General features: G+C 55.7%; 196 protein-coding genes, 3 tRNA genes, 1 other RNA gene and 1 riboswitch (1 of these 201 cut by a window edge). Of the genes, 108 read left to right on the forward strand and 92 right to left on the reverse strand.

Annotated elements, in window-relative coordinates; all coding sequences use genetic code 11:
* The 15 genes from glmM to QLG21_RS13250 all read left to right on the forward strand — a co-directional run.
* Window positions 1-1,103 carry the 3' portion of a phosphoglucosamine mutase gene (glmM, locus tag QLG21_RS13180; RefSeq protein ID WP_282484568.1) on the forward strand. It extends 235 nt beyond the left edge of the window, so the window shows 1,103 of its 1,338 coding nt (coding positions 236-1,338); its start codon lies off the left edge, out of view; its stop codon occupies window positions 1,101-1,103.
* A gap of 402 nt (window positions 1,104-1,505) precedes the next feature.
* Window positions 1,506-2,219: a type IV pilus major pilin gene (locus QLG21_RS13185; protein WP_282484569.1), complete on the forward strand. Its 714-nt coding sequence runs from the start codon at window positions 1,506-1,508 to the stop codon at window positions 2,217-2,219.
* A gap of 74 nt (window positions 2,220-2,293) precedes the next feature.
* Window positions 2,294-4,309 (forward strand): type II secretion system protein, encoded by a 2,016-nt coding sequence (locus QLG21_RS13190; RefSeq protein ID WP_282484570.1) that lies wholly within the window; start codon window positions 2,294-2,296, stop codon window positions 4,307-4,309.
* Window positions 4,310-4,340: 31 nt separating this feature from the next.
* On the forward strand, window positions 4,341-4,781 hold the full coding sequence (locus QLG21_RS13195) for a TcpQ domain-containing protein (protein WP_282484571.1): 441 nt from the start codon (window positions 4,341-4,343) through the stop codon (window positions 4,779-4,781).
* A 13-nt stretch (window positions 4,782-4,794) separates the two neighbouring features.
* Window positions 4,795-6,255 (forward strand): type II and III secretion system protein, encoded by a 1,461-nt coding sequence (locus QLG21_RS13200; protein ID WP_282484572.1) that lies wholly within the window; start codon window positions 4,795-4,797, stop codon window positions 6,253-6,255.
* 11 nt (window positions 6,256-6,266) lie between these two features.
* Window positions 6,267-6,809 carry a pilus assembly protein gene (locus tag QLG21_RS13205; protein WP_282484573.1) on the forward strand — a complete coding sequence of 181 codons (543 nt, stop codon included), beginning with the start codon at window positions 6,267-6,269 and terminating at the stop codon, window positions 6,807-6,809.
* Between the two features lie 3 nt (window positions 6,810-6,812).
* Window positions 6,813-7,475 carry a hypothetical protein gene (locus QLG21_RS13210; RefSeq protein WP_282484574.1) on the forward strand — a complete coding sequence of 221 codons (663 nt, stop codon included), beginning with the start codon at window positions 6,813-6,815 and terminating at the stop codon, window positions 7,473-7,475.
* An 8-nt stretch (window positions 7,476-7,483) separates the two neighbouring features.
* Entirely contained in the window at window positions 7,484-7,729 is a 246-nt protein-coding gene (locus QLG21_RS13215) for a hypothetical protein (protein ID WP_282484575.1), read from the forward strand.
* Window positions 7,717-8,403: a hypothetical protein gene (locus QLG21_RS13220; RefSeq protein ID WP_282484576.1), complete on the forward strand. Its 687-nt coding sequence runs from the start codon at window positions 7,717-7,719 to the stop codon at window positions 8,401-8,403. Before QLG21_RS13215 ends, QLG21_RS13220 begins: the two co-directional genes overlap by 13 nt.
* A 2-nt stretch (window positions 8,404-8,405) precedes the next feature.
* Window positions 8,406-9,938: an ATPase, T2SS/T4P/T4SS family gene (locus QLG21_RS13225; protein ID WP_282484641.1), complete on the forward strand. Its 1,533-nt coding sequence runs from the start codon at window positions 8,406-8,408 to the stop codon at window positions 9,936-9,938.
* Entirely contained in the window at window positions 9,922-10,950 is a 1,029-nt protein-coding gene (locus QLG21_RS13230) for a type II secretion system F family protein (RefSeq protein ID WP_282484577.1), read from the forward strand. Before QLG21_RS13225 ends, QLG21_RS13230 begins: the two co-directional genes overlap by 17 nt.
* Window positions 10,951-11,097: 147 nt before the next feature.
* On the forward strand, window positions 11,098-11,934 hold the full coding sequence (locus QLG21_RS13235) for an A24 family peptidase (protein ID WP_282484578.1): 837 nt from the start codon (window positions 11,098-11,100) through the stop codon (window positions 11,932-11,934).
* Window positions 11,934-13,100: a M23 family metallopeptidase gene (locus tag QLG21_RS13240; RefSeq protein WP_282484580.1), complete on the forward strand. Its 1,167-nt coding sequence runs from the start codon at window positions 11,934-11,936 to the stop codon at window positions 13,098-13,100. Before QLG21_RS13235 ends, QLG21_RS13240 begins: the two co-directional genes overlap by 1 nt.
* A 206-nt stretch (window positions 13,101-13,306) precedes the next feature.
* Window positions 13,307-13,639: a preprotein translocase subunit SecG gene (secG, locus tag QLG21_RS13245; RefSeq protein ID WP_282484581.1), complete on the forward strand. Its 333-nt coding sequence runs from the start codon at window positions 13,307-13,309 to the stop codon at window positions 13,637-13,639.
* A 9-nt stretch (window positions 13,640-13,648) separates the two neighbouring features.
* Window positions 13,649-13,735: transfer RNA gene (locus QLG21_RS13250), tRNA-Leu, on the forward strand.
* 190 nt (window positions 13,736-13,925) lie between these two features.
* Here QLG21_RS13250 and argG read toward each other — a convergent pair.
* A complete protein-coding gene (gene argG, locus QLG21_RS13255) occupies window positions 13,926-15,272 on the reverse strand; it encodes an argininosuccinate synthase (RefSeq protein WP_282484582.1) in 1,347 nt (448 codons plus the stop codon).
* 286 nt (window positions 15,273-15,558) lie between these two features.
* Here argG and QLG21_RS13260 point away from each other — a divergent pair.
* The 12 genes from QLG21_RS13260 to mtr all read left to right on the forward strand — a co-directional run bounded on the left by QLG21_RS13260 (window position 15,559) and on the right by mtr (window position 29,300).
* Window positions 15,559-15,635 (forward strand) — tRNA-Met (locus QLG21_RS13260).
* 207 nt (window positions 15,636-15,842) lie between these two features.
* Complete coding sequence (gene rimP / locus QLG21_RS13265) at window positions 15,843-16,295, forward strand: ribosome maturation factor RimP (RefSeq protein ID WP_014833432.1); 453 nt, start codon at window positions 15,843-15,845, stop codon at window positions 16,293-16,295.
* A 28-nt stretch (window positions 16,296-16,323) separates the two neighbouring features.
* On the forward strand, window positions 16,324-17,826 hold the full coding sequence (gene nusA, locus QLG21_RS13270) for a transcription termination factor NusA (RefSeq protein WP_282484583.1): 1,503 nt from the start codon (window positions 16,324-16,326) through the stop codon (window positions 17,824-17,826).
* 24 nt (window positions 17,827-17,850) lie between these two features.
* Window positions 17,851-20,538 (forward strand): translation initiation factor IF-2, encoded by a 2,688-nt coding sequence (gene infB, locus QLG21_RS13275; protein ID WP_006178758.1) that lies wholly within the window; start codon window positions 17,851-17,853, stop codon window positions 20,536-20,538.
* A gap of 146 nt (window positions 20,539-20,684) precedes the next feature.
* The gene (gene rbfA, locus QLG21_RS13280) at window positions 20,685-21,089 is read left to right on the forward strand and encodes a 30S ribosome-binding factor RbfA (protein ID WP_014071900.1); all 405 of its coding nucleotides are present in this window, start codon (window positions 20,685-20,687) and stop codon (window positions 21,087-21,089) included.
* Complete coding sequence (gene truB / locus QLG21_RS13285) at window positions 21,089-22,039, forward strand: tRNA pseudouridine(55) synthase TruB (RefSeq protein ID WP_058609406.1); 951 nt, start codon at window positions 21,089-21,091, stop codon at window positions 22,037-22,039. The genes rbfA and truB overlap by 1 nt, the downstream gene beginning before the upstream one ends.
* Before the next feature lie 155 nt (window positions 22,040-22,194).
* Window positions 22,195-22,464, forward strand: coding sequence for a 30S ribosomal protein S15 (rpsO, locus tag QLG21_RS13290; protein ID WP_002434239.1), 270 nt, complete (start codon window positions 22,195-22,197; stop codon window positions 22,462-22,464).
* Window positions 22,465-22,706: 242 nt separating this feature from the next.
* A complete protein-coding gene (gene pnp / locus QLG21_RS13295; RefSeq protein ID WP_282484584.1) occupies window positions 22,707-24,842 on the forward strand; it encodes a polyribonucleotide nucleotidyltransferase in 2,136 nt (711 codons plus the stop codon).
* 107 nt (window positions 24,843-24,949) lie between these two features.
* Window positions 24,950-25,834 carry a lipoprotein NlpI gene (gene nlpI / locus QLG21_RS13300; protein ID WP_006178754.1) on the forward strand — a complete coding sequence of 295 codons (885 nt, stop codon included), beginning with the start codon at window positions 24,950-24,952 and terminating at the stop codon, window positions 25,832-25,834.
* A gap of 108 nt (window positions 25,835-25,942) precedes the next feature.
* On the forward strand, window positions 25,943-26,023 hold the full coding sequence (yrbN, locus tag QLG21_RS13305) for a protein YrbN (RefSeq protein ID WP_097397692.1): 81 nt from the start codon (window positions 25,943-25,945) through the stop codon (window positions 26,021-26,023).
* Window positions 26,016-27,914 carry a DEAD/DEAH family ATP-dependent RNA helicase gene (locus tag QLG21_RS13310; RefSeq protein WP_282484585.1) on the forward strand — a complete coding sequence of 633 codons (1,899 nt, stop codon included), beginning with the start codon at window positions 26,016-26,018 and terminating at the stop codon, window positions 27,912-27,914. Before yrbN ends, QLG21_RS13310 begins: the two co-directional genes overlap by 8 nt.
* 141 nt (window positions 27,915-28,055) lie before the next feature.
* Complete coding sequence (gene mtr, locus QLG21_RS13315) at window positions 28,056-29,300, forward strand: tryptophan permease (RefSeq protein ID WP_282484586.1); 1,245 nt, start codon at window positions 28,056-28,058, stop codon at window positions 29,298-29,300.
* A gap of 86 nt (window positions 29,301-29,386) precedes the next feature.
* Here mtr and QLG21_RS13320 read toward each other — a convergent pair whose 3' ends face one another.
* From QLG21_RS13320 to QLG21_RS13330, 3 genes are all read right to left on the reverse strand, one after another.
* Complete coding sequence (locus QLG21_RS13320) at window positions 29,387-30,394, reverse strand: luciferase-like monooxygenase (protein ID WP_282484587.1); 1,008 nt, start codon at window positions 30,392-30,394, stop codon at window positions 29,387-29,389.
* Window positions 30,395-30,472: 78 nt separating this feature from the next.
* Entirely contained in the window at window positions 30,473-31,351 is an 879-nt protein-coding gene (locus QLG21_RS13325) for a U32 family peptidase (RefSeq protein ID WP_282484588.1), read from the reverse strand.
* A 7-nt stretch (window positions 31,352-31,358) separates the two neighbouring features.
* On the reverse strand, window positions 31,359-32,354 hold the full coding sequence (locus QLG21_RS13330; RefSeq protein ID WP_282484589.1) for a peptidase U32 family protein: 996 nt from the start codon (window positions 32,352-32,354) through the stop codon (window positions 31,359-31,361).
* A 220-nt stretch (window positions 32,355-32,574) separates the two neighbouring features.
* On the opposite strand from QLG21_RS13330, the gene QLG21_RS13335 reads away from it, so the two are divergent.
* Window positions 32,575-33,099 carry an SCP2 domain-containing protein gene (locus tag QLG21_RS13335; RefSeq protein ID WP_042322351.1) on the forward strand — a complete coding sequence of 175 codons (525 nt, stop codon included), beginning with the start codon at window positions 32,575-32,577 and terminating at the stop codon, window positions 33,097-33,099.
* Entirely contained in the window at window positions 33,093-33,596 is a 504-nt protein-coding gene (locus QLG21_RS13340) for an N-acetyltransferase (RefSeq protein WP_006178747.1), read from the forward strand. Before QLG21_RS13335 ends, QLG21_RS13340 begins: the two co-directional genes overlap by 7 nt.
* Here QLG21_RS13340 and QLG21_RS13345 read toward each other — a convergent pair.
* Window positions 33,583-33,870: a GIY-YIG nuclease family protein gene (locus QLG21_RS13345; protein ID WP_006178746.1), complete on the reverse strand. Its 288-nt coding sequence runs from the start codon at window positions 33,868-33,870 to the stop codon at window positions 33,583-33,585. The genes QLG21_RS13340 and QLG21_RS13345 overlap by 14 nt on opposite strands.
* A gap of 57 nt (window positions 33,871-33,927) precedes the next feature.
* On the opposite strand from QLG21_RS13345, the gene QLG21_RS13350 reads away from it, so the two are divergent.
* On the forward strand, window positions 33,928-34,362 hold the full coding sequence (locus tag QLG21_RS13350; RefSeq protein ID WP_282484590.1) for a YhbP family protein: 435 nt from the start codon (window positions 33,928-33,930) through the stop codon (window positions 34,360-34,362).
* Here QLG21_RS13350 and QLG21_RS13355 read toward each other — a convergent pair.
* Complete coding sequence (locus QLG21_RS13355; protein WP_006178744.1) at window positions 34,342-34,860, reverse strand: type 1 glutamine amidotransferase domain-containing protein; 519 nt, start codon at window positions 34,858-34,860, stop codon at window positions 34,342-34,344. The two genes, QLG21_RS13350 and QLG21_RS13355, sit on opposite strands and share 21 nt — an antisense overlap.
* Window positions 34,861-34,987: 127 nt before the next feature.
* On the opposite strand from QLG21_RS13355, the gene QLG21_RS13360 reads away from it, so the two are divergent.
* Window positions 34,988-35,632: an NAD(P)H-binding protein gene (locus tag QLG21_RS13360; protein WP_282484591.1), complete on the forward strand. Its 645-nt coding sequence runs from the start codon at window positions 34,988-34,990 to the stop codon at window positions 35,630-35,632.
* Window positions 35,633-35,672: 40 nt separating this feature from the next.
* Window positions 35,673-36,710, forward strand: a complete 1,038-nt coding sequence (locus QLG21_RS13365; RefSeq protein WP_058609412.1) for a permease — start codon at window positions 35,673-35,675, stop codon at window positions 36,708-36,710.
* 51 nt (window positions 36,711-36,761) lie between these two features.
* Here the strand turns inward: QLG21_RS13365 and dolP are convergent, their stop codons facing one another.
* The 4 genes from dolP to QLG21_RS13385 are packed head-to-tail and all read right to left on the reverse strand — an operon-like array spanning window position 36,762 to window position 40,464.
* Window positions 36,762-37,337: a division/outer membrane stress-associated lipid-binding lipoprotein gene (gene dolP, locus QLG21_RS13370; protein ID WP_058609413.1), complete on the reverse strand. Its 576-nt coding sequence runs from the start codon at window positions 37,335-37,337 to the stop codon at window positions 36,762-36,764.
* 9 nt (window positions 37,338-37,346) lie between these two features.
* Window positions 37,347-37,937: a DnaA initiator-associating protein DiaA gene (gene diaA, locus QLG21_RS13375; protein ID WP_006178740.1), complete on the reverse strand. Its 591-nt coding sequence runs from the start codon at window positions 37,935-37,937 to the stop codon at window positions 37,347-37,349.
* Window positions 37,938-37,957: 20 nt separating this feature from the next.
* The gene (locus QLG21_RS13380) at window positions 37,958-38,353 is read right to left on the reverse strand and encodes a YraN family protein (protein ID WP_088208472.1); all 396 of its coding nucleotides are present in this window, start codon (window positions 38,351-38,353) and stop codon (window positions 37,958-37,960) included.
* Window positions 38,311-40,464, reverse strand: coding sequence for a penicillin-binding protein activator (locus QLG21_RS13385; RefSeq protein WP_137903503.1), 2,154 nt, complete (start codon window positions 40,462-40,464; stop codon window positions 38,311-38,313). Before QLG21_RS13385 ends, QLG21_RS13380 begins: the two co-directional genes overlap by 43 nt.
* 61 nt (window positions 40,465-40,525) lie before the next feature.
* Here QLG21_RS13385 and rsmI point away from each other — a divergent pair, with 61 nt between their 5' ends.
* Together rsmI and QLG21_RS13395 are read left to right on the forward strand one after the other, a co-directional pair.
* Complete coding sequence (rsmI, locus tag QLG21_RS13390) at window positions 40,526-41,389, forward strand: 16S rRNA (cytidine(1402)-2'-O)-methyltransferase (protein WP_125915257.1); 864 nt, start codon at window positions 40,526-40,528, stop codon at window positions 41,387-41,389.
* Between the two features lie 3 nt (window positions 41,390-41,392).
* Window positions 41,393-42,373: a Fic family protein gene (locus tag QLG21_RS13395; RefSeq protein WP_137903502.1), complete on the forward strand. Its 981-nt coding sequence runs from the start codon at window positions 41,393-41,395 to the stop codon at window positions 42,371-42,373.
* A 25-nt stretch (window positions 42,374-42,398) separates the two neighbouring features.
* Here the strand turns inward: QLG21_RS13395 and QLG21_RS13400 are convergent, their stop codons facing one another.
* From QLG21_RS13400 to kbaZ, 10 genes are all read right to left on the reverse strand, one after another.
* Window positions 42,399-43,571, reverse strand: coding sequence for a PatB family C-S lyase (locus QLG21_RS13400; protein ID WP_137903501.1), 1,173 nt, complete (start codon window positions 43,569-43,571; stop codon window positions 42,399-42,401).
* A gap of 12 nt (window positions 43,572-43,583) precedes the next feature.
* Window positions 43,584-45,155, reverse strand: coding sequence for a maltose/glucose-specific PTS transporter subunit IIBC (gene malX / locus QLG21_RS13405; protein ID WP_137903500.1), 1,572 nt, complete (start codon window positions 45,153-45,155; stop codon window positions 43,584-43,586).
* A 119-nt stretch (window positions 45,156-45,274) separates the two neighbouring features.
* Entirely contained in the window at window positions 45,275-46,147 is an 873-nt protein-coding gene (gene kbaY, locus QLG21_RS13410; protein WP_101736919.1) for a tagatose-bisphosphate aldolase subunit KbaY, read from the reverse strand.
* Window positions 46,148-46,159: 12 nt separating this feature from the next.
* Window positions 46,160-47,308 carry an SIS domain-containing protein gene (locus QLG21_RS13415; RefSeq protein WP_137903499.1) on the reverse strand — a complete coding sequence of 383 codons (1,149 nt, stop codon included), beginning with the start codon at window positions 47,306-47,308 and terminating at the stop codon, window positions 46,160-46,162.
* A gap of 243 nt (window positions 47,309-47,551) precedes the next feature.
* On the reverse strand, window positions 47,552-48,685 hold the full coding sequence (gene nagA / locus QLG21_RS13420) for an N-acetylglucosamine-6-phosphate deacetylase (protein WP_282484592.1): 1,134 nt from the start codon (window positions 48,683-48,685) through the stop codon (window positions 47,552-47,554).
* On the reverse strand, window positions 48,682-49,116 hold the full coding sequence (gene agaF, locus QLG21_RS13425) for a PTS galactosamine/N-acetylgalactosamine transporter subunit IIA (RefSeq protein ID WP_006178729.1): 435 nt from the start codon (window positions 49,114-49,116) through the stop codon (window positions 48,682-48,684). Before agaF ends, nagA begins: the two co-directional genes overlap by 4 nt.
* Window positions 49,117-49,132: 16 nt before the next feature.
* On the reverse strand, window positions 49,133-50,011 hold the full coding sequence (gene agaE / locus QLG21_RS13430) for a PTS N-acetylgalactosamine transporter subunit IID (RefSeq protein WP_101736923.1): 879 nt from the start codon (window positions 50,009-50,011) through the stop codon (window positions 49,133-49,135).
* On the reverse strand, window positions 50,001-50,780 hold the full coding sequence (gene agaW, locus QLG21_RS13435; RefSeq protein ID WP_006178726.1) for a PTS N-acetylgalactosamine transporter subunit IIC: 780 nt from the start codon (window positions 50,778-50,780) through the stop codon (window positions 50,001-50,003). The genes agaE and agaW overlap by 11 nt, the downstream gene beginning before the upstream one ends.
* 10 nt (window positions 50,781-50,790) lie before the next feature.
* Window positions 50,791-51,264: a PTS N-acetylgalactosamine transporter subunit IIB gene (gene agaV, locus QLG21_RS13440; RefSeq protein ID WP_137903497.1), complete on the reverse strand. Its 474-nt coding sequence runs from the start codon at window positions 51,262-51,264 to the stop codon at window positions 50,791-50,793.
* A 20-nt stretch (window positions 51,265-51,284) separates the two neighbouring features.
* Entirely contained in the window at window positions 51,285-52,592 is a 1,308-nt protein-coding gene (gene kbaZ, locus QLG21_RS13445) for a tagatose-bisphosphate aldolase subunit KbaZ (RefSeq protein WP_282484593.1), read from the reverse strand.
* 239 nt (window positions 52,593-52,831) lie between these two features.
* On the opposite strand from kbaZ, the gene QLG21_RS13450 reads away from it, so the two are divergent.
* Entirely contained in the window at window positions 52,832-53,635 is an 804-nt protein-coding gene (locus QLG21_RS13450) for a DeoR family transcriptional regulator (protein WP_006178723.1), read from the forward strand.
* Between the two features lie 94 nt (window positions 53,636-53,729).
* On the opposite strand, the gene garD is transcribed toward QLG21_RS13450, so the two are convergent.
* Window positions 53,730-55,301 (reverse strand): galactarate dehydratase, encoded by a 1,572-nt coding sequence (gene garD / locus QLG21_RS13455; RefSeq protein WP_282484594.1) that lies wholly within the window; start codon window positions 55,299-55,301, stop codon window positions 53,730-53,732.
* A gap of 412 nt (window positions 55,302-55,713) precedes the next feature.
* On the opposite strand from garD, the gene QLG21_RS13460 reads away from it, so the two are divergent.
* The 12 genes from QLG21_RS13460 to QLG21_RS13515 all read left to right on the forward strand — a co-directional run bounded on the left by QLG21_RS13460 (window position 55,714) and on the right by QLG21_RS13515 (window position 70,899).
* The gene (locus QLG21_RS13460; protein WP_006178718.1) at window positions 55,714-57,048 is read left to right on the forward strand and encodes an MFS transporter; all 1,335 of its coding nucleotides are present in this window, start codon (window positions 55,714-55,716) and stop codon (window positions 57,046-57,048) included.
* A 15-nt stretch (window positions 57,049-57,063) separates the two neighbouring features.
* Window positions 57,064-57,834, forward strand: coding sequence for a 2-dehydro-3-deoxyglucarate aldolase (garL, locus tag QLG21_RS13465; RefSeq protein WP_058609426.1), 771 nt, complete (start codon window positions 57,064-57,066; stop codon window positions 57,832-57,834).
* Between the two features lie 20 nt (window positions 57,835-57,854).
* Window positions 57,855-58,745, forward strand: coding sequence for a 2-hydroxy-3-oxopropionate reductase (gene garR, locus QLG21_RS13470; protein ID WP_006178715.1), 891 nt, complete (start codon window positions 57,855-57,857; stop codon window positions 58,743-58,745).
* Between the two features lie 59 nt (window positions 58,746-58,804).
* Window positions 58,805-59,950 carry a glycerate 2-kinase gene (gene garK / locus QLG21_RS13475; protein WP_282484595.1) on the forward strand — a complete coding sequence of 382 codons (1,146 nt, stop codon included), beginning with the start codon at window positions 58,805-58,807 and terminating at the stop codon, window positions 59,948-59,950.
* 32 nt (window positions 59,951-59,982) lie between these two features.
* Window positions 59,983-60,361: RNase P RNA component class A (gene rnpB, locus QLG21_RS13480), an RNA gene on the forward strand.
* 708 nt (window positions 60,362-61,069) lie between these two features.
* Window positions 61,070-61,990, forward strand: a complete 921-nt coding sequence (tdcA, locus tag QLG21_RS13485; RefSeq protein WP_006178710.1) for a transcriptional regulator TdcA — start codon at window positions 61,070-61,072, stop codon at window positions 61,988-61,990.
* A 100-nt stretch (window positions 61,991-62,090) separates the two neighbouring features.
* A complete protein-coding gene (tdcB, locus tag QLG21_RS13490) occupies window positions 62,091-63,080 on the forward strand; it encodes a bifunctional threonine ammonia-lyase/L-serine ammonia-lyase TdcB (RefSeq protein WP_006178709.1) in 990 nt (329 codons plus the stop codon).
* A gap of 10 nt (window positions 63,081-63,090) precedes the next feature.
* A complete protein-coding gene (gene tdcC, locus QLG21_RS13495; RefSeq protein WP_282484596.1) occupies window positions 63,091-64,422 on the forward strand; it encodes a threonine/serine transporter TdcC in 1,332 nt (443 codons plus the stop codon).
* A 30-nt stretch (window positions 64,423-64,452) separates the two neighbouring features.
* Window positions 64,453-65,661, forward strand: a complete 1,209-nt coding sequence (gene tdcD, locus QLG21_RS13500) for a propionate kinase (protein WP_282484597.1) — start codon at window positions 64,453-64,455, stop codon at window positions 65,659-65,661.
* A gap of 15 nt (window positions 65,662-65,676) precedes the next feature.
* Window positions 65,677-67,971, forward strand: coding sequence for a formate C-acetyltransferase (pflB, locus tag QLG21_RS13505; RefSeq protein WP_006178706.1), 2,295 nt, complete (start codon window positions 65,677-65,679; stop codon window positions 67,969-67,971).
* A 273-nt stretch (window positions 67,972-68,244) separates the two neighbouring features.
* The gene (locus QLG21_RS13510; protein ID WP_006178704.1) at window positions 68,245-69,576 is read left to right on the forward strand and encodes an amino acid permease; all 1,332 of its coding nucleotides are present in this window, start codon (window positions 68,245-68,247) and stop codon (window positions 69,574-69,576) included.
* A gap of 21 nt (window positions 69,577-69,597) precedes the next feature.
* Entirely contained in the window at window positions 69,598-70,899 is a 1,302-nt protein-coding gene (locus tag QLG21_RS13515; protein ID WP_282484598.1) for a serine dehydratase subunit alpha family protein, read from the forward strand.
* Between the two features lie 88 nt (window positions 70,900-70,987).
* Here the strand turns inward: QLG21_RS13515 and QLG21_RS13520 are convergent, their stop codons facing one another.
* Window positions 70,988-71,689 (reverse strand): pirin family protein, encoded by a 702-nt coding sequence (locus QLG21_RS13520; RefSeq protein WP_282484599.1) that lies wholly within the window; start codon window positions 71,687-71,689, stop codon window positions 70,988-70,990.
* Between the two features lie 104 nt (window positions 71,690-71,793).
* Between QLG21_RS13520 and QLG21_RS13525 the strand changes: the two genes are divergently transcribed.
* Window positions 71,794-72,696, forward strand: a complete 903-nt coding sequence (locus QLG21_RS13525; RefSeq protein ID WP_006178698.1) for a LysR family transcriptional regulator — start codon at window positions 71,794-71,796, stop codon at window positions 72,694-72,696.
* 41 nt (window positions 72,697-72,737) lie between these two features.
* On the opposite strand, the gene QLG21_RS13530 is transcribed toward QLG21_RS13525, so the two are convergent.
* The 11 genes from QLG21_RS13530 to QLG21_RS13580 form a co-directional block, all read right to left on the reverse strand.
* Window positions 72,738-73,103 (reverse strand): DUF805 domain-containing protein, encoded by a 366-nt coding sequence (locus QLG21_RS13530; RefSeq protein WP_006178697.1) that lies wholly within the window; start codon window positions 73,101-73,103, stop codon window positions 72,738-72,740.
* A 106-nt stretch (window positions 73,104-73,209) separates the two neighbouring features.
* Window positions 73,210-74,196: a glutathione S-transferase family protein gene (locus QLG21_RS13535; RefSeq protein ID WP_006178695.1), complete on the reverse strand. Its 987-nt coding sequence runs from the start codon at window positions 74,194-74,196 to the stop codon at window positions 73,210-73,212.
* Between the two features lie 70 nt (window positions 74,197-74,266).
* Window positions 74,267-74,659 carry a DoxX family protein gene (locus QLG21_RS13540; protein ID WP_006178691.1) on the reverse strand — a complete coding sequence of 131 codons (393 nt, stop codon included), beginning with the start codon at window positions 74,657-74,659 and terminating at the stop codon, window positions 74,267-74,269.
* Between the two features lie 280 nt (window positions 74,660-74,939).
* Complete coding sequence (locus QLG21_RS13545) at window positions 74,940-75,236, reverse strand: YqjK-like family protein (RefSeq protein WP_006178688.1); 297 nt, start codon at window positions 75,234-75,236, stop codon at window positions 74,940-74,942.
* A complete protein-coding gene (locus tag QLG21_RS13550) occupies window positions 75,233-75,631 on the reverse strand; it encodes a phage holin family protein (protein ID WP_006178687.1) in 399 nt (132 codons plus the stop codon). Before QLG21_RS13550 ends, QLG21_RS13545 begins: the two co-directional genes overlap by 4 nt.
* A 2-nt stretch (window positions 75,632-75,633) precedes the next feature.
* A complete protein-coding gene (locus QLG21_RS13555; protein ID WP_006178686.1) occupies window positions 75,634-75,939 on the reverse strand; it encodes a YqjD family protein in 306 nt (101 codons plus the stop codon).
* Between the two features lie 29 nt (window positions 75,940-75,968).
* Window positions 75,969-76,337 carry a DUF1090 domain-containing protein gene (locus QLG21_RS13560; RefSeq protein WP_042322076.1) on the reverse strand — a complete coding sequence of 123 codons (369 nt, stop codon included), beginning with the start codon at window positions 76,335-76,337 and terminating at the stop codon, window positions 75,969-75,971.
* A gap of 142 nt (window positions 76,338-76,479) precedes the next feature.
* Window positions 76,480-76,863, reverse strand: a complete 384-nt coding sequence (gene mzrA, locus QLG21_RS13565; RefSeq protein ID WP_282484600.1) for an EnvZ/OmpR regulon moderator MzrA — start codon at window positions 76,861-76,863, stop codon at window positions 76,480-76,482.
* Between the two features lie 2 nt (window positions 76,864-76,865).
* Window positions 76,866-77,528: a DedA family general envelope maintenance protein YqjA gene (gene yqjA, locus QLG21_RS13570; RefSeq protein WP_006178679.1), complete on the reverse strand. Its 663-nt coding sequence runs from the start codon at window positions 77,526-77,528 to the stop codon at window positions 76,866-76,868.
* A 343-nt stretch (window positions 77,529-77,871) separates the two neighbouring features.
* On the reverse strand, window positions 77,872-78,648 hold the full coding sequence (gene exuR / locus QLG21_RS13575) for a transcriptional regulator ExuR (protein WP_006178678.1): 777 nt from the start codon (window positions 78,646-78,648) through the stop codon (window positions 77,872-77,874).
* A 116-nt stretch (window positions 78,649-78,764) separates the two neighbouring features.
* Window positions 78,765-80,063, reverse strand: coding sequence for an MFS transporter (locus tag QLG21_RS13580; RefSeq protein ID WP_006178677.1), 1,299 nt, complete (start codon window positions 80,061-80,063; stop codon window positions 78,765-78,767).
* A 475-nt stretch (window positions 80,064-80,538) separates the two neighbouring features.
* On the opposite strand from QLG21_RS13580, the gene uxaC reads away from it, so the two are divergent.
* Entirely contained in the window at window positions 80,539-81,951 is a 1,413-nt protein-coding gene (gene uxaC / locus QLG21_RS13585) for a glucuronate isomerase (RefSeq protein WP_042322071.1), read from the forward strand.
* Between the two features lie 17 nt (window positions 81,952-81,968).
* Entirely contained in the window at window positions 81,969-83,456 is a 1,488-nt protein-coding gene (locus QLG21_RS13590; protein ID WP_282484601.1) for an altronate dehydratase family protein, read from the forward strand.
* Window positions 83,457-83,593: 137 nt separating this feature from the next.
* Here the strand turns inward: QLG21_RS13590 and sstT are convergent, their stop codons facing one another.
* The 4 genes from sstT to QLG21_RS13610 form a co-directional block, all read right to left on the reverse strand.
* Window positions 83,594-84,835, reverse strand: a complete 1,242-nt coding sequence (gene sstT, locus QLG21_RS13595; RefSeq protein WP_137903677.1) for a serine/threonine transporter SstT — start codon at window positions 84,833-84,835, stop codon at window positions 83,594-83,596.
* A 255-nt stretch (window positions 84,836-85,090) separates the two neighbouring features.
* Window positions 85,091-86,056, reverse strand: a complete 966-nt coding sequence (locus tag QLG21_RS13600; protein ID WP_058609435.1) for a TerC family protein — start codon at window positions 86,054-86,056, stop codon at window positions 85,091-85,093.
* Window positions 86,057-86,308: 252 nt separating this feature from the next.
* Window positions 86,309-87,307, reverse strand: coding sequence for a Gfo/Idh/MocA family oxidoreductase (locus tag QLG21_RS13605; protein WP_058609436.1), 999 nt, complete (start codon window positions 87,305-87,307; stop codon window positions 86,309-86,311).
* A gap of 70 nt (window positions 87,308-87,377) precedes the next feature.
* Window positions 87,378-87,881: a M48 family metallopeptidase gene (locus QLG21_RS13610; RefSeq protein ID WP_006178666.1), complete on the reverse strand. Its 504-nt coding sequence runs from the start codon at window positions 87,879-87,881 to the stop codon at window positions 87,378-87,380.
* A gap of 83 nt (window positions 87,882-87,964) precedes the next feature.
* On the opposite strand from QLG21_RS13610, the gene rlmG reads away from it, so the two are divergent.
* Window positions 87,965-89,101, forward strand: a complete 1,137-nt coding sequence (rlmG, locus tag QLG21_RS13615) for a 23S rRNA (guanine(1835)-N(2))-methyltransferase RlmG (RefSeq protein WP_282484602.1) — start codon at window positions 87,965-87,967, stop codon at window positions 89,099-89,101.
* A 91-nt stretch (window positions 89,102-89,192) separates the two neighbouring features.
* On the opposite strand, the gene QLG21_RS13620 is transcribed toward rlmG, so the two are convergent.
* The 3 genes from QLG21_RS13620 to lsrR all read right to left on the reverse strand — a co-directional run bounded on the left by QLG21_RS13620 (window position 89,193) and on the right by lsrR (window position 93,984).
* Window positions 89,193-91,214, reverse strand: a complete 2,022-nt coding sequence (locus tag QLG21_RS13620) for an NADPH-dependent 2,4-dienoyl-CoA reductase (RefSeq protein ID WP_282484603.1) — start codon at window positions 91,212-91,214, stop codon at window positions 89,193-89,195.
* Window positions 91,215-91,399: 185 nt separating this feature from the next.
* Window positions 91,400-92,980: an autoinducer-2 kinase gene (gene lsrK, locus QLG21_RS13625; protein ID WP_282484604.1), complete on the reverse strand. Its 1,581-nt coding sequence runs from the start codon at window positions 92,978-92,980 to the stop codon at window positions 91,400-91,402.
* A gap of 32 nt (window positions 92,981-93,012) precedes the next feature.
* Complete coding sequence (gene lsrR, locus QLG21_RS13630) at window positions 93,013-93,984, reverse strand: transcriptional regulator LsrR (RefSeq protein ID WP_282484605.1); 972 nt, start codon at window positions 93,982-93,984, stop codon at window positions 93,013-93,015.
* A gap of 215 nt (window positions 93,985-94,199) precedes the next feature.
* Here lsrR and lsrA point away from each other — a divergent pair, with 215 nt between their 5' ends.
* The 6 genes from lsrA to lsrG are packed head-to-tail and all read left to right on the forward strand — an operon-like array spanning window position 94,200 to window position 99,886.
* The gene (lsrA, locus tag QLG21_RS13635) at window positions 94,200-95,687 is read left to right on the forward strand and encodes an autoinducer 2 ABC transporter ATP-binding protein LsrA (protein ID WP_042322061.1); all 1,488 of its coding nucleotides are present in this window, start codon (window positions 94,200-94,202) and stop codon (window positions 95,685-95,687) included.
* A complete protein-coding gene (lsrC, locus tag QLG21_RS13640; protein WP_102890163.1) occupies window positions 95,684-96,715 on the forward strand; it encodes an autoinducer 2 ABC transporter permease LsrC in 1,032 nt (343 codons plus the stop codon). Before lsrA ends, lsrC begins: the two co-directional genes overlap by 4 nt.
* Window positions 96,716-97,699 carry an autoinducer 2 ABC transporter permease LsrD gene (gene lsrD / locus QLG21_RS13645; protein WP_058609441.1) on the forward strand — a complete coding sequence of 328 codons (984 nt, stop codon included), beginning with the start codon at window positions 96,716-96,718 and terminating at the stop codon, window positions 97,697-97,699. It begins immediately after the preceding gene.
* Complete coding sequence (lsrB, locus tag QLG21_RS13650) at window positions 97,696-98,697, forward strand: autoinducer 2 ABC transporter substrate-binding protein LsrB (RefSeq protein ID WP_101736937.1); 1,002 nt, start codon at window positions 97,696-97,698, stop codon at window positions 98,695-98,697. Before lsrD ends, lsrB begins: the two co-directional genes overlap by 4 nt.
* Window positions 98,698-98,708: 11 nt before the next feature.
* Window positions 98,709-99,596, forward strand: coding sequence for a 3-hydroxy-5-phosphonooxypentane-2,4-dione thiolase (lsrF, locus tag QLG21_RS13655; protein WP_006178652.1), 888 nt, complete (start codon window positions 98,709-98,711; stop codon window positions 99,594-99,596).
* The gene (gene lsrG / locus QLG21_RS13660) at window positions 99,593-99,886 is read left to right on the forward strand and encodes a (4S)-4-hydroxy-5-phosphonooxypentane-2,3-dione isomerase (protein WP_101736938.1); all 294 of its coding nucleotides are present in this window, start codon (window positions 99,593-99,595) and stop codon (window positions 99,884-99,886) included. The genes lsrF and lsrG overlap by 4 nt, the downstream gene beginning before the upstream one ends.
* Window positions 99,887-99,940: 54 nt before the next feature.
* Here lsrG and QLG21_RS13665 read toward each other — a convergent pair whose 3' ends face one another.
* A complete protein-coding gene (locus tag QLG21_RS13665; protein ID WP_282484606.1) occupies window positions 99,941-100,789 on the reverse strand; it encodes a dihydrodipicolinate synthase family protein in 849 nt (282 codons plus the stop codon).
* Window positions 100,790-100,801: 12 nt separating this feature from the next.
* Window positions 100,802-101,488, reverse strand: a complete 687-nt coding sequence (locus QLG21_RS13670) for a B3/4 domain-containing protein (protein ID WP_282484607.1) — start codon at window positions 101,486-101,488, stop codon at window positions 100,802-100,804.
* Window positions 101,489-101,530: 42 nt separating this feature from the next.
* On the opposite strand from QLG21_RS13670, the gene QLG21_RS13675 reads away from it, so the two are divergent.
* Window positions 101,531-102,133: a helix-turn-helix domain-containing protein gene (locus tag QLG21_RS13675; RefSeq protein ID WP_137903667.1), complete on the forward strand. Its 603-nt coding sequence runs from the start codon at window positions 101,531-101,533 to the stop codon at window positions 102,131-102,133.
* Between the two features lie 87 nt (window positions 102,134-102,220).
* Here QLG21_RS13675 and ygjG read toward each other — a convergent pair whose 3' ends face one another.
* Window positions 102,221-103,600: a putrescine aminotransferase gene (ygjG, locus tag QLG21_RS13680; RefSeq protein ID WP_042322056.1), complete on the reverse strand. Its 1,380-nt coding sequence runs from the start codon at window positions 103,598-103,600 to the stop codon at window positions 102,221-102,223.
* Between the two features lie 424 nt (window positions 103,601-104,024).
* On the opposite strand from ygjG, the gene QLG21_RS13685 reads away from it, so the two are divergent.
* Complete coding sequence (locus QLG21_RS13685) at window positions 104,025-105,545, forward strand: PAS domain-containing methyl-accepting chemotaxis protein (protein WP_282484608.1); 1,521 nt, start codon at window positions 104,025-104,027, stop codon at window positions 105,543-105,545.
* A 326-nt stretch (window positions 105,546-105,871) separates the two neighbouring features.
* Window positions 105,872-107,431, forward strand: coding sequence for a methyl-accepting chemotaxis protein (locus QLG21_RS13690; protein ID WP_282484609.1), 1,560 nt, complete (start codon window positions 105,872-105,874; stop codon window positions 107,429-107,431).
* Here QLG21_RS13690 and QLG21_RS13695 read toward each other — a convergent pair.
* Window positions 107,428-107,919: a PadR family transcriptional regulator gene (locus QLG21_RS13695; protein WP_202561243.1), complete on the reverse strand. Its 492-nt coding sequence runs from the start codon at window positions 107,917-107,919 to the stop codon at window positions 107,428-107,430. The genes QLG21_RS13690 and QLG21_RS13695 overlap by 4 nt on opposite strands.
* A 145-nt stretch (window positions 107,920-108,064) precedes the next feature.
* Here QLG21_RS13695 and QLG21_RS13700 point away from each other — a divergent pair, with 145 nt between their 5' ends.
* Window positions 108,065-108,829: a siderophore-interacting protein gene (locus tag QLG21_RS13700; protein WP_282484610.1), complete on the forward strand. Its 765-nt coding sequence runs from the start codon at window positions 108,065-108,067 to the stop codon at window positions 108,827-108,829.
* On the opposite strand, the gene QLG21_RS13705 is transcribed toward QLG21_RS13700, so the two are convergent.
* The 4 genes from QLG21_RS13705 to QLG21_RS13720 form a co-directional block, all read right to left on the reverse strand.
* The gene (locus QLG21_RS13705; protein WP_282484611.1) at window positions 108,830-109,999 is read right to left on the reverse strand and encodes a DNA repair protein; all 1,170 of its coding nucleotides are present in this window, start codon (window positions 109,997-109,999) and stop codon (window positions 108,830-108,832) included. It lies immediately after the preceding gene.
* Window positions 110,000-110,300: 301 nt separating this feature from the next.
* A complete protein-coding gene (locus tag QLG21_RS13710; protein WP_348994644.1) occupies window positions 110,301-111,149 on the reverse strand; it encodes a benzoate transporter in 849 nt (282 codons plus the stop codon).
* A gap of 478 nt (window positions 111,150-111,627) precedes the next feature.
* Window positions 111,628-112,200, reverse strand: coding sequence for a serine acetyltransferase (locus tag QLG21_RS13715; protein ID WP_137903661.1), 573 nt, complete (start codon window positions 112,198-112,200; stop codon window positions 111,628-111,630).
* Between the two features lie 227 nt (window positions 112,201-112,427).
* Window positions 112,428-112,503: transfer RNA gene (locus QLG21_RS13720), tRNA-Ile, on the reverse strand.
* A 125-nt stretch (window positions 112,504-112,628) separates the two neighbouring features.
* Here QLG21_RS13720 and mug point away from each other — a divergent pair.
* Complete coding sequence (gene mug, locus QLG21_RS13725) at window positions 112,629-113,135, forward strand: G/U mismatch-specific DNA glycosylase (RefSeq protein ID WP_058610735.1); 507 nt, start codon at window positions 112,629-112,631, stop codon at window positions 113,133-113,135.
* A gap of 86 nt (window positions 113,136-113,221) precedes the next feature.
* Here the strand turns inward: mug and rpoD are convergent, their stop codons facing one another.
* The 3 genes from rpoD to rpsU form a co-directional block, all read right to left on the reverse strand.
* Entirely contained in the window at window positions 113,222-115,066 is a 1,845-nt protein-coding gene (gene rpoD / locus QLG21_RS13730; RefSeq protein ID WP_137903660.1) for an RNA polymerase sigma factor RpoD, read from the reverse strand.
* A gap of 283 nt (window positions 115,067-115,349) precedes the next feature.
* Window positions 115,350-117,095, reverse strand: a complete 1,746-nt coding sequence (dnaG, locus tag QLG21_RS13735; protein WP_101736951.1) for a DNA primase — start codon at window positions 117,093-117,095, stop codon at window positions 115,350-115,352.
* A 114-nt stretch (window positions 117,096-117,209) separates the two neighbouring features.
* Window positions 117,210-117,425 carry a 30S ribosomal protein S21 gene (gene rpsU, locus QLG21_RS13740; protein WP_001144069.1) on the reverse strand — a complete coding sequence of 72 codons (216 nt, stop codon included), beginning with the start codon at window positions 117,423-117,425 and terminating at the stop codon, window positions 117,210-117,212.
* A gap of 236 nt (window positions 117,426-117,661) precedes the next feature.
* On the opposite strand from rpsU, the gene tsaD reads away from it, so the two are divergent.
* On the forward strand, window positions 117,662-118,675 hold the full coding sequence (gene tsaD, locus QLG21_RS13745; protein ID WP_042322033.1) for a tRNA (adenosine(37)-N6)-threonylcarbamoyltransferase complex transferase subunit TsaD: 1,014 nt from the start codon (window positions 117,662-117,664) through the stop codon (window positions 118,673-118,675).
* On the opposite strand, the gene plsY is transcribed toward tsaD, so the two are convergent.
* A complete protein-coding gene (plsY, locus tag QLG21_RS13750) occupies window positions 118,676-119,302 on the reverse strand; it encodes a glycerol-3-phosphate 1-O-acyltransferase PlsY (RefSeq protein ID WP_006178600.1) in 627 nt (208 codons plus the stop codon).
* A 107-nt stretch (window positions 119,303-119,409) separates the two neighbouring features.
* Here plsY and folB point away from each other — a divergent pair, with 107 nt between their 5' ends.
* Both folB and bacA read left to right on the forward strand, forming a co-directional pair.
* Window positions 119,410-119,778 carry a bifunctional dihydroneopterin aldolase/7,8-dihydroneopterin epimerase gene (gene folB, locus QLG21_RS13755; protein WP_282484612.1) on the forward strand — a complete coding sequence of 123 codons (369 nt, stop codon included), beginning with the start codon at window positions 119,410-119,412 and terminating at the stop codon, window positions 119,776-119,778.
* 105 nt (window positions 119,779-119,883) lie between these two features.
* Window positions 119,884-120,705 carry an undecaprenyl-diphosphate phosphatase gene (gene bacA, locus QLG21_RS13760; protein WP_282484613.1) on the forward strand — a complete coding sequence of 274 codons (822 nt, stop codon included), beginning with the start codon at window positions 119,884-119,886 and terminating at the stop codon, window positions 120,703-120,705.
* 13 nt (window positions 120,706-120,718) lie between these two features.
* Here bacA and QLG21_RS13765 read toward each other — a convergent pair whose 3' ends face one another.
* Complete coding sequence (locus QLG21_RS13765; protein ID WP_282484614.1) at window positions 120,719-121,960, reverse strand: multifunctional CCA addition/repair protein; 1,242 nt, start codon at window positions 121,958-121,960, stop codon at window positions 120,719-120,721.
* A gap of 60 nt (window positions 121,961-122,020) precedes the next feature.
* Window positions 122,021-122,641 (reverse strand): TIGR04211 family SH3 domain-containing protein, encoded by a 621-nt coding sequence (locus QLG21_RS13770; RefSeq protein WP_042322026.1) that lies wholly within the window; start codon window positions 122,639-122,641, stop codon window positions 122,021-122,023.
* A 237-nt stretch (window positions 122,642-122,878) separates the two neighbouring features.
* Here QLG21_RS13770 and QLG21_RS13775 point away from each other — a divergent pair, with 237 nt between their 5' ends.
* The 3 genes from QLG21_RS13775 to hldE are packed head-to-tail and all read left to right on the forward strand — an operon-like array spanning window position 122,879 to window position 128,528.
* Window positions 122,879-124,180 carry an inorganic triphosphatase gene (locus QLG21_RS13775; protein WP_282484615.1) on the forward strand — a complete coding sequence of 434 codons (1,302 nt, stop codon included), beginning with the start codon at window positions 122,879-122,881 and terminating at the stop codon, window positions 124,178-124,180.
* A 21-nt stretch (window positions 124,181-124,201) separates the two neighbouring features.
* Window positions 124,202-127,057, forward strand: a complete 2,856-nt coding sequence (gene glnE / locus QLG21_RS13780; protein ID WP_282484616.1) for a bifunctional [glutamate--ammonia ligase]-adenylyl-L-tyrosine phosphorylase/[glutamate--ammonia-ligase] adenylyltransferase — start codon at window positions 124,202-124,204, stop codon at window positions 127,055-127,057.
* Between the two features lie 40 nt (window positions 127,058-127,097).
* Complete coding sequence (hldE, locus tag QLG21_RS13785) at window positions 127,098-128,528, forward strand: bifunctional D-glycero-beta-D-manno-heptose-7-phosphate kinase/D-glycero-beta-D-manno-heptose 1-phosphate adenylyltransferase HldE (protein ID WP_282484617.1); 1,431 nt, start codon at window positions 127,098-127,100, stop codon at window positions 128,526-128,528.
* Between the two features lie 115 nt (window positions 128,529-128,643).
* Here the strand turns inward: hldE and ubiK are convergent, their stop codons facing one another.
* Window positions 128,644-128,940 (reverse strand): ubiquinone biosynthesis accessory factor UbiK, encoded by a 297-nt coding sequence (gene ubiK / locus QLG21_RS13790; RefSeq protein ID WP_042322022.1) that lies wholly within the window; start codon window positions 128,938-128,940, stop codon window positions 128,644-128,646.
* Between the two features lie 121 nt (window positions 128,941-129,061).
* Window positions 129,062-129,212: riboswitch (FMN riboswitch) on the forward strand.
* A 106-nt stretch (window positions 129,213-129,318) separates the two neighbouring features.
* Here ubiK and ribB point away from each other — a divergent pair.
* On the forward strand, window positions 129,319-129,972 hold the full coding sequence (gene ribB, locus QLG21_RS13795) for a 3,4-dihydroxy-2-butanone-4-phosphate synthase (RefSeq protein WP_023309208.1): 654 nt from the start codon (window positions 129,319-129,321) through the stop codon (window positions 129,970-129,972).
* A 51-nt stretch (window positions 129,973-130,023) separates the two neighbouring features.
* On the opposite strand, the gene QLG21_RS13800 is transcribed toward ribB, so the two are convergent.
* From QLG21_RS13800 to zupT, 5 genes are all read right to left on the reverse strand, one after another.
* A complete protein-coding gene (locus QLG21_RS13800; RefSeq protein ID WP_282484618.1) occupies window positions 130,024-131,085 on the reverse strand; it encodes a type 1 fimbrial protein in 1,062 nt (353 codons plus the stop codon).
* Window positions 131,069-131,830 carry a molecular chaperone gene (locus QLG21_RS13805; RefSeq protein ID WP_282484643.1) on the reverse strand — a complete coding sequence of 254 codons (762 nt, stop codon included), beginning with the start codon at window positions 131,828-131,830 and terminating at the stop codon, window positions 131,069-131,071. Before QLG21_RS13805 ends, QLG21_RS13800 begins: the two co-directional genes overlap by 17 nt.
* Before the next feature lie 10 nt (window positions 131,831-131,840).
* Window positions 131,841-134,279 carry a fimbria/pilus outer membrane usher protein gene (locus tag QLG21_RS13810; RefSeq protein WP_282484644.1) on the reverse strand — a complete coding sequence of 813 codons (2,439 nt, stop codon included), beginning with the start codon at window positions 134,277-134,279 and terminating at the stop codon, window positions 131,841-131,843.
* Window positions 134,280-134,353: 74 nt separating this feature from the next.
* On the reverse strand, window positions 134,354-134,914 hold the full coding sequence (locus tag QLG21_RS13815; protein WP_137903654.1) for a fimbrial protein: 561 nt from the start codon (window positions 134,912-134,914) through the stop codon (window positions 134,354-134,356).
* A gap of 355 nt (window positions 134,915-135,269) precedes the next feature.
* Window positions 135,270-136,043 (reverse strand): zinc transporter ZupT, encoded by a 774-nt coding sequence (gene zupT, locus QLG21_RS13820; protein ID WP_006178577.1) that lies wholly within the window; start codon window positions 136,041-136,043, stop codon window positions 135,270-135,272.
* A gap of 121 nt (window positions 136,044-136,164) precedes the next feature.
* On the opposite strand from zupT, the gene ygiD reads away from it, so the two are divergent.
* Window positions 136,165-136,953 (forward strand): 4,5-DOPA dioxygenase extradiol, encoded by a 789-nt coding sequence (gene ygiD, locus QLG21_RS13825; protein ID WP_137272670.1) that lies wholly within the window; start codon window positions 136,165-136,167, stop codon window positions 136,951-136,953.
* A 78-nt stretch (window positions 136,954-137,031) separates the two neighbouring features.
* Here ygiD and QLG21_RS13830 read toward each other — a convergent pair whose 3' ends face one another.
* The 3 genes from QLG21_RS13830 to tolC form a co-directional block, all read right to left on the reverse strand.
* The gene (locus QLG21_RS13830) at window positions 137,032-138,192 is read right to left on the reverse strand and encodes a glutathionylspermidine synthase family protein (protein WP_137903652.1); all 1,161 of its coding nucleotides are present in this window, start codon (window positions 138,190-138,192) and stop codon (window positions 137,032-137,034) included.
* A 2-nt stretch (window positions 138,193-138,194) separates the two neighbouring features.
* The gene (locus QLG21_RS13835) at window positions 138,195-138,860 is read right to left on the reverse strand and encodes a DUF1190 family protein (protein WP_006178573.1); all 666 of its coding nucleotides are present in this window, start codon (window positions 138,858-138,860) and stop codon (window positions 138,195-138,197) included.
* 161 nt (window positions 138,861-139,021) lie between these two features.
* The gene (gene tolC / locus QLG21_RS13840) at window positions 139,022-140,500 is read right to left on the reverse strand and encodes an outer membrane channel protein TolC (RefSeq protein ID WP_042322011.1); all 1,479 of its coding nucleotides are present in this window, start codon (window positions 140,498-140,500) and stop codon (window positions 139,022-139,024) included.
* 204 nt (window positions 140,501-140,704) lie between these two features.
* Here tolC and nudF point away from each other — a divergent pair, with 204 nt between their 5' ends.
* Genes nudF through parE form a run of 5 tightly spaced genes read left to right on the forward strand, consistent with a single transcriptional unit; the run spans window position 140,705 to window position 145,113 of the window.
* Window positions 140,705-141,337: an ADP-ribose diphosphatase gene (nudF, locus tag QLG21_RS13845; RefSeq protein ID WP_282484619.1), complete on the forward strand. Its 633-nt coding sequence runs from the start codon at window positions 140,705-140,707 to the stop codon at window positions 141,335-141,337.
* Entirely contained in the window at window positions 141,334-141,756 is a 423-nt protein-coding gene (locus QLG21_RS13850) for a DUF1249 family protein (RefSeq protein ID WP_006178567.1), read from the forward strand. The genes nudF and QLG21_RS13850 overlap by 4 nt, the downstream gene beginning before the upstream one ends.
* 27 nt (window positions 141,757-141,783) lie before the next feature.
* Window positions 141,784-142,611, forward strand: coding sequence for a 3',5'-cyclic-AMP phosphodiesterase (gene cpdA / locus QLG21_RS13855; protein ID WP_137903650.1), 828 nt, complete (start codon window positions 141,784-141,786; stop codon window positions 142,609-142,611).
* Window positions 142,611-143,192 (forward strand): esterase YqiA, encoded by a 582-nt coding sequence (gene yqiA, locus QLG21_RS13860; RefSeq protein ID WP_058610749.1) that lies wholly within the window; start codon window positions 142,611-142,613, stop codon window positions 143,190-143,192. The genes cpdA and yqiA overlap by 1 nt, the downstream gene beginning before the upstream one ends.
* Before the next feature lie 28 nt (window positions 143,193-143,220).
* On the forward strand, window positions 143,221-145,113 hold the full coding sequence (gene parE, locus QLG21_RS13865) for a DNA topoisomerase IV subunit B (protein WP_153682075.1): 1,893 nt from the start codon (window positions 143,221-143,223) through the stop codon (window positions 145,111-145,113).
* Between the two features lie 68 nt (window positions 145,114-145,181).
* Here parE and QLG21_RS13870 read toward each other — a convergent pair whose 3' ends face one another.
* From QLG21_RS13870 to QLG21_RS13890, 5 genes are all read right to left on the reverse strand, one after another.
* A complete protein-coding gene (locus QLG21_RS13870) occupies window positions 145,182-147,305 on the reverse strand; it encodes a fimbria/pilus outer membrane usher protein (RefSeq protein WP_282484620.1) in 2,124 nt (707 codons plus the stop codon).
* A gap of 54 nt (window positions 147,306-147,359) precedes the next feature.
* Window positions 147,360-147,794 carry a DUF1090 domain-containing protein gene (locus QLG21_RS13875; protein ID WP_282484621.1) on the reverse strand — a complete coding sequence of 145 codons (435 nt, stop codon included), beginning with the start codon at window positions 147,792-147,794 and terminating at the stop codon, window positions 147,360-147,362.
* Between the two features lie 126 nt (window positions 147,795-147,920).
* A complete protein-coding gene (locus QLG21_RS13880) occupies window positions 147,921-151,073 on the reverse strand; it encodes a transporter substrate-binding domain-containing protein (protein ID WP_282484622.1) in 3,153 nt (1,050 codons plus the stop codon).
* Window positions 151,060-151,695: a response regulator transcription factor gene (locus QLG21_RS13885; protein WP_137903647.1), complete on the reverse strand. Its 636-nt coding sequence runs from the start codon at window positions 151,693-151,695 to the stop codon at window positions 151,060-151,062. Before QLG21_RS13885 ends, QLG21_RS13880 begins: the two co-directional genes overlap by 14 nt.
* 253 nt (window positions 151,696-151,948) lie before the next feature.
* Window positions 151,949-152,788, reverse strand: coding sequence for an AraC family transcriptional regulator (locus QLG21_RS13890; protein WP_042322006.1), 840 nt, complete (start codon window positions 152,786-152,788; stop codon window positions 151,949-151,951).
* 166 nt (window positions 152,789-152,954) lie between these two features.
* Here QLG21_RS13890 and QLG21_RS13895 point away from each other — a divergent pair, with 166 nt between their 5' ends.
* From QLG21_RS13895 to QLG21_RS13905, 3 genes are read left to right on the forward strand one after another with little or no spacing between them, the layout of a single operon-like run.
* The gene (locus QLG21_RS13895) at window positions 152,955-154,769 is read left to right on the forward strand and encodes a DUF2264 domain-containing protein (RefSeq protein WP_282484623.1); all 1,815 of its coding nucleotides are present in this window, start codon (window positions 152,955-152,957) and stop codon (window positions 154,767-154,769) included.
* Window positions 154,770-154,801: 32 nt separating this feature from the next.
* A complete protein-coding gene (locus QLG21_RS13900) occupies window positions 154,802-156,067 on the forward strand; it encodes an oligosaccharide MFS transporter (RefSeq protein ID WP_006178556.1) in 1,266 nt (421 codons plus the stop codon).
* A 27-nt stretch (window positions 156,068-156,094) separates the two neighbouring features.
* Window positions 156,095-157,282 carry a glycoside hydrolase family 88 protein gene (locus QLG21_RS13905; RefSeq protein WP_101736964.1) on the forward strand — a complete coding sequence of 396 codons (1,188 nt, stop codon included), beginning with the start codon at window positions 156,095-156,097 and terminating at the stop codon, window positions 157,280-157,282.
* Between the two features lie 15 nt (window positions 157,283-157,297).
* Here QLG21_RS13905 and QLG21_RS13910 read toward each other — a convergent pair whose 3' ends face one another.
* The 6 genes from QLG21_RS13910 to qseB all read right to left on the reverse strand — a co-directional run bounded on the left by QLG21_RS13910 (window position 157,298) and on the right by qseB (window position 161,394).
* A complete protein-coding gene (locus QLG21_RS13910; RefSeq protein ID WP_137272676.1) occupies window positions 157,298-157,825 on the reverse strand; it encodes a hypothetical protein in 528 nt (175 codons plus the stop codon).
* Between the two features lie 20 nt (window positions 157,826-157,845).
* Window positions 157,846-158,286, reverse strand: a complete 441-nt coding sequence (lysM, locus tag QLG21_RS13915) for a peptidoglycan-binding protein LysM (protein ID WP_006178553.1) — start codon at window positions 158,284-158,286, stop codon at window positions 157,846-157,848.
* An 84-nt stretch (window positions 158,287-158,370) separates the two neighbouring features.
* Window positions 158,371-158,685, reverse strand: coding sequence for a putative quinol monooxygenase (locus QLG21_RS13920; RefSeq protein ID WP_006178552.1), 315 nt, complete (start codon window positions 158,683-158,685; stop codon window positions 158,371-158,373).
* Window positions 158,686-158,713: 28 nt separating this feature from the next.
* The gene (locus tag QLG21_RS13925; RefSeq protein ID WP_006178551.1) at window positions 158,714-159,295 is read right to left on the reverse strand and encodes an NAD(P)H-dependent oxidoreductase; all 582 of its coding nucleotides are present in this window, start codon (window positions 159,293-159,295) and stop codon (window positions 158,714-158,716) included.
* A 105-nt stretch (window positions 159,296-159,400) separates the two neighbouring features.
* On the reverse strand, window positions 159,401-160,738 hold the full coding sequence (qseC, locus tag QLG21_RS13930; protein WP_282484624.1) for a quorum sensing histidine kinase QseC: 1,338 nt from the start codon (window positions 160,736-160,738) through the stop codon (window positions 159,401-159,403).
* Window positions 160,735-161,394 (reverse strand): quorum sensing response regulator transcription factor QseB, encoded by a 660-nt coding sequence (gene qseB / locus QLG21_RS13935; RefSeq protein ID WP_006178549.1) that lies wholly within the window; start codon window positions 161,392-161,394, stop codon window positions 160,735-160,737. The genes qseC and qseB overlap by 4 nt, the downstream gene beginning before the upstream one ends.
* Before the next feature lie 139 nt (window positions 161,395-161,533).
* On the opposite strand from qseB, the gene QLG21_RS13940 reads away from it, so the two are divergent.
* The 5 genes from QLG21_RS13940 (at window position 161,534) to QLG21_RS13960 (ending at window position 168,990) form a co-directional block, all read left to right on the forward strand.
* Window positions 161,534-161,935 (forward strand): YgiW/YdeI family stress tolerance OB fold protein, encoded by a 402-nt coding sequence (locus QLG21_RS13940; RefSeq protein ID WP_058610761.1) that lies wholly within the window; start codon window positions 161,534-161,536, stop codon window positions 161,933-161,935.
* 118 nt (window positions 161,936-162,053) lie between these two features.
* Window positions 162,054-164,312 (forward strand): DNA topoisomerase IV subunit A, encoded by a 2,259-nt coding sequence (gene parC, locus QLG21_RS13945; RefSeq protein ID WP_282484625.1) that lies wholly within the window; start codon window positions 162,054-162,056, stop codon window positions 164,310-164,312.
* 165 nt (window positions 164,313-164,477) lie between these two features.
* Entirely contained in the window at window positions 164,478-165,215 is a 738-nt protein-coding gene (plsC, locus tag QLG21_RS13950) for a 1-acylglycerol-3-phosphate O-acyltransferase (RefSeq protein ID WP_058610762.1), read from the forward strand.
* 57 nt (window positions 165,216-165,272) lie between these two features.
* Entirely contained in the window at window positions 165,273-166,685 is a 1,413-nt protein-coding gene (gene ftsP / locus QLG21_RS13955) for a cell division protein FtsP (protein ID WP_282484626.1), read from the forward strand.
* Between the two features lie 127 nt (window positions 166,686-166,812).
* A complete protein-coding gene (locus QLG21_RS13960; RefSeq protein WP_245000560.1) occupies window positions 166,813-168,990 on the forward strand; it encodes a YgiQ family radical SAM protein in 2,178 nt (725 codons plus the stop codon).
* A gap of 77 nt (window positions 168,991-169,067) precedes the next feature.
* On the opposite strand, the gene dkgA is transcribed toward QLG21_RS13960, so the two are convergent.
* The gene (gene dkgA, locus QLG21_RS13965) at window positions 169,068-169,895 is read right to left on the reverse strand and encodes a 2,5-didehydrogluconate reductase DkgA (protein ID WP_006178542.1); all 828 of its coding nucleotides are present in this window, start codon (window positions 169,893-169,895) and stop codon (window positions 169,068-169,070) included.
* 106 nt (window positions 169,896-170,001) lie between these two features.
* Window positions 170,002-171,165: an alcohol dehydrogenase gene (gene yqhD / locus QLG21_RS13970; RefSeq protein WP_006178541.1), complete on the reverse strand. Its 1,164-nt coding sequence runs from the start codon at window positions 171,163-171,165 to the stop codon at window positions 170,002-170,004.
* A gap of 195 nt (window positions 171,166-171,360) precedes the next feature.
* Here yqhD and QLG21_RS13975 point away from each other — a divergent pair, with 195 nt between their 5' ends.
* On the forward strand, window positions 171,361-172,260 hold the full coding sequence (locus tag QLG21_RS13975) for an AraC family transcriptional regulator (RefSeq protein ID WP_282484627.1): 900 nt from the start codon (window positions 171,361-171,363) through the stop codon (window positions 172,258-172,260).
* A 45-nt stretch (window positions 172,261-172,305) separates the two neighbouring features.
* Here QLG21_RS13975 and yghB read toward each other — a convergent pair whose 3' ends face one another.
* On the reverse strand, window positions 172,306-172,965 hold the full coding sequence (yghB, locus tag QLG21_RS13980) for a DedA family general envelope maintenance protein YghB (protein WP_137903637.1): 660 nt from the start codon (window positions 172,963-172,965) through the stop codon (window positions 172,306-172,308).
* 143 nt (window positions 172,966-173,108) lie between these two features.
* The gene (gene metC, locus QLG21_RS13985; RefSeq protein WP_282484628.1) at window positions 173,109-174,296 is read right to left on the reverse strand and encodes a cystathionine beta-lyase; all 1,188 of its coding nucleotides are present in this window, start codon (window positions 174,294-174,296) and stop codon (window positions 173,109-173,111) included.
* A gap of 251 nt (window positions 174,297-174,547) precedes the next feature.
* On the opposite strand from metC, the gene exbB reads away from it, so the two are divergent.
* Both exbB and exbD read left to right on the forward strand, forming a co-directional pair.
* Window positions 174,548-175,279: a tol-pal system-associated acyl-CoA thioesterase gene (exbB, locus tag QLG21_RS13990; RefSeq protein WP_042321987.1), complete on the forward strand. Its 732-nt coding sequence runs from the start codon at window positions 174,548-174,550 to the stop codon at window positions 175,277-175,279.
* A gap of 4 nt (window positions 175,280-175,283) precedes the next feature.
* Window positions 175,284-175,709, forward strand: a complete 426-nt coding sequence (exbD, locus tag QLG21_RS13995) for a TonB system transport protein ExbD (protein ID WP_006178535.1) — start codon at window positions 175,284-175,286, stop codon at window positions 175,707-175,709.
* An 87-nt stretch (window positions 175,710-175,796) separates the two neighbouring features.
* Here exbD and QLG21_RS14000 read toward each other — a convergent pair whose 3' ends face one another.
* The 3 genes from QLG21_RS14000 to QLG21_RS14010 all read right to left on the reverse strand — a co-directional run bounded on the left by QLG21_RS14000 (window position 175,797) and on the right by QLG21_RS14010 (window position 177,597).
* On the reverse strand, window positions 175,797-176,693 hold the full coding sequence (locus tag QLG21_RS14000) for an SDR family oxidoreductase (RefSeq protein ID WP_102890191.1): 897 nt from the start codon (window positions 176,691-176,693) through the stop codon (window positions 175,797-175,799).
* 66 nt (window positions 176,694-176,759) lie between these two features.
* Window positions 176,760-177,191, reverse strand: coding sequence for a cytoplasmic protein (locus QLG21_RS14005; protein ID WP_072208929.1), 432 nt, complete (start codon window positions 177,189-177,191; stop codon window positions 176,760-176,762).
* 1 nt (window position 177,192) lies between these two features.
* A complete protein-coding gene (locus QLG21_RS14010) occupies window positions 177,193-177,597 on the reverse strand; it encodes a hypothetical protein (RefSeq protein WP_006178532.1) in 405 nt (134 codons plus the stop codon).
* Window positions 177,598-177,699: 102 nt separating this feature from the next.
* Here QLG21_RS14010 and QLG21_RS14015 point away from each other — a divergent pair, with 102 nt between their 5' ends.
* Both QLG21_RS14015 and QLG21_RS14020 read left to right on the forward strand, forming a co-directional pair.
* Entirely contained in the window at window positions 177,700-178,203 is a 504-nt protein-coding gene (locus tag QLG21_RS14015) for a hypothetical protein (RefSeq protein WP_006178531.1), read from the forward strand.
* A gap of 81 nt (window positions 178,204-178,284) precedes the next feature.
* Window positions 178,285-178,773 (forward strand): TIGR00645 family protein, encoded by a 489-nt coding sequence (locus QLG21_RS14020; protein WP_006178530.1) that lies wholly within the window; start codon window positions 178,285-178,287, stop codon window positions 178,771-178,773.
* Window positions 178,774-178,881: 108 nt separating this feature from the next.
* On the opposite strand, the gene QLG21_RS14025 is transcribed toward QLG21_RS14020, so the two are convergent.
* Window positions 178,882-179,922 (reverse strand): aldo/keto reductase, encoded by a 1,041-nt coding sequence (locus tag QLG21_RS14025; protein WP_282484629.1) that lies wholly within the window; start codon window positions 179,920-179,922, stop codon window positions 178,882-178,884.
* 82 nt (window positions 179,923-180,004) lie between these two features.
* Here QLG21_RS14025 and yghX point away from each other — a divergent pair, with 82 nt between their 5' ends.
* Window positions 180,005-180,892: a YghX family hydrolase gene (yghX, locus tag QLG21_RS14030; protein ID WP_006178528.1), complete on the forward strand. Its 888-nt coding sequence runs from the start codon at window positions 180,005-180,007 to the stop codon at window positions 180,890-180,892.
* Between the two features lie 78 nt (window positions 180,893-180,970).
* Here yghX and QLG21_RS14035 read toward each other — a convergent pair whose 3' ends face one another.
* A complete protein-coding gene (locus QLG21_RS14035; protein WP_282484630.1) occupies window positions 180,971-183,571 on the reverse strand; it encodes an autotransporter domain-containing protein in 2,601 nt (866 codons plus the stop codon).
* Window positions 183,572-184,078: 507 nt separating this feature from the next.
* Here QLG21_RS14035 and QLG21_RS14040 point away from each other — a divergent pair.
* Both QLG21_RS14040 and QLG21_RS14045 read left to right on the forward strand, forming a co-directional pair.
* The gene (locus tag QLG21_RS14040) at window positions 184,079-185,626 is read left to right on the forward strand and encodes a methyl-accepting chemotaxis protein (RefSeq protein WP_137903632.1); all 1,548 of its coding nucleotides are present in this window, start codon (window positions 184,079-184,081) and stop codon (window positions 185,624-185,626) included.
* 94 nt (window positions 185,627-185,720) lie between these two features.
* Window positions 185,721-186,008: a DUF2623 family protein gene (locus QLG21_RS14045; RefSeq protein ID WP_006178523.1), complete on the forward strand. Its 288-nt coding sequence runs from the start codon at window positions 185,721-185,723 to the stop codon at window positions 186,006-186,008.
* On the opposite strand, the gene fucR is transcribed toward QLG21_RS14045, so the two are convergent.
* Window positions 185,990-186,706, reverse strand: coding sequence for an L-fucose operon activator (gene fucR / locus QLG21_RS14050; protein WP_282484631.1), 717 nt, complete (start codon window positions 186,704-186,706; stop codon window positions 185,990-185,992). The two genes, QLG21_RS14045 and fucR, sit on opposite strands and share 19 nt — an antisense overlap.
* A gap of 266 nt (window positions 186,707-186,972) precedes the next feature.
* Here fucR and QLG21_RS14055 point away from each other — a divergent pair, with 266 nt between their 5' ends.
* The 4 genes from QLG21_RS14055 to QLG21_RS14070 all read left to right on the forward strand — a co-directional run bounded on the left by QLG21_RS14055 (window position 186,973) and on the right by QLG21_RS14070 (window position 190,053).
* Entirely contained in the window at window positions 186,973-187,566 is a 594-nt protein-coding gene (locus QLG21_RS14055; RefSeq protein WP_282484632.1) for a LuxR C-terminal-related transcriptional regulator, read from the forward strand.
* A gap of 8 nt (window positions 187,567-187,574) precedes the next feature.
* The gene (locus QLG21_RS14060; protein ID WP_282484633.1) at window positions 187,575-188,177 is read left to right on the forward strand and encodes a LuxR C-terminal-related transcriptional regulator; all 603 of its coding nucleotides are present in this window, start codon (window positions 187,575-187,577) and stop codon (window positions 188,175-188,177) included.
* Window positions 188,178-188,281: 104 nt separating this feature from the next.
* A complete protein-coding gene (locus QLG21_RS14065; protein ID WP_282484634.1) occupies window positions 188,282-189,334 on the forward strand; it encodes an ABC transporter substrate-binding protein in 1,053 nt (350 codons plus the stop codon).
* On the forward strand, window positions 189,334-190,053 hold the full coding sequence (locus QLG21_RS14070) for a molybdate ABC transporter substrate-binding protein (protein ID WP_282484635.1): 720 nt from the start codon (window positions 189,334-189,336) through the stop codon (window positions 190,051-190,053). Before QLG21_RS14065 ends, QLG21_RS14070 begins: the two co-directional genes overlap by 1 nt.
* A gap of 18 nt (window positions 190,054-190,071) precedes the next feature.
* Here QLG21_RS14070 and yghU read toward each other — a convergent pair whose 3' ends face one another.
* Window positions 190,072-190,944: a glutathione-dependent disulfide-bond oxidoreductase gene (gene yghU, locus QLG21_RS14075; RefSeq protein ID WP_006178519.1), complete on the reverse strand. Its 873-nt coding sequence runs from the start codon at window positions 190,942-190,944 to the stop codon at window positions 190,072-190,074.
* Between the two features lie 203 nt (window positions 190,945-191,147).
* Between yghU and gss the strand changes: the two genes are divergently transcribed.
* From gss to QLG21_RS14100, 5 genes are all read left to right on the forward strand, one after another.
* Window positions 191,148-193,010 carry a bifunctional glutathionylspermidine amidase/synthase gene (gene gss / locus QLG21_RS14080; RefSeq protein WP_282484636.1) on the forward strand — a complete coding sequence of 621 codons (1,863 nt, stop codon included), beginning with the start codon at window positions 191,148-191,150 and terminating at the stop codon, window positions 193,008-193,010.
* 130 nt (window positions 193,011-193,140) lie between these two features.
* Entirely contained in the window at window positions 193,141-193,692 is a 552-nt protein-coding gene (locus QLG21_RS14085; protein ID WP_171007419.1) for a peroxiredoxin, read from the forward strand.
* A gap of 20 nt (window positions 193,693-193,712) precedes the next feature.
* Entirely contained in the window at window positions 193,713-194,945 is a 1,233-nt protein-coding gene (locus tag QLG21_RS14090) for a thioredoxin family protein (protein WP_282484637.1), read from the forward strand.
* 20 nt (window positions 194,946-194,965) lie between these two features.
* Window positions 194,966-195,523 carry a sigma-70 family RNA polymerase sigma factor gene (locus tag QLG21_RS14095; RefSeq protein WP_102890201.1) on the forward strand — a complete coding sequence of 186 codons (558 nt, stop codon included), beginning with the start codon at window positions 194,966-194,968 and terminating at the stop codon, window positions 195,521-195,523.
* Window positions 195,510-196,139, forward strand: a complete 630-nt coding sequence (locus QLG21_RS14100) for an NrsF family protein (RefSeq protein WP_153689403.1) — start codon at window positions 195,510-195,512, stop codon at window positions 196,137-196,139. Before QLG21_RS14095 ends, QLG21_RS14100 begins: the two co-directional genes overlap by 14 nt.
* Before the next feature lie 101 nt (window positions 196,140-196,240).
* Here the strand turns inward: QLG21_RS14100 and QLG21_RS14105 are convergent, their stop codons facing one another.
* The 7 genes from QLG21_RS14105 to tssF are packed head-to-tail and all read right to left on the reverse strand — an operon-like array spanning window position 196,241 to window position 204,874.
* Window positions 196,241-196,729 (reverse strand): DcrB-related protein, encoded by a 489-nt coding sequence (locus QLG21_RS14105; RefSeq protein WP_137903625.1) that lies wholly within the window; start codon window positions 196,727-196,729, stop codon window positions 196,241-196,243.
* Entirely contained in the window at window positions 196,722-198,542 is a 1,821-nt protein-coding gene (locus QLG21_RS14110) for an OmpA family protein (protein ID WP_006178512.1), read from the reverse strand. Before QLG21_RS14110 ends, QLG21_RS14105 begins: the two co-directional genes overlap by 8 nt.
* Window positions 198,536-199,882 (reverse strand): GlcNAc-transferase family protein, encoded by a 1,347-nt coding sequence (locus tag QLG21_RS14115; RefSeq protein WP_006178511.1) that lies wholly within the window; start codon window positions 199,880-199,882, stop codon window positions 198,536-198,538. Before QLG21_RS14115 ends, QLG21_RS14110 begins: the two co-directional genes overlap by 7 nt.
* A gap of 25 nt (window positions 199,883-199,907) precedes the next feature.
* Complete coding sequence (locus QLG21_RS14120; RefSeq protein ID WP_282484638.1) at window positions 199,908-200,894, reverse strand: fimbrial protein; 987 nt, start codon at window positions 200,892-200,894, stop codon at window positions 199,908-199,910.
* Window positions 200,895-200,897: 3 nt separating this feature from the next.
* Window positions 200,898-201,968, reverse strand: coding sequence for a type VI secretion system ImpA family N-terminal domain-containing protein (locus QLG21_RS14125; RefSeq protein ID WP_088208543.1), 1,071 nt, complete (start codon window positions 201,966-201,968; stop codon window positions 200,898-200,900).
* Between the two features lie 36 nt (window positions 201,969-202,004).
* Entirely contained in the window at window positions 202,005-202,997 is a 993-nt protein-coding gene (gene tssG / locus QLG21_RS14130) for a type VI secretion system baseplate subunit TssG (protein WP_137903622.1), read from the reverse strand.
* Window positions 202,994-204,874: a type VI secretion system baseplate subunit TssF gene (tssF, locus tag QLG21_RS14135; protein ID WP_282484639.1), complete on the reverse strand. Its 1,881-nt coding sequence runs from the start codon at window positions 204,872-204,874 to the stop codon at window positions 202,994-202,996. Before tssF ends, tssG begins: the two co-directional genes overlap by 4 nt.
* A gap of 303 nt (window positions 204,875-205,177) precedes the next feature.
* Between tssF and tssH the strand changes: the two genes are divergently transcribed.
* The 8 genes from tssH (at window position 205,178) to QLG21_RS14175 (ending at window position 215,288) form a co-directional block, all read left to right on the forward strand.
* A complete protein-coding gene (gene tssH, locus QLG21_RS14140) occupies window positions 205,178-207,868 on the forward strand; it encodes a type VI secretion system ATPase TssH (RefSeq protein WP_058610792.1) in 2,691 nt (896 codons plus the stop codon).
* Between the two features lie 84 nt (window positions 207,869-207,952).
* Entirely contained in the window at window positions 207,953-208,492 is a 540-nt protein-coding gene (locus tag QLG21_RS14145; RefSeq protein WP_006178504.1) for a fimbrial protein, read from the forward strand.
* A gap of 90 nt (window positions 208,493-208,582) precedes the next feature.
* Window positions 208,583-209,341, forward strand: a complete 759-nt coding sequence (locus QLG21_RS14150; protein ID WP_137903620.1) for a fimbria/pilus periplasmic chaperone — start codon at window positions 208,583-208,585, stop codon at window positions 209,339-209,341.
* A gap of 35 nt (window positions 209,342-209,376) precedes the next feature.
* Entirely contained in the window at window positions 209,377-211,974 is a 2,598-nt protein-coding gene (locus QLG21_RS14155; protein WP_282484640.1) for a fimbria/pilus outer membrane usher protein, read from the forward strand.
* Entirely contained in the window at window positions 211,965-212,513 is a 549-nt protein-coding gene (locus tag QLG21_RS14160; RefSeq protein WP_137903618.1) for a fimbrial protein, read from the forward strand. The genes QLG21_RS14155 and QLG21_RS14160 overlap by 10 nt, the downstream gene beginning before the upstream one ends.
* Before the next feature lie 90 nt (window positions 212,514-212,603).
* Window positions 212,604-213,122: a type VI secretion system contractile sheath small subunit gene (tssB, locus tag QLG21_RS14165; protein WP_006178500.1), complete on the forward strand. Its 519-nt coding sequence runs from the start codon at window positions 212,604-212,606 to the stop codon at window positions 213,120-213,122.
* Between the two features lie 21 nt (window positions 213,123-213,143).
* Window positions 213,144-214,643 (forward strand): type VI secretion system contractile sheath large subunit, encoded by a 1,500-nt coding sequence (gene tssC / locus QLG21_RS14170; protein WP_006178498.1) that lies wholly within the window; start codon window positions 213,144-213,146, stop codon window positions 214,641-214,643.
* A 159-nt stretch (window positions 214,644-214,802) separates the two neighbouring features.
* The gene (locus QLG21_RS14175; protein ID WP_137903616.1) at window positions 214,803-215,288 is read left to right on the forward strand and encodes an Hcp family type VI secretion system effector; all 486 of its coding nucleotides are present in this window, start codon (window positions 214,803-214,805) and stop codon (window positions 215,286-215,288) included.
* The last annotated feature ends 46 nt before the right edge of the window (window positions 215,289-215,334 follow it).

A 215,334-nucleotide genomic window follows, 5' to 3' on the forward strand; every position in this document is an offset into this window, starting at 1 on the left:
TGCCGACGCCTGCCGTAGCCTATCTGACTCGCACCTTCCGCGCGGAAGCGGGGATTGTCATTTCAGCTTCGCACAACCCATTCTATGACAACGGCATCAAGTTCTTCTCCATCGATGGCACTAAGCTGCCGGATGAAGTTGAAGAAGCCATTGAAGCCGAAATGGAAAAAGAGATCACCTGCGTGGACTCCGCAGAGCTGGGTAAAGCGAACCGCATTGTCGATGCCGCTGGACGCTATATTGAGTTTTGCAAAGGCACCTTCCCGAATGAACTGAGCCTTGCCCACCTTAAAATCGTGGTGGACTGCGCCAACGGTGCGACCTATCACATTGCGCCAAACGTTTTCCGCGAGCTGGGTGCAAAAGTCATCACCATCGGCTGCGAGCCGGATGGCCTGAACATTAACGAAGAAGTCGGCGCGACGGACGTGCGTGCGCTGCAGGCGCGCGTGCTGGCTGAAAAAGCTGACCTCGGAATTGCGCTGGATGGTGACGGCGATCGCGTGATCATGGTCGACCACGAAGGCAACAAGGTCGATGGCGATCAGATCCTCTACATCATTGCCCGCGAAGGGTTGCGTCAGGGCCAGCTGCGCGGCGGTGCGGTCGGCACGCTGATGAGCAACATGGGTCTTGAGCTGGCGCTGAAACAGCTGGGTATCCCGTTTGTTCGCGCGAAAGTGGGTGACCGCTACGTGCTGGAGAAACTGCAGGAGAAAGGCTGGCGCATTGGCGCAGAAAACTCAGGTCACGTGATCCTGCTCGACAAAACCACTACCGGTGACGGCATCGTTGCGGGGCTTCAGGTGGTTGCGGCGATGGCGCGCAACCACATGAGCCTGCACGATCTGTGCAGCGGCATGAAGTTGTTCCCGCAGATCCTCGTCAACGTGCGTTTTACCGTCGGTAAAGGCGATCCGCTCGAAAATGAACAGGTGAAAGCGGTGACGGCGGAGGTTGAAGCTACGCTCGGCTCGCGGGGCCGCGTGCTGCTGCGTAAGTCCGGCACCGAACCGTTGATTCGCGTTATGGTGGAAGGCGAAGATGAGGCGCAGGTCACGGAATTAGCCCATCGCATTGCGGATGCGGTGAAATCTGCATAAGCCAGTAATGTCATTTTTTTGTTAAGGGGGCGATTCTAATCGCCCTTTTTTATATATCAGTAGTTTAAATATTTTTTTTAAAATGCGATCGATAAGACACAAATAATGGCATGATCATGTAATAATGTAACTGCTTTTGTGAAAGTGGCATTATACTATTACAATATATTTCATATCTTATTGCTTCCTGTTGATATTTCTTGTTTTAATTAATTCTTAATTGCCTTTTAAATTAATATGGCTTGATTTAATTTGTTTATTTGTTTTTTATGGAGTCTGTCCATAAATCTAAATTTATTCCTAATGTTTCCTGTCGCCATATAAAATTTTAATTATAGCTCTTATAATTCGCTCCGTTCTCAGGAAGGGTCTTGGGAAGTTAAATATTTTAAGGGAAATAGAATGAATAGTCTGGTTTGGAAAATGAAAGGGAATATGAATCGCAAGGCAGCGAAATTACAAGAAATGAGAAAGCAGCGCGGTGTAACCCTGCTTGAAATCATTATCGTACTGGGCATTATCGGCGTTATCGCCGCAGGCGTGGTTATTCTGGCACAGCGTGCATTTACCGCACAGGATCTGTCAGACATTCAGAACAATGCGAACAGCATCCGTACATCCATGACTGAAGCATTTAAAGATGAAGGCAGCTATCCTGAAGATAAAGGCGGTATCGTTGGTCTGACCAAGTCTTCTATTGCTGCATCTCCTCTGGATACGCCAATCGTAACACTGGTTAAACTGGGTAAAATCTCTCCAGACGAATCCTTCAACGGCATTTCTAACGATGCATTCCAGATCACCAGTGCAAAACTGGACAATCTTTCTTCCCAGGACAAAGCCTTTGTGCTGGTGGTAAACGGCCTGGAAACCGAAGAATGTCGTAACCTGATCTCCGAAATGGGCAACCAGTGGGATTACGTAGAAGCACTGAAAGCTGATGCTAGTGCCGGTAAAACTGTTTCAGGCGTAAGTGGTCGTAACATGAGCGCGGCCAAAACTGGTGCGATTCTGAAAACTCTGACCTCTGGTGAGATCGCAGCAGCAGACATCACTAAAGCAGGTATCTGTGATGGCGCTGGTGCAGTTAACGGTGTGATCTTCGGTAGCAAATAATTTAGTAACGTGTTTAGCACCCGCCCTATGGGGCGGGTGCTTTGTTAATGGTGCGATGGAAAGGGTATCAGTTAATGCGTAGCAGAAAGGATTCAGGCTTCAGCTTGCTGGAAATCATTATTGTGATGGCTATCGCCGGCGGCGTTATGGTGATGTACACGCACTATGCGCGGAATAAAGCTGAAAACATAGCCCAGCAAAATGTTACGGACGCCATTGCTGAAGAGATGAAAGGAGTTCTCAACTTCATTGATGACGACACTATCGCCCTCATCGGAAAGAAAAACGAAAGAGATAATCCGCTTTACAGCGATGTGGAACCTTTTTATGACGATTATCACCATCGAATCACCAATGAGATAAATGAAAACGATACAGATACTGAAGACAACTACTATTTGTGGGGTAACAGCAGTAGTAAAAACCAGCAGCAGCGCTATCTGTTTATAAGCAGCGCCTGTAAAACCTCTTTAAAATCAGAATTCCAATTTGAAAAAGAGTATTTGCCATGCTTTATGCGCAATGTGGCAACTAACTCCACGGCTGTCATTGACCGCGTGGGTTTTGCGACCGGTAATAACGATGAAGACTCCGATCGTAAATATGATATCAACCGCATCGACGTGATCGTCCGCTTCAAAAAAGAAGAGACAAACAGCGACTATCACTTTGCTGATTTAACACCGCATTTTAACGAGGCCTTTGCAAAAGCGGGTTTCGCGGTATCGCATTCGATTGTCGTACACCGCAAGAACAGTTCATCTGACTGGCAGCTGGTACTGAAGAAGAAGGACAATACAACGCCTGTCGAGTTGAGCAGCTTAGGCAGCAACCTTGATGCGCTGGATCAGTACAAAAAAGACGAATTCGGCGTGCGCTTTACCATCGATACCAACGATAACTCCAGCAACAGCAGCAATATGGGCGGTAAGGTATGCTGGACCCGCGGCGATAGCGGCGTGAAGCTTTGTTACGATGATAATCCAGGCACCGGTGAGCGTGGCGAAGACACGGTGCTGGCGCTCAATATGACCGACCCGGACAATCCGCGTGGTGAAAAAGTCATGACGGGTACCTTAAAGGCGAACGTTGTCATGGAAAATACCGCTACACGGGTGAATATTTTTCAACGTTCAACGGGCAGTTTGAAATATGGCTCGGACGGTAATCCGTTGCCTTTGCATCGTGAAGATAAGAACGGCGACCGTTATACGGTTGAACTTTCAGGCAGTGACTCGGAAGGCGGCTACTACAACGCAGATGGAGGTGCGGATGGTGGTTTCGAATTAGATGCCCCTAACTATCCAGACTTAGCTTTTGATGCCTATGAATTAGTGACGCCTGCCGTCACGGCTTACAGTGAACAAGGGCACATATCAAACGGTCAACAAGGGTTAAACCTTAACCATCGAACTGGTTATGAGCAGAACTTTAGTAATGACAATGACATTAATGTTACGGATTATGATGACAGTGCACATAATCCTGCCGTTATTTTGGATAATATACATACTCCACAAGGATATTACGACTCCAATGGCGGGGGGTATCGGTATGCGGTACAAACCTGCCCTCAGGTAGAGCAAGACATTGTGCTTCGTGACGCGACGGGAAATCCACTGCTCGATGAAAACGGAAAGGTAAAAACCTATAAATACACCAGAAAATTATACCCGAGAATGACTGCCTCTATTTCATCCGTTGCAGCGTATCGGGCAACAGCAACAATTAATGGTGTTATTCCCAAAGGCTTCTATGAGTCAGATAAAACCAGGCGGGGCCTGAGCGAACATGACGAAAATAACGAGGTGGGCTCGCTTACGGGACTTGCGGTGCAGGTTGAGCTTGCTGAACAGGGGCCGCGGTCAAGAAACAAATATGTTTTAAACGCGGGAGGACACCATTATTATAACAAGTCAAAATATGTATGGGTTATCTCAGGCATTATGAGAATGTATGACGAAAAAACAGAAACCACTTATGACGTACTGAACCCGGGTACCGCTTCTTACGTTTTTCATACGTGGTGTAGCACCATTCCTCAGGATGGTACGCCTGCAGATATACTAGATACTCAGCAATATCAATAAGTATGTATTATGATAATGGAATATAAATAATATGAATATTATTAAATGTAATAAATGGACAATGGCAGGCATATTGTTGTGTAGCATGAGCTATGCCCATGCATCGATGAATACATCACCTGCGGTGGAATCCTCTACTAATGCAGCAGCGCCTGTAGTGGAAAAAACGCCGCGCAATCCCTTTACAACGGAGAGTGTCGTTTCACCAGCATATTCACCTTCAGTCGCTTCGCTGATATTGCAGGAAAACGTGTTGTTAAGTCAGGCTATCAAGCAGTGGGCTGAAAACAATCACTATAAGCTGTTCTGGAACAGTAAAAAGGATTATTTGATTTACAACACCATAACCCTTAGTGGGAAAACGGATGATGATATTCTGCAATCATTGGGAGATCTCTTTTTCTCCGAGAATTATGGTTTGGTCGTTAAAAAGTACGAAAAAAACCACGTGATTGTTGTCGATGAAATGTAAGTGGATGGAACCCATGAAACTGAAAACAGGTGTATTGCTGTTAGCTTTCCTTGCGCAAGGATGCATGAGTGATTTTGAGAAAAATTATGACGTGCCTAAAAAACTAAATGAACAAACTTCAGATTCGACCACACTCGATGAAGCGAAGACAAAGCCTTACGTAAAATACGACTCTGCCTATTTAGGCAAAAAAGTGCAGTATAGCGTTGAGCAGCAAAAGATAATGGGTAAGCATGTGAAGATTACTTCATATGAGCCAACAACGTTATCAGCACTGATGGAAATTGTGGCAGCACAGACTGGCACGAGTTACCGCATCAACGCCTCTGCAACCGGTGACAAAAAAGCCAGTACGGATGATGACTCCTGGGATGTCCCGCGTTCGGTACAGTTTGACGGTAACTTCGAAGACTTTATGAAGTACATCGGCTCGCTCTATGATGTTAGCCCTACGCTGGATACCAACAATGTGCTCAAAATTAACGTTTTTGACACCTATGTCATGCGCCTCGATTTTTATGGCGAAAATAACAAAACTGAAACCACGCTTGATCTATCTGGAAACGAGGCGACGTCAGGCGGTGGCCTGACCGGGAAATCCGAAACCAAATTCGAGTCCTCTTTCTGGGATGACGTAGAGACGATGGCAAAAAACTACGTTACGTCAGGCAATTATACCTTGTTCAAAGATTCATCTATTTTGATGGTCAATTCACGTCCGTCCGAACATGAGTCACTGAGTAAAGCGCTGGATAAATACAAATCGGATAACAGTCGCCAGTTTATCGTGACGTACCGTATTTATATCCTTGATAAAGAGAAAGAAAAAACGCTGGCGGGTGGGTTGAACTTCAATTTCTCTGATTTGCATAACACCGTCAATATCAGCGGCAGCGTCCTGAATAACCTGGCCGGTGGGATCACGGCAGGGTGGAAGAACAGCCATGTTGATATCAGCACCGGTCTGGATGCGCTGTACAAATTAACGGGGAGCGAGTCGCTGCAAAGTGGTTCATTTATTACCCGCAATAATATGGCAATTCCGGTCAACATGACCCAGTCTCAGTACTACGTTTCCAGCAGAACGCGTACAACGGATGATACGGGTGAAGTGAACGTAGAAGTAAACACCGATGAGATTGTTACCGGCACCAGCTTTATCATTACTCCACGCGTGTTGTCCGATGGGCGTATTGAGGTGGTGAGTGGGTTTACTAAACGCTTCCTGAACTCTCTGGATGAGTATGATGAAGTGCAGCTGCCAAACGTGAGTACCACAGAGTCGTTCAACTCTTCCATCATTAAGCCGGGTGACCTGCTGGTAGTAGGAAAATTTGAAGTGAAGACCAGTAAAAACGGCTTGCAGTATGAAGTGTTAGGTGCCAGCGACAATGACTCCAGCGGCGTAGCGACAGTCTTAATGGTGGTCGGGGTTGATTATTATCGCCAGCCAATCACTTCGCACGATGAGTGAATGGCTTAGTTATGAACGATATTTTATTTAAAAATAACATATTAACCGGGCTCTACTGGGAGCCCGAAAGCCTGGAAAATCTGCAACCGGCCGAGCAGGCGTCATTTCGTGGGATGATGAAGGCCTATCGTAGACTAGTATATAAAGATGGCGCGGGGCAGATGGCAATTGGTTACAGTACCAAGATATCCACCCTTTACGAACCTTTTGCACTTTATATTAAAGAGCTTTATGGCGATGGCATCTACTTCTCTCACGAGAACGATCTAACGACATATTTTTTAATAATTAATGAAGGGCGTATTGTCAGCGGTACGGACTGTTTCGTGAGTAAAGAGCTGTTTGACGAACTTATGAAACACCAGGATACATACAATCATTTGGAAGTCACCCCTCTGGAAGAGATCCAGATTAATGCTGTTGTTGAGCGCTGTTGTGCCAGGCAGGCACGCCTGAAGCGCCGTCGCCACATCATTATCGGTTCTATTTTTTCTGGTGGGGTTGCGTTTTTGACGGTTTTGGCATTGTTGCTTCATTTTTTTGTGACGGGATAACGTATGCTGGAAGGAATGTATTTCTGGAAAGATAAAAATGGCTCAGTTTCAAAAGCGAAGCTGGTGCTGGGTTTTCTTTTGGTTGCGATATTGATTCTCGGCGGTTGCGCGGGTGGTTGGTATTATTTCGTGATGCTTCCCGATGAAAAAGCGAAAGAAGAAGCTATTGCAAGGCAACAGCAGGCAGCTCAGAAGTTAAGGGATGATATTGAAGCCGTTAAGAAATTCTATTTCAGTTCTCTGACGGGAGGCGGTATCGATGAAACCGTATTACTGCTTGATGAAGTTAAGAAAAGTAATGAGAAACTGTTGATCATTCCTTTGGAAAAATATTCATTTGTATGTGATCCCAAAAGCTGCAAATTCTCATATGCCCTGAAAAAGGGGGCGCTTTGGGTACTTCCGCAAAAGTCATTCTGGGATAAGACTTACAACCCCACCGCTTTAGCTACGGGGAAAAAGAATACCGGCGGTAAGGATAAAATGGATTTTCAGTACGATAAGATTGAGTCGAGACTTAATAGTAATAAGTATCTGAAAGAGTATGACAGCAAAAAGCCGCTGGAACTTTATCCTTGTAGCGATGTGGTTTCTTATATCATGACCTTCAATTCGATGGTGAAAAAAGTGGGGGGGGGGGGAATAAAAATCTTGACCAGGTTGTGATAAAAAAAATGCCAACTTCCTCCGTGAATGACCTTGAGTCAACACTTTCAGGAAAAGTAAAAGCATACGGCTTGCAGGTGGGTAAATGGGAGCTGGAAATTAAGAAAGATGAAAGTTCATTATCAATTGATGATATGACGAATATGCAATTATTACTTTATAAGCAGGCGTATCGCGATGCTTTTATCGTTAATAAAGTTGAGACGAAAGACAAGGGACTGATAGTTTCAGGAGGACTGGTATGCAAAAAGTAAAATCAGTGGTAATGGCCGGTGCGCTAACGTTATTTATTGGTGCTGCAGAAGCGGCTCCCGCAACCGAAAAACCGCCGGTGCTGTCAAAAAAAATGCAGAAGGTTGTTGATGATGTTGTCTCAGGGAAGAGTGAAAAAGGCCAAAACACACAGAGCGCGGTAGCCGCCACGCCAAAAGCACAAACGGATGCCTCTGGCTCTGTAGCTGCCAAACAGGAAACATTCCCGTCCTCTTTGGAAGACAAGGATCCATTGGTGCCATCGGGAGACGCCGAACAAGACAAGGCGGATAACACGGCGAGTGTCCAGGATCGACTGGCGTCAATGGCCGAAGATGATTATGCCTTTGAACAAATGCGTCGCAAGCTTGCAAATCTGGTAGAACTTGAAAAATTGCGTAGTGAAATTGTCAAGCTCCGTGGCGAAGATAAAATCAAAGCCACGCCAGCGACTTCTGCCTCAGCGTCTAAGGGGCAAATATCAACATCTGCAAGGTCAGAAACGCCGCGCGTTGTTCTTGAAGCGGATATCGGTGGTGCGAATCGCGTTGCCGTAATGAGTGGAAATAAGCTCAGCTATGTTCGTCCGGGTGAAACGTTCACCGTGGGCGATACCAAGTACAGGCTGTCGAAAGACAGGAAGTCAGTCGTTATGGCAGAGGATGCTGTGCAGTGAAAATGGACTTTACGCGTATTTCAGCCGACGAATTACTCGCTGGGAAATGGACTTACCAGGAATTTGAGGGAATTGGCTTTACGGCAACAGCTGAAGAGCGCGATTACCTGGTGGTGAATACGCTCGGCATTGAAAACCTGTTTGAATATCAGATCCAGGTATCAAGGCTGACTTCTCAGCACAAGCGTCAGGTCGAAGGCCTGGCGCTTGTCGCCGAGGAAGATTATTACCGGATTATTGAGCATGTTTCATTAAAACAGCTTAATGACGCGAGTAAAAACATTGATATTACCGACACTCAGAAGCGGCTGGCGGCTATCCTCCAGCGCGTCGTGAGTATGGGCGCGAGCGACTTACATATTACGCGCAATGATGTGCTGGCGCTCTTTGAGGCTCGCGTGAATGGCGTGTTGATGCCCTTTATGCAGATCAAATCTCAGCTTTGCGATGAGCTGGTGTTCGTTCTCTACAACGTAGAAGCGACGACTCGCGATACGACCTGGAACCGTGCAATTCCGCAAAACGCTAACATTCTTTATAACCTGTCCGGTAAGCCTTACCGCTTCCGTTACGCGCACTTCCCAATCTTTGGTGAAACGGCGGATTGTTACCATGCGGTATTGCGTATTATTCCATCAGGTCTCCAGAAGGGGAATATTGGCTCCTTGGATAAGATCGGTATATCGGATGAAGAAGTTGCGGATCTGAAAAAGATCCTTAGTAATCCCTATGGTGCATACGTTATCGCCGGTACGACAGGTTCAGGGAAATCCACCACGCTTAAAAATTTGATGGAGTGGTTGCAGATCAACCGCTATGACGATCGCGGCTGCTTCCTGACGGTAGAAGATCCGGTGGAATATCAGATTTACGGAGCGAAGCAGAGTTCCGTGGTGGATGTCTCGGGTGGTGGGTTCCATGCCGCAATTAAATCCGCTCTGCGTCGCGATCCGGATGTGCTGATGGTGGGGGAGATCCGTGACAACATTTCCGCTAATGCCCTGGCGGGTGCGGTCGAAAGTGGTCACTACTGCTTCACCACGGTTCATGCCGGTAACATCGTCTCATTGCTGCAGCGTATGTCTGCGTTAGGGATCGGCAGCGACAAAATGTCCACTCCGGGCTTTATTGCCGGCTTGCAGTGCCAAAAGTTGGTTCCCGTGCTGTGCGAAAACTGCAAAACCGTCATGGGTACCAAAACCATTTCCGGGCGAGAGTTTACTCTCTATACCGCAGGGGAGGGTGGGTGCGAACAGTGTCGTCAGAGCGGTATCAAAGGACGTCAGCTGGCGATGGAATACTTCCTGCCAACCTACGAAGAGTTAGCCGCAATTTCTAAGCAGGAATGGCTGAACGTGTACACGCTTTGGCGTAAAAAACGTACTGCGGCGCAGGGGTTAGCTGAAGGGTTTGAAATTCGTGAAAAGGTCATGGCACATGTCCTCAAGGGACGTATTGATGCAGCATGGTTTGCCATGGAATTTGGCGCAATGAAGGATGAAGATCTGGAGATGATCGTTGAAAAAATTCGGTAAAAAACAGCGTTTGTACCTCTATCAGTTTTGTGCCGATATGATTAGCGCAGGCTTACCGCTTTTCGATTCGCTGCAAAAGTTGCAAACCGAAGGACGCACGCTCCTTGGTAAAGGGTTTAGTGATAAACTGGGCGCGGTTATCCTGCAGATGAAGCAGGAGGTGTCGGTGTCAGCAGTATTTTCTGACGTAGTCCCTAACTCTGAACTGAGTGTGATTACCGCGGCAGAAAAAAGCGGAAGCCTCGCTGAGGGTTTTTTAACACTGGTCGCCGTGATTAAATACAATGATGAACTGCGTAAAAAAATCGTCGGCGCAATGATCTTCCCTCTGATCATGATCTCTTTGTCGCTGATTGTTATTGCGGGTTATTCACAAAAAGTATTCCCTGCCTTCGCCTCGGTAGTTCCGGTGGAAAAATGGCCGGGTGTTACCCAGAATTTATATAAATTTGGTACAGCGTTATATCAAGGGTTGTGGATTAAGATCCTGGTTGGTTTTATTATTTTTGTTTTCTTATCCAGGTTTGCTATGGCAAACCTCAGTGGCAATGTTCGTAATAAAATATTTGATAAAGTTCTACCGTTTTCAACCTACAGGCAGCTTGCGTCTTCCGTATTTTTGAATAACCTGGCGCTGATGCTCAGTAACAGCATTCCGCTGACTGACTCTTTACATATTGTACGTCTAAATGCAAACCGCTGGTTGCGTTGGCACATTGATTCCATGAATGACAAAATGGCTCAGGGGGTCCACTATAGTAAGGCACTCTCGACGGGCTTACTCGGCAAAGAAGAGTTACTGAACATTAGCCTGTATGCGGAACTCCCCTCCTTCAATGAGGTATTGCGTTCGGTCTCAGATCGTTCACGCGATCATATTCAGGAATACATTAAAAAACTTGCGGGTTTATTGAAAAACCTGGCCACGGTCGTCCTGGGGGGGTGCGTTGTGTGGGTCTTCATCGCGTTATTTGCATTAATGGATACGCTCTCCAAAACGGCGGGGGGTTAAGAGATAAACAATGTCAAATGGTTTTACAGAGAAAAGTAGCTATTTGGCATTGTTGATTTGAATGATGGATGTTGCGGAAAATACTTACTTCAACTGACGTCTCGCTATTTCGTCGTGAAGATGCATTTTAGTTAAAGGATATGTTTAATGCGCCTGGAAGCGTTTTTCGCCCCCTGGTTCCCTTGGCTTGCCTTAGGGTTAGGGCTACTGATTGGCAGTTTTCTTAACGTTGTGATTTATCGTCTGCCCGTCATGCTCTTTCGGGAGTCGGCGGATGATGAAACGCTGAAAACCTTACCCAATGTCAATCTCTGGTGGCCGCCGTCACACTGCCCATTGTGTCAAACATTGATTAAACCCTGGGATAACATCCCCGTATTGAGCTGGGTACTGCTGCGTGGTAAATGTCGCTGCTGCAAAAGCGCTATCCCTTTCCAGTACCCTTTAAGTGAAGGGTTGATCGGGATTGGATACTTTTTACTGGTCTTTTGCTACTACCCACAGCACAGCCTCATCCAGATTGCGTTCGTGGCGTTATTTTTTAGCCTGCTCTATACCCTGGCGATGATCGATATCAAGACCTTTCTTCTGCCAGATAGCCTCGTCTATATGCTTCTGTGGGCAGGTCTGATCGCCTCTGTCAGAAATATCATTCCCGTTTCACCGCGCGATAGCGTGACAGGTGCCGCTTTCATTTGGGTATTCAGTTGGGTGATGGCAAAAGGATTTACGTGGGTCACCCGGCGGGAAGGATTTGGTAATGGCGACGTAAAACTCTTTGCGGCCTGTGCGGCGTGGATTGGCAGCGAGCATATCGGGCAATTAATGCTGGGTTCGGCCTCGCTGGGGGCATTGTTCTTTTTAGTGCGCTGGGGTATCCGTTTCCGTTCCCGAAAAGCAGATGATGCGGGGGGATATATCCCGTTCGGCCCTGCAATTGCCATTACCGCTATCATCATTATGCACATGGAGGTGCTAAATTAATGTCTTATATGCTTTTATCCGGTCTGCTGTTAACGATGCATCCTGCTTCTACGCACGGTGCTGAGTGCTATTATCCGGTGTCTCATCACCTGTCGCAAATTCTGCTATCAAAGGAATATAACCCAGACTTTCAGCCGTTTAAGTCATCAGAGCCAGAACTGTGCTGGAATGATTTTAAAGAAGAGAGTTATCTGAGCGTATCCGATATCAGGATCTGGCTGGCATCTCATATACCACCGTCGCAAGAATATGATTCAGCAGGCGTTGCGACGACACTCATCAGCGCGCCTTTTGAACCGGCATCTCTGCTGGTGGAGCCTCAGGAAGACCTGTCGGCGGAAGTAATATCTGATGACGCTTCTGATGAGGAGAACCTGCCCGTAGATGGTGGGGAGGCAACGAGCAGCGTTTTCTCGGTAATGAACGCGACAATCCCGACCACGAGTGCCCCGGCTCCCGTCTGGAGGCCGTTGCTCAGCCAAAAAGCGCGGGGGCAGCATTTCGTCTTCCCGTTACGCGCCGAGCCCGTGGTGACCTCTCCCTTTGGTATGCGTTATCACCCCATCATTCATACTTTCATGCGTCATGAGGGGGTTGATCTTCGCGCGGCGCTAAACAGTGAGGTCATGTCTATTGCAGACGGCATGGTGACAGAAACTGGCTATGGGCCGGTCACTGGTCTATATATGACGATTCGCCATCCTGACGGCTGGAGTAGTCGTTATCTGCATCTGAATAAACTACTGTTGGTCAAAAATCAGTATGTACAAAAGGGCGATGTGATTGCGCTGTCGGGGAATACTGGCCGTACAGATGGGCCTCATCTGCATCTTGAAATTATTCATGATGACAAGCTGCTCGATCCCATGACACTCCTTTTTGAGCCTGCCGGGGAAAAAGACACGCATCCGGCATTACAGGTCGTATCCGAATCGTTACCGACGCCAGCATCAGAACCAGAACCTGTCGATATGACGCCGAAAATTGCGGTAATCGCTGGCGAAGGCGAATCGTTACAAATCGGCGTGCGGACTGGGCGTAAGATGACGATGTATTCTCCACAGGAAATCGTCGAAACGGATGAAGGTAACTGGCGTATCGTGAGTAAATTTGGCAAATACAAGCTGCAAAAAATGGATCAAGCCCTTTCGAAGGCAACTAAATAACATTTTTCGATTGGATTTCTGAGTTTTATGGTCACTTTAAATTCATTTTGATGGTTTTTTCCTCACTTGATAAAATGTGCCAAAATTGCCCTTGCGAAGGTCATTCGCTTTGGTTAGTATTCACACCCGCTTCAGTGGGAAACACGAAATCCTGCTAATTGGTCGAAGCATTGGTATGCGGCAAATCCGCAAGGAACAGGTTGATTATGTACGAAGCTCTTTTAGTTATTTTCCTTATTGTAGCCATCGCTCTTGTAGCGCTGATCATGCTGCAGCAAGGTAAAGGCGCTGATATGGGAGCCTCCTTCGGAGCAGGCGCTTCCGGTACGCTGTTTGGTTCAAGTGGTTCTGCGAACTTCATGACCCGTACAACTGCGGTTCTGGCTACGCTGTTCTTCATCATCAGTCTGGTGCTGGGCAATATCAACAGCAACAAGACCAGTAAAGGAAGCGAGTGGGAAAATCTGAGTGCTCCGTCTAAAACTGAGCAGACTCAGCCAGCTGCACCGGCTAAGCCAACCAGCGATATCCCGCAGTAAGTACTCAGTACCGAGGTGGTGGAATTGGTAGACACGCTACCTTGAGGTGGTAGTGCCCTAACGGGCTTGTGGGTTCGAGTCCCATCCTCGGTACCAATATTCCAGAAGAAAGACGTCGAAAGACGTCTTTTTTTTCGTCTGTAGATCGTGATTCTTCGATTTTTCGTAGGGCGGGAAAGCCTGGCGCCACCCGCTATATTGCCTGGTGGCGCTGCGCTTACCGGGCCTACGAAAACCCAAATAAAAAAAGGCGCCCGTTGGGCGCCTTTTGCATCTTTTTTCAGCGTTACTTCTTATCGCTGTGTTCCAGGTTTTCAACCTGCGGCAGGCCGTTGCCAGAGTTGGCTGAGAGCAAACCGTTCTCAACGTAGTTAAACAGCTTCTCACGCGTATCGGTGATGTCCAGGTTACGCATGGTCAGCTGACCAATACGATCGTCCGGAGAAAATACTGAATCACCTTTCTCCATGGTCAGACGCTCTGCTTTATAGGTCAGGTTGTCAGAGACGGTGTTGAGGATCGAGTAGTCGTTACCGCGACGCAGTTCCAGCGTCACTTCCCCGGTGATTGCACTCGCCACCCAACGCTGCAGGGCATCACGCAGCATCAGCGCCTGCGGATCGAACCAGCGGCCCTGATACAGCAATTTACCCAGCTGACGGCCATGAGAGTGATACTGCTCGATGGTGTCTTCGTTATGAATGCCGGTCAGCAGACGCTCATAGGCAATGTGCAGCAGCGCCATCCCCGGAGCTTCATAGATGCCACGGCTTTTCGCTTCGATAATACGGTTCTCAATCTGGTCGCTCATGCCCAGACCGTGACGTCCGCCGATACGGTTCGCTTCCAGCATCAGCTCGACATCGTCAGAGAAGGTTTTGCCGTTCAGGGCAACCGGATGGCCGCGCTCGAAACGCACCGTGACTTCTTCTGCCTGGATTTTGACGTTTTCGTCCCAGAACTTCACACCCATGATTGGGTTGACGATTTTCACGCTGGAGTTCAGGAACTCCAGATCTTTTGCTTCGTGCGTGGCACCCAGCATGTTGGAATCGGTGGAGTACGCTTTTTCGACCGACATTTTGTAGTCAAAGCCGCAGGCGATCATGAATTCTGACATTTCATGACGGCCGCCCAGTTCATCGATAAAATCAGTGTCCAGCCATGGCTTGTAGATCTGCAGCTCGGCGTTGGTCAGCAGGCCATAACGATAGAAACGTTCGATATCGTTGCCTTTATAGGTACTGCCGTCACCCCAGATGTTCACACCATCTTCTTTCATGGCGGCAACCAGCATGGTGCCGGTGACGGCACGGCCCAGCGGGGTGGTGTTAAAATAGGTCAGGCCGCCAGTGGTATTGTGGAACGCGCCACACTGAATGGCAGCAATGCCTTCCGCCACCAGTTGCTTACGGCAGTCAATCAGACGGGCATTCTCTGCACCGTACTCCATGGCACGACGTGGAATAGCATCATAATCTTCCTCGTCCGGCTGACCCAGGTTCGCAGTATATGCATACGGAACCGCTCCCTTTTGTCGCATCCACAGCAGCGCAGCACTGGTATCCAGGCCGCCCGAAAAAGCGATGCCAATACGTTGTCCTACCGGGAGATGCTTGAGAATCGTCGTCATAAAATAAAACCCTGCTTGATTGACTGAGAAGAGATCGGTTTCGCTCTCGATGCATGTTTATGCAAAATAAGTGAGTATTCATTTAATCATCTTTTGACGATGACCGGAAGAGACGTGTGCATTTTTTGTAAAAATTTCCCTCTCTTTACGCTACGTTATGTTGGGTTGACAGGTGGGGGTCACTATCAATATACTGAACGCCGATTTTACGTCCCGTCTTCGGTACCAAATCCCAGCATTATTTGCAAATTCTCCTCAAAACGCGTAGAATTTGCCACGTTTCAGGCGCGGGGTGGAGCAGCCTGGTAGCTCGTCGGGCTCATAACCCGAAGGTCGTCGGTTCAAATCCGGCCCCCGCAACCACTTTCCCATAAAGTTCTTTTTCAAATATACTGTGAAGACTCAGAGCCTTCGTAGCTGGATTTGAAAAAATTCTTTCGGAGAGTGCTCCAGGCCACAGTTGTGGCTATAGGGTTCAGTTATCTAAAGCCCCGATTTTTCGGGGTTTTTTGTTATCTGACTACAGAATAACTGGGCTTTACGCCCTTTTTTTATGTCTTGGGGGTGGGCTTGTCCACATTAGAGCAAAAATTAACAGAGATGATTACTGCACCGGTCGAAGCACTGGGCTACGAACTGGTCGGCATCGAATTCGTTCGCGGCCGCACATCGACGCTGCGCATCTATATTGATAGTGAAGATGGCATCAATGTTGATGATTGTGCTGATGTTAGCCACCAGGTGAGTGCGGTTCTTGATGTGGAAGACCCAATTACCGTTGCGTACAACCTGGAAGTTTCCTCACCCGGCCTCGATCGTCCGATGTTCACGGCCGAGCACTATGTGCGCTTTACCGGTGAAGAAGTGGCTCTCGTTCTGCGTATGGCCGTACAGAACCGCCGTAAATGGCAGGGAATTATCAAAGCTGTTGATGGTGAAATGATCACGGTTACAGTCGAAGGCAAAGATGAAGTGTTCGCGCTGAGTAATATCCAGAAGGCGAACCTGGTTCCCCACTTTTAACAGTCTGGATTGAGGTGAAAAGCCCGCGATGAACAAAGAAATTTTGGCTGTTGTTGAAGCCGTCTCCAACGAGAAATCACTGCCGCGTGAGAAGATTTTCGAAGCGCTGGAAAGTGCACTGGCTACAGCAACCAAGAAAAAATACGAACAAGAGATCGATGTTCGCGTAGAAATCGATCGTAAAAGCGGTGACTTCGATACATTCCGTCGTTGGGTGATTGTTGAAGAAGTTACCCAGCCGACTAAAGAGATCACCCTGGAAGCGGCGCGTTACGAAGACGAAAGCCTGAACGTGGGCGAATACGTTGAAGATCAGATTGAATCTGTTACCTTCGACCGTATCACCACGCAGACCGCGAAGCAGGTTATCGTACAGAAAGTACGCGAAGCCGAGCGCGCACTGGTTGTCGATCAGTTCCGCGATCAGGAAGGCGAAATCATCACGGGTGTGGTGAAGAAAGTGAACCGCGACAACATCTCTCTGGAGATCAAATCCGAAGGGATGCCGGGTAACGCTGAAGCCGTTATCCTGCGTGAAGACATGCTGCCGCGTGAAAACTTCCGCCCAGGCGATCGTATCCGCGGTGTGCTGTATGCCGTTCGCCCTGAAGCGCGTGGCGCACAGCTGTTCGTGACCCGTTCTAAACCAGAAATGCTGGTAGAACTGTTCCGTATCGAAGTGCCGGAAATCGGCGAAGAAGTTATCGAAATCAAAGCAGCGGCTCGCGATCCTGGTTCACGTGCGAAAATCGCGGTGAAAACCAACGATAAGCGTATCGATCCAGTAGGCGCGTGTGTGGGTATGCGCGGCGCACGTGTTCAGGCGGTTTCTACCGAACTGGGCGGCGAGCGTATCGATATCGTTCTGTGGGACGATAACCCGGCGCAGTTCGTGATCAACGCAATGGCTCCGGCTGATGTGGCGTCTATCGTGGTTGACGAAGACAAGCACACCATGGATATCGCGGTAGAAGCGGGCAACCTGGCGCAGGCGATTGGCCGTAACGGTCAGAACGTGCGTCTGGCGTCACAGCTGAGCGGCTGGGAACTCAACGTGATGACCGTTGATGACCTGCAGGCCAAGCATCAGGCTGAAGCCCACGCGGCGATCGATACCTTCACCAAATACCTGGACATTGACGAAGATTTCGCCACCGTTCTGGTTGAAGAAGGTTTCTCTACGCTGGAAGAACTGGCCTATGTGCCAATGAAAGAGCTGCTGGAAATTGACGGTCTGGATGAAGCGACCGTTGAAGCCCTGCGTGAACGCGCTAAAAACGCACTGACCACCCTGGCGCTGGCTCAGGAAGAAAGCCTTGGCGATAACAAGCCGGCTGATGACCTGCTGAATCTGGAAGGTCTTGATCGTGCGATTGCGTTCAAGCTGGCTGCCCGTGGTGTTTGTACGCTGGAAGATCTCGCTGAGCAAGGCGTTGATGACCTGGCCGATATCGAAGGTTTAACCGACGAGAAAGCCGGCGAACTCATCATGGCCGCACGTAATATTTGCTGGTTCGGCGACGAAGCGTAATAAACTGTAGCAGGAAGGAACAGCATGACTGATGTAACTGTAAAATCGCTGGCTGCCGAGATTCAGACCTCCGTGGACCGCCTGGTACAGCAATTTGCTGATGCAGGGATCCCGAAGTCCGCTGATGACTCGGTGACCGCGCAAGAAAAACAAACCTTGTTAGCGCACCTGAACCGTGAACACGGTTCTACGCCTGACAAGTTAACGCTGCAGCGCAAAACGCGTAGCACGTTGAATATCCCTGGTACCGGTGGCAAAAGCAAATCGGTACAAATCGAAGTCCGCAAGACGCGCACCTTTGTAAAACGTGATCCGCAAGAGGCCGAACGCCTTGCTGCGGAAGAGCAGGCACAGCGTGAAGCGGAAGAACAAGCTCAGCGTGAGGCAGAAGCAACTGCCAAACGCGAAGCAGAATTAAAAGCTGAACGTGAGGCCGCAGAAAAAGCGAAACGCGACGCAAGTGATAAAGTGAAGCGTGAAGCTGCGGAAAAAGACAAAGTGAGCAATCAACAGACCGACGATATGACAAAAACCGCCCAGGCTGAAAAAGCCCGCCGTGAAAATGAAGCTGCCGAACTGAAGCGTAAAGCGGAAGAAGAAGCACGCCGCAAGCTGGAAGAAGAAGCGCGTCGTGTGGCAGAAGAAGCACGCCGTATGGCAGAAGAAAACGAGAAAAACGGTGTGAATACCGCTGAGCCGTCAGAAGACAACAGCGATTATCACGTAACCACTTCCCAGCACGCACGCCAGGCTGAAGATGACAACGACCGCGAAGTTGAAGGTGGTCGTGGCCGTACTCGCAGCACCAAAGCCGCGCGTCCAGCGAAAAAAGGCAACAAGCACGCCGAATCTAAAGCTGACCGTGAAGAAGCGCGTGCAGCGGTTCGCGGCGGTAAAGGCGGTAAGCGTAAAGGTTCCGCTCTGCAGCAGGGCTTCCAGAAGCCAGCGCAGGCCGTTAACCGTGACGTTGTGATCGGCGAAACCATCACCGTTGGCGATCTGGCGAACAAGATGGCGGTTAAAGGCTCTCAGGTCATCAAAGCGATGATGAAACTGGGCGCAATGGCGACCATCAACCAGGTCATCGACCAGGAAACCGCACAGCTGGTTGCCGAAGAGATGGGCCACAAAGTTATCCTGCGTCGTGAAAACGAGCTGGAAGAAGCAGTCATGAGCGACCGTGACACGGGTGCAGCCGCTGAACCGCGCGCGCCGGTTGTGACCATCATGGGTCACGTTGACCACGGTAAAACCTCTCTGCTTGACTACATTCGTTCTACTAAGGTTGCCTCCGGCGAAGCGGGTGGTATTACCCAGCACATCGGTGCTTACCACGTAGAAACCGAAAACGGCATGATCACCTTCCTGGATACCCCGGGCCACGCAGCGTTTACCTCAATGCGTGCTCGTGGTGCTCAGGCAACGGATATCGTTGTACTGGTTGTCGCAGCAGACGATGGCGTGATGCCACAGACCATTGAAGCTATCCAGCACGCGAAAGCGGCGCAGGTGCCTCTGGTTGTTGCGGTCAACAAAATCGATAAGCCAGAAGCCGATATGGATCGCGTTAAGAACGAGCTCTCCCAGTACGGCGTTATGCCGGAAGAGTGGGGCGGCGAAGCGCAGTTCATCCCTGTTTCTGCAAAAGCCGGTACCGGTATCGACGACCTGCTGAATGCCATCCTGCTGCAGGCTGAAGTTCTGGAGCTGAAAGCGGTTCGTAAAGGTATGGCGAGCGGCGCGGTTATCGAATCCTTCCTGGATAAAGGTCGTGGTCCGGTAGCGACCGTTCTGGTTCGCGAAGGTACCCTGAACAAGGGTGACATCGTACTGTGTGGTTTCGAATACGGTCGCGTTCGTGCGATGCGTAACGAACTGGGTCAGGAAGTGCTGGAAGCGGGTCCATCCATTCCAGTGGAAATCCTGGGTCTGTCCGGTGTTCCGGCCGCGGGTGACGAAGTGACCGTTGTACGTGACGAGAAGAAAGCGCGTGAAGTGGCTTTGTACCGTCAGGGTAAATTCCGTGAAGTGAAACTGGCTCGTCAGCAGAAATCTAAACTTGAGAACATGTTCGCGAACATGACAGAAGGCGAAGTTCACGAAGTGAACATCGTACTGAAAGCCGACGTTCAGGGTTCTGTGGAAGCGATCTCCGACTCCTTGCTGAAACTGTCTACCGACGAAGTGAAAGTGAAGATCATCGGTTCTGGCGTAGGTGGTATCACCGAAACCGACGCGACCCTGGCTGCAGCGTCCAACGCTATCCTGGTTGGCTTCAACGTTCGTGCTGACGCCTCTGCGCGTAAAGTTATCGATGCGGAAAGCCTGGATCTGCGTTACTACTCCGTCATCTATAACCTGATCGACGAAGTGAAAGCGGCAATGAGCGGCATGCTGTCTCCTGAGCTGAAACAGCAGATCATCGGTCTGGCTGAAGTGCGTGACGTGTTCAAATCACCGAAATTCGGTGCGATCGCGGGCTGTATGGTTACCGAAGGTAACATCAAACGTCACAACCCAATCCGTGTACTGCGCGACAACGTGGTTATCTATGAAGGCGAGCTGGAATCCCTGCGCCGCTTCAAAGATGACGTTAACGAAGTGCGTAACGGCATGGAATGTGGTATCGGCGTGAAGAACTACAACGACGTTCGCGTTGGCGATATGATCGAAGTGTTCGAGATCATCGAAATCCAACGTACCATCGCGTAATCGTCATCGGCTTTTGGGCCGCCACGGTGTTGGCGGCAACCCAAAATCCTTAGACGATTAATTCGCGTAGGCCGGGTAAGCGAAGCGCCACCCGGCAATAATTTCAAAAGGGGCTTTTAGCCCCTTTTTTGTCTGGAGAATTTATTATGGCGAAAGAATTTGGTCGCCCTCAGCGCGTAGCGCAGGAAATGCAGAAAGAGATCGCGCTCATTCTGCAACGCGAAATTAAAGACCCACGCGTGGGCATGATGACCACCGTGTCCGGCGTTGAAATGTCACGTGACCTGGCCTATGCCAAAGTGTTCGTGACCTTCCTGAACGATCAGGACGAAGCGGCAGTGAAAAACGGCATTAAAGCCCTGCAGGAAGCCTCTGGTTTCATCCGCTCTCTGCTCGGCAAAGCGATGCGTCTGCGTATCGTGCCTGAGCTGACCTTCTTCTACGACAACTCGCTGGTCGAAGGTATGCGTATGTCGAACCTGGTGACCAGCGTGGTGAAACATGACGATGAACGTCGTGTTAACCCAGCGGACGACAACAAGGAGGACTGATGAGTCGTCCTCGTCGTCGTGGTCGCGACGTGCATGGCGTGCTGCTGCTGGATAAACCCCAGGGCGCATCCAGCAACGACGTGCTGCAAAAAGTGAAGCGTCTTTTTAACGCCAACCGTGCGGGCCACACTGGCGCGCTGGATCCGCTGGCAACCGGTATGCTGCCGGTTTGCCTGGGGGAGGCGACAAAATTTTCTCAGTACCTGCTGGATTCCGATAAGCGTTATCGCGTTATCGCGAAGCTCGGCCAGCGCACGGATACCTCCGATGCCGATGGTCAGGTGGTGGAAGAGCGTCCCGTAACCTTTAGCGCCGAACAGCTGGATGCCGCGCTGGAGAGCTTCCGCGGCGACACCATGCAGGTGCCGTCGATGTATTCGGCGCTGAAATATCAGGGCAAGAAGCTCTACGAATACGCGCGTCAGGGCATTGAGGTGCCGCGCGAGGCACGCCCAATCACGGTGTATGAGCTGCTGTTTATCCGCCACGAGGGCGATGAGCTGGAGCTGGAAGTCCACTGTTCGAAAGGAACCTATATTCGGACCATCATTGACGATCTCGGTGAAAAGCTGGGCTGCGGTGCGCACGTGATTTACCTGCGTCGTCTGGCCGTCAGTAAATATCCGGTTGAACGCATGGTGACCCTTGAGCATCTTCATGCGCTGGTTGAGCAGGCGCACGCGCAGGAGATTTCCCCTGCCGAGCTGCTCGATCCGCTGCTGATGCCGATGGATAGCCCGGCGGCCGATTTCCCTGTCGTTAACCTTCCTTTAACGTCTTCCGTGTACTTTAAGAACGGCAACCCGGTTCGTACAACGGACGCGCCGGCTGAAGGCCTGGTTCGCGTGACCGAAGGTGAGGAAGGGAAGTTTATCGGCATGGGTGAAATGGATGGCGAAGGGCGCGTTGCGCCGCGCCGTCTGGTGGTTGAATACCCGGTCGAAGGCTAACGGCGATAACGGCTCACCTTGCGATAAGCAGGGGAGACGAGTAGAATATCGCCGCTTAACGGTCTGCAAATTGTTTAACAATCTGCGGGTCGTACACTGGGATTGCTGAATTAGAGATCGGCATCCTTAAATTCTTTATATGTTGGAGTTTGAAAATGTCTCTAAGCGTTGAAGCTAAAGCTAAAATCGTTTCTGAGTTTGGTCGTGGTACTAACGACAGCGGTTCTACCGAAGTTCAGGTTGCACTGCTGACTGCACAGATTAACCACCTGCAGGGTCACTTTGCAGAGCACAAAAAAGATCACCACAGCCGTCGTGGTCTGCTGCGCATGGTTTCTCAGCGTCGTAAACTGCTCGACTACCTGAAGCGTAAAGATGTTGCACGCTACACCTCGCTGATCGAGCGTCTGGGTCTGCGTCGCTAAGTCTTGCGAGTTTCAGAAAAGGGGGCCTGATGGCCCCTTTTTTCAACCAGACGGCAGCAATTCAATGGAAACTATTGTATTGTTGCTATAAATGATCTTCATTGCAGAGGTTCGCGCGGCTAATGAGAGGCTTCACCCATGGGGGTGTCGGTTGTCATTAGTCGCGAGGATGCGAAGAAGGTCGGGTTAAATCGTCAGCACACCGGTGGTGTGCTGTCACACATTTAAGAAAGGATAGAATTTTGCTGAATCCGATCGTTCGTAAGTTCCAGTATGGTCAGCACACCGTCACGCTGGAAACCGGCATGATGGCGCGTCAGGCTACTGCTGCCGTAATGGTAAGCATGGATGACACCGCGGTGTTCGTTACCGTTGTGGGCCAGAAAAAAGCTAAACCAGGTCAGGACTTTTTCCCACTGACCGTAAACTACCAGGAGCGTACCTACGCTGCCGGTAAAATCCCGGGTGGTTTCTTCCGTCGTGAAGGCCGTCCAAGCGAAGGCGAAACCCTGATTGCGCGTCTGATTGACCGCCCGGTTCGTCCGCTGTTCCCGGAAGGCTTCGTTAACGAAGTTCAGGTTATCGCCACCGTTGTTTCCGTTAACCCACAGGTTAACCCGGACATCGTTGCGATGATCGGCGCATCCGCTGCCCTGTCACTGTCTGGTATCCCATTCAACGGCCCAATCGGTGCGGCACGCGTAGGTTACATCAATGACCAGTACGTGCTGAACCCAACGCAGGAAGAGCTGAAAGAAAGTAAGCTGGACCTGGTGGTTGCTGGTACCGAAGCCGCTGTTCTGATGGTTGAATCCGAAGCAGAACTGCTGAGCGAAGACCAGATGCTGGGCGCTGTAGTCTTCGGCCACGACCAGCAGCAGATCGTTATCCAGACTATCAACGACCTGGTGAAAGAAGCCGGTAAACCACGTTGGGACTGGCAGCCAGAAGCGGTTAACGACGCGCTGAATGCGCGCGTAGCAGCACTGGCAGAGTCTCGTCTGAGCGACGCATACCGCATCACCGACAAACAGGAGCGCTATGCTCAGGTTGATGTGATCAAATCTGAAGTGACCGCGACCCTGGTTGCTGAAGACGAAACGCTGGACGCTAACGAAATTGGCGAAATCCTGCACGCAATCGAGAAAAACGTTGTTCGTAGCCGCGTACTGGCAGGCGAACCGCGTATCGATGGTCGTGAAAAAGACATGATCCGTGGTCTGGACGTGCGTACTGGCGTTCTGCCGCGTACCCACGGTTCCGCACTGTTCACCCGTGGCGAAACTCAGGCACTGGTTACCGCCACGCTGGGTACTGCGCGTGATGCACAGAACATCGACGAACTGATGGGCGAACGTACCGACAGCTTCCTGTTCCACTACAACTTCCCTCCGTACTCCGTAGGCGAAACCGGTATGGTGGGCTCACCGAAGCGTCGTGAAATTGGTCACGGTCGTCTGGCGAAGCGCGGCGTGCTGGCAGTGATGCCAGAAGCTGACAAATTCCCGTACACCGTTCGCGTAGTGTCAGAAATCACCGAATCTAACGGTTCCTCTTCTATGGCTTCCGTGTGTGGTGCCTCTCTGGCGCTGATGGATGCAGGCGTGCCGATCAAAGCCGCTGTTGCGGGTATCGCAATGGGTCTGGTGAAAGAAGGCGACAACTTCGTTGTTCTGTCTGACATTCTGGGTGATGAAGATCACCTGGGCGATATGGACTTCAAAGTCGCGGGTTCCCGCGAAGGTATCTCTGCACTGCAGATGGATATCAAAATTGAAGGCATCACCAAAGAGATCATGCAGGTTGCTCTGAACCAGGCTAAAGGTGCGCGTCTGCACATCCTGGGCGTGATGGAACAGGCGATCAACGCGCCGCGTGGCGATATTTCTCAGTTCGCGCCACGTATCCACACCATCAAGATCAATCCAGACAAGATCAAAGACGTTATCGGTAAAGGCGGTTCCGTTATCCGTGCCCTGACCGAAGAGACTGGCACCACTATCGAAATCGAAGATGACGGTACTGTGAAGATCGCAGCGACCGACGGCGAAAAAGCGAAATTCGCTATCCGTCGCATCGAAGAAATCACGGCAGAAATCGAAGTGGGCCGCGTCTATGCAGGTAAAGTGACCCGTATCGTTGACTTTGGCGCATTCGTTGCCATCGGTGGCGGTAAAGAAGGTCTTGTACACATCTCTCAAATCGCTGACAAGCGTGTTGAGAAAGTGACCGATTACCTGCAGATGGGCCAGGAAGTTCCGGTCAAAGTTCTGGAAGTTGACCGCCAGGGCCGTATCCGTCTGAGCATTAAAGAAGCAACCGAGCAGTCTCAGCCTGCTGCGCCAGAAGCACCGGCAGCAGAACAGCAAGGCGAGTAAGGTTGCCATTTGCCCTCCGCGTTGCGGAGGGCCTATTACCAGGCAGGACGCCTTGTTAGCAGCCGGGGGACAGGACGTCATCCAATAGTTGTCTTCGGGAGTGGGAAATGAAGCCTTTTTTGCGCTGGTGTTTCGTTGCGACAGCTTTAACGCTGGCAGGATGCAGCAACTCTGCCTGGCGTAAGAGCGAAGTCCTCGCAGTGCCATTGCAACCGACTTTGCAGCAGGAAGTGATTCTGGCACGCATGGAACAAATTCTTGCCAGTCGGGCTTTAACCGATGACGAACGCGCACAGCTTTTATATGAGCGCGGAGTGTTGTATGATAGTCTCGGTCTGAGGGCATTAGCGCGAAATGATTTTTCACAAGCGCTGGCAATCCGACCTGATATGCCTGAAGTATTCAATTACTTAGGCATTTATTTAACGCAGGCAGGCAATTTTGATGCTGCCTATGAAGCGTTTGATTCTGTACTTGAGCTTGATCCAACTTACAACTACGCGCACTTGAATCGCGGTATCGCATTGTATTACGGCGGTCGTGACAAGTTAGCGCAAGATGATCTGCTGGCGTTTTATCAAGACGATCCTAATGATCCTTTCCGCAGCCTGTGGCTTTACATCGTTGAGCAGAAGCTCGATGAGAAGCAGGCAAAAGAAGCACTGAAACAGCGCTTCGATAAATCGGACAAGGAACAGTGGGGATGGAACATTGTCGAGTTCTACCTGGGCAACATTAGCGAAGCAACGCTGATGGAACGCCTCAAGGCGGACGCAACGGATAACACCTCGCTCGCTGAGCATCTCAGTGAAACCAACTTCTATTTAGGTAAGTACTACCTAAGTCTGGGGGAAAAGGACAGCGCTACGGCACTGTTCAAATTAGCGGTTGCTAACAACGTACACAACTTCGTTGAGCACCGTTATGCATTGTTGGAATTATCGCTCTTGGGCCAGGAGCAAGACGACCTGGCAGAATCGGACCAGCAATAGCTGACGACATAAACATCAGCCCGTAATCTTTTTGATTGCCATCACCTTAACTGGTGAGGGCGTTGTTGTTCGTCAATACACCTACTTTGAGCCGGTTCACACTTTTCAATGAAAATTGCTAATCATTTTCACGATGAGCTAAGTAGACTGGCCGCCATTAATATCGAGGCACTTGTACTACATGGCTGAATTCGAAACCACTTTTGCAGATCTGGGCCTGAAGGCTCCTATCCTTGAAGCCCTTACCGATCTGGGTTACGAAAAACCATCTCCGATCCAGGCAGAATGTATTCCGCATCTGCTCTCTGGTCGTGACGTGCTGGGCATGGCCCAGACTGGTAGCGGTAAAACCGCAGCATTCTCGCTGCCGCTGCTGCACAACATTGATCCGGACCTGCGTGCACCGCAGATCCTCGTCCTTGCTCCAACCCGTGAACTGGCTGTCCAGGTTGCTGAAGCGATGACTGAATTCTCTAAACATATGCGCGGCGTAAACGTGGTAGCCCTGTACGGCGGCCAGCGTTATGACGTGCAGTTACGCGCCCTGCGCCAGGGCCCACAGATTGTTGTCGGTACGCCGGGCCGTCTGCTGGATCACCTGAAGCGCGGTACCCTTGATCTCTCTAAACTGACCGGTCTGGTACTGGATGAAGCAGATGAAATGCTGCGTATGGGCTTCATCGAAGACGTAGAAACCATTATGGCGCAGATTCCGGAAGGTCATCAGACCGCTCTGTTCTCTGCCACCATGCCAGAAGCTATCCGTCGTATTACCCGTCGCTTCATGAAAGATCCGCAGGAAGTACGCATTCAGTCCAGCGTAACCACTCGTCCGGACATCAGCCAGAGCTACTGGTCTGTATACGGCATGCGTAAAAATGAAGCGCTGGTTCGCTTCCTGGAAGCAGAAGATTTTGATGCGGCGATTATCTTCGTTCGTACCAAAAACGCGACCCTGGAAGTGGCTGAAGCCCTGGAACGTAGCGGCTACAACAGCGCAGCGCTGAACGGTGACATGAACCAGGCCCTGCGTGAGCAGACTCTGGAGCGTCTGAAAGACGGTCGTCTGGATATCCTGATTGCAACCGACGTGGCAGCACGTGGTCTGGACGTTGAGCGTATCAGCCTGGTTGTAAACTACGACATCCCGATGGACTCTGAGTCTTACGTTCACCGTATCGGCCGTACCGGTCGTGCGGGTCGTGCTGGCCGTGCACTGCTGTTCGTTGAGAACCGCGAGCGTCGTCTGCTGCGTAACATTGAACGCACCATGAAGCTGACCATTCCAGAAGCTGAGCTGCCAAACGCAGAGCTGCTGGGCAAACGCCGCCTGGAAAAATTCGCCGCCAAAGTTCAGCAGCAGCTGGAAAGCAGCGATCTGGATCAGTACCGTGCGCTGCTGTCGCAGATCCAGCCTACCGCTGAAGGCGAAGAGCTGGATATCGAAACCCTGGCTGCAGCACTGCTGAAAATGGCACAGGGCGAACGTACCCTGATCGTTCCACCAGATGCGCCTATGCGTCCTAAGCGTGAGTTCCGTGACCGTGACGACCGTTTCGAACGTCGTGGCGACCGTAACGACCGCAATGACCGTGGCCCACGTGGCGACCGTCCAGAGCGTGGTGGTGAAGACCGTCCACGTCGTGAGCGTCGTGATGCGGGTGATATGGAGCTGTATCGCATTGAAGTGGGCCGTGATGATGGCGTTGAAGTGCGTCACATCGTTGGCGCGATCGCTAACGAAGGCGACATCAGCAGCCGTTACATCGGTAACATTAAGCTGTTCGGTACCCACTCTACCATCGAACTGCCTAAAGGCATGCCGGGCGAAGTATTGCAGCACTTTACTCGTACTCGCATCCTGAACAAGCCGATGAACATGCAGCTGATGGGCGATGCACAGCCTCGCACTGACCGCGGCGGCGAACGTCGTGGCGGTGGCCGCAGCTTCGGTGGCGAGCGTCGTGAAGGCGGTCGTCCAGAAGGTCGCGGTGGTGAAGGTCGTCGTTTCTCTGGCGAACGCCGTGAAAACCGTGGCCCACGTCGTGACGAAGGCGCCAGCCGCCGCCGTGACGCGTAAGCCTTACGTTTCAGACGTAAAGTAAAATATACAGCCCCGATCAACGCGATCGGGGCTTTTTTTATTTCTTTTGTACTCTTGTACTGGTACAGTGCTGCACATTAAACTGCGAACCACATTTTTGACTGGAGTAAAGGCTGTATGGCGACACTAACCACCACCCAAACGTCACCTTCGCTGCTTGGCGGCGTGGTGATCATCGGCGGAACCATCATTGGTGCTGGGATGTTCTCCCTGCCGGTGGTCATGTCCGGTGCGTGGTTTTTCTGGTCGCTGGCGGCGCTGGTCTTCACCTGGTTCTGCATGCTGCATTCCGGGCTGATGATCCTGGAGGCTAACCTGAACTATCGCGTGGGCTCCAGCTTCGACACCATCACCAAAGACCTGCTGGGCAAGGGCTGGAACCTGATCAACGGCCTCTCGATTGCGTTCGTGCTCTATATCCTGACCTACGCGTACATCTCCGCGAGTGGTTCAATTCTGCACCATACGTTTTCAGAGATGTCGCTGAACGTTCCGGCGCGCGTGGCCGGATTTAGCTTTGCGCTGGTCGTGGCGTTTATCGTCTGGTTAAGCACCAAAGCGGTGAGCCGCATGACGGCGATCGTGCTGGGCGCGAAGGTGATTACCTTCTTCCTGACTTTCGGCAGCCTGCTCGGCCATGTCACCCCCGCGACGCTGTTTAACGTGGCGGAAGTGAACACCTCCTATACGCCATACCTGCTGATGACGCTGCCGTTCTGTCTGGCCTCGTTTGGCTATCACGGCAACGTGCCGAGCCTGATGAAATACTACGGTAAAGATCCGTGCACCATTGTGAAGTGCCTGATTTATGGCACGCTGCTGGCGCTGGGGCTGTATGTGATTTGGCTGTTGGGGACGATGGGTAACATCCCGCGTCCGGAATTTATCGGCATTGCGCAGAAGGGCGGTAATATTGATGTGCTGGTCCAGGCGCTGAGCGGTGTACTGAACAGCCGCAGCCTGGATCTGCTGTTGGTTGTGTTCTCCAACTTTGCGGTGGCCAGCTCCTTCCTGGGCGTCACCCTGGGTCTGTTTGACTACCTGGCGGATCTGTTTGGCTTTGACGATTCGGCGATGGGGCGCTTCAAAACCGCGCTACTGACTTTCCTGCCGCCGGTTGTCGGTGGTCTGCTGTGGCCGAACGGTTTCCTGTACGCCATTGGCTATGCAGGGCTGGCAGCAACCATCTGGGCGGCAATCGTTCCGGCGCTGCTGGCACGCAAATCCCGTAAGCGCTTTGGTAGCCCGACGTTCCGCGTCTGGGGCGGTAAGCCGATGATTGCGTTGATTCTGGTATTCGGGGTAGGCAACGCGGTGGTACACGTATTGTCGAGCTTCAATTTGTTGCCGGTGTATCAGTAAGTTTTTTGTGCTGGATGGCGGCTACGCCTTATCCGGCCTATGCGATCCCGTAGGCCCGGTAAGCGACGCGCCACCGGGCGAAAAGGCTACCCCACCAACTCTTCTTTTACCTGCATCGCCAGGTCAAACGAATGCAAACGCGCCTGGTGATCGAAGATCTGGCCGTTAACCATAATCTCATCCGCCTGGGTTTCACGCAGCACCGCTTCCAGCCCGTGACGCACTTTCGCCTTATCCCCCACCAGAGACATACTCAGCGCCTGCTGAACGCCATACTGCTCGGAGGCGGACCACAGCTGATGCATGTTCTCCACCGGCGGCGGTAGCTGGCCGGTTTCGCCGCGACGCAGCTTCATGAAGGCCTGCTGCATGGAGGTGAACAGGAATTCCGCATCGCGGGTACTGTCGGCGGCAATGATGTTGATACACACCATCGCGTACGGTTTCTCCAGACGCACGGACGGTTTGAAGTGGGTGCGGTACAGATGCAACGCCTGGTGCAGCATATCTGGCGCGAAATGCGAGGCGAACGCAAACGGCAGCCCAAGCTGTGCTGCGAGCTGGGCGCTATACAGGCTGGAGCCCAGGAGCCAGACCGGGATTTTTTCGCCGTAGCCCGGCACTGGACGCACGTGCGGGTTCGGATCGCGCGCGTCGAACCAGTCCACCAGTTCGGCGACATCGCGCGGGAAGTTGTCGATATCACCGCTCATGTGGCGGCGCAGCGCGCGCATCGTTGGCTGATCGCTTCCCGGCGCGCGGCCAAGCCCCAGATCAATACGGCCAGGATAGAGCGTATTCAGGGTGCCAAACTGCTCAGCAATCACCAGCGGGGCATGGTTAGGCAGCATCACGCCGCCCGAGCCGAGGTGCAGCGTCGTCGTATTGGCCGCCAGATAGCCAATCAGCACGGACGTGGCGGCGCTGGCGATGCCGACCATATTGTGATGTTCGGCCAGCCAGTAGCGGTGATAGCCGCGCTTTTCGGCCAGCTGAGCGAGCGCGAGCGAATGCGAAAAGGCTTCTCGTGCCGAGGAGCCTTGTGGGATCGGCGCGAGATCCAGCACCGAGAACGGAATGGTTTTGTCAGTCATAGCAGCTCACTTTGTCGACGGTGAATCTTTCATACTGCATTAAAGTTTACTAACCGTTGTTAACAAAGTGAGCCTTTTTTAGGCCTGAAGTTCCAGCCCGGCCAGACGTTTCCAGTAGCCGTTACAGTCGCTGTTGGACGTAAGCGGCAGCGGCGAGGCACCGTTTTCGTTGGCGCGGAACGCGTCGAGCATCCCAAAGACGCCGGTATCCAGCGGTGACAGGCGCACCATATCCACCAGTCCGTTCATCGATGCCAGCTCGTTGCCGAGGTTATACACATAGCCGCTCATGGTCTGAATGCCGTTGAGGACAAAGACCTGCTGATTTTCCTGGGACAGCATGCTGCGCCCGTTCGGGTATTTAATGCAGCAGGTTTCGCACTCATCTTTCGGACGATCTTCCGAACGGGCGGTAAAGCAGCGGGCCGAGTAGGCCAGCGGCAGATGGCCGTAGCTCAGTACCTCTACTTCAAACTGATGGCGAATACCCAGCTCGTCGCACTGTTTCAGCAGATTGTCCAGCCAGTCGCGGGAAAGCTCAACCGGCATGCACCAGCGCGTCATCCCCTGTTTAAGCAGCAGGCGCAGCGTCACCGCGTTATAGCAGTTCAGCGCATGGCCGGCGACAAACGGCAGCTTACGCTCGGCGCACAGGTTCACCACGCCCAGGTCACTGGCCTCCACCAGAAACTCGCCGTTTTCAACGTAGCGCTTCAGCTCGCCTAACTCCGACGAGGCCTGCACCAGCGCGAGGGTTGACAGCACAACCTGTTTACCGCTTCCTGCGAGGCTTTTCGCCATATCCAGCCAGTCGCCCACTTTGGTGGCCCGGCGCTTGCTGCACACCGCTTCGCCGAGGTAAATCACATCGGCGCTGCTGTTTGCCGCCTGCTGGTAGAAATCTTCCAGCGTCTCTTTTGGCCAGTAATAAAGCACCGGCCCTAATGAATATTTCATGGTTATCTCACTGCCATTTACGGTGATAGGCGCCAAGCGTGGTCTGCGTGCCTTCGGACATCGATCCGAGCGTCTCCATCCAGGCGGGCTGGGCGGTGTAGTTCTGCGGATCGGCCATGCAGCGGTCAATCGCCTGCCGCCACACTTTCGCTACCTGGCTCACGTAGGCCGGGCTGCGCTGGCGACCTTCAATTTTTACCGAGGCGATATTCGCCGCCAGCAGTTCCGGCAGCAGCTCCAGCGTGTTGAGGCTGGTCGGCTCTTCAAGCGAGTGATAACGCTCGCCGTCTACCAGATAGCGTCCTTTGCACAGCGTCGGGTAGCCCGCGTTTTCACCGTCCTGATAACGGTCGATCAGCACCTCGTTGAGACGAGATTCCAGCCCCTGCGGCGTTTGCTGCCAGCGAACGAAGCGGGCAGGGGAACAGGCTCCGACGGTATTCGGAGACTCACCGGTTAAATAGGACGAGAGATAACAACGCCCTTCAGCCATGATGCAAAGGCTGCCGAAGGCAAACACTTCCAGCGGCACCGGCGTGACGCGTGCGAGTTGCTTCACCTGATGGATAGAGAGCACGCGCGGCAGAACCACGCGGGCAACGTCAAAGTGACGATGGTAGAAACGCACCGCCTCCTCGTTGGTGGCAGATGCCTGAACAGAGACGTGGCGCTCAATATGCGGATAGCGTTCTGCCGCATACTCAAGCATGGCGAGATCGGCCAGGATTAAGGCATCGGCGCCCAGTTGGGCAGCCATGTCCACCGCGCGCTGCCAGCGGGCGTAGCCATCCGGATGCGCAAAGGTGTTGATGGCGATATGCAGCTTGCGGCGGTGCTGGTGGACGAAGTTGACGGCTTCCTGAAGCTTTTTCTCCGTAAAGTTTAGGCCAGCGAAATGACGGGCGTTGGTATCATCCTTAAGCCCAATGTAGACCGCGTCGGCCCCATTTTCGATGGCCGCCTTAAGCGCCGGAAGGTTTCCGGCAGGGCAGAGCAGCTCCATAAATTATCCCGATGTTGACGATCGCAGCGATCGCAAAATTGTTAACGAGCTGGGATTTTAATTAACCTATACGCGACAATTTTTGATTTAAGGCAGCTAATGGCGTATTGATGACACCAATAATGAGGTAAGGCGGACGACGGTTTGTTGATTTACGCCGCTATGTTCTCGTCGGGATATGGCAAAATAACAGGATTATAGACATCAGGGAGTAATGCTCGTGCTGGATAAACTGCGTTCGCGTCTCGTACAATTTGGCCCATCAATGCTGAGCGTGCCGGTCAAACTGGCCCCGTTCGCGCTCAAGCGCCAGGTGCTGGAGCAGGTCCTGAGCTGGCAATTCCGCCAGGCGCTGCAGGACGGCGAGCTGGCGTTCCTTGAAGGCCGCTGGTTAAGTATTGAGGTCCGCGATATCGGGCTGCGCTGGTTTACCTCCGTGGAGAACGACCAGCTGATCGTGCGTGAATCTGCCGAAGCGGATGTGAGCTTTAGCGCCTGTGCCAGCGATCTGCTGATGATCGCCGCGCGTAAACAGGATCCGGATACGCTGTTCTTCCAGCGCCGTCTGGTGATTGAAGGTGACACGGAACTGGGTCTGTACGTCAAAAATTTAATGGATGCCATTGAGCTGGAGCAGATGCCCAAAGCGCTGCGCATGATGTTGATGCAAATGGCAGATTTCGTTGAGGCCGGGCTGAAAACCCCGCCGGACGGTAAACACACTTCAGTAGGTGAGCCATGCTGATTCGAGTCGAAATTGGGATTGATGCTCCGGGTATTGACGCGCTGCTGCGCCGCTCCTTTGAGAGCGATGCCGAAGCCCAACTGGTTCAGGATCTCCGTGAAGACGGCCTGATTACGCTGGGGCTGGTCGCCACCGATGACGAAGGTCAGGTGGTGGGCTATGTCGCATTCAGTCCGGTGGTAGTTCAGGGCGAAGAGCTACAGTGGGTAGGAATGGCCCCGCTGGCGGTCGATGAGCGTTATCGCGGCCAGGGGCTGGCGCGCCAGATGGTCTATGAAGGGCTGGATTCGCTGAATGAGTTCGGCTACGCGGCGGTGGTGACGCTTGGCGATCCGGCGTTCTATGGCCGTTTAGGCTTTGAGCAGGCGGCGCATTACGATCTGCGCTGCCGCTGGCCGGGCACCGAATCCGCCTTCCAGGTACATCGTCTGGCGGATGACGCGCTGAACGGCGTTAATGGTCTGGTGGAGTATCACGACCATTTCAATCGCTTTTAATCAGGCTTTCGCGTAGCGCCTCGAAGGAGCCGTCTCCACTGACGAGACGCTCTTTCTGGCGCTTCGTCAGCTGCTTAATGCGGTACTCCAGCCTGAGTGCCAGCGAACGGTCGCCAACGGCGGCAGAAAACGCGAGCCGCAGTTCCCCTTTTCCCCGCAGGGCTTTAGCCCCTTTCCCCGTCTGATGTTGGATAAAACGCCGCGCCACATCGGTGGTGATCCCGGTGTAGAGCGCGTTATCAGCGGTTCGGACAAGATAGAGAAACCAGCACACGGTATTCAGATTCAGTATGTTAAGGTGAAACGCACCTTAGCATGAGAGAGAGTAAAAATGGAAACACTGGCCGCCATAAACCGCTGGCTTGCGAAGCAGCATGTTGTCACCTGGTGTGTCTGCGACGAAGGGGAGATGTGGTGCGCGAACGCGTTCTACTATTACGACCCGGAGCGGGTGGCGTTTTACGTCCTCAGCGAAGACAAAACGCGTCATGCCCAAATGACGGGCCAGCAGGCGAAGGTGGCCGGCACGGTAAACGGCCAGCCGAAAACGGTGGCACTGATCCGCGGGCTTCAGTTCAAAGGGGAAATTCGCCGTCTGGAAGGAGAGGAAAGCGACGCGCAGCGTAAACGCTACACGCGACGCTTCCCGGTTGCCGCTGCGCTAAAAGCCCCGGTGTGGGAAATCCGCCTTGATGAGCTGAAATTTACCGACAACACGCTGGGCTTTGGCAAAAAGCTGCACTGGTTACGCGCCGAGCAGGCGTAACGCTTCGCGGTTAAACGCTGGCAGATCGTCCGGCGTACGGCTGGTGATCAGCTGATCTTTATCGTTGACCACCTCCTGATCGTAGAACTCGGCACCCGCGTTTTTCAGATCGATAACGATCGGTTTCACGGCGGTGAGCTTACGCCCGCGCACGACGTCAGCGCTGATCAGCAGCTGAGGCCCGTGGCAAATGGCAAAGACCGGCTTGCCGGTGGCGACGAAATCGCGGGTGAACGTGACGAAACGATCGTCTCCGCGCAGGGAGTCCGGTGAATGGCCGCCTGGTAACAGCAGGGCATCGAAATCTGACGGGCTGACGTTATCAATGGATTCGTCAATGGTCACGCTGGCTTCGCCCTTGTGGCCCTTCACGGTTTTACCCGCTTCTTTCTCGATGGTAACGACCTCGTGGCCCGCCTTGCGGAATGCCTCTGCTGGTGACGTGAATTCTGAATCTTCAAACTCGTCGGTAATCAAGACTGCGATTTTTTTACCCATGGTTCCTCCGTTGTTATCGCTTCAGACTGTTTTTTTCCCGTTTGTGGTAAATACTTACCGTACAGACTTTTAAGTGTGGTCGAGCAGGCCAGAATCGCAAACGGACTATTCTGTAAAGGGGAAGTGGATGAGCCAGGTATTGATAACAGGCGCAACCGGGCTGGTGGGTGATCATCTGCTGCGGCTGTTGATTCAGGAGCGAAGGGTAAACTATATCGCCGCGCCTACGCGTCGCCCGCTGGCCGATATCTCAGGCGTGTTTAATCCTCACGATCCGCAGCTTACCGATGCGCTGGGGCAGGTGCAGGACCCCATAGATATCGCCTTTTGCTGTCTCGGCACCACGCGGCGCGAGGCGGGCAGCAAAGAGGCGTTCGTGCATGCCGACTACACGCTGATTGTCGATACGGCCCTGACGGCCAAAAAGCTGGGGGCGAAGCATTTTGTGGTGGTCAGCTCAATGGGTGCCAACGCCAGCTCGCCTTTTTTCTACAGCAAGGTAAAAGGCAAAATGGAGGAGGCGCTGATCGCTCAGGAGTGGGAGTATCTGACCATTGTCCGGCCTTCGATGCTGCTCGGGCACCGTGACGAGCGACGGTTCAACGAATCCTTTTTTGCCCCGCTGTTTAAAATCCTGCCCGGAAACTGGAAATCCATCGAGGCAAGAGACGTCGCCCGCGCCATGTTAAAAGAAGGCCTGTCGCCCTCTAAGAAAGGTGTGAATATTATCCCCTCAGCAAAACTGCGTGAAATCACGCAGGGCGAGGCGTAAACTCCCCCGGCTTATTCAATAACACTCTCCGGGGAATGCTATGACTGGTCAGTCTTCATCTCAGGCGGCAACACCTGTTCAATGGTGGAAGCCCGCACTCTTCTTTCTTGTGGTCATCGTTGGCCTTTGGTACGTGAAGTGGCAGCCTTACTACGGTAAAGCCTTCACCGCTGCCGACACGCACAGTATTGGTAAATCCATCCTCGCGCAGGCCGATGCCAGCCCGCTACGGGCGGCGTGGGACTACGCCATGGTCTATTTCCTTGCCGTCTGGAAAGCGGCGGTATTAGGGGTGCTCCTCGGCTCGCTGGTTCAGGTCCTTATCCCGCGTAACTGGCTGGTGAAAACCTTAGGCCAGCCGCGCTTTCAGGGCACGCTGTTGGGGACGATTTTCTCCCTGCCGGGCATGATGTGCTCCTGCTGCGCTGCGCCGGTTACCGCTGGTCTGCGTCGCCAGCGCGTCTCAATGGGCGGGGCGCTCGCGTTCTGGATGGGAAACCCGCTGCTTAATCCGGCCACGCTGGTGTTCATGGGCTTTGTCCTCGGCTGGCATTTTGCCTTTATCCGCCTCGTAGCCGGGCTTTTGACCGTGCTGGTGGTCGCCACGCTGGTGCAGCACCTGGTGAAGGACAAGACGGTGGAAACGGCGTCCGTTGAACTGGAGATGCGCGAGCCGCAGGGCGGGTTCTTCGCTCGCTGGGGCAAAGCGCTGTGGCAGCTCTTCTGGAGCACTATCCCGGTTTATATCCTGGCGGTACTGGTTCTCGGCGCGGCGCGCGTCTGGCTGTTCCCCCATGCGGATGGGGCTATCGACAACACGCTGATGTGGGTGATTGCGATGGCGGTGGCAGGGTGCCTGTTTGTGATCCCAACGGCGGCAGAAATTCCGATTGTCCAGACCATGATGCTGGCCGGAATGGGCACCGCGCCCGCGCTGGCGCTGCTTATCACGCTACCTGCGGTAAGCCTGCCCTCGTTCGTTATGCTGCGTAAGTCATTCCCTGCGAAAGCGCTGTGGCTGACGGCGGGGCTGGTGGCCTTGAGTGGGATAATTGTGGGAAGTATTGCGCTGCTGTAAAAAAAAAGCCCGGTGGCGCTAGCGCTTACCGGGCCTGGGGTCAGGTTTAGGTTACTTGATGTAAGTAAACGCGGTGGTGACGTGTTTCACGCCGCTCACCCGGCTGGCGATATCCGCTGCCGCTTTCCCTTCACGTTCGGTCACGAGACCCAGCAGGAACACTTCGCCGTTCTCGGTGGTCACTTTCACGTTAGAGGATTTCACCTGGTCAGAGCCCAACAACTGGGAACGCACTTTGGTGGTGATCCAGGTATCTGACGATGCGGTACCAAGGCTGATTGGCTGCCCCTGACGCACTTCGTTAAACACTTCGGTTGTCCCTTCTACGCCCATCGCAATCTGTTTAGCACGTGAAGCGAGTTCAGTGGTTGGCGCCTGTCCTGCCAGCAGGACTTTGCCCTGATAGGCCGTCACGTTGATGCGCGCTTCTTTCTTAATCTGTTCGTCTTTGGACAGCGCACTGTTGACGCGCAGCTCCAGCGTGCCGTCATCAACCTGTGTGCCGACGGTGCGCGGATCGGTCGCCGCTTTGGTACCCACGGCGGCGGTACCGACGACGGCCGCCGCGATACAACCCTGGAGTAGCAGTGCAGACATAAGGACTGCAAGGGTCGATAAAGCCTTCATGAAAACTCCTTAATCATCCTGGTGAGGGAAAAGCGTGTTATCGATCAGATCGCATAAGCAGTTCACCGTCAGCATGTGCATTTCCTGAATGCGGGCGCTGCGGTGAGAAGGAATGCGGATTTCCACATCCTGCGGCCCAAGGAGACCGGCCAGTTCGCCGCCGTCATAGCCGGTTAATGCCACGATGGTCATGTCACGGGTGACGGCCGCTTCAACGGCTTTGACGATGTCACGGCTGTTGCCGCGGGTTGAAATCGCCAGCAGCACATCTCCGGCATGGCCTAAGGCGCGCACCTGCTTTGCGTAAATTTCGTCATGCAGACGGTCGTTTGCAATCGCAGTTAAGACCACATTATCGGTATTTAGTGCAATGGCGGGTAAACTTGGGCGTTCGGTTTCAAAACGATTGATCATGCTGGCAGCAAAATGCTGTGCGTTGGCGGCCGAGGTTCCATTACCACAACAGAGGATTTTGTTGCCGTTGAGCAAGGACTGCACCAGCGTCATCGCGGCGCGGGAAATCGCGTCCGGGAGAGCTTCCGCCGCGGCAATCTGCGTTTGAATGCTTTCTGTGAAGCACACTTTAATTCTATCGAGCACGTTATCCCTTTAAATCGTAATTATGCGTCTTCGCCAAAAGCGTTTTTAAGCCAGTCGATCTCATTTCCGGTGAAGGCTACCACATCAAACCGGCAATCCACAGTATCAAAACTCCCATTATGGCGGGCGAGCCACAAGTGGGCAGTCTGTAATAATTTATGTTGTTTGGCGAGCGTCACGCTGGCGGCAGCACCGCCAAAACGGGACGACTGTCGATAGCGCACTTCAACAAACACGGTGACCGGGCCGTCTTTCATAATCAGGTCGATTTCGCCGCCGCGTCCGCGAACGTTGGCGGCGATGAAGCGCAGTCCTTTGCCTTCAAGCCAGCGACGCGCTTTTACCTCCCACGCGTCGCCGGTCTCTTTACGGCTTAACTGGCCGGGACGATTTGCCCCTGCTGGTATTTGAGCCATGATAACTTCCTGTTAATCACGCAGTCCTGCGTTGCCGTCAGATCGCCGGTGTTACCGTTCAGCTCAAAGCCCGGTACCTGACGCATCTGGGTAAAGTTGTTGGCCAGCGCCCACGCATCAACGCCCATGGCATACAGACGTGCCAGGGAGTAGTCGTTACGTACTGCGCCGAGCGCCTGCTGCATCAGCGCAGGGTTGCTGCCTGCCAGCATCGGGATTTCGCTGTACTGCAGGCCGTCCATCTCCAGACGGAAATCCGGGCCTGCGGTGCCCTGCGCGCTGCGGGAGCTGGCGTAGAGCGTCGCCCCGCTCTGGCTGCCGTTACGCATGGCGATCATCGGCTTGATGAAGGCAATCTCTTCCGGCGTGGCAACGATGTAAGCCGCATCGACCTTACCGCCACCGCTGATTTGTGCGTCCGTTGGCGGTGCCGGAATGGTCAGGCCGCCGATGGTCACACCCTGCTGCTGTGGCAGGCTGGAGGCGACCGGGCTGCCGTTCAGCGCGATGCCTGCGCCGCCGTTTACCCCAGCTCGCAATTCACCGGCTGAGCCAAATTTCTGCTGCAGCACGACGCCGCCGCCCAGTTTTTGCCACTCGTCGGCAAAGGCGGTAGCGACACGGTCGCCCAGCGCGCTACGCGGGATCAACAGCAGCGGGGCCTGTTTGCCCTGCTCGTGAATATGCCGCGCCGCATCGCGTGCTTCGTCTTCCGGTGAGAGGGCGAAATAGCAGATATTGGCACGGTTTTGCACCTGCTCCGGCTGGTTAAGCGCCAGCACATTCAGCGGGGTGTTGCTCTTCATCAGCTCTTCTACGTTGTTTTTCAACAGCGGGCCGACAACGATGCTCGCGCCGTCCTGCTGCACCTGCGCCAGAACCTGGTCGAGCGGCTGGGCGCTGGTATCGTAGATTTTCAGCTCTGCGCCCGGGTTAGCGCCGGGCGTTGCTACGGTCTGCTGCTGCGCGGCAGGCTGTTGCTCTGGCTGAGTGGCCTGCGGTTGCGCCGTAGTTGTCGCCTCGGTCGCTGGCGCGGCTGGCGTTTCAACAGGGGGCTGGGCCGCCGGGGCCGGTGCCGCTGTCTCAGCCGGTGGCGTCGTCGGTGCCGTAACCGGGTTTTGCAGGGTCCCCTGAGCCGGAGCTTGCGCTGTGGTCAGGTCGCTGGTCTCTGCCGCGGACGGGCTGATCACGTCACTGACGTTCGCCGCCTGGGCTGCCTGATCCGGCACCGCGCTGCCTGACACTGTCGTTGTGCCGTTCTTCGCGGCTTCAAAACCTTGCTGGATCGCGCGGCCAAACACCGCCGCCTGACCGTTCAACGGCAGGAGCAGGGCAATCTTGCTGGTGGAGGCTGGCTTAAAGTTCTGCACGTTGACCAGTTGCCCGGGCAGCATTTTGGCCCCCGGGTTTTGCGGATAACGTGTTTGCCAGTCGGTAATGCCTGCTTTCAGCATGTTCGGATCGCTGCGGTTGGTGAACCACATCTGCTGCAGATCCAGCCAGCCCTGCAGCACGTTTTCGTCTGCATTGATGACCATCGCCCGGGCCTGATCCTGGGTCATGGAGGCGAGCGCCTGCCAGGTGGCATCGATATTTTTCTGTTTGTCGGCCCCGCTCAGCAACGGCTCCTGGGCAATCAGCGCGCGCAGCAGCGTCAGGGACGGACGGCCTTGCTCCGCGGTGATACCGGCCTGCCAGAAGCGGGCCTGCTGGTTTTTATCCAGCGCACCCACGTCAATGTTACCGAGGATTTTCTTCGCTGATTCGTAATCTTTCAGCGCCACTTTCAGCTCGGCAGACAGTAAACCCTGCTCACGACGCTGGGTGTCGGTCAGATCTTGCGGCAGCTGGTTGAACAGTTCGGCGGCCTGCTGGGTTTTACCCTCTTTCAGCAGTGCACGAATGGCGAGTAATTGCCAGTTGGTCTTGGTATCATTCGAGCTCTGCGACATTTGTTGCAGATAAAAGCCAGAATCAGCCTGAGCCGAACCCTGCATGTGGGCCGTGCTCTGGTCGGGTGCCTGGGTGCCACAGCCTGCGAAGATCAGGGCGGCCAGCAGGAGAGGCACGCTGCGTGCGGCTTTTGTTCTTATAAACGTTAACGGTACCATACTGTATCCAGTGATTTTTTTACGCAATGCTCAATATTAAATCGGCAATCCGGACTAAACAATGAAACAACACGAAACGGCAGATAATTCTCAAGGCCAGCTTTATATTGTACCTACTCCTATCGGGAATTTGTCTGATATTACCCAACGTGCACTTACCGTATTGCAAGCCGTTGATTTAATTGCTGCTGAAGACACCCGACATACCGGTTTACTGCTGCAACACTTCGCCATTAGCGCCCGGTTGTTTGCCCTGCACGATCATAATGAGCAACAAAAAGCAGAAACGCTGGTGGCAAAGCTGAAAGAGGGGCAGAACATTGCACTCGTCTCCGACGCCGGCACGCCGCTGATCAACGATCCGGGCTACCATCTGGTGCGTACCTGCCGTGAAGCGGGCATCCGCGTGGTCCCTCTGCCAGGCCCATGCGCGGCCATTGCGGCGTTAAGCGCGGCCGGTTTACCGTCCGACCGTTTCTGCTACGAAGGCTTTCTGCCCGCGAAATCCAAAGGCCGTCGCGATGTGTTAAAAGATCTGGAAGCCGAGCCGCGTACGCTGATTTTCTACGAATCTACCCATCGTCTGCTGGAAAGCCTGGACGATATGGTCACCGTCTGGGGCGAATCCCGCTATGTGGTGCTGGCGCGTGAACTGACCAAAACCTGGGAGACCATCCACGGCGCGCCGGTGGGCGAACTGCTGGCATGGGTCAAAGAGGACGAAAACCGCCGCAAGGGCGAAATGGTTCTGATAGTCGAAGGCCATAAAGCGCAGGAAGATGCACTGCCCGCCGATGCGCTGCGCACCCTGGCGCTGCTGCAGGCTGAACTGCCGCTCAAGAAAGCCGCCGCGCTGGCTGCAGAGATTCACGGCGTGAAGAAAAATGCGCTGTATAAGTATGCGCTGGAGCAGCAGGGGGAGTAACACATGAGCCGCTATCAGCCTCCTTTTACGATTACGCCCTCTATCCTCAATCAGGTTATTGAGATCGGCGAACTACTGGGGCACTGGGCGGCGCATTCTGGCAGAACATCCCCTCTGCTACGCAAAGAGAATCGCATTCGGACCATTCAGGCATCCCTGGCGATTGAGCATAACTCGCTAACGACCGGGCAGGTAACGGCGATTATGGACGGGAAACGTGTACTTGCACCTGAGAAGGATATTCAGGAGGTGCGCAACGCTATCCTTGCCTACGAGAAACTGCCCGACTGGAAACCCTGGCGTCTCAACGATCTGCTCAGCGCGCATCGGGTGTTGATGTCTGGTCTGGTCGATAAACCCGGTAAACTGAGGCAGGGTGATGTGGGGATCTACCGTGGAACGCAGCTGGTTCATATGGCCCCGCCCGCTTCGCAAATGCAACGTCTTATCAACGATCTCCTCTGCTGGCTGGAGCAAACCGACATCCATCCCCTGATAGCCAGCTCTGTGTTTCACTACGAGTTTGAATTTATACATCCCTTTTCCGATGGCAATGGCCGTATGGGACGGTTGTGGCAAACGCTTATCCTGAGCCACTGGCGGGCTGAACTTGCCTGGTTGCCTGTCGAGACGTTGATCCATTTCCAGCAATCACGTTATTACGAAATCCTGGGCCAGTGCGATCGTGCGAGCGATTGCACCGCTTTTATCGAGTTTATGCTGCGGAATATGGCGGATACGCTGCGTGAAGGTATTGCCGTTCCGACAGAGGTGTCGGAACAAATGTCGGAACAAATGTCGGAAAAAGAGATCGCGATTCTGCACCTTCTTACCGCCCATCCTCAGATGACCGCCGCGATGCTGGCATCCGCGTTAGGCGTGAGTTCCCGCACCGTTGAGCGTTATCTCCGTACGTTACAACACAAAAATAAAGTGAAGCGTGAAGGTGCCAGAAAAGGAGGCAGCTGGCAGGTCATAGCCTGACCTGACCAGCCGACGCGGGTCGATATCAGTAATGCTTCAGCATGCGGTCGATGGACTGCTCCAGCCAGTCGCGCTGGGTGCCGAAGTTAATCCGCAGGTAGTTTTCGCCGTTTTGTACGTAGTGGGTGCCATCCTCGATAACGACGCCCGCCTGCCGGGCGAAATGCCGGGTCAACTCGGTGGCACTCCGATCGTCGGCGCTGACGTCTATCCAGGCGAGATACGACGACTCCGGGTTCATCATTTTCCATGCCGGGAAGTGGGTCTGGAGGGCATCTGCCAGATAACGTGCATTGCCGCGCAGATAATTGTTCAGCGCGTCAAGCCACGGCAGGCCGTGCTGATAGGCCAGAATAATTCCCCATACGCCGAAGATGTTGGGTGAGGTGATGGAGTTCTTCTCCAGCTGCTGGCGGAAGCGCTGGCGCAGAGAATCATCCGGGATAATGGAATAAGAGGTTTTCAGCCCCCCCAGATTGAACGCCTTATTCGGCGAGGTCAGAACGATCAGATTGTCCTGCGCAGCGCAGCCGGCTGTCAGACAGCTAACAAACCTGCCGTCGAGAATGTGTTCCGCGTGCACCTCGTCGACCACCAGAAGAGTGCCGTAGCGTTGACACAGCTCGGAGACCTGGCGGATCTCATCTGCCCGCCAGATCCTTCCGGAGGGGTTATGCGGCGAGCAGAAGAACCACAGCCGGGGTCGGTGCGTTTTAAGCTGCTCCTCCACCCGGTTAAAATCCAGGTAATAGCGGTTGTCGTCCACGCGCAGCGGGTTAGCAAGTACTTGCACGCCCTGACGCTGCGTTGCCATCGCAAACGGGTCGTATACCGGTGTGTTCATCATCACGCAGTCACCGGGCTCGCAGAATGCCTGTACCGTGTAATGCAGCGTGGAGACGGTGCCGTAGGTTAACGTTACCCACGCTTTCTCAACTTCTACCTGATGGCGCTGGCGCTGGAAGGCGATAACGGCATCGTAGAATTCGTCGAAGCACCAGGTATAGCCAAAGGTGCCGTGCTCCACGATGCGCTGAAAGCCTTCAATCACGGCGGGCGGTGAGGTGAAATCCATATCCGCAATCCACAGCGGGATAAACCCCTCAGGCACATCACCGAAGCGTGAACAGACAAAGGCGTGATCCCATTTGCGGCATCTATCGCTTTTGCGCTCTATGATTTTGTCAAAATCAAACACAACTACCCCCTGTTAAATTAAGGCTTCAATGCCGGTTTTCACGCTCTGGACCTGCGGGCCGATAATCACCTGCACGCTGTGTGCGTCGAGCACCACGACGGATAACGCCCCGGCCGTTTTAAGCGCCTGTTGATCCACAAGCCCCATATCCTTCACCACCAGACGCAGGCGGGTAATGCAGTTGTCGAGGGACTCAATATTCTCTTTACCGCCGAGCGCACGCAGGATAAGCCCATGATCGTATTTCGATTTTCCGCGCGCCCGGGTGTTGGCCTCTACGGCCTGCAGCGCCCCCTGGGTATCCACTTCTCGCCCTGGCGTTCTAATGTCGTGCTTGAGGATGTACCAGCGGAAGACGAAGAAGTAGATGGCGAACCAGGCGATGCCTACCGGGAACAGCAGATACCATTTGGTCGACATGCCCTGCATTACACCGAAGATCAGCAGGTCCAGAATGCCGCCGTCGGTGTTGCCGATGGTGACGCCCAGCAGGGCCATAACCATCAGCGCCAGACCAGACATCACGATATGGAAGGCGTAAAGCGCCGGCGCGATAAACAGGAACAGGAACTCAATCGGTTCTGAAATACCGGTGACAACGGAAACCAGCACGCCGGAGAGCAGCAGCCCTTTGATGACCGGGCGATTCTCCGGGCGTGCGGTGCGGTAGATGGCATACGCCACCGCCGGGAGCCCGAAGATAAAGGTCGGCATAAAGCCCTGCGACAGGAATGCGGTGACGTGCGGGCTAAACGGCAGTCCGGCCTTGAGTTCGGCGTAGAAGATATTCAGCGCACCGGCCACTTCATGACCATTGACCATCTCAATGCCGCCCGCTGGGGTGAAACGCACCATTGCCAGCAGGATATGGTGCAGGCCAAAAGGCTTGAGCAGCAGCACGCCCACGCCGTACAGGAACGGGCCGAAAACGCTGGTGCTCTGAATGATATGGCCAATTCCGGCAATGCCCAGCGCCACGTATTCCCACAGCAGGGGAATGAACAGGCCGACCAGCGAGAGGGTCAGCGCGGTAATAATGGGCACAAAGCGGATGCCGCTAAAGAAAGCGAAGGCGTCGTGTAATACCGTGTCCTGAAAACGCTCATGCAGAAAATAGGTAATTACCCCAACCACGATCCCACCCAGCACACCCATCTCCAGGGTTTGGATCCCCAGCACAATGGATTGCCCCACCTGCCTCATGGTGGCCGCATCGGCAAGCTGGTGGGTTGCGGTCAGGTAATAGTTAATGCTCATGTTCATCAGCATGTAGCCCACGAACCCGGCAAACGCGCCCACGGCCTTGTTGCGTTTGGCAAGCCCCATCGGGATCGCCATCGCGAACATCAGGGGAAGATAGGTAAAGGCGAAACCGCCGACCATGGCAATAAAACCAAAGGTGAGCTGCGTGAGCTCGCCACCCAGAAAAGGGAAACTTTTAATGGTTGAAGGGCTGGTGACGGAACTGCCGATCCCCAGCAGCAGGCCCATAAAGGCCAGCAGCGAGACCGGGAACATAAAGGTCTTTCCCAGACTTTGAAAAAACGCCCACGCTTTCGATTTAAACGACTTTTCCTGTGTCATGTAGGGACTCCTCGGAATTTTTTTATGGTAAAGGAAGGCGCTGTCCGGCTTAAGGACGCGCCTTCATATTTGCGAGGCTTATAGTTATTTTCAGAGAGCGATGTTATTTACGACGGGATTCAGGCATCAGCCGTAAGCAGCAGTCGGTTGGCCGAGCCGCACACGTTGATTTTGCTTCTGACCACCTCTTTCATGGCGTCCATGCCGACGCGCATGTAATAGCGCGGATCGTTGCCCTGCGGGTTGTCGGCAAACCAGGCTTTAACCGCATCAGAAAAGGCAATTTTTAGCTCGGTAGCCACGTTGACTTTGCAAATGCCCAGCTCGATGGTGCGGCGTACATATTCATCCGGCACATCACTCGCGCCATGGAGCACCAGCGGAACGCTCACCACGTCGCGGATCTCCGCCAGGCGCTGGAAGTCAATTTTTGGCCGTTTGGTGTACAGACCGTGGGCCGTTCCGATGGCGACGGCGAGGCTGTCCACGCCCGTCAGTTCAACGAAGCGTTTCGCTTCCTGCGGGTCGGTCAGAAATGCGCTCTCGGCATCCACGCTCATGTCATCTTCCACGCCGCCCAGTCGCCCCAGTTCGGCCTCGACGCTGCAGTCGTTGAGGTGGCAGAAATCGACAACCGATTTCACCAGCTTCACGTTCTGTTCAAACGGGTAGTGGCTGCCGTCGATCATGGCGCTGCGCACACCGGCGTTCACCTTGCGACGAATATCGTCCAGTGATTCATGGTGATCGAGATGCAGCGCCAGCGGCATGTCATAGCTGAGGGAGTAAGCGCTACAGAGGGCGTAGATCTCTTCGAGCGCAATGTGCTTGAAGGTGCCCGGCGTGCCCGCGAGGATCACCGGTGATCGCATTTCGCTGCACACTTCAAGGATCGCCTGGATCGTTTCGGCGTTATGAATGTTGAATGCCGGTACGGCGTAGCCCTTGGCCTGCGCGTCCTGCAGAAGGTATTTGGTTGAGATGATACTCATAATGCGATCCTCTTAAGCCTGCCACGGATGAATAACCACGCCCTGCACCACACGGTTGACCGTGCCGCTGGCAGACGGGGTATCTGGCGTGTTGCCCACGCGAATGGACTGGGTGAGCGCAAAGACCTGGGCGTACATCAGGAAGCAGAACGCCTGTTCCATGTCGTTAAACGCGCGGGAAGGCGGCAGCAAAATATGCGGACCAGCCTCAATAATGGGATCTGTTTCGGCTGCGATCGCCACCACGCGCATCGCCTGACGATCGCGGCGCAGCTCGGCCAGCAGATCCAGATCGTAGCGGCGGGTATACGGATGGCTGGAGATGAAGACCACCACCAGCGTTTCGTTATTTACCAGGGATTTTGGCCCGTGGCGGAAGCCGGTTGGGGAATCGTAAAAGGCCGCCAGCTCGCCTGCGGTCAGCTCCAGCACTTTCAGCGCCGACTCGCGTGCTACGCCCTGCAGGCCGCCGCTCCCCAGATAGACGATCCGCTTCCATGGCTCGTTGCCAAAAACGCCGCCGCTAAAATCGCCCAGCGAGGAGAGGATCGCCTGACAGCGATCGGCGACGGCGCGGAATGCCTGACTGTTAAAGACTTCTGGCATGAACACCGCCAGGCAGCTCGCCATCATGGTGGTGATGCTGCTGGTCATCGCGAACCCGCGATCGTGCGTTTCGGCAGGCATCAGCAGGGCAAAGGCGTTATCACCGTCGACCGCGTTCTGGTAGAGGCTTCCCGCCTCGTTGCAGGTAATGGTCAGGTGATAGCACTCCGGCACGAACTGGTTAGCCAGCTGTACGGCTGCGACGCTTTCCGGGCTATTGCCCGAGCGGGCAAAGGAGACCAGCAGCAGCGGATGCGCGGCGCTGAAGTAGTCCATTGGGTTAGTGACCAGGTCGGTTGTGGGTACGGCGGTAATGTTTTTTCCGGTGTGGCTGGCGATCCACGGCGCAACGATATCGCCGATAAAGGCGGAGGTGCCTGCGCCTGTCAGTACGATCCGAAGATCGCGCTTGCGCAGCAGCGGTTGAAGAAAACCGTCAATCGAGGCGCGCAGGCTATCGATGTTGTTCAGCGATCGGATCCAGCTTGATGGCTGCTGGCGGATCTCTTCTTCAGTCCATGTGCCGGTCGTGGCGGTAGGGATAGTTTCTGGCATAACTCAGTCCTTAGTCGTGTGAATTCCACATCAGACGCTGGCAAACGTGTCGCTATCTTTCGTTTCGTTTCACTTGTTCACTTCAGCAGTTGAATAAAATTTATAGAAAAGAAATCGAAAGTTCAATGTGAAAGAAAAAATAAAACGAAAAGTGTGATCGAAAAGGAAAAGCAAAAATGAAGGAAAGGAAAAGAAAGGCCTTACGAGGGGGTGTCGTAAAGCCAAAAAGGGCAAAGTGAAAGGTCAGAGGGAGAGAGCCTGACCCTGGATCCAGATCGTCTGGAGGTGTAAACCGCCGTCCAGCGCGATAATATTGGCGCGCTTGCCCCGGGCGAGCGATCCGAGCTGCCCGTCAATGCCCAGTAAGCGGGCAGGGTGCAGGGAGGCCATATGAATCGCCTCTTCTGCCGTTACGCCCGTATGTTCAACCATGTTGCGTACGGCAGCATCCAGCGATAGCGTACTGCCCGCCAGCCCACCTGCCGCCGTACGCACCACGCCGCCGTGCAGAGTAACGTCTTCACCGCAAAGCCGATAACGGCCATCGGGCATACCGGCCGCCTGCATGGCGTCGGTAATCAACACCATGCGATCTTTTGCGCAGCAGCAGCACAGGCGCATGGCGCCGGGGTGAACGTGGTGCCCGTCGGCAATCAGCTCCAGCCACGCCCGCTCGTCCGTTAGCCCGGCACCCACCATACCGGGTTCCCTGTGGTGCAACCCCGTCATGCCGTTATAGCAGTGGACCAGCCCGTCTGCCCCTGCGTCAAAGGCGGCAAGCGTCTGCCCGTAGGTGGCGGCGCTGTGGCCCAGCATCACGCGGATGCCTCGCTGCTTCAGATGGCGAATCGCCTGCAGCGCACCCGGTTTTTCTGGTGCCAGTGCTACCACTCTGAGGGTGTGTTGCGAGACCGCCATCAGCGTATCCAGCTCGGCGATTTCCAGTTCGCGAAACAGTCCGGGCGGGTGCGCCCCTTTATTCTGCGGCGTAAAGTACGGCCCCTCCAGATAACTGCCCAGCACCAGCGCGCCGGGACCACCGGCCAGACAGCGCCGGGCAATCCGCGTGAGCGCACCGTGAATGGCCTCCAGCGGCGCGGTGACGGTGGTGGGCAGAAACGCCCCCACGCCTTCACGGGCTTTATACCGGGCTAACGTATCCAGCGTGCCGGGTGCCTCATCCATCACATCCACTCCCGCGCCGCCGTGAACGTGGGTATCGATATAGGCCGGGCAAAGCAGTTCGGCATCGCGCGCGGTCACGCCCGTTGGTATGGGTTCGATGGCAACGATAACGTCTTTTTCAATGCGCAGCTGGTGGTCGTCCAGCCAGCCCCCTTCGGTGAGTAGCCGCCGCGCGCGCAGTACCTGGCTCATATCCCTTCCTCGGCAGGCGCTTCCTCGCGACAGCGGCCAAGTTCATCCACCAGGCTCGTCAGGCCGCGGTGCCCGCACTCCAGCGCCTGAAGGCGGAACGCTTCGCTGCTCAGTCCCTCGCGCTCCAGCACCATCTCCAGCAGAAGCTGCAGATTCGTGCCGGTGATGACTTCGCTGCCGGGCCGCTGCATCGCCAGCGTTGAAGCCACGCGAAACGGCGTACCGCCCAGCAGGTCGGTAAGGAACACAATGTCGAATTGCCCGTCCAGTTCACTCACCGCCTGCTCGAGCTGAGCGGTCAGCCGCGCTGTCGTGGAAGACGCGGGAAAATCAATGGCGATAAACTGTGGCTGTTCGCCGAGGATCTGCTTCATCGCCTGCTCAAGCCCGCTGGCAAAGCCGCCATGACCCGTCAAAATAATGCCTAACATCGCAACCTCTTCGCGTTTACAGGAAGTGACAAAATTTACCGACAACGCCCAGGACCACGGTGATACCAATCAGGCGCAGCGGGCTCCAGCCACGGCGTACCAGCCAGAACATGGTCAGGGTATAGACCAGCGGCAGAAATGCGGGCATCAGCTTGTCGATAACGTCGGTTTGCAGTTTGACCACCGCATCCCCGGCCTTAATTTCAAGGGTGGTATTGAGGCGTACGTAGGTTGCTACCAGCGCGCCAATCACCGTCATCCCGACGATAGATGCCGCGTGGCCCACCTTTTTGGTGTTGGCTTTAATCAGCGGAATGGCGGCAACGCCCATTCGGTATGCGTAGTGCGCCAGGCCAAAGCGCAGGCCGAGATGCACCACGTTGAACAGTACGATAAAGACCACCGCGCCAAGAATGGAGCCTTGCAGCGCCAGGCTGGCACCAATACCGCCGCAGATGGGCAGCAGGGTGAGCCAGAACATGGCATCGCCGATGCCGCCGAGCGGGGCGCCCACGGCAATCTTGGTGCTTTGAATGCTGTTCACATCCTGCTTGGAACGCTCCATCGCCAGGATAATGCCGATCACAAAGGTCACCAGGAACGGGTGGGTATTGAAGAAGCCCATATGGCCTTTCATGGCGCGTGCCAGGTCCCGTTTGTTGGTGTGAATTTTTTTCAGCGCGGGCAGCAGGCCATACAGCCAGCCGGAAGCCTGCATACGTTCATAGTTGAACGACGCCTGTAACAGCATCGAACGCCAGGCCACGCGGTTAATATCTTTTTTTGTCAGCTCAGCCCCGATCTGCTGGTCTTCGTAGACGTTTTCGTTTACGCCGGTGAGCAGCGACGTTTCGCTTTCGGTGACGTCCGGCAGGGTAGTGTGATTAGATGCCATCTTCGAATTCCTCTTTCTGGGCTGCGGGCGCCGTCGGTTCAGGGGATTTACGCAGCAGGTCGATCAGGGCCATCGCCAGCGCCGCTGCCGCAATGGCCAGCACCGGGAGCTTCAGCCAGGCCGCCGCCACGAAACCGATAATGAAGTAAGGGATATAGACGTTTTTCATCATGATCTTCAGCAGCACGGCGAAGCCGATAGCCGGCATGATGCCGCCCGCGACGCCGAGGCCGTCGATCAAACGCTCCGGCAGGACATCAATGGCGGTTTTTGCGTGTTCCGCACCAAAGTAGATGGGCAGAAACGCGCACAGAAAGTAGAAGACCCCGAGCGCCAGCAGCGCCAGATAGTTGACCCGTTCAATGCCGTCGGTGTCCGCATTGGCCGCCATGCGATCGCAGCGCGACATCACACCGGACATAACCGAGAACAGGAAGGTTATGCCCATCTGTACCGCCACGGCGAAGGGCACGGCGACCCCAACGGCCACGTCCGGCTTCACGCCCGTGGTAATCGCGAACGTGGTACCGACAATGGTGCCGATAATCACGTTCGGCGGCTGTGCGCCTGCCAGCGGTGCCAGCCCCATCCAGACCAGCTCTAACGTACCGCCGGTCAAAATACCGGTGTGGAGATCGCCCAGAATCAGGCCGACCAGCGGCCCAAGCACCACCGGGCGGTGCATGTGTGTTAACCCGTTAAACATATCCAGGCCTGCGATAAAGGCGAGAATGCCTAGCGCAAATGCCTGCAACAGACTGATTTCCATTGTGAATCCCTCAGAGCAGTTTAAAGAGATCCAAAGCAGTTTCTGTTGGAACGCCCTGAACGAAGCATTCCACCCCGGCGGTTTTCAGGCCGTTGAACGCGGCGATATCGTTCGCGTCTACAGACACCGTTTTGGCAACTTGCTGTTTGCCATTGGCATAGTGCATATTTCCGACGTTGATACGGGTGATGGGCACGCCGCCTTCTACCAGCGTCAGAAAATCAGCGGGGGTTTTGCAAACCAGCAGAATTTTCTGGCGGTCGGCGGCGCGGTGAATGTTGTCGATCGTTTTTTGCAGCGACCAGAAGCGCACGGCAATGCCTTCTGCGAGCACCATTTCCATCAGGTTTTGCTGAACCGGATCCCCTGCAACCTCGTCATTAGCCACCAGCACCAGGTTTGCCCCCGCAAACCCAACCCACTGCACGCCTACCTGACCGTGGATCAGGCGTTCATCGATGCGGCATAAAACAATGTTTGGCATAGCGTGTTCCTCTTTTTTAATTATGCGTGTTGAGTCGTTACGCCTTCGCAGGCGGCATGGTACTGCTGGAGTATGTCCTGAATGTGGTCAATGATGAGGTCCCGTGGCGTCGACTTGAGAGCACCCTCGCGAACTTTGCTGTACTGCAACGGCAGATATTGGCTGATAAGCGGCAGGGGGATTGGTTCGTCTGCCAGATTGCGCACCAGCCGCGCGAAGGCATCGTCAATCTGGCCGTCTGGCCAGTAGTAGCGCACGCGGTCGGAATAGCTGTAGCCACGTGCCAGACGCCGTGCGTTGCCATCGCCGTGGTAGTGGCTCTGCCAGTATTCCGGACGATCGAGCATGACGTTTTCCAGCACCTGACGCAGGCCAGAGCTGGCTTTGGCGGGTAATAACTCTTCTTCTATCGCGGCCAGAGAGAACAAGGCTTCACGCAGGGCAAAGGTGAGCGCCGGGCCGACTTTGAGGATCGCGAAGTGATCGTTCACTAATTGTCGCAGGGCCTGCGGCGTCTGGTAATCGGTGGAGTGTGCCTCAAACACCAGGGTGTCGTAAGCCTCTACCATTTTACTGAGCGCGACGGCTTTTTGCGGCTGATAATCACACACCTGGGTGTGGTCGAATTCGACGCCGGGCTGCACCACCAGGCCAATGATGCGTGGCCAGATAGCATTTAATCCTTCCTTTTCGAACGCGTGACGGTGCGCCTCAAGCGTGGCGCGTGCTGCCTCGGGCGTGGTGACGTCCAGCTCGCTTAACGTTTCATGCGCACCCCCGGGCACCGGCACTTCCGTGCCGATGACATAGACCAGGTCAGCGGAGCCAAACCGCGCGCGGCAGGTCTCTTCGGCAATTTTTGCCAGACGCGCCGCGCGTTCGGCAACAATGGCATCGGTTAGCGGGACCGGATCGTCTTCGCAGGACATGCTGCAATCGAGGTGGATCTTTTTAAAACCGGCTGCGACATAGCACCTGATCAGATCGTCGGCATTGGCCATTGCCTGATCCGCAGGCAGGCTTTGCCAGCGGTTTGGCCCCAGATGGTCGCCGCCGAGGATCAGCTGTGACGACGGGAAGCCAAGAGACTCCGCCAGTTGGCAGACAAACCCGTGAAAATCGGCGGGCGTCATGCCGGTATAGCCGCCAAACTGATCCACCTGGTTCGAGGTGGCTTCGATCAGCAGCGGTGTCTGGTGCAATTGGGCGTAACGAATTGCGGCTTCAAGGACCAGCGGATGTGCGGAACAGACGGCATAAATCCCGTTTGCATTCCCCCGTTTATGTTGCTTCACCATTTCTGTCAGATGTTTCACTTTCCTCTCCATTTCGGATGGTGATGGTGTCAATCTTTCGTTTTGTTTCATTTGATACTGCATCATGGTGGTATAAAAATAAAACGAAAGATAATAGTTTTCCGATCTGTTTCACAAAAGAAACATAATGAAAGGTTTCAGCGCGAAAAGTGCTGACGCCACGGGGCCGTGGCGGGGTTGCATTTTCGTAAAAGAAAGGCGTTAATAGATAAAACGAAATGAAACGAAAGTTTATTGATTAAGGAGCTCGCATGAGCAGCACCGATTCTTCCGCAGAGAAGCGCATCACCGGGACCAGTGAAAGGCGAGAACACATTATTCAGCGGTTGCGGGCGCAGGGGAGCGTGCAGGTGAACGATCTCTCCTCTTTATACGGCGTGTCGACGGTGACCATCCGCAACGACCTGGCATTTCTTGAGAAGCAGGGGATTGCGGTTCGCGCCTATGGCGGCGCACTCATTTGCGAAGGCACTGCCGCCGGGGTCGAGCCTTCCGTTGAGGACAAAAGCTCGCTGAACACGGCGGTGAAACGCAGCATCGCCCAGGCCGCGGCCGGGCTGGTGAAGCCGGGGCATCGCATTATTCTGGACTCCGGTACCACCACCTTTGAAATCGCCCGCATGCTGCGCCAGCATACGGATGTGATTGCCATGACGAACGGTATGAACGTTGCGAATGCTCTGCTGGAAGCGGATGGGGTAGAACTGCTGATGACCGGTGGACACCTGCGACGTCAGTCGCAATCCTTCTATGGCGACCAGGCGGAACAGTCGTTGCAGAACTACCATTTCGACCTGCTGTTCCTGGGGGTTGATGCCATCGATCTGGATCGCGGCGTGAGCACGCACAACGAGGACGAGGCCCGCCTGAACCGTAAAATGTGCGAAGTGGCCGAGCGTATTATTGTCGTGACCGACTCAAGCAAGTTTAACCGCTCAAGCCTGCATAAAATTATCGATACGCAGCGGATTGATATGATTATCGTTGACGAAGGGATACCGGTTGAAAGCCTGGAGGGGCTGCGTAAGAGCGGGATTGAAGTGGTGCTGGTTTAAAGGGCTTCCTAACCCTCTCCCACGGGGAGAGGGAACCGTTCGGTGCGATTTTCACCCTCTCTCCATTGGGGAGAGGGCACGGTGAGGGGAATAATCACGTCACCGGCGCCGGGTTAAACACCGCCAGCTGATTGTGCAGCCCCCATTGGTCGGAGAAGGTTTTCTTACGTCCACTCGCCACATCCAGAATAAAGTTGAACAACTTCCAGCCCACCTCCTCAATGCTCTCTTCCCCGGTCGCGATAGTTCCCGCGTTGATATCCATTAAGTCATACCAGCGGTTTGCCAGCTCGGTGCGGGTCGCCATTTTGATCACGGGTACTGCCATCAGGCCGTACGGCGTGCCGCGCCCGGTGGTGAAGACCTGTACCGTAATGCCTGACGCCACCTGCTGCGTGCCGCAGACGAAATCGCTGGCGGGGGTTGCCGCATAGATCAGGCCGCGTTTGGTCGGGCGCTGGCCCGGCGAAAGCACTTCGACAATCGCGCTCTGGCCCGATTTCGCAATCGAACCGAGGGCTTTTTCCACCACGTTTGCCAGGCCGCCTTTTTTATTGCCCGGCGAGGGGTTGGCGCTGCGATCGGTTTTGCCCATATCAAGATAGTTATCGTACCAGGCCATCTCTTCCAGCAGACGTTTGCCGACCTCTTCATTGACGGCGCGCGGCGTGAGCAGATGAATGGCATCGCGTACTTCGGTAACTTCGGAGAACATCACCGTCGCCCCGCAGCGTACTAACAAATCGGACGCATAGCCGACCGCCGGGTTAGCGGTCACGCCGGAGAACGCGTCGCTGCCGCCGCACTGGGTACCCACTACCAGCTCGGAAGCCGGACAGGTTTCGCGCTGGCGCATGTTCAGTTTGTCGAGATGACGCTCTGCCACCTGAAGAATGTCGTCAACCATTGAGCGAAAGCCGACGTGGTGCTCGTCCTGCAGGCGCACGATGCTGGCGTCGTCGACCGCAATGGCTTTGACATCTTCGGTGCCCTGGAGCAGGCGCTCAGGCTGGAGTTTTTCACAGCCCAGACCAATCACCATAACCTCGCCGCCAAAGTTGGGGTTCAGGGCGATATTGTGAATAGTACGAATCGGGACCACGGCAGCGGGGGCGTTGATGGCTACGCCGCAGCCGTAGAGATGGTTCAGACCCACCACGCCGTCGACGTTGGGGTATTTCGGTAGCAGGTCGCGCTCAATGATCTTCACCACGTAATCCACCACGCCCGCCACGCAGTGCACGCTGGTGGTAATACCGAGCAGGTTTTTGGTGCCGACGCTGCCGTCCGCATTGCGGTAGCCTTCAAAGGTATAGCCTTCCAGCGGCGGCAGCGGCTCCGGTACGCGGGTTGCCAGCGGCAGGGTGTTCAGGGGCGGCGCGGTTGGCAGCTCAACCAGGGACTCCTCAATCCAGCTTCCCTGGGCAATGGCTCGCGCCGCGTAGCCAATCACTTCGCCGTAACGCACGATTTCACCGTGAGCCGGGATATCCACCAGTGCGACTTTATGCCCCTGAGGAATATGCTCAATTAATTCCAGCCCGTCCGGGAAACGCGTCCCCGCTTTTAAGCCGTTGTCGTTGACAATAATCGCCACGTTATCGGTATCGTGAACTTTAATATAGAACGCCGTCGGCGATGCTTGTCGAATTTCAATGTCGGCCATTGTTCAGTATTCTCCAGCAAAGTGTCTGATAATAAATGCAGCCAGATGAGTATGTATTTTCTTATTGTCGAAATAAAGACGCTGCTTTCTAAATAAAGAATGTCAGGACCTGGGATATAAAAATGTGATCAAGATCACCTCGTAAGGCGAGAGAACACGCCACCCGGCAGGTTATCGATGATTCTGTGCATCAGCGCCCAGTACGTTGTGCATATGCTCAAAACATTATTGAAAATTGCCGTAATAATTGAGCGTTAATCCAATGTGATGCGATTGGACGGTGGCTATACTGAATCACGATTTCATTGCGTCTGGTTAATTACCTGATATGAGCTGCTATCGATAAATAATCAGGAGAGACTCTTCCTAAAATTATAAATATAAAACTCCCGATGTGCCCGAGGAAATAAACATGATACTGGATACGACCGTAGAATCGAGAAAGGGTATGCCTACCCGCTATTTAATTCTGCTTATTATTTTTATCGTGACGGCCATTAACTACGCTGACCGTGCCACGCTGTCGATTGCCGGTACGGAAGTGGCGAAAGAGCTGCAGCTTAGCGCCGTCTCTATGGGGTATATTTTCTCCGCATTCGGCTGGGCCTACCTGCTGATGCAAATCCCCGGCGGCTGGCTTCTCGATAAGTTTGGCTCCAAAAAGGTCTATACCTACAGCCTGTTTTTCTGGTCGCTGTTCACCTTCCTGCAGGGCTTTGTGGACGTTTTCCCCCTGGCCTGGGCGGGCGTGTCGATGTTTGTCATGCGTTTTATGCTCGGCTTTTCGGAAGCGCCGTCCTTCCCGGCGAACGCCCGTATTGTGGCGGCCTGGTTCCCGACCAAAGAGCGTGGGACGGCCTCCGCGTTGTTTAACGCCGCGCAGTATTTCTCGCTGGCGATCTTCTCTCCGCTGCTGGGCTGGCTGACCTTTGCCTGGGGCTGGGAACATGTGTTCACCGTGATGGGCGCGATCGGTTTTGTCCTGACGGGCATCTGGGTGAAGTTTATCCATAACCCGACCGACCATCCGCGGATGTCCGCGCAGGAGCTGAACTTCATCACTGAAGGCGGCGCCGTTGTGGATATGGATCATAAAAAGCCGGGCGCGCAGGTTGCCAGCGGGCCTAAGCTCCATTACATCAAACAGTTATTGACCAATCGCATGATGCTGGGCGTCTTTTTTGGTCAATACTTTATCAACACCATCACCTGGTTCTTCCTCACCTGGTTCCCGATTTATCTGGTGCAGGAAAAAGGCATGTCGATTCTGAAAGTGGGCCTGGTGGCCTCTATTCCGGCGCTGTGCGGGTTTGCCGGTGGCGTGCTCGGCGGAGTGTTCTCGGACTATCTGATTAAGCAGGGCAAGTCGATCACCCTGGCGCGTAAACTGCCGATTGTGCTGGGCATGCTGCTGGCGTCCTCCATCATCCTGTGTAATTACACCGATAACACCACGCTTGTGGTAGCGCTGATGGCGCTGGCCTTCTTCGGTAAAGGATTTGGTGCACTCGGTTGGCCGGTCATTTCCGACACCGCACCAAAAGAGATTGTCGGCCTGTGCGGTGGGGTGTTTAACGTCTTTGGTAACGTGGCGTCTATCGCGACGCCGCTGGTCATTGGTTATCTGGTCAGCGAGCTGCATTCGTTTAACGCGGCGCTGGTATTCGTGGGCTGTTCAGCGTTGATGGCGATGGTTTGCTACCTGTTTGTGGTAGGCGACATCAAACGTATGGAATTGCAGAAATAAGCAAAGGTATAAGCGATGAGTAACGATATCTTCCCGAACAAATTTAAAGCGGCCCTCGCGGCACACCAGATCCAGATTGGCTGCTGGTCTGCGCTGGCGAACCCCATCAGTACCGAAGTGCTGGGCCTTGCCGGTTTTGACTGGCTGGTGCTGGACGGCGAACATGCGCCGAACGACATCAGCACCTTCATCCCGCAACTGATGGCGCTGAAAGGCAGCCAGAGCGCGCCGGTGGTACGTGTCCCGACTAACGAGCCGGTGATCATCAAACGTTTGCTGGATATCGGTTTCTACAACTTCCTGATCCCGTTTGTGGAAAGTGAAGAAGAGGCGGTGCAGGCCGTGGCCTCTACCCGCTACCCGCCGGAAGGCATCCGCGGCGTGTCCGTTTCGCATCGCGCCAATATGTTTGGCACCGTGCCGGACTACCTCGCGCAGTCCAACAAGAACATCACCATCCTGGTGCAGATCGAGAGCCAGCAGGGCGTTGATAGCGTGGATGCTATCGCGGCGACCGACGGCGTGGACGGCATCTTCGTCGGCCCAAGCGATCTGGCGGCTGCATTCGGCCACCTCGGCAATGCCGGGCACCCGGAGGTGCAGCGCGCCATCCAGCACATCTTTGCCCGCGCCAAAGCACACGGCAAACCGTGCGGCATCCTGGCACCTGTTGAGGCAGACGCCCGCCGTTACCTGGAGTGGGGGGCAACCTTCGTCGCCGTGGGTAGCGATCTCGGCGTGTTCCGCTCGGCCACGCAGAAATTAGCGGACGCTTTTAAAAAATAACCATCATCGAGGAAAAGATTATGACGCTGAAAGTCGGTTTTATTGGCCTGGGGATCATGGGCAAACCCATGAGCAAAAATCTCATCAAAGCCGGTTACTCACTGGTGGTTTCTGACCGTAATCCGGAGTCGGTGGCTGAGGTTATTTCGGCCGGGGCAGAAGCCGCGACCACGGCCAAAGCCATTGCCGAACAGTGCGATGTCATCATTACGATGCTGCCCAACTCCCCGCACGTCAAAGAGGTGGCGCTGGGTGAGAACGGCATTATCGAGGGCGCGAAGCCGGGCCTGGTGGTGATCGACATGAGTTCTATCGCCCCGCTGGCGAGCCGCGAGATCAGCGAAGCGCTAAAAGCGAAGGGCGTCGATATGCTGGATGCGCCGGTAAGCGGCGGTGAGCCAAAGGCCATCGACGGCACGCTTTCCGTCATGGTCGGCGGTGATAAGGCCATCTTCGACAAATACTACGACCTGATGAAAGCGATGGCCGGTTCCGTAGTGCATACCGGTGAAATCGGGGCGGGCAACGTCACCAAGCTGGCAAACCAGGTGATTGTTGCGCTGAACATCGCCGCGATGTCTGAAGCCCTGACGCTGGCAACCAAAGCCGGCGTTAACCCGGACCTGGTGTATCAGGCGATCCGTGGCGGTCTTGCGGGCAGTACCGTGCTGGATGCCAAAGCGCCGATGGTAATGGATCGTAATTTCAAGCCGGGCTTCCGTATCGATCTGCACATTAAAGATCTGGCGAACGCGCTGGATACCTCGCACGGCGTGGGCGCGCAGTTGCCGCTGACCGCCGCGGTGATGGAGATGATGCAGGCGCTGCGCGCCGACGGTCTGGGCACCGCCGACCATAGCGCGATTGCGTGCTACTACGAAAAGCTGGCGAAGGTGGAAGTCTCTCGCTAATGACGTCCTGCCCGGCGGCGCTACGCCTGCCGGGCGTTGTGTAGTAACAGGCTACAACTATGAAAATCGTAATCGCGCCAGACTCGTATAAAGAAAGCCTTTCTGCCACCGAGGTAGCACAGGCGATTGAAAAAGGATTTCGGGAAATCTTCCCCGATGCACTTTATGTTTCTGTGCCTGTTGCTGACGGTGGGGAAGGGACAGTCGAAGCGATGATTGCCGCGACCCGGGGCACAGAACAGCATGCCGTGGTCACTGGCCCGCTGGGCGAGAAGGTCAATGCCTGCTGGGGGATGTCTGGCGATGGCGGCACCGCCTTTATCGAGATGGCGGCGGCCAGCGGCCTGGCGCTGGTGCCTCCCACACGACGTAACCCGTTGGTGACCACCTCGCGCGGTACGGGCGAGTTGATCCTCTGTGCGCTGGATAAAGGTGCACGCAACATTATTATCGGCATTGGCGGCAGTTCAACCAACGACGGCGGGGCGGGCATGATACAGGCGCTGGGCGCGAAGCTCGCCGACGCGAACGGCACGGAAATTGGCTATGGCGGCGGCAGCCTGATGGCGCTGAACAGTATCGATCTCACGGGCCTGGATGCCCGGCTCAAAGGCTGTACGATCCGCGTCGCCTGTGACGTGACGAACCCGCTGGTGGGCGAAAAGGGCGCGTCGCGGATCTTTGGCCCACAGAAAGGGGCGACCGAGGGGATGATCCTCGAACTCGACGCCAACCTTAGCCATTATGCCGACGTGATTAAAAAATCCCTGCGCATCGATGTTAAACAGGTACCGGGCGCGGGGGCCGCAGGCGGAATGGGGGCGGCGCTGATGGCCTTCCTCGGCGCAGAACTGAAGAGCGGCATTGAGATTGTCACCCAGGCACTCAACCTTGAAGAACATATACACGACTGTACCTGGGTGCTAACGGGGGAAGGGCGCATCGACAGCCAGAGCATTCATGGCAAGGTGCCGGTGGGCGTGGCGAACGTCGCCAAAAAATACCATAAGCCGGTGATCGGCATTGCCGGAAGCCTGACGCAGGACGTCGGCGTGGTGCATCAGTATGGCATCGACGCGGTGTTCAGCGTGCTGACCAGTATTGGCTCGCTGGAGGAGGCGTTTCGCGGGGCCTATGACAATATTTATCGCGCTTCGCGCAATATCGCCGCCACTTTGCAGGTGGGGATGCGCACGCAAGGGTGACAGCGGGACGCAAACCCTCTATACTTCGCGCCGAAGCTGACCAGACAGTCGCCGCTTCGTCGTCGTCCCTTTTCGGGGGGAGACGGGCGGAGGGGAGGAAAGTCCGGGCTCCACAGGGCAGGGTGCCAGGTAACGCCTGGGGGGGAAACCCACGACCAGTGCAACAGAGAGCAAACCGCCGATGGCCCGCGCAAGCGGGATCAGGTAAGGGTGAAAGGGTGCGGTAAGAGCGCACCGCGCGGCTGGCAACAGTCCGTGGCACGGTAAACTCCACCCGGAGCAAGGCCAAATAGGGGTTCACATGGTACGGCCCGTACTGAACCCGGGTAGGCTGCTTGAGCCAGTGAGCGATTGCTGGCCTAGATGAATGACTGTCCACGACAGAACCCGGCTTATCGGTCAGCTTCAACTTCTTAAAGAACCCCGCCTCGGCGGGGTTTTTGCTATCTGCGCTACATGATTTGCTATCTGTCGGTCGTTGGCCAGCTAAGCGCGTACCACCCATAACCCCGGTAAACGACATCAATTCTCATATTTGCGACATTAAGCACATTTCACTCCCAACGCCGTTTTGCTGGCAGCTCATCACCCGTAGACGATCGCAATCACAAAATTTCACGCTAAAAAAGTGACGATTCGCAGTGTTGTTCTGATGTGAATAGTGTTACATGAATGAGAGTAGAAGTTTTCGTAGTTGAAATGTATATATTGAAATTCAATACATTTGCCATGTGAATATGTGACCCGCTCCACTCTTTACTTTGGCAGCAATCATTCGTTATCGCTTTATTTGATAAAATACAGGAATGTTTTAACAAAATAATGGTTACTTAGTAGTCTTTAATTGCTTGAAATATCGCCTTTCTTGCCGCTTATATATCCAAAAAATTCATCTCAGTTATCACCATAAAATATTTTTATTACCTGCGATTTTGTTGATCAATATCAGCCAAATAGCGTGTTTGTTTTTGTTTAACTGATTGAATAAAAAGAAATTTATTGGCTTTTTATTATGAGTGGTGAAAGCGCGTAAAGGCAAATTGTGAGTAACAGCACATACCCCCTGAAACAATATTGGGTAGAATTCCCCCCGTCATAGGGAAATAAGCGCAGAATATTATGAACACTATTATTCTACCGAAAACACAGCATCTCGTGGTATTTCAGGAAGTCATTAAAAGTGGCTCCATAGGTTCTGCTGCAAGACAACTGGGATTGACGCAACCCGCGGTCAGCAAAATCATCAGCGATATCGAATCCTACTTCGGCGTCGAAGTGATGGTTCGTAAAAATACCGGCGTAAAGCTTACTGCCGCAGGCCAGGTGTTGCTGTCGTACTCAGAGTCGATCACCCGAGAGATGAAGAACATGGTGAGCGAAATTAACAGCCTCAGCTTTAGCACCGTCATGGACGTTTCATTCGGCTATCCGTCGCTCATCGGCTTCACCTTCCTGTCGGAGATGATCAAAAAGTTCAAGGAAGTGTTCCCGAAAGCGCGGGTATCCATGTATGAAGCGCAGCTCTCCTCTTTCCTGCCCGCCATTCGCGATGGTCGGCTGGATTTTGCTATCGGCACACTGAGCGACGAGATGCTGCTGCAGGATCTTCACGTGGAGCCGCTGTTTGAGTCCGAGTTTGTGCTGGTCGCCAGCAAATCACGAACGTGCACCGGCTCGACTACACTGGCATCGCTTACGCATGAACAGTGGGTGATGCCGCAAACCGATATGGGCTACTACAAAGAACTTCTGACTACCCTGCAAGACAACCACATCAGCATTGAAAATATCGTCCAGACCGATTCGGTCGTCACCATTTATAACCTTGTCCTGAATGCCGATTACCTGACGGTTATTCCTCGCGACATGATTGCGCCGTTCGGTTCTGACCAGTTTATTATGCTGCCGGTTGAAGATGAATTACCCGTGGCACGTTACGCCGCGGTGTGGTCCAAAAATTACAGTATTAAAAAATCCGCTTCGGTATTAGTCGAACTGGCGAAACAATATTCGTCAATGAATATCGAACGACGACGATGAAATCGTAACAACAGTTTAAAAAACACCCGGAGCGTGTCGTTTTAGCGCTCTGATACCCTGACTTTGCCTGAAAACAATCAATTATTATAACGAGGATATTATGCACATTACCTACGACCTCCCGGTGACCATCGAAGATATTCAGGATGCCAGAAAACGCCTGGCCGGTAAGGTTTATAAAACCGGTATGCCGCGTTCAAATTATCTCAGCGAACGCTGCAAGGGTGAAATTTTTCTGAAATTTGAAAATATGCAGCGCACCGGCTCTTTTAAAATTCGCGGTGCGTTTAATAAACTCAGTTCGCTTACGGAGGCGGAGAAACGTAAAGGCGTGGTGGCGTGTTCCGCCGGAAACCATGCTCAGGGCGTGTCGCTCTCCTGCGCCATGCTCGGTATCGATGGCAAAGTGGTCATGCCGATGGGCGCACCGAAATCCAAGGTCGCCGCTACGCGCGACTACTCCGCCGAGGTGGTGCTCCACGGCGAAAACTTCAACGATACCATCGCGAAAGTGAGCGAAATCGTTGAGATGGAAGGGCGCATTTTTATCCCGCCTTATGACGATCCTAAGGTCATTGCCGGGCAGGGAACGATTGGCCTGGAAATTCTCGAAGATCTCTATGATGTGGATAACGTGATTGTGCCTATTGGCGGCGGCGGATTAATTGCCGGCATTGCTACGGCCATTAAATCCATTAACCCAACCATTAATATTATCGGCGTGCAGTCAGAAAACGTTCACGGTATGGCGGCGTCCTGGCAAGCCGGAGAAATCATTAATCACCGTGTAACCGGCACTTTAGCCGACGGCTGCGATGTCTCTCGCCCGGGTAAATTAACGTTCGACATTGTTCGTGAATTAGTCGATGACATTGTGCTGGTCAGCGAGGATGACATTCGCAACAGCATGATTGCACTTATTCAACGAAATAAAGTGGTGACAGAAGGGGCGGGCGCGCTGGCCTGTGCCGCCTTATTAAGCGGCAAACTGGACCACTATATTCAGGGCCGCAAAACGGTGTGCATTATTTCCGGCGGCAATATCGATCTTTCCCGCGTTTCGCAAATTACCGGCTTCGTTGACGCATAAAGGATGACCTATGAGCAACACAGAAAGCATTATCGTTGGCCAGACAAAAACGTCCGCATGGCGTAAGTCTGATACCACCTGGACGCTGGGCCTGTTTGGTACCGCCATTGGCGCAGGCGTGCTGTTCTTCCCGATCCGTGCAGGCTTTGGAGGGCTGATCCCAATCCTGCTGATGTTGGTGCTGGCCTATCCCATCGCCTTTTACTGCCACCGCGCGCTGGCGCGTTTGTGCCTGTCCGGGAGCAACGTCTCCGGGAACATCACCGAAACGGTGGAAGAGCATTTCGGCAAGACCGGTGCAGTGGTGATCACCTTCCTCTACTTCTTTGCGATTTGCCCGCTGCTGTGGATTTACGGCGTCACCATTACTAACACCTTTATGACCTTCTGGGAAAACCAACTGCAGCTACCGGCGCTTAACCGTGGCTTTGTGGCGCTGTTCCTGCTGCTGCTGATGGCCTTTGTGATCTGGTTTGGTAAAGACCTGATGGTGAAGGTGATGAGCTTCCTGGTGTTCCCGTTTATCGCCAGTCTGGTGCTGATCTCCCTGTCGCTGATCCCCTACTGGAACTCGGCGGTAATCGACCAGGTTAACCTGAGCGATATCGCCTTTACCGGGCACGACGGTATTCTGGTGACGGTCTGGCTGGGGATCTCCATCATGGTCTTCTCCTTTAACTTCTCGCCTATCGTCTCCTCGTTTGTGGTCTCCAAACGCGAAGAGTACGAGCCGGAGTTTGGCAAAGCGTTCACCGAGCAGAAATGTTCCAAAATTATCGGTCGCGCCAGCCTGCTGATGGTCGCCGTGGTGATGTTCTTTGCCTTTAGCTGCCTGTTCACGCTCTCCCCACAGAACATGGCGGAAGCCAAAGCGCAGAACATTCCGGTGCTCTCTTATCTGGCGAACCACTTTGCTTCGATGTCGGGCAGCAAATCGACCTTCGCGACGGTACTGGAATACGGTGCTTCTATCATCGCGCTGGTGGCGATCTTCAAATCCTTCTTCGGCCACTACCTGGGCACCCTGGAAGGGCTGAACGGCCTGATCCTGAAGTTCGGTTACAAGGGTGACAAGAAGAACGTCTCGGTCGGCAAACTGAACACCATCAGCATGGTATTCATCATGGGGTCAACCTGGGTGGTGGCCTACGCCAACCCGAACATTCTCGACCTTATTGAAGCCATGGGTGCGCCAATCATCGCCTCACTGCTGTGCCTGCTGCCGATGTATGCCATCCGCAAGGCACCGGCGCTGGCGAAATATAAAGGCAGAGCGGAGAACATTTTCGTTACTGCGGTCGGCCTGCTGACCATTCTGAATATCGTTTACAAACTGTTCTAACCCAAAGCTCAGGATGAGCGGAGTCACACCATGATTGAATTTCCGGTTGTACTGGTCATTAACTGCGGATCGTCTTCGGTTAAGTTTTCAGTACTCGACGCAGCACACTGCGATGCCCTGATGACGGGCATTGCAGACGGCATCAACACTGAGCACGCCTGTATCTCGGTGAACGGCGGTGAGCCGGTCAAACTGGCTCACCAGGATTACGAAGGGGCGCTGGCGGCCATCGCCCTTGAGCTGGAGAAGCGCGATCTGATGAGCAGCGTGGCCTTGATTGGCCACCGCATTGCCCACGGCGGCGATCGCTTCAGCGAATCCACCCTTATCACCGGGGAGGTCATTGAGCAGATCCGTCAGGTGTCTCCGCTGGCGCCTTTGCACAATTACGCCAACCTGAGCGGCGTGGAAGCGGCTGAACGCATGTTCCCGGGCGTGCAGCAGGTTGCGGTGTTTGATACCAGCTTCCACCAGACGCTGGCACCGCACGCCTGGCTCTATGGGCTACCGTATCGTTATTTCGAAGAACTGGGCGTGCGCCGCTACGGCTTCCACGGCACCTCGCACCGCTACGTTAGCGGGCAGGCGCATACGCTTCTCGGGCTTTCGTCTGAGGACAGCGGGCTGGTTATCGCCCACCTGGGCAATGGGGCATCCATCTGCGCGGTGCGTAACGGTGAAAGCGTCGATACCTCTATGGGCATGACGCCGCTGGAAGGGTTGATGATGGGCACGCGCTGCGGCGACGTGGATTTTGGCGCGATGGCGTGGATTGCCCGGCAGACGGATCAATCGCTCGACGATCTGGAACGCATGGTTAACAAAGAGTCCGGTCTGCTGGGGATCTCCGGGATATCGTCCGACCTGCGAACGCTCGAAAAAGCCTGGCATGAAGGCCATCAGCGGGCGCAGCTGGCGATACACACCTTTGTGCACCGTATCGCGCGGCACATTGCCGGGCACGCGGCGTCGCTGCACCGGCTGGACGCTGTGATCTTCACCGGTGGAATCGGCGAGAACTCAACGCTTATCCGCGCGCTGGTGGTTGAACGGCTTAAGGTCTTTGGCATCACGCTGGACGACGCCAAAAACGCCCTGCCGGGCAGCGCAGGCGAGCGCATTATTTCCACCGACGCGTCCCGTGCGGCCTGCGCGGTGATCCCGACCAACGAAGAAAAAATGATCGCGCTGGATGCCCTCCGTCTTGGGAAGGTCACATCGGCTGCGGCTTATGCCTGATAAAGCGAGAAGAGAATGAAAGTAACTATCGATACGCGCGTTGCGCCCTACAGCGACGCATGGGCCGGGTTTCGCGGTGAAGAATGGAAAGACGCCGTCAACGTGCGCGATTTTATTCAGCATAACTACACCCCTTATGAAGGTGATGAGGCTTTCCTCGCGCAGGCGACGCCTGCAACGACGGCGCTGTGGCAGAAGGTGATGGTCGGCATTCGTCAGGAGAATGCCACCCACGCCCCGGTGGATTTTGACACCAATATTGCTACCACCATTACCGCGCACGGGCCGGGCTATATCGACGAAGATCTGGAGACGATCGTCGGCCTGCAAACTGATAAACCCCTCAAGCGCGCCCTGCATCCGTACGGCGGGATCAACATGATCCGCAGCTCTTTCGAGGCCTACGGGCGCGAAATGGATCCGCAGTTTGAGTACCTGTTTACCGATCTGCGCAAAACCCATAACCAGGGTGTATTTGATGTGTACTCCCCGGAGATGATGCGCTGCCGAAAATCGGGCGTGCTGACGGGATTGCCGGACGGCTACGGACGCGGGCGGATCATCGGTGATTATCGTCGCGTGGCGCTGTACGGCATCAGCTATCTGGTGCGCGAGCGCGAACTGCAGTTCGCCGATCTGCAGGGAAAACTTGAGCGCGGTGAAGATCTGGAGGCGACGATCCGCCTGCGCGAAGAGCTGGCGGAACATAAACGCGCGCTGCTGCAGATCCAGCAGATGGCCTCGGGCTATGGCTTTGACATCTCCCGCCCGGCGATGAACGCCCAGGAGGCGGTGCAGTGGGTCTACTTTGCTTATCTGGCGGCGGTGAAATCCCAGAACGGCGGGGCGATGTCGCTGGGGCGCACGGCTACGTTCCTGGATATCTACATTGAGCGGGATATGCAGGCTGGCCGCCTGAGCGAAATGCAGGCGCAGGAGCTGATCGACCACTTCATTATGAAGATCCGCATGGTGCGCTTCCTGCGCACGCCGGAGTTCGACACGCTCTTTTCCGGCGATCCTATCTGGGCCACGGAGGTGATTGGCGGTATGGGGCTGGATGGCCGCACGCTGGTCACCAAAAACAGCTTCCGCTACCTGCACACGCTGCACACCATGGGGCCTGCGCCGGAGCCGAACCTGACGATCCTCTGGTCTGAACACCTGCCGATCGCGTTCAAGAAATATGCCGCGCAGGTGTCGATCGTCACCTCATCGCTGCAGTATGAAAACGACGATCTGATGCGCGCAGACTTCGACAGCGACGATTACGCGATAGCCTGCTGCGTCAGCCCGATGGTGATCGGCAAGCAGATGCAATTCTTCGGGGCGCGTGCCAACCTCGCCAAAACGCTGCTGTATGCGATCAACGGCGGCGTGGACGAGAAGCTGAAGATCCAGGTGGGGCCGAAAACCGATCCGCTGCTGGACGAGGTGCTGGATTACGACACCGTGATGGCGAGTCTCGATCACTTTATGGACTGGCTGGCGGTACAGTACATCAGCGCGCTGAATCTCATTCACTACATGCATGATAAGTACAGCTACGAAGCCTCGCTGATGGCGCTGCACGATCGCGATGTCTATCGCACCATGGCCTGCGGCATCGCCGGGCTGTCGGTGGCGGCGGATTCGCTGTCAGCCATCAAGTACGCCACGGTGAAGCCGGTGCGCGACCACACTGGCCTGGCGGTGGATTTTGTGATTGAAGGCGACTATCCGCAGTACGGTAACAATGACGATCGGGTGGACAGCATCGCCTGCGATCTGGTCGAGCGCTTTATGAAGAAGATTCAGGCGCTGCCAACCTACCGTAACGCCGTGCCGACCCAGTCGATCCTGACCATCACCTCGAACGTGGTCTACGGTCAGAAGACCGGCAACACGCCGGATGGCCGCCGCGGCGGGACACCGTTTGCACCTGGCGCCAACCCGATGCACGGGCGCGACAGGAAAGGGGCGGTGGCCTCGTTGACGTCGGTCGCGAAGCTGCCGTTTACCTACGCCAAAGACGGTATTTCGTACACCTTCTCGATTGTGCCGCAGGCGCTGGGCAAAGATGAAGGCGTGCGCAAAACCAACCTTGTGGGGCTGCTGGACGGGTACTTCCATCACGAAGCGGCCATAGAGGGTGGGCAGCATCTGAACGTCAACGTCATGAACCGGGAGATGTTGATGGATGCCATTGAGCACCCGGAGAACTACCCGAACCTGACGATCCGCGTTTCAGGCTATGCGGTGCGGTTTAACGCCCTGACGCGCGAGCAGCAGCAGGACGTGATTTCGAGGACCTTTACCCAGGCGATGTAACCTGCGATGTCTCCAGCCCCCTCGATAACAGGGGGCTTTTTTTTCTTGATCGCCGTCACTTTTAGCAAAACAGGGCGAAAACCCTCCATTAAGAAGTAAAATTTCCTCCCGCTTGCGTAAATCCTCATAAAAATTGTGACTTTTTTCTCTTCCTCTACGGATATCATCTTTTCATTCTAAAAACACACACCTGCGGCAGTTCTGCTCATTATCGCTGATGAGAAAAACCAAATAAAAATTAATTAGTTACCCTACAAAATAAGCGAGTGCCCAATGGAAACGGCAACAAAAAGCAGTGTGATTGTGAAAGACTCGTCCGCGGCAAGGCGGGCAGGTATGAGTGAAAGCGAATGGCGCGAGGCGATTAAATTCGACAGCACAGACACGGGATGGGTCATCATGAGTATTGGGATGGCTATCGGCGCGGGGATCGTTTTTCTCCCGGTGCAGGTCGGATTAATGGGCCTGTGGGTGTTTTTACTTTCGTCGATCATTGGCTATCCGGCCATGTATTTATTCCAGCGTCTGTTTATTAATACGCTGGCAGAATCCCCGGAATGCAAAGATTACCCGAGCGTGATCAGCGGTTATCTCGGGAAAAACTGGGGCATATTATTAGGCGCGCTCTATTTCGTGATGCTGGTGATCTGGATGTTCGTCTATTCTACTGCCATCACCAACGACAGCGCCTCTTATCTGCACACCTTTGGTCTGACCGACGGCTTGCTCTCGGAAAACCCGTTCTACGGCTTATTCCTGATCTGCATTCTGGTCGCGATCTCGTCGCGCGGTGAGAAGCTGCTGTTTAAAGTCTCAAGCCTGATGGTGCTCACCAAGCTGTTTGTGGTGGCGGCGCTTGGGCTGTCGATGATCGGCCTCTGGCATTTAGCCAACGTGGGCATGCTGCCGCCGATGGGGCTGCTGATTAAAAACGCCATTATCACGCTGCCGTTTACCTTAACGTCGATCCTGTTTATTCAGACCTTAAGCCCGATGGTCATTTCGTATCGCTCACGTGAGAAGTCCGTTGAGGTCGCGCGCCACAAGGCTCTGCGGGCAATGAATATCGCCTTCGGCATCCTGTTTGTGACGGTCTTTTTTTACGCCGTCTCCTTCACCCTGGCAATGGGCCACGACGAAGCGGTAAAAGCCTACGAGCAGAATATTTCAGCTCTGGCGATTGCGGCGCAGTTTATCAGCGGCGACGGCGCGGGCTGGGTCAAAATCGTCAGCGTGATCCTCAATATTTTCGCCGTCATGACCGCGTTCTTCGGGGTGTATCTCGGCTTTCGCGAGGCGACGCAGGGCATTGTGATGAATATCCTGCGCCGCAAAATGCCGACAGACAAAATCAATGAACGTACCGTGCAGCGCGGCATCATGCTGTTCGCCATTCTGCTGGCCTGGAGCGCCATTGTGTTAAACGCGCCCGTGCTGAGCTTTACCTCAATTTGCAGCCCCATTTTCGGCATGGTGGGCTGCTTAATTCCGGCATGGCTGGTCTACAAAGTCCCGGCGCTGCACAAATATAAAGGCGTGTCGCTGGTGATTATCGTTATTACCGGACTGCTGCTGTGTGTTTCTCCTTTCCTCGCGTTTTCCTGAGGAGTGAATAAGGTTGTCACGATGTCTGAGCAAATGAATCCTTTATGGACGCAGTTTATTCGTGCGGTGCAGGAAGAAGTTAAGCCTGCCCTGGGGTGTACGGAACCTGTCTCTCTGGCGCTAGCCTGTGCGATTGCCGCTGAGCAGCTGGGCGCTGAGGTCACGAAAATTGAGGCGTGGGTATCGCCAAACCTGATGAAAAACGGTCTGGGCGTTACGGTGCCCGGTACTGGCATGGTCGGCCTGCCGATTGCGGCGGCGCTGGGGGCCATTGGCGGCAACGCGCAGGCCGGGCTGGAGGTGTTGAAAGATGCCACGCCTGAGGCGCTGGCGCGCGCCAAAGCCTTGCTGGAGGCCGGTCTGGTGCAGGTGAAACTGCAAGAACCGTGCGATGAGATCCTCTATTCCCGCGCCTGTGTTTACGCCGGAGAGGCCTCTGCGATGGTGACCATCGCAGGGGGGCATACGCGCGTTGTCGAGGTGGTGTGCCGGGGCGAAACGCGCTTTACGCTCGACGAGCCTCAGGACGAGGTGAACGCCGATCCCCTGTCGGTGCTTTCGGACACCACGCTTGCGCAGATTGTGGCGTTTGCCGAACAGGTTCCGTTCGGGGCGATCCGCTTTATCCTGCAAGCAGGGGAGTTGAACGATGCGCTCTCCCGGGAGGGGCTGAGCGGTAACTGGGGACTGCACATTGGCGCAACGCTCACTAAGCAGCGCTCGCGCGGCTGGCTGGCGCAGGATGTCGGGTCGGATATCGTTATCCGCACCAGCGCAGCGTCAGATGCGCGTATGGGCGGGGCGACGCTCCCGGCGATGAGCAACTCGGGTTCCGGCAACCAGGGGATCGCCGCGACCATGCCTGTGGTGGTCGTGGCAGAGCACGTACAGGCCGATCAAGAGCGGCTTGCCCGGGCGCTGATGCTCTCGCACCTGTCGGCTATCTACATCCATCATCAGCTTCCACGTTTATCCGCACTGTGTGCGGCAACGACGGCAGCAATGGGCGCTGCGGCTGGGATGGCGTGGCTGATGGGCGGAGGCTACCAGACCATTGCCATGGCGATCGGCAGCATGATCGGGGATGTCAGCGGGATGATCTGCGATGGCGCATCGAACAGCTGCGCGATGAAGGTCTCTACCAGCGTAGGCAGCGCCTGGAAAGCGGTGATGATGGCGCTGGATGAAACGGCCGTGACGGGCAACGAAGGGATTGTGGCGCACGACGTGGAGCAGTCTATCGCTAATCTGTGCGCGCTGGCGTGTCGTTCAATGCAGGCAACGGACCGGCAGATTATTGAGATAATGGCGAGTAAGGTGTAAAGAATTCCCCTCACCCCAACCCCTCTCCCCAAAGGGGTGAGGGGCTCGATCGTTCCCTCTCCTCTTTGGGGAGAGGGGAAAGGTTTAATTAAACCGGCAAATCAATCAGCAGTGCCCGCAGCGGCGTATCGGCAACCAGCGTAATATTCGCTTCGTCGCGAATAAACGCCCCGTCACCGCAGGTAAGCGCTTCTTTCTCTTCCGTATGCGTGACGGCATGCACCGTCCCGTGAATCGACTGCAGATATGCACGCGGGCCGTGAAGCTGCACGCTAACCTGTTCGCCTTTCTTCAGCTCGATGTGGTGCAGCCATACCTGCTGGCGCAGTTGCAGGCTGCCGTTGCTGCCGTCCGGGGAGGCAATCAGCAGCTGCTGACCGCCTTTCAGATCCAGCTTCTGTACCAGCGGATTTTCCCGCTCCGGGCAGGCATCTAACCACAGCTGCATGCGGGTCAGCGTGTTGTCTTTGCTGAGGTTGTGCTCGCTATAGCTAATGCCCGGCTGCGTTGAAATCAGTAAGGCTTCGCCAGCCTTCGCCTGGACATGATTGCCCTCGCTATCGCGGTATTCTGCCTCGCCTTCCAGGATCAGGTTCAAAATATCGACTTTCGGGTACGTACGCGGCTGGAAAGAGGCGCCAGGGGCGAGCACTTCCTGATTCAACACGCGCAGTGAGGCGTAACCGAGGAGTTTCGGGTCAAAGTAGTGTCCAAAGGAGAAGGTGTAGCGCGCCTGCAGCCAACCGAAATCGGCTTGTCCGCACTGTTTAGCTGTTCTTGTCGTAATCATAAACTTGACCTCTCTTTACACTAAAACAATGGTAAAGGTATGGACGCTGCATTGTTAGCCAGATATTCTGCCCGGTATGTTCAAATTTCCTGAATGAGAACGAGATGGCTAAAGAGAGAGCATTGACGCTTGAGGCGCTTCGCGTCATGGACGCAATAGACCGTCGCGGCAGCTTTGCCGCAGCGGCCGATGAACTGGGGCGCGTTCCGTCTGCGCTGAGCTACACCATGCAGAAGCTGGAGGAAGAGCTGGACGTGGTGCTGTTCGACCGCTCCGGTCATCGAACAAAATTCACCAATGTAGGCCGTATGCTGCTTGAGCGCGGGCGCGTGCTGCTGGAAGCGGCAGACAAGCTGACAACCGATGCCGAAGCGCTGGCCCGCGGCTGGGAAACGCATCTGACGCTGGTCACGGAAGCGCTGGTCCCGACCGAGGCACTGTTCCCGCTGGTGGAGCGTCTGGCGGACAAGGCCAACACCCAGTTGTCGATCATCACCGAAGTGCTGGCCGGTGCCTGGGAGCGTCTGGAGACGGGGCGAGCGGATATCGTGATCGCGCCGGACATGCACTTCCGTTCTTCCTCAGAGATTAACTCGAAAAAACTCTACAGCGTGATGAACGTCTACGTCGCGGCACCGGATCACCCGATCCACCAGGAGGCGGAGCCGCTCTCAGAGGTGACGCGCGTGAAATATCGCGGCGTGGCGGTCGCCGATACCGCACGCGAGCGCCCGGTGTTAACGGTGCAGCTGCTGGATAAACAGCCGCGCCTGACCGTCACGTCACTGGAAGATAAACGTCAGGCGTTGCTGGCAGGTTTAGGCGTTGCCACCATGCCGTATCCGTTTGTTGAAAAGGATATTGCCGAAGGGCGGCTGCGGGTTGTCAGCCCGGAGTACACCAGCGAAGTGGATATCATTATGGCGTGGCGACGCGACAGCATGGGCGAGGCGAAGTCATGGTGCTTACGCGAAATCCCGAAGCTCTTTGCGCATTACAACAAATAAGCGTGTAGGCCCGGTAAGCGTAAGCGCCACCGGGCAATAATTTACGCAGCGATCTTAGGATCCGGGCCAAAACGGTTTTCGCCCGGCGTGCCGCGTTGGCAGTTGAAAATCAGAATTACCAGCCAGCCGATAATTGGGATCAACAGCAGCAGTAGCCACCAGGCTGAACGGTCGGTATCGTGCAGACGCCGGAACTGGACGGCCCAGGACGGCAGCAGAATAAAGATCCCATAGATTGATGTAAGAATGCCTTCCCCGCCGTCCCGCTGCCAGCCGAGTAATTTATCAACAATGCCCAGCACCATGAGCAGGACGAAGTTCACCAGAATGAACATCCAGTACTCTTTGCGGCGGGCGCGGCCACCAAATCCAACGTAATTGCGCAGTACTTTTAAATACCAGTCCATTTTCCTTGCCTCATTAATCAGTCAATCACTTGTTTTCTAAGCGATCGAGGTAAGAATAGATGGATATTGTGAATTAAAAAAGGGCATCTATTGATGCCCTTCATATTTATCCAAAACGGACGTCACGCCCGTGCGGTTCATCCAGATCCTGCCATGGCCCAATTGAGATAATGCCCGTTGGGTTGATAGTCTTATGGCTGCGGTAGTAGTGGGTGCGGATATGGTCAAAATCGACCGTTTCAGCAATGCCTGGCGTCTGGTAGATATCGCGCAGGAAACCGTGCAGATTCAGGTAATCACCGATGCGATGTTTATCGCACTTAAAGTGGGTGACGTAGACCGGATCGAAACGGATCAGCGTGGTCCACAGGCGAATATCCGCCTCTGTCAGGCGATCGCCCGTCAGGTAGCGGTGCTGGCCGAGGATCTGCTCCAGGCGCTCCAGCGACTCGAACACTTTCCCGACCGCCTCATCGTAGGCTTCCTGGCTGGTGGCAAAACCGGCTTTATAGACGCCGTTGTTAACGTTGTCGTAGATCCAGCTATTCAGCTCGTCGATTTTATCGCGCAGTTCCACCGGGTAGTAGTCTCCGGCGAGCGCGCCGTGAGCATCAAACGCGGTGTTGAACATGCGGATGATCTCCGCAGACTCATTACTGACGATGGTCTGGTTTTTTTTGTCCCACAGGACCGGCACGGTGACGCGCCCGGTGTAGTGCGGGTCGGCACGCAGATAGAGCTGGTACAGGAAATCGTGGTGATAAAGATCATCGCCGGTGGCTGCCGGGAAGTTGCTGTCGAACGTCCAGCCGTTTTCCATCATCAGCGGGTTAACAACCGACACCGGGATCAGCGACTCAAGGCCTTTCAGTTTGCGTACAATCAACGTGCGGTGCGCCCACGGGCAGGCGAGAGAAACATACAGATGATACCGATCTTTCTCGGCCGCAAAGCCGCCTTCGCCGCTTGGGCCGGGTGCGCCATCGGCGGTCAGCCAGTTACGGAAGGCGGAAACGGAGCGCTTAAAGCGTCCGCCGGTGGATTTGGTGTCATACCAGACATCCTGCCAGACGCCGTCTACGAGTTGTCCCATTTTTTTCTCCTCCGTCAGATAGCAAAAGCGAGGAGATGTCTCCTCGCTTTGTTCATTCAGTATAGCGTGCTTACCACTTCTTATTCAGAACGCGGTCGATGCTGTATGCGCCCGGGCCGGTGATGGCCAGCAGCAGGAAGCCGCCTGCGATGGTCAGGTTCTTCATGAACATCAGGGAGTTCACGCCTTCCGCAAAGTTGCTGTGGAAGATGAACGCCGTCAGCAGGGTGAAGCCTGCGGTGAACAGGGCGGTGGTACGGGTCAGGAAGCCAAACAGCACGGCCAGACCGCCACCAAATTCAAGAAGGATGGTCAGCGGCAGCAGGAACCCCGGAACGCCCATCGCTTCCATGTATTGTTGCGTGCCTGCATAGCCGGTGATTTTGCCCCAGCCTGCGGTGATAAACAGCACAGGCATCAAAATACGTGCGACCAGTACGCCAACATCTTCTAATTTTTTCATTTTACTCTCCAGGAAACCACATACGCGGCATAACGTTATTTATGTGCAAATTCGGGTAGATACCGCGTCTTTGCTGTCGATGGAGAGGAGTGTAAACGGGGCGGAAAAGAATTGTTAGCTAGGAAAACTGTCAATCTTCTTCAAAGATATTGAGTAAAAAGAGGTGCGCGCTGGTGCCCTCACCCCAACCCTCTCCCACGGGGAGAGGGCGCAAAAACAAAAAACGGTAACCTGAGTTACCGTTTTGCTTTTACCTCGAAGCCGCCACCCGACGAGAAGGCTACCGCAACTGCTGCTGGCGCAGCGTGGTCTTGACCAGACGCCAGGCGCTCCAGACACCAAAGCCGCGGCGGGCCCAGCGGATCAGCATATTGGGATGCCGAACCGTCCAGATAGCCATGACGCTACTGCCGACCAGCGCCCAGGAGCGCAGGCTCAGCACAGTATTCCAGCCACGGTCAAAACGACGCGTGGATGCTATCCAGTCACGACGGCTGGCGGACAGATCCAGCCGTTGCTGCTGGATCTGGCTCAACAGATACGCTTTTCGCTTTTGACGTTCGGCTGCGCTGCTCACGATTTGTCATCCTCCAGAAGCGAGCGATCGTTGGCTAGCTCCTGGCGAGTGTGGCGCATGAAGGTAGACGTGCGGGCTTTGTGAAGCGTCCAGACGCCACCGATCAAGGCCCCAACCAGCAGAACCACGGTCGTTGCAATCATCGCGTTAAGCCGATACTGCGGATCGATGGCCCAGATGATCAATACCATCAGGCTCATCAGACCAAACGCGGCGAAGAGCATGGTAAGCCCGAGCATCAGTAGCATCTGGAAGAGGTTGGCTTTCTCTTCTTCCAGCTCGACTACCGCCAGGCGGACGCGCGTTTCGGCAATCCCGACCAGCGTCGTTAAGATACGCTGACCGATGCCGAGGACGTTATTAGCAGGCCCTTGTGCGTGACGTGGATCTTCCATAATCAACGACGCGTCAACAGGACACCCAGCACCACGCCAATCGCGGCACCAATACCTACGCCAGTCCATGGATTGTCACGCACGTATTCGTCAGCGCGCGCGGCAGCTTCACGCGTCTGTTTTGCCAGCACATCGCCGGTTTCACCCAGGCGGTAACGGCTCTCTTTCAGTGCTTTCTCAGCTTTGCTGCGCAGTTTGCTGACTTCATCTTTTGATTTGTCGGCAGAGGAGCTAAGCACCTCTTCCAGGGTGTCAGCCAGGGATTTCAGTTCAGCGCGTAGGTTTTCTGACGTCGTATCTTTTGACATGATTCTCTCCTGTTGAGATTTCCGTTAACTCAATATTCGCGAGCTTCCAGCGCTTTCAGGTCGTCCTGCGCCTCTTGCAGCTTTTTCTCACGCTTGGCAATTTTTTCCGCATCACCTTTCTCTTTCGCTTCCTGCAGGTCTTGACGGCGCTCGGCGATCTCGTCCTTTTGTTCAGCGATTTTTTTCTGATGATCGGCACGCAGTTTGCTGTCCGTGCAGTTCTCTTTCACTTCGCTTAACGCTTTTTTCAGACCGTCAATACGGTGCTGATTATTATGCTTTTCGGCATAACTGATTTCGCGTTGAATGTCCTTTTCTTTCTCCTGACAGAGAGTGTTCGCGAAGGACGCTGTGCTTAAAGAAAAAAGGGCCAGAGCCAGAGTCATGCGGTATTTCATTATCGAAACCTTCCATTGTGTTACGGCGTGAGCCGTTTCCAGTTCATTGCGGAGAACATCTGAGGGGTGCTCCGCGTACTTAAGCATAGTAAGTAAACGGGGGATTCACCAAAGTTAGTGAAAAGATTCGGAATCCTGGTAATTAACCAAACCGATGCGAGGTATCGCGAAGACGTGATAACCATGCCGCTGGCTGGCTGTCATCATCTTGCTGCGCAATGATGTAACCGTGCGGCAGCGTTCGGTCGAGCACGGCTTTCGCGGCGGCGCTTTGCGCACTGGAATCAAACTTTATCAGCAGCACGTCGTCCTGCGGCGTAATGCTCTTAAAGCGAATGCCGTTCGCATCCAGATGATGCCAGACGGAAAAACCGTCCGGCACGCTGGCACCCTGATTCACAGGACGTATCGCCAGCGTAGATTCCTGATTCTGAACCGCTGTCCATGCCAGGAACAGGGCGATGAACATCAATAACGCAATTATGGCCCAGGACAAGCGGCGAAGGGCGAGCGGAGAGATAACCATGGTTAGCTCCTTGCCCCGTATTTCTTCTTCCACAATACGACCAGCGAACCGACCAGACCGACGACCAGCAGCACAACCGGCAGCAGCATCAGGCAGGACATCAGCTGATCTTCATATTTCATGAATACCGGTGTTTTACCAAGGGCGTAGCCGAGCGTGGTGAGGATCAGCACCCACAGCAGGCCGCTCATCCAGTTGAAGAACTGGAAGCGCGTGCTGCTCAGCCCGGAAAGGCCGGCGATGGTCGGCAGCAGGGTGCGGACAAACGCGATAAAGCGTGCAATCAGCAGGGCAGATAGCCCGTGCTTATGGAAAAGGTGATGCGCTCGCTGGTGGTAATGGGCCGGGAGGTGCGAGAGCCAGTTTTGTACGATGCGCGTATTGCCCAGCCATCGGCCCTGAATATAGCTCACCCAGCAGCCGAGGCTGGCGGCAATAGTCAGAAGCAAGACGGTTTGCGGGAACGCCATGGCCCCTTTGGCACACAGCACGCCAACCAGAACAAGCAGGCTGTCGCCGGGTAAAAAGGCGGCAGGAAGCAATCCGTTCTCAAGAAACAGAATCATAAAGAGGACGAAATAGAGCATGCCAATCATGGAGGGATTGGCCAGCGTTTCAAAATCCTGCGCCCACAAGGCCTGCAGAAGTTGGGTCAAAAGTTCCATTCAGTGTTCCTGGAAATCGGTTAACGTCACGCCTGTTATCCGGGTAAAACAGCACGGCGACATTATTGTGATTTCATTGTGGTCGCTCGCGGACACATTACGATGTGGCCAACACTGTTCCCTGTTAATTGGCTGGTTAGCAAGCACTAACTTACAAAATAGCGAATTGAATCCAATTGTAACAAAGCCCAACCATCTGCGTCACAGAATTTGCAGGGATGAGATGATTTTGGCGTAACCCCTGGAGGGGCGCGAGGGGATTTACAAAGGCTGACACTCTATATATTTGCTTACCCACCTTTGGCGTAAGGCGCAACGAAGCGCCTGCCAGCGATAAGGCAAGCTATTTTGCCAGACTGGACGCCGTATCGAGATGAACGACAGGATTATCGGCAAAAAGATAGCGGTCTGCGTTAAATTCGAAGTCGTCACTGGTTTCGTTGAACAACATCTGCTTGGTATTTTCCAGATGCTGCCACATCGCCAGTTTGGCCGCGTGCGGGTCTTTGCGAATCAACGCCTTAAGGATTTGGTCGTGATCGTCGCACCAGTTATCGACGGTGCGGGAATCGATGTGATCGTGCAGTTTCTTCCAGTACGGGTTATGAACGCGCTGAGTCCACATTTTTTCAACGATTGCCGCCAGCGCCGTGTTCTGGGTTGCCAGGGCGACCTGCACGTGGAACTGTAAATCCCATTCAGAATCGCGGAAGCATTTTTCCTTACGCGCGTTATCCTGAATTTCCATCAGCTTCATGATGTCCTGTTTGGTCACCTGCGTGGCGGCAAATTCAGCGATGTTGCTCTCAATCAGCTGGCGGGCCTGCAGCAGTTCAAACGGACCGTAGTTGGCGAACTCCAGGCTTTCGTCCGGTGCCGGGGAGTGTTTTGCCTGATTCGAGATGACGTGAATGCCGGAGCCTTTGCGCACCTCAACATAGCCTTCGACTTCCAGCATGATGATTGCTTCGCGCACAACCGTGCGGCTCACGCTCTTTTCATCCGCGATAAAGCGCTCAGCGGGAAGTTTGTCACCGACAAGATACACCCCTTGCTCGATGCGATCTTTCAGCTCGGCAGCAAGTTGTTGATATAAACGTCGTGGTTCGGTGATTTCCATATGCGCTCCAGGCAGGGTACGGCGGATTATTTGTTATACCACTTCTGCGTGCCAGTCTCCAGATTTTGCCATCAAAAAAGCCGCCCGAAGGCGGCTTTTGCCGGGTGCCGCTCGCGCTAACTCTGCGTGGCCGGTCGTCCGAGCGACTCTTTTGCCAACTCATCTGCGGATTTGCTTTTCAGCACCGTCCAGATAACCACGGCCCCCAAAAGGTCGAAGATTGCCAGCACCGCGAACAGTGGGCTAAAGCCAATGGTATCGGCCAGCGCACCCACGACCAGAGCAAACATTGTACTTGCTGTCCAGGCGGCCATGCCGGTCAGGCCGTTTGCCGTCGCCACTTCGTTACGGCCAAAGACATCAGAAGAGAGGGTGATCAGCGCGCCGGACAGCGACTGATGAGCAAAACCACCGATGCACAGCAGGCCAATGGCGACGTATGGGCTGGTGAACAGGCCGATCATGCCCGGGCCAATCATCAGCAGCGCACCCATGGTGACCACCATTTTACGGGAGACAATCAGGTTCACGCCAAACCAGCGCTGGAACAGCGGTGGCAGGTAGCCGCCCACGATGCAGCCCAGGTCGGCAAACAGCATCGGCATCCAGGCGAACATGGCGATCTCTTTCAGGTTAAAGCCGTAGACCTTGAACATGAACAGCGGGATCCACGCGTTGAAGGTCCCCCAGGCGGGTTCGGCCAGGAAGCGTGGCAGGGCAATACCCCAGAACTGGCGGGTACCCAGGATCTGCCAGACGGACATTTTTTTGCCGTTGTTGGTCTGATGCTGAGATTCCTGACCGCCGATGATGTAATCGCGTTCTTCTTCGGACAGTTTTTTCTGATCGCGCGGATGCTTATAGAAGACAAGCCACGCCATCGCCCATGCAAAGCTCAGCACACCGGAGATGATGAACGCCATCTGCCAGCTGTGCATCACGATAGCCCACACCACCAGTGGCGGTGCAATCATCGCCCCGATAGAGGAGCCAACGTTAAAGTAACCCACCGCAATGGAACGCTCTTTCGCCGGGAACCACTCGGAGCTGGCTTTCAGGCCCGCCGGGATCATCGCGGCTTCTGCGGCACCGACTGCACCACGTGCCAGCGCCAGGCCACCCCAGCTGCCGGCCAGCGCCGTCGCGCCGCAGAACACGGCCCAGGCCACGGCGAAGAAGGCGTAACCGATTTTCGTACCCAGAATATCAAGGACATAGCCCGCCACAGGCTGCATGATGGTGTAAGCGGCGGAATAAGCAGCGATGATGTAAGAATATTGCTGCGTGGAGATATGTAACTCTTCCATCAACGTTGGTGCGGCCGCTGCCACGGTATTACGTGTCAGATAGCCCAGCACGGTGCCGAGCGTCACCAGCGCGATCATGTACCAACGTAACCCTTTAATTTTACGCATCTAAAACCTCATCGTTATGTTATTTCCGCACCGGGGCGCGGCAACCTCTCAACCGTGTTCGGGAGTGGCTGTTAACGGGAGGGGCGCTACCGGCGGTATTTCCCGGTACGGCCCGAACCTTGCCATAAGTAATCGTGCTTAAGTCGGTATCCGTACCGTAAATCCGGTGTATCTCTCACCGGGAATGCATTTAGTCGGCTTATCGTTTGCGACGGCGAAAAGATAACTTGTCATACAACTTTAAAAGGTGAGTGACATCACAAATGCTGGAATCTTTGTAGGGGCTTTCGTCCAGTCGGGGGAAGCCAGAACTGGCGCGGCTTACAGGCGAGTTTACTCCTTTGAGGGTAATTTATTTGTCGGCGTTTATTGATCTAACTCACGAAAAAACCTTCGGGTGCTGGAAATTGGTGTGATAACTTTGCAGCATCTGAACATACGCTTTCTGACGCTCCCGTTACAGAGGATGACGATAATGACCCCGTTTATGACCGACGATTTTCTGTTAGATACTGAATTTGCCCGTCGCCTGTATCATGACTATGCAAAAGACCAGCCGATTTTCGACTACCACTGCCATTTACCGCCGCAGCAGGTTGCCGAAAATTACCGCTTCAAAAACCTGTATGACATCTGGCTGAAAGGTGACCACTATAAATGGCGCGCGATGCGCACTAACGGCGTCGCGGAGCGTCTGTGTACGGGGGATGCCACTGACCGCGAGAAGTTTGACGCCTGGGCGGCAACCGTGCCGCACACCATCGGTAACCCGTTATACCACTGGACGCACCTCGAGCTGCGCCGTCCGTTTGGCATCACCGGCAAGCTGCTCTCCCCGGCTACCGCAGATGAAATCTGGGATGAGTGCAACGCGCTGCTGGCGCAGGATGCCTTCTCCGCGCGCGGCATCATGAAGCAGATGAACGTCAAAATGGTCGGGACCACCGACGACCCAATCGATTCGCTGGAACATCACGCCGTCGTGGCGAAAGACAGCACTTTCGATGTTAAGGTCCTGCCGAGCTGGCGTCCGGATAAGGCCTTTAACATTGAGCAGGCGACCTTCAACGACTATATGGCTAAGCTGGCGGACGTGTCCGACACCGACATCCGCCGCTTCGCTGACCTGCAAAGCGCGCTGACCAAACGTCTGGACCACTTTGCGGCGCACGGCTGTAAGGTCTCTGACCACGCGCTTGACGTGGTGCTGTTTGCCGAGTCAAACGAAGCCGAGCTGGACAGTATCCTGGCGCGTCGTCTGTCGGGTGAGACGTTAAGCGAACATGAAGTGGCGCAGTTCAAAACCGCGGTACTGGTGTTCCTCGGTGCGGAATATGCCCGTCGCGGCTGGGTGCAGCAGTACCACATTGGGGCGCTGCGCAACAACAACCTGCGCCAGTTCAAACTGCTGGGCGCAGACGTGGGCTTCGACTCCATTAACGACCGTCCGATGGCGGAAGAGCTCTCTAAGCTGCTCAGCAAGCAGAACGAACAAAACCTGCTGCCAAAAACCATTCTCTACTGTCTGAACCCGCGCGATAACGAAGTGCTGGGCACTATGATCGGCAACTTCCAGGGTGAAGGGATGCCGGGCAAGATGCAGTTTGGTTCCGGCTGGTGGTTCAACGATCAGAAAGACGGCATGGAACGTCAGATGACGCAGCTGGCGCAGCTGGGCCTGTTAAGCCGCTTTGTCGGCATGCTGACCGACAGCCGCAGCTTCCTGTCTTACACTCGCCACGAATATTTCCGCCGCATTCTGTGCCAGATGATTGGCCGTTGGGTACAGGCTGGCGAAGCTCCGGCGGATATCCAGCTGCTTGGCGAGATGGTGAAAAACATCTGCTTTAACAATGCGCGTGACTACTTCGCCATTGAACTGAACTAGTGCTGTCTGAGGTTGATATGCAATACATCAAAATCCATTCGCTGGATAACGTTGCCGTCGCACTGGCGGATCTGTCCGAAGGCACGGAAGTGACTTTCGATACGCAGTCGGTGACGTTGCGCCAGGCCGTTGGACGCGGGCATAAGTTTGCCCTGATCCCCATCGCCAAAGGGGAAAACGTCGTGAAGTACGGTTTGCCGATTGGTCATGCGCTGGCGGACATTGCGCCGGGTGAATATATTCATTCCCACAATACCCGCACCAATCTTAGCGATCTGGACGAGTACAGCTATCAACCGGATTTCCAGACGGAAGAGGCGCAGGCGGCAGATCGTGACGTACAGATCTACCGCCGTGCGAACGGCGAGGTTGGGGTCCGCAATGAGCTGTGGATCCTGCCAACCGTTGGCTGCGTAAACGGGATTGCGCGTCAAATCCAGACGCGTTTCCTGAAAGAGACCAATGACGCTGAAGGCACCGACGGCGTACATCTTTTCAGCCACACCTACGGCTGCTCGCAGCTGGGTGACGATCACATCAATACCCGCACGATGCTGCAAAACATGGTGCGCCACCCGAACGCGGGTGCGGTGCTGGTGATTGGCCTGGGCTGTGAAAACAACCAGGTGGATGCCTTCCGCGAAACGCTGGGTGAGTTCGATCCTGAGCGCGTGCACTTTATGGTGTGTCAGCATCAGGACGACGAAGTGGAAGCGGGTCTGGAGCAACTTCACCAGCTGTATGAGGTGATGCGCCACGACAGACGTGAGCCGGGCAAGCTGAGCGAGTTGAAATTTGGTCTTGAGTGCGGCGGATCGGACGGGCTTTCGGGCATCACCGCTAACCCGATGCTGGGCCGTTTCTCGGACTATATGATTGCCAACGGCGGCACAACCGTGCTGACCGAAGTGCCGGAGATGTTCGGCGCTGAGCGTATTCTGATGAGCCACTGCCGCGACGAAGAGACCTTCGAAAAGACCGTCGCGATGGTGAACGACTTCAAACAGTATTTTATCGCCCACAACCAGCCTATTTATGAGAACCCGTCGCCGGGTAACAAGGCGGGCGGCATCACGACGCTTGAGGAGAAATCCCTCGGCTGTACCCAGAAAGCAGGCGCCAGCCAGGTGGTCGACGTGCTGCGCTACGGTGAACGCCTGAAAAAGCACGGGTTGAATCTGCTGAGTGCGCCGGGTAACGATGCGGTGGCGACCAGCGCGCTGGCCGGGGCGGGCTGCCATATGGTGCTGTTCAGTACCGGTCGTGGTACGCCTTACGGCGGCTTTGTGCCGACGGTAAAAATTGCGACCAACAGCGAGCTGGCGGCGAAGAAGAAACACTGGATCGACTTTGATGCAGGACAGCTGATCCACGGCAAAGCGATGCCGCAGCTGCTTAATGAATTTGTCGATACCATCGTGGAATTTGCTAACGGCAAGCAGACCTGCAACGAGAAAAACGACTTCCGCGAGCTGGCGATTTTTAAGAGTGGGGTGACGCTTTAATCGGTGCGGCCTGATGCCCTCACCCTGGCCCTTTCCCACGGGGAGAGGGTACAAACATTAAAAACGGCAACACATGTTGCCGTTTTGCATTTACCTTGTAGGCCCGGTAAGGCGTAGCCGCCACCGGGCTTTTATTTTTAACTGCGCAGGGCGTTCTTCGCTAAACGCGCGTCTTCCGCCTGGCACACGGCCGCGGTAAACATCACGTCGGTTGAGGAGTTGATCGCGGTCTCGCAGGAATCCTGCAGCACGCCGATGATAAAGCCTACGGCAACCACCTGCATGGCGACCTCGTTCGGGATGCCGAACATATTACACGCCAGCGGGATCAGCAGCAGCGAACCGCCCGCCACGCCGGATGCACCACAGGCACACAGCGATGCCACCACGCTCAGCAGCAGCGCCGTAGGCAGATCCACAGGAATACCCAGCGTATGCACTGCCGCCAGCGTCAGCACGGTAATGGTGATGGCCGCGCCCGCCATGTTGACGGTTGCGCCCAGCGGAATTGACACCGAGTAGGTATCACGGTCCAGGTTCAGCTTCTCGCACAGCGTCATGTTAACCGGAATATTCGCCGCCGAGCTGCGGGTGAAGAAGGCGGTCACACCGCTCTCACGTAGGCACATCAACACCAGCGGATAGGGGTTGCGACGCGTCTGTACGAAAACCAGCAGCGGATTAATGACCAGCGCCACCACGGCCATACAGCCAATCAGCACCAGCAGCAGTTGGGCGTAGCCCCATAGCGCACCAAAGCCGGTGGTTGCCAGCGTCGACGCCACCAGACCGAAGATGCCAATGGGCGCAAAGCGAATCACGACGGTGACGATAAAGGTTACGGCATTCGACACATCGGTGATCAGATGTTTGGTCGTGTCATTACTGTGGCGCAGGGCAAAGCCCAGCCCGACGGCCCACACCAGGATGCCAATGTAGTTGGCATTGATCAGGGCGTGGATAGGGTTGGCGACAATGCTCATCAGCAGGCCGTGCATCACCGCCACAATTCCCGTAGGTGGGGTAATGTCGGTTGCACCGGTCGTAAGCTGCAGCGTGGAGGGAAATGCGAAGCTCACTACAACCGCCGTCAGCGCCGCAGAGAACGTGCCCAGCAGGTACATCCACAGGATCGGGCGGATGTTGGTTTTTTGTCCTTGCTGATGGTTAGCAATGGAGGCCATAACCAGCGTCAGCACCAGAACCGGCGCGACCGCTTTTAGTGCACCAACGAACAACGTCCCGAGCAGGCCGGTGGCCTCGGCGGCAGGTTTGGAAATGAGCGCCAGCGCCACGCCCAACACCAGACCAATCAAGATTTGCTTAACCAGGCTGCCACGCGACAGACGCGCAAGAAGACCCGATGACGATACGCTCATAGGAAGTCCTTAAGTGAAATTGTGTTCCATTCCGGATGTGCTCTAAGTCACATTTATGTCCGGATGTAAGAAAATGTTTGCCTGGTCGAGTATAGGGAATGCGCGAAAGGAGGGAAGCGTAAAATGCTGGATTTTACGTGTTGCGTCATATTTTTTAACTGTTGATTAACTAAAGTGTCGGGTGGCGCTGCGCTTACCCGGCCTTCGGGGTGACGTTGTAGGCCCGGTAAGCGCAGCGCCACCGGGCAAAAAGCACTAAACCCGCTGCTTTTTATCGTGCTGGCGGTTAACCCAGGTATTGATAATCAGCGTCACGATCAGAATGCCAAACACAATGCCGAGCGAGATGGCGATCGGAATATGGTAGAAATCGACAATCAGCATTTTGATACCGATAAAGACCAGGATCACCGACAGGCCGTACTTCAGCATGGAGAAGCGCTCTGCCGCGCCCGCCAGCAGGAAGTACATGGCACGCAGGCCGAGGATCGCAAACAGGTTAGAGGTCAGGACGATGAACGGATCTGTCGTTACCGCGAAAATTGCCGGAATGCTGTCTACCGCGAAAATCACGTCGCTCAGCTCAACCAGAATCAGCACCAGCAGCAGCGGGGTGGCAAACAGCAGGCCGTTCTTGCGCACGAAGAAGTGCTCGCTTTCGATTTTGTCCGTCATGCGCAGGTGACTGCGGATCCACTTCACCAGCGGCTTCTCGCCGATGCCGGTCTCATCCTCTTTCGCCAGCGCCATTTTGACACCGGTGAACAGCAGGAACGCGCCAAAAACGTACAGCAGCCATTCAAACTGGGTGATCAGCCAGCTGCCCGCGAAGATCATGATGGTACGCAGGATAATCGCGCCCAGCACGCCATAGACCAGCACGCGGCGCTGCAGTGACGCAGGCACGGCAAAGTAGCTGAACAGCATCAGCCAGACGAAGACGTTATCGACCGCGAGGGCTTTTTCAATCAAATAACCGGTGAGGAAGGCGAGTGCCTGAGGATCGGCCACCGCACGGCCTTCGGTCGAGGCCAGATACCACCAGAAGGCGGCGCAGAAAAGCAGGGAAAGGGTGACCCACACCAGTGACCAGGCGGCAGCCTGCTTCATGGTCATGCCGTGCTCGCCACGACGCCCCTGCAAAAAGAGGTCGATCGCCAGCATGATGAGCACGACAACCGCGAATCCGCCCCACAACATTGGAGTGCCGACAGAATGCATACTATTTTCCTTACACATAAAAAAACAAAAACGGCTATGGTCAGAAGACGATAGCCGTTAGCTTTTTATGCATAGACCTCGCCTTCCGGCAAGGTCTCACTTACAACCACGAGGGTTGCCCGGCGACCGGATGCGGTATTGCACGCATCGTAATGACGATCCACCGGCAAGGAAGTTACTCCCCTTTGCTGGTAACAAAATATGTCAGGCCCGGCGATCCGTCAAGGCTCGGCATGAATTCATTACACAGTTTTACGCGGTAACTTGCGCACCCACGCCGTCTGCCGGGAACACCACGCCAGTCTGACGGCGGATCTCCGTTTGCAGTTTCGCCGTGGTGCGGCTGACCGCCAGCCCCGGGTGGTTCACCTCATTGTCCTCAACCAGACGTGCAAAGACCTCTGCCTCATACAGCATAGTGTTGATATGCTGAGGCTGCGTCAGCTCTTGCGCTTTGCCGCCGCGCGGCACGATGCTGAGCTTCTGGCATTCGGAGATTTTTTCGATGACCAGCGAGCCGTCTTCGCCCTGAATTTCGCTCGGTAAGACCGAATCGCTCACCTTGGAGTGCTGGAGCGTGACGCTGAAATCACCGTAGTCCAGTACCACGATACCGTGCGCGTCCACGCCGCTCTCCAGCAGGCTGGCGGTGGCCGTTACGCCGTGCGGTTCGCCCCACAGCGCCACGGCGGAGGCCAGGCAGTAGAAACCGATATCCATGATCGAGCCGTTAGAGAACGCCGGGTTGAAGGTGTTCGGGTTTTCGCCGTCAAGATAGCGCTGATAGCGCGACGAATACTGGCAGTAGTTGATAAAGGCTTTACGCACCTTACCAATTTTCGGCAGGGACTGCTGCAACAGCAGGAAGTTCGGCAGGCTGGCGGTTTTGAAGGCTTCGAACAGCACCACCTGGTTTTCGCGCGCCAGGGCGATGGCGGCTTCCACTTCCTGAATGTTGGAGGCCAGCGGCTTCTCGCAAATCACATGCTTTTTATGGCTGAGAAACAGCGTCGTTTGCGGGAAGTGCAGGGCGTTCGGGCTGGCGATATAGACCGCGTCGATGGCGTCGCTTTGCGCCATCTCGTCGAGCGAGGTGAACAGATGCTCGACCAGGTAGTCGTTGGCGAAACTCTGCGCCTGCTCAAGGCTGCGGGAATAAACTGCGGTGAGCTTGTATTTGCCGGTTTCGTGGGCGGCGTCGACGAACTGGCGTGTGATCCAGTTCGTACCAATAACTGCGAAACGTATCATAGACGTTTACGTACTCCGTAACGGGGGACCTGTAGCCACTGTAGCACGTCATCATGACATTTCGCGTGCGCTACTGCGCATTACTCTTTAACGATAAATGCGTCAGCCACAGGCGGGTATCAAACTCCAGCTGGTGGTACTGCGGCTCCATGTGGCAGCACAGGGAGTAGAACGCTTTGTCGTGCTCTTTCTCTTTCAGGTGCGCCAGCTCATGCACCACGATCATCCGCAAAAAGGCCTCCGGTGCGTTGCGAAACACCGTTGCCACGCGGATCTCGGCTTTGGCTTTCAGCTTGCCGCCCTGCACGCGGGAGATGGCGGTGTGCAGCCCAAGCGCATTTTTCAGCACGTGGATCTTGTTGTCGTACATCACCTTATTGATCGGCGGCGCGCTCTTCAGATACCGGTTTTTCAGATCCTGCGTATACTGCCAGAGCGCCTTATCGGTCGCGAAATCGTGCGTATCCGGATAACGTTTTTCCAGCACCGCGCCCAGCTTTTGCTCGGCAATCAGGCTGCGAACCTGAGTCAGTAAGTTCTCCGGGTAGCCCTGGAGATAAGTAAGTTGGTTCATCAACGCCCCAAATCGACAATAAAACGGGTATACTCACGCACCCTTTTCAGGGATACGCCAAATTTTACCATTCAGGAGGGCCGATGAGCCACTTAGACAACGGTTTCCGTTCACTCAACCTTAAACGTTTCCCGGAAACGGACGACGTTAACCCGCTTCAGGCGTGGGAAGCGGCGGATGACTATCTGCTGCTGCAGTTGGATGACACCGAAATCAGCGGCCCGGTTCTGATCCTGAATGACGCGTTTGGCGCACTGGGCTGTGCCCTGGCGGAGCACACGCCTTACAGCATCGGGGATTCTTACTTAAGCGAGCTGGCGACGCGCGAGAACCTGCGCCATAACGATATCGATGAAGGCAGCGTGAAGTTCCTCGACAGCACCGCGGATTACCCGCAGGCACCGGGCGTGGTGCTGATCAAAGTGCCGAAAACCATGGCGCTGCTGGAGCAGCAGCTGCGCGCGCTGCGTAAGGTCGTCACGCCACAAACGCGCATCATCGCCGGTGCCAAGGCGCGTGATATCCACGCGTCGACGCTGGAACTGTTCGAAAAAGTGCTCGGCCCAACCACCACCACGCTGGCCTGGAAAAAAGCGCGCCTGATCAACTGTACCTTCAGCGCACCGGAACTGGCTGACGCACCAGACACCCTGAGCTGGAAACTGGAGGGCACTGACTGGACCATCCACAACCACGCGAACGTCTTCTCCCGCACCGGGCTGGATATCGGGGCGCGTTTCTTTATCGAACATCTGCCGGAAAACCTGGAAGGCGAGATCGTTGACCTGGGCTGCGGCAACGGCGTAATTGGCCTGACGCTGCTGGCGAAGAACCCGGACGCCAGCGTGGTGTTTAGCGATGAGTCGCCGATGGCGGTGGCATCAAGCCGTCTGAACGTCGAAACCAACATGCCGGACGCGCTGGATCGCTGCGAGTTTATGATCAACAACGCGCTGTCGGGCGTGGAGCCTTTCCGCTTCAACGCCGTGTTCTGCAACCCGCCGTTCCACCAGAAGCACGCCCTGACGGATAACGTCGCGTGGGAGATGTTCCACCATGCCCGCCGCTGCCTGAAGATTAACGGCGAGCTGTACATCGTGGCGAACCGTCATCTGGACTACTTCCACAAGCTGAAGAAGATTTTCGGTAACTGCGTCACCATTGCGACGAACAATAAGTTTGTGGTGCTGAAAGCGGTTAAGCTGGGGCGTCGTCGGTAAGCGTGTTTCGCCCGGTGGCGCTGCGCTTACCGGGCCTACGGGTCCGAGGCCATTGTAGGTCCGGTAAGCGCAGCGCCACCGGGCAATGCCGTTAAATACTCAGCGCCAGCTTTGTTCCCTGCGCAATCGCCCGCCGCGCATCCAGCTCCATCGCCACATCACACCCGCCGATCAAATGCACCGTTTTGCCCGCCTCACGCAGCGGTTCGGCCAGATCGCGCTTCGGTTCCTGCCCGGCGCACAAAATCACATGATCCACCGCCAGCAGCTGCGGCGCACCGCCGATCAGCACGTGCAGCCCGTCGTCGTCGATCTTCTGGTAGCTCACCGCCGGGATCATCTTCACCCCGCGTGAGAGCAGGGTGGCGCGGTGGATCCAGCCCGTGGTTTTGCCCAGCCCGTCGCCCGGTTTGCTGGCTTTACGCTGCAGCATGACGATCTGGCGCGGGCTTTTTGGCAGCTGCGGACCTTCCGGTCGCAGGCCGCCGATCTGATTGAGGCTGGTATCGATCCCCCATTCCTCACAAAACGCCGCAATATTCTGGCTGGTGGCTTCCCCCGGCTGGCTCAGGTACATGGCGGTATCAAAACCGATCCCGCCGCAGCCGATAATTGCCACGCGATCGCCGACCGGTTTTTTGTCGCGCAATACGTCGAGATAGCTCAGCACCTTCGGATGATCGACGCCCGCGATCGCCGGCAGGCGCGGGACGATCCCGCTGGCCAGGATCACCTCATCGTACGCCACCAGATCAGACGCATTCACAAAATGGTTAAGCCGCAGCTCGACCCCCGTCAGGTCGATCATCCGGCGGTAGTAGCGCAGGGTTTCGTAAAACTCCTCTTTGCCGGGGATCTGTTTGGCAATATTAAATTGCCCGCCGATCTCAGCCAGGGCATCAAACAGCGTCACGCTGTGCCCGCGCGCGGCGGCATTCACCGCAAACGCCAGCCCGGCGGGGCCCGCGCCGACCACGGCGAGCCGTTTTGGGGTGACGGCAGGTGTTACCGGCATTTTCGTTTCATGACAGGCGCGCGGGTTGACGAGACAGGAGGTGACTTTGCCCGCGAAGATCTGATCCAGACAGGCCTGGTTGCAGCCGATGCAGGTGTTGATCTCGTCCGCGCGTCCGCTTTGCGCTTTGGAGAGGATCGCCGCGTCGGCGAGGAACGGGCGTGCCATCGACACCATGTCGGCATCGCCGCGCGCAATGACCTCTTCCGCCACCTGCGGATCGTTAATGCGGTTAGTGGTAATCAGCGGAACAGACACTTTCCCTTTCAGTTTACGTGTCACCCAACTGAACGCCGCGCGCGGTACCGGCGTGGCGATGGTTGGGATACGCGCCTCGTGCCAGCCGATGCCGGTGTTAATGATCGTGGCCCCGGCGGCTTCAATTGCCTGCGCCAGCTGTACGGTTTCGTCGAACGTGCCGCCGCCCTCCACCAGATCGAGCATCGACAGGCGGTAGACGATAATAAAATCCGCGCCCACACGTTCGCGTACGGCGCGCACCACCTCGACGGCAAAACGCATGCGGCGGGCATAATCGCCGCCCCATTCGTCGTCACGATGGTTGGTCCGGGCGGCGAGGAACTCGTTAATCAGGTAGCCTTCCGACCCCATCACCTCTACGCCGTCATAGCCCGCCTCACGCGCCAGCGCCGCGCAGCGGGCGAAGTCCTCGATCAGCGCCAGGATCTCATCGTGGGTAAGGGCATGGGGTGTGAAGCGGTTGATCGGTGCCTGAAGGGCCGACGGGGCAACCAGATTCGGCTGATAGCTGTAGCGCCCGGTATGCAGAATTTGCAGGGCAATTTTACCGCCTTCTTTATGCACCGCGTCGGTCACAATCCGGTGATGCGGCAGCTGGGCCGCATCGTTCAGCACCGCGCCGCCCTCCATCGTCACGCCAGAAACCGCGGGGGCCACGCCACCGGTAACGATCAGCGCCACCCCGTGCCGGGCGCGCTCGGCGTAGAAAGCGGCCAGCCGCTCGGCGCCGTCCGGACGCTCCTCCAGCCCGGTGTGCATCGAACCCATCAACACGCGGTTTTTGAGCGTTGTGAACCCCAGATCGAGGGGGGCGAATAACGACGGGTAGCGGCTCATAGTCTCTTCCAGTGTAAAATTATTGTTATGTGGTCGGATGAGTTACTAATTTAGCCAGCGGCAGCAGAAAGGTAAAAGCGGGATCGAATGATTGTGATAGATCTCAAAGAACTTCCCCGGTGGCGCTGCGCTTACCGGGGCTACAAAACCGTAGGCCGGATAAGCGCAGCGCCATCCGGCGTTATTTACGGCACCGCTGCCCGCACCAGACCCGGGGCTTGCCACATCGACGTGGTCAGCCCGCTGTCGACCAGCCCAAGCTGATCCGCGTACACCGCCTGCCATTTCTGCATCATGCCGTCGTAAAGTTCCCGGTATTCCGGGTTCGGCGTAAATTCGCGGCTCCACTTCACCAGCCGCTCACCCGTGGAGGCCATGTCGGTAAACAGCCCGGCGCCAGCACCCGCGGCGATGGCACAGCCCAGCGCCGTCGCCTCTTTGACTTCCGGCACGCGCACCGGCAGCCCGGTGACATCGCTTAAAATCTGGCTCCACAGCGCGCCCTTCGCGCCGCCGCCCGCAAAGACCAGGCTGTCAAACGTCACGCCGGAGAATCGCGATATCTGCGACAGGTTGCAGGCGGAGACAATCGCCGCATTCTCTTCCAGGGCACGGAACAGCGTGGCCTTGTTGCATTTTTCCGGGTCGATGGAGAGGTTAATAAACGACGGCGCGGCGTGGTACCACTGCCTGAAATGCATCGCATCGGAGAAGATCGGCATCACCCCGTGTGAGCCCGCAGGCACGCGGTTGGCCATCTCTTCGAGCAGGGTGTAAGTGTCCATGCCCATGCGTTCCGCAATTAACTTCTCCTCCGCGCAAAAGGCGTCGCGGAACCAGCGCATGGTCAGCCCGGTAAAGAAGCTGATCGACTCCGCCTGCGCCATACCGGGGATGACGTGAGGGTTCACGCGGATGTTCATATCCGGATCGGTTCGCACCTGCGGCAGGTTGACGACCTGCTGCCAGAAGGTGCCGCCCAGCACCGCCGTTTGCCCGGCACGCACCACGCCCAGCCCGAGACAGCCAAGCTGCACGTCGCCGCCGCCCATCACCACTGGCGTGCCTTCGCGCAGGCCGCTCTGCTGCGCGGCTTCGCGGGTAATGGCCCCCAGCACGGTTCCCGTCTCTTTCACCGGGGAGAGAATATCGGCGCGTAGCCCGGCCATATCGAGCAGCGCCGGACGCCAGTCGCGGGAAAAGAGATCCAGCATGCCGGTTGTGCCGGCATTGGACGGGTCCACCGCCAGCTCGCCAGAGAGTTTTGCCGCCAGCCAGTCGCTGATCATGGTGATCGTCGCCGCTTTGCGATAAATATCCGGGCGGTGGTGCGCCAGCCACAGCAGGCGCGGCATGGCGCTCAGGGCCAGTGTCTGGCCGGAAACCTCATACACTTCGGATTCAAACTGGTCGTCGTGGATCTCTTTGAGTTCGGCCACCTCGCGACTGGCGCGGGCGTCGACGTTGGCGCAGGCCCAGATGGCGTCGCCGTTGCGGTCATACAGCACGATGCCTTCGCGCATGGAGCAGCAAGCCACGGACTGAATATCCGCCGCGCGCAGGTGGGCACGCTCCAGCGCCTGGTGAATACACTGGCAGGCCAGCCGCCAGTTGGTGTCGAGGTCAAACTCCATCGAGCCGGGCACGTTCTCCACGCTCAGGTGTTTCCACTCGGCCTGGCCGACGGCAATCTGGTTGCCCTGCACATCGAAAATAACGGCGCGAACGCTGCCTGTCCCTGCATCTAACGCTAAAAGGTAACTCATAGCATGCCTCGTGTCAGGCGCAGGGCCGTCTCTTATGTTGCCAGAGCAAGCACCGCGCGGGCTGTCGTCTCTTCCGTCACCAGGCCATTAATACGGCGACCTTTCAGTGCGGCGTAAATCGCATCGGCTTTCTCTTCACCTCCGGCCACGCCAACGATGGTGGGCAGCTGCGCCAGTTCATCAAGGGTGACGCCGAGTAATTCTTTATGGATCTCAAGCTCCTCGACGCACTCGCCGTCGGCATTGAGGAAGTAACCGAGAATGTCGCCCACCGCCCCTTTCCGGGCGTACATCAGCTGTTCACCTTCGCTGATATAGCCGGAGCGTAAAATGGTGGCGTCGCGGCGCTGGTTCACTGAACCTATTCCAACCACCGCCACGTCGGCGGCGGTGGCGGCGAGGATCACGTCCCGCACGCTGGTTTCACGCTTTAAGATCCCGGCCACCCCGGCGGATGAAACGCGCAGCGGGGCGGGGATCATGCTGACGCGACAGGCCGCATCCAGCTGGCCGATACCGGTCATATACGGCCCGACACCGCCGGAGAGCGTTACCAGGCGGATCTGCTGTGAGCTAATAAAACCGCTTAAGTGCTGCAGGCTGCTCATGGTGGTTTCACCAAATCCCACCGCTAACAGCTGGCCGGGTTCCAGAACGCCCATCAGCGACTGCGCTGCGCCAATGCCCAGCCGCACGTTCATCGGCGGGGTGTTAAGGGCGGGCATCACGCGCACCAGCTTCAGACCAAAGCGCTGCTGCAGTTCGGTCTCCAGCGCCAGGCAGCCCTCGTAGCGCGAGTTGATCTGCACGCGGATCACCCCGGACTGGCGGCCTTTCTCCAGCAGGCGGGAGATCTTCAGGCGCGGCAGGCCGAGCCGTTCGCCAATGTCGTTCTGGGTCAGCCCGTCGTGGTAGTAACACCATGCCACGCGAGCGACCAGCTCCTCTTCCGCCAGCGCCAGCCCGGCAAAACGACCCTCTTCCACAGCGCGTTTATCGCTCATATTTGAACTCTTATAAAAATTTAGATCATATGTTCGCTCAGGCGCGGGCCGAAAATGTGAGCCACGCGGCAAAACGGATCTTTAAAATTGTTTTAGGGGTATCTGGATCTTAATCGATAAAACTGTGATCCCTGCACGGTTGTAAATATAGTTCACCGTCTACGCTTTTGAACATTATTAAATCAAAAAATCATTTGTTCAACAGCGGAGCGATGATGACCCCACTTATCGAAGCACGGAATATCAGCAAGCAGTTCTCGGGCGTGCCGGTGTTAAAAGGCATTGATTTCATGCTGCTTGCGGGCCAGGTGCATGCGTTAATGGGCGGTAACGGGGCGGGGAAATCGACGCTGATGAAGATTATCGCTGGCGTCGAGACCCCGGACAGCGGTGAACTTTCGGTTGCCGGACGGGCATATGCACGCCTCAGCCCCGGCCAGGCGCACGGGCTGGGGATCTACCTGGTGCCGCAGGAGCCGCTGCTGTTTCCTAACCTGACGGTGCGGGAAAATATTCTTTTCCGCCTGCCGCGCGAAAAGGGGGTGGACGAGCGTCTTGCGGAGAAGCTGCAGCAGCTGCAGTGCCAGCTCAGTCTTGATGCCACCGCCAGCACGCTGGAGGTGGCGGATCAGCAGATGGTGGAGATCCTGCGCGGGCTGATGCGTAATGCAACAATTCTGATCCTCGACGAGCCTACGGCGTCGCTGACCCCTGGCGAAACCGAGCGGCTGTTTCGCCAGATCCGCGCCCTGCAGGATCAGGGCGTTGGCATTGTCTTTATTTCACATAAATTGCCGGAGATCCGCCAGCTTTCCAGCCACGTCTCGGTGATGCGCGACGGGGCCGTGGTGCTGAGCGGCGAAACCGCGACCTTTGACGATAACGCCCTGATTGCCGCCATGACCCCGGTGAGCCGGGAACAACGCTTAAGCGACACGCAAAAACTGTGGCTGGCGCTGCCCGGGAATCGCCGGACCCAGCCGCAGGACTTTCCGGTGCTGCGGGTAGACGATCTTACCGGGGAAGGGTTTATCGATCTCAGCCTGGAGATTTACGCCGGGGAGATCGTCGGCCTGGCCGGGCTGGTGGGATCCGGACGTACCGAGTTCGCTGAAACACTTTACGGCCTGCGCCCCGTGCGCGGCGGACGCGTCTGGCTTGAAAATCAGGAGATCAACGCGGATTCGGTTGCCGCGCGTCTGGAAAAAGGGCTGGTCTACCTGCCTGAAGACAGGCAGGTCTCCGGCCTGTTCCTGGATGCGCCGGTTCGCTGGAACACCGTGACCCTGAACGAGCCGTCCCTCTGGCAGCAGCGCAGGCGGGAATCTGCGGTGGTGGAGCGTTATCACCGGGCGCTGGGGATCAAGCTCAACCATGCGGATCAAACCGTGCGCACGCTCTCTGGCGGTAACCAGCAGAAGGTCCTGCTGGCGCGCTGTCTGGAGGCCAACCCGCTGCTGCTGATTGTCGATGAACCCACGCGCGGTGTGGACGTCTCGGCGCGCGCCGATATCTATCAGTTGATCAAAAGCGTGGCGGCGCAGAACGTGGCGGTGCTGATGATCTCAAGCGATCTCGACGAGTTTCCCGGTCTTGCGGATCGCGTGCTGGTCATGCATCAGGGCATGCTCAGCGGCGAACTGCCGCGCCACGCCGTGACGCTCGATCGGATGATGGGGCTGGCGTTTGGAGGGCAATCATGAAGACCTTACTGAAAAACCGCGAGCTGAGCGCGTTTCTGGCGATCCTCGCCCTGTTCGTTGTGCTGGTGGCACTGAACCCGGCCTATCTCAGTCTGCAAACCCTGGGGATGATTTTCGCCAGCGCGCAGATCCTGATCCTGCTGGCGCTTGGCGCGGCGCTGGTGATGTTGACCCGCAACATCGACGTTTCGGTCGGATCTACCGTGGGGCTGTCTGCCATCGCGGTTGGCGTGGCGCTCAACAGCGGTTACAGCCTGCCGGCCGCCATCCTTTTTGCCCTGTCGATCGGCGCGCTGGCGGGCGCGTTCAACGGGGTGCTGGTGGTGGGGCTGCGGATACCGGCGATTGTCGCCACCCTCGGTACGCTGGGGCTGTATCGTGGGGCGATGCTGCTCTGGACCGGCGGGAAGTGGATTGAAGGGCTTCCGCCGGATCTGAAAGCGCTCTCCGCGCCGGTTGCCCTCGGGATTTCACCGTTGGGCTTCGTGGTGCTGTTCTTCGCCGCCGTCGGCGCGTGGACGCTGTCGCGCACCGCCTTTGGCCGTGACTTCTACGCCGTGGGGGACAACCTCGCCGCCGCGCGCCAGCTGGGCGTGGCGGTCAACCGCACGCGGATAATCGCCTTTACGCTTAACGGGATGCTGGCGGCCTGTGCAGGCATCGTCTTTGCCGCGCAGATTGGCTTTGTGCCGAATCAGACCGGCAGCGGGCTGGAGATGAAAGCCATCGCCGCCTGCGTGCTTGGCGGTATTTCGCTGCTGGGCGGGACGGGCACGCTGATTGGCGCGCTGCTCGGTGCGTTCTTCCTGACCCAAATCGACACCGTGCTGGTGCTGTTCAGGCTCCCGGCCTGGTGGAATGATTTTATTGCCGGGCTGGTGCTGCTGGGCGTGCTGGTGCTCGACGGGCGCTTGCGTCAGGCGCTTGCAAGGCATCAGCGGGCGCTGAAATACAGCCGTTTCCAGCCGGGCAATAAAGGGGGAAAGCACGTCACCCCGTTTCCAAAACGCAAAAAAGAGGTGGCGTAAATGAGGCTTAACTGGGAAAGCGCGCTGCTGATTTTGCTGGTGCTGGAGATCCTGCTCTTTGGGGCCATCAACCCGCGGATGCTCGATATCAACATGCTGCTGTTCAGCACCAGCGACTTTATCTGCATCGGTATTGTGGCGCTGCCGCTGACGCTGGTCATCATCAGCGGTGGGATTGATATTTCGCTCGGCTCCACCATCGGCCTGTGCGCCATTGCGCTGGGCGTGATGATGCAGGCGGGGTGGCCGATGGCGGTGGCGATCCCGCTGACGCTGCTGCTCGGTCTGCTGTGCGGGCTGGTGAACGCCGCGCTGATCCACTACACCGGCATCAGCCCGTTAGTGATAACCCTCGGCACGCTGTACCTCTACGGCGGCGGGGCGCTGCTGCTCTCCGGCATGGCGGGCGCGACTGGCTACGAGGGGATCGGCGGCTTTCCGGACAGTTTTACCGCCTTCGCTAACCTCACCGTGCTGGGTCTGCCGATCCCGCTGGTGCTGTTCGCGGTGATAACCCTTTTCTTCTGGCTGATTACCCATCGCGGGCGCTTCGGTCGGCACCTGTTTTTGATGGGGCAAAATCCGCGCGCGGCACGCTATGCGGGGCTGTCGGTGAATGGTATGCCTTACGCGCTGTATGGCCTGGTGGGCGTCGCCTCGGCGATTGCCGCGCTGGTGATGGTCTCCTATTTCGGCTCGGCGCGTTCGGATCTGGGGCGCGATTTACTGATGCCCGCGCTGACCGCCGCGGTGCTGGGCGGCGCGAATATCTACGGTGGTTCAGGTTCGGTTATCGGTACGGCACTGGCGGCGCTGCTGGTGGGGTATCTGCAACAGGGTTTACAGATGGTCGGCATCCCCAACCAGGTGTCGAGCGCGCTGTCAGGGGCGCTGTTGGTTGTGGTGGTGATGGGACGTTCGCTGAGTCTGCACCGTGAATGGGTGCGCTCTCTCCTCACAAAACATATCCGGAGCGTAAGATGAAAACAAAACTGATAGTCCTGGCGATGGCGCTCAGCGTGGCGTCTGCGCAGGCGGCGGACCGCATCGCCTTTATCCCGAAGCTGGTGGGGGTGGGGTTCTTTACCAGCGGCGGCAACGGCGCGAAAGAGGCGGGTAAAGATCTTGGCGTGGACGTGACCTACGACGGCCCGACTGAGCCGAGCGTCTCCGGCCAGGTGCAGCTGATCAATAACTTCGTGAACCAGGGCTATAACGCGATTATCGTCTCCGCCGTGTCGCCGGACGGCCTCTGCCCGGCGCTGAAGCGCGCGATGCAGCGCGGCGTGAAGGTGCTGACCTGGGATTCCGACACCAAACCGGAGTGCCGCAGCATTTACATCAACCAGGGGACGCCGGAACAACTCGGCGGCCTGCTGGTGGAGATGGCCGGCAAGCAGGTCACCAAACCGAATGCCAAAGTCGCGTTCTTCTACTCCAGCCCGACCGTCACTGACCAGAACCAGTGGGTCAAAGAGGCGAAGGCCAAAATCGAGAAAGATCATCCCCAGTGGCAGGTCGTCACCACCCAGTTCGGCTATAACGACGCCACGAAATCCCTGCAAACCGCTGAAGGGATCTTGAAAGCATATCCGGATCTGGATGCGATCATTGCCCCGGACGCTAACGCCCTGCCTGCTGCGGCGCAGGCGGCAGAAAACCTGAAGCGGGAAGGGGTGGCGATCGTCGGGTTCAGCACACCGAACGTCATGCGTCCGTACGTTGAACGTGGAACAGTGAAAGCCTTCGGCCTGTGGGATGTGGTGCAACAGGGCAAAATTGCGGTCAATGTCGCCGATCAATTGTTGAAAAAAGGCGATCTTAACGTGGGCGACAGCGTGGAGGTAAAAGATATCGGCACGCTCAAGGTCGAGCCAAACAGCGTGCAGGGTTACCAGTATGAGGCGAAGGGCAACGGTATTGTGCTGCTGCCGGAGCGCGTGGTGTTTACCAAAGAGAACATCGGCAAATACGATTTCTGACGGGGGAGCAAATGGCTGATTTAGACGACATCAAAGACGGCAAGGATTTTGGCATCGGCACGCCACAGGTAAACGCGCCCTATACCCTGAAGGGCTGTGGCTCGCTGGACTGGGGCATGCAGTCCCGGCTGGCGCGGATCTTCAACCCGCAAAGCAACCGCACGGTGATGCTGGCCTTTGACCACGGCTATTTTCAGGGCCCGACCACCGGCCTTGAGCGTATCGATCTTTCTATTGCCCCGCTATTTGGTGAAACCGACGTACTGATGTGCACCCGCGGTATTTTGCGAAGCACCGTGCCAGCGGCCACCAATAAGCCGGTGGTGCTGCGCGCTTCGGGCGGTAACTCGATTCTGGGCGAACTGTCTAACGAGTGCGTGGCGGTCGCGATGGAAGACGCGCTGCGCCTGAACGCCTGCGCGGTGGCGGCGCAGGTCTATATCGGCAGTGAATTTGAGCATCAGTCGATCAATAACATCATCAAACTGGTGGACGCGGGCGCGCGCTACGGCGTGCCGACGCTGGCGGTGACGGGTGTTGGCAAAGAGATGGCGCGTGACGCCCGCTATTTCTCTCTCGCCAGCCGCATTGCCGCCGAGATGGGGGCGCAGTTCGTTAAAACCTATTATGTCGACGAGGGCTTTGAAAAAGTGACCGCCAGCTGTCCGGTGCCGATTGTCATCGCCGGGGGCAAAAAACTGCCGGAAAACGAGGCGCTGGAGATGTGCTGGCGGGCTATCGATCAGGGGGCGTCCGGCGTGGACATGGGGCGGAATATCTTCCAGTCCAGCGCGCCGCTCGCCATGCTGAAAGCGGTGAAAAAAGTGGTTCACGAGAACATGAGCGCGCGGGACGCGTTCCAGTTCTGGCAGGAAGAAAAACAGGGAGAAGCAAAATGAACGTGACGTTAGTCGAGATCAACATCAAACCCGAACGCGTGGACGAGTTTCTGGAGGTGTTTCGCGCCAACCACGAAGGGGCGATTCAGGAGCCAGGAAACCTGCGTTTTGACGTGCTGCAGGACCCGCGGGTGAAAAGCCGGTTCTTTATCTACGAGGCCTATAAAGACGAAGCGGCAGTGCTGGCGCACAAGCAGACGCCGCACTACCTGGCCTGCGTGGATAAGCTTGAGGAGCTGATGTCAGAGCCGCGCAAAAAGCGCTGTTTTGTGGGGTTGTTGCCGGAGTAACAGGCGTTATAAAGGTTTATAGGCCGGGTAAGCGTTAGCGCCACCCGGCATTTTTCAGGCCAGCTCCAGATCCGCAAGTATCCGGGCTAGCGCTTCACGCGGCTCACCCTGAACCGCCTGTAACGGAAATGGCAATACAGGTGCAGCCACTTTTCCCATCATCTCTGCTGCCGCCGCGATAACCCGTAAGCTGCCGTATCGACGGAACAATTCCCACAGAGGCTCTAACCGCTCGGATTGTGCCGCCTCTTTCGAACGCGCAATCGCCAGCGTCGTATGAGGGAACAACCCCGCGAGAACCGAGTACCAGACGTCAAACCCGGCCTGAAGGGCTGAGGCCGCTAGCCAGTCACCGGCGATGCCCAACGTGACCGTATCAGGAAGAAGATCGCGTATCTGCGACAAGTCCTCCGGCACGCGACCAAGCTTAATGGATCCCACATTCGGCAGGGCCGCGACCGCAAATAACAGTTCATCGCTAAACGCAAAACCGGTTGTGGCCGGATTGTCGTAAATGCATAGCGGTACGGAGAGTTGTCGAGTCACCGTTTCATAGAGATTAAACGTTTCGTCTTCCGTTAACCGCTGGTACGACACGGGGGCCATCAGCACGCCGGAGACTCCTGCCGCCTGCCCGTCGTCTGCCAGACGCAGAATATCGTCGAGCCGTAGCGCGCCGATGCTGATGATGACCGGAATGTCATAAGCATGTGCCACCGCGCAGCGTGCGATCCGGCCGCGCTCTTCAACGGTCAGATAGGCATAGCTTCCCGTTGAGCCGAGAATGCCCAGCGAATCCACGCTGGCGTCGACCACGGGACGCAGCAGATTGATAAAGGCCCGCTCGTCAAACTTACCCTCTTTCAGGGGCGTTAACGGAAAGGCGCTTAACCCGTGAAACATCGTGTTGCCCTCTTACAGTTCCAGCAGTTGAACCTGAGCCGTTGCGCCAGGCATCAATTGTTGCAGATTGCTGACCAGCTCTTCTCCCGCCTCTTCCAGCGCCGCAAGCGGCATCGACGGCAGGCTCTCAAGAATAAACCACATGGTCTGCGCCTGGCTGTCCAGACGCGTCCGTATACCCTGGCGCCAGTTCCAGCGACGGCAGGTGACGCCGAGATCGTCGCGCCAGATAACCTCGCCCGGTTCCGGATGTTCCACCACTGGCTGTCCCTCTTTGACGGTATCAAACGGCTCGCTGCCGTCGGCCAGCGTCAGACGCGGCGCGCCTGAATAAGCCGCGAAATTTTCTCCGCCAACTGGAATGGCGTAGCGAATACTCACTGCGTTATAGATATCCACCACCGGATCCAGCGGCGGCAGCGATCCGTCTTTCAAAACCCGCTTACGCAGGGCGGATGCCGAGCAGGGCGTGCGTTTCGGTTTCGCACCGAAGGCTTTAAACACGTCATCCCAGCCTGAAAGGTGTGCAGCAGCCCATGGCACATCATCATTAAGCATCTGCTGGCAGGCCTGCGCCAGCGCGGCAGCTGCCGCTTCCGGGTGAGTAATCGGCGCGGCTTCAACCAGAATGCTCAGCGCCCGAAAGCCTGGGGCAATCCCGGCAAGACGCAAGTCTATTGACGGCGTAACGAGAGACATAAATAATCCTGTATTGACTGTTTTATACCATGGTAGTGACCAATGACTGAAAAAGTCAATATAATGACTGTGCAGGGCGCGGACGTTTCCCAGGTAAGCCTGGCCGTCGCGAACCGCATCCGCAACTGGCGGAAAGAGAAAAAACTGTCGCTGGATGAGTTGTCCCGCCGCGCCAGCGTCAGCAAAGGCATGCTGGTGGAGATCGAAAAGGGTGCAGCTAACCCCAGTATCGCCATTTTGTGCAAGTTGGCCGCCGCGCTCGGTATCTCAGTGGCGGATATCGTTAACGTCTCCAGCGAGCCGCAGGTGCACGTTATCGAAGAAGCCGCGATACCGGTGCTGTGGCAGGGCGCACTGGGCGGTTACGCCAGGCTGCTGGCGGGCACCGCGGGCCCGGATATGATTGAGCTATGGCATTGGGAGATGCAGCCGGGAGAGCGTTTTACCTCTTCGGGGCATCCGGCGGGAACCTTTGAGCTGCTACACGTGAACGAAGGCATGTTAACGCTTACGGTGGACGAGACGGTAACGCAGGTTGCTGCCGGGGCGTCGGTGGTGGCGAAAACCGAAGCGGCGCACGGCTACGCCAATCAAGGCAATACCGTGCTTCGCTTCACCATGACGGTGGCGGAGTTTCACCGATAAAAAGCAGCCCGGTGGCGCTAACGCTTACCGGGCCTACAGATGCAGTATTTATTAGGCCGGGTAAGCGTTAGCGCCACCCGGCGCAATTTACGCCTCTTCCACGCTCACCCGCAGCGCGGCCAGCGCTTTACGTGCCGCTTTCAGCACCTGCTCACACTGTTCAATCGTCAGCGTGAGCGGCGGTTCAATGCGAATGGTTTTTGAGTTGTTAAGCGTACCTGCCACCAGCACCCGCTGGCGGAACATCTCGCTCGCGAAGCTATAGCCGGTTTCGTTATCCACAAACTCAATGGCCATCAGCATGCCTTTGCCGCGCGCGTCCTGTACCAGATCCGGATATTCACGCCCCAGCTGACGGAAGCCATCCAGCAGCATGTCGCCTTTCTGCTCCGCCTGCGCAGGCAGGTTTTGCTCCAGCAGCACGTTGATGGTCGCCAGCGCGGCCGCACAGGCCAGCGGGTTGCCGCCAAAGGTGGTGGTGTGCAGGAAGGGGTTATCGAACAGCACCGAGAACACCTCTTCGGTGGCAACCGTGGCACCTATCGGCATCACCCCGCCGCCGAGCGCTTTTGCCAGGCACAGGATGTCCGGCTGAACGTTCTCATGCTCGCAGGCAAACATCTTGCCGGTGCGCCCCATGCCGGTTTGCACTTCGTCGAAAATCAGCAGGGCGCCAAATTCATCGCACAGCTGACGCACGGCGGGCAGATAGCCCTGCGGGGGTAAGATCACGCCGCCTTCGCCCTGGATGGGTTCCAGGATCACCGCCGCCACGTCATCGCCGGTTTTACGGCATTCGCTAAGGGCGGTGCGCATGGCATTAATGTCGCCAAACGGCACGTGGCGGAAGCCCGGCAGCAGCGGCATAAAAGGTTTGCGGAAGGTGGATTTGGCGGTCGCCGAGAGTGCACCCAGGGATTTACCGTGGAACGCGCCGCTGGTGGCAATAAAGGTGAATTTTCCGCGCGGCGACTGGTACGCCTTCGCGAGTTTGAGCGCCGCTTCGACCGATTCCGTGCCGCTATTGCTAAAGAAGCTGTACTTCAGTTTGCCGGGCGTTAGGGCCGCCAGCGTTTTTGCGAGCATGGCGCGCAGCGGGTCGAGCAGTTCCTGGCTATGGAGAGGTTGTTTCGCGAGTTGATTCTGTACGGCGGAAACCACAACTGGATTACGGTGCCCCACGTTGAAAATGCCAAAACCACCCAGGCAGTCGATAAATTCCTGTCCCTGGGTGTCGACAAGCGTGTTCAAACTTCCCGCTTGCCACTCTACGGCTCCGTAATCCCCGCCGGCGGTAACAGATTTGCGATACTCCAAAAATCCAGGGTTCACATGTTCTTTAAAGTAGTCGATGACCTCGCGATTCAGGTGTTTCATCTCCTCATGGTCAAGCGTTCGCTTTTCAATGAGATTCAGTGCGTGCGCGGTACAGGCAAGAGCCGAGGCGCTGGAAGGTAACCTGTTCAAAATATGCTCCCGGGGATCGCGTATCACATGATACTGCGTTAATTATTGCAGGGATTACGCCACTTCAGAGGACTTAACAAAAATCGGGATAAACGCCAGGGGAAATGATTATTGCGCAATATTTAATCATGCCGGTAAAGCCCGGACGAGATGAAGCGGCAGGCCGATTTTTGCCTCCTGCAAGCAGGCGCACCAGTGCGGTGCGGCGTGTGCTTCTTTAGTGGGCGTTAACAGATCATGCTTTATGAGTAATTTCACTACGAAAGTATTTAAAATCAATTAATTAAAAAGGCGCGCAAAAAGTGCGGTTTAACTGAAATTTGCGATCTCAATCATGTTTAACAACTAAAGATAAATTCTTAACCGCCGAAAAAACAATAAACCACAAAATTAACATTCAAATAACCTGCAAGGGATGCTCATTATGTCCTCTCCATCCAGCGTCACCCAGAACGAATACCCTCTGGACGACGACACCACGCTCATGTCGACGACCGACCTCCACAGCTATATGACTCACACTAACGACACTTTCGTACAGGTCAGTGGGTATTCGCTTCAGGAGCTGATCGGGCAGCCGCACAATCTTGTACGCCATCCGGATATGCCCAAAGCGGCGTTTGCCGATATGTGGTACACCCTGCAAAAAGGCGAGCCGTGGAGCGGGATCGTCAAAAACCGCCGCAAGAACGGCGACCACTACTGGGTGCGGGCGAACGCCGTGCCGATGGTCCGTCAGGGGCAGATGACCGGCTATATGTCGATCCGTACCCGGGCGACGGCGGAGGAGATCGCGGCGGTTGAGCCGCTCTATAAGGCGCTGAATGAAGGCCGCTGCAACAAGCGTATCCATAAGGGACTGGTGGTGCGCAAAGGCTGGCTCGGGAAGATGCCCGCGATGCCGCTGCGCTGGCGCGTACGCGGCGTCATGGCCATCCTGTTTGCACTGTTAGCCGCAACGCTTTTCGTAACGTCTGCGGGCTGGGTATCGCTTGCCGCGAGTGCCGTTGTCATGCTGGTGGGCACGGCGTTATTTGAACAGCAGATCGTCCGCCCGGTGAAGAACGTGGCGCGTCAGGCGCTGAAAGTGGCGACCGGAGAACGTAACAGCGTGCAGCACCTGAACCGGAGCGACGAGCTGGGGCTGACGCTGCGCGCGGTCGGGCAACTGGGGCTGATGTGCCGCTGGCTGATCAATGACGTTTCAAGCCAGGTGGTGAGCGTACGCGACGGCAGTGACCGACTGGCGCAGGGCAATGAAGATTTGAACGACCGCACGCGCCAGACCGTCTCCAACGTGCAGCAAACCGTGGCGACCATGAACCAGATGGCAGCGTCGGTGCAAAGTAACTCCGAGACCGCAGCCGAAGTGGACAAACTCTCCGTCGCCGCCAGCAGTGCGGCGTCTGAAGGCGGGCACGCGATGCAAACCGTGGTGAAAACCATGGACGACATTGCCGACAGCACGCAGCGAATCGGCTCCATTACCACGCTTATCAACGATATCGCGTTCCAGACCAATATCCTGGCGCTGAACGCGGCGGTAGAAGCGGCGAGGGCGGGCGAGCAGGGCAAAGGATTTGCGGTGGTGGCCGGTGAAGTGCGCCATCTCGCCAGCCGCAGCGCGAACGCCGCCAATGATATCCGCAAGTTGATTGATGCCAGCGCCAGCAAGGTGCAGTCCGGCTCCGATCAGGTTCATGCCGCGGGCCGGACGATGGATGATATCGTCGAGCAGGTGAAAAACGTCACCCGGCTCATCGCCCAGATCAGCCACTCAACGTCAGAACAGGCGACCGGTTTGTCTGAGCTGACTCGCGCCGTTGAGGAGCTGGACAGCATCACGCAGAAAAACGCCGATCTGGTGGAAGAGAGTGCGCACATCTCCGCCATGGTGAAGCATCGTGCCGGACGGCTTGAAGATGCGGTCACGGTGCTGCACTGATTTCGGCATGTTCCCGTAAAGCCGTTTATTCGTTCAGGAATAAGCGGCTTTTTTTGTGATTATTCATGTGGTTTATTGTTAATATAATATTAAATAACTAAAGAAACGCCTCAGTTATTTGTTCCTGCCTAAGTCGGTTTTCCCCTACGCTATTTCATCAATCCCCTCATAAGCGGCCGCATAACGATCGATGGGGCGAAATTAATAGCCTGTGCCTATCCATTGTGGAGGTTATGAAATAAAAAAACGATCAAAGTCATAAAGTTAGCGCGTCAGTTACCGATAACAGCGATCGTCTGAGAAATAATCACATCGATGGAGTAAATATGTACTTACATGACGTAAAGATCGGCACGAAATTATTTCTGGCGTTTGGCTTCTTTATTGTACTGATGGTGGTCAGCGCGAGTTTGTCCCTGATGAGCCTGAATCGGGCCAATCACGGAATGCAAACAATCCTTTCCCATGATTATCCCACCACGATAAAAGCGAACCAGCTCATCGACAACTTCCAGGAATTTGTTAGCACTCAGCAACTCATGCTGCTGGATGAGCAGGGGAGTTATACCGCCCAGTCACAGCAGCGTTTGAAGGCCATCAGCGAACGTATCACCGTCATCCTGGGTGAGCTGAACACCGACCTGCAGGATAAAAAATCTCAGCAGGTTCTGTCGGATATTCGCGACGTCCGCCAGCAGTACCTGGACTCGCGTTACCGTATTTTACAGGCGGTGCAAAACAACGATCGTCCTGGGGCTATTCAGGAGATGATGACCACCACGCTTAGCCTGCAGCAGGACTACAAAGCGAAAGTGCAGGAGTTGATTGCGGTTCAGGACGCGGAGATGCAAAACGCAGGCGCGCAGGTGGACGGTGATTTTCGCACCAACCGGCTGGTGCTGATCCTTATCACGCTCTTTAGCGTGGTGGTGGGGAGCCTGATTGGCTGGTTTATTGTGCGCTCGATTACTCGTCCGCTGGGCGAGGCGGTGAGCTTTGCCGAAGCCATTGCCGACGGCGATCTGACCGGCAGCATCGCCTCCCATGGGAAAGATGAAACGGGCCTGTTGCTCTCTGCGCTGATGGAGATGAAAACTCGCCTGCTGGAGATTGTGCAGCAGGTGCAGACCGGGTCGGAAAATATCTCCAGCGCGGCCGCGCAAATTGTGGCGGGTAACCAGGATCTGGCCGCGCGCACGGAAGAGCAGGCAAGTTCCGTTGAACAGACGGCGGCGTCGATGGAGCAGATCACCGCGACGGTCAAAAACACCGCTTCCCACACCGGGGAAGCCACCAACCTCTCCGCCGATGCGGCTGCGGTGGTGAAAAATAACGGTGAAATGATGAAGCAGGTGACCAGCAAAATGCGCCTGATTAACGAAACATCTAACCGGATGTCCGACATTATCGACCTAATCGACGCCATTGCTTTCCAGACCAACATTCTGGCGCTGAACGCGGCGGTAGAGGCGGCGCGTGCGGGTGAGCATGGCCGTGGATTCGCGGTTGTCGCCGGTGAAGTGCGCCAGCTGGCGCAAAAAAGCGCCTCTTCAGCCAGTGAAATCCGCCAGCTGATTGAAAGCTCCTCCAGCCAGACGCAGGACGGAATGAACCTGGTCGAAAAAGCCAGCGGGCTAATCAACGGGATGGTTGGCAACGTGGAAGAGATGGACGTGATCCTGCGCGAAATTCGCCAGGCGAGCCATGAGCAGACGGAAGGGATCTCGCAGATTAACAGCGCGATTGGCCTGATTGATGCCACCACGCAGCAGAACTCAGCCCTGGTGGAGGAATCTGTAGCTGCAGCGGCATCGCTGAACGATCAGGCGATGCACCTGAAAGAGCTGGTAAAAGTGTTCCGCGTGAGCGAGCACGCGCTGGCTTAATCCAGCTGGGAGATCTCCAGCGCCGCGCGGTCGATCACGCCGATGATCTGCTTAAGCTGCGCGTCGCTGAGCTCTCCCTGATTAACCTTCAGGTCTAATACCGCTTTGAAGTTATCCAGCGCCCGCTTCATCTGCGGGTTTTTACGCAGCTGGAAGCCGACGCTGCGCGCTTTGATACGCACCTGAATCTGTTCCAGCTGTTCCCGGTTTTCATCCAGCCAGTGCTGTCCGGCCACGGTGATCGCTATTTTCTTGCGGCCACTCTCTTCTTCCGTAATGGTGATAAAGGTCTGATCCTGCAGATAATCCAGGGTCGGGTAGATCACACCCGGACTAGGGGTGTAGTTCCCCTGAGTCAGGTTTTCGATCGCTTTGATCAACTCGTAACCGTGGCTCGCATTGCGCGTCAGGATATCCAGGATCACCAGCCGCAGATCGCCGTGTCCAAAAAAACGCGGTCGGCGGCCGCCCTCATGTTCATGTCGCATGTCATGTCTCTCTAAAAGATATATCTAAACTATATCGTAGATATGTTTAGATGCAATCTAAAAGATCTTGCATTCTTGCTAATTAGAAATCATTATCATTTAAAATTTATTTAGATATATCGTATTCATCTGAGAGGGCATAACCATGACATCACCTCGTTACCCGCAACGTGTTCGTAATGACCTGCGTTTTCGCGAGCTGGACGTGCTCCGCGTCGAGCGCGTCAATGCTGGCTTTCAGCGCATTGTTTTAGGCGGAGAAGCGCTGGAGGGCTTTAGCTCACGGGGCTTTGACGACCATACCAAAGTCTTTTTCCCGGCGCCGGGCACGACTTTCGTTCCGCCCGTCGTGACCGAGGAAGGCATCGACTGGGGAAAGGGCGTCCGCCCGCAGGCGCGTGACTATACCCCGCTGTTTGACGCGGAACACAACGAGCTGGTGCTTGATTTCTTTGTCCACGACGGCGGGGTTGCCAGCCGCTGGGCGCTGGAAGCGAAAGTGGGCGATAAGCTGACGATCGGCGGCCCGCGCGGTTCGCTGGTGGTGCCGGAAGATTACGCCTGGCAGCTTTACGTGTGCGATGAGTCCGGGATGCCCGCACTGCGCCGTCGTTTAGAGGCTATCGCCAGCCTGAAGGTTCGCCCGGAGATCCATGCGGTGGTGACCGTCGGCGATGCGTCTTACAAGACTTATCTCGCGCACCTGAGCGGATTCAACATTACCTGGATTGTGGGCCATAGCGAACAGGTGGTGGCAGACCAACTGGCCGCGCTGACTGTTCCGGCGGAAGATTACTTCATCTGGCTGACGGGGGAAGGGAAGGTGGTGAAAAACCTGAGCCGTCGCTTTGAGACCGACGCAATTGATCAGCAGCTGGTGCGTGCCAGCGCATACTGGCACGCCAAATAGCTACGCGGCTGAATCCATCTGCGCTTCGCTTACCTGATGTTCGAGCGAAGCGCGGACGTCGTGCAGCGCTTTCTCCTGCTGCGCAAAATAGGCTTCCATGTTGTTCAGCGACGAGACCAGCAGCCAGGACTCTTCTTTCTCAAGCTCTGCCAGCTCGTTCACTAAGGTGTCGATTTGCTCGCGAACCTGCGCCATTTTTTTGCGGATACGCTCCAGATCGTTCAGCCTGTCGCTCGCCATCAGCGGTTCAAAGCCCTGCTGCAGACGCGCCACCAGTGAACGGATCGCCTTAACGTCGCCACGCTGTTTGGCCTGGTTGAGCTGCACCATCATGGTGTTGGCTTCTTCTTTTAAATCATCCGCGACGAGGTCCGGGTGGCACAGTTTGCTCGCCTGACGCCAGAGCCGCTTCAGTTCGTTCCGATCCTCTTCAGAGAGCGCTTTTCCTTTGCGCAGACGTATCTCCGCATCGTGATGCTGCTCGCGATACTTCTCATACTCATCATTTGCCTCGTCGCGCGCCTGACGTGCCGGCTCTTCTTCACGCGTAAGGCCGCTCTCCAGCTCGCGCGCTTCGGCCAGCAGATTCGCAATCAGATCGCTTTGCTGCTGCAGATGCTTACGGGCCTCGGCAGCCTGCACAGAGTCCGCGGGCAGCTCGCGCCAGCGTTGCGTGAGTGTGGTCAGCACCTCCACCGCCTGCGCCATGTAGCGCTGGCAGCGGCGATAATCCTCTTCGCGACGGCGGGCTTCCGCCTGCTGACGACGTAGGTTCAGCTCCGCCAGCGTTTTGCGCAGGGCAAGGATCTGCTGCATTAGCGGGCCGAGCCGGGAGAAATAGAGATCGTTGAACTCATCAAGTTGCTGAACGCGCGCGTTGCGGCGGTCGATCAGATCCCGCAGGCGCTCTTCCAGCGCCTTCAGCTCCAGCCTGCTGGCTGCCACCTGCGGATCCCGCCACTGCGTGATGGCCCGCTGGCTTTGCAGCCAGGCAGTGATGGCCGCCATGGCGTCGGTGTAGTTCTTCTGTTCAAGCGCCACGACGATCGCCTGCAGCCCCTCGTCAAACGCTTCTTTTTTCAGGCGTGTCAGCTGGCTCTGGATAATGTCGTCATCTTCCAGTTCAATGGCATTTTTAATGATTTCTAGCCGTTTGATCGGTGTGCTCATGATGCCTTTCGCTTTGGCGCTTAAGTATTTGAGTTAAGGTTAGTTGTGGTAAACGCTACAGGAAATAATACACACGGATGATGATCGGCGCGACGGGGGATTTCTTTAGTTTTTGCCTGGTGTGAGGCAGGTAAAATCTTCAGGTAACCAGCGTGATGCTGAACCCGCCCGCGACGTAAGAGGGTGGTGGGCTGAAGGAGTAAGCGATCTGGCCGTTTTTGCGCTGAAGAACCAAACGATTTTGGCCGGGCAGATGCCAACGAGCCGGATACACTCGTATTCGGCTCGTTTGATGAGAAGCTTACAGAATGAAGTCTTTGTACTTCTCCGCGTTGTCGACCAGATAGGCGGGGAATTTATCTTTGCTGAGTTCCTGCTTCTTCATCACGCGCTCGCGGTTCCAGATGTCTTTTGAATTGGTGAGCGCACTGATAATGTGATCTTTGTTATTAAGATGCGGCAGGTCATATTCGGTATGAGAAATAGATGACATCTTCTCTGAAATACGTTCAGGCGTCATTATCCAGGAGAAATGCCAGCCGGAGTTCTTCACGATTTTACTGCGCAACTTAAACCATGTTTTAGAAAGGAAATCTTTGCGCAACGCTGATTTTTTGATGTTACGGAAAACTTCTGGCTCGCTGTTGAAGTAGCCTTTTAAGTTTCGCAACGTTGTTGCACGTGGCGCTTTGCACTGACGTTCAGACCCATCCATATTAAATACCTGGAGGTTAAACTGATAGTTATAGAACGGCATATGCAAAATCGTACACAGATGCTTTGGGTTGATACTCGTGACAACGTCAGGCCTGAAAATCTCATCCACATCTGAAACCAGAATAATATCGTCGTCTTTAGCGTTTTCCAGACCACGCATGATGGCGTTGCGTGTGGCGGCTTCATTTGCCCAGGCATCATATTCATCTGCTGACCCTTCCTTAAGGATTGGACGATCATGGAAGGGCACGTAGATGATTTTGTCTTTAAACTTTTCATACTTCGTTATATCGAAATTCAGGCTCTTAGGCTTGCCTGTGAAAGTATGAGATGATTCGACAATGACAAAGCGATCCACAACACCGGCCAGAGTGTTCAGGCGAATATCCAGCATCATGTCTTCGTCATAATATAAAAAGCAGTCATAAATCATAGTGCATTCCTTGTGCTCAGCGCTGATTCCACACTCTTTGTGGCCAGAGGAGGAGGCACATTGTAGCCGATGTTGCGAGCCCGAGGGAACAAAAACGAGATATCCCTACAAATGCAAATTACCGCTCACTTGAGAGACTTAATAATCAGTGACGTAAAGAGTATTAGCTCGCTAATGGTTATTCTTTTTCCACCATTTTTGCCATGACTAAGTCACCCTTTAGTAACCAACATCATAGGATGTATCCAGGCCAAATGAATAATCACTGATTATTTCGTAAACACGATATTCGGGAGAATTAATGTATTAACCAATGATCACGCGTTTTACTGAGAGCAGTATATATACACCTTAATGTATGCCTTATTAGTAATTAAATGAAATGCGCATTTCGCATCGTTATGTGGCGAAGCGGCCAAAGAATAACCCGCCGGGCGATGCCGGTTGCGGGCGTGGAATTGCTGGGCATTTTACAGGGTCAGGCTGCATGTGATTGGTTGGACAGTACACGTAGAGTCTTTTCGTTATAGACCGTTACATCACTGGGGATGTCCTTATTCACAAATGACATAGCGCCAATCACTACGTTATCACCGATTCGAATCTTATCCGCAATAATGCACGAACCTGCGCCGATGCTGACATTATCGCCAATAACAATAGATATTGCCTCTTTATTCACATTCGCGCCGGTAAGGCCAATCGTTGTGTTCTGCCTGATACGTAAAGAGTGACCGATGACAGCGGAGCCGTTCACTACTATCCCCTGATGGTGGGAAATCACCATGCCTGGTCCAATGTGCGCACCCAGTTGTATATCCGTGCCATACTTAAAAATGAGCTTTTTGTTTATCTTTAATGCACGTTCCCTTAGAAATTTGCTGTCTGAGTGATGCCAGTAAGATGCGATACGCCACCAGAAGTGAAAACGGCGGTCAGGGCATTTTATTGCTTTATGCAGCACCCTGAACCATGTAAATGGCTTAGAATTCATCATGACTTCACGGCGCAAGCATTCGCGCAAATGTTCCGATCTTAAATTTTTATCCATCGTCTTCTATCCCTAGTATTTCTGCGGGAATTTAAATCTAAATAACGCGAAAGGCAACGATGTAACAGCATTAATCACATCTATTTTTTTACAACCAGTCTCGGCAAACAATGCCAGTATCTGGACGAAAGGGGAGTGAGGGGGGACAAAAAGGGGACATTAAACGTACAAACAAAAAAGCCACTTTGCTGAAAGTGGCTTAATTATATGATTTTAAAACTCAAATTTGGTGGCCCCTGCTGGACTTGAACCAGCGACCAAGCGATTATGAGTCGCCTGCTCTAACCACTGAGCTAAGGGGCCGTGGCGGTGAATTATAAAGTAACTCCCTTCAGCAATCCAGCCATTCGCACCTGCCTGCTGTTTTTATAAACAACGCATAATCAATCCTTTATACTTCTATAACGATGTATCGATTGGGAGTAGAGATGATTAACGACATTCTGGCACCGGGCCTGCGGGTGGTGTTCTGCGGAATCAATCCGGGCAAGTCCTCGGCGCACACCGGTTTTCACTTCGCCCATCCGGGAAATCGCTTCTGGAAGGTGATCTATCAGGCGGGATTTACCGACAAGCTACTTAAGCCTGAAGAGGAGCAACATCTGCTGGACACGCGCTGTGGGATCACCATGCTGGTTGAGCGCCCAACGGTGCAGGCGAGTGAAGTTAACCTGCATGAACTGCGCAGCGGTGGGCGTGAACTTGTCAAAAAAATAGAAGACTACCAGCCGGCAGCGCTGGCGATCCTCGGCAAGCAGGCCTATGAACAGGCGTTCAGCCAGCGTGGAGCGCAGTGGGGCAAGCAGAGCATTAGCATCGGTGCAACGCAGGTGTGGGTGCTGCCAAACCCGAGCGGCTTGAACAGGGCGACGCTGGATAAGCTGGTAGAGGCGTACCGCGAACTCGATGAGGCGTTGATGGTGCGGGGGCTATAGGGGCCTCTGCTGCTTGACCCTCTCCAGGAGGGAGAAGGATAACCAAAAAAAAAGCTCCCGATGGGGAGCTTTTTGCTGTTACTGGATTAATCGTCCAGGAAGCTACGCAGCACTTCAGAGCGGCTTGGATGGCGCAGTTTACGCAACGCTTTCGCTTCGATCTGACGGATACGTTCACGGGTAACGTCAAACTGTTTACCCACTTCTTCCAGCGTGTGGTCGGTGTTCATATCGATACCGAAACGCATACGCAGGACTTTAGCTTCACGGGCTGTCAGGCCAGCCAGCACGTCGTGCGTGGCAGCACGCAGGCTCTCGGTAGTGGCAGAGTCCAGCGGCAGCTCGAGGGTGGTATCCTCGATGAAATCACCCAGATGCGAATCTTCATCGTCGCCGATTGGCGTTTCCATGGAGATAGGCTCTTTGGCGATCTTCAGCACTTTACGGATCTTGTCTTCCGGCATCAGCATGCGTTCAGCCAACTCTTCCGGCGTTGGCTCGCGGCCCATCTCTTGCAGCATCTGGCGGGAGATACGGTTGAGCTTGTTAATGGTCTCAATCATATGCACCGGAATACGGATGGTGCGCGCCTGATCCGCGATAGAGCGGGTGATTGCCTGACGGATCCACCAGGTTGCGTAGGTGGAGAACTTGTAGCCACGACGGTATTCAAACTTATCTACCGCTTTCATCAGACCGATGTTGCCTTCCTGAATCAGATCCAGGAACTGCAGACCGCGGTTGGTGTATTTCTTGGCGATAGAGATAACCAGACGCAGGTTCGCCTCAACCATCTCTTTCTTCGCACGGCGGGCTTTCGCTTCACCGATGGACATACGACGGTTAATGTCTTTTACCTGCTCAATGGTCAGGCCGGTCTCTTCTTCAATCTGCTGCAGTTTCTGCAGGCCGCGATGCACATCGTCTTTCACGTCGTGCAGTTTTTCAGACCACGGCTTGTTCATTGCGATAGCGGCGTTGAACCAGGTTTCGCTGGTTTCGTTGCCGGTGAACAGGGTGATGAAGTTCTTCTTCGGCATTTTGCACTGTTCGACGCACAGCTTCATGATGATGCGTTCCTGGGTACGTACGCGATCCATCATCACGCGCATGCTGTTAACCAGGTAGTCGAACTGCTTAGGCACCAGACGGAACTGCTTGAACACTTCAGACAGCTTCAGGATCTGTTCCTGAGCGGCAGCATGACTGCGGCCTTTCGCCTTGATGGTGTCGCGGGCCAGTTCGTACTGCGTACGCAGTTCGCCAAACTTCTCGCGCGCCAGTTCAGGGTCGATGCTGTTATCGTCATCGCTGCTGTCGTCTTCTTCTTCTTCATCTTCATCTTCGTCGTCATCCATCTCTTCCTGAGACAGTTCAGACCCGACGTGCGTGGCGGTAGGCGCCATGTCTTCTTCAGCGTTCGGATCGACGAAGCCGGTGATGAGATCGGACAGACGCGCTTCTTCCGCTTCAACGCGATCGTACTGTTCCAGAAGATAGGTGATCGCTTCCGGGTATTCAGCAACGGAGCACTGAACCTGGTTGATCCCGTCTTCAATGCGTTTCGCGATGTCGATTTCGCCTTCGCGGGTCAACAGTTCAACGGTACCCATTTCGCGCATATACATGCGGACCGGGTCAGTGGTACGCCCGATTTCAGATTCCACGCTGGACAGTACCTGTGCAGCAGCTTCCTCGGCATCTTCGTCAGTGTTGTTGGAGGTTTCAGCCAGCAACAGATCATCGGCATCCGGTGCTTCTTCCATCACCTGAATGCCCATGTCATTGATCATTTGGATGATGTCTTCGATCTGATCTGAATCGACGATATCTTCCGGCAGATGGTCATTGACCTCGGCATAGGTCAGATAGCCTTGCTCCTTACCGCGTTGGACAAGAAGTTTCAGCTGTGACTGCGGGTTTTGCTCCATAAGACGGTATCCACACTTAATTCGTTTGATTGGTGTCGGCGATGGGGCTGCCAACATTTAAAGCGAGGGCGTACTTATATTTTTGCCGCTGCCTCTCAGTGCGGCTGCCGGGGGCTTCCCGATCGATATTCGGCACTTAAGCCGTTAAATTCTTCATCCTTCACGTTGTCTCTGCGTTAGCGGCGTTCTCGCATCCTGGTCATGTACTTATGTATACTCCCAGGGGTTCGTTCACTTGCTGCCTTGATACAACGCGAATGATTTTGTCTTTCACTTATTTTTTCTATTTCTTCGCCAGTTCCTGGTTAATCATCCAGAGTTCCCGGCGTTCTTCGCTGCTTAAACCGTGCGTGCGCTCGCGGGCAATCAACTCTTCCTGGCGCAGTTCAAGCATCGAATCAAACATATGGTTGAGTGAGTCGGTGAACGTTTTTTCTGCAATGTCCTTATCTGCTATATCGTCCCACATCGACAGTTTTTCAAGGGTAGCGGCCTCTTTAGTGCCGCGATAATGCTCTAGAAGCTGTCCGGTGGTGAGTCCTGGCTGTGACAAGCACGTGTTGACCAGTTCTGAAAATAACCCAAGCCCGGGCAGCTTCTCATGGTTCAAACCTGCCAGCGACGGCACTTGCGGCGCGAGTTCTGGGTTTTGAACCAGCAATCCTATCAGTATACGCATGGTTGTGCGTTTTAGCTGAGGCGCCGGACGAGCCGCACCGTTTTCAGCAAGTTTAGGCATTAAACGTTCAAGCTGACTGTCATCCAGAATGCCGAGCTTGTTGCCTAACTCCTGACGCAGATAGATGCGCAGCGTTTCGCCGGGCACCTGACTGATTAACGGCAGTGCCAGCGTACTGAGCTGCGCACGCCCGTCAGGGGTACTCAAATCCACCTGCGGCATCAGGCTGTTAAACAAAAACGTGGAGAGCGGCTGAGCCTGCTCCATCCGCGCTTCAAACGCCGCTTTACCCTCTTTACGCACCAGCGTATCCGGGTCTTCACCGTCGGGCAGAAACATAAAGCGTAGCTGACGTCCGTCGGTCATGTAAGGCAGCGCCGTTTCCAGCGCACGCCAGGCGGCATCGCGCCCTGCGCGGTCACCGTCGTAACAGCAGATGACGTTATTCGTCACCCGGAACAGCAGCTGAATATGATCGGCCGTGGTGGACGTGCCTAATGACGCAACGGCATAGTTGATGTCGTACTGCGCCAGGGCAACGACGTCCATATAGCCTTCGACGACCAGAAGACGCGGAGGTTCCGCATTTTCCTGCTGCGCCTCATAAAGACCGTAAAGCTGGCGGCCTTTATGGAAAATATCGGTTTCCGGGGAGTTGAGGTACTTCGGCAGGGCATCGCCCAGCACGCGACCCCCAAAACCAATGACCCGGCCACGCTTGTCGCGGATCGGGAACATGACCCGTTCACGGAAGCGGTCGTAGCTTCGTCCCTGGTCGTTGGTGACCAGCATGCCTGCATCGATGAGAGACTTACGATCTTCGCTATTGCCGCCAAAACGCTTTAACACGTTGTCCCAGCCGGGCGGGGCGTAACCAATAGCGAAACGCGCAATCACATCGTCACTCAGTCCGCGCGCGTTCAGATACTGACGCGCAGGCTCAGCCGCAGAGTGCTTAAGAGACTGTTGATAGAATGCATTCAGGCCGTCCATCAGCTGATAAAGCGTTTGCCGTTGATGGCGCTCTATCTGGCTGGGTCCGCTGCCTGCTTCATACGGCACTTCAAGGTTGTGCATCGCCGCCAGCTCTTCGACCGTTTCAACGAACTCGAGCTTGTCGTAGTTCATCAAAAAATCGACCGCGTTACCGTGGGCGCCACAGCCGAAGCAGTGGTAAAACTGTTTTTCACCGTTTACGGTGAAAGAGGGGGTTTTTTCGTTATGGAACGGACAGCACGCATGGTAGTTCTTGCCCTGCTTTTTGAGCTTTACCCGCGCGTCGATGAGATCGACGATGTCGGTTCTGGCCAGCAGGTCATTGATAAAAACGCGTGGGATTCGTCCAGCCATAGGCCCCAATAGTTTAGCGACTTATAAACGAAAACAAGCCGCGCATTCCTTCCGGAAGCACGGCCTTACGACTATTACTCTGTCTGTCAGCTGAGAGCGTGCGCCCTCAACAGATTAGTACAGACGAGTACGGCGTGCGTTTTCGCGAGCCAGTTTCTTCGCGTGACGTTTCACTGCAGAAGCTTTAGCGCGCTTACGTTCAGTCGTTGGTTTTTCATAGAACTCACGACGACGAACTTCAGCCAGAACACCTGCTTTCTCGCATGAACGTTTGAAGCGACGCAGTGCTACGTCGAACGGCTCGTTTTCACGTACTTTAATTACCGGCATGTAACTCTCACCTTTAATAAATTCGGTTTGCCGCTGGCATCAGCGCCAGCTTATTTCAAAATGGTGCGGAATTTTACTGCAAATGCTGCTGCTTTGTAAAGCACCGAAGCGATTTTGAAAGGGACTTTAATAAGGGTGAGGAGTATACACGAGCCTTTCTCCTGGATCGAACAAAGTTTTACATCAACCCGCCCAGGCTCTACACTGCGCGGTACTGAAGCGAGGTAAAACAAGTCATGCGTGTACTGGGTATTGAAACATCCTGCGATGAAACCGGCATCGCCATTTACGACAACGAAAAAGGGCTGCTGGCCAACCAACTGTATAGTCAAGTGAAACTGCACGCTGACTACGGCGGTGTCGTGCCTGAACTGGCCTCTCGTGACCATGTGCGTAAAACCGTCCCTTTAATTCAGGCGGCGTTGAAAGAGGCCGGGCTGAGCTCAACAGATATCGATGCCGTGGCGTATACCGCAGGTCCTGGCCTTGTCGGCGCACTGCTGGTTGGTGCAACCGTCGGGCGTTCTCTGGCGTTTGCGTGGGATGTTCCGGCGATCCCAGTTCACCATATGGAAGGGCACCTTCTGGCACCGATGCTGGAAGACAATCCGCCGGCGTTCCCGTTTGTGGCGCTGCTGGTTTCTGGCGGCCACACGCAGCTGATTAGCGTGACGGGCATTGGCAAGTATGAACTGCTGGGCGAATCGATTGACGACGCAGCCGGTGAAGCCTTCGACAAAACCGCCAAGCTCCTGGGGCTGGATTATCCTGGCGGCCCGATGCTGTCGAAAATGGCCGCGCAGGGGACGGAAGGCCGTTTCGTCTTCCCTCGCCCGATGACCGATCGTCCGGGCCTGGACTTCAGCTTCTCCGGTCTGAAGACCTTTGCCGCCAACACCATTCGCAACAACGATAATGATGAACAGACCCGCGCGGATATCGCCCGGGCATTTGAAGATGCAGTCGTCGATACGCTGATGATCAAATGCAAGCGCGCGCTGGATCAGACTGGCTTTAAGCGCCTGGTAATGGCCGGGGGCGTTAGCGCCAACCGTACGCTGCGCGCGAAGCTGGCCGAGATGATGCAAAAGCGTCGCGGTGAAGTGTTTTACGCCCGTCCGGAATTTTGTACCGACAACGGGGCGATGATCGCCTACGCGGGTATGGTGCGGCTCAATGCCGGCGCGACATCCGATCTCAGCGTTTCCGTGCGTCCACGCTGGCCGCTGGCTGAACTGCCGGAGGCGTAATCAGGAGGAGCCGTTTTTCGGCTCTTTTTTCTTTCTCTTCAGCTTCGTCCAGATTTTGGTCTCCTGGCGACGCCACAGGCGTTGAATGTTGTCGTGATGACGCAGCAGAATCAGGCAGGAGAGCATCGAAACCGGGAAGGTGAACTGCGGTTTAAACCACCAGACATAGAACGGCGCGATAAGCGCGCTGACAATGGCGCCCAGAGACGAATAGCCGCTCAGTAAAATCGTCAGCAGCCAGGTCCCGGCCATTACGCCAGTGAGATCCCAGCCGATCGGCGCGATGGCACCGAAGGCGGTCGCGACGCCTTTACCGCCTTTAAAGCCGAAGAATACCGGCCAGATATGGCCAACGCAGGCGGCAATGGCAATAAGCCCCAGCCAGAACGGCGTGACGCCCAGCGCATACGCGCCCCAGACGGGAAGCATCCCTTTCAGAACATCAAAAATCAAAACCGCTACGGCTGCTCCCTTGCCGCCAATTCGTAGTACATTGGTCGCCCCGGGATTCCCGGAGCCGCTTTCGCGCGGGTCAGGTAACCCGGCAATGCGGCAGACCAGAATGGCGCTGGAGATTGAGCCGCAAAGGTAGGCGAGGAGGATCATTCCAGGCGCGATTGCACTCATAACGCTGTTCCGTTTTGAAAATGTATCTGTATTCTCAGCATCTGTGGATAATACGCATAATTCGCCGGAAGTGGTATCCGGTTTAGCCAAAAAGCAGGCAGGTCGTGATGGATATTGTATTTATAGAGCAACTTTCGGTAATCACCACTATTGGTGTTTACGACTGGGAACAGACCATAGAACAGAAATTAGTGTTCGATATCGAAATGGGCTGGGATAACCGCGTGTCGGCAAAAAGCGACGACGTGAATGACTGTTTAAGCTATGCCGACATCAGCGAAACCGTCGTGAGCCACGTAGAAGGGCAACGTTTTGCACTGGTTGAACGCGTGGCGGAAGAGGTTGCGGAGCTGCTGTTGAGCAAGTTTAATTCACCGTGGGTGCGCATCAAGCTGAGCAAACCCGGCGCCGTGGCGCGCGCCGCCAACGTGGGCGTGATTATCGAGCGTGGCAAAAATCTGAAAGGAATGATTTAACGTCATAATCGCTAAACCATTTTCGGTTATACAGGTCTTAAAGCTGTATCTTTCACGGGAGCCTTTGTAGCGACCGTTTTTTTATATCTTTTTAGGGGTTTATAGATGAGCGATATGCACTCGCTGCTGGTGGCGGCAATACTGGGTGTGGTCGAGGGATTGACGGAGTTTTTGCCGGTTTCCAGTACGGGCCATATGATTATTGTGGGCCATCTGCTGGGCTTTGAGGGGGATACCGCAAAGACATTCGAAGTGGTGATCCAGTTCGGTTCAATCCTGGCCGTGGTGGTGATGTTCTGGCGTCGTCTGTTTGGCCTGATTGGCATCCACTTTGGCCGTCTGCCGCAGCGCGAAGGCGAGGGCAAAGGCCGTCTGACGCTGATTCATATCCTGCTCGGGATGATCCCGGCAGTGGTGCTGGGGCTGATATTCCACGATACCATCAAGTCGCTGTTTAATCCCATCAACGTGATGTACGCCCTGGTGGTTGGTGGCGTCCTGCTGATTGCGGCGGAACTGCTCAAACCTAAAACCCCGCGTGCGGAAGGTCTGGATGACATGACCTATCGTCAGGCGTTTATCATTGGCTGCTTCCAGTGTCTGGCGCTGTGGCCGGGCTTCTCCCGTTCAGGGGCGACCATTTCCGGCGGGATGCTGATGGGCGTGAGCCGCTATGCGGCGTCAGAGTTCTCTTTCCTGCTGGCGGTCCCGATGATGATGGGCGCCACCGCGCTGGACCTCTATAAAAGCATCGGCTTCCTGACTACCGGCGACATCCCGATGTTTGCCGTAGGCTTTATCACCGCCTTTATCGTGGCGCTGATTGCGATTAAAACCTTCCTGCAGCTGATTAAGCGTATCTCGTTCATTCCGTTCGCGATCTACCGCTTTATCGTCGCAGCTGCCGTGTACGTGGTCTTCTTCTGATGACCGACCGCCCTCAGTCCTTTGGCTGAGGGCAACGCGTTTCCTTCCAGGCCGCAACCGCCTCAATCCGCCGTTTCGTCAGCTCTTCCCGGATAGCCGGGCCGGTAAATCCTGCCTCAACCACCTCTTTCGTCGGCACCGCTTTCGCCACGTTCCAGGCTTCGCGCAGCAGGCGCCCCTGCGGATAATCGCTGGCTTCAAACCCGGTACGCCCGCGCACGTCGGCCTCGCTGGTGAGAGCAATCTGCTCAACGCGCTGCGGTTTGCGCCAGGCGTCAATGTTGTCGAACAGCTTAACGATGGTGGCTGGCTTCAGGATCGGGAAGGTGTGGATCAGGTCGTGGAACTCCGCCACCAGTTTCGCCAGGTCGCGGATGTCGTTAGGCACGCGCAGACGCTGGCAAAGCCCTTCAACCAGCTTCACCCCCGCCGGGCCGTGTCCGTGGTGGCGCGGCCACAACGCTTTCGGCGTCAGCCCCTTGCCGAGATCGTGACACAGGGTCGAGAAACGGACATCAACCTCCGGGCTGAGCATGGCGGCCATGCTTAACGTCATCAGGGTATGCACGCCGGTATCTATTTCCGGGTGCCACTTCGCCGGCGCCGGAACGCCAAACAGCGCATCGATTTCCGGGAACAGCACCTTCAGGGCACCACAGTCGCGCAGGACCTGGAAAAAGACCTGCGGGTTGCGGGTGGTGAGCGCGTTTTCAGTCTCTTTCCAGACGCGTTCCGGCGTCAGGTGCGCCAGTTCGCCCGCCTCGGTCATGGCGGTCATCAGCGCCAGCGTTTCATCGGCAATGCGGAAGCTCAGGTGAGCATAGCGGGCAGCGAAACGCGCCACGCGCAGTACGCGCAGCGGATCTTCAGAAAATGCGGGAGAAACGTGGCGCAAGAGCCTATCGCGGAGATCGTTTTGGCCGCCGTAAACGTCGATGATCTGGCCGTGCTCGTCCTGTGCCAGGGCGTTAACGGTGAGGTCGCGGCGCAGTAAATCCTGCTCCAGGGTCACGTCCGGGGCGGCATAGCAGGTGAAGCCGGTATAGCCCGCGCCGGATTTTCGCTCCGTTCGCGCCAGAGCGTACTCTTCACGGCTTTTCGGATGGAGGAACACGGGAAAATCGCGGCCTACCTGCTGGTAGCCCGCGTCGAGCATCTCTTCTGGCGTGGCGCCGACCACAACCCAGTCTTTATCTTTGACCGGCAGACCTAATAACGCATCACGAACCGCACCACCGACCAGATAACTCTTCACAGCCACACTCCCGTTTTTTCTTTTCGCAAGATAATACGTAAGTGTGGCAGAGAAGACGAGTTAGTTCATCCAGCGGTCTTTGCGCTTGCGGCTTGGGATCAGCATTGGAAGCACCAGACCCAGCACCAGACCCACGCCCAGCACGCCGCCGCCATACATAAACCACTGCATGATGATGGTGCGCTGTTTGTCGTCAAGCTGCAGATTGGCGGCGTTCACTTTCTTCTGCGCGACAATCAGCTCGTTTTTCAGTTTCTGGTTTTCGTCCTTGAGCCCGCTGATCACGCTGTCGCTCTGCGCGACTTTCTGCTGCATCTCTGCGGTACGCTGGTTCCAGGTACTGTCGATGTTGTTCAGCTTATCGGTCAAGGTTTTCACCTGGTTTTCCAGGTCCGGCACGCGCGTGCGCAGGCTTGGCACGTTGCTCAGCTCTTTCAGCGGGATCCACGAGGTGCGGCCGGTGCTGTCGCGAACCTGGCCATAGTTGGTATCCGCATTGGTTTGTAACAGAACCACTTCCTCGCCGGCATTCACCGTGCCCACGAGGCGATAATTGTCTCCGGGGCCACTGCGTACCCAGGTGTTGAGTTCATCAGAAACGTAACGCTTTTCTTCAGCGTGTACCGCGGTTGCGGCGCTAAAAGCGAGTAAAGTAAGTCCAATCAGGCGCAATTTAAGCATATCAGTCGTTATATTCATAAATAGTGGAACGATAGTAGTGGCATCAGTGTCTCTACGCAAAGGATTCATCATCAATCGGAATCATCTGTGTCCTGATTTCTACTGCTTTAAACTTTTACGCCCGTCAAATTGCTCATTGCATGGCAATTTGGCGCAAAATACTATGTACTGACAAACAAATGGCGAGGAAGTTCGCCTTCATTGACGCGTCTGTGACGCACGCAAAAGTACAAGGCTATGGCACAAGAAATCGAATTAAAGTTTATCGTCGAAAAAGACAGCGTTGACGCGCTTCGTCAGCATCTGCACACGCTTTCCGGCGAGCACCATGAACCGGTACAGCTGCTTAACATCTATTACGAAACGCCGGACAACTGGCTGCGCCAGCACGACATGGGGCTGCGCATCCGGGGAGCAGGCGGGCGCTATGAAATGACGATGAAAACCGCTGGCCGCGTGGTCGGCGGGTTACACCAGCGCCCGGAATACAATATTGATATCAGCAAGCCGGAACTTGAACTGGCGCGTTTCCCGGCCGATGTATGGCCAGAGGGCGAGCTGCCGGCAACGTTAGCGGCGCAGGTGCAGCCGCTGTTCAGCACCGATTTCCGGCGCGAAAAATGGCAGGTGACGGAAGGCAAAAGCCGCATAGAGATTGCCCTCGATCTGGGCGACGTGAAGGCGGGCGAATGGCAGGAGCCACTCTGCGAACTGGAGCTTGAGCTGCTGGAAGGTGACGCGAACGACGTGCTGAAGCTGGCGCGTAAGCTGGTGAACCAGTCCGGCTTGCGTCAGGGCAGCCTGAGCAAGGCCGCACGCGGTTATCATCTGGCGGCCGGGAATGCGCCACGTACGGTGAAAGAGACGCCGATTTTACGCGTTGTGCCGAAAGCCAGCATCGAACAGGGCATGGAAGCGGCGCTGGAACTGGCGCTCTCCCAGTGGCTGTACCACGAAGAGCTGTGGGCGCGAAATGTCAAAAACGCGAAAACCCACGTCATGGCGGCTATTGGCCTGGTGCGTCATACGCTGGCGCTGTTCGGCGGTATCGTACCGCGTAAAGCAAGCGCTCACTTACGTGATCTGCTTACCCAAACCGAAGCGCTTATGCTCTCCGATGTGTCGGCACAAACGGCGCTCTATAGCCCACAGGCCGCCTCGGCCAAACTGGCGCTCACTGAGTTTCTGGTAACGCGCGGCTGGCGGACTTTCCTCGATGCAAAAGCGCAGACCAAAATCGCGGATAACTTTAAGCGCTTTGCGGATATTCATCTTTCGCGGCATGCCGCTGAGCTGAGAACCACGTTTGCCTACCCGCTGGGCGACCAGTATGGCGATCAGCTTCCGCGTCTGGCGCGTAATATCGACAGCATGTTGCTGCTGTCCGGTGCCTATGACGGCGTGAAAGCGCAGGCCTGGATGGAGAACTGGCAGGGGCTGAAGCAAGCCATCGAAAACCGCCAGCAGGTCGAGATTGAGCATTTCCGCAACGAGGCCATTTCGCAGGAGCCGTTCTGGCTGCACAGCGGAAAACGTTAATTCTGGCAAGGAACCCCCATCATGCCGCTTTCTTCGCAGTTACAGCAGCAGTGGCAGATTGTTTGCGAACGTCTGCCTGAGTCATTACCGCCGTCATCCCTAAGTGAGCAGGCGAAGTGCGTGCTTACCTTCAGTGATTTTGTGCAGGAGAGTGTCGCGGCGAATCCGGGCTGGCTGGCGGCGCTGGAAAGCGCGCCTCCGCAGGCGGAAGAGTGGCGGCAGTACGCCAGCTGGCTGCAGGCCGCGCTTGCAGACGTAGCGGATGAAGCCACGTTAATGCGCGTTCTGCGTCAGTTCCGCCGCCGGGTGATGGTGCGCATTGCCTGGGCCCAGGCGCTGGAGCTGGTCAGCGAAGAGAGTACGTTGCAGCAGCTCAGCGAGCTGGCGCAAACGCTGATTGTTGCCGCACGCGACTGGCTGTATGCCGCATGCTGTAAAGAGTGGGGCACGCCGTGCAACGAGGAAGGGGTTCCTCAGCCGCTGTTGATTCTGGGGATGGGGAAGCTTGGCGGATGCGAGCTGAACTTCTCCTCGGATATCGATCTGATCTTTGCCTGGCCTGAGAATGGGGCCACGCGCGGCGGGCGGCGCGAGCTGGATAACGCCCAGTTCTTTACCCGCCTTGGCCAGCGGCTGATTAAGGCGCTGGACCAGCCCACCCAGGATGGCTTTGTCTATCGCGTTGATATGCGTCTGCGGCCGTTCGGCGACAGCGGCCCGCTGGTGCTGAGCTTTGCCGCGCTGGAAGATTACTATCAGGAACAGGGGCGCGACTGGGAGCGCTACGCGATGGTGAAGGCGCGGATCATGGGCGACAGCGACGATGCCTATGCCAACGAACTGCGTGCCATGCTGCGCCCGTTCGTGTTCCGCCGCTACATCGACTTCAGCGTGATCCAGTCCCTGCGTAACATGAAGGGGATGATCGCCCGCGAAGTGCGCCGCCGTGGCCTGAAAGACAACATCAAGCTCGGGGCGGGCGGCATTCGTGAAATCGAATTTATCGTTCAGGTCTTCCAGCTTATCCGCGGTGGTCGTGAGCCGTCGCTGCAATCCCGCTCGCTGCTACCGACGCTGAACGCCATCGAACAGCTTCACCTGCTGCCGGAGGGCGACGCGCAAACGCTGCGCGAGGCCTACCTGTTCCTGCGTCGGCTGGAAAACCTGCTGCAAAGCATAAACGACGAACAAACCCAGACCCTGCCGGGGGATGACCTTAACCGGGCGCGGCTCGCCTGGGGAATGCGCATGGAAGGCTGGGCGGCGCTCACCGAGAGGCTGGATGCCCACATGGCAGGCGTGCGCCGGATCTTTAACGATCTGATTGGCGACGACGAAGGGGAGTCGCAGGACGATGCACTGTCCGAACACTGGCGCGAGCTGTGGCAGGATGCCCTCCAGGAAGATGACACCACGCCGGTGCTGGCGCATTTAAGCGATGACGACCGACACCGCGTGGTGGCGTTAATTGCCGATTTCCGTCTCGAACTGAACAAGCGCGCCATTGGCCCGCGCGGTCGCCAGGTGCTGGATCACCTGATGCCTCATCTGCTAAGCGACGTCTGTGCACGCGCGGATGCCCCGGTGCCGCTGTCGCGAATGATGCCGCTCCTGAGCGGGATCATCACCCGCACCACCTATCTTGAACTGCTGAGCGAATTCCCCGGCGCGCTCAAGCATCTGATTTCGCTCTGCGCCGCGTCGCCGATGGTCGCCAACAAGCTGGCGCGTTATCCGCTGCTGCTGGACGAACTGCTCGATCCCAACACCCTTTACCAGCCCACGGCAACGGACGCCTACCGCGACGAACTGCGCCAGTATCTGCTGCGCGTGCCGGAAGAGGATGAAGAGCAGCAGCTGGAGGCGCTGCGTCAGTTTAAGCAGGCGCAGATGCTGCGTGTGGCGGCGGCCGATATCGCCGGAACGCTGCCGGTAATGAAAGTCAGCGATCACTTAACCTGGCTGGCGGAAGCGATGATTGATGCTGTCGTGCATCAGGCCTGGGTCCAGATGGTGGCACGCTACGGCCAGCCGAAACATCTGGCCGAGCGTGAAGGGCGCGGCTTTGCGGTGGTCGGCTATGGCAAGCTCGGCGGCTGGGAGCTGGGCTACAGCTCCGATCTTGATCTGATCTTCCTGCACGATTGCCCGGTGGACGTCATGACCGACGGCGAGCGTGAAATCGACGGGCGTCAGTTTTACCTACGACTGGCGCAGCGCATTATGCACCTGTTCAGCACGCGCACCTCGTCGGGCATTTTGTACGAGGTGGATGCGCGCCTGCGCCCGTCCGGCGCGGCGGGCATGTTGGTTACCTCCACGGACGCCTTTGCCGATTATCAGAAAAACGAGGCCTGGACGTGGGAACATCAGGCGCTGGTGCGCGCCCGCGTGGTCTATGGCGATCCGCAGTTAAAAACGCAGTTTGATCTCATCCGCAAGGAGGTCATGACCACCTTACGCGACGGCAGCACGCTGCAGACCGAGGTGCGGGAGATGCGCGAAAAAATGCGTGCGCATCTTGGTAATAAACACCGCGATCGCTTTGATATCAAAGCTGATGAGGGCGGAATTACCGATATTGAGTTTATTACCCAGTATCTGGTGCTACTGCACGCCCACGCGAAGCCAAAGCTGACGCGCTGGTCCGATAACGTGCGCATCCTGGAACTGCTTGCGCAGAATGAGATTATGGATGAGCAGGAGGCGCAGGCGCTGACCCGGGCCTACACCACGCTGAGGGATGCCCTGCATCACCTGGCGCTGCAGGAGCAGCCGGGCCATGTGGCGCTCGACCAGTTCGTCGACGAGCGGGCGCAGGTGACCGCCAGCTGGCAGAAGTGGCTGGTGGAACCGTGCGTAACAAAGCAAGTGTGATATTATCGCGCGCAAATTGTGAATCTTTCTGGAGTCAGGAATGAAAGTAACACTGCCAGAGTTTGAACGTGCTGGGGTTATGGTTGTCGGCGATGTGATGCTGGATCGCTACTGGTATGGGCCGACCAGCCGCATCTCCCCGGAAGCGCCCGTTCCGGTGGTAAAGGTCGACACCATTGAAGAGCGCCCCGGCGGCGCGGCAAACGTGGCGATGAACATTGCCTCTCTGGGCGCGCAGTCGCGTCTGGTTGGCTTAACCGGCATCGACGATGCGGCGCGTGCGCTGAGCAAGTCGCTGGCGGACGTGAACGTGAAGTGCGACTTTGTTTCTGTTCCCACCCACCCGACGATCACCAAGCTGCGCGTGCTGTCGCGCAACCAGCAGCTGATTCGCCTCGACTTTGAAGAAGGTTTCGAGGGCGTTGATCCCGAGCCGCTGCACGAGCGCATCAACCAGGCGCTGGGCAATATCGGCGCGCTGGTGCTGTCCGACTACGCCAAAGGCGCGCTGGCAAGCGTGCAGACCATGATCCAGCTGGCGCGTAAAGCCAGCGTGCCGGTGCTGATCGACCCGAAAGGCACCGACTTTGAACGCTATCGCGGCGCAACGCTGCTGACGCCAAACCTCTCTGAGTTTGAAGCGGTGGCGGGCAAGTGCAAAACCGAAGAAGAGCTGGTTGAGCGCGGCATGAAAATCATCGCCGATTTCGAGCTGTCCGCGCTGTTAGTGACCCGTTCCGAGCAGGGCATGACGCTGCTGCAGCCGGGCAAAGCGCCGCTGCACATGCCGACGCAGGCGCAGGAAGTGTACGACGTGACCGGTGCCGGTGATACGGTGATCGGCGTGCTGGCGGCAACGCTGGCGGCGGGGAACTCCCTGGAAGAGGCCTGCTACTTTGCTAACGCGGCAGCGGGCGTGGTGGTGGGTAAACTCGGCACCTCTACCGTGTCGCCAATCGAGCTCGAAAACGCTGTGCGTGGCCGTGCCGACACCGGTTTTGGGGTGATGACCGAAGACGAGCTGAAGGTGGCCGTTGCCGCGGCGCGTAAGCGCGGTGAAAAAGTGGTGATGACCAACGGCGTGTTTGACATTCTGCACGCGGGCCACGTCTCGTATCTGGCGAATGCGCGTAAGCTCGGCGATCGCCTGATTGTGGCGGTGAACAACGATGCGTCCACCAAACGTCTGAAAGGCGAAACGCGCCCGGTGAACCCGCTGGAGCAGCGCATGATCGTGCTCGGCGCGCTGGAAGCGGTGGACTGGGTGGTGTCGTTTGAGGAAGACACGCCGCAGCGCCTGATTGCAGGTATTTTGCCGGATCTGCTGGTGAAGGGCGGCGATTACAAGCCAGAGCAAATCGCGGGGAGCGAAGAGGTCTGGGCCAACGGCGGCGAGGTGATGGTGCTCAACTTTGAGGACGGGTGTTCAACCACCAACATCATTAAGAAGATCCAGAAAGACAGTCAGTAAAAAACGGGCCAAATGGCCCGTTTTTTTATGGCGGGTGGCGGCTGCGCCTTACCCGACCTACGCGTTCATCCAGGCCCGATAAGGCGCAGCCGCTACCGGGCACAACAGGCCGCAATTACGCCTGATCGTCCACCGGCGGAATAGCCGGTGCCGGTTTCACTTCTTCCGGCGCGTTGCGGTTTTCCAGCTCGTTCAGACGTTGCTCCAGCAGCGCCAGCTTTTCGCGGGTGCGCAGCAGAACCTGCGTTTGCACGTCAAACTCTTCGCGGCTGACTAAATCAAGGCGGACCAACTGCGCCTGCAGCGTCTGGCGGATTTTCTTCTCAACGTCATCACCAAACTCACGAATGCCCTTCGGCATGGACTCATGAACCTGACGCGCAATTTGCTCAATTTTCTTCGGGTCAATCATTGTGGCTTCCCTTGGTAAAACGGTCTCAGAAACCATTGTAGCCTGTAAGTGCCGGGCATAAACAAGATTTGTTTGAAGCTTATGCATTGCCCAGGTTAATCAATAGCGTTATAGTTATCTCGCTTATTCTCAGGGCGGGGCGAAATTCCCCACCGGCGGTAAATCAGCGTCATGCTGAAAGCCCGCGAGCGCTTTGGGTGAACACTCAAAGGTCAGCAGATCCGGTGTAATTCCGGGGCCGACGGTTAGAGTCCGGATGGGAGAGAGTAACGATCCAGTCGGGCAAAGGCCCGCTCACGTTATCTTTTTGCCGCGTATACGGCGCTCCTAAGACTGCCCTGATTCTGGTAACCATATAGTTAATGAGGTTTTTTTACCATGAATCAGACGCTACTTTCCTCTTTTGGCACTTCAACTCAACGTGTTGAACATGCACTGGATGCACTGCGCGAAGGCCGCGGTGTGATGGTGCTTGACGATGAAAACCGTGAAAACGAAGGCGACATGATTTTTGCCGCTGAAAATATGACCGTAGAGCAGATGGCACTCACCATCCGTCACGGTAGCGGCATCGTCTGCCTGTGCATTAACGAAGACCGTCGCAAGCAGCTCGACCTGCCAATGATGGTTGAAAACAACACCAGCGCCTTTGGAACCGGCTTTACCGTGACCATCGAAGCGGCGCACGGCGTGACTACCGGTGTCTCAGCGGCTGACCGTCTGACCACCGTGCGTGCTGCGATTGCCGATGGTGCGAAGCCATCCGATCTGCATCGCCCAGGCCACGTCTTCCCTCTGCGCGCGCAGGCGGGCGGCGTATTGACCCGCGGCGGCCATACCGAAGCCACCATCGACCTGGTGACCCTGGCAGGCTTCAAACCTGCAGGCGTGCTGTGCGAGCTGACCAACGATGATGGCACCATGGCGCGTGCGCCAGAGTGCATCACCTTTGCCCGTCTGCATAACATGCCGGTGGTGACCATCGAAGATCTGGTTGAATACCGCCAGGCGCATGAGCGCAAAGCCAGCTGAAAGGCGCAAACGTAACGATAAAAGCCGGGCGACCCCCGGCTTTTTTTGTTTCTAGTGGTAGTTAATTTTAAACAGCACGATGGTTTCAAAGGGGCCAGAGTCAATGGCTTTTCCCGCAACGGGCGAAAGCTCAGCGGTATAGGTCTGCTCATACTGCAACGTGCTGCCCGTAAAATCGGCGTACTCATTATACTGGTTGAAGGTAAACGGCCGGGTGCCATCCAGGATCCGCAGCTTAAGCCCGTTGCCGATCAGCAGCGCGGTATCGTTATTGCTGAGGGACCCGTCGGTGTAAAACGACGAGTCCATCTTGAAGCCGTCCGAGCACTGGGCGTCCTGCACTTTGGTGGTTTTAACGGTAAACGTCCGGTTACGGGTACCCTGATTGACGATGTCGCGGGCGCTGAAGGAGCCAAAGTCGATCTCCTGGTTTTCCGGGAAGATGCTAAACGTTGCCCCGCAGTCCAGAACGTTGATGTTATTCAGACCATTCACGTGATATTTCAGGTTCTTCGCATCAGACAGCGTGTTCACGCCCCCCTTACCGTCGAACTGCACCAGTATGTAATCCCCGAGCGAGCTGACGTAGCCGTGCGGCGGCATGGTTTTGATTTTCACGTACAGGCGAAAACGCGCGATGAAATAGCGGCTGGTGTGTATGTCGTTAACATTGCCGGAACAGATGTAATGCTCCCAGCCCATGTCATGCAGCTGCGCGGGGGTATAGGTGTTCAGGCTGTTGTTATCCAGACACTGATGGGTGTCAATTCCGGTTGGCTGCCCGGCTGCGTCATAGTCCGCGCCCTCGTAGGTTACCCCCAGTTGGTAATAAGGATCCTCGCTGGATAAGTAGGGGTTCACCCACGCGTAAACGTCTTCGTTTGCATGGTTCGACGCGGTGTTGCGATCGCAGTACACCGGTATTTTAATATCGTCAGATTCCCATATTTTTTGCCCCGGCTGTGCGTTGCTCGGTATGGAGAACGGCGCGATGGTTTTCGTCTGCTCAACCTGGCCGTTGGCCGTGCCCAGATAGCAGTTCAGCGCCAGCGCCTCCTTAAGCGGGACGAACAGCAGCAGGCTTAAAAACAGAAGCTTAGCGAGTCTTTTCATCGCTCTCTACCTTGCGCTCGCTGAGCTTACACGCCGCCGCACCCGCGCATCTGGCGTCTACCTTGCGCAGCGCGCCGTAATCATCAATGTAACCGATGCTGTAGTAGCTGCCGTGGTAACTGCCGGTGGAGGCGGAAGCGGTGGCAAACGGCGCAATCATCAGGCTGTCAAAACCCGGCAGCATGGTTTTTGCATCTTTACTGAGCCAGGCCAGCGTAATGTAGTAAGGCGTCGGGTTATGGAAGGTAAGCCCTTTAGCGGTCGCCGTGACCTCCATGTACATTTCACTCTTCTCGCCCGCTTTTTTGGTGATGGCTTTAGGACGCCAGAACAGCTTGATGCGGCTTTGCATGGCAACCTGCATCACGCTGCGCTCCTCGCTGGCGTTGCTGCTTTTCGGCGGGACTTCGCGCAGGTTGAAGTAAAACAGCGACTCGCGATCGCCAGGAAGCTGGCTGACGCCCGCCTGCCTGACGATCCGCACCTGTGACGATGCGCCTGTTTCAATACGCTGGATGGGCGGGAGAGCCATAAAATGGCTGTCTTCCTTGCGCCCGTTCTCGTCTTCAATCCAGGAGAGCGCGAGATACGGCAGAGATTTGCTCTGATTATCGACCTTCAGGCTGCTGGCTTTGTCGCTCTGTGGAAACACAATCCGGGTGCGATCCAGGTTGATCGCGGCGTGGGTCGTTAAGGTGGTGCCGATGAGCATCAGGCACAGAAGCTTTAAGGGTGAATATTTCATCATGGGTTTCTTACCGGCATGGCAGCATCAGCTGCTTACTGTTTTCAAGGTGTGACGGCAACGAGAAGCGACACTGATTGTTGTCCCCCCAGGTCACCAGGAACTGTTGTTCAGGTTTAACGGCCCCGAGCCAGATGTGTCCTTCATCGGCCACAATGCCCACTTCCTGGCCACTCTCCTGCAGGAGAACCTGCGCGCCGAGAGGGGGAACGCCGGACGCGGTGCGCAGGACCCCGACGACATCGCTCCCCGCACGGGTGGCTATCTGGCGATAGCCTATGGCCCCTTCTGTCCATGTCGAGGTGGTGACCCGATTGTCCACATCGATCCCGTCCGGCAGGTTATTCATGTTGACCTGCACGTTAGACGGCGAGTAGCTGGAGAAGGACGGTAATACGCCTATGCCGAACGCGTTGGTTTCATCCCGGGACATATTCAGCGGAATGTTGCCAATACCGTCTGTGCTCACCATCACCCGGGGTTCATTGCCGTAGCTGCGACGATGCAGAGCGACGCCTTTCGCCGTGCCGGTTACGGAGCCGTTCCAGCTGGCGCTGAGAGAGTTATACTCATTCGCCTTGTAGCTTCCGGACACGTTGAGATCGCCAAGCGAGGAGTAGTGCTGGTAGTTACCGCTAAACTGCGCGCCCGCATCCGTTTTTTCGCTTTCCGTACCGGCGGACACGCCCCAGGTGTTATCCCGATCCGAGGTGTCGTACCAGGAGACGTTCTGGCTCAGGTTGTCGCTGTTGCGCAGGTCGTAGGTCAGACGATGGTCGTTATCCAGCGGAACGCTGAGGGAGAGATAAAACTGGTTATCGTCTTTTTGATCCTCGTAATGCGTTTTGCTTAACGAGACGGTTACCCCCAAGTTTTTCCAGCGACCGAGGTCAAAGTTATAACCTGCCGTGATGCTGCCGGTGGTGGACGGCGAGTCGTCCCACCAGGTCTGGCGCAACATGCTCAGATACACGTTGAGCGACAACGCCGGAATGTACTGGCTTGCCGTCACGCTCAGGGTCTGCTTTTCGGTCTGGTTGTCATCGTCTTCACGCTCAAGGAAGCGCGCGTAGCTCAGAAACTGCGGATCGGAATAACGATAGCTGGCGAGCGTAAGCTGGCTACCCGTGGTATCGAACCGCTTGCTGTAGTTAAAGCGATAGCTGTACCCCGTCTGGCTGCGTTGATCGGGCAGCTGGCTGGTTGCCTGGGTGACGTCGAAGGAAATGGCGCCCAGGATATCCAGGTTTTGCCCGATGCCTGCCGCAACGGAACGGTAGCGATCGCCGTCCGCGAGGGTTCCGCCGTACAGCGACGTTTGCGAAAGCACCCCCCAGGAGAACTCTCCGCTCATAAACGCACTGTCCTCGACGCTGTGTGAGGCATCTTCACGGGCTTTACCCGCTGCAAGCTTGTAGCGGATCTGGCCTTTACGCGTCAGGAACGGGACCGACGCCGCGGAAACCTGAAAGGTGCTGACGCGCCCGTCTTCTTCAGTAATTTTAACGTCCAGCGTGCCCTGAACGGACTGATTCAAATCCTGAATGACAAAGGGTCCGGGCGGCACTTTGGCCTGATAGATCACACGATCCGACAGCGAGACCGTCACCGTGGCGTTGGTCTGCGCGATGCCGGAAATTTGCGGCGCGTAGCCGCGAAGCGACCATGGCAGCATGCGTTCATCACTGATTAGCGACGCACCGATGTAGGTGAAGGCATCAAATATGGCGGACTGGAAATCGGTCTCACCGAGCGTGAGCTTCGCCCCTAAGGCGGGCAGCGGGCGGAACATATACACGCGTGAGAAGCGCCCGTCGTGCTCTGAACCTCCGTCGGTATGCGTCTGGTTATACTGGAAGTCACTGCGCAATCGCCACGCGCCCAGGTTCGCGCCTGCCGTGCCATAGGCGTTGGCGTTATCCGTGCTGCTGCCGCTGTTGGGCTGATAGTGGCTGGCAAACAGATTGTAATCCAGCAGGACGCCCGCGACGCCGTTATCCCAGGTCGACGGGGGCATCCAGTCGGTGGAACGATACTGAAGCCACGCTTGCGGAACCGTGACTTTTAAGGTCTGGGTTGCCTGTTCGAAGGTGAAGGTAATATCCGGAAGCGTGCTAAAATCCACGCAACCCTCGTTGACCGGGAGTTTCTGGCGTAATTTATCCTGCAAACCAAAGGTATCAGCAAGTTCTGAAGGAATACATACCTGAGCGGTATCATTGACCTCTTTCCAGGTTAGCTGCCAGCCATTTGTCAGTGGAATATCATTAATAGAAACGCTAACAAAATAGCGGCCGGGCGTGACGGATGTTTCATCTTTAAAACGGGACAGGTCAATGCCGCTTCGGAGATCTTTATCGATGGCGTTGATATTAAATTCGGTGCCAGAGGCGACTTTCGTCATTAACAGGGCAGTAATGATGATTATCCATTGTGATTTATTGTTCATCATCCTGTTACTCGAGAGAATAAAAATACCGACTGATAAAATTCATCAGCCGGTTAAACGGTGATGCTGGCGTATTATTTGTACTGCAGGACGTAGTTGGCAGTCGCTTCAACCTGACCGGCTGTTGCAGTTGCACCGGTAGGAACTTCCATCTGCGCTTTAAAGTGCAGCACCTGAGTGTCTGAACCTGACTGCAGAGCAACTTCCTTTGCTGAGCCCAGCGTGATCTTGGTTTCGGCATTATCCAGCAGACGTACGCCAACGTTCTGCGCGCCATCGGCATAGGTGTTTGACATCAGGCTGGTGTCTGCCGCGTTGGTTGCGGTACTGGTGAATGTGACGTCCACTTTCGTGATTGGCGTGTCCGTCTCATCGCCTGGGTTATCCAGCTGGCAGTTCTGCAGGTTGATATCGACTGCAACCGGTGCTGATTTTCTGTTGGCATTGATCGTTGCGGTGGTCACTTCACCCAGATCAACTTCTTTATCAACGCTGTCTGGCGCAATGCTGCAAGGCGCATTGATCACCACGCCTTTAAATTTGATTTTCCCGGAACCCTGCTCACTCGCAAAGGCTGAGCCGGAGATGATGGTTGCCATGGAAATCGCTAACAGCGCTTTTTTAGCTAAGTGCATGAAAATATCCTTTTTCAAATTAATTCATCGTCTGAATGTTATTTCAGTAAACTTCGGTAAAAGTATAACGGTGTGGGAGGGGGGGATGCGATTAATCAAACTTAAATATTAATGTAGCGGCGTTAAATGTATTATCTTGAGTGATTGTGATGCTTGATTTTTGGAGGGTTTGTCTTTTTCTTTGCGCAAATTTCAATTAATTTATTGAGAATAATAATATCCAGTTTAAATATTGACTTTAGATAAAATAAAACAAAGAGAGTATATTTTTTCGTTTAATTAATTTCTATTGCATATTTAGAGCGCCGCACGTATTCATAAAACGCAAGGGCCTCCATAGGAAGGCCCTGTCAGCTTAGCCAATCCCCGCCGCCTGGAGCAGCACCAGGCTTAACCCCATCACCGACATCCCGCACAGCACGCCGTAACTGGGATTGTTATTAGGGTCGATCTCTTTTGCCAGTGGCATAAGTTCATCGACAGAGAGCGCCACCATGATTCCGGCCACTGCCGCCATAATCGCGGCCATCACCACGGGTGAAATAAGGCTTCCCAGAATCAGCCACGCCAGCACGCCGCCGAGAATTTCGGCCAGGCCGGAGATACCCGCCCAGAATACGGCCTTGCGTTTTGACCCCGTCGCCGCATAAACCGGCCCGGCAACGGCAAGTCCTTCAGGAATATTGTGTAAAGCCACCGCCAGCGCGATGCCGAACCCCAGTTCGAGGTTGTTGCTGGCAGTCACATAGGTGGCAACGCCTTCCGGGAAGTTATGCAGGCTGATACCCAGCGTCAGCAGAATCGCGGTGCGTTTGATCGTGCGCGGCTGTGGCCCGGCCTGTTTCTCCATCAAATCCTGGGGGTGTGCATGGGGTAACAGGCGGTCGAGCGCAAAGTACCCCAGCAGGCCAAAGACGAACATGCCGTAACCCAGCACCGGTGACATGCCCTGAGTGGCCAGCGCTGCGGGTAACATTTCCATCAGGGAGATGAGTAGCATGATCCCGGCGGCGAAGCCGAGCGAAAAGGCCAGCACGCGGTTGGACGGCTTCTGGCCGAGTACGCCGAGAAACGCGCCAATGAAGGTGGCCGCGCCCGCAAGTAGGGTCAGAATCAAAGGCACTGACATCCCTCTCTCTCCTTATATTCAAATTTCCTGATGATGATCATCATGGTTATCTGGGTTCATCTTACCTGCATTACGCGTAATGTAGAGCCATCAACATGACACATTCTTTAAGGATAACACCATGAGTTCGCCTCGTATGCCAGCACTGTTTTTAGGCCATGGCAGCCCAATGAACGTTCTGGAAGACAACGTCTATACACGCGCCTGGCGTCAGCTGGGTGAGACGTTGCCGCGCCCGAAAGCCATTGTGGTGGTATCCGCGCACTGGTTCACCCGGGGCACCGGTGTGACCGCGATGGAAACCCCCAAAACGATCCACGATTTCGGCGGTTTCCCGCAGGCGCTGTATGACACGCACTATCCGGCACCCGGCTCGCCTGAGCTGGCACAGCGGCTGGTGAATTTACTCGCGCCCGTTCCTGTTGCCCTGGACAAAGAGGCCTGGGGCTTTGACCACGGCTCATGGGGCGTGCTGATTAAGATGTACCCGGATGCCGACATCCCGATGGTACAGCTGAGCATCGACAGCACCAAACCGGCGGCGTGGCATCTTGAGGTGGGCCGTAAGCTTGCGGCGTTGCGTGATGAAGGCATCATGCTGATCGCCAGTGGTAACGTGGTGCATAACCTGCGCACGGCGCGCTGGCACGGTGAGAACACGCCGTATCCGTGGGCAACATCCTTTAATGACTATGTGAAAGCGAACCTGACCTGGCAAGGCCCGGTTGAGCAGCACCCGCTGGTCAACTATCTGGATCACGAAGGCGGATCGCTCTCTAACCCGACGCCAGAGCACTTCCTGCCGCTGCTGTATGTCTTAGGCGCATGGGACGCAGAGGAGCCGGTGACTGTCCCGGTCGAGGGCATTGAGATGGGCAGTATAAGTATGCTGTCGGTCCAGGTAGGGTGAAAAAAGCCTGGTGGCGTTACGCTTACCGGGCCTACAAAACCGTAGGCCGGGTCAGGCGAAGCCGCCACCCGGCAGATCTTACTCCACAAAGATATGCGGATAGAACCGTGACAGATCCTGGGTGATCAGCGCTTTATCTTCACGAATGCCAATCCCGGCAGGTTGATCGTTAATTAGCCAGCTGCCAATTAGCGTATAGCTGTCGCCAAACTTCGGCAACTGATAAAACGCCTGGACGATCATTCCCTCTTCGCCATACGGCCCTTCAACCGCTTCCAGCGTTTTACCGTTTTCGATAATCGACACGTTCGCCCCTTCGCGGGAGAAAATCGGCTTAACGACGTATTTCTCCATGGGCGGATGGTCGTCTTCGGCAAAGTACGCTTCCAGCAGGTTAGGGTGGTCCGGGAACATCTCCCACAGCATCGGCAGCAGCGCTTTGTTGGAGATAATGCTCTTCCAGGCCGGCTCCAGCCAGCGCACACCGGCATCTTCCAGCTTGGTGGAGAACATCTCGCGCAGCATGTATTCCCACGGATAGAGCTTGAACAGGTTGCTGATCACCTGATCCTGCAGATCGGTGAACTGGCCTTTCTCACCCAGGCCGATGTCTTCCATATAGAGGAACTCGGTTGCGACTTCGGCTTCTGCGGCGCAGTCCTGCAGATACTGAACCGTTCCCCGATCTTCTTCCGTGTCGCGACAGCAGGCGAGGTGCAGCAGGTTAAAACCGTGCTGTTCACGCAGCTCGGCGAAACGCGCGATCAGCTTTTCCTGCAGGCTGTTGAACTGATCGCTCCCTTCCGGCAGGTTGCCTGCGTTAGCCTGATCTTCCAGCCAGATCCACTGGAAGAACGCCGCTTCATACAGGGAGGTCGGCGTATCGGCGTTATTCTCTAATAGCTTGGGTTCACCCACGCCGTCCCACGCCAGATCGAGGCGCGAGTAAAGTGACGGCTGGCTGGTTTTCCATGACTGGCGAACAAAGCTCCAGGTGTGCTTTGGAATGCGGAATTTGGTCATCAGCTCGTCGCTGTCTATCACCTTTTCCACTACCTTCAGGCACATCTGGTGCAGCTCTGCGGTCACGTCTTCCAGCTTCTCAACCTGGGCGAGCGTGAGTTTGTAATAGGCATCTTCACACCAGTACGGCTCGCCGTACATGGTATGGAAGTTAAAACCGTACTCGGTGGCTTTTTCGCGCCAGTCCGGGCGCTCGATAATACTGACTCTTTCCATGATCAGCCGCCCATTGAGCGAGTTGAAGAACCCGTTGCGCTGCGCTGCATGGTGTTTTGTTTCGCGACGGATTCACCGAAGCCGCCACGGGTGACGGTGCTGGTGGTCGCCGGTTTCGGTGCCATTGCCGTTTTCGGTACGGTCATGCTACGACCCGGCGTGGCAGCGCCGTAGTTTTTGCCGCTGGCATCGGTATATTTGCCGTACGCCGGGCTGTTTGGATTTTTGGAGCTAAACAGCGGCTGCTGCTGGTAGCCTGCACCGCCGCTCATCAGACGGCCCATCATATAACCCGCCATCAGCGGCATCCAGAAGCTGCCGCTGGACTGCGCCTGCGCCTGGTTTTCCGGCGCCATGCCTGCCTGCGCAGGTGCCTGCTGGCACTGGCCTTCACCAAACTCCGCCACGCAGTCTTCGCGTGAGGCATATTTCGGCGCGGTACGTTCCGCTTCTTTCAGGGCGTTGTTGTAGGCCGTTTTACATTCAGCTGCGTTACCGGTCGCGGACGCACAGTCGTCGGCGTTTTGATACATCGAGACGGTTTCGTCATTTTGTTCACAGCCCGCCAGCATAAAGACGGCGGTAATCGCCAGCGCGACCGGTGTGAGGTGACGCGCGTTCCAGCTTTTGCGGAACGAAGCGTGATTAATCGTTTTTGTCCGTTTCATCTTTGTCTTCCAGGACCCAGTGGTGATAACGCTCAGGATAGAGGATGAGTGGTTGAAAATGAAGCGAAGAGGGGCGAAATCAGGGGGTCTTTACGTTGACTTACGTTCAGGTGTGATATGGGTTCTCCCTCTCCCGTTAGCCAGGAGAGGGAAGGCAGGGCTTATTGACGGAACGGGTTGTTACCGTTGCCGGCAGGCGCGGTCGTACGCGCAGAGGCAGGCTGCGCGACAGGCGCATTGCCGTTACCGTTAAAATTATCAACGGCGGCGTCCTGCTGTGGGTTTTCCGGCGCGACGCTTTCAGGCGACGTCGAGACCGGTTTGCCCAGCGCATTGTTCAGCGCCAGCAGATCCTGTTCGTTCAGCGTACCCAGTGCCTGCTTGATGTTCAGCTGGTTAATCAGGTACTGATAACGGGCGCTGGAGAGCTGCTGTTTGGCGTTGTACAGCGTGGTGGTTGCGTCCAGCACGTCGACGATAGTACGTGTACCGACGGAGTAACCGGCTTCCATTGCATCCAGTGAACTTTGCGCAGACACCACGGCTTGTTTATAGGCGTTGATGCTGCTGATAGAGGCGTTCACGTTGTTGAATGACGAACGAACGGTCTGCACCACGTTGCGGTGCGCGCTTTCGAGCTGCTCGCTTGCGCCAACAAAGTTGTACTGCGCCTGTTTCACCTGAGAGTTCACCATTCCGCCCTGGTACAGCGGCAGGGAGAAGCTCAGGCCAACCTGATTCTGACCGATATTTTTGTCGTCATAGGCCTGAGTATTGGTTTTGGAGCCGCTGTAGGTGGTATCGGATACGCTGGTTGATGCGCTCAGGCTCAGCGTTGGCAGGTGACCATCCTGTGCCTGACGGATCTGCTCGCGGGCCAGATCCTGGCTCAGACGCGCCTGCAATAACGCCAGGTTGCGGTTTTCTGCTTCTTTCAGCAGCGCGTTGACGGCCTGCGGCTTATCGGTTTTGAAGCTGTCCACGTTCAGGGAGGCCAGCTCAGGGTAGTAGTTACCGGTCACCTGACGCAGCGATTCCAGCGCGTTATCGAGGTTGTTACGCGCGGTCACTTCGTTCGCCAGCACGCTGTCGTACTGTGAACGGGCGTTTTGCACGTCGGTGATCGCCACCAGGCCCACGTTGAAACGCTGGGTGGTTTGATCCAACTGACGGTAAATGGCCTGTTTCTGCGCTTCGGTGTAGGAGAGCGAGTCAATGGCGCTCAGCACGTTGAAGTACGCGGTAGCGGTGTTCAGGATCAGCGTCTGCTGATCGGTCTGATAGGTCACATCCTGGATACCCGCGCTCTTTTCTTGAAGAGTCAGCGCACGCCATTTGGACATATCAAACAGGGTCTGCGTTAACTGCAGCGACGCGCTGGTGGCGTTGGAGTTGACGCCATTATTATCGCGGTATCCATTACCGTAGGTATAATCAGCACCCAGGCCCAGCTGCGGCAGCAGCGGACTACGTGCTTCGTTAATCTTTTCAAACGCAGCATCACGATCGGCCGCTGATTTACGTAAATCAGGGTTGCCCAGACGTGCCTGCTGGTAGACCTGTAACAGGTTCTCTGCCTGGCTCATTGAACTGAAGCCCGTCAGGCTCAGGCCGATAAGGATGGGGAGCAATTTCTTCATTTGCATTCCTTGTTGTGAAGCAGTATTAGCGCTGATCAAATTAAAAAATTATTGCCGATTCTAACAGAATCATCCGCACCAAAAGGTTGGCGTTACGTGCCATCTGGCGGTAATTTGCACCAATCTACCATATAGCCTTACAAACGGCAGCCAAACAGACTTGAAATTCACAATTTCATCACTATTGCTACCAGGACATGACTCATGCAAAAACCAGAAAAGTTGCCAGTGACTTTCACCAAAAACGATGTAGAAATTATTGCACGAGAAACGCTTTATAGCGGTTTTTTTTCAATGGATCTTTACCGTTTCAGGCATCGCTTATTTAACGGCGAGATGAGCGGTGAAATTAAACGTGAAATTTTTGAGCGCGGCCATGCGGCTGTCTTGCTACCCTTTGACCCAGTGCGTGATGAAGTGGTGCTGATCGAGCAGATCCGTATTGCGGCGTATGATGTCAGCGAAAGCCCGTGGCTGCTGGAGATGGTGGCCGGGATGATCGAAGAAGGCGAGTCCGTAGAGGACGTTGCCCGCCGCGAAGCGCAGGAAGAGGCGGGGCTGGTCGTCGGCAGAACGCAGCCCGTGCTGAGCTATCTGGCAAGCCCAGGCGGCACGAGCGAACGTTTATCTATTATGGTAGGCGAAGTGGACGCCACGACCGCGAAAGGGATTCATGGTCTGGCTGATGAAAACGAAGACATTCGTGTTCATGTGGTGAACCGGGAACAGGCTTACCAGTGGGTAGAAGAGGGGAAAATCGACAACGCAGCGTCTGTCATCGCCCTGCAATGGCTGCAGCTGCATCATCAGAAATTAAGAAACGAGTGGTTAAAATGAAGCGTTATACACCTGACTTCCCAGAAATGATGCGCCTGTGCGAAACCAATTTCGCCCAGCTGCGCCGCCTGCTGCCGCGAAACGACGCACCCGGCGAAACGGTTAGCTATCAGGTGAGCAACGCGCAGTACCGGTTAACTATTACAGAATCAACGCGTTACACGACCCTGGTCGAGATAGAACAAACCGCGCCCACCATTAGCTACTGGAGCCTGCCGTCGATGTCGGTACGCCTCTATCATGACGCAATGGTCGCTGAAGTGTGTTCAAGCCAGCAGATCTTTCGCTTCAAAGCGCGGTATGATTATCCCAATAAAAAGTTGCATCAACGCGACGAAAAGCATCAAATTAACCAGTTTTTAGCCGACTGGCTAAGATATTGTTTAGCACATGGAGCAATGGCGATTCCGGTTTGTTAGCGTCATAAACCTACCTAAGGACACCATTTGGAAAGCCTGTTGAACCTGACTGTTGCTGGTGGGGCGCCAGTCAGGATATTACAAATCACCGATACTCACCTTTTTGCCGAAAAGCATGAGACTTTGCTGGGCGTGAATACCTGGGAGAGTTATCAGGCTGTATTAAGCGCGATTCATGCCGAAAACCGCCACTGCGATTTGATTGTCGCAACGGGCGATCTGGCGCAGGATCAATCCTCCGCGGCCTATCAGCATTTTTCTGAAGGCATCGCGAGCTTCAGCGCACCTTGCGTCTGGTTGCCGGGCAATCACGACTTTCAGCCTGCCATGTATAGCTCGCTTCAGGAGGCGGGGATCTCCCCGGCGAAGTGTGTTTTCCTCGGCGAACAGTGGCAAGTTCTGCTGCTCGACAGTCAGGTGTTTGGCGTTCCTCACGGTGAACTGAGCGACTTTCAGCTCGACTGGCTGGAGAGCAAACTGGCCGCTGAGCCTGCGCGGCATACGCTGCTTTTGCTTCATCATCACCCTCTGCCTGCCGGCTGTAGCTGGCTTGATCAACACAGCCTGCGCAATTCGGCCGCGCTGGACAGAGTGCTGGTGAAATTCCCGCACGTGAAAAACCTGCTGTGCGGGCACATTCACCAGGAGCAGGATCTCGACTGGAACGGTCGCCGCCTGCTGGCTACCCCTTCGACCTGCGTACAGTTCAAGCCGCACTGCGACAGCTTTACGCTGGATACCATCGCGCCGGGCTGGCGGTGGCTGGAACTGCATGCCGACGGCACTCTGACCACGGAAGTCTGCCGGTTGTCAGGCGCAGAATTTCGTCCCGATACCGCTTCAGAAGGCTATTGATGTCGACGCTTCTCTATTTACACGGATTCAACAGCTCCCCGCGCTCTGCAAAAGCGACGCTGTTTCGCCAGTGGCTGAGCGAGCATCATCCGCACGTTGAGATGATCGTCCCCCAGTTGCCGCCCTATCCGGCAGACGCGGCGGAGATGCTGGAATCCATTGTGCTGGAACATGGCGGAGAGTCGCTTGGCATTGTGGGATCGTCGCTCGGCGGATATTACGCCACCTGGCTGTCGCAAGCGTTTATGGTGCCCGCCGTGGTGGTTAACCCGGCGGTACGCCCGTTTGAGCTGCTGAGGGACTTTCTCGGGCAAAACGAGAACCCCTACACCGGACAACAATATGTGCTAGAGTCACGCCATATTTACGACCTCAAAGTCATGCAGGTAGACCCGCTGGAAGCGCCCGATCTTATCTGGCTGCTGCAGCAGACGGGTGATGAAGTGCTGGATTACCGCCAGGCAGTGGCGTATTACGCATCCTGCCGCCAAACTGTAGAAGAGGGCGGAAATCATGCTTTCACGGGCTTTGAGGATCATTTCACCCAGATTGTCGATTTTCTTGGACTGCAAAGCCTCTGACAATCAATGCGAATTGCTAGTTTAAATCATGACGCAAACCTATAACGCTGATGCCATTGAGGTACTCACCGGGCTTGAGCCGGTTCGCCGCCGCCCGGGGATGTACACCGATACGACGCGCCCAAACCACCTGGGCCAGGAAGTTATTGATAACAGTGTGGACGAAGCGCTGGCAGGCCATGCCAAACGCGTCGATGTTATCCTGCACGCCGATCAGTCGCTGGAAGTCATCGATGACGGGCGCGGCATGCCGGTGGATATTCACCCGGAAGAGGGGGTCCCGGCCGTTGAGCTGATCCTCTGCCGTCTGCATGCGGGCGGTAAATTCTCCAACAAAAACTACCAGTTCTCCGGCGGCCTGCACGGCGTGGGGATCTCCGTGGTTAACGCCCTGTCTAAACGCGTTGAAGTGAACGTTCGCCGCGACGGCCAGGTGTACAACATCGCCTTTGAAAACGGCGAAAAAGTACAGGACTTACAGGTTGTCGGCACCTGCGGTAAACGCAACACCGGCACCAGCGTCCACTTCTGGCCTGACGGGAGCTTCTTCGACAGCCCACGTTTCTCGGTGTCTCGCCTGACGCACCTGCTGAAAGCCAAAGCGGTGCTGTGCCCGGGCGTGGAAATCACCTTTAAAGATAACGTCAATAATACCGAACAAACCTGGTGTTACGCCGATGGTCTAAACGACTACCTGTGCGAAGCGGTAAACGGCCTGCCGACGCTGCCAGAGAAACCTTTTGTGGGTAATTTCTCAGGCGATACCGAAGCGGTCGACTGGGCGCTGCTGTGGCTGCCGGAAGGCGGCGAGCTGCTGACTGAAAGCTACGTCAACCTGATCCCGACTATGCTTGGCGGGACGCACGTCAACGGCCTGCGTCAGGGTCTGCTCGATGCGATGCGCGAGTTCTGTGAATACCGCAACATTCTGCCGCGCGGCGTGAAGCTCTCGGCGGAAGATATCTGGGATCGCTGCGCCTACGTACTCTCCGTGAAGATGCAGGATCCGCAGTTTGCCGGCCAGACAAAAGAGCGCCTCTCGTCGCGTCAGTGCGCGGCCTTCGTTTCAGGCGTGGTCAAAGATGCCTTTACGCTGTGGCTGAACCAGAACGTGCAGGCGGCAGAAATGCTGGCCGAACTGGCGATCTCCAGCGCGCAGCGTCGTTTGCGTGCGGCGAAGAAAGTTGTGCGTAAAAAGCTGACCAGCGGCCCCGCGCTGCCGGGCAAGCTGGCGGACTGTACCGCGCAGGATCTTAATCGCACCGAGCTGTTCCTGGTCGAAGGGGACTCGGCGGGCGGATCCGCCAAGCAGGCGCGCGATCGCGAATATCAGGCGATCATGCCGCTTAAGGGTAAGATCCTGAATACCTGGGAGGTCTCCTCTGATGAAGTACTGGCCTCGCAGGAAGTCCACGATATCTCTGTCGCGATCGGCATCGATCCGGACAGCGAGGATCTGAGCCAGCTGCGCTACGGCAAGATCTGTATCCTTGCGGATGCGGACTCCGACGGGCTGCACATCGCCACGCTGCTGTGCGCGCTGTTCGTGAAGCACTTCCGTACGCTGGTGAAAAACGGCCACGTCCACGTTGCGCTGCCGCCGCTGTACCGTATCGACCTCGGCAAAGAGGTTTACTACGCGCTGACGGAAGAAGAGAAAGAAGGCGTGCTGGATCAGCTCAGACGCAAGAAGGGCAAACCGAACGTACAGCGCTTTAAAGGGCTGGGCGAGATGAACCCGATGCAGCTGCGTGAAACCACCCTGGATCCAAACACCCGCCGTCTGGTGCAGCTGACGATCAGCGACGAAGACGAACAGCAAACCAACGCCATGATGGATATGCTGCTGGCCAAGAAACGTTCAGAAGATCGACGTAACTGGCTGCAGGAGAAAGGCGATATGGCGGACATTGAAGCCTGATGCACTGGCCCTCAGCCTCCACGAGGCTGAGGGATCTCCGGCTACCTGGGCGTTGCGCCATAATCCCGTCAGCGAACCTCTGTTTTTTCCGGTTTCAAAAAGCGCAGATTCACAATCGCGCCATCGGTGGGCACGGTCTCCAGCTCATTCACATCCATATCGGTTCCTTCTGGCAGGCTAAAGCTGTCTACCGTGATGCGGTTTACGCGCCAGGGCGTGAGGTAACTCACCAGCAGATCGCCATTTGCGTTGGTGGTCGAACCGAACTGGTTATAAAACCCAATCTTCGCCGAACCTGGCACCTGAACCAATGCCGCAGTACTTCCCAGCGTCTGGCCCAGGACAACCCCCTCCTGATATACCAGCACGCTGCCGCTGACGTCGCCATGATAATCACGTTGCGTGCCGCTGCGGGTCATACTGACGTTCAGTTCTCCGCTGTTGTACTGATAGCCGATACTGCTTTTCAGGGCATCGTTCCCGTGTTCGCTATGCTCCGCCGTCACGTCATAACGCAGGCTATAATCGTCCAGTGCCGAGCCATTAATGTTGATTCCATGGGTATTCTTATTCCGACTGGCGAGGTCGGACACCAGTGCCACATTGGTAAAATGGCTTCCAGTGCTGAAGGGGATGCTGATATTAATCCCCAGCGTCGATTCCGGGGCAGAGTCGCCGTAGCGGTCATAGCTGCCATACAGCGACAAATCGACGTCCTGCCAGCTGGCGTCCAGGCTCAGGGTGAGGCTGTTGCTGCCCGCTGCGCGAGTGCGTGATTTCAGCCAGCGCCAGGAGAGGCTGAGACTCGAGTTTTCGTCGAAGTTTTGCGTCAGCTCAACCTGGCTTTCAAGGCTACGCTGGGTGGTGTCATCATCCAGACCCCAGGCCAGCACCGAGGCGCGGTTTAACCGCTCCTCAAGCGAACGATACTGGCTACCGCGCGGGTACCACTGAAGTTGGGCGTTAAGGCTGGTTTCGGTTTGGAAAAATGTTTTTGCATAACGCATTCGCCCGACGCTGCCGCTGAGCGCTTTACCCTGCTGGCTGTAATGGGCGTTACGCACATCGGCAGACAACGCTCCCCATTTGCCCATATTGCCGCCCAATCCCACAACATGACTGACGTAATTCTCGCCCTGCTGTACGCCGCCAAATACGGTGGCGCGCGGGGCGACGCCCCAGGAGAGCGTGCTCTGCCAGAAACGATCTTTCTCCAGTTCCACGCCGTGAAAGGGCTTATAACGCCCGGCGACCAGCTCGTAACTGAACATTTTATACTGCACCAGATTGGGCATGATCGAGTACGGAATGTACCGGGTACGCTCGCTCCCGTCGCTCTCCTGAATCGTCAGCTCAAGATTGCCCTGCGAATCTGGCGGGTAAAAATCACGGATAACAAACGGCCCCGGTGGGACGTGGATGCGATAGACGCGCTCGCCGTTCTGACGAAGGGTAACTTCCGCTTCGCTGCGCGCATAGCCGTTAATCAGCGGTGAATAGGGCCGCCAGCTATCCGGGAACATCGCCTCATCGCTGGCAAGGGACACCCCCCGATAGGACATACTGTCGAACAGGTTCGATGAGGTGTAACCGTCGCCAAGATTAAGCCGGGATCGCATAGACGTGATGCTGCGCCAGACAGAAGCTGAATTACTGTAAGAGCCGTGCTGGCGGTCTGCCTCTCGCCAGAATGTATTCTGGTAGCGCATGCGCCATGGCCCGACGTTAAGGCCGTTTTCCAGCGCGAGCGTTGCATCGGTGCCCGGCGTATCCCAACGGTACTGCGCGCGTTGGTTATTGACGTCCAGCCGGTAGTTAACAAACAGGGCATTGATTCCATCATTCCAGCGGCTGGTACTGACCCCGTTTTGTTGCGGATTAAACGCCTCCTGGGGAAATAAAAGCGTGAGCAGGTTGGCATCCGGACGATACCAGAACTGGAGATCGAAGGCGTTCGCCGAGTCGGCGCTCAGACACGCCCTGGTATCCCAGTGAAGCTTATCAAGTACGGTGGATTTTACGCCCCACTCTTCAAGCAGAGGACGCGTCAGGCAGGGTTTATCGGATTGAAAATCAAGAAAGATTGAGCCTTTATAGTCGTTGTTAAGAATCACCCATGTCTTTTCATTTGCAGACGCAGCGTTTGCTGTCAGTAACAGCACCAACACTCGGATTGCATAGTGGATCTGCATTTTGCGTCAATACCGTGGGCAGCGTTTGCTGCCCACGATTAAGCTCGCGATGGCTTATTTATTGAGGGCTGCCAGCTCAGCGCGAGCCTGGTTCAGCTCCTGCTGGATTTCACGCAGATCCGCCTGCTTTTCTGCCAGTTTTTTCTGGTACTTGGCGATCTTCTTGGCATTGCCCTTCGCTTTAGCTTCTGCCAGATCGGCCTGAACTTCAGCAACGTCGCCACGTTTTTCAGCCAGTTTTTTCTCCAGCTTGCGCACGTCTTTCTGGGCATCAGCCAGAACGCTTGCGTTAGTACAGTGGGCTTTAACTTCTGCCAGGGCTTTTTTCAGGCCATTCACTTTGTAGGTATTGCCATACTGCTGGGCAATTTTGATCTCTTTTTCCAGCGCTGCGCTTTTAGCTGCACAGCTTTCAGCGGCGTGTGCTGATGCTGTAGCGAACATACCCACAGCGGCAACGACAGACAGAACGGAAACTAATTTCTTCATGGTCTTTCTCCTTTGTTGATGTATTGCCTGAGCAGATGCTCCGGCAATCTCCTGTGAACAAAAGAGTACTGCAACGCGGATAGCCAAAACGATGCAGACGCGTCCTCAACGCATGTAGGACGTGGATTAAGGTTGTCGTCCTGAATCGTGCCAACGCTGTAACGCGGCGCGTAGCTGCGCAAGTTCAGTTAACAGCTGGTGGATCCCGTCGTGGTCCGGGGTGGCTTCCTGTGCTTCACAGCGGGCTATCAACGCGGGCACGCCCAGTAACGCCAGTCCGCCGCGCAGTTTGTGCAGCGTCTCACGCAGTGAGGTTTCTGGCGCGGCGAGCCAGGCGCGCAAGTGGGCAAGGGATTCATCAATGACCGACATCTGGAGCGAAAGAAACAGGGGCAGATTATCCGCTTCCAGCAGCTCGGGCGGCAGGTTACACGCCAATGCGTCTTGCGGCTCTTCGGCGACCGGGACTGATCCCTTCAGAGGAGCCAGCAGTTCCGCCAGCATAGTGAGCGTGACCGGCTTGAACAGACAGTCGCGCATGCCTGCTTCTCTTGCCATCTCACGGACAACTTCACGTGCGTCTGCCGTCGCGCCAAAGACCGCAATGTCGGGGAAGTGCGCACAGATGAACTGCGCCAGTTCGAACCCGCTCATGCCAGGCATATTGCAATCGGTGATCACCGCATCAGGTTGCGCCTGCTTTAGCGTTTCCAGCGCAGAGGCTGAGCTGTCGGCGCCGATTGCGCGGTGGCCGAGCCAGCTCAGCTGCTGGCTTAATACCATTCTGCCCACGGGATTATCATCGACAATCAAAACGCGCAGAGAGGGGCGGGAAAGCGGCGACGCGGGCTGTATATCAGGAACATCCTGGCGTTCTGCCATTACCGGCAGCTTAAGGGAGACCGTGACCGTCGTTCCATGTCCAGGCTCGCTGTGGATCGCTAAACTGCCGCCCATCATCATTGTTAACGTGCGGCAGATATACAGGCCCAGCCCGCTCCCCTGTGCGACGTTACGGGTGTTTCCCTGAGCGAAGGGCTGGAACAACCGCTGCCGGGTGGCCTCGTCGATACCTTCGCCGGTATCGACGACCGTGATACGCAACAGCAGATAGCCCTCGTCACGTCCGTCGAGCTGCACGCTCAGCGTTATCTGCCCGCGTTCGGTAAATTTGATCGCATTTCCGACGATATTAACCAAAATCTGCCTGAAACGGCTGCGATCGACCAGCACGTCCTCCTGCAGTTCGGCATCACGTTCCAGCATGAAGGCCAGCCCTTTTTGCGCCGCCATGCCTTCGAACAACATCGCGGGCTCCTCAATCAGCTTGCGCAGCGAGGCCCGCTCGGGGCGAAGCACCAGGCGGCCAGATTCAATACGCGACACATCAAGTATGTTGCCAATCAACTGCAGCAGGGCCTGGGCCGCATCCCACGCCACCTGTACCGACTGGCGGTTTTGCTGGGTATCGCCAGGGCGCTTCATGACGAGTTCCAGCATCCCCATGATTGCGCCGATAGGCGTGCGTATCTCGTGGCTCATGGTGGTCAGAAACACGCTCTTCGCACGGCTGGCGCGATGGGCACGATTTCTGGATTGTCGCTGGGCCGACATGATCTTCAGCATTCGCTGCTGAGCGCGCCGATGGCGGCGATAACCCCAGGCGGCGGCGAGGCAGAGGAGAACCATGATAGCCAGTCCGACGGTCAATACCGTGCTCAGCGCTACCTGTTTTGGCCCGGTCGACGTGAAGCTGTTACCGGCATTTCCGCCACGGGTCAGGGCATGGAGATCCTCCGGCGGAATATTAATGAGCGCTTTATTGAGAATGGTAATTAAAGGCCAGGACTGACGGGACGCCCCGAATGAGAATCGCATCGGGTCGATGTCGATACTTCCCAGAATACGGAGCGCGGCATACTCTTTATTCGCCAGAAGCGTATTGGCGACGATCAACGGCATGGCCATCATCTTGTCGTGGCTGTGAACGATGCGGTTGAGCCCCTGTCGCCAGGTGTCGACTTTTTCCGTTTGGCCTCCGCTCTGCTTACGTAACCACTCTTCTGGCGACTGCCCATCCAGGCTGAGCACGCCAGGACTCACCGCACCCGGAACAGAATGCGCTTGCCCGACCATCACCCAGGAGTTATAGAGCCAGGTACGGGTGGTCAGTAAATCAGTGCGCCAGATGTCCCCCTGCGTCACGCCTGCAACCAAATCCGATTTTCCCGCTTTCACCGACGCCAGGGCCGCCCTTTGGGTAGGAAAACGCTGGATGACAAAGGTAAACCCGGTGCGGAGCTGCAATGCGGTCAGGACATCGGCGATGATGCCACGCATCTGGTCACCGTCATCAAAAAAGGCGATCGGTGGGTTATCCTCGGCCACGGCCACCCGTATGCGTTTGTGCTCATCAATCCATTTATTTTCCAGCGAGGTAAAGACCGGTTTCTGCTCGCTCAGTGAAAGCGGGATGCCGCCATTCCACCGACGGTGTATCTCTACGCTTGCACTTTCCGGCAACGCGGCCAGAAAGTTATTCAGCACCCTTACCCACATGTGCATCTTTGGCATTGCCGCAAAGGAAAATCCTGACACGGGAAAGGGGGTGTCGAGGGGGCGTATGAGTAAGTTGCTGATGTTGGACTGGTTCACCAGATAGCGGGCGGTAACGCCATCGCAAAAGAAAAGGTCGATTTTTCGAAACGCGAGTGCTTCCAGCGCGTGGCGCGGTGAGTAGAAGGGGACGATCTCCGCGTTCGGGTAACGCTGCAGGACGCGTTGAGGATCGTAGCCCGGCGCGATGGCAATCTTTCTGACCGCATCATCCTGTGTGGCTTCGTTATTGACCACTTCAACGGCAGCATTTGGGCTGTAGGGATGGCTCAGTATCAGCCCCTGATTTTGCTGGTTATCGCTGGCCTGCGCGATGAAGTCTGCTTCCCCTGCGCGTAACGCCTCCAGCGCAGCGTCATAGTTTGGGTAGCGAATAACGTCTATTTCGACGCCAAGATTATCGGCCGCCAGGCCGAGGAAATCGGCATTGATGCCACCGTAATCGTTCAGGCCGGTGGTAATGTCATAGGGCGGCGACATCGGCAACCAGACGGCCAGGCGGATTTTGCGGTGTTCACGCAGCCAGCGCCATTCGCTTGCACTGAGTCCCGGGTCGGCAATCGTCTCCATGCTTCGGGAGAGAAGCTTAAGGGGTTCCTGCGCTGTCGCACCTTGTGCCATAAAAGCGACGAGTAACAGCAGCAGTCCGCTAAGTATTCTCATTATCAGACTCTCTGAAGACAAGCGAGATAAGCTGGTTGAGATCGTCGCAGCCACATTTTTGCAGCATCCGGGTTTTATAGGTGCTGATGGTTTTATTGCTGAGCATCAGCAGATCGGCAATCTCTTTGTTACTCTTACCCTGTTTCAGATAATTGAGAACGGCAATTTCGCGATCCGAGAAGCGGCTTGATAGTGATTCAGACGCATCGTTTTTTTCATTGATGCTGGCGGCTTTGAACAGCGTCCCTTCGGGAAAACATTGGTAGCCCGCCATAATGAGCCGGCACAGTGGCTCAACGTTTTCCAGCGGCATATTTTTATTGATAAACCCCTGCGCCCCGGCGTGGAGCGTTCTCAGCGCATATAAACCTGCTGACTGGCTGGTAAAGACCAGAATGTTAAGTTCCGGGAGGTGTTGTTTAATTCGGGGTAACAGGTCGAGGCCATCGGCGTGCTTAAGTTCGAGATCCAGGATTAATAAGTCCGGGCGCTGCTGATGCAGTTGGGACAGCAGGTTCTCACCCGTAGAGGTACTGACGGTCATATCTCCGTGCTTTTCCAGAAGTACTTTTAATGCAAAGCAGATTGCTGGATGATCGTCTACAAGCAAAATCGAAATCATACTACCCTTGTCCTTTTGGTGGCCTCACTGACTCCGTCGACCTGAGGGGCAATATAGTAATCAACAGCGGATAAGAACGATATAGTAAAAGGCTGGATTTAAGATTTTGGATTTAGGATTAAGGCAACTTTTACTATTTCAGCGCGGTTTATTCCGAATAAAGAATTAAATTAAAAGCCCTCTTTCGCGAGCTGCCGGGATAATTAAGATATTGCCTAATGAAATTGCAGCCGCCATCCGGCAATAAAGCCGCTCATCGGTTCGCATGGTTCTTCCTGTACTGCAACGGCGTCTCGCCAATCCCTTTTTTAAACGCGCTGATAAACCAGGTGACGTCGGAAAACCCGACCCGTGTCGCTATCTCGCGCACGCTCGCATCGCTGTGCAATAAGCACTCGCAGGCTTTTCGCAGCCGGAGCGTATTCAGGTAGTCGTGAATTTTCTCGCCGGTTTCGGCATGGAATTTTCGCGACACATAGCTGCGCGATTTCCCCAGTTCGTGCGCCAGCGCGTCGAGGCGAAATTTCTCCTGATAATGTTCATCCAGCCAGAACATCGCCTGGCTGGCGATCCCCTGGCTGTTGCCCGGTGCGCCGTCGTTATCGTCCGGCAGCATCGCGAACAGGCTGATGAGCAGCGAGGCAATGTTCTCGCTGTTCATCGGTGGCCGGTAACAGTTAAACAGATGCACGAGATGACCATGGCAATGCGCCAGGTCCGCTACCCACGCCTCTGCACCGCGAAAGGAGAGCCTTTGCAGCCGCTGCCGGGCATGGGGAAAATCACGCAACACCTTCAGGACCGCATGCTGGTCGAGATGGATGATGGTGCGTCGATACAGGGCCTGCGCCTGCTCATCCACTCTCACCTTGTGCAGGGTGAAGGGAGGGAAGAAAAACAGCCGTCCGGGACGCATGGTGTAGTGGCGGTTATCGACGATCACCACGCCAAACCCTTCTTCGACGTAGAGGATCTCCAGGCATTGATGCCAGTGATGGTAACGCACGGTATTGGCAAACAGACGGCTGAACGATCCCACCGCGTCGTTCAGGGTAATCAACTCCAGATAATCGGCTGTCGGCGTGTCGCGCATAGTGCAATAAAACTCAACTTTTCCTCGTCTGGCTATCGTTATAAACCACCTTTTTAAATTTTCTCAACTGCGGGTTTAGTTATCGTTCGCACCTGTGACCTGGCTAACATTTCTCCAGCTCGCGGATTCACTATGCTTTGCCGCAGTTGATTACGAGGGCGAAAGTATGTGGGCGGCAAATCAGAAAACATCAAATCCGTTGTCTTCACGCCAGGACGTGGTGGCGTCTCTCAATGCCATGCTCGGCGCGCTGGATGCACAGTTTCCGGCAGGGCAGTCGCGTTTCTCACTCGGCGAGACCTGTGCGCATTACGCGACGGAAATTGCGCAGATGGAAGGGCTGTCGCGCGCGCTGTGGGGGCTGTTTCCGCTGATGGCCTCCGGCGATGCCGCCCCGTTCAGCGACAAGTACATTGAGGCGATCCGGCTCGGCACCGATCCGCTCAGCGCGGGTTACTGGGGAGAAACCGCCCCCTACGATCAGCGTCTGGTGGAGATGGCGGCCTACGGACTGGGGCTTGCGCTGCTCGGGGAAAAACTCACCGACCGCTTCAGCGAGCGCGAGGTCATGAACCTGCACGCGTGGCTCAACCAAATCACCGATGCGCAAATGCCGGACAGTAACTGGAACTACTTCGCCATCATGGTGCAGCTCGGCTTCAGGCGCGCCGGACTGCCGTACGACCAGCAGGCTATCGATCGCCGTTTTGCGCTGATGGAGGCTTACTATTTAGGCGACGGCTGGTATTCCGACGGCCCCGGTCGGCCAAAAGATTATTACATCTCAATGGCATTCCACTTCTACGGCCTGATTTACGCCACGCTCAGCGGTGATGAGGAGAGGGGGCAGATCCTGCGTGAGCGGTCGCGCCTGTTCGCCGAAGACTTTATCTACTGGTCCGCCGCCGACGGTGCGTCGGTGCCGTTTGGCCGTAGTCTGACCTACCGCTTCGCGATGGTCGCTTTCTGGAGCGCGGTGGCCTTTTCCGGGCTTGAGGTATTCACACCGGGCATCGTGAAGGGCATTGTGCTGCGCCATTTACGCTGGTGGCAGCAGCGGCCCATTGCCGATCGCGACGGCATTCTGACGCTCGGTTTTGCTTATCCCAACCTGGCGATGTGTGAGGACTACAACTCGCCGGGGTCGCCGTACTGGGCGCTGAAAACCTTTCTGATCCTGGCCCTGCCGGAGACGCATCCGTTCTGGCAGGCCGGGGAAGCGCCGCTTCCCGCGCTGGCCGAAAAACGCGTGCTCCCGCATGCGGCGCAGATCCTGATGCACGCGGACGAGTCGCAGCACGTCACCATGCTCACCGCCGGTCAGCTTGAGCTGAACAATTACGTCAACACCGAGGCCAAATACACCAAATTCGCCTACTCCAGCCGCTTCGGCTTCACCCTTGAGCGCGGACGCTTTGGCCTGAAACACGCGGCGTGCGACTCCATGCTGCTGCTGGCCGACGGGGACGATTACTTTCGTGGCCGCCGGGCGTGTGATGCGGTGCGCGTCGAGGAAAATTACCTCTACTCGCGCTGGTCTCCGTGGTGCGACGTGCATATCGACACCTGGCAAATCCCGTTCGGCGAATGGCATCTGCGTCTGCACCGCATTCACAGCGCGCGGAAACTGCAAACGGCGGAGGGCGGATTTGCGGTGATGAAAACCGACCCTCAGATCCGCGATCGCGGCTGTTATCTGGCGGCCAGCAACGGCAGCAGCGTGATTGTCGATCTCTCTCCTGCGCTTACGCGCCAGCCGGACAGCCTCGTCACGCCGCCTAACAGCAGCGTGATGTTTGCGGAGTGCGCCTCCATCCCCCTGCTCAAAACGGAACTCCCGCAAGGGGAAAGCTGGCTCTGTTGCGCCGTCTTCGCCAGCGAGCAACACCGGATTGCGGCTACGCCGCAGCTGACCATGACCCCTGACCAGGTCGTTATTCGCGACCCCGGAAGTGAACGCCAGCTGTCGTTCACTTTATAAAACTCTGGCCCCTACTCGTTGGCGAGGATGCTATGAAAAGACCATCTACAACAAACAGAACCGAATATTACAAAATCAGCAGTTTTATTTTTCTGTATTTCTTTACCTGGTCCGCCAGTATTGGCCTGCTGGCGATCTGGCTCGGGCAAAAAGCCAATCTTAGCGGGTCGGTCATTGGCACCGTCTTTGCGGTGAACGGTATTTTCTCGGTTATTCTGAAACCGATCTACGGCTATATTCTCGATAAGATCGGCATGAGCAAATACCTGCTCTATTTTGTGGTGGCAATGTCTGCCCTGATGGCACCGTTCTTTATCTACGTTTATCAGCCGCTATTAATGTCCAACACCATGCTGGGGATAATTATTGGCGCGCTCTATTTGAGCTTTGCCTGGTATGCGGGCGTGGCGGCGTGCGAATCCTATTCCGACCGCTTCAGCCGTTTAAACGGCATGGAGTTTGGACAAATTCGCATGTGGGGCTCGCTCGGCTGGGCGGTGGCGTCCTCCTTCTCAGGTCTGCTGTTTAACCTCTCTCCGGCCTATAACTTTATTATGGGCAGCGTGGCGTCGGTGGTGATGCTGATTGTCCTGCTGAGCCTGAAAGTGAACACTAACTCCGTTCACGCAGGTGAGGTGCTGACCAAAGAAAAAATCGCGCCGTCGGACGTGTACGCCCTGCTGCGGAATCGTAAATTCTGGGCCTTCTGCCTGTACGTGGCGGGTGTGGCGTGGATGATGTTTATTGCCGAGCAGCAATTCTCGCGCTATTTCGTCACCTTCTTCGACGATATTCACCAGGGCAACGCCGTCTTTGGCTATCTGGGGACCGTGCAGTCGGGAATGGAATTCGTGATGTATATGGTGATCCCGCTGTTCGTTAATTTTATCGGCGCTAAACGCGGGCTGTTAATTGTCGGGCTGGTGGTCGGGGCGCGTCTGATTATTTCCGGGATGTGCGATTCACACCTGTTAATTTCCGTGCTTAAGCCGCTGTACGGGCTGGAAATCTGCCTGCTGCTGGTCTCCGTATTTAAATATATCGCCGAGCATTTCGACAAACGCGTAAATGCCACCATGTATTTGCTGGGCTATCAGGCGATGCTGTACGTCGGCAACGTGGTGGTGTCATCGCCTGCCGGCTATATGTATGACCGCATCGGCTTCGAGCAGACCTATATCATCATGGGCGCCACGGCGCTGACCTTTACCCTGATCTCTGCGTTTACCCTCTCCGCCTGCCAGAGCAAGTGGCGTGGGAGCCGTACGCTGAACGTAGCCGAGCCCACTTCACGTTAATTATGCCGTCAAAGAAGGAACCGAAATATGTTAAGTCGTATCAAAGAGGAACGCCTGAACGCCATCGCCACGCCCGTCGATTCACGCGCGTTTAGCGATGAGCTGAGTTCGGCGCGCAGCCACGTCCTCGAGTTGATTAGCCGTCACGTAACCGAGTTCGGTGAGCAGTTCCCGGCGGAAACCTGTCAGGACGGTTTTTATCCACTGACGGACAACGTGGAGTGGACCACCAGCTTCTGGACCGGGCAGCTGTGGCTGGCGTGGGAGATGAGCGGCGAAGAAAAATTCCGCGCGCTGGCGGAGAAGCACGTGCGCTCGTTTGGCCTGCGCATCGCCGGGCGCAGCGACACCAATACCCACGATCTGGGTTTCCTCTATACGCTCTCCTGCGTAGCGGCCTGGCGGCTGACCGGCAACCGTGAAGCGCGCGGCTTTTCACTGCTGGCGGCACAAGCGCTGCTGGAGCGTTTTCACGCGCGGGCGAAGATCGTCCAGGCGTGGGGCGATCTGACCGATCCCGAGCAGGCCGGGCGTATGATCATCGACTGCAACATGAACCTGCCGCTGCTCTACTGGGCGAGCGAACAAACCGGCGATCCGCGCTTCGCGGAGGCGGCAAAAGCCCACGTCATGCAGGCGGCGACCTATCTTATTCGCGACGATGCCTCGACGTTCCACACCTACTATATGGATGTCGTGACGGGCGCACCGCGCTACGGCAACACCCAGCAGGGCTACGCAGATGACTCCTGCTGGTCGCGCGGGCAGGCCTGGGGCATTTACGGCTTCCTGTTGAGCTACATCTATACCGGCGATGAGACGATGATCGGCCTGTCAAAACGGCTGGCAAACTACTTCCTTAACCGCCTGCCGGAAGACAACGTCTGCCACTGGGATCTGGCGCTGGTGGGCACCGACGCGCTGCGCGATTCGTCATCGGCGGCGATTGCGGTGTGCGGCCTGCTGGAGCTGGTGAAACATCTGCCGGTTACGGACCCGGACCGGGAACGGTATCTGGAATGGGCAAAAGGGATCATGTCTTCGCTGACGAAACACTATCTGATGGGCAAAGAAGAGAAGGGCAACGGGCTGCTGAAGCACTCGGTTTACCATCTGGCGAGCAACAAAGGGGTGGATGAGTGTGCAAGCTGGGGGGATTACTTCTACGTGGAAGCGCTGGTGCGGTTCACTCAGAGCTGGAAGCTGTACTGGTAAAAATGCCGGGGCGGATCACCACCCCAGCACGTCGGAAATCGCCCTGCGATAGGGCGTACTGATTTGCGCCGGTACGCGACGGAAGTAGTCCTGCGCATGGGCGCGCGTCTCACCGCTAAGGCTGTCCAGATAGGCAATTGCCTCGTCAACGGTGGGAACGCGGCCTTCCAGGCTCGCGCTGCGGGGCGGCAGCCCGGTCCAGATGAGAGCATCGATGCCCTTTTCCGCTGCCCACGTCGAGAGGACACCGGTACTGCGCCCGGCAATCAGCAGGGAGCCGATGCCGTCGCAGCGCGACTGCGGAATGGCCTCCCGCTTGCGCAGCGCGTCGCAGGCCTGGCTTAGCGAATTCACGCTGAGCCAGGCCCATAGCACCGGTACCGCAGGGGCATTCATACAGAGGGCGGTCGCCAGCTCACCGCCGTCGCTGACCCGGCAAAACTCGACGGGCAGAGACGGCCCGTCAGGTTGCCACTCACCGGCGACAGGCAGCGGGCCGTACTTCCAGATTAACGAACCCCAGCCAAGGCAGGCTATCTTCATCCGTTCGCGTTCCGTTGCTATCAGGCTTTAGGAATACGCAGCGTCTGCCCGGGATAGATTTTATCCGGGCTGGAGAGCATCGGGCGGTTAGCTTCGAAAATCTTGTTGTACTGGTTGGCATCGCCGTACACGGTTTTGGAGATGGCGCTCAGGGTATCGCCGGATTTCACCGTGTAGTAGGTGGCTTCGTCTTTGGCATCGGTCGCGGTGATGTTGTTTTCCACTTCGCTCACGCCCGCGATGTTCCCGACGGCAACCTGGATTTTTTCTTTCTGCTCCTGCGTCAGCCCATCGCCGGTCACGCTGGCTTTGCCATCGGTGACGTTAACCTGGACCTTATCCGAGCCGGGAATATTCAGTTTCTTGAGGTGTTCGGCGATTTTGTCGCCCTGACCTTTGTGGTCGGTCAGGTTGTCCCACAGTTTTTCGCCTGCTTCTTTTACGAAATTAAAAAGACCCATTCCATCCTCCTGTTAAACATGAAGTCAGAATAAGCATAGCAGGTCACAGAAATTTCCCTCTCCGAAAGGAGAGGGAAGGAAGGATCAGACGCCCTGCTCCAGAATACGGATATGGGTGTCGAGCACGTTCCCTTTCACCGCGTCGCTCCACGTTTTCATGTGCGCGGTCTGCAGGTGTGCTTCAAGGTGCGCCACGGTTTCCCACTGCTCAACCATGATGATGGAGTCCGGCGCGGTGGCCTGGAAGCTGGCGTCGGTGGCGGCATCAATCATCGGCGCATAGCCGTGGCAGCCTTCTTCTTTCAGCACGGTTGGGATAATTTTTGCAAACTCATCCAGCACCGCCTGACGGTGATGTTGGCCTGGACGCGTACGAATTTCTGCAATTACGGTAAGCATATCGTTTCTCCTGATGTCAGGCTTCCAGTTAACCAAAAATCTCCGCGAGATGCTTGCGATATTCTGCGATATAGCGTGGGACATCAGGCATTTTAATCACGTCATTGACGATAAAGGTCGGCAGCGGGGTCATGCCCAGGAACTGATTGGCCTTGTGGAATGGCAAATATGCGCCGTCTACGCCCACGCCTTCAAAGAACTGATCTTTCTCGGTAAAGGCCTCAATTGGTGCGTTCCAGGTCAGGGAGAGCATGTATTTTTTCCCCTGGATCAGGCCGCCTGATCCGTACTTTTTAGACGCATCAGAGCGGGTACGACCGTCGCTGGCATACAGGGAGCCGTGGCCTTCGGTGAACACGTCGTCCATGTATTTTTTCACGGTCCACGGTGCACCCATCCACCAGCCCGGCATCTGCCAGATGATGGTATCGGCCCACAGGAAGTTCTGCACTTCTGCTTTAACATCGTAATCGCCGTCCGCGCGCACCACCCTGACATCATGCCCGGCGTCGCGCAGGAAACCGTCCGCGACCTCGGTCAGGGTGTCATTCAACTGGCCTTTAGAGTGCGCGAATTCTTTCGCGCCGTTGATAATCAGAATATTGCTCATTATTTGTCCTCGACGATGAGAGTATGCCGGACAGTCTACGCGCGAGAACGGGGCGGTAAAATAGGCAAAATGTGCAAAGTCTTTTGCTGCTCAGGCAATAATCCCCTACCAGCTTACGGTGACGTCAAGACCGCCCTCGGCACTATTGGCCAGCGATACGCGCATTCCGTGCAGGGTGGCGATGCGTTTAACAATCGATAGTCCCAGGCCGCTGCCGGTCTCATCCTGTCCCGGCGGGCGATAGAAGCGCTCGCCGACGCGGGCTAAGGCGTCGGGGGCAATACCCGGGCCGTTATCGCGCACGCTGAAGCTGCGGGCGTTAAGGGTCACGTCCACCACGCTGCCGCGCGGGCTGTAGCGGATGGCGTTATCCAACAGGTTGCGCACCAGCAGGCTGAGCAGGAGTTGCTGGCCGGTACGCGTTGCCTGCGGTGCATTGATGTTCAGCCGAATATCAATCCCCGCCTGTTGAGCCGGATGATAGATGTCCATCACGGCGGACTGGAGTAAATCGGCCAGCGCAAGGGGTTCGATATTGTCGAGGTTATCCAGCGAATCCAGACGCGACAGCGTAAGAAGCTGATCCACCAGCCGGGATGCCCGATCAATGCCGGCATGCATCTGCGCCAGGGCTTTGGCCTGCGCCTGCGGATCGTCCAGGTACAGCTGCGCCACATCCGTTTGCACCTTCAGCGCGGCCAGCGGGCTACGTAGCTCGTGGGCGGCATCCGACGTGAAGCGGCGCTCGCGGGACATCATCTCCTGGGTGCGCGTGAAGAGATGATTCAGCGAGTCGAGCAGCGGGCGGACTTCCGCAGGGACACCCTGCGTCGACAGCGTATCGGTGGCATCCGGCGAGCGCGATCGCAGGGTCTGCGCCAGCTTTTTCAGCGGCTTAAGCTCACGGCTCAGCATGACAATCAGCAGAAGCAGCATCACCGGGAGCGCCACCAGCCACGGCGTGAGTTGCGAGCTGACCACGTCCAGCGCCATCTCCTGGCGGTACTCGGCTTCCTGCCCGACCACCACCCGGTACTTACCGTCCGACGAGGTTAGCCACACAAAGCGCCACGCGTCGTTATCATCTTTCAGGCGACCATCGTCAAATCCGTCGCGGCGGTAGTGATACGGAATATCGCGTCCGTTTTCGCCGTCGTTGAGGATCATATCGCCGTCGGCGCTAAAGATGGCGAACGCCAGCGCGTCGTCGTCCAGACGACCGTGCTTCACTTTTTTGGGCATGTCGCGCATCCGTTCGGGGGCGCGGACCTCATCCAGATCCATCGTCAGCAGCCGTTTGGCAAACAGCATCTGCTGGGTATCAAACAGCTTATCGAGCTTGTGGGTGGTTTGCTGCCAGGCGACAAGGCTGGCGGCGAACCAGGCGGCCAGCGAGAGCAGCAGGAACAGTAGCGTCAGGCGTAGCTTCAGACTCAGTTTCATGCGTCACCCAGGGTATAACCGATGCCGTGCACGGTGCGGATAAACTCGCTCCCAAGCTTGCGGCGCAGGTGATGAACATGCACTTCCACCGCGTTGCTGGAGACGTCGTCATCCCAGTTATACAGTTTTTCTTCAATGTGTTTGCGCGGCAGAACCCGGCCCGCGTTGCGCATTAACAGCTCAAGGAGCGCAAACTCTTTCGGTTTAAGCACCAGCGTGTCGCCGTCAAGCGTCGCCACCAGGCTGACCGGATCGAGCATGACCTTACCGTGGCGCAGTTCGCTGCGCGTCTGGCCGTGACTGCGGCGCACCAGCGCTTCAAGGCGGGCCGCCACTTCGATCAGGGCGAACGGCTTACACAGATAATCATCCGCCCCCAGACGCAGCCCTTCGACGCGCTGGTTAAGCGCATCCCGCGCCGTCAGGATCAGCACCGGCTCGCTGCGGCCGCTTTCGCGCCACGCGCGTAGCATCTCCAGACCGTCGATTTCCGGCAGGGTGAGATCCAGCACCACGGCGTCGTACGGGGCGCTGTAGAGCGCCGCCTGGCCGGTTTTCCCGTCGGTGAACCAGTCCACGCTAAAGCCCAGTTTGCTTAAGCCCGTCTTAATGCCGTCGCCAATTAACTTGTCGTCTTCTACCAGTAAAATGCGCATGTTCCCTCCATGATGCAGCCAGTAAACCCGTTGCGCCCGGGCGCTGTACAGTAAAAATAAATAAATTTTTCCCTTAAGAAGTTGTTAAGGATTACCCTGTTTAATGGATTGCGAAACAACATTAAAGGGAGAGATAAAGATGAAAAAATACGCTGCAATTGCTGCCATCATGATGATGACCACCGCACCTGTCTTTGCTGCACAGGGTGGCTTTAACGGCCCATCGGCCACCGCCAGCCAGACGCAAACCCAGCAGGGCGGTTTTGTGGATAACAACGCCAACCTGACCACGGCGGCAAAAGTGAAAGATCTGAAGGACGACGCCTGGGTTAAGCTGCGCGGGAACATCACCGAGCGCCTGTCCGATGACCGCTACACCTTCCGCGACGAGAGCGGCACGGTGGTGGTGGAGATCGACCACAAGCGCTGGAACGGCGTGACCGTGACCCCGCAGGATAAAGTCGAACTTCAGGGTAAAGTCGATAAAGACTGGAACGAATTTGAAATCGACGTGAAGCAGGTTATTAAACTGAACAAATAACCCGGAAAGGGCCGCTTAACCGGCCCTTTTTCTTTGTGACTCAACTCGCCAGATGAGGTAGTATCTGCGGCAATATTGCCTGAAACCCATCGGTTTCTGAGTTGAGGAATCACACGTAATGAGCGATATGGCAGAGCGCCTCGCGCTACATGAATTCACGGAAAACGCCTACCTGAACTACTCCATGTACGTCATCATGGACAGGGCGTTGCCGTTTATCGGGGATGGCCTGAAGCCCGTCCAGCGCCGCATCGTCTATGCGATGTCCGAGCTGGGGCTGAGCGCCAGCGCCAAGTTCAAAAAATCCGCCCGTACCGTCGGTGACGTACTGGGTAAATACCATCCGCACGGCGACAGCGCCTGTTATGAAGCGATGGTGCTGATGGCGCAGCCATTCTCTTACCGCTACCCGCTGGTCGACGGGCAGGGGAACTGGGGTGCGCCGGACGATCCGAAATCCTTCGCGGCCATGCGTTACACCGAATCCCGCCTGTCCAAATATGCCGAATTGCTGCTGAGCGAGCTGGGCCAGGGCACGGTTGACTGGGTGCCTAACTTCGACGGGACATTGCAGGAGCCGAAAATGCTGCCTGCGCGCCTGCCGAACATCCTGCTCAACGGCACCACCGGTATTGCCGTCGGCATGGCGACGGACATCCCGCCGCACAACCTGCGTGAAGTGGCAAACGCCGCCATCACCCTGATTGAACAGCCGAAAACCTCGCTGGACGAGCTGCTGGATATCGTGCAGGGGCCGGACTACCCGACCGAAGCCGAAATCATTACTTCGCGCGCGGAAATCCGCAAAATCTACCAGAACGGCCGTGGCTCCGTGCGTATGCGCGCCGTCTGGAATAAAGAAGATGGTGCCGTGGTGATCACCGCGCTGCCGCACCAGGTCTCCGGTGCGAAGGTGCTGGAGCAGATCGCCTCCCAGATGCGCAATAAAAAGCTGCCGATGGTGGACGACCTGCGCGATGAGTCGGATCACGAGAACCCGACCCGTCTGGTGATCGTCCCGCGCTCCAACCGCGTGGACATGGATCAGGTGATGAACCACCTGTTCGCCACCACCGATCTGGAAAAAAGCTACCGCATCAACCTGAACATGATTGGCCTCGACGGCCGCCCGGCGGTGAAAAACCTGCTGGAGATCCTCACCGAGTGGCTGACGTTCCGCCGCGATACGGTGCGTCGTCGTCTGAATCACCGTCTGGAAAAAGTGCTCAAGCGCCTGCATATCCTCGAAGGTTTGCTGGTGGCGTTCCTCAATATCGACGAAGTGATTGAAATCATTCGTACCGAGGACGAGCCGAAGCCGGCGCTGATGTCGCGTTTCGGTATCAGCGAAACCCAGGCCGAAGCGATCCTTGAGCTGAAGCTGCGCCATCTCGCCAAACTGGAAGAGATGAAGATCCGCGGCGAGCAGGACGAGCTGGAAAAAGAGCGCGATAAGCTGCAGGCGATCCTCGCCTCCGAGCGCAAAATGAATACCCTGCTGAAGAAAGAGCTGCAGGCCGATGCCGACGCGTTTGGCGACGATCGCCGTTCTCCGCTGCACGAGCGCGAAGAAGCCAGAGCGATGAACGAGCACGACATGCAGCCTTCCGAGCCGGTCACCATCGTGCTGTCGCAAAGCGGCTGGGTGCGCAGCGCGAAAGGTCACGATATCGACGCGCCGGGCCTGAGCTACAAGGCGGGCGACAGCTTCAAGGCGGCGGTAAAAGGCAAGAGCAACCAGCCAGTGGCATTTATCGACTCCACGGGCCGCAGCTATGCCATCGATCCTATCACGCTGCCGTCTGCGCGCGGGCAGGGCGAGCCGCTCACCGGCAAGCTGACGCTGCCGCCGGGTGCCACGGTTGACCATATGCTGATGGAGTCCGACGACCAGAAACTGCTGATGGCCTCAGACGCGGGCTACGGCTTCATCTGTACCTTTAACGATCTGGTGTCGCGCAACCGTGCGGGTAAAGCGTTGATCAGCCTGCCGGATAACGCGCACGTTATGCCGCCGCTGGTCATTGAGAACGACAGCGATATGCTGCTGGCCATCACGGCCGCCGGACGTATGCTGATGTTCCCAGTGAGCGATCTGCCGGCGCTGTCAAAAGGTAAGGGCAACAAAATCATTAACATCCCGTCGGCGGAAGCGGCAAAAGGCGAAGATGGCCTGGCGCACCTGTTTATTTTACCGCCGCAAAGTACGCTGACGATCCACGTTGGCAAACGTAAAATTAAGCTTCGCCCGGAAGAGTTGCAAAAAGTGGTAGGCGAGCGCGGCCGCCGCGGCTCGCTGATGCGTGGCCTGCAGCGTATCGACCGCATTGAGATTGATTCTCCGAATCGTCCCGTCGTGGGCGACAGCGAAGCCTAGTTTAGTTCTCACCCCCTCTGTTCCGGAGGGGGTAAATTCACTAAAATTTCCCGTAAAAACGTTGTTAATTCATGCGTTGCGATTAACAATACGCGCTCGTAATAAAGTCCTTACCTGGCCACAGGTGAAGTATAATTGTCAGCTGTCAGGGCTTCAGAGGTCGCTATGCTATACATTGTTCGTTTAATTCTTACCGTTATTTACTGCATTCTGGTCTGTGTTTTCGGCTGTATCTGGTGCCTGTTCAGCCCGCGTAATCCGAAGCATGTCGCCACTTTTGGTCACATGTTCGGACGTCTTGCCCCGCTGTTTGGCCTGAAGGTCGAAAAACGTCTGCCGGAAGGGGCAGAGAACTTCGGTAATGCCATCTATATCGCTAACCATCAGAACAATTACGATATGGTCACGGCTGCTAACATCGTATTACCGCCGACCGTGACGGTAGGGAAAAAAAGCCTGCTGTGGATCCCGTTTTTCGGCCAGCTTTACTGGCTCACCGGTAACCTGCTGATCGACCGTAATAATCGGGCAAAAGCCCACGGCACCATTGCCGAAGTGGTGAACCACTTTAAAAAACGCAAAATCTCAATCTGGATGTTCCCGGAAGGGACGCGCAGCCGTGGCCGTGGCCTGCTGCCGTTTAAAACCGGTGCGTTTCATGCTGCAATTGCGGCAGGGGTTCCAATTATTCCCGTGTGCGTTTCCAACACTTCTAATAAAATTAATCTTAACCGCCTGAATAATGGGCTGGTGATAGTGGAAATGCTGCCGCCGGTGGACACCAGTCACTACGGTAAAGATCAGGTGCGCGAACTGGCGACACACTGCCGCGAGCTGATGGCTCAGCATATCGCGCAGCTCGACAAAGAAGTCGCAGAGAGAGAAGCCGCCGGTAAAATTTAACCGGCGTTAAAGGGAAAACGAATTCCCGCGTTGTTAGTCGTTTCAGATGGAGCTTATATGTCACTCAGTCGGCGTCAATTTATTCAGGCTTCGGGGATCGCCCTTTGTGCGGGTGCGATGCCGCTGACAGCCAGCGCCGCGGGGCAGCAGCAGCCGTTGCCCATTCCGCCGTTGATCGAATCCCGTCGCGGGCAGCCGCTTTTCCTGACGTTACAGCGCAGCCACTGGTCCTTTACCCAGGGGACGCGCGCCTCCATCTGGGGTATTAACGGGCGCTACCTCGGGCCAACCATCCGCGTGTGGAACGGCGATGACGTTAAGCTGATTTACAGTAACCGCACGCCTGAGAATGTCGCGATGACCGTCAGCGGCCTGCAGGTGCCTGGCCCGCTGGTTGGCGGCGCGGCGCGCATGATGTCGCCAAACGCCGACTGGGCGCCGGTATTGCCGATCCGCCAGAGCGCGGCGACCCTGTGGTATCACGCCAACACCCCAAACCGCACTGCGCAGCAGGTCTATAATGGCCTCGCGGGCATGTGGCTGATTGAAGATGAGATCAGCAAATCACTGCCGATCCCGAACCACTACGGCGTGGATGATTTCCCGGTCATTATTCAGGACAAACGTCTGGATAACTTTGGCACACCGGAATACAGCGAGCCGGGTAGCGGCGGTTTTGTCGGCGACACGCTGCTGGTTAACGGTGCGCAAAGTCCGTATGTCGAAGTGTCTCGCGGCTGGGTGCGCCTGCGTTTGCTTAACGCCTCCAACTCCCGACGCTATCTGCTGCAGATGAGCGATGGCCGCCCCCTGCACGTGATTTCAGGCGATCAGGGCTTCCTGCCCGCGCCGGTTTCCGTTAAGCAGCTGGCGCTGGCGCCGGGCGAACGCCGTGAAATTCTGGTCGACATGACCAACGGCGATGAAGTCTCTTTAACCTGCGGCGAAGCGGCCAGCATTGTCGACCGTATCCGCGGATTCTTTGAACCGTCGAGCATTCTGGTTTCCACCCTGGTGCTGACCCTGCGTCCAACTGGCCTGCTGCCGCTGGTGACCGACAGCCTGCCGATGCGCCTGCTGCCGCAGGAGATCATGACCGGGCCAGCGGTCCGCAGCCGCGACATCAGCCTGGGCGACGATCCGGGCATTAATGGCGCGCTGTGGGACGTAAACCGCATCGATATTACCGCTCAGCAGGGCACCTGGGAGCGCTGGACGGTGCGGTCAGATATGCCCCAGTCGTTCCATATTGAGGGCGTGAGTTTCCTGATCCGCAACGTCAACGGCGCGATGCCGTTCCCGGAAGATCGCGGCTGGAAAGATACCGTCTGGGTGGACGGGCAGGTAGAGCTGCTGGTCTACTACGGTCAACCTTCGTGGCCGCACTTCCCGTTCCTCTATCACAGCCAGACGCTGGAGATGATGGACAGGGGATCCGTGGGGCAGCTGCTGGTGAATCCGGCGCCGTAAATGGCTTTTCTCCCTCTCCCTGTGGGAGAGGGGGTGAGGGCAACGGCCCGCACAATACCCCTTCATTTCCCCCGGTAAACCAGCGTATAATCCCGCTCCTTTTGTCTATTTTTTCTTCGGAAGCATTATGAGCGCAATTTCCCTGATCCAGCCGGATCGTGACCTCTTCTCCTGGCCGCAGTACTGGGCTGCCTGCTTTGGGCCAGCGCCGTTCCTGCCAATGTCCCGCGAAGAGATGGATCAGCTGGGCTGGGATAGCTGCGATATCATTCTGGTGACGGGAGATGCCTACGTTGACCACCCCAGCTTCGGCATGGCGATCTGCGGACGTATGCTGGAAGCGCAGGGCTTTCGCGTCGGGATCATCTCCCAGCCTGACTGGAACAGCAAAAACGACTTTATGCGTCTGGGGAAACCGAACCTGTTCTTCGGCGTGACCGCGGGCAACATGGACTCGATGATCAACCGCTACACCGCCGATCGCAAGCTGCGCCATGACGATGCTTACACCCCGGATAACGTGGCGGGGAAACGCCCGGACCGCGCCACGCTGGTCTATACCCAACGCTGCAAAGAAGCCTGGAAAGATGTCCCGGTGATCCTGGGCGGTATCGAAGCCAGCCTGCGCCGCACCGCGCACTATGACTACTGGTCCGATACCGTGCGTCGCTCGGTACTGGTCGATTCCAAAGCCGACATGCTGATCTTCGGCAACGGCGAGCGTCCGCTGGTGGAAGTGGCGCACCGTCTTGCGCAGGGCGAGCCGGTAGGCAACATCCGCGACGTGCGCAATACCGCGATTATGGTGAAAGAGGCGCTGCCGGGCTGGAGCGGGGTGGATTCCCGCATCATTGATATGCCAGGCAAAATCGACCCTATTCCGCACCCGTACGGCGACGATCTGCCGTGTGCGGATAACAAACCGGTCGCCCCGAAAAAAGCCGAAGCGAAAGCCGTGGTGGTTCAGCCGCCGCGCCCGAAGCCGTGGGAAAAAACCTACGTCCTGCTACCGTCCTTTGAAAAAGTCAAAGCCGATAAAGTGCTCTACGCCCATGCGTCGCGTATTTTGCACCATGAAACCAACCCCGGCTGCGCCCGCGCGCTGATGCAAAAGCACGGCGAGCGTTATATCTGGATCAACCCACCGGCGATCCCGCTTTCTACCGAAGAGATGGACAGCGTCTTTGCGCTGCCGTACAAGCGCGTACCGCATCCGGCGTACGGCAGCAGCCGTATTCCGGCGTATGAGATGATCCGCTTCTCGATCAACATCATGCGCGGCTGCTTTGGCGGCTGCTCCTTCTGCTCTATTACCGAGCACGAGGGCCGCATTATTCAGAGCCGCTCTGAAGATTCCATCGTCAACGAGATCGAAGCCATTCGCGACACGGTGCCGGGTTTTACCGGTGTGATCTCCGATCTCGGCGGCCCGACCGCAAACATGTACATGCTGCGCTGTAAATCGCCGCGCGCGGAGCAGACCTGCCGCCGTTTATCCTGTGTCTATCCGAGCATTTGCGAGCATATGGACACCAACCACGAGCCGACGATCAATCTATATCGCCGTGCGCGTGACCTGAAAGGCATCAAGAAGATCCTGATCGCCTCCGGGGTGCGTTACGACATTGCGGTGGAAGATCCGCGCTACATCAAAGAGCTGGCGACGCACCACGTCGGCGGTTATCTGAAGATTGCCCCGGAGCACACCGAAGAAGGCCCGCTGTCGAAAATGATGAAGCCGGGCATGGGCAGCTACGATCGCTTTAAAGAACTGTTCGACACCTACTCGAAGCAGGCGGGCAAAGAGCAGTATCTAATCCCGTACTTCATTTCCGCGCACCCCGGCACGCGCGATGAAGATATGGTCAACCTGGCGCTGTGGCTGAAACAGCGTCGCTTCCGACTCGATCAGGTACAGAACTTCTATCCGTCGCCACTCGCCAACTCGACGACCATGTATTACACCGGCAAGAACCCGCTGAGTAAGATTGGCTACAAGAGTGAAGACGTGGTGGTGCCGAAAGGGGATAAACAGCGTCGTCTGCATAAAGCGCTGCTGCGTTACCACGATCCGGCTAACTGGCCGCTGATCCGCCAGGCGCTGGAAGAGATGGGTAAAAAACACCTGATTGGCTCACGCCGCGACTGCCTGGTCCCTGCGCCAACGCTCGATGAAATGCGGGAAGCACGCCGCCAGAACCGCCATACGCGCCCGGCCCTCACGAAACATACGCCGATTGTGCATCAGCGTTCGAACGGTGGGGCAACGGGAGCGAAAAAAACGGGAAAACGTAAGATCGGATAACGATGATGCCCTCACCCACAGGGAGAGGGTGTAAAATGTACCCTCTCCCTGTGGGAGAGGGTTAGGGTGAGGGAAAATTACCCCCCAAACTGATCCGGATCCGGCCCCAAACGCTTGCCCTGATCCAGCTTCGCAATCTCACCCAGCTCATCTTTATCCAGGCGGAAATCCCAGACGTCGAAGTTCTCAGCGATGCGCGAAGGCGTGACCGATTTCGGGATCACTACCAGGCCGCAGTCCAGATGCCAGCGAATCACAATCTGCGCCGGGGTTTTGCCATATTTATCCGCCAGCGTACGAATGATCTTCTGATCGAATACGCCTTCACCGCCCTGTGCCAGCGGGCTCCAGGATTCGGTCTGGATCTTGTGCGTGGCGTTCCAGGAATGCAGCTGACGTTGCTGCATCAGCGGGTGCAGCTCAATCTGGTTGATGACCGGCGCGACGCCCGTTTCGTCAATCAGACGCTGCAGGTGGTGCACCTGGAAGTTACACACCCCAATGCTTTTCACCAGCCCAGCCTGCTGGAGCTCAATCATGCCTTTCCAGGCATCCACGTAATGATCGATAGCCGGAACCGGCCAGTGCATCAGATACAGATCGACAAAATCGAGCTGCAGCTTGTCCAGGCTCTCCTGCAGGGCTTCGCGCGGGCGTTTTTGGTCGTCGTTCCACAGCTTGGTGGTGATGAAAAGGTCGTCGCGGGGCATGCCTGCGCTGGCGAGCGCCTTGCCCACGCCGTCCTCATTTTTGTACGCGGCAGCGGTATCAATCGACCGGTAGCCGACTTCCAGTGCTTTATGAATGGCGGACACGACCTCGTCGTTACCGGCTTTCCATACGCCGAGCCCCAACTGGGGCATTACGTTGCCGTCCTGAAGCTTGATCACGGTTTGGTTTGCCATTTTTCCTCCTCCATTTGCTCATCGTCGAAGGGAGCCTCCGACGATGTTGGTGTGCATTAAGTCTGGACGAAATGTCAAAAAACGAAAGGTGGGACAACAAAAACGCTTAGCGTGCCGCTTCGTAAATACGACGGCTTACGTCCAGGGTGATGTCGCCGTGCTCGCCCAGTTGCGTCATGCCATGCGCCTCGAGTTTTGCCAGCAGGGCAGGGATGGAGCTGCCATCCAGGCCATAGCCGGAAAGACGCGTTGGCACGCCCAGGCTTTCAAAGAAGTTGCGGGTCGCTTCGATCGCGGCATCGATACGCGCATCGTCAGAACCTTCGGTAATGTTCCACACGCGCTCGGCGTACTGCAGCAGTTTGGCGCGTTTGGTGTCACGTTTTTCATTCCACAGCGCAGGCAGAACCACCGCCAGGGTTTGTGCGTGATCCAGACCGTGCATCGCCGTCAGCTCGTGGCCGAGCATATGGGTTGCCCAGTCCTGCGGCACGCCGGCACCGATCAGGCCATTCAGCGCCTGAGTAGCCGCCCACATCACGTTGGCGCGCACGTCGTAGTTTTCCGGCTCCTGCAGCGCTTTCGGGCCATCTTCAACCAGGGTCAGCAGAATGCCTTCTGCGAAGCGGTCCTGAATTTTGGCATCCACCGGATAGGTAACGTACTGCTCAACGGTGTGAACAAACGCATCCACCACGCCGTTGGCGACCTGACGTGCAGGCAGGGTGTAGGTGTAAACCGGGTCCAGAATGGCAAATACCGGCTGAACGTGTTCGTTCATAAAGGCCTGCTTATCACCCGTGGTTTTACGGGAAATCACCGCACCTTTGTTCGATTCCGAACCGGTGGCGGGCAGGGTCAGCACGGAGCCCATTGGGATCGCGCTTTTCACGTCGCTGCCGCGGGTTTCCAGAATATGCCACGGATCGATGCCGTCCGCGTAGTGGGCCGCTGCGGCGATGAATTTGGTGCCGTCCAGAACAGAACCGCCGCCCACGGCCAGCAGGAAGGTGATCTTCTCGTCTTTCGCGATTTTCACCGCGTTCATCAGCGTTTCGTAGGACGGGTTTGGCTCGATGCCGCCAAACTCACGCACGTCCAGACCGTCCAGCGCGCTGTATACCTGATCCAGCACGCCGGTTTTTTTCACGCTGCCGCCACCGTAGGTGATCAGCACGCGGGCGTCAGCGGGGATCTGCTCGCGCAGTTCGGCGATGGCACCTTTACCAAACAGAATGCGGGTGGGGGTATGTAGATTAAAGTTATTCATTGCTCTTTCCCTCTGGTGGGTGAAAAACCGCGGTGGCGCAAATGGCGACCTGATGCTGCACATTGTGGCTATCTGGCGCTATCCTCTCAATGCACATTCCTGCCGATGTCTTGCCCATTTCTACAGAGTACTGGAGAAAGTGAAAGAAATTGCGCACACTGCATGGGTCAGAAACCGCCTCTGGAGTAAGAAGAAATGAACCGCGATGACATCTGTTTACAGCTTACTTCGCAAATCAAACAGTTGATAGATAAGCAAAATGACCTGAGTGTGCTGCTGCCGGATATCCGGCTGCTCTACGGGACGCAGCCGGGTACGCGCACGCCGGTGATGTACCAGCCGGGCATCGTTTTTCTCTTTTCCGGCCATAAAATTGGCTATATCAATGAGCGCGTGTTTCGTTACGACACCAATGAATATCTGCTCCTGACGGTGCCTTTACCCTTTGAATGTGAAACGTTCGCGACGGAGGCGGTTCCGCTGGCGGGGATCCGCGTGAATGTTGATATCCTGCAACTGCAGGAGCTGCTGATGGACATTGGGGAAGATGAGCTGTTCCAGCCGTCGATGGCGGCCAGCGGCATCAACTCCGCGACGCTGTCGGATGAAATCCTCTGCGCTGTTGAACGCCTGCTGGACGTCATGGAAAGACCGCTGGATGCCCGTATCCTCGGCAAGCAGATTATCCGCGAGATCCTCTACCACGTTCTGTTAGGGCCGGGGGGCGGGGCGCTGCTGGCGCTGGTGAGCCGTCAGACGCACTTCAGCCTGATCAGCCGCGTGTTGAAACGCATTGAAAGCCAGTACACGGAAAACCTCAGCGTGGACCAGCTGGCGGCAGAGGCGAACATGAGCGTGTCGGCGTTCCACCATAATTTTAAGTCGGTCACCAGCACCTCGCCGCTGCAGTATCTTAAAACCTACCGGCTGCACAAGGCGCGTATGCTGATGATCCACGACGGCATGAAAGCCAGCGCGGCGGCTATGCGCGTTGGGTATGAAAGTGCATCGCAGTTTAGTCGGGAATTTAAGCGCTATTTCGGCGTGACGCCGGGGGAAGATGCGACCCGCATCAGAACGATGCAGGGCGCTTAGGTTTTTCCCCCTCTCCCCTATGGAGAGAGGGTCAGGGTGAGGGGATCACGCGCTGCAATATTTCTTCTTAATCACCACCGCAATCGTCCCTACCAGCCCGGCAATCAGCAGGACAATCGGCAGCACCATCAGGAAAGTCATCACCTGATCTTCATGACGTTTTACAAACGGGATCATATTCAGCGCATAGCCCAGGGATGTCACCACGCCAACCCACAGCAGAGCGCTCAGCCAGTTGAAAAACTGGAAGCGGCGGTTCGACAGCCCGGAAATGCCGGCCATTGTTGGCAGCAGGGTGCGAACAAAAGCGAGGAAGCGCCCGGCCAGCAGCGCCAGCAGGCCATGACGATCAAACATGCAGGTCGCACGCTGATGATATTTGTGCGGCAGCTGCGCCAGCCAGCCCTTCACGACGCGGGTATTCCCGAGCCAGCGGCCCTGCAAATAGCTCAGCCAGCAGCCAAGGCTGGCGGCGGAAGTGAGGATTATCATCGTGGGTGCGAAGTCCATCACGCCCTTGCCGATTAACGCCCCTGCAAGCAGCAGCAGGCTGTCACCGGGCAGAAACGAGGCTGGCAGTAATCCATTTTCCAGAAACAGGGTCGCAAACATCACGAAATAGACAATCCCCACAACGTGCGGGTCCGCCAGCGCGGCAAAATCGTGTTGCCAGAGCGCAGCGATAATATCTTGAATAACAGCCATGGACTTTCCTGTGGAACAGCAGATATAACGCTATTGTACTCCCTAATTGGCCCGTTGGGATTGATCGCAGGCGCAACTCATGCAGACTTTTCCGGTTGCGCCGTGAATAAAAATGTCCAGGGAGTACACTTTCAGCCTGCACTCTACACGATGCGCGCAAACCCTGCTGCTAAATCGGCAATTAAATCGTCAACATTTTCTAAACCAATATGCAGTCGGATCAGGGTGCCGCTGAAGTCCACTTCTCCGCCCGGGCGTAGCGCCGCGATCTGCTCCGGCTGGTTAGGCAGGATCAGCGATTCAAACCCGCCCCAGGAGTAGGCCATGCTGAACAGGGTAAAATGATCCAGATAGCTTGCCAGCTCGTCGTTGTTCAGCCGTTTTTTAAGCACGAATGAGAACAGCCCGCTGCTGCCCGTAAAGTCACGTTTCCAGAACTCATGGCCTTTACTCCCGGGAAGCGCCGGATGGTTAACCCGCTCAACCTGCGGATGCTGCGCCAGCCACTCGGCCACCCTGAGGCTGCTTTCATGGTGTTGACGCAGGCGCACGCCCAGCGTGCGCAGGCCGCGGCTGGTCATGTAGGCCGTATCAGCATCCACCATCTGGCCCATCAGGTAGACATTCTCACGCAGTTGATCCCAGCAGCGGGCGTTAGATACCGCGGTGCCAATCATGCCGTCAGAGTGGCCAATCAGGTATTTGGTCGCGGCCTGAATGGAGATATCGATACCGAATTCCAGCGCGTTAAACAGCACGCCCGCCGCCCAGGTGTTGTCGATAATGATGATTGCCTCGGGCGCTTTGCTGCGCACCGCCTTAACGATGGCCGGGACGTCATGTACTTCCATGGTGATCGACCCCGGTGATTCCAGGAACACGATGCGCGTGTTCGGCTGAATAAGGTCGGCAATGCCTTCGCCCGCTAGCGGGTCGAACCAGCCGGTGGTGACGCCGAGCTTGCTGAGGATTTTGGTGCAGAAGTCCTGGCTCGGCTCGTACGCCGTGTTGGTCATCAGGATATGGTCACCCTGTTCCACGAACGCCAGAATGGTGTTGGCAACGGCCGCTGCGCCACAGGGGAACAGCGCGCAGCCCGCGCCGCCTTCCAGTTCGCACATCGCTTCCTGCAACGAAAAATGGGTAAGGGTGCCCCGACGTCCGTAGAACAGCCCGCCGGTGGCGCGGTTACGCGTGGCGATTTTCTTTTCCTCAACGGTATCAAACACCAGAGAGGAGGCCCGTTGGATCACGCTGTTGACCGCGCCCTGGGTGTATTTTTTGCTGCGTCCGGCCTGCACCAGCGTGGTATCAAGCTGCTTCTTCGTCATCCTGGATAGCCCTGTTTTTATACGTCTGGACGTCCAGACTACCATGAAAGTAAAAAAGTGCACTTCTGCGATGGTGGAATAAGGCGAAAATTTTCTAAAATTGCGGCTCTGAAAATTTTTCCTGCGTAAGCGCAAGGAAAGTGAGTGAAATTTACGGCACTATGTAAATACTAATGAGAACTACTATCAATTCGACGTTGTTTTGATATTATTATGCTCAGAATTTGTGATTTGCGTCCTGGAGATACAGAGTGGGTAATAATTTGATGCAGACGGATCTCTCCGTTTGGGGCATGTATCATCATGCCGACATCGTGGTTAAGATTGTGATGATCGGCCTGATCCTGGCGTCCGTTGTCACCTGGGCTATTTTCTTCAGCAAGAGCGTTGAGCTTATTTCGCAGAAGCGTCGTCTTAAGCGCGAACAGCAGCAGCTGGCTGAAGCCCGCTCTCTGGATCAAGCATCCGACATGACCTCATCCTTCCACGCGAAAAGCCTGACCTCCCTTTTAGTGAATGAAGCGCAGAACGAGCTTGAACTCTCCGCAGGCAGTGAAGATAACGAAGGTATCAAAGAGCGTACCGGCTTCCGTCTGGAACGTCGTGTCGCTGCTGTGGGCCGTCATATGGGCCGCGGTAACGGTTATCTGGCGACCATCGGTGCGATCTCTCCGTTTGTCGGCCTGTTCGGTACCGTCTGGGGCATCATGAACAGCTTTATCGGCATTGCCCAAACGCAGACCACCAACCTGGCGGTTGTTGCGCCGGGTATCGCAGAAGCGCTGCTGGCGACGGCTATCGGCCTGGTGGCAGCAATTCCTGCGGTCGTTATCTACAACATCTTCGCGCGTATGATTGGCAGCTATAAAGCCACGCTGGGTGACGTTGCGGCGCAGGTTCTGCTGCTGCAAAGCCGTGACCTGGACCTCAACGCCAGCGCCGTTAAACCGGTACATGCGGCGTCCAAACTGCGCTTAGGTTGATACTATGGCAATGCGTCTTAACGAAAATCTGGACGATAACGGCGAAATGCATGAAATCAACGTCACGCCGTTTATCGACGTGATGCTGGTGCTGCTGATTATCTTCATGGTGGCTGCGCCGCTGGCGACGGTTGACGTGAAGGTGAACCTGCCTGCCTCGTCCAGCCAGCCGCAGCCGCGTCCGGAAAAGCCAATCTACCTCTCGGTTAAGGCCGATAAATCCATGTTCCTGGGCAACGACCCGGTTACGGATACGTCAGTCATTCCGGCGCTGGACCAGCTCACCGGCGGCAAGAAAGATACCACCGTGTTCTTCCGCGCGGATAAAACCGTTGATTACGAAACCATGATGAAGGTAATGGACACGCTGCATCAGGCGGGTTACCTGAAGATTGGTCTGGTGGGTGAAGAGAAAACGGCGGCGAAGTAATTTCACCGCTAACGCCAGTCGGTAACACACTGTGAATGTAAAAAGGGGGCCATCGCGGCCCCCTTTGTTTATTCCCCACAACGGTTCTTAACCGAGGTGTTCTCCCCCGCACACGCCATGCACTTCTGCCGTGACGTAGCTGGATTCCTGGCTTGCCAGATAGACATACACCGGTGCCAGCTCCGCAGGTTGCCCCGCACGCTTCATCGGCGTCTGCTGACCAAACTGCGGGATTTTCTCCTGCGGCTGGCCGCCGGAAATCTGCAGCGCGGTCCAGATTGGACCCGGTGCGACCACGTTCACGCGAATCCCTTTTTCGGCGATCTGCTTCGCCAGCCCGCGGCTGTAGTTCAGGATCGCGGCCTTGGTTGAGGCATAATCCAGCAGATGTGGGCTTGGCTGGTATGCCTGAATTGAGGATGTGGTGATAATGCTGGACCCGGCCGGAAGCAGCGGGATGGCTTCCTGGGTGATGTAAAACAGCGCCAGGACGTTGACCGCGTAGGTCTCTTTAAACTGCTCGGTCGTGAGATCCGCAATTTTCTCTACCGCCGTCTGCTTACCGGCAACCAGCGCCAGGATATCCAGGCCACCCAGCGCCTCGTGCGCGGTGTGCACCAGCGAGCGGGCAAACTGCTCATCGCTCAGGTCGCCCGGGATCAGCACCGCTTTACGTCCCGCCTCTTCAATCAGCTGTTTGACCTGCTGCGCGTCCTCTTCCTCCGCCGGTAGGTAGTTAATCGCTACGTCTGCGCCTTCACGCGCGTAAGCGATGGCGGCAGCGCGTCCGATACCGGAATCGCCCCCTGTCACCAGCGCCTTACGATCCTGGAGTCGTCCACTGCCTTTATAGCTCTCTTCGCCACAGTCCGGTACAGGCGTCATCTTTGACTGCACGCCAGGGGCAGGCTGCTTCTGCTTAGGGTATTCACCGGTGTGATACTGCGTGGTGGGGTCCTGCATTTTCGTCTGGTGATGTGCCATAAGGGATCTCCTTTTGAGTGAACTTACCCATTAAGCGTAGGAGATTTTATCGAAAAGCAGGGATAATTAAGGATTATCCGTAATACTGGCGTGCGCCTCTTCATCAAGCGCGACGCAGGTGACGCTGGAGGTGCGGTAGTCGCCTTCGGCGAGTTTGCGGGTCAGGCGCAGGGTTGCGGTTTCGCGCGCCAGCAGGTACTGGTAGTGGGCTTCAAGGCGTCCGAGGAGCTTCTCTTTCAGCTCCGGCTGCTTTTCAATGATGGCATTCATCACCGCGCCGTAAATCTCCTCTTTCACCTGTAAAGCATAAATTTCACGGCGGTTCTGCCATTTCAGGCGCACCAGCGTCGCCGGGATAGAGACCAGATCCTGGGTAATACGCGTCATCTCGGCGTTTTTGATGTTTCGTAACGCAGCGAGATTCTGCTTTAAGATAAACTCGTCGCTTTTTTTATCTTCTAAAGTCAAATAAACGTTATTATCGCTAACTGCTTTCACGTTAATCTTCCCCGAGGTCATAAAAAATGGGGGTGTTTTTTTCGCGGGTAATTAAATTAAGCCAAATTTCATTTCCCGCTTCGTTTATTTCTTTGGTTTTTTCAGCCATTATTTGACTTAAGGTCTGGGCATCTATTTCGCCCTCGGCTTGCAGATCGTCCAGCAGGTGTACAAAGGCTTCAATTTTTACGGCGCGAAACAAGCGATCTTTAATATGGCGGTCGTGTTCTTCCAGCAACATATTACGGGATTTACCGGACTGTGAGACACCAATTAATATTTCGGACTCATAATCGGAGAGCTTTCTTTTTCCCTGAGTGAAATTCGTCTCTTTTTCTGCTTCCTTCGCAGGCTGCTCCACAGGCGTGATGTGGTACTTAGCCGGGACGAGATTGTCGGGCAGCATTGTAACGTCCTTTAATTTCAACAGGGTGGGGTTAGTATTAGGGTGAGATTCGTTGACAATAACATGAGGCAATTTTAAAATCAAAAAAAATGGAGCCTACCCATGAACAGTATTTTCTTTACGGTCATTACATTGTTATTACTGACCGCCGGCGTTCTTTTATTGATGCAAGAGTTCAATAAAACCAAAGTATCGAAGGATGCCAGCGTCCCGCCACAACCAGAGCCGATGACAAAAGAGGAAGGGGAAGATCATTTCTCGGTATTGATGAACGCGATAACGCCGGTTTGGTACTGGCGGGTCAATCATGAATATATCGACTTTTTGCATGCGACTATTAAGCGCATGAAAATGGCTGAAATTAATGATACGCCCGGGTTGTTTGAAGCACAGCGCCGCTGCAGTGACCTGAATTCAGCGGTGTACAAATATTATGACAATATCAAAAAACGTTGTCTTAATGGCGAGAAGGTCTCGTATTCGGATTTGGACGTATTAAATCTGCGCCAGTGTTTTCGCGAGTTCAGTCTTGAAGCCTACCCGGAGCTGGTGGCGCTGGTGTGGCCGGAATATGCGCGCCCGGACGTAAACCCGCAGGAAGTGTAAGTGCTTTGTTGGTTAGCTGTTGCAAACAGTAAGCGCTCCTGAGATATACTGAGCGCTGGTTTCGTTTGCAGACAGGACTCTATGGAACGCTTTTTTGAAAACGCAATGTACGCCTCTCGCTGGATCCTGGCGCCGGTCTACTTTGGCCTCTCCCTGGCGCTTATCGCTCTGACGATCAAGTTCTTCCAGGAAATTATTCACGTCTTGCCCAACATCTTCTCCATTGCGGAAGCGGATTTGATTCTGGTGCTGCTGTCGCTGGTGGACATGACGCTGGTCGGCGGGCTGCTGGTGATGGTGATGTTCTCCGGCTATGAGAACTTTGTCTCTCAGCTGGATATCGACGCGCGCAAAGAAAAGCTGAGCTGGCTCGGCAAAATGGACGCCACCTCGCTGAAAAACAAAGTGGCCGCCTCCATTGTGGCGATCTCCTCCATCCATCTTTTACGCGTGTTTATGGATGCGAAGAACGTACCGGACAACAAGCTGATGTGGTATGTCATTATCCACCTGACGTTTGTCCTGTCGGCGTTCGTGATGGGGTATCTGGATAAGATCAGTAAGAAGTAATTTTCCCTCATGCACAAATTTATGCGCGCATCGAACCATTCCCTCTCCCCTTTGGGGAGAGGGTTAGGGTGAGGGGAATATACGGCTGTGGGCGTATTTCCGTTCACTTTACTTATCTGACGACGCCTGCCACAGATTCAACTCACCATCCGCGACGTGCTGGTCAATTCGCGCCAGTTCATCGTCCGTAAAGCGCAGGTTTTCCAGCGCCTGAACGTTCTCCTCAAGCTGCTCAGGGCGGCTCGTACCGATCAGCACCGACGTGACGCGCTCGTCTTTCAGCAGCCAGCTCAGCGCCATCTGCGCCATCGTCTGCCCGCGCGCGTGCGCCATTTCGTTAAGCAGGCGCAGGCTGTTCAGGTTGGCCTCGGTCAGCATGTTTTCCGTCAGTCCGCGCACTTTCTTGCCTTCACGCTGCATGCGCGATCCGTCCGGAATGCCGTTCAGGTATTTTCCGGTTAACAACCCCTGCGCCAGCGGCGTAAAGGCGATACAGCCGGTGCCGTTAGCGTCCAGCGCGTCCAGCAGCCCGGTTTTATCGACCCAGCGGTTCAGCAGGTTATAGGACGGCTGATGGATCAGCAGCGGGATCTTCCACTCGCTCAACAGCCCGGCCATGATCCGGGTTCGCTCCGTCGAGTAAGAGGAGATCCCCACATACAGCGCTTTGCCGCTCTGCACGGCGTGCGCCAGGGCCGCAGCCGTCTCCTCCATGGGCGTGTTCTCATCGACGCGGTGGGAGTAGAAAATATCGACATATTCCACGCCCATGCGCTTCAGGCTCTGGTCGAGGCTGGCGAGGAGATACTTACGCGAACCGCCCGAGCCATACGGCCCCGGCCACATGTCGTAGCCCGCCTTGGTGGAAATAATCAGCTCGTCGCGATACCCGGCAAAATCGTCGCGCAGCAGCCGACCAAAGTTCTCTTCGGCGCTGCCCGGCGGTGGGCCATAGTTATTGGCGAGGTCAAAATGGGTAATGCCGAGATCGAACGCTTTACGCAGCAGCGCGCGCTGGGATTCCAGCGCCTGAACGTGGCCAAAGCTGTGCCACAGGCCGAGCGACAGCGCGGGCAGGCGCAGGCCGCTTTGCCCGCAGAAACGGTACTGCATATTTTCGTAGCGGCCAGGGTAGGGATGCCAGGACATGATGTCTCCTTTCTTGTCGATGAATTTTCGAAACAACGTTTTCATTCTATGCTTATCAAATCACAAATCCCGGAGAGATGCGATGACGCGCCTGACCGCCAAAGATTTTCCGCAGGAATTGCTCGATTACTACGACTATTACGCACACGGTAAAATCTCCAAACGCGAGTTTCTGAATCTTGCAGCACGCTATGCGGTGGGCGGCGTAACGGCGCTGGCGCTGTTTAACATGCTAAAGCCCAACTATGCGCTGGCCGAGCAGGTTAAATTCACCGACCCCGATATTCTTCCTGAATACATTCACTATCCGTCGCCCAATGGGCACGGCGAGGTGCGCGGCTATCTGGTCAAACCGGCTAAAGCCAGCGGCAACGTGCCCGCGGTGGTGGTGGTGCATGAGAATCGCGGCCTGAACCCCTATATCGAAGATGTGGCGAGACGCGTCGCCAAAGCCGGGTACATCGCGCTGGCACCGGACGGCTTAAGCTCGGTCGGCGGCTATCCGGGCAATGATGAAGAGGGCAAAGTGCTCCAGCAGAAGGTCGACCCGACAAAGCTGATGAACGACTTCTTTGCCGCCGTCGAGTTTATGCGAACGCACCCAGAGGCGACCGGCAAGGTCGGCATCACGGGTTTTTGCTATGGCGGCGGCGTGTCGAACGCGGCGGCGGTGGCGTATCCCGAGCTGAACTGCGCGGTGCCGTTCTACGGTCGCCAGCCTGCGGCGGCGGATGTCCCTAAAATCAAAGCGCCGCTGCTGTTGCATTACGCCGAACTGGATAAGAACATTAACGAAGGCTGGCCCGCTTATGAGGCGGCGCTGAAAGCCAGTAACACGGTTTACGAGGCTTATATCTACCCCGGCGTAAACCACGGTTTTCACAATGATTCCACACCCCGTTACGACGAGGCTGCGGCAGAGTTGGCCTGGACGCGCACGCTGGGATGGTTCGAGAAGTATTTGCGCTGAACGCAAACAAGCCGGGCACGCCCGGCTTGCAAAACAGGCTTGCCCCGGCAGCGTCGCGCCGCCGGGAAGTGAAGGAGATCAGAAGCTGTAGCTCATCCCCGCCTGAACGCTGGCATCGTTATCCACGTCACCCGTTCCCACATACACGCCGGTATTCAGCGAGAAGTTATGCGCGATGGTGGCGTTGATGCCTGCCCCAAAGATACCCATCGCGTTGTTGTGCCCGGAGGTGTTGTGATAATCCGCGGCCTTGATGTCGGTATCGTCGCTAAACTCTTTCTGGAAGCGCGCGTCAACCCACGGCATCACCTGCACATTCTTGTTCAGATCGGTCAGGGTGGTGGTCAAACGCACCCCCGCGCCGCCGTTCCAGGAAGAGACCTGGCTGTCGGCAAAGGTTACTTCGCTGTCGGAGAAGCCGTTGGCTTTGGTCTGATCCCAGCCAAGCGTCGCGTACGGCTGCAGCAGGGTTTCGCCTGGCAGCAGGACGTTCACACCGGTACGCGCCTGGGCAATGTACAGGTTGCCGTCGGTGGAGCCGTTCAGCGCCTCGGTCATCCCGCTGGTATTGCCCGTCACGTTATTGGCTGAGAGGGTATAGCGCATGTCGCCATAGCTGAAGCTGCCGTCGGCGAACATGCCCCAGGATTTACCGTTCAGCGCCTGCTGCCAGCCGCCGTACACGCTGTAGTAGTTGCCGTAAACGCTGTCCTTAAAGCTATCGACCCCGTCACTGGTGTCCTGCACGCGGCTGCGGGTCCAGGCCAGGGCAATACCGCCGGTCACGCTGTCGCCGTTGTCCATGTGCGCCGTCCAGTCGACACCGCCCTGCGCGCCCTGGGTAATGCTTTTATAGTCGACGTCGTTGCTGAAGTTTCCGTTCTGATAGAGGAAGTCGCCCCAGACCTGCGCACCGTCCTGCTGCTGGCCCAGCAGATTCGCCAGGTGTACCTGGTTCATGTGGTTGCTGATGTCGTCCGCAACCTGGTGACCGGCCTGCTCGGCAGCGTCCAGCCCGGCAATCAGCCCCTGAACGTCGCTTGCCAGCGAGCCTTGCGCGCTGTTGAACACCACGTTCCAGTTATAGCTGTTATCAGCGGCCAGCATCGTTTGCGGGGCCGCATCTGCCGGCACAATGTCGAGGCTGTTGTCATAGTTGTACGCGCCGCTGCGGTTCTCAACGCTGTTCTCGCCGTTGGTGAAGGTCGCGGCTGCATAGTTCTGCGGCGCGGTGCTGCTGGCGGTGCTGAACGTGCCGAGAATCACGTTGCTCTTGTTTTGCGCCGTTGGCGTAATGCTGGTGACCATGATGGCGTTATTTGCACCGGTAATGGTACCGAAGTTGACGAAGCTGTCGGTGCTCATGCTCACCCGGGCGTTGCTGCCGGTGGTGCTCGCCACGAGGGTTGAGCCATCCTGCAGGCTCCAGGTGGTGGCATCGTTGATCTTATCGATGGTGATGCTGTTATCGCTGGTGGTATTCACCGTTTCAAACTGGCTGATCTGGCCGGTGATGGAACTGCCTGCGTCCATCGAGAGCGTATCGCTGCCGGCTCCGCCGTCCACGTTGCCGTTGACGTGAGAATTGTTGGTCAATACCAGCGTGTCATCGCCCGAGCCGGTTTTGACATCGCCGTTTACGGTCGCGTTATTTTGCAGGGTTACGGTGGTATTGCCGCTGTTGTGGCTGGTATCCACGTCGCCGTTAACCGTACTGTTATCGACCAGCAGCGTGGTGGCGGTACTGCCGTCTACCGTTACGTCACCGTTCACCACGCTTTTATTAGTCATCGTTACCGTCGTGGTGCCTTTGTCATTCAGTATCGCCACGTCGCCGGTTACGGTGCTGTTATTCATCGCAAGCGTAGTGTTGGTGGTGCCGTACAGCGCCACGGCAAGATCGTTGAATTCGTCAGGGTTATTAATTTTGATGCCAGTTTTTTTAAACAGCGCCTCGGCCAGCGAGTCGATATTTTTTGCAATCAGACTTTGCGAAGCATCGACGGTCGCACTGGTCAGAGAAACAGTGGTATCTGATGTAAGGCTGCCGGCATAAATACCCCCTTTATCCATCGCGCTGTTGCTCATGGAAATAGCCTGTGCGCCTTCACCCGCGCTCACAATACTCCCGTGCAGCGCACTGCCGTTGGTAATATTGACGGTGTGATAGCCTTTATCCATGGGATCGAGGAAAATCGCGGACCCCATCATATAGCCTTTATTATGTTTATCGTAATCACCCGTGCTGCTCTCACCGTTCAGCGTTGAGTGATCAATATTAACGGTGGTATTCGTTGTGGCATTTTTTGAACCAGCCTCAATCATATCGGCGGTTGCGCCGTTATTGAGGGTAATATTGACCGTTCCGCCGTTACTGCCCTGAATATAATGGCCGGACATATTCGTGCCCGATACGGTTAATGACTGGGTATCGCCGCTGTTACGGTGGCCGTCCATATAAATATTGGTGGCGGTGGCGTCAGCCATAACGGCATTCGTCGCACCGGGATCCTGATAGTAATTACCGTCGGTATATTTTGTTAATCCGCATGTCTGGCTGTTATTTCCGCTCTGGCATGGCGTTGCCTGAACGTCTGGAGATACCGGGGCTGTTTTTGCACTGACGCCAAAAGAGGTTAAGGCCAGTAAAATACACTGGGAGATCAGCGTACGTTTCATTGAATTCCGCATTTGTTTTTCTCTGAATTAGATTGATTGAACAGATCTCCTTTTTAAATGAAAAAACTAAAAGTAAGAAACTTCCTGGCTGTTTTGGATGTAATAAAACTTAAAGCTAAATTAAGCTAATTTAAATAAATTAAACATATAAACAAAAGCAAATACATTTGTAGTGTCAATGTGATTGGATGGTTAGCAGGCTAATTTTATCGGTAGCGATCAAAACAGGGGTGATTGATTGAAAATTCAGATGAATAAAAAAGAGGAGCCGGTGGGAGAAAAAAATTGAATGTGCCGCAAGGTTACATTTCATCATCTGCTGAAATGTAAAAACATATATTTTTAGGGGATATTACCGCACCGCGATTATCGTTTTCTGATTGGGAAAGGAAAAATAAAAAATGTGAGAAAAAGAGTCGCGAAACAGTATACCTTCGCCATTTCCTGCCGATAACGAGGTTAAGTCTCGCCTCTGGGCGAATCTCCCTTCACGGCAAGGAAAACTCAATGCAGATGCTTCGTAATTTCACGATCCGCTTCGTTATGCTGACGATACTCGGGATCTTTTGTTTAATGTGGGCGGGGGTCGGCCTGTACAGCACCTGGTCACTCTCCCGCGTCTCCGAGGGTAACGACGTCGACCGCCAGCTGGTAAAGCAGATGATGGTGCTGAGCCAGGGTAACGATCAGTACTTTCGCTTTGTCACCCGTCTTGGCCGCGCAATGGAGGCCAAAGCCGCCGGCGGCACGCCTGATTTAGCCTCAGCGAAGCAGGCGCTGGATAACATGGCCAAAAAGCTGGCGCAGATGAAGGCCATTTCGCCAGGCCCAATGGATGAGCAGATCTCCGCCCAGGTGATCGGCACCTGGCAGGCGTTGCTCGATCAGGGCGTAACGCCGCAGATGCAGCAGGCGCAGCAAGGTTCGCTGGAGGGCTATCGCCAGCAGGCGAACAACGTCACCCCGCCGCTGAGCCGCGCCTTTGGTGCCGCAGCCGAACGCTTTAACCAGGCCGCAGGCGACAGGCTCGACACCACGCGCGTGGTGGTGGATGGACTGACCAGCATGACCCGCACGGTGATCGTCGTGGCCACGATTATCGGTTTGCTGATCCTGCTGTTTACCGACCGCTACCTGGTGGCACTGCTGGTGAAACCGCTGGATCGCATTCGTCATCAGTTCCGCCAGATTGCCCAGGGCGATCTCAGCCAGCCGATTGAACCCATTGGCCGCAACTGCGTCGGGCAACTGGTGCCGCTGCTCAGTGCGATGCAGGACAGTCTGCGTGAAGCGGTCAGCAACATCCGCTCCGGCAGTGAAAATATCTGGCGCGGCGCAACCGAGATTTCCAGTGGCAACAACGACCTTTCCTCACGCACCGAGGAGCAGGCCGCCGCGCTGGAGGAGACCGCCGCCAGCATGGAGCAGCTCACCGCGACGGTAAAACTGAACGCCGAAAGCGCGCGTCAGGCCAGCGAGCTGGCGGATGTCGCGTCAACCACCGCCAGCCGGGGCGGTTCGCTGGTGGAAGAGGTGGTGACGACCATGAGCGGCATTTCAGGCAGCTCTAAGAAAATTGCAGAAATCACTACCGTCATTAACAGCATCGCGTTCCAGACCAACATCCTGGCGCTCAATGCGGCGGTGGAAGCGGCGCGTGCGGGTGAACAGGGGCGCGGTTTCGCCGTCGTCGCTGGTGAGGTGCGTAATCTGGCAAGCCGCAGCGCCAATGCGGCCAAAGAGATCGAAGGGCTGATTGCCGATTCGGTTGCCCGCGTGGCGCAGGGGGCGCAGCTGGTTAACGACACCGGCACCACCATGGAAGCGATCCTGCGCGATATCACCGAAGTGACCACCATCATGAAGCAGATTGCCTCTGCCTCGGAAGAGCAGAGCAAGGGCATCTCGCAGGTAGGTATCGCCATTACCCAGATGGACGGCGTTACCCAGCAGAACGCCTCGCTGGTGGAGCAGGTCTCCGCCGCGGCCTCCGCCCTGGAGCGCCAGACGGAAGATCTGCAGCGCTCCGTCCAGAAATTCCGCCTCTCTGCGTAATCACCTCAAGGCCGCCACGTGCGGCCTTCTTTTTCACTGGATATCGCTTAAAATATCGCTATATAATTTTATATACAACGATGAGGGCGTAGCGATGGATAACCATTTTGGAAAAGGGCTGATGGCGGGCATGCGCGCGGCACAGGCCGATACGGCAAAGAACGTGGCACACTTCTGCTCTGACTATAAGCGCGGCTTCGTGCTGGGCTTTTCGCATCGAATGTTTGAGAAGACCGGGGATCGCCAGCTGAGCGCGTGGGAGGCAGGAATTTTAACGCGTCGCTACGGGCTGGATCGCGACATGGTGATGGACTTCTTCAGAGACACGCACTCAAGCGTGGCGTTGCGCTACTTTATGGCGGGCTACCGTCTCGAAGGGTGAGCGTCGGTGATCACCTCGGTCACCTGCGAAAGCTGGCCGATTTTCACCTCACTTGAGCGCTGGAATTTGCTCTTATCAATCAGCAGCAGCGACTGGCTGGCGCGGCGGAGCAGGTGGGCCTTAAACGCGGCGTTATGCTCGGTTGGATCCCACAGGTTACCCTCCTCGTCGACGCCCTCGCAGGAGAAGATAAACAGATCAATCTCCAGGGTTTTAAGCTGCGTCGCCAGGGCAGGATTAACGTAACAGCGGTACTTACGCTCCAGCGTGCCGCCGGAACAGATCAGCGTGATCCGCTCGCGCCTGGCGATTTCGTGGCAGATCGGCAGGCTGTTGGTAAATACGGTGAGATCCCAGTCGGGGAGCTGGCGCGCCAGGTGAAAGCAGGTCGAACTGGCATCAAGGGCGATAGTCATCCCTTCGCCGATCCACGCCAGCGCGTGGCGAGCAATATCGGCTTTGTCGGCGTAATGGCTTTTCAGGCGCGCGCCAAACGGCTCGCCGCCGTCACGACTGGCCGGATGGAGCAGCCGCGCCCGCCCGTGCTGGCGCAGGATCCGCCCCTGCTGCTGAAGCCCGTTCAGATCGCGGCGGATCGTCTCTTTGCTGACGGCAAGCTGTTCTGCCAGCGCCTCGGTCGTCAGCCAGTCGCAGCGGCTCAGCAAGGCAATAATGTTCTGCTGTCTGTCCTGTTTCATACGTCTGTTCCTGGGAAGATAAATCGATTCTTGCCAGATTATCCGGGCTTGTAAATATGATGTTGAAAAAAGAGGAGGATTTGCGGCACGGATCGGCGAACGCTCCCATGCAAGGACGGTTTTGGGAAGGGAGCCTCTCCCTTCGCTGAGCGAAGCAGTCGTCATCGCATTTTATTCGCAGTCTTTTTCTGGACAGGATTTTTATTGCAGTAATAAGCGCAGGAATTATCTTATGCAAAAATTTTATTTATTATGCAACGGACGCAATGAACACTTCACCGCTTATTATTCTGTTTGAACCACGCTTATTATTACGCAATGGTTTTTCAACGCTATTACGCGAGCGCGGCCTTGAGGTGGTAACGCCTCTCTCGATGGAACAACTCACTGAGGAACTCTGTTTACCCGCAGACAATGGGAAAGTGGTGCTGGTAGGGGCGGGGGGATTAGGGGCAGATTTTTTCCGGATCGTGCGTACCCTGCACTTTACGCGCACGCAGGATTTAAAAACGGTGGTGTATCTGCCCGAACCGGATGAGCTAATGACGCGGCTGTTTATTGCCGCCGGTGCCAGCCAGTGCATGACGGCAAAGTCGCTGGAGTCTGAGCTTGATGCGTTACTGGACATTCCCCCCAGCATGCTGCGAAACCGGGCCTGGTTCTCACCCTCCGAGCTGAATATTCTTCTTGATTACGCTGCTGGCATGGACACCCGGGATATCGCAGGGCGGCGTAATTGCTGTATAAAAACCGTTTTTACCTTTAAAAATAATGCACGCGTACGCCTTGGAATCAATAACCGCGCCGAGTGGATAACTCTGCTCAGTCACATTTCGCAGTTTGCCGAAAAGTATAAATAAGGACATTTATGTTTATTTATCAGATAGACCATAACCTCAGCCACCTCGTTTATTACGCGGGCCTGCGCGCCAGTCTCGATCACATGGCCAGTTTACATCCGGGCTGGGGTTATCAGTTAAATTCAGTTTCCTGCATGGATAAAAAAGCCCATTTGTCGATCGTGGAAGGGTTTAATTCTGACGCCATTCTGCAAGAAAAGCGCCACAGTCTGACAAGCCCGACGACGCTGGTGCTGGTAAGGGCAACGCAAAAAGCCTTCGTGGCGACGCTGCTCAGGGATTATGGCTGTTCCATTCTGTGCGTGGATGAACCGCACTTTGCCCTGTACGACGTCATCGAAAACACGATGAAAAAATCCCGCTATCTCAGCCCGCTTATTATGCGGATGGCCGGGATACCGATAAGAAAAAATGGTATCACCTTCACACCCGCGGAACGCGCAATACTGGCCTTCCTGCGTGCGGGATGGTCAGGAGTGGAGATCTCCAGGAAGCTGTATCGCAGTGAAAAAACCATCAGTTCGCATAAACGAAATATCATGCGCAAACTGCAGGTGGCTGACGATCTGGCGTTAACAAAATGCCTCCATGATATGGGAACGGCCGCATAACACGTCCGACGGCGCTAGCCCGTTAGCGCCTACCCCCAAAGCACACCACGACTTCCTTACCTAATCGTTATATAATCCACTGCATAACGATATGTGAGGACATTATGAAACAGCGCTTTTGGCAGGCAGTGGCGTTTTGCGCCCTGATTTTATTTCCGCTTTCTTCCCAGGCATCTCGCCAGATAACCGACCAGATTGGCCGCACGGTGACGATTCCCGACGACGTCGATCGGGTGGTTGTGCTTCAGCATCAAACCCTTAACCTGCTGGTGCAAATGCATGCCACTGACAAAATCGTCGGCGTGATGGCGAACTGGAAGCAGCAGCTGGGCGAGGGCTATGCGCGTCTCGCGCCAGAGCTGAACCAGAAAGCGACGCTGGGCGATCTCACGCACGTCGATCCGGAAAAGCTGGTGGCGCTCAGACCGCAGGTGGTATTTGTCACGAACTATGCGCCGCAGGAGATGATCGACAAAATCGCCAGCCTCGGCATCCCGGTCGTGGCGATCTCCCTGCGCCACGATGCAGCCGGTGAAAAAACCAAACTGAACCCGACCCTGGCCGACGAGGAAAAAGCCTACGATCAGGGGCTGCGCGAAGGGATCGCGCTGATTGGCGAGATCGTCAATAAGCAGCCGGAAGCGAAGGCGTTAATTGAAGCGACCGACCTGGGCCGCAAAAAAGTGAGCGACCGCCTGAAGGCTATCCCCGCCGAAAAACGCGTCCGCGCTTATATGGCTAACCCGGAACTCACCACCTACGGCTCGGGGAAATACACCGGGCTGATGATGGCGCACGCGGGCGCGGTTAACGTTGCCGCATCGACCATTCAGGGCTTCAAAACCGTGGCGATGGAGCAGGTCATCGCCTGGAACCCGCAGGTGATCTTCGTGCAGGACCGCTACCCGTCCGTCGTCAATGAGATCATGACAAGCCCGCAGTGGCAGGTGATTGATGCGGTCAAACACCACCGCGTCTATCTGATGCCCGACTACGCCAAAGCCTGGGGTTACCCGATGCCGGAAGCAATGGGCATTGGCGAACTGTGGATGGCGAAAAAGCTCTACCCGCAGAAGTTTACGGATGTAGACATGCGCAAGGTGGCAGACGACTGGTATCAGCGCTTCTACCGCACCCACTATCAGGGGATCGACTGATGCGCGTGCTGGCGGCGGGCAGCCTGCGCAGCGTCTGGCAGCCGTTGATGGCGCAATTCCCGGAACATGTCGACACGCAGTTTGGCCCCGCCGGGCTGCTACGGGAACGTATCGAAGCCGGTGAGCGGTGCGACCTGTTTGCCTCCGCCAACCTCGAGCATCCTCTGGCGCTGCAGCGCGCCGGGCGGGCAGCGTCCGTGACGCCGTTCGCCAGCAACAGGCTCTGCCTGACGGTGCGCAGCGATGTGCTACGCGCGCAGGACGACTGGCGGTCGGTGCTGATGCGCGGCGACTTACGGGTTGCCACTTCCACGGCAGGAGCCGATCCGTCCGGCGATTACACCCAGGTGCTGTTTAGCCGGATGGGAGAGGCGGGCGAGGCGTTGAGGACGCGGGCGATAGCCCTGGTGGGTGGGCGTGATTCTTCACCGATCCCGGCAGAGATGCTGGCCGCGCAGTGGATTATTTTCAGCGGGCAGGCGGAGGTGTTTATCGGCTACGCGAGCTATGCCGCCGCGCTTCGGCAGATTGCCGGGCTGACGGTGATGGATATCCCCGCGCCCTATAACCCGCGCGCGGATTATGCCTGTGCGGTTATCACGCCGCGCGCCCAGCGTCTGGCGGATTTTTTACAGTCTGATGAGGCAAAAGGACGACTCAGGCAGGCTGGATTTGGTGAACCAGCCTGCCCAAAACCGTCTTCACGCCCGGTTGCGTAGCGCCACCGGGCGCACATTTTAGCCCTGACGTTTATCTTCGGTCTGGGTATCGAAGTCGCTCGCCGCGTGGCGTTCGTGCAGCTGCTCGTTCAGTTCACCGTTGGTACGGTTGACGATACGCCCGCGTTTGACCGCCGGACGGTTACCCACGTCTTTTGCCCAGCGCTGGACGTTGGTGTATTTCCCGGCATCGAGGAACTCGGCGGCGTTATACACGCTGCCCAGCGCCACGCAGCCAAACCACGGCCAGATCGCCATATCGGCGATGGTGTACTCTTCTCCCGCCACGTAACGCCCGCGCGCCAGCTGTTTATCCAGCACGTCAAACAGACGCTTGGCTTCCATGGTGAAGCGGTCAATCGCGTACTCAATTTTTACCGGCGCATAGTTGTAGAAGTGGCCGAAACCGCCGCCGAGGAACGGTGCCGCGCCCTGCAGCCAGAACAGCCAGTTCAGGGTTTCGGTACGTCCCGCCGGATCTTTTGGCAGGAAGTGACCAAATTTTTCCGCCAGATAAAGCAGGATGCTGCCAGATTCAAACACGCGCGTCGGCGGGGTGGTGGAGTGGTCACGCAGCGCCGGGATCTTCGAGTTCGGGTTCACCTCAACAAAACCGCTGGAGAACTGATCGCCTTCGCCGATGCGGATAAGCCACGCGTCGTACTCTGCCGCCGTCACGCCCAGCGCCAGCAGCTCTTCGAGCATGATGGTGACCTTCTGGCCGTTTGGCGTGCCCAGGGAGTAGAGCTGCAGCGGGTGCGAGCCGACCGGCAGTTCCTTCTCATGCGTCGCGCCCGACACCGGACGGTTGATGTTGGCGAACGCGCCGCCGTTGGCATTCTGCTTCCATTCCCACACTTTCGGTGGCTGATAGGTGTTGTTGTCTGACATGTTGGCCTGCCTTTTGAGTGATGTGTTGAGGCAGTGTAGCAGGAGATGACAAAACGGTTTAACGATGAGAGGCGTTATCCAACGTGGCGCTATATTTCTGCGATCGCAGGTGTATGATAAATCCACCTCTGTCAGGTTAATCTCAACGTGCAGACGACGACAACCTTACTAAAATTGCCGCCTGCCAGCTTTAGGTTGGATACATGCGTAAAGGAACGTTAAGCAGTGATGCACCCTTCGGGACGTTATTAGGCTATGCGCCAGGTGGTGTGGCGATTTACTCATCCAATTACGACAGCCTCGACCCGCGCTGCTACCCGGAAGAGGCGGAATTCCGAAGCTATATCGGCAACGAATACATGGGCCACAAGTGGCAGTGTGTTGAGTTTGCGCGTCGTTTTCTTTTTCTCAATTACGGTGTTGTCTTTACCGACGTCGGCATGGCGTGGGAGATCTTCTCCCTGCGCTTCCTGCGTGAGGTGGTGAACGACAACATTTTGCCGCTGCAGGCCTTCGCCAACGGATCGCAGCGCGCGCCGCGCGCCGGGGCGCTGCTGATCTGGCAAAAGGGCGGTGAGTTCCATGAAACCGGGCACGTTGCCGTCATCACCCAGCTCTGCGGCGATAAGGTCCGCATTGCGGAGCAGAACGTCATTCACGCTCCGCTCCCGCTGGGGCAGCAGTGGACGCGCGAGCTGCGCATGACCGTCGAGAACGGCTGCTACACGCTGCACGACACCTTCACCGACACGGAAATTTTGGGCTGGATGATCCAGACCAGCGACACGGAGCACAGCATCCCGCAGCCGGAAATCGACGGCGAGCTGCTGAAAATCCGCGGTGCGCGGCTCAAAAATCAGCGTCAGTTCGACGGCAAATGGCTCAACGAAAACGACGCTCTGCAGCAGGCGTACGTTCGCGCTAACGGTCACGTCATCAATAACGATCCCTGCCACTATTTCACCATTACCGAAAGCGCCGAGCAGGAGCTGATCAAGGCCACCAACGAACTGCACCTGATGTACCTCCACGCGACCGACAAAGTGCTGAAAGACGATAACTTACTGGCGCTTTTCGACATCCCTAAAATCCTCTGGCCGCGCCTGCGCCTCTCCTGGCAGTGGCGACGTCACCATATGATCACTGGCCGTATGGATTTCTGCATGGATGAGCGCGGCATCAAGGTGTACGAATACAACGCGGACTCCGCCTCCTGCCACACGGAAGGGGGATTAATCCTCGAGGAGTGGGTGAAAAACGGCTATCGCGGAACCGGCCATAACCCGGCGGAAGGGCTGCTGGAAGAACTGACCGGCGCGTGGAAGCACAGCCATGCGCGTCCGTTTGTGCACATCATGCAGGACAACGACGTCGAGGAAGACTATCACGCGCTCTTTATTCAGCGTTCGCTGATGCAGGCGGGGTTTGATACCAAAATCCTCCACGGCCTTGGCGCGCTGAGCTGGGATCACGCCGGACAACTGATTGACGATGAAGGCCGCCCCGTTAACTGCGTCTGGAAAACCTGGGCGTGGGAAACGGCGATCGAGCAGATCCGCGAGGTGAGTGAAACCGAGTATGCCGCCGTACCGATCCGGACCGGGCACCCTGCAGGGGAAGTGCGTCTGATCGACGTGCTGCTGCGCCCGGAAGTGCTGGTCTTCGAACCGCTCTGGACGGTGATCCCCGGCAACAAGGCGATCTTGCCGGTGCTGTGGCAGCTGTTCCCGAACCACCGCTACCTGCTGGATACCGATTTTGAGGTTAACGACCTGCTGAAAACGACCGGCTACGCCGTGAAGCCAATTGCCGGGCGCTGCGGCAGCAATATCGATCTGATTAGCGCGCAGGACGAACTGCTGGATAAATCCAGCGGCAAGTTTGTCGACCGTAAAAACATTTACCAGCAGCTGTGGTGCCTGCCAAAAGTAGACGGAAAGTACATTCAGGTGTGCACCTTTACCGTGGGGGGAAACTACGGCGGAACCTGCCTGCGCGGGGATGAAACGCTGGTGGTGAAAAAAGAGAGCGATATTGAACCGCTGATGGTCGAGAAGGATAAATAATCCTCCCCGGAGGCCATAAAAAGTCCGCAGGCGACCCCTGCGGACTTTTTTTATCATTGAGCGAAACCTTCAGGGGTTAGCGTGCGAACTATTATTCATAAAGCCCCCTTTTTCCCTGATGGAGTCGACCATGAATCGTTTGAAAACCTTGTCTGCCGCTGCTGTACTGAGCCTTTCCCTCTTCGCAGTAAACGCCCATGCCGCCCTTGAGGCAGGTGCCAACGCGCCGGACTTCAGCCTTCAGGGTGCACTGGGCGGTAAACCCTTGACCTTCTCCCTTCAGCAGGCGCTGAAGAAAGGCCCGGTGGTGCTCTACTTCTTCCCGGCGGCCTTCACCAAGGGCTGTACGCTTGAAGCGCACGCCTTTGCCGAAGCCACCGATGACTTCAAAAAACTGGGGGCGACCGTGGTGGGTGTCACCGCCGGTAACGTTGACCAGGTGGATGAGTTCTCGAAGCTGGAGTGTCGGGATAAATTTGCCGTCGCGGCTGACCCCGGCGCGAAAGTGGCGGCTGAGTACCAGACCCTGATGCAGATGAACGGCAAAACGGTTTCTGACCGCACCTCGTTTGTTATCGCTCCGGACGGCAAAATTCTGCTGAGCTATACCGACCGCAACCCAGACGAGCACATTCAAAAAACGATGGATGCCGTGAAGAAATACGCGAAGTCGCACTCGTAACCTGAATAACGGGGTCCGCTATGTTGACTGCCATTCTGGCCGCCCTGTTGGGCGGCATTATCCTCAATTTTATGCCCTGCGTATTCCCCGTGATTTCGCTGAAGGCGCTGGGCATGTTGCGCCATCAGGGCGACATCAAAAGCGCCCGCACCGAGGGGCTGGGATTTTTGCTTGGGGTCGTACTCACTATGCTGGCGCTGGCGGGGGTATTACTGGCACTGCGCGCCGGCGGCACCGCCGTTGGCTGGGGATTTCAGCTTCAGTCTCCGCTGGTTATCGCCGTATTATCGCTGGTGATTTTGGGGGCCGCCCTGAACCTGCTGGGCGTGTTTGAGGTGGGGCTATCGCTGCAGCGCGCGGGGGAAATTTCCATGGGCCGCGGGGCGTTTACGCGTTCGGCGCTAACCGGTGCGCTGGCTATTGTGGTCGCCACCCCGTGTTCTGCGCCGTTTATGGCAGGTGCGGTAGGCTATGCCCTGGTACAACCTCCGGCGGTATCGCTGGCTATTTTCCTGGCGCTGGCGATAGGCTTTGCCGCCCCCTTTACCTTGATTTCACTGTTCCCGTCGATTGCCAGACGCCTGCCGCGGCCCGGCGCGTGGATGGATCTGCTCAAGCGCGGGCTGGCATTCCCGATGCTGGGTGCCTTCGCCTGGCTGGTCTGGGTGCTGACGCAGCAGGCAGGTACCACCGCCCTGGCCGCCATGCTCGCCAGTGCGGTGGTGGTGAGTTTTGCGGCGTGGCTGTACGGCATGGCCCAGCGCAGACGCTATATCGGCCAGTCGTATAAAGCGCTGCTGGCGGTGACGGTGGTGTTGTTCATCGCCGCGATCGGCCCGCTGCCCGGCGTAATCCATACGCAGCCTTCGCAGCCCGACGTGCAAAGCGTTACTCACACCGAGCCGGTGAAGTGGTCGCCGCAGACGGTGGCGCAACTGCGCGGGCAGGGCAAAGCGATCTTTGTCAATTTTACGGCATCGTGGTGCATCACCTGCCAGGTTAACGATCGCACGTCGCTGTCGACGGAGACGGTTAAACAGGCGCTTTCACGCACCGGCGCCGTTTATATGGTGGCGGACTCAACGAAGTTTAATGCGGATATTGACGATGCAATGAGCGCGTTCGGCCAGGGCGGTCTTCCGCTGTATGTGGTTTATCCCGCGGACGGCAGCGCGCCTGAGGTGCTTCCCCAGGTCCTGACACCGTCGATTGTGGTTAAGGCTCTGGATCAGGCCGCCGGGAAAAAAGCGTGAGGTCATAATGATGGCGCAATATGGATAACGGCTTTGCACCGCGAGACGCATGGCCCGCCCTGATGGCACGCGCGCAGGCGGGCGATCGTCACGCGTATACCCAGCTGTTGCGGGCGATTGTGCCCGTCATCCGCACGCGCGTTCGCAAGCACATTTTCGATGATGTGCTGGTCGACGATGTTATCCAGGATGTCCTCCTGACCGTGCATCGGGTGCGCCATACCTACGATCCTGCCTACCCCTTTCTGCCGTGGCTGATGGCGATAACGCAGGCGCGCGCCGTTGACGCGTTACGCAAGCGGGGTCGCCACTGGCAGCGTGAAACGCGCGAAGAGGATGCACAGGAAAGCCCGGGTGAAGATCTGCCCGAGCACACAGATAAAGAGGAACGCCTGGCGCGGATACTCGACCAACTCCCGCTGCGCCAGCGGCAAATTGTCGAGCATGTCCATCTTCAGGAGATGAGCCTTGCCGAGGCGGCGACACAGAACAATTTGAGCATTGCGGCAGTGAAATCGTTATTACATAGAGCCCTTACCAACCTTCGCCGTATGGGAGCGAAACATGGTCGATCATGATGTTTTCATAAAACAGCTGAGTCAGGATGCCGGGCCGATACGCCGCACGCTGGCGAACCCCTGGCGCGTTGTCGGCTGGCTGCTGATGGCGCTGCCGTGCGGCTGGTTGAGCAGCCTGGCGTTTCCGCGAGACGGCACGGACTGGAGCCATCCGGGCGCGCTGATTGCGGTTTTTCAGCTGGCGGTGGCGTTTGTGATGGGGACGCTCGCCATTCGCAACGCGTTTTTGCTCAGCATCCCCGGTCGTTCCCCCCTGAACTGGAAATGGTTTATTCCGCTGGCCGCGCTGTGGCTGGGCGGGGTAATGATGAGTTTGCGGCTCGCGCCCGCGCAGGCGCACCATGCTGATGAGGTGAACTGCTACGTCTACATGATGGCGGTCGGCGCGCCCATGGTGGTCATTGTTATTGGCTATTTGCGGCGTACAGGGGCGCTGTATCCGCTGCGCACGCTGGCGGCGGCGGGGGCTGGCGTGGCCTGCATGGCGTTAACGCTGCTGTCGCTCTGCCATCCTGTTGAAGTTCATCCCCTGGATTTTCTGCTGCATGTGGCCGCGGGGATAACGATTATTCTGGGGACGATACTGCTGGGATGGCGGTGGGTGAGGGTTCTTTAAAGAGGGGTACCCGGAATCGATGATTCCTGCACATGTGTTCCATACTGTTGCGGTACAGAGTTCCCCTCTGCGCCCCGGGCGGAGGCAGAGGGGAGTGCGGGTTACTCCACGTTCATTGCGGTTTCCGCTGGAATAAAGCTGTTGATAATACGGACGTAATGCTTACGCTGTGCTTCGGTAAAGTCGTTATAAGCAGCCAGCGTAAAGACCAGCAGTTTGCGCGACTCGGGATTGTGTTTAGGATGATGGGGCAGCGTCACAATAGACGAGACCTGCCGGACCCAGGCACCATCCTCCAGGAATTTATTGGCCGTTTGCAGCACCTGCAGTTTGGCTGGGCCAATTTCATGGCGTAAGTTTTTGCCTTCCACCTCAAATCCAGGCACATAAAGCTTCATTTTTTCCCACTGCTTCTCACAGAAATCGTCCACCGTTTGATCTTTTTCCAGCGTGGTGCGATTTATCAGTATGTTGTACGGGTTATTGTCCTCATCCATATACCGCAGAATATTAATGGACTGATCTTCCTGCGGCGTGAGCGTCATGAAAGTGCCTTCATTAATAGGATAAGTCATGGGTGTTTTATTCATGTAAGTCCTTTTCATCCTTAATGGTTTGTCGGGATAAGGGAATAATCTCAACGCGGCGGTTTTGCGCCCGTCCGTCTTTGGTGTCGTTATTGGCGACCGGTCGGGTGTCGCCAGCGCCTTCGGTAATGAACTGTTCGGCAGGCAGTCCTGTATGCGCGACCAGCCACTCTTTAATGACCTGCGCACGTTCTGCGGAGAGCGCAAGGTTGGTCGCGGCAGAGCCGGTACTGTCGGAATGGCCAACAATCAGGAACATTTTTTCTGGCGAGCGGCGAATTGCCGGCACGACAGCAAGCAGGGTTTTTTCGCTATCGGGCATGAGAGTGCTACTGCCGTTTGCAAACAGCGGCACGGTATCTGCCAGGGAGAAGAGCGAGGCATCGTTGTCTGCGGCAAGGTTTTCCGGGAACGGAGAAAATTGCCTTATCTGCTCGCGTATTTCGCCGATGTTATGCCGGGCATAGTAGTAAATGCCGCCAGCCAGACAGGCGAACAGTAACAGCAGCACGATAATGACGGGCAGCAAAGCGCGACGGCGCCGCGCGGGCGCAACGAGAGGCGCAGGCGCAGGCCAGACGGTCTTGGGTTCCGGTAGCGGCGGCAAAGGCAACGGCGGTAAGGGCGGCATGGCGATGGTGGCGGAAAGTGCAGGCAGAATGCCGTATCGTTCCTCCAGCCATTGCGACCAGGCGCCGTGACGCGTAAATCCCTGACCATAATCAGCCAGCATAACGCCAGCCAGATCGAGCGGGGTATTTTTAAACAAGGTCTGCATAACGTTCATCAGCCGGCTTTCCGCAAGCCAGGCGATAAAGGTTCTGCCGAGCGTATAACGCTGTATGGCGTAAAGATCCTGGCCGTCATCGCGGGCGTTAAGCTTCTCCACCAGGTCGTGGAAACACGACTCCAGGGTCAACTCACCGTGCGGCGGTGGCGTCAGTGAGCTGGTCCAGATCGCCCGGTCAGGGTCGTGCGAATGGCGTTGCTGACTCAGACGGGTATAAAACGCCGGGATACAGGGCAACCGACTGTTAAGCCGTATCGAGGTAAAGACGTACTGCCAGGACATCAGCTGCTCTGTCAGCAGGGCGCTGTTTTCCACGCCATCGACGAGCACGGGAAACAGCGCCACTGTCGCCATGGGCGGGTGCGTCTCTTGCGCATGCGCGAGCCGACTGGCGAGCGTGGTTGAATGTTCAGCGACCATCCAGACGATGTGTCCGTTGTCGCTGGTCGACAGATTGGCATGGTGAAACCATTTTCGGGCGAAGGGGCCGGTAATCAGCACCATCAGCCGGGGAGAAGCCGCTGGCGTATCTGCGTAGCCTGTTTCCGGCTCAGGGGCCGCTTCCGCGCGCATCAGCCAGGTGCGGGGCGCGCAGGTAGCGCGCAGCGATGTCAACGCGTCGGTTTGCCCTTCGACCTGTTCCACCAGGGTAAGCAACTTTCGGGCATAGCGGAACATCAGGTTGCTGTCGGAACGAAGCAGGGCAGCCAGCAGCGACGTCATATCGTCATCGGCCTGGCTTTGGGTGTAGCCATAGAAGTAATGCATCAACGAGTAACGCTCCCAGGCGAGCGCGTTATCTTTCTGATTTATCATCAGACGTTTGTCGAAATAGCCGCATAACAACTGGCACAGCGCCTCGCTCTCTTCGGCAGCCTGGTTCTCTTCCTGCAACGCTTTATTGAACTGCTCAATGAGTGAAATCAGCCTGAGCTGAAAATCCGCCGCTGAAGGAATGATGCCGTCGAAGGATATCAGGGTATCAATGCCGATCAGGCGGCAGAAAAAATGTTCACTTTTCACCATGTTTTCTCCGTAACGGTGCCCCAGCCAGAGGTTATTGACCACGGACATATCCGCACGACAGAAGGCTGCGCGGCGTTGGCGGTTTTAAATTCGAGCGAGAGTGTGAGGTTGTCATCCGGGGAGGCGGTATGCAGCGCCTGCAGTTCCCGGGCGTCGAGCGTGCGTTTATAGAGCAGCATGTTTTGCGGGTTATAAACGCCAAGGTGCAGGGTTTCCGCCTCTTTGTCGTCAGCGCGCCAGACGGCGGGCTCCAGCGTGAGGTTTTTTTTGTACCAGACGTACTGGCGGGCAAGCCACTGCGCGTGATCATCGGGAGGTGTCGGGAAAAAGTTGATCTTCTCCGCGCTCATGACTTCCGGCAGCACGGTGCCCCTTTGCAGGCAGATCCCGGTCTGATATTCAAACGCGCGCAGAGAACGTGCCGATCCCGTGGTGTAAGGCGCCAGGCTTGCGGCGTCTTCTGACTCCAGCCCCAGCACAGTCCGGACGCGTTTTTTCGAGACGTTGTCTCTTTCCCACCAGGCTTTATCCACCGCGCCCTGCGCTTTGGCCTCGTTTGAGTGATCGCCCCAGACTTTGTTGTGCTCTTTACGCTGATAGTAATGCCAGAGCAGCGGCTTATGCGGATGATAAATATCATAACCGTGGGTGAAGGCGCGCACCGCCATAGCGATCTCTTCGCCAGCGAAAAATATCTGCGGATCGTTAGGCACGGTGCTGACGAAATCACCACGGGTGAAGATAAATCCCCCTGCGAGATAGCTCCCCCGCACCGGTTCGGTTGCCGTAAAAGGGGTGGAGCTAAGCATAGGAATACCCTGCGGATTAAACTCGCGAAATATCAGGCGGCTGACATAGCGCTTTTTGCTGGCCTCTTCATCTTCGCCGGGGCTATAGGGCGGCGGATAGGAGGAGAGAATGGGGCGCGCGCTTTTCTGCTCTACCTGGCGCAGCATGGCGATCATTTCGTCATCCCAGCCGGGAATAAAGCGGCAGTGGGAATCGATTTGCAGAAAATAGGCTTCCTGTTCAAACAGCGTTTCCGCCATGCTACGCGCCCAGCAGGCACCCTGGCTGGCAAAATAATGCACGCTGATAATATCAATCCTGGCCTGACGGTAACGAAAGGCAAATACCTCCTGACCCGCAACGATGCGGCGGCCTTCCGGGGTCATGCCCTGTTGTTCAAACAGCGACAGGTTTTCGTCGTCCTGCCAGCAAACAGAAAGATGCAGATTCTCCGGGTGAGCGGCATGGCGCAGCATATCCTGTAGCGTTGGAATGAGTTCCGGGTCGCGATAGCTGGCGATGCTGATAAAAATTGTCGCTGGGGTGTCCATTTTTCCCAATCCATTTAAAAGCTGATTACTGAATATCAAAAATGACTTCCGCCTGGGCGTTAAAGGTCCCGCCTGCGGGGGCGATTTTACTGCTGGCGAACAGCGTGGCGTTCCAGGCGAATTCGGCGGGGCCCTGGCTGGTAATACTGGTTTTTTGTTCTGACGTACTGCCGTCCAGCTTCATCGCCTTGCCTGCGCCATCGGTGATTTTTATGCCCAGCCGATCCAGGTTGCCGCCCGCGTCCTTAACGCGGATGTACGAGCCGTCCGAGGAGGGGGTATCGGTCATCATTGAGGCGATAGCGGAATAGGTGCCGTAGTCGCTTTTGCAGGTAATGTTGAAATCCAGCTTGCGGGTCACGCCGGCGCTGAGCAAAGACGGGGTCACTTCGTTGAAATCAATCGTTTTTGCGCTGTCGACATCGCAGGTGGGGGTACTGATAACTTTGATATCGCCAATGGCGAGCTTCATGACATACGAAGCCGGATTGGCCGTCATCAGGTAGTTATAGGCAATATCTCCGGCGGGCAGAACGGTATCGCCGTTCGGATCGCTCAGGCGCAAATTGTTCGCGGTTTTAAAAAACTGGATGCGGTAAAACGAGGCGGCTACGTAATCAAACGTGCCGACCTGCGCGCCCCCGGGAAAGGTCAACTGACTGGTCGACGGGAAGTTGCCGAATGCGCTGCCGTTACTCCACAGCAGCTTAATGCCAATGCCCGGTATATTGGTCGGATAGATGCGGGTTGATGAGTCCTGTCCCGTCAGGTTGAGCACCCGCTTCCCGTACTCGGTACCGACATTGCAGTTGTCATAGCCAATATCCTGGCCTGCCAGATTGCTGTCGAACTGGGCGATAGGGGTAGAGGTGTCCGCAGGCGCATTCGCGTTAATCCGAATGACTTGCGAAGGAATGGAAACCGCAGTCGGTGCGCCGCGCGCCAGCGTACAAACGGCGGAAGCGGCGGGCGTCAAAGCAAGAGCACAAAGCGTAATGGCGATCCTTAACATCGTTTATTCCTTCTCGTGATTCAGCATGGCGACTATCTCAGGGGGATACATTTTTAAGAGGTCGGCAAAGCTTTTGCCGATGCTCTCTTCTGCGTACTTCAACACCTGAACAAGCGGGCTACTGGGTTCGGTCATCGCAAACCAGCTGCGGACTTCCTGTAAGCGGTGCAGCGCATCGGCGCGGCTGTCGATACCCCGGCGCGCCTCCGCGACGGCAGGCGGCGCGGCGAGGGGAAGGTCTACCGCCGCGGGCGCCACGCCGACGGGACGCTCCGCGATCTCCTGCACCTGCGGCGTTTCATCCTCCACGATGGGGGGCGAAACAGCCGGGGCAGGTGTTACCCCGCTGAAATCGTTAGCAAAAAAGACCAGCAGATTACCGAGTACGGCAAATTCAGGCGCATCGTGCCCGAGCGTGTCGGCAAGCATGCTTTTTATCTCCATCAGGAAACCGTACGCCTGGGTAAGCGGGAAGAGGCTGTCACGGGCGTTAAGCTGCCATTCATGAATAATGGCGGCCATGGCCGTATCCGACAGCGCACCCTCTTCACGGGGAACCTGATGCGCTTTTTCAAACTCTTTGATGGTGATTTGCAGGCCGGAGGCTTTCGGCAGCGGCTGATTACGCAGGTCGGCGAGCAGGCCGTTGGCATCCTCCAGCTCGGCGAAGGCGTTAGCGCGCAGCATCGGCGCGAACTCCCCTTCATCAAGCAGCTGCGGATGCAGGTCGTCCGGCCAGGCGCACAGTAGGGCGTGCAGCGCTTCCAGCCCTTCCGCCAGGGCGGCGAGGCCGACTTTACGTAGCCGACAGCGCATCAGAATAATAATCAGCCGGACATCTTTGCTTTTTTGCAGCAAGGTCTGACATTCGCGCTCGGTTTCGGCCCAGTTAATCGGCTCCGCCGCTTCAAAAAAGTTGCCGTATTCCACGTCCAGCTTGGGCTGGAGCCGGGACTGCAACAGGATGAACGCGGGATCGTAATCAAGCGTCTCGCCGCAGGCGTCGCTGCCCGCGATGGGTGACATCAGGGGCTGGTAATAATCGGAACAGGTCAGATGGTATGTTTGATTCATCGCATGTATCTTTTTGGCTGTGGGTAGAAGCGTTAACTAGCGGTGATACATTTCCGGTTCGAAGCTCATGCCGAAAACCGGGTCATCACAAGAATGACGTTCCAGCCAGCAGGCGTAACCCAGCTGGTGGGAGCCATCAAGCCGGGCCTGCGGCACCTGATCGGCAGCCAGCACCAGTTGCACATCCCAGGCATATTCAAAACCGATGAAACTGCGCACCAGTTCACGCAGCACCGACATATCGCTGCCCCACGGGCTGAACAGCATGTACTGGTCAAGGGTCAGCGGCCCCATGAGCAGCTTGAATTTATGTTGTCTGTCGAGCACGGTGTTGCCGAGGATCGCCCCGTCACCCAGCAGCCCGGCACAGTGGCTGTCGCCGAGCGCAGTTTGATCGTTGCGCTCCAGGTAAATCCATTGCAGCTCAAACTCTTCCATGCGCACCGGCACGCCAAAGTAGTAGTGCATCGCCCCCAGCAGGCCGTCCGGGTTACGGGCTTCACGAATGAGGTGGGCGGAAGAGGCCAGCCGGGTGTGGACAGGCAGCGGGTCGGGAGGGAGTTCCGCCGGGTCGAGGCCGATCAGGCTGCCGACGTAAAACGAAAAACGTTCGTCGTCCTGCCGGTCCAGCGAGGCGGTGTCCTGCGATAAATACCACGCGCGATAAAACAGGCTAAGCGCGCGGTGGTGAAAGATATCGACAAAATCAATCAGCGTGTGGTCGTGCTGCTCGTAGCGGGAGTAAGCCAGTTCGGAAAGGTGCAGCGGCATCGCGCCCTGTGCGCCCCAGATCCCCAGGCCAAAAAGCTGCAGTTTGATTTTGTCATCCTGCTGGCTGATGGCGGCGATTTCACGCGGCGCAAAGGCCATGGTGGCCACTTGCCCCAGCCGAAAACGCTCCTGCGAGGGCAGCAGGGCTTTGCCAGGCGCCGGCAGTTCAGGCGTGCGGGCAGCAATCGCGCGCATCGTGCTGATAAAACCCGCTTCCCAGGGTTTGTCGTCATCAAACCAGGCGTCGACGGATTTCATAATGCGCCTCGTCTGCCGGGACGCGCCTTCCAGCGTGCGATCAAGCCGCGCTGCATGGAGTGCAGCTCGGTTTCGGTAAAGATATTGATCGCTGCGTGCCGCGCCAGGTAGTTTTCCATCACCAGGCCAAAGAGGTACGGGCTGATGCCGGAGAAACCCTCTTCATCGACGGTTAAACTGCAACGTACGCCGCGCCCGTAAACCAGTAGCCCCTCTTCTGACAGGCGACGCACCACCGGCTCGGTTTTACACCCGACCAGGCTGTTAATCTGGGTCAGGGTTTCCGTATCGGCAGAGTTGGTAAACAGGCGCAGCATGTTACGCAGCGACTCGCCGCCCCGGGCGTGTTCCATCTCGGAGAGAGGCAGATAGTTAAAGCTAAGCTGACGGATAAGTCGCCATGCCGCCTCGCCGACGGCGAATGGCGAACGCGGGGCGCTGGGTGAGCTGACGAAACGGGCGCCGTGAATCGGAACGGAGTCCGACATGGTTAGCTCAAGGTTGCCGGTACTGGTCAGCAAGCGGGGCAGATCGCGGTTGGTCACCATGGCATCAACCAGCAGATAGCGAATATGTTCGCTGTAGGGCGCTTCCTGTTGATCAACCAGGGAAATAAAAATCTCCGTGCCGCTGTAAGGCGTGCGGGTGTCATATTTGCGATGGCTCGCCTCTTTCACCCTGACTTCCCGTCTGATTGAGAAATACCGGCCAAAATTCCCGGTGTCGCTGTGTCGGGTCTGGTACAGCGGATTAAAGGTGAGCTCCTCGCTGGTTTCCGCCTGCAAGCCAAAGACTTTATCGACGGAAAAGACTTCGTAGTCCATAGGACGGCTGCGGTCCGGCACAATGTGGAAATTATTCAGCGCACGGTTAACTTCAATACGGTCCACGCGTTTGGGAAAGAGGTTAATGACCGCGGTGCAGTGCAGTAAAAAGCGCGAAGCGTCCAGATGTGGCACCAGATCCTGCGGTAAGGTGTTTAGCAGAATAATGATTTCTACTTCGTTGGTATTATTCCCTTCCAGCGCAGCGGCCAGTTTGGCAATCGAGAAAAAATAAAATCGCTCGCGGCAGGCAATATATTCCTGTATCAGTGTGTGCCCGTGGAACATATTCCATTGTAAGGGCAACAGGCTCTGGTCGGGTGCCAGGCCTTCAAATTTTAATGCGTCGTTGACAATGACGTGATGCTGCGTTTTTTCACCGTCTCCGCTACGGACTACCACCGCCACATGTCTGCCGTGGAGCAATTCAAAGGTATGGGATACAACGCGTTCATCGCCCTGAATATAAATGGGCAACTCATCCAGTCCGTTCAAATCTGAAAAGACTAAATCACCCTGTAAACGCAGTTTAATGCGTAGCGCGCCTTTCAACTGCTGGTGGTTAAGACGATGGATATCCAGGTTAGGAATATCCGGCGGTACGGAGGTTAACCGCACTTCTGCAATATCCAGTGGCCACAGCGTGACGTCCTGGTTATTTCTGAACTCGCATCGGGTCATTTCACCGGGCAGTAACCGGCTGTAAAACGTGCTTTTTTTGGGGATGACGTAGCCGTGCGTTAAATCGCCTTCTTTTAGATTCGGCTGTAGCTGAACGACCCCCATCGACGGCGTTGGCGAATTGTAGTTTGGATAGATGATATCCAGTAATCGTTGGGTGAATTTAGGAAATTCCGCATCGAGTTTTACCTGCGTTCGGGCAGATAAAAAACAGAATGCCTCAATCAGACGCTCCACGTAGGGATCGGCAGTTTCTATCCCCTGCATCCCCAGTCGTCCGGCGATTTTCGGGTGCCGCTCAGCAAATTCACGCGCCATTTCTCTGACAAACGTCAGTTCCTGGTTATAGTAATCTAGAAAGTTGTGTTCCACATTGCATCCCGTCAATTTCGCGACTTTCTTTTATATCGCCCGGATTCTAGAATTAAATGCGTACTTGGTGATCACACTTTTTATCGTCTTCAGCGAAATTAGGAATCGCCTTTGAGCTATTTTCTTAAATCCCACTCGCTATTCTGATTAAGGGTTTTTCTTATTACCAACTGTGTTTAGTATTAATCCGAAGTAGCCAGTTGTTGCCTCTGTGAATACTCCAGTGCAGGCAGGTAAAAAACTGTTCCACTACAGGAGTAGTGGCCGAAAACGACGTCAAATTAAAATGGGATGAGTTTTGTTGTGGCGATTACGAGAAAAAACCTATTCGGAAAACTAAATGTAAGCCTGTTTAAAAGCGTGGAGAGTGCCACTACGCTGTGTAAATTACGCGGTAATCCTTACGTTGAATTGATCCACTGGTTAAATCAGATTTATCAGCAGCAGGATAGCGATATACGTCATATTGTACGGCATTTTGAACTTGATGCTGAAATGCTCGAACGTGATTTTGCTCAGGCATTAACGCGCCTGCCGGCGGGTGCCAGCTCTATTTCCGATTTTTCATATCATATTGAACTGGCCATCGAGCGGGCCTGGATATTTGCCAGCCTGGAGTGTCAAAACACCAGTATTCGTAGCGGCCATTTGCTGATGGCGCTGTTGACCACCATGGAATTACGCCGCGCGCTTTTCGGGATTTCATCCGTATTTGAAAAAATTCCGCTGGAGCAGTTGAGCAAAGATCTTGGCTACATTATTCGCGACTCTGCGGAAGAGAGCGAAGCGGGTGGGGCAATGGTTTCCGCCGAAGCGGGCGTACCGGGTGAAGCCAGCAACGCTATGGGCAGTGCGCAGAGCGGCGGACTGGCACAATATTCGACCGATCTGACCGCGCTGGCGCGTGAAGGCAAAATTGATCCGGTGCTGGGGCGGGATAAAGAGATCAACACCATGATCGATATTCTGCTGCGTCGTCGACAGAATAACCCGCTGCTCACCGGGGAAGCAGGGGTAGGGAAAACGGCCGTCGTGGAAGGACTGGCGCTGGCATTAGCCGCCGGAGAAGTCCCGCCCGCGCTGCAAAAGGTTCGCCTGCTGACGCTGGATGTGACCGCGCTTTCCGCCGGAGCCAGCATGAAGGGCGAATTTGAGGCGCGTTTAAAAGCGGTGCTGGAAGACGCCGCCAAATCAGTCGATCCGGTGATTCTGTTCATTGATGAGGTGCATACGCTGGTCGGCGCGGGCGGCAATGCCGGCACCGGAGACGCCGCTAACCTGATGAAGCCGATGCTGGCCCGCGGGCAGCTGCGCACCATCGGCGCGACAACCTGGAGCGAGTTTAAGCGCCACATCGAAAAAGATCCGGCGCTGACGCGACGCTTCCAGGTGCTACAGGTAGACGAACCCTCTGAAGATCTGGCTATCGCCATGCTGCGCGGCCTGCTGCCGGTACTGGAAAAACACCACGGCGTCTGGGTAATGGATGAGGCGATCCGCGCCGCCGTGCGTTTATCTCATCGTTATATTCCGGCCCGACAGTTGCCCGATAAAGCGATCAGTCTGCTGGATACGGCCTGCGCCAGGGTTGCCGTGGCGCAGCACGCGCCGCCAACCGAGCTACAGCTGTTGAAGTTCCGTCAGCAGTCGGCGAAGGCTGAACTGTCCATGCTCGAAAAAGCGATTGGCTTTGGCAAAGAGGACGATACACGTCTTCAGCCGATCCAGCGCACCATCGACGACCATGCTGAAGAAGCGACGGTGCTGGAACGGCGCTGGACGCAGGAGTGCGAACTGGTGGCGGCCATTATCGATACCCGTCAGCAACTGCTTGCCGCCACGGTGGAAGATCCGCAGATGCCGGAAGCGGAAAAAATCAGTTACCTGCAGTCTCGTTTGAATGAGCTTGAAGAGACGCTGAGCAAGATCCGCGGCGAAAAGGCGCTGGTGCAGACGGAAGTGAACGCCAGCATCGTGGCGGCGATCGTGGCGGACTGGACCGGCATCCCGGTAGGCCAGGTATTGAAAGACGATGTCAGCGCCGTCATGGAGCTGCCGCAGCGTCTGGCGGAAAAAGTCATTGGTCAGACGTATGCGTTAACCTGCCTGAGCCAGAGTATTCAGACCGCACGCGCCGGGCTTGCCGATCCGCAAAAACCTTTTGGTGTGTTCATGCTGGTTGGCCCTTCCGGGGTCGGGAAAACGGAAACCGCGCTGGCGATTGCCGACCAGCTGTATGGCGGCAAGCAGAATCTGATCACCATTAATATGAGTGAATATCAGGAAGCGCATACGGTTTCATCGCTGAAAGGATCGCCGCCGGGTTATGTGGGGTATGGCGAAGGCGGCGTATTAACCGAAGCGGTACGCCGTAAACCTTATAGCGTTATTTTGCTGGATGAAGTGGAAAAAGCGCACTCCGATGTGCATGAGCTGTTTTTCCAGGTATTTGATAAAGGGTCGATGGAAGACGGTGAAGGGCGGCAGATTGATTTTCGCAATACCGTTATTTTGCTGACCAGTAATGCGGGCAGCGACATTATTAGCAGCGCCTGCGCTGACCCGCAAACCATGCCTGATGAAGAAGGTTTGTTGAAATTATTGCAGCCCGCATTGCTGAAGGTCTTCCCGGCAGCGTTTTTAGGCCGCGTGACCGTTATACCTTATTTACCGCTGGCGACGGATTCACTCCAGCATATTGTCAGAATTCATTTGAACCGTATCGCTGAGCGAGCGAAAGCGCAGCATGACATGGCGCTTACCTTTAGCGACGAACTGGTTCAGCACGTTGTTGAACAGTGTCCGGTTGCTGAAACCGGTGCCAGGATGCTGATCCGCTTTATTGAGAAAAATATTTTACCAAAGATTGGCAGTGCTCTTTTAAACCAGGTCGACAAATCGGCAAAAAATAAAACAATAGCCATGCAGTGTATTTTATCTGAAGAAAAGGAAATTGATGTTGTGATGCAAGTGGAGGAAAAGCTAAACATTTAATCTACAGGAAGTATGTAAAAACCCAAAAGCGATCTTTGGGTCGCGAAGTTTTAATTTGAATAACGCTAATATAGGGAATTTGTTATGTCTACTTTCAAAATGACATTATGCGCGCTGGCAATGGCGACAGTATCCACTTCTGCGCTGGCTGCCACGCAGGGTACCGTAACGTTTAACGGTGAACTTATTACCAGCACCTGCGAAATTGCCGCGGACTCTGTTGACCGTCAGGTACAACTGCCGACGGTAGCGATTCAGACCCTGGCCAAGTCAGGCGACACTGCTGGTTCTAAAGGCTTTGACCTGAATGTTGAAAATTGCCCTACCGGTATTACTCAGGTAGCCGCGCACTTTGAAGCGGTCGGCAGCTCTGGCGTTGACAGCGCAACCGGCAACCTGACCAACCAGTTCACGGCAGATGCAAACAACCCTGCGGCCGGGAACGTACAGGTACGTCTGTATAACTCCGACGAAAATCAGCTGAAACTGGGTGAAACCGGCGCGCCTGCTACCGTAACTAACGGTTCAGCAACCATGCGTTACTACGGTGGTTACTACGCAACGGGCGCGACCTCTGTCGGTAAGGTTTACGCGCAGGCGGCTTATACCATCGCGTATCCGTAAGTTTTTTCCGTCAGGATTAAATCCGGGGCGAGCAATCGCCCCTGTTACGCCATTTTATCAGATAGACCGTATTACCTGCGGGGCAGTACTATGAAATTTCAACGTGCAATATTATTAAATGCTTTTCTCTTTTTCTCTCTGGCAACCCAGGTTGCCGTTGCCGGGATGACCATATCCGGTACGCGGGTGATTTTTCCCGGTTCTGAAAAAGAGCAGACGGTGAGAACGAATAATAAAAATAATACACCGACACTGGTTCAGGTCTGGGTTGATGATGGCAATAAAAATACTGACATTAATAATATTAAGGTGCCATTTACCGCCACGCCGCCCGTTTATCGCGTAGAGCCAGGTAAAGGGCAGAGTGTACGTCTTATTTATAATGGTATGCCGTTACCGCAGGATCGGGAGTCGGTGTTCTGGTTTAATATGCTGGAAATTCCGCCGATGAATGAAAAGGCGAAAGACACCGATCGTCTGGAACTGGCATTCAGAACCCGTATTAAAATATTTTATCGCCCGACCGCGTTAAAAAGTAGCAGTGCCAATGAATTTGAAAAACTGCGTTGGGAAATCATCAGCCCGACCCGGGGTATTAAAGTGAGCAATCCAACGCCTTACTATTTTTCATTTGATTCGGCAATCGCCTATTCAGGGGACACCCAATATCCCCTGGCGACGGATATGATCCCGCCGTTTGGCAGTAAAGAATTTGTCCTGGCGAATAAAAATAAAGTGCCGGCAACGATCGGCAGCGTTGAAGCCCGCCTGATTAACGATTACGGCGGCGTTGTTAAATATCAGTTGGCTCATTCAACAGGTAACACCCTGTCAATAAAGAAACAATAAAACGCTGAGAGCCGCGTAGCGGGGGAGACAAGGACGTGAAGCCGAAAGAGATAAAAAAACATACACGCCGCGCAATCCGTGAGTCGAAAATCGCGGCGGCGATACGCCATATCCTTATTGCTTCTTTAGGAGCCAGCGTTTCCGTGTTGGCGCATGCCAGCACCGGGGATCTGGCAACCAGCGGTAAAAACGACGTGGTGAAGTTTAACAGCTCGTTTATTCACGGCCTTAGCGTTGATGTCTCTCGTTTTTACGAGGGTAACCCGGCGCCAGCGGGGGAGTATGCGGTACAGGTCGCGGTCAATGGTCAGAGCCGGGGGCAGCGTAAGGTGCTGTTTAAACCCGTTAAAGGCAATGTTAGCGCTCAGCCCTGCTTCACCTATGACGAACTGACCCATCTGGGCATTAAGGTCGCGGCGAAACCCGAGGCGACAGACAGCGAGCAATGCGCCATGGTGGATGAGTGGGTGGACGGCGCGCACGCGAATTATTTGTCCGGCGATTTCTACCTCGACCTGGTCGTTCCACAGGCTTACATGGTGCAGTTCCCGCGGGGTTATACCGATCCTGCCTCGTGGGATCCCGGCGTGCTGGCGGGGGTGCTGGACTATAACGCCAACGCCTATGCGCAGCAGAACGTCAATCAGTCCGGCGGGGAAAACGATCGATCCGCCAGCGGCAACCTGGGATTGATGATGGGGCTGAACGTCTATGACTGGCGATTTCGCAAGCGGCTGAACACCAACTGGAGCGATACGGGCTCAACGCATACTCACTCCATCATGACGTATCTGCAGCGCGACGTTCCGGTGCTCAGAAGTCAGCTGACGCTGGGCGATAGCGCGACCAGCGGCGATCTGTTCGACAGCATGACGGTGCGAGGGATCCAGCTTCAGTCTGACGACCGTATGCTGCCGGAAGGCTTACGTTATTACACCCCGATGGTACGCGGTATCGCGGAAACCAACGCCAAAGTACAGGTGACGCAGCGGGGCCAGACGCTATACGAGACAACCGTGCCCCCGGGTCCGTTTGAACTGAGCGACATTGGCGCAATGGGATATGGCGGTGACTTGCAGGTGACGGTGACGGAGGCAGATGGCCGTCAGCGGACGCAGGTGGTGCCCTTTTCCGCGCCGCCGATGTTGCTGCACGCTGGCGTTGACCGTTTTGGCGTGACGGTAGGTAAGTTGCAGGACGATGCGCTTGCCGAAGAACCCGGGGTTGCCCAGGGCTTTTACCAGTATGGTATTGGCAATATGTACACCCTGTACGGCGGCGGCCAGTTGGCCGATCACTACGCCGCGGTAGGGCTGGGAAACGCGTTTAATACCCCTCTTGGGGGCATATCGCTGGATGCGACCCGCGCGCGCAGCGAACTCGGCGGCGGCAAGGTCTCCTCCGGCAACAGTTTTAATATTGGTTTTAGTAAGTTCCTGGATGCCACGTCAACAGACGTCACGCTGGCGGCTTACCGATACTCATCAACGGGGTTTTACAGCCTCCGCGATGCGGCGCTTGAGCGCTATGGCTCCAGAAGTAATGACTATCTGGTGGATTATCGCACCCGGCAGCGCTTTACCCTGAGTATCGGTCAGCCGTTATGGAACGGCAGCAGGATAAATTTTTCCGGTAATTTTTATAACTACTGGGACGATCGTCCGTCGACCAGCCAGTACATGGTTTCGTATAACAAATCCGAGCGTTATTTCTCGTGGTCGGTGTCGGCTTCCCGGTCGTATAACAGCGACGGACACAACGTGAATAATGTGATGCTGTCCGTCAGCGTGCCGCTGGGACGCAGCGTCACAGAAAAACCGCTGTTCAGCACGGTCTACTCTACCGCCATGCATGACAATAACGGTGGCAGCGGTTTCCAGATGAACGCCATCGGCAGTCAGGGCGTGCAAAACGACCTGAGCTACGGGGTGGGTACCTCAATGAATAAAGCCCGGGATACGTCCACGCAGGCGGCGTTCAATGGCAACGTGAATTACAACTCGCCGGTAGGGCAGTTGGGCGCGACCGCGTCGGTGGGGAATAAGACGCGTCAGCTCTCGCTGTCGGCAAACGGCAGCGTGGTGGCGCACAGCGGCGGCGTTACGCTGGGGCCGCGACTGGGCGATGCGCCGTTTGCGTTGATTGACGCGCCGGGGGCAGAAGGGGCAAGGATGCTGAACGGCTATGGTTCTCGCATCGACTCCCGCGGCTTTGCGATTGTGCCGTCGCTCACCCCCTATCGTGAAAACACCATTGCGGTGAACACCGTGGGGCTGCCTGATAACGTGGATGTGCTGGAAAGCGAAAGTACGGTGATTCCGCGTATGGGCGCTGCGGTGAAAGTGAATATTAAAACCCAGGTGGGGGCGCCTGCGATATTAATTGTCCGGGATCGGAACGGACAGCCTTTACCTATCGGCGCGGATATTTTTGACCAGCTGGATAACAGTCTGGGCATTATTGGACAGGGCGGTATGGCGTTTATTCGCGGCTGGCAGGCCGAGAACAGCAATTTATATGTGAAAAACGCGTCTGGCGATCGCCTGTGTACGATTTATTCCAATAGCGATATCGCTAACAAAATAAATAAATCGGCCGGTTCGATTACCCAGGTGGAGGTGGTATGTCATTAATAAAAAACGCGCTCTTTCTGGCTCTGTTGGGCACTCCGGTAGCCTGCGTTTATGCAGTGAATTACTCAATGGATGTTTATTTTACGGGCACCTATACCGACGAAACCTGTGTCGTAGAGATTAATAATGGCAGCAATAATGAAGTCGTTACATTGCCTAAAATCTCGGTGATGTCGCTGCAGTCCAACGGCAGTGAAGCGGGCAGCGTACCGTTTAATATCACCTTAAAAGAGTGCCCGGCCAGCAGGACCGTAACGGTGTTTTTCAACAGCAGCGCCTCCGGCGCGGATACCGCGACGGGAAACCTGGTTAACGGTACCGGAACTGATATGAGCAAAAATGTTCAGATCAGATTACGTAAAGAAGACAGTTCGCAGGTCATTATTGATGATGCGACATCCGGGCAGGATTACCTTATTTCTGCCACGGCGGACCCATTAAGTCATCGATTTTTAGCGAGCTATTATGCGAAGGGTGACTCAGCGGCTACTGCCGGCAAAGTGCAGACGGTAGCAGGAGTCGAGCTTGTTTATAAATAACAGGGAGTGGAATCAGCGAATTATCTGAACGTTAACTATCAGACCAGTCATGATTTATACATAAACGGTGATTAAAGAGTATATATCCATATGAGCAAGAGTAACTCACAAAAATTTATCGCACGTAACCGTGCGCCGCGCGTACAAATTGAGTACGACGTGGAAATCTATGGCAGCGAAAAGAAAATTGAACTGCCGTTCGTTATGGGCGTACTGGCGGATTTATCCGGTAAACCGCTGGAGCCGCTGCCGCCTGTGGCAGACCGTAAATTCCTGAGTATCGATATCGATAACTTTGACGAGCGTATGAAAGCCATGCGTCCGCGTGTGGCGTTCGCGGTGCCGAACACCCTGACGGGCGAAGGGCAGCTGATGGTCGATATGACCTTCGAAAGCATGGACGATTTTTCTCCGGATGCGATTGCCCGCAAAGTTGACTCGCTATCTCAGCTTCTTGAAGCCCGTACGCAGCTCGCCAATCTGCAGACCTATATGGACGGTAAAGCAGGCGCGGAAAGTCTGGTGATGAAGGTGCTGAATGACAAGTCGCTGTTGAACACCCTGGCATCGGCGCCAAAACCTAAACAGGCTGATGAAGCCGCGTCCTGAATGTGAATCAGAGAGATAAAAATGGCAACTCAAGCACAAAACCATAAGCAGGCCGCGCCGCAGGCCGCAACGCAAAATGATTTTACTGCGTTACTGACCCGTGAATTTAAGCCGAAGTCCGAGCAGGCGAAATCGGCAGTCGAAATGGCGGTGAAAACCCTGGCGGAACAGGCGCTCTCTACCTCGATCACCATGGCTGATGATGCGTACAAAAACATCGCGGCGATTATCGCGGAGATTGACCTTAAGCTTTCACAGCAGATTAACCTGATCCTTCATCATGAAGAGTTCCAGCGTCTTGAAAGCGCCTGGCGTGGCCTGCACTACCTGGTGAACAACACCGAAACCGATGAGAAGCTCAAGCTGCGCTTTATGGACATTTCCAAAGATGACCTGCGTCGCAACATGAAGCGCTACAAAGGGATCGCATGGGATCAAAGCCCGCTGTTTAAGCAGATCTACGAAGAAGAGTACGGTCAGCTTGGTGGCGAACCTTACGGCTGCCTGGTGGCGGATTACCATTTCGACCACAGCGCGCCGGATGTGGATCTGCTCTCCTCCATCGGCAAGGTGGCGGCGTCTGCTCACATGCCGTTTATTACCGGCGCGTCGCCATCGGTGATGCAGATGGACTCCTGGCAGGAACTGGCTAACCCGCGTGATCTGACGAAAATCTTTACCCAGAACCTGGAGTATGCCGCGTGGAACTCCCTGCGTCAGTCTGAGGATTCTCGTTATATCGGTCTGGCGATGCCGCGCTTCCTTGCTCGTCTGCCTTACGGTATCAACACCAACCCGGTGGATAACTTCAATTTTGAAGAAGATACCGACGGCGCGAATCACAGCAAATACGTCTGGGCTAACGCCGCGTATGCGATGGCGGTGAACATCAACCGTTCGTTCAAACACTACGGCTGGTGCACCATGATTCGCGGCGTAGAGAGCGGTGGCGTGGTGGAAGATCTGCCGTGCCATACCTTCCCGACCGACGATGGCGGCGTGGATATGAAATGCCCGACGGAAATTGCGATTTCCGACCGTCGCGAGGCGGAGCTGGCGAAGAATGGCTTTATTCCCCTGGTACACCGTAAAAATACCGATTACGCGGCGTTTATTGGCGCGCAGTCATTGCAGAAACCGGCGGAATATTACGATCCAGATGCCACGGCCAACGCCAATCTTTCTGCGCGTCTGCCGTACCTGTTCGCCTGTTCACGTTTCGCACATTACCTGAAGTGCATCGTGCGCGACAAAATCGGTTCGTTCAAAGAGCGTGAAGATATGCAACGCTGGCTGAACAACTGGGTCATGAACTATGTCGATGGCGACCCGGCGAACTCGTCGCAGGAAACCAAAGCGCGTCGTCCGCTGGCGGCAGCTGAAGTGGTGGTAGAAGATGTGGAAGGTAACCCGGGTTATTACCAGGCGAAATTCTTCCTGCGTCCTCATTTCCAGCTGGAAGGTCTGACCGTTTCTTTACGTATGGTCGCTAAATTACCATCACTGAAAGACGTGGCGTAATTCAGGCAATAAATTAATAAGAATAATCACTTTATTATTCTTAAAAGATGCGGTTGCGCAGGGATCCTTGCGCACTGTGAAAGACAAAAATATTTTGTCTTCATTTCGTTCGTTACTCATTAAGTAACGTTGTTAATAAGAGCTAATTAAGGAAATCATATGGCTCAGGATATGTTTATTAAAATTGATGGCATCGAAGGCGAATCTCTTGATGCTACCCATAAAAATGAAATCGAAGTGCTGTCCTGGCATTGGGCTAGTGCACAGAGTTCGAATATGCACAGCGGCTCCGGCGGCGGCGCAGGTAAAGCAACAGTTGAAGATTTTTGCTTTGAGCACTATGTCGATAAGGCCAGTACTAACCTGCTGAGCTACTGCCTGTCCGGTAAGCATATTAAAGACATTCAGTTTGTGGTTCGTAAAGCTGGCGGCGATCCGCTGGAATATCTGACCATCAAATTCTCTGATGTCATTATTACTCGCGTAGAAACGGCGGGTTCCCACGAAGACGAAACGCGTCCACGTGAACGCGTGACGTTCGCCTTCACCAAACTGACTCAGGACTACGTCATGCAGAACGCCGACGGCGCGAAGTCTGGCGTAATTTCTACCAGTTATGACGTAAAAGCTAACCTGCGCAGCTAATTAACGCCGGTTCGCTGACAGAGTTTTGCCGCTACGGCGGCAAAAC

Source organism: Enterobacter sp. V87_3 (genome assembly GCF_029967835.1).
Classification (GTDB): domain Bacteria; phylum Pseudomonadota; class Gammaproteobacteria; order Enterobacterales; family Enterobacteriaceae; genus Enterobacter; species Enterobacter cancerogenus.

Bases quoted from the DNA above. Each gene is read 5' to 3' on its own strand.
- QLG21_RS13185 (WP_282484569.1), top strand. From the start codon at position 1,506: ATGAATAGTCTGGTTTGGAAAATGAAAGGGAATATGAATCGCAAGGCA.
- QLG21_RS13190 (WP_282484570.1), top strand. From the start codon at position 2,294: ATGCGTAGCAGAAAGGATTCAGGCTTCAGCTTGCTGGAAATCATTATT.
- QLG21_RS13195 (WP_282484571.1), top strand. From the start codon at position 4,341: ATGAATATTATTAAATGTAATAAATGGACAATGGCAGGCATATTGTTG.
- QLG21_RS13200 (WP_282484572.1), top strand. From the start codon at position 4,795: ATGAAACTGAAAACAGGTGTATTGCTGTTAGCTTTCCTTGCGCAAGGA.
- QLG21_RS13205 (WP_282484573.1), top strand. From the start codon at position 6,267: ATGAACGATATTTTATTTAAAAATAACATATTAACCGGGCTCTACTGG.
- QLG21_RS13210 (WP_282484574.1), top strand. From the start codon at position 6,813: ATGCTGGAAGGAATGTATTTCTGGAAAGATAAAAATGGCTCAGTTTCA.
- QLG21_RS13215 (WP_282484575.1), top strand. From the start codon at position 7,484: ATGCCAACTTCCTCCGTGAATGACCTTGAGTCAACACTTTCAGGAAAA.
- QLG21_RS13220 (WP_282484576.1), top strand. From the start codon at position 7,717: ATGCAAAAAGTAAAATCAGTGGTAATGGCCGGTGCGCTAACGTTATTT.
- QLG21_RS13225 (WP_282484641.1), top strand. From the start codon at position 8,406: ATGGACTTTACGCGTATTTCAGCCGACGAATTACTCGCTGGGAAATGG.
- QLG21_RS13235 (WP_282484578.1), top strand. From the start codon at position 11,098: ATGCGCCTGGAAGCGTTTTTCGCCCCCTGGTTCCCTTGGCTTGCCTTA.
- QLG21_RS13240 (WP_282484580.1), top strand. From the start codon at position 11,934: ATGTCTTATATGCTTTTATCCGGTCTGCTGTTAACGATGCATCCTGCT.
- secG (WP_282484581.1), top strand. From the start codon at position 13,307: ATGTACGAAGCTCTTTTAGTTATTTTCCTTATTGTAGCCATCGCTCTT.
- argG (WP_282484582.1), bottom strand. From the start codon at position 15,272: ATGACGACGATTCTCAAGCATCTCCCGGTAGGACAACGTATTGGCATC.
- nusA (WP_282484583.1), top strand. From the start codon at position 16,324: ATGAACAAAGAAATTTTGGCTGTTGTTGAAGCCGTCTCCAACGAGAAA.
- infB (WP_006178758.1), top strand. From the start codon at position 17,851: ATGACTGATGTAACTGTAAAATCGCTGGCTGCCGAGATTCAGACCTCC.
- rbfA (WP_014071900.1), top strand. From the start codon at position 20,685: ATGGCGAAAGAATTTGGTCGCCCTCAGCGCGTAGCGCAGGAAATGCAG.
- truB (WP_058609406.1), top strand. From the start codon at position 21,089: ATGAGTCGTCCTCGTCGTCGTGGTCGCGACGTGCATGGCGTGCTGCTG.
- rpsO (WP_002434239.1), top strand. From the start codon at position 22,195: ATGTCTCTAAGCGTTGAAGCTAAAGCTAAAATCGTTTCTGAGTTTGGT.
- nlpI (WP_006178754.1), top strand. From the start codon at position 24,950: ATGAAGCCTTTTTTGCGCTGGTGTTTCGTTGCGACAGCTTTAACGCTG.
- yrbN (WP_097397692.1), top strand. From the start codon at position 25,943: ATGAAAATTGCTAATCATTTTCACGATGAGCTAAGTAGACTGGCCGCC.
- QLG21_RS13310 (WP_282484585.1), top strand. From the start codon at position 26,016: ATGGCTGAATTCGAAACCACTTTTGCAGATCTGGGCCTGAAGGCTCCT.
- mtr (WP_282484586.1), top strand. From the start codon at position 28,056: ATGGCGACACTAACCACCACCCAAACGTCACCTTCGCTGCTTGGCGGC.
- QLG21_RS13320 (WP_282484587.1), bottom strand. From the start codon at position 30,394: ATGACTGACAAAACCATTCCGTTCTCGGTGCTGGATCTCGCGCCGATC.
- QLG21_RS13325 (WP_282484588.1), bottom strand. From the start codon at position 31,351: ATGAAATATTCATTAGGGCCGGTGCTTTATTACTGGCCAAAAGAGACG.
- QLG21_RS13330 (WP_282484589.1), bottom strand. From the start codon at position 32,354: ATGGAGCTGCTCTGCCCTGCCGGAAACCTTCCGGCGCTTAAGGCGGCC.
- QLG21_RS13340 (WP_006178747.1), top strand. From the start codon at position 33,093: ATGCTGATTCGAGTCGAAATTGGGATTGATGCTCCGGGTATTGACGCG.
- QLG21_RS13350 (WP_282484590.1), top strand. From the start codon at position 33,928: ATGGAAACACTGGCCGCCATAAACCGCTGGCTTGCGAAGCAGCATGTT.
- QLG21_RS13355 (WP_006178744.1), bottom strand. From the start codon at position 34,860: ATGGGTAAAAAAATCGCAGTCTTGATTACCGACGAGTTTGAAGATTCA.
- QLG21_RS13360 (WP_282484591.1), top strand. From the start codon at position 34,988: ATGAGCCAGGTATTGATAACAGGCGCAACCGGGCTGGTGGGTGATCAT.
- QLG21_RS13365 (WP_058609412.1), top strand. From the start codon at position 35,673: ATGACTGGTCAGTCTTCATCTCAGGCGGCAACACCTGTTCAATGGTGG.
- dolP (WP_058609413.1), bottom strand. From the start codon at position 37,337: ATGAAGGCTTTATCGACCCTTGCAGTCCTTATGTCTGCACTGCTACTC.
- QLG21_RS13380 (WP_088208472.1), bottom strand. From the start codon at position 38,353: ATGGCTCAAATACCAGCAGGGGCAAATCGTCCCGGCCAGTTAAGCCGT.
- QLG21_RS13385 (WP_137903503.1), bottom strand. From the start codon at position 40,464: ATGGTACCGTTAACGTTTATAAGAACAAAAGCCGCACGCAGCGTGCCT.
- rsmI (WP_125915257.1), top strand. From the start codon at position 40,526: ATGAAACAACACGAAACGGCAGATAATTCTCAAGGCCAGCTTTATATT.
- QLG21_RS13395 (WP_137903502.1), top strand. From the start codon at position 41,393: ATGAGCCGCTATCAGCCTCCTTTTACGATTACGCCCTCTATCCTCAAT.
- malX (WP_137903500.1), bottom strand. From the start codon at position 45,155: ATGACACAGGAAAAGTCGTTTAAATCGAAAGCGTGGGCGTTTTTTCAA.
- kbaY (WP_101736919.1), bottom strand. From the start codon at position 46,147: ATGAGTATCATCTCAACCAAATACCTTCTGCAGGACGCGCAGGCCAAG.
- QLG21_RS13415 (WP_137903499.1), bottom strand. From the start codon at position 47,308: ATGCCAGAAACTATCCCTACCGCCACGACCGGCACATGGACTGAAGAA.
- nagA (WP_282484592.1), bottom strand. From the start codon at position 48,685: ATGAGCCAGGTACTGCGCGCGCGGCGGCTACTCACCGAAGGGGGCTGG.
- agaF (WP_006178729.1), bottom strand. From the start codon at position 49,116: ATGTTAGGCATTATTTTGACGGGTCATGGCGGCTTTGCCAGCGGGCTT.
- agaE (WP_101736923.1), bottom strand. From the start codon at position 50,011: ATGGCATCTAATCACACTACCCTGCCGGACGTCACCGAAAGCGAAACG.
- agaW (WP_006178726.1), bottom strand. From the start codon at position 50,780: ATGGAAATCAGTCTGTTGCAGGCATTTGCGCTAGGCATTCTCGCCTTT.
- agaV (WP_137903497.1), bottom strand. From the start codon at position 51,264: ATGCCAAACATTGTTTTATGCCGCATCGATGAACGCCTGATCCACGGT.
- kbaZ (WP_282484593.1), bottom strand. From the start codon at position 52,592: ATGGAGAGGAAAGTGAAACATCTGACAGAAATGGTGAAGCAACATAAA.
- QLG21_RS13450 (WP_006178723.1), top strand. From the start codon at position 52,832: ATGAGCAGCACCGATTCTTCCGCAGAGAAGCGCATCACCGGGACCAGT.
- garD (WP_282484594.1), bottom strand. From the start codon at position 55,301: ATGGCCGACATTGAAATTCGACAAGCATCGCCGACGGCGTTCTATATT.
- QLG21_RS13460 (WP_006178718.1), top strand. From the start codon at position 55,714: ATGATACTGGATACGACCGTAGAATCGAGAAAGGGTATGCCTACCCGC.
- garL (WP_058609426.1), top strand. From the start codon at position 57,064: ATGAGTAACGATATCTTCCCGAACAAATTTAAAGCGGCCCTCGCGGCA.
- garR (WP_006178715.1), top strand. From the start codon at position 57,855: ATGACGCTGAAAGTCGGTTTTATTGGCCTGGGGATCATGGGCAAACCC.
- garK (WP_282484595.1), top strand. From the start codon at position 58,805: ATGAAAATCGTAATCGCGCCAGACTCGTATAAAGAAAGCCTTTCTGCC.
- tdcA (WP_006178710.1), top strand. From the start codon at position 61,070: ATGAACACTATTATTCTACCGAAAACACAGCATCTCGTGGTATTTCAG.
- tdcB (WP_006178709.1), top strand. From the start codon at position 62,091: ATGCACATTACCTACGACCTCCCGGTGACCATCGAAGATATTCAGGAT.
- tdcC (WP_282484596.1), top strand. From the start codon at position 63,091: ATGAGCAACACAGAAAGCATTATCGTTGGCCAGACAAAAACGTCCGCA.
- tdcD (WP_282484597.1), top strand. From the start codon at position 64,453: ATGATTGAATTTCCGGTTGTACTGGTCATTAACTGCGGATCGTCTTCG.
- pflB (WP_006178706.1), top strand. From the start codon at position 65,677: ATGAAAGTAACTATCGATACGCGCGTTGCGCCCTACAGCGACGCATGG.
- QLG21_RS13510 (WP_006178704.1), top strand. From the start codon at position 68,245: ATGGAAACGGCAACAAAAAGCAGTGTGATTGTGAAAGACTCGTCCGCG.
- QLG21_RS13515 (WP_282484598.1), top strand. From the start codon at position 69,598: ATGTCTGAGCAAATGAATCCTTTATGGACGCAGTTTATTCGTGCGGTG.
- QLG21_RS13520 (WP_282484599.1), bottom strand. From the start codon at position 71,689: ATGATTACGACAAGAACAGCTAAACAGTGCGGACAAGCCGATTTCGGT.
- QLG21_RS13525 (WP_006178698.1), top strand. From the start codon at position 71,794: ATGGCTAAAGAGAGAGCATTGACGCTTGAGGCGCTTCGCGTCATGGAC.
- QLG21_RS13530 (WP_006178697.1), bottom strand. From the start codon at position 73,103: ATGGACTGGTATTTAAAAGTACTGCGCAATTACGTTGGATTTGGTGGC.
- QLG21_RS13535 (WP_006178695.1), bottom strand. From the start codon at position 74,196: ATGGGACAACTCGTAGACGGCGTCTGGCAGGATGTCTGGTATGACACC.
- QLG21_RS13540 (WP_006178691.1), bottom strand. From the start codon at position 74,659: ATGAAAAAATTAGAAGATGTTGGCGTACTGGTCGCACGTATTTTGATG.
- QLG21_RS13550 (WP_006178687.1), bottom strand. From the start codon at position 75,631: ATGGAAGATCCACGTCACGCACAAGGGCCTGCTAATAACGTCCTCGGC.
- QLG21_RS13555 (WP_006178686.1), bottom strand. From the start codon at position 75,939: ATGTCAAAAGATACGACGTCAGAAAACCTACGCGCTGAACTGAAATCC.
- QLG21_RS13560 (WP_042322076.1), bottom strand. From the start codon at position 76,337: ATGAAATACCGCATGACTCTGGCTCTGGCCCTTTTTTCTTTAAGCACA.
- mzrA (WP_282484600.1), bottom strand. From the start codon at position 76,863: ATGGTTATCTCTCCGCTCGCCCTTCGCCGCTTGTCCTGGGCCATAATT.
- yqjA (WP_006178679.1), bottom strand. From the start codon at position 77,528: ATGGAACTTTTGACCCAACTTCTGCAGGCCTTGTGGGCGCAGGATTTT.
- exuR (WP_006178678.1), bottom strand. From the start codon at position 78,648: ATGGAAATCACCGAACCACGACGTTTATATCAACAACTTGCTGCCGAG.
- QLG21_RS13580 (WP_006178677.1), bottom strand. From the start codon at position 80,063: ATGCGTAAAATTAAAGGGTTACGTTGGTACATGATCGCGCTGGTGACG.
- uxaC (WP_042322071.1), top strand. From the start codon at position 80,539: ATGACCCCGTTTATGACCGACGATTTTCTGTTAGATACTGAATTTGCC.
- QLG21_RS13590 (WP_282484601.1), top strand. From the start codon at position 81,969: ATGCAATACATCAAAATCCATTCGCTGGATAACGTTGCCGTCGCACTG.
- sstT (WP_137903677.1), bottom strand. From the start codon at position 84,835: ATGAGCGTATCGTCATCGGGTCTTCTTGCGCGTCTGTCGCGTGGCAGC.
- QLG21_RS13600 (WP_058609435.1), bottom strand. From the start codon at position 86,056: ATGCATTCTGTCGGCACTCCAATGTTGTGGGGCGGATTCGCGGTTGTC.
- QLG21_RS13605 (WP_058609436.1), bottom strand. From the start codon at position 87,307: ATGATACGTTTCGCAGTTATTGGTACGAACTGGATCACACGCCAGTTC.
- QLG21_RS13610 (WP_006178666.1), bottom strand. From the start codon at position 87,881: ATGAACCAACTTACTTATCTCCAGGGCTACCCGGAGAACTTACTGACT.
- rlmG (WP_282484602.1), top strand. From the start codon at position 87,965: ATGAGCCACTTAGACAACGGTTTCCGTTCACTCAACCTTAAACGTTTC.
- QLG21_RS13620 (WP_282484603.1), bottom strand. From the start codon at position 91,214: ATGAGCCGCTACCCGTCGTTATTCGCCCCCCTCGATCTGGGGTTCACA.
- lsrK (WP_282484604.1), bottom strand. From the start codon at position 92,980: ATGAGTTACCTTTTAGCGTTAGATGCAGGGACAGGCAGCGTTCGCGCC.
- lsrR (WP_282484605.1), bottom strand. From the start codon at position 93,984: ATGAGCGATAAACGCGCTGTGGAAGAGGGTCGTTTTGCCGGGCTGGCG.
- lsrA (WP_042322061.1), top strand. From the start codon at position 94,200: ATGACCCCACTTATCGAAGCACGGAATATCAGCAAGCAGTTCTCGGGC.
- lsrC (WP_102890163.1), top strand. From the start codon at position 95,684: ATGAAGACCTTACTGAAAAACCGCGAGCTGAGCGCGTTTCTGGCGATC.
- lsrD (WP_058609441.1), top strand. From the start codon at position 96,716: ATGAGGCTTAACTGGGAAAGCGCGCTGCTGATTTTGCTGGTGCTGGAG.
- lsrB (WP_101736937.1), top strand. From the start codon at position 97,696: ATGAAAACAAAACTGATAGTCCTGGCGATGGCGCTCAGCGTGGCGTCT.
- lsrF (WP_006178652.1), top strand. From the start codon at position 98,709: ATGGCTGATTTAGACGACATCAAAGACGGCAAGGATTTTGGCATCGGC.
- lsrG (WP_101736938.1), top strand. From the start codon at position 99,593: ATGAACGTGACGTTAGTCGAGATCAACATCAAACCCGAACGCGTGGAC.
- QLG21_RS13665 (WP_282484606.1), bottom strand. From the start codon at position 100,789: ATGTTTCACGGGTTAAGCGCCTTTCCGTTAACGCCCCTGAAAGAGGGT.
- QLG21_RS13670 (WP_282484607.1), bottom strand. From the start codon at position 101,488: ATGTCTCTCGTTACGCCGTCAATAGACTTGCGTCTTGCCGGGATTGCC.
- QLG21_RS13675 (WP_137903667.1), top strand. From the start codon at position 101,531: ATGACTGAAAAAGTCAATATAATGACTGTGCAGGGCGCGGACGTTTCC.
- QLG21_RS13685 (WP_282484608.1), top strand. From the start codon at position 104,025: ATGTCCTCTCCATCCAGCGTCACCCAGAACGAATACCCTCTGGACGAC.
- QLG21_RS13690 (WP_282484609.1), top strand. From the start codon at position 105,872: ATGTACTTACATGACGTAAAGATCGGCACGAAATTATTTCTGGCGTTT.
- QLG21_RS13695 (WP_202561243.1), bottom strand. From the start codon at position 107,919: ATGCGACATGAACATGAGGGCGGCCGCCGACCGCGTTTTTTTGGACAC.
- QLG21_RS13700 (WP_282484610.1), top strand. From the start codon at position 108,065: ATGACATCACCTCGTTACCCGCAACGTGTTCGTAATGACCTGCGTTTT.
- QLG21_RS13705 (WP_282484611.1), bottom strand. From the start codon at position 109,999: ATGAGCACACCGATCAAACGGCTAGAAATCATTAAAAATGCCATTGAA.
- QLG21_RS13710 (WP_348994644.1), bottom strand. From the start codon at position 111,149: ATGATTTATGACTGCTTTTTATATTATGACGAAGACATGATGCTGGAT.
- QLG21_RS13715 (WP_137903661.1), bottom strand. From the start codon at position 112,200: ATGGATAAAAATTTAAGATCGGAACATTTGCGCGAATGCTTGCGCCGT.
- mug (WP_058610735.1), top strand. From the start codon at position 112,629: ATGATTAACGACATTCTGGCACCGGGCCTGCGGGTGGTGTTCTGCGGA.
- rpoD (WP_137903660.1), bottom strand. From the start codon at position 115,066: ATGGAGCAAAACCCGCAGTCACAGCTGAAACTTCTTGTCCAACGCGGT.
- dnaG (WP_101736951.1), bottom strand. From the start codon at position 117,095: ATGGCTGGACGAATCCCACGCGTTTTTATCAATGACCTGCTGGCCAGA.
- rpsU (WP_001144069.1), bottom strand. From the start codon at position 117,425: ATGCCGGTAATTAAAGTACGTGAAAACGAGCCGTTCGACGTAGCACTG.
- tsaD (WP_042322033.1), top strand. From the start codon at position 117,662: ATGCGTGTACTGGGTATTGAAACATCCTGCGATGAAACCGGCATCGCC.
- plsY (WP_006178600.1), bottom strand. From the start codon at position 119,302: ATGAGTGCAATCGCGCCTGGAATGATCCTCCTCGCCTACCTTTGCGGC.
- folB (WP_282484612.1), top strand. From the start codon at position 119,410: ATGGATATTGTATTTATAGAGCAACTTTCGGTAATCACCACTATTGGT.
- bacA (WP_282484613.1), top strand. From the start codon at position 119,884: ATGAGCGATATGCACTCGCTGCTGGTGGCGGCAATACTGGGTGTGGTC.
- QLG21_RS13770 (WP_042322026.1), bottom strand. From the start codon at position 122,641: ATGCTTAAATTGCGCCTGATTGGACTTACTTTACTCGCTTTTAGCGCC.
- QLG21_RS13775 (WP_282484615.1), top strand. From the start codon at position 122,879: ATGGCACAAGAAATCGAATTAAAGTTTATCGTCGAAAAAGACAGCGTT.
- glnE (WP_282484616.1), top strand. From the start codon at position 124,202: ATGCCGCTTTCTTCGCAGTTACAGCAGCAGTGGCAGATTGTTTGCGAA.
- hldE (WP_282484617.1), top strand. From the start codon at position 127,098: ATGAAAGTAACACTGCCAGAGTTTGAACGTGCTGGGGTTATGGTTGTC.
- ubiK (WP_042322022.1), bottom strand. From the start codon at position 128,940: ATGATTGACCCGAAGAAAATTGAGCAAATTGCGCGTCAGGTTCATGAG.
- ribB (WP_023309208.1), top strand. From the start codon at position 129,319: ATGAATCAGACGCTACTTTCCTCTTTTGGCACTTCAACTCAACGTGTT.
- QLG21_RS13800 (WP_282484618.1), bottom strand. From the start codon at position 131,085: ATGAAAAGACTCGCTAAGCTTCTGTTTTTAAGCCTGCTGCTGTTCGTC.
- QLG21_RS13805 (WP_282484643.1), bottom strand. From the start codon at position 131,830: ATGAAATATTCACCCTTAAAGCTTCTGTGCCTGATGCTCATCGGCACC.
- QLG21_RS13810 (WP_282484644.1), bottom strand. From the start codon at position 134,279: ATGAACAATAAATCACAATGGATAATCATCATTACTGCCCTGTTAATG.
- QLG21_RS13815 (WP_137903654.1), bottom strand. From the start codon at position 134,914: ATGCACTTAGCTAAAAAAGCGCTGTTAGCGATTTCCATGGCAACCATC.
- zupT (WP_006178577.1), bottom strand. From the start codon at position 136,043: ATGTCAGTGCCTTTGATTCTGACCCTACTTGCGGGCGCGGCCACCTTC.
- ygiD (WP_137272670.1), top strand. From the start codon at position 136,165: ATGAGTTCGCCTCGTATGCCAGCACTGTTTTTAGGCCATGGCAGCCCA.
- QLG21_RS13830 (WP_137903652.1), bottom strand. From the start codon at position 138,192: ATGGAAAGAGTCAGTATTATCGAGCGCCCGGACTGGCGCGAAAAAGCC.
- QLG21_RS13835 (WP_006178573.1), bottom strand. From the start codon at position 138,860: ATGAAACGGACAAAAACGATTAATCACGCTTCGTTCCGCAAAAGCTGG.
- tolC (WP_042322011.1), bottom strand. From the start codon at position 140,500: ATGAAGAAATTGCTCCCCATCCTTATCGGCCTGAGCCTGACGGGCTTC.
- nudF (WP_282484619.1), top strand. From the start codon at position 140,705: ATGCAAAAACCAGAAAAGTTGCCAGTGACTTTCACCAAAAACGATGTA.
- QLG21_RS13850 (WP_006178567.1), top strand. From the start codon at position 141,334: ATGAAGCGTTATACACCTGACTTCCCAGAAATGATGCGCCTGTGCGAA.
- yqiA (WP_058610749.1), top strand. From the start codon at position 142,611: ATGTCGACGCTTCTCTATTTACACGGATTCAACAGCTCCCCGCGCTCT.
- parE (WP_153682075.1), top strand. From the start codon at position 143,221: ATGACGCAAACCTATAACGCTGATGCCATTGAGGTACTCACCGGGCTT.
- QLG21_RS13870 (WP_282484620.1), bottom strand. From the start codon at position 147,305: ATGCAGATCCACTATGCAATCCGAGTGTTGGTGCTGTTACTGACAGCA.
- QLG21_RS13875 (WP_282484621.1), bottom strand. From the start codon at position 147,794: ATGAAGAAATTAGTTTCCGTTCTGTCTGTCGTTGCCGCTGTGGGTATG.
- QLG21_RS13880 (WP_282484622.1), bottom strand. From the start codon at position 151,073: ATGAGAATACTTAGCGGACTGCTGCTGTTACTCGTCGCTTTTATGGCA.
- QLG21_RS13885 (WP_137903647.1), bottom strand. From the start codon at position 151,695: ATGATTTCGATTTTGCTTGTAGACGATCATCCAGCAATCTGCTTTGCA.
- QLG21_RS13890 (WP_042322006.1), bottom strand. From the start codon at position 152,788: ATGCGCGACACGCCGACAGCCGATTATCTGGAGTTGATTACCCTGAAC.
- QLG21_RS13895 (WP_282484623.1), top strand. From the start codon at position 152,955: ATGTGGGCGGCAAATCAGAAAACATCAAATCCGTTGTCTTCACGCCAG.
- QLG21_RS13900 (WP_006178556.1), top strand. From the start codon at position 154,802: ATGAAAAGACCATCTACAACAAACAGAACCGAATATTACAAAATCAGC.
- QLG21_RS13905 (WP_101736964.1), top strand. From the start codon at position 156,095: ATGTTAAGTCGTATCAAAGAGGAACGCCTGAACGCCATCGCCACGCCC.
- QLG21_RS13910 (WP_137272676.1), bottom strand. From the start codon at position 157,825: ATGAAGATAGCCTGCCTTGGCTGGGGTTCGTTAATCTGGAAGTACGGC.
- lysM (WP_006178553.1), bottom strand. From the start codon at position 158,286: ATGGGTCTTTTTAATTTCGTAAAAGAAGCAGGCGAAAAACTGTGGGAC.
- QLG21_RS13920 (WP_006178552.1), bottom strand. From the start codon at position 158,685: ATGCTTACCGTAATTGCAGAAATTCGTACGCGTCCAGGCCAACATCAC.
- QLG21_RS13925 (WP_006178551.1), bottom strand. From the start codon at position 159,295: ATGAGCAATATTCTGATTATCAACGGCGCGAAAGAATTCGCGCACTCT.
- qseC (WP_282484624.1), bottom strand. From the start codon at position 160,738: ATGAAACTGAGTCTGAAGCTACGCCTGACGCTACTGTTCCTGCTGCTC.
- qseB (WP_006178549.1), bottom strand. From the start codon at position 161,394: ATGCGCATTTTACTGGTAGAAGACGACAAGTTAATTGGCGACGGCATT.
- QLG21_RS13940 (WP_058610761.1), top strand. From the start codon at position 161,534: ATGAAAAAATACGCTGCAATTGCTGCCATCATGATGATGACCACCGCA.
- parC (WP_282484625.1), top strand. From the start codon at position 162,054: ATGAGCGATATGGCAGAGCGCCTCGCGCTACATGAATTCACGGAAAAC.
- plsC (WP_058610762.1), top strand. From the start codon at position 164,478: ATGCTATACATTGTTCGTTTAATTCTTACCGTTATTTACTGCATTCTG.
- ftsP (WP_282484626.1), top strand. From the start codon at position 165,273: ATGTCACTCAGTCGGCGTCAATTTATTCAGGCTTCGGGGATCGCCCTT.
- QLG21_RS13960 (WP_245000560.1), top strand. From the start codon at position 166,813: ATGAGCGCAATTTCCCTGATCCAGCCGGATCGTGACCTCTTCTCCTGG.
- dkgA (WP_006178542.1), bottom strand. From the start codon at position 169,895: ATGGCAAACCAAACCGTGATCAAGCTTCAGGACGGCAACGTAATGCCC.
- yqhD (WP_006178541.1), bottom strand. From the start codon at position 171,165: ATGAATAACTTTAATCTACATACCCCCACCCGCATTCTGTTTGGTAAA.
- QLG21_RS13975 (WP_282484627.1), top strand. From the start codon at position 171,361: ATGAACCGCGATGACATCTGTTTACAGCTTACTTCGCAAATCAAACAG.
- yghB (WP_137903637.1), bottom strand. From the start codon at position 172,965: ATGGCTGTTATTCAAGATATTATCGCTGCGCTCTGGCAACACGATTTT.
- metC (WP_282484628.1), bottom strand. From the start codon at position 174,296: ATGACGAAGAAGCAGCTTGATACCACGCTGGTGCAGGCCGGACGCAGC.
- exbD (WP_006178535.1), top strand. From the start codon at position 175,284: ATGGCAATGCGTCTTAACGAAAATCTGGACGATAACGGCGAAATGCAT.
- QLG21_RS14000 (WP_102890191.1), bottom strand. From the start codon at position 176,693: ATGGCACATCACCAGACGAAAATGCAGGACCCCACCACGCAGTATCAC.
- QLG21_RS14010 (WP_006178532.1), bottom strand. From the start codon at position 177,597: ATGCTGCCCGACAATCTCGTCCCGGCTAAGTACCACATCACGCCTGTG.
- QLG21_RS14015 (WP_006178531.1), top strand. From the start codon at position 177,700: ATGAACAGTATTTTCTTTACGGTCATTACATTGTTATTACTGACCGCC.
- QLG21_RS14020 (WP_006178530.1), top strand. From the start codon at position 178,285: ATGGAACGCTTTTTTGAAAACGCAATGTACGCCTCTCGCTGGATCCTG.
- QLG21_RS14025 (WP_282484629.1), bottom strand. From the start codon at position 179,922: ATGTCCTGGCATCCCTACCCTGGCCGCTACGAAAATATGCAGTACCGT.
- yghX (WP_006178528.1), top strand. From the start codon at position 180,005: ATGACGCGCCTGACCGCCAAAGATTTTCCGCAGGAATTGCTCGATTAC.
- QLG21_RS14035 (WP_282484630.1), bottom strand. From the start codon at position 183,571: ATGAAACGTACGCTGATCTCCCAGTGTATTTTACTGGCCTTAACCTCT.
- QLG21_RS14040 (WP_137903632.1), top strand. From the start codon at position 184,079: ATGCAGATGCTTCGTAATTTCACGATCCGCTTCGTTATGCTGACGATA.
- QLG21_RS14045 (WP_006178523.1), top strand. From the start codon at position 185,721: ATGGATAACCATTTTGGAAAAGGGCTGATGGCGGGCATGCGCGCGGCA.
- fucR (WP_282484631.1), bottom strand. From the start codon at position 186,706: ATGAAACAGGACAGACAGCAGAACATTATTGCCTTGCTGAGCCGCTGC.
- QLG21_RS14055 (WP_282484632.1), top strand. From the start codon at position 186,973: ATGAACACTTCACCGCTTATTATTCTGTTTGAACCACGCTTATTATTA.
- QLG21_RS14060 (WP_282484633.1), top strand. From the start codon at position 187,575: ATGTTTATTTATCAGATAGACCATAACCTCAGCCACCTCGTTTATTAC.
- QLG21_RS14065 (WP_282484634.1), top strand. From the start codon at position 188,282: ATGAAACAGCGCTTTTGGCAGGCAGTGGCGTTTTGCGCCCTGATTTTA.
- QLG21_RS14070 (WP_282484635.1), top strand. From the start codon at position 189,334: ATGCGCGTGCTGGCGGCGGGCAGCCTGCGCAGCGTCTGGCAGCCGTTG.
- yghU (WP_006178519.1), bottom strand. From the start codon at position 190,944: ATGTCAGACAACAACACCTATCAGCCACCGAAAGTGTGGGAATGGAAG.
- gss (WP_282484636.1), top strand. From the start codon at position 191,148: ATGCGTAAAGGAACGTTAAGCAGTGATGCACCCTTCGGGACGTTATTA.
- QLG21_RS14085 (WP_171007419.1), top strand. From the start codon at position 193,141: ATGAATCGTTTGAAAACCTTGTCTGCCGCTGCTGTACTGAGCCTTTCC.
- QLG21_RS14090 (WP_282484637.1), top strand. From the start codon at position 193,713: ATGTTGACTGCCATTCTGGCCGCCCTGTTGGGCGGCATTATCCTCAAT.
- QLG21_RS14095 (WP_102890201.1), top strand. From the start codon at position 194,966: ATGGATAACGGCTTTGCACCGCGAGACGCATGGCCCGCCCTGATGGCA.
- QLG21_RS14100 (WP_153689403.1), top strand. From the start codon at position 195,510: ATGGTCGATCATGATGTTTTCATAAAACAGCTGAGTCAGGATGCCGGG.
- QLG21_RS14105 (WP_137903625.1), bottom strand. From the start codon at position 196,729: ATGAATAAAACACCCATGACTTATCCTATTAATGAAGGCACTTTCATG.
- QLG21_RS14110 (WP_006178512.1), bottom strand. From the start codon at position 198,542: ATGGTGAAAAGTGAACATTTTTTCTGCCGCCTGATCGGCATTGATACC.
- QLG21_RS14115 (WP_006178511.1), bottom strand. From the start codon at position 199,882: ATGGACACCCCAGCGACAATTTTTATCAGCATCGCCAGCTATCGCGAC.
- QLG21_RS14120 (WP_282484638.1), bottom strand. From the start codon at position 200,894: ATGTTAAGGATCGCCATTACGCTTTGTGCTCTTGCTTTGACGCCCGCC.
- QLG21_RS14125 (WP_088208543.1), bottom strand. From the start codon at position 201,968: ATGAATCAAACATACCATCTGACCTGTTCCGATTATTACCAGCCCCTG.
- tssG (WP_137903622.1), bottom strand. From the start codon at position 202,997: ATGAAATCCGTCGACGCCTGGTTTGATGACGACAAACCCTGGGAAGCG.
- QLG21_RS14145 (WP_006178504.1), top strand. From the start codon at position 207,953: ATGTCTACTTTCAAAATGACATTATGCGCGCTGGCAATGGCGACAGTA.
- QLG21_RS14150 (WP_137903620.1), top strand. From the start codon at position 208,583: ATGAAATTTCAACGTGCAATATTATTAAATGCTTTTCTCTTTTTCTCT.
- QLG21_RS14160 (WP_137903618.1), top strand. From the start codon at position 211,965: ATGTCATTAATAAAAAACGCGCTCTTTCTGGCTCTGTTGGGCACTCCG.
- tssB (WP_006178500.1), top strand. From the start codon at position 212,604: ATGAGCAAGAGTAACTCACAAAAATTTATCGCACGTAACCGTGCGCCG.
- tssC (WP_006178498.1), top strand. From the start codon at position 213,144: ATGGCAACTCAAGCACAAAACCATAAGCAGGCCGCGCCGCAGGCCGCA.
- QLG21_RS14175 (WP_137903616.1), top strand. From the start codon at position 214,803: ATGGCTCAGGATATGTTTATTAAAATTGATGGCATCGAAGGCGAATCT.